Here is a 230,686-nt window from a genome sequence, read left to right on the forward strand (position 1 = left end):
GCCTTGGTGAGCCGTTACCTCACCAACTAGCTAATGCGCCGCGGGCCCATCTGTAAGTGATAGCAAGAAGCCATCTTTCAACTTTCCTTCATGCGAAGAAAAGTATTACCCGGCATTAGCCCCGGTTTCCCGGGGTTATTCCGGTCTTACAGGCAGGTTGCCCACGTGTTACTCACCCGTCCGCCGCTCGTTCCACGAGCTTCACCTCAGATGAGGATCCACTCGCTTCCCGCGCTCGACTTGCATGTATTAGGCACGCCGCCAGCGTTCGTCCTGAGCCAGGATCAAACTCTCCATAAAAGTTAAGTTTGACTTGCTCATTCGCACACCGAATGTGCTTGTTTAAAATCTCTTCTATAAAAGAAGAAAAGTTTTGACGTACTGGTTGGTTCGTTCAGTTTTCAAAGATCAAATGTTTTGTTCGCCGCTTTAAAAAAGCGACTTAATAAATATATCATTTCCAGTTGTTTTCGTCAACAACTTTATTATGATTTATTTTATTAAGCTGTTTACGGTTCGTCACTTTCTTAATGCGACAGTGATTAAATGATAGCATAGTAAACTATCAATCGTCAATATCTTTTATAGTTATTTATTCCAAAGCTTTCTTTTGCGCTTTCAAATGAGCAACGTTTACTATAATACATGTCTTAATTAAGTTCGTCAATAGTTTTATAGATTTTCCAATATATAATTCACTCACCTCAATTACCTCCTATTAAAGGAGGGGTTATAATATAAAAAAAGAGACCCTCATAAGGAAGAGGGTCTGCGACCAGAGTGAATATAATAAACTGATTTGTGTCTTTTTTTTCTAATCATTTTAGCTGCCAACTTCGCTCCGCGCTTATCATCTGTTACGAGAAGAACTTGTTTCGGGCAATCGAAACTTTCCTTTAAAAACCTTGGCAAGTAACTTAGAGGGATATTTTCAGCTCCCGGGTAAGGTGAACGATAGGCGCTTATATAATCTCTAATATCGATTATACAAAAATCAGACCCGGGAATGAATTGTTGATGGTAAGGTTTCAATATCATTTTTTCATAGTAATGATGAATAATCAGTAATACTAAAATAACAACAGATCCGTATATTAACCCCATGTTTTGTTATCCTTTCACAACTAAAAAACTAGCTCTCCATCCCATTTCAACATTCCGCCTTCCATATTTTGCACCTTGGAAAAACCTTTCCCTTGCATGAATTCTGCTGCATTCATACTACGGCGTCCAGAACGGCAAACCATTACATACTCCTGTTCTTTCGGAAGTTCCTCCACTTTTTGCGGAATGTCAGCCAATCGGATGTGTTTAGCATTTGGAACCATGCCTTGAGCAACCTCTTCGTCTTCTCTTACATCTATAACTGTAATATCTTCATTTTGTTTAATTTTCTCTTCCACTTGTTGTGGTGTTATTTCTTTGATCTGACTCATTCTTATCCCTCCAATGTATTTGTTTGCACCTACATTTTAATTCAGTATATCTCAAAGTCAAGGTATCTGTTCATTTAATCTGCCGAGAAAAAGGAAGCACCTCGTATTTTAAATACAAGGTGCCCCATTATTAATTTGCTACAATGTTTACCAACTTCCCTGGAACAGCGATCACTTTACGTACCGTCTTTCCTTCTAGCCATTGTTGCACATTACTATCTTCAAGTGCTTGTTTTTCTAAGTCCTCTTTGGAAGCATCTTTGTTTACCATCATTTTCGCTCTCACTTTACCCATCACCTGAACGACAATTTCAACTTCGTCTTCCACAAGCTTAGACTCATCAAACCTAGGCCAGTTTTGGTAACTAACCGTTTCTTCATGCCCTAATTTTTCCCATATCTCCTCCGATAAGTGTGGAGCAACAGGGGACAGAAGTTTAACGAAACCTTCTACATACTCTTTCGGTAGTACATCTGCTTTATACCCTTCATTGATGAAGACCATCATTTGGGAAATGCCAGTATTAAATCGTAGCTCTTCGAAGTTTTCAGTCACTTTCTTCACTGTCTCATGATAAACTTTTTCAAGTGTTGTGTCACTTGTGTCTTCTTTGACCGCTTCAGACAGTTCTCCCTCGGTTACGAATAATCTCCATACCCGGTCAAGGAAACGACGAGCCCCATCTAAACCATTTGTAGACCAGGCTACAGAAGCATCCAATGGACCCATGAACATCTCGTACAGTCGAAGGGTGTCTGCACCATGGGAATACACGATGTCATCTGGGTTTACGACATTTCCTTTTGACTTGCTCATCTTTTCATTGTTCTCCCCAAGGATCATTCCCTGATTGAATAGTTTTTGGAATGGCTCTTTGGTAGGTACTACACCTGCATCGTAAAGGACTTTATGCCAGAAGCGAGCGTAAAGTAAGTGTAGAACAGCGTGTTCAGCCCCACCGATGTATACATCGACCGGAAGCCATTTTTTCAATGCTTCATAATCAGCAAATATTTCGTCATTATTAGCATCAATATACCGCAAATAATACCAGCAACTACCTGCCCATTGTGGCATCGTGTTTGTTTCTCTTCTACCTTTCATGCCCGTTTCAGGATCGACGACATTTACCCACTCATCAATATTAGCAAGTGGAGACTCTCCTGTACCCGAAGGTTTAATCTCTGTCGTTTTTGGAAGTTGAATAGGAAGTTCTTCCTCTTTAACAGGAGTTATTGAACCATCTTCCCAATGAATAACCGGGATCGGTTCACCCCAATATCTTTGGCGACTGAACAACCAATCCCGAAGACGGTAAGTTGTCTGCTTTTTCCCTTTACCGTTTTCTTCCAACCATTCAATTGCTTTATTAATGGCTTCTTCTTTATCCAGACCATTTAAAAAGCCGGAATTGATATGCGGACCATCTTCCGTGTAGGCAGCTTCTTCGACATTCCCCCCCTCAACCACAGGGATTATTGGAAGCTCAAATTTCTGAGCAAACTCGTAATCTCGTTCATCATGAGCAGGAACTGCCATAATAGCTCCACTACCATAGCTCATCAATACATAATCGGCTACCCAAATCGGGAGCTTTTCACCATTAATCGGGTTGATTGCATAAGCCCCTGTAAAGACACCGGACTTGTCTTTTGCCAAGTCTGTACGTTCAAGGTCACTCTTGTTTTGTGCTTTTTCAATATATGTCCCTACTGCTTCTTTCTGTTCTGATGTGACAATCTCATCCACCAATGGATGTTCCGGTGCTAGTACGGCATAAGTTGCACCGAACAATGTATCTGGACGAGTCGTAAAGACATCAAAGGAACGTTCCGTATCATCGATTTCAAAAGATACTTCTGCCCCCTCTGATTTTCCAATCCAGTTGCGTTGCATATCTTTGATGCTCTCTGGCCAATCCAACTCTTCCAAATCTTCCAGGAGGCGATCAGCATATGCTGTAATTTTCAGCATCCATTGTTTCATCGGACGGCGCTCTACAGGATGGTCTCCCCGTTCACTTCTACCATCAATCACTTCTTCGTTTGCAAGTACTGTTCCTAGCGCTGGGCACCAGTTGACCGCAACTTCGTCAATATAAGCCAATCCTTTTTCATATAGTTTCAAGAAAATCCATTGAGTCCATTTATAATAATCCGGATCTGTTGTATTTACTTCACGATCCCAGTCATAAGAAAACCCAAGTTCCTGTATCTGACGACGGAACGTATCGATATTTTTTCTTGTAAATTCTTCAGGGTCATTCCCAGTGTCAAGAGCATACTGTTCTGCAGGTAAACCAAACGCATCCCAGCCAATTGGATGCAGGACTTCATAACCTTGCATACGCTTCATACGGGAAAGTATATCCGTAGCTGTGTATCCTTCCGGGTGTCCCACATGCAATCCTGCCCCTGATGGGTATGGAAACATGTCTAATGCATAGAATTTCTTTTTGTTCGAATAGGTGTCTGTCTTAAATGTCTTTTCTTCAAGCCAGAACTTTTGCCATTTCTTCTCAATCTTTTTATGATCAAAAGCCATTTCTTTTCCTCCTCATGTTCTCTATAAAAATATAAAAAGCCCCTCATCCCTATATGGGACGAGAGGCTTGATTCCCGCGGTACCACCCAAATTAACACATATTAGTGTTCAACTTGACGTCGATAACGGCGACCAAACCGGCAGAAACTACTGGTGTTCATTCCTGCGACATCCAAGGCGAGTTCATGATATCCAAGGACAGCTTTCACCAGCCGCTGCCTCTCTATTTCTTGAATAAAAGCATTACTACTCCTTTTCTACGTCATACTATTTATATTCGTATCTTAATGAATTGAACCCCCTTTGTCAAGCAGTGGACGCCCACACAAGGTATTTGTTGAAATAATCCATTTTGGAAATTTCATGCTACAATACACAGGAAAATAAATAATGGAGGAGTCCTGATGATATTAGATCGAATATTAGATTTTGCTCATTCACTAATGGAGAGAGCTGTTCAGAAAGGTGACATTGTTGTTGATGGCACCTGCGGAAATGGATACGATACAGCGTTTCTTGCAAAAATTGTCGGTGAGACAGGCCATGTGTATGCTTTTGATGTTCAAGAAGAGGCGATTAACAATACTAAGGAAAGGCTAAGAAAAGAAGGAGTTAGTGAACAATCCACTGTCATTTATGATTCACATGTACATGTCCAAGAGTACTTACAGACCGAACATAAAGGAAATGTTCAGGCAGCCATTTACAACTTAGGCTATTTACCTGGTAGTGATAAAACAATTATCACGAAGCCTGAAGGGACGATTGAGTCTGTGAAAAGTGTGCTTGCCACATTGAAAAAAGGTGGACTTATCGTCCTTGTCGTCTATCACGGACACCCAGGAGGAAGAAAAGAGAAGGATGCACTCTTAGAGTATGTCACATCCTTAGATTCAAAAAATCACCAAGTTTTAAATTATGAGTTTATTAATAAAAAAAATACACCACCATTTATCTTGGCTATTGAGAAAATCTAAAAGCGGGTGAATAGAGAAACGAACGAATAGCAAAAGCATCTCTTTCCGAAGGGGTGCTTTTGTACTTTTCTACATTTACTTTATAAGATAACTAATTAAATTTCCAAAATGATTCTATTGTAGCAGGAGAAAAGTACAAGAAAACCATGGGAATATCAGGAATAAAGGTCTTAAGTGGTATAGACGACTATAGCACTTCTCCGTTACGCTTTTATTACAATATGTAAACGCTTCCAACAAGTAGTCTCATGATTCTTCTTTTCTACCTCTCTTCAATTACTTTTATATGACAAGAAACAACTTCTTTTGGCTTTGCGAAGGTTGGACCGTTAGGATAACGGCTCGACTTTTACAAATAGATATATCAAGGAGGAATGTTGAATGAGAAAGCTTAGTAAAGGGTTGTTCATTGCGACACTGTCCCTTTGCATGTTGCTGCCGCAGGTTCTGACGGGTCAACAGGCGAAAGCATCTGAAATAGGAAAAATTCCGGATTTGATCATCCTGCAAAATGTTCCCCAGAGCGATGTAACTTTGGAAAGTGATTCGTTTACTCTTGACGCCTTGAACGTCTATGAAGATGGCCACTTTAAATTAGTAGAAGATGGAATCGAGTGGTCGTCGAAGAACCGCAACGTCGCCACAGTTGATGGGAACGGAAAAGTGACATTCACTGGTAAGCCAGGAAGGGCATGGATCACTGTAAGCGACGGCACCCATGAAGACCGCATAGCTTTTGATTTCAAACCGGACCGTTCTACCAAAGGGAAACCTGATTTTAAACCAACCATTATTAAAGAACAAGGAGATCGCTATGACCTCATTTCTCATGCTCTTGAGAACATGACGATGGAGGAAAAAGTCGGCCAGATGATCATGCCGGATTTCCGCACTTGGGATGGAGAGAATGTCACGGAAATGCTTCCTGAAATTGAAAACCTTGTTGAGCAGTATCATCTCGGAGGTGTGATTCTATTCCGTGAAAATGTGGTCACAACAGAACAGACAGCTAAGCTTGTCTCTGAGTATCAACAAGCTTCTGAAAAATACGGACTGTTGATGACGATCGATCAGGAAGGCGGAATCGTGACGCGTCTGCAGTCGGGAACGGATATGCCGGGCAACATGGCTCTTGGTGCCACACGTTCAGAAGAAATAACTCAAAATGTCGGACGAGCGATCGGTGAAGAGCTTACTTCTCTAGGCATTAATATGAACCTTGCGCCTGTGATGGATGTGAACAATAATCCTGACAACCCGGTTATCGGAGTTCGTTCATTTGGTGAAGATCCTGAACTCGTCGGTCAATTGGGCGTGGCTTATACAAAAGGTCTGCAAGAGACAGGCGTAGCGGCAACTGCTAAACACTTCCCAGGACACGGAGATACAGCTGTTGATTCCCACCTCGGCTTGCCGGAGGTACCTCATGATCTTGAACGTTTGAAAAAGGTAGAGTTGTACCCTTTCCAACAAGCGATGGATGCAGATATTGACGCGATTATGACAGCTCACGTTACCTTCCCGAAAATCGATGACACAAAAGTCATCTCGCAAAAGGATGGGACTGAAATTGCATTGCCTGCTACCTTATCTGAAAAAGTTTTAACAGGTCTTATGCGTGATGAAATGGGATATGAAGGTCTCGTCATTACAGATGCATTGAATATGAAAGCCATCGCTGACCATTTCGGTCCTGTCGATGCCGTGATTCGTGCGGTGAATGCTGGGACAGACATCATCCTCATGCCAGTAGGATTAGAAGAAGTCGCAGAAGGACTTTATGATGCGGTCGATAATGGAGAAATACCTATGGTAACAATCGAAGAATCCGTTGAACGCATTTTAACTTTGAAGTTGAAGCGCGGGATCATCAAATCAGAAAGCCCACAATCTGTAGAAGATAAAATAGCCGAAGCGAAAGAGATTGTCGGTTCTGAGGAACATAAAGAAATAGAAAAAAAAGCAGCCGAACGTTCCATTACATTAGTGAAAAATGATAATGTCTTGCCACTTAATGATGCAGATAATGAAAAAGTGGTAGTCATCGGGAATTCGTATATCGGATCTCTTGGGGACGCGTTGAAAGCTCATCAACCGAACACCACGGTAATCTCTTCAAGCGATACCGTGCTGACAGAGGAGCAAAAACAAATCGTAGCAGAAGCTGATCAAATTATATTTGGCACGTACACCTATAATGTGTCAAGCCGCTCTGCAGGTAATCCCCAAATGAGATTGATGGACGAAGTAATGGCCAGTACAGAGGCACCTGTTATAGGAGTAGGAATTCGTAACCCTTATGACGTAATGACCTATCCAGAGGTGGATGCGTTCATCGCTCAATACGGCTTTAGAAAGGCAAGCTTTGAAGCGACAGCTGCAACCATCTTTGGTAAAAATAACCCGGCAGGTCAATTACCTGTCACCATCCCAGGTCAAGACAGTGAAGTATTGTACGGGTACGGTACAGGGTTGAGTTATTAATTCAATAAAGGGAGAGGTTATTTTGAAAAAATGGTTCATGTTAGCGATTGTTTTACTGATGACATGGTCGGCAGTCTCCGTAGTATTAGCGGATCACAATGGAAATCCGGGGAAGCACAAAGGACACGATAAGAAAAAAGGAGAAAAGTTCAAACTTGGAGTGGAAGTCCTTTTAGATGAAGAGAAGGATCTCATTGAGGGGGAAAATGTCGGTCTGATTACTAATCCGACGGGAGTCGATCAAGACTTGAACAGCATTGTTGACCTCCTTCACAATGACGAAGATATCCAGTTAACAGCTCTATATGGACCTGAACATGGCGTCCGGGGAAGCGCTCAAGCTGGAGAGTATGTCGAATATTATGAAGATGAAAAGACAGGTCTTCCTGTATACAGTCTTTATGGTGAGACACGTAAACCGACACCTGAAATGTTGAAAGACATCGATGTGTTGATGTTTGATATCCAGGATGTCGGAACAAGATTCTATACGTACATTTACACAATGGCGTATGCAATGGAAGCTGCTCAAGAGAACGACATTCCATTCATCGTCCTAGATCGACCGAACCCGATTGGCGGCGATAAAGTCCAAGGACCGGTCCTTGATGAGGATTACAAATCTTTCGTTGGAAACTACCCGATTCCACTTCGCCACGGCATGACCGTTGGGGAGCTTGCGAAATTCTTTAACAAGGAATTTAATATTGGTGCTGATTTGACAGTGGTTGAAATGGATGGCTATAAACGGAGTATGGATTATGATGATACAGGTATGTCTTTCATCGCTCCATCACCGAATATGCCGACGGTTGAGACTGCCTATGTCTACCCGGGTGCTGCTTTAATTGAAGGTACGAACGTATCAGAAGGACGCGGCACGACACAACCGTTTGAACTAGTTGGTGCGCCTTTCATCGATAGTACCGATCTGGCAGCTGAAATGAATGATTTCAACTTGCCTGGTGTCAAATTCCGAGCTGCATCGTTTACTCCATCCTTTTCGAAACATGCGGGCACGCTTTCACATGGCGTACAACTTCACATCCTTGATCGCGATGAATTTAATCCGGTTCTAACCGGACTGCACCTTGTGAAGACGATTCACGACATGTATCCAGAAGACTTTGAATTCCGTGCAGAGAATGCCTCCGGTATCTCTTTCTTTGATAATTTGATCGGTAACGGCTGGATCCGCGAAGCAATTGAAAATGGAGACTCTGTCGATGCACTGCAAGATCGCTGGGAAAATGACTTAAAAGACTTTGAAAAAGTAAGAAAACACTATTTGTTATATAAGTAATAGGAAAAACCCCTGCCCTCCTCCATTTTCTGGATGGGGGTAGGGGTTTTTATTTCCAATGGAAGCCATTTCACATAATCCCTCTTTACTTATATGAAAGTGACCATCTTACATACATATGCAAAATGTGATAAAATTCATAAATATTCTAACATATTTGATAATTTATATAAAAGTGAGGGGAAAACGTATGAGTTACCAATCGATATTAAAGAATTATTGGGAGCGTTTATGGGAAATGCACCACCAAGCGAAGGACTTGATGAAGTTCATGGGGAAAGGCGACACTGGGGCAACCAATTCGTCCACCTCTACCGATAAATCCTCGGAGGATAAGAACAAAGGACCATCATTCGATACGAGGCAAAAGGTCGGTCTTATTTTAGGACCTTTATTGTTCGCGCTTACATTGATATTCCTTGAAGCTGATGGTTTATCAAACAGTGCGGTCGCAATTCTGGGTAGCACCCTTTGGATTGCCACCTGGTGGATCACTGAAGCGATGCCGATTCCAGCTACATCATTACTGCCTTTGGTCTTATTTCCAATCACAGGAGGATTGGATAGTGGAGCGACGTCCTCTTCCTATGGAGATGATACCATCTTCCTTTTTATGGGCGGATTCCTGATCGCTTTAGCGATGCAAAAATGGAATTTACATAAGCGAATGGCTCTTTTCATCATCTCTTCTGTCGGCACAAGCACCGAGCAGATCGTCCTTGGTTTCATGGTTGCGACGGGAGCACTTTCGATGTGGATTTCCAACACAGCTACAGCGATGATGATGGTGCCCATCGGAATGGCGGTCATTTTCCAAGCATCAGAACAACTGAAGAAAAAAGGAGAAACCGTCGACCATTCTGATTTCCACTTCGGAAAGGCGGTCATGCTGGGAATCGCCTATAGTGCTTCTATTGGAGGGTTAGCGACATTGATTGGTACACCTCCGAACACGATTTTTAAAGGAGTCGTCGAGCAAACTTATGGAATCGAAATCAGTTTTGCTGGCTGGATGGCTTTCGGAGTACCTTTGTCCTTTATATTCTTAGCCATTGCATGGTTTTATTTAGTAAAAATTGCGTACCCAATGCGAGTCAAAGAGCTTCCAGGTGGTCGGGAGGTCATCAGAGAGGAACGACGCGCACTCGGTGCTATGATTTCAGAAGAAAAAATCGTAATGACCATTTTCTCGATTACGGCTCTTGCATGGATTTCGAGATCCTTTATCTTGGTCGAAATAAATGAAAACATAAATGACACGATGATTGCTATGACAGCAGCCGTCCTTCTTTTTCTAATCCCATCGAAGACTAAACGTGGCGATTATCTTCTTGACTGGGAGACAGCCAAAGGTCTGCCGTGGGGTATTTTGCTGCTTTTCGGAGCCGGGTTAGCCATTGCGGAAGGGTTCCAGGAAACCGGTCTTGCCGAATGGATTGGTATGCAATTAACCATTTTCCAAGGAGTTCACTTGATTGTGATAATCGTCATCGTTGCAGTTCTTGTCATTTTCTTAACGGAAATTACATCGAATACTGCGACAGCGACGATGATGTTTCCGATCATGGCATCCCTTGCAGGTGCCATTTCCGTTCATCCTTACAGCTTAATGATTGCAGCAGGAGTGGCCGCCAGCTGTGCATTCATGCTCCCTGTAGCAACGCCGCCAAACGCCGTGGTCTTCGGCTCAGGCTACTTAAAAATCCCTGACATGGCTAAAGCTGGATTTTTGCTGAATATAGTGGCCGTTATTCTTGTTACTATAGCGATTTACTTTTATTTACCTCTCGTATGGGATATCGATTTAACAACATTCCCCGAAAGGTTCCATTAAAATCTAAAGGAGGATAATGATGGAAGCGATAAATGAAAAGGCTACACCATACACGCCTGGAGAATCGAGCTTTTGGCGTATCACAATTGCTTTGATGCTCGCTTCCTTTTCCATTTTCTCTACGCTTTATGTGTTTCAACCACTTTTGCCTGTGTTTGCAAGCCAGCTGAACATTTCCGCAACAGAATCGAGCTATCTTATGTCGTCCTGTGTGTTAGCAATGGTGATGGGACTCTTCGTGCTAGGGTTTTTGGCCGATCGTTATGGACGTTCACTTGTCATGAAAGGATCGCTGTTGATTACCGCCTTGTCCTTGCTCGCCCTCCCTCTTACCGCATCATTTGAATGGATGGTAGTATTGAGATTTGTCCAAGGGTTCTTCCTTGCCGGAATCCCTGCAGCTGCCATGGGATATTTAGGCGAAGAAATGTCACACAAACATCTGGGACTTGCAATGACTCTATATATATCCAGCAATGCGCTCGGCGGAATGGGAGGACGGGTGGTCGGAGGTTACTTAACTGATATTTTTGATTGGCGTATCACTATCTGGTCCTTCGGGGTATTCGGTTTTCTGACAATGATTTCGTTTATGTTCATGTTTCCAAAAGAACGTTTTTTTAAAAAAACGGACCAAAGAATGACGGAGGATTTACGTGGTATGCTCGTTCATTTAAAAAATGTACACATGCTCGTCCTTTTCCTTCTGGGTGTTTTACTACAAGTTGTGTTCACAGCCATTTGGACGTACATTCCTTTTCATCTTAACGAAGAGCCTTTCTCGTGGTCCTTGAAATCGATTTCCTTTACTTACTTTGCATATGTTTTCGGGGTGCTGGCACCTCCCATAGCAGGGAGATTTTCTGATGCAATTGGGTTGAAAAAAGTGATGTTCACTGGTGTACTCATTTTGATAGCAGGGGTTTTCTTCACAGCTATACCTTCAGAAATTTTTATCATGATAGGGTTATCCCTGATTTGTATGGGATTCTTCGTCGCACATTCTATGGCAGCCGCCTTAGTAAGTAAGTCAGCAACTCATCATCGGAGTGGGGCCTCCGGGTTCTATTTGATCAGTTATTACCTCGGGGTCGCTATCGGGAGTACAGCGGTGGGGACGCTTTGGGAAAAGTTCGAATGGTATGGAGTACTCAGTGTGACAACCTTTCTGATCTTCCTATTTATCTTTTTGCCATTCTATAAAAATGAATGATGATCGCCTCCCCTCCAGCAGTGAATTTTAATATTTCTTAGATAACTATATAAGCCTGGTCGATTACAATTCCCGTCCAGGCTTCAATCTATTGTACATTTTAGTATTATAGTAAAAGAAGGTCGCTTTTCTGCCACTCACCTTCAACATATCCTTCACAAAGCTTTTGGCATTTTTAAGCCTTCCTACCTTGCGATCAGCTAAATACATACCGACTAATCCCTTATGAATCATTTGATGGAAGAAAGGATCAGGGAGTTTTCGTACCTCTTCATTCGTCTTCTCAACAAAGTATTGGAAACGTGCTCTCATTTGTTCTTCGTGATCATAGTACGAACAAAAATTGAGGTCACCCTCTTCCTCATCTTCTTCCTGGTCAATATAATAATCCAACAAAATATGCAGCCCCTGCATATAAGGAAAATAACTCCGTTCAATCTGAGTTGCCAATGAGGTATCCATTTTCCCACTAAGAGCATAAGAAACTAAACAAAAAATCCCCAATGTGGATCCTGTACACGCTGAAAATTCAAACCAACTCAATTCAGGCCATTCCTCCTGGTGATGACTGAACCAATTTTGCAACCTCGGGATTCGTTCTTCTTCTACAACATGCTTATGTACCTGCAAATCACTATAAAGCCCCCCAAGCTTGAGAGCATGTTCATGCACATGGTTAAATCCCTCCGCTGTTTGAAGTACTTCTTGACAGGTTTTCACCAAATCAGAAAGATAATGACCATCCTCTTTTTCTTCCCGATAGAAATAGTAATCCTGCGGTTGGTTCCCAGGAGTCAATGCATCTGTCATAGCTTGATGAAGCATTCGGAAATCGTCAGGATCCAAAGATGTACTTCTATCGCAGAGGTTATCAAGGTAATCACTTATTGTCTGATATGCAACAACGAAACGAATCGCCTTATCAGATTCTGCTCCTGCTAAAACAGAGTAAATCGATCCTCCTTCACAATGGAATGTCTTCTCTTCTATACTTGCTAATGCCTGAGTTCTAAGTTCCTCATCAGGAATCGATTTAGCTCGTTCAATCCAATAGGATAGCTCTGCATGGACGGCAGGAAATACATTTCTATAAACCTTATACATCAAGTGGAAAGCATTGTTCGGAACAGAATGAATCAAATTGGACACTCCTTCCATTCATTTCAATTGATCATCCAAAAAGGAAAGCGTATATTCATAAACGTCTCGCCATTCCGGCTCATTATAAATCTCGTGGTAAAGACCAGGCCACTGCTTATACCTCTTCTCTTTCACGTTTACTTTGTCAAACCAATCAGACGTTTTATTTACTTCAACCATATAATCTTCCTCCGCCTGCATAACGAGTAGCGGCACATCGGGAAAGAGATTGATATCATTGAAAGCCTCTATTATCGCTTTTTGAAATTCACGATACCAGCGGACGGATACTCTATCAACAATCAGAGGATCTTGTGAATACTCTGTGATTTTGTCCTTATTACGTGTTATGTATGCCGGGTTTTGCGGGGCTTTAATTCTCAGTGCAGGAATTAACATATTCAAAATGTAAGAAGCAGCATTCAAAGGAGCACTCGCTTTATTTAATATGCCTAGAGCAGGGGAAGATAGCACCACACCATCAACATCCGGTTGTACAACCTGCATGAAACGGACTACCGCTAATCCCCCCATGCTGTGTCCGAGTAAAAAGACCTTTTTATTCGGGTCCGCCTGCTGGAGCCACAGTTGAATGGTATTTACATAATCATGAAAAGAACGGATGTGGCCTTTCTTACCGCTTGACTCCCCCTGACCAGGAAGATCCCCGTAAATAACGGAATAGCCATCTTTTTGTAACTGCTCGACTAAATCATGATACCGGCCTGAATGTTCGAATGCGCCATGCACGAGAATTACCGTCGCTCGATCATGAGCAGATTCTATTTTCCTCACAGCTTCTCCTCGCTTTCCTTCTGTTATACTATTATTAGTCATATTATAAGGGGGTTTATCATGATTTGCGAATATAAAGGAAAGATTCCTGAAATTCATTCAAGTGCTTTCATTGCTGAAGATGCTGTGATTACTGGGGATGTAAAGATTGAAGAGGATGCTAGTATCTGGTTTAAAACGGTCATACGTGGAGACGTCGCCCCCGTACATATCGGTAAGGGCACCAACATTCAAGATTTGAGCCTTCTCCATCAGAGTCCTGGCCAACCGCTGATCATTGAGGATGGGGTTACAGTTGGACACCAGGTAACACTTCATTCCGCTCACATTAAAAAAAATGCCTTGGTAGGCATGGGATCCCTCATTCTTGATGGAGCTGAAATCGGTGAGCAAGCCTTCATAGGAGCAGGCAGTCTTGTTCCACCAGGAAAGGTCATCCCACCTAATACCCTCGCCTTTGGTCGACCTGCTAAAGTGATAAGGGAACTGAATGAAGAGGATATTAAGGAACTGAACCGCATTAGAGAAAGTTATGTTGAAAAGGGCCAGTACTATAAACAACATCAAGATTGATTCTTTCAATAAAAGACTCGATTGCATTCTGTCAACGAAGATGTGAGAAACGACTAGATTCCCACAGGCGTTTTCTCCAACCACCTATGCCATACCAAGTTCCTCGGAATCACTCACCATGTTATCCTTTGTTGACAAGATTAGAATCGTGAAAACCACCGATGTCATGCTATGTCTCAGGGAACACGCGGACAGGAAAACTCTCCTAAGAGCGGATAACCATAAGCAAACGATACAGTGCCACAGAACATAATACAAAAGTCCCCGTCGAATGGCGAGGACTTTTGTGTTATTTCAAATGATCTTTCAATTCTTGGGCTTTGTCGGTGCGTTCCCATGGAAACTCTACATCTGTACGTCCAAAATGGCCATAAGCTGCTGTCTGACGGTAAATCGGACGTCTTAAATCCAACATTTTAATGATTCCTGCTGGACGAAGATCAAACAACTCCCGCACAGCGGCAACAAGTCTTTCTTCAGAAACTTTTCCAGTGCCATTGGTATTAATGGAGATCGAGACAGGTTGAGCAACACCGATGGCATAAGCAAGTTGAACTTCTACCGAATCAGCTAAGCCTGCAGCTACAATGTTTTTTGCAACATAACGGGCAGCGTATGCAGCAGAGCGATCCACTTTCGTTGCATCCTTACCACTGAAGGCGCCACCGCCATGTCGTGCATAACCACCATAAGTATCTACAATGATCTTTCTTCCAGTTAAACCTGCATCTCCTTGGGGTCCACCGATAACAAAGCGGCCTGTAGGATTAATGAAATATTTTGTCTGTTCATCAATGTAACCTTCAGGAACCACAGGACCAATCACATGTTTTTTCAAGTCTGTTTGAATTTGCTGTAATGTCACTTCTTCCGCATGCTGGGTGGAAATGACAATAGTATCAACCCTTACCGGTTGGTCATTTTCATCGTATTCAATAGTCACTTGGGTTTTCCCATCCGGGCGTAAGTACTCTAGAGTACCATCATTTCTTACATCAGATAGACGCTTGGAAAGTTTGTGGGCCAAGGAAATAGGAAGTGGCATCAACTCTTCCGTTTCGTTATTTGCAAAACCGAACATGAGGCCCTGGTCTCCTGCTCCGATCGCTTCAATCTGGTCGTCACTCATTTGACCTTCTCTGGATTCAAGGGCTACGTCTACTCCCCCTGCAATATCAGGTGATTGTTCGTCTATAGCCGTTAAAACGGCACAAGTATCTGCATCAAAACCATATTTAGCGCGCGTGTACCCGATATCTTTAATCGTCTGACGTACGATAGCAGGAATATCGACATAAGTATTGGTACTGATTTCGCCCGAAACCAGCACTAGTCCCGTTGTCACTGTTGTCTCACATGCAACCCTAGCATTTGGGTCGTTTTTTAAAATTTCGTCTAAAATGGCATCAGAAATCTGATCACAAATTTTATCAGGATGTCCTTCTGTTACAGACTCTGATGTGAATAACCGGCGATTGGCTGGCATTCTCAAAAACTCCTCCTTCTGTAAGTACAAAGTATTAGACGGAACTCTTTACCAGTATGTGCAGAAACTCTCAACAAGTTTCATATATATTCAGCAGTATTTTTCACAACCAATGGAGCTTTTACATAGGAATATCTACAGGCTATTCTGCTTGGATATTTCTTTATAAAAAAGAAAAAACCCTTCCTATACCGAGGAAAGGGGCTGCTTCCTTTCGCTCTTATCGTCCAAGGAGCTTTAACTCCTTGCTTCAGGTTAGCACCGTGTCATTACGCATGACGGTTGCTGGGTTTCAAAGGGCCTGTCCCTCCACCAACTCTGGATAAGAGAGTTTCCGTTCTCCGTTATCGTACCTAAAACCTCTTTTATTGTCAATCGAATTCCTCCGTTCAGAACCGTAAACGTTTCTTTAATTAAAGTCATACAATAAAGGAAGTCTACGTTAGCTTTCTTAATCCTTTAAATAAGTGGAAAGGGAGTATATAAACTGCCATCATAAACTTAATCGAAAACATATTCCTTCATAAAAACAGTGTAATGTTAATTACTATTTTACAGAAGTCAGAAACCCCTCTCTCCACAAAAAATACAAATAAAAAACTTGTAAGCATTTTCACATATAGTGTGGACTAATTGTTTTAATGTGTTATACTAATCTCACATTAGGTGGATCATAATTAAATGTAAAGGCGGGTCGACAATATGAGTACCATTAATCAAATGTCTGAATTGAATATTTTACTAGCTCAAGATAATGTGCATCATCAATTATCTGTTCCACACCTCGTGGAAAAGATTCTATATCGGAACGAAGGAACCCTGACTGAAAAAGGGGCCATACAAGCAACAACTGGTACTTATACAGGAAGATCTCCGAGAGATAAATTCATAGTCAAAGATGATACCACAACTGACAAAGTCCAATGGGGAGCTGTCAATCAACCGATTGATGACGGAACCTTCGTGAAGTTATATCATAAAGTATTGGAATATTTAAAGGATCGGAACGAGCTATTCGTGTTTAAAGGATTTGCTGGTGCGGATGAACGTTATCGTCTCCCCCTCCAAGTCCTTACAGAGTTTGCCTGGCACAATCTGTTCGCTCAACAGATGTTTATCCGTCCCGAATCTACAGAAGTAAAGGAACATGACGCTGAGTTCACAGTTGTGTCTGCCCCAACATTCAAAGCGGATCCAGAAGTGGATGGAACGAACTCAGAAGCATTCATCATGATTTCATTTAAACATAGAATCGTGCTAATCGGTGGCACGGAATATGCAGGAGAAATCAAAAAATCGATTTTTTCAGTGATGAATTATTTGTTGCCTGAAAAAAATGTGCTTCCCATGCATTGTTCGGCAAATGTCGGTAAGGAAGGCGATGTCGCTCTTTTCTTCGGCCTTTCAGGAACTGGCAAAACTACGCTATCAGCAGACCCTCAACGGAGGTTGATCGGGGACGATGAACACGCATGGTCCAATTATGGGATTTTCAATATAGAAGGTGGGTGTTATGCGAAATGCATAAACCTATCCAAAGAAAAAGAGCCTCAAATTTATGATGCCATTCACTTCGGGTCTGTGCTGGAAAATGTTGTTCTTCATCCGAGTAGCAACCAACCTGACTTTGATGATACAAGGCTAACAGAAAACACGCGGGCCGCTTATCCTATAGAACATATTGACAACATCGTTCAACCCAGCATTGCCGGTCATCCGAATGCGATAATCTTTTTGACAGCAGACGCTACTGGAGTTCTTCCACCAATCAGCAAGCTGACCAAGGAACAAGCCATGTACCACTTCTTAAGTGGATATACAAGTAAACTTGCTGGAACAGAACGAGGTATCACAGAACCACAGGCAACTTTCTCTGCCTGCTTCGGATCCCCCTTCCTTCCTCTTGCTCCATCAACGTATGCAGAAATGCTAGGGGAGAAAATCGACCAATTCAATACAGATGTGTATCTTGTAAATACCGGTTGGTCTGGAGGAGCATATGGAGAGGGACAACGAATCAAGCTTAGCTACACCAGAGCGATGATTCATGCAGCTCTTGAAGGGGAACTAAGCTCTGCAGAAACTTACCGCGACCCATATTTCGGTCTAAAAATACCTGCCCATTGTCCAGGAGTGCCTGATGAAGTATTGTTCCCAAGAAAAACATGGGCTAATACAAATGATTATGATAAAAATGCTAAAGCTCTAGCTGAGCAATTTCATAAGAATTTCCAAAAATTCACCTATGCCAGTGAAGAAATCAAACAGGCTGGACCGACCTATAACGGCTCTTGAAGAGTGTTTGTTCCAACTTCTTAAATAATAAAAAGAAGCCACCGCTATTAGAATAAGCGGTGGCTTCTTCTTGGTTTTAATAAAAACTCTCGACCCTTTTTAAGCACTCCGGCAGTACTTCATCCTTCATCATAAAACTGAATCGCTCATTCCCCTTCAAATTTCGAGGAAGGTGACGGAATAGGACAGGACCATATGTTTCAAAATAATGTTCCTGATCATCCAGAACATCAATGATGGCAAAGTAAACGTTCTTAACCACTGTGCCACCTTTCCCGTCTACATGATATTGGCCGATATAAGATAACTGAGATATTTCTGCACCTGTTTCCTCTCGTACTTCTCGGACTGCTGCTTCTTCGGCCGTTTCTCCTTCTTCCACTTTCCCTCCTGGGAACTCTAAGCCCCGATCTTTATGTTTGGTGAGCAGCCATTGTTCTTTGTAACGGCAAATCACCCACACATGCTTCGGCTCTTCAGAAAAAGGATGATCTTCAAATGATAATCGGACAGGGTTGTGGTAAAAATCATAAAAAGTTTTCATGTCTGCGCTCAACTGCCTTTATTCCTTTTGTATGCGTTCTGTCTACTACCTGTTTAAATCGTACCACAAGCCGGTCCAAATACAAACCAGTGCGCAGATAAACTTAAATAAATCCCGTAAACCTTCTCCATGAAGCAAAAAAAGTAAAAGATATGCCAGGTTTATTTTATGTATCAGATGAAGAATCGACTCCGAAAGAATATGGAACGTTAGGAGCTACGGAAACTGCTCGCTTCTCGTGGAGGGTACTGAAGCTTTTCGCTACAGAAATTATTCAAATGCAGAATTGCACCGATTCACCCGACAGACATAAGCAGAAGATCAGCGGAATGTCCGGAGACCTTCTGCTTATAACTCGTTTGGTTTTGGTGACGGAGCTGGCCTGGATCCTATTTTTATCTAAAATATCTCAAAATTGAGTGTCCAAGATAATGTAAAAACCGCTTCTCGTCAGGAAGCGGTTTATTTAATCCTCCAGTATTCCCATTTTAGTTATATGATCCTTAGTCATCTCATCACCAAGGTCATAAATCTTTTGGAATGCTGTTTTCATATCGACGTCTGAATTATCATTATCTTGATCGAGATGATAAGGCATAAACGGAATATGGGAGCGGTAAAATGACCGGACATCTGAATTATAGATCTCATCGAATACTTCCCTCAATGCTTTCACTTCGTCTTCTGTAGCATAAATAATAAAGTCATCATTGTTCGCATCGTGATTCAAAGAAATTTCTCTTGTGCCCATATTGATGAAATATTTTTCCTTGTTCATGATTCAACCTCCTTAATGGTAGTGTGAACCATGATCAGGAAGTCTATTACACAAATAAATTAACAAGAAAACACGCTCATTTGATGGGTAACAGCTTCTAAGTACTCCCTATCTACATCTACGCCGATCCCTGGTGCATCAGGGACATTGATTTCCCCACGATTCATGGATATTCCCGGAGATATGAGATCCTTTTCGAAATACCTCGTGGAACTGGACAAATCCCCAGCTATCGTAAAATTCGGAAGGGATGCAAGAGCTAAGTTATGTGCTTTCGAGATCCCTGATTCGACCATCCCCCCACACCACACTGGAATATTATACTCCAAACAATAATCGTGGATCTTCTTCGCAGCGGTCATACCACCGACTCGGCTTATTTTGACGTTAATGATTCGGCAACTTTGCAATTGTACTGCTTGAATTGCATCATGGACAGACATAACCGATTCATCTAAACACAAGGGGGTCTTCATTTCCAGTTGCAATTGTTTATGCAAATAAAAATCTCCAGCTTTAAACGGTTGTTCAATCATCATCAATCCATAAGTATCCAAAGCAATCAGGTGATCCATATCTTTTTCGTCGTATTGTCCATTCGCATCAATCATAACAGGTAAGCTAGGATCGAAGTGTTGAACTGCCGAAATGGCCTCGGCTTCTCTTCCTTTTCTCACTTTCAGCTTATAACGCTGATAACCATCCTTTTTCAAATTTTTGATATCTGACTCCCAGTGATTAGTTAAACTGATGACAGCTCCTGCAGGAACGACCTGTCGCTTTCCTCCTAAAACACTGCTCAGACTCAGACCTTTTTCTTTGGCGTAGAGATCCCATAAAGCTCCCTCTAGTCCTGCTTTCGCCATTTGGTGTCCCTGTATATCGTTTGTTAGGTTGACAAAACCCGTTGGGTATACCAGCTCATTTTCCAAAACTCGTGGAACGATAAGTTCCCCAAGGACATACCAGGCTGTCTCAATTGTTTCATAAGTGTAGAACGGTGTCGGGAATGCAGTAACTTCTCCGTACCCGACAAGCCCTACTTCATCCATCGCCTCTACAATAATCAATGGTCTGTTTTCCAGATTGATCTGATGGGTAATAAAAGGAGACTTGAGAGGCAATTGTACTTTTCGCAAAGTGATTTTCTTCACTCTCATTCTGATGTTTCCCCATCTAACAAATGGAACAATTTTCGTCTCAACAGTTTGTTCGAAGCATTTCTCGGAAGAGCGTCTACAAAATGAATTTCGGCTGGATTCTTAAACTTTGCTAACCTTTTATTACAAAATGTTCGAACGTCTTCAACAGTTACGCCTGCCTCTGTTACTAAAAAGGCGACGGGTACTTCTCCCCATACTTCATCATGGCGACCAGCTATACCGGTTTCTCTTACTCCAGGCATCTCACTCAACACACTCTCTACTTCAGCTGGATATACATTTTCCCCTCCAGAAATAATAATATCTTTCACACGGTCGACCACGTATAAGAACCCATCCTCATCTTCATATCCAAGATCGCCAGTACGCAGGTAAATGCCGTCTTCTTCCTTTCGGTTAAAATACCCTTTAGAGACCATAGGACCTCGTACGAGTATTTCCCCTACTTCTCCTCTCTTGTGGCTATCAATCCTCAATTCAGCAAGACTCAGCGCTTTTCCAGCTGACCCTATTTTCGAAAAGGCATAATCCGGACCAAGCGTTGCTATCTGAGAGGATGTTTCTGTCATCCCATACGTTTGAAAAACAGGGATATTCCGCTTTGATGTTTCTTGTAACAAACGTTCGGGGACGGGGCCTCCGCCCAGAAGCATACAACGGAAACCTTTTGGATACGTTTCTCCATCTAACAATCTAAGTAATCGTTGCAGCATAACGGTTACGACAGAAACATGGGTTACACCTTTTGCTATGATTGCGTCGTGAACCAGCGGAGCATCGAATTTTTCCAAAAGGTGGGTAGACATTCCATAAATAACATTTTTCATAAGCACTGAAAAACCGCCGACATGGAATAACGGTAGACAAATAAGCCATTTATCATTTGAATTGATTCCTAAGTTAAGCGCAGAGGCAATGGCACTATACCAGTGATTCCCGTATGTATGCATAACCGCTTTCGGGTGGCCAGTAGTCCCCGATGTATACATCATGGTATAAACCTCTTCAAAGGGAAGCTCTCTCCTTAATGGATAATCGAGCTCGTTTAGGATAGGTAACTCTTCAATCGCCTTTACCTTCATCTCCAGTCCAACAGCTGATTTGTCGGCAATTCCCTCATAACCTTTCCCTATATAAAAGTGAGATATATGAGCATCCTTCAATTGAAAAGCAATTTCAGGTGCTGTCAACCTTGTGTTGAGTAGCACAGCAACAGCTCCAATATAACTAATAGCATGAATGAATATTGGGAAGTACGGGGTGTTATCAGAAAGAAAGGCCACATGGTCTCCAGGTTTCACACCTTCATCAATCAATGCCCGGGCCATGCCTCGACTTCTTTTTCTTAAATCTCTAAAGCTGATTTGTTCCCCCATATATGTTTCGACCGCCAAACGATCAGGATTTAATTCTGCTTGCTTATCTAGCCAATGAGGAATTTGTTCGCTCATTCTTATCCTTCCTTTTCTTGTAGTATTCAAAGGCTCACCAACTTGATTGGACATATGAAAAAGGGGCGCCCCTTTTCAGGATGCCCCTTTCTTGCAATCATGATTTATATGGCTTTCATCAAGGGAAACGAGGGAACTGATCGAAATCAGGTTTTCTCTTCTCCTTGAAGGCGTCACGACCTTCCTTTGCTTCTTCCGTCGTATAGTAGAGCAATGTAGCGTCTCCACCCATTTGCTGCAGACCAGCAAGGCCATCTGTATCCGCATTGAAAGAAGCTTTCAAGAAACGTAAGGCAGTAGGGGATTTCTCAAGCATCTCTCTGCACCATTGTACTGTTTCCGCTTCTAAGTCTTCCAATGGTACGACAGTATTGACTAACCCCATATCTTCCGCTTCTCTTGCACTATATTGACGGCATAGATACCAAATTTCGCGAGCTTTTTTATGACCGACGATACGAGCAAGGAGCCCTGCACCATACCCGGCATCAAAGCTTCCAACTTTAGGACCAGTTTGGCCGAAGATAGCGTTGTCGGCAGCAATCGTCAAATCACATACGATATGTAAGACGTGTCCTCCTCCAATAGCATAGCCGGAAACCATTGCAACAACCGGTTTAGGGATGACTCGGATCAGGCGTTGTAAATCCAATACATTTAAACGAGGGATATGATCGTCACCAACATAACCACCATGGCCTCTTACTTTTTGGTCCCCACCTGCACAGAATGCGTCATCTCCAGCTCCTGCTAGAACAATGACACCGATTCTCGAGTCATCACGAGCGTAAGCAAAAGCATCTATCAATTCATGGACGGTTTGCGGACGGAAAGCATTTCGTACTTCCGGGCGGTTGATTGTAATTTTCGCAATCCCTTCAAATCTCTCATACATAATATCTTCGTATTCACGTTCACGAACCCATTCAAAAGACATTACATTTCCTCCTTTTTCTTTCAAATATACATGTTCTTCATGAAAAACGTATTCATACACATTTTATTCTATCATGAAGTCATCTACAATTTTAGCAAAAATTATCGGTTTCTCAAGGTGGACGGTGTGTCCAGCTCCTTCTACCTCTCTCCAAACGACTTCAGGAAGCAGTTCGGACATCCTTTGATTAATCTTTCGGAACTTCTCATCCCACCCCCCGGTGATGAGCAGAACTGGAAGCTTTAATACGGAAAGCTGTCCCCACCAGGAAGGCTGATGCCCCGTTCCCATTCCAAGCAATGAATCACTGAGACCTTCAGGAGAATGGCTCATCCGTTCTTCCCTTAAAGTTCTTTTAACATCTTGTGAAAGAGCCTGATGAGATTCGAACAAAGGGATTTTTTCCCAATAAGAAACAAAAGCTTCCAGACCGTCACGCTGGATCATTTCTGAAAGTCCCTTATCTTTTGCTTGTCTTGTCAGCTGTTCTTCTGTGGTCTCAAGTCCAGGAGAAGAACTCTCTAAGATAAGTTGCTTCACATACTCAGGATAGAGCATAGTGAATGAGAGAGCCGCACGTCCTCCAAGAGAGTACCCTAGAAGGGTTATTTCCTCGATATCTAACTGGTCCAGTAATCTCTTAAAATCATGACAGAACTTTTCCATTGTCACTACTCCAAGAGGTCCGGTTTTTCCATGGCCGGGTAAGTCAATCTTAATCAACCGGTAATCAGCAGATAGATGGTCCAGCATTACATCGAAAGTGGACGCACTACCTGTGAATCCATGCAATAAGACTAGAACCGGCCCATCGCCATGGTCTTCTACCCAATAGTCACGGCCTCTACTATTAATTTTCATTCACTCTCACTCCAGTCGACCACTGCTCTTTCCACCTGATTCCAACGTTTCTTATGGAAATCCACATGATCCTCTCTGTTTGTAATGACCTCAATGACATGGAGCTGACTGGTATGGAAACTTTCTCCAAGCGCCTGTTGATAGTCTTCCCAATTCGTGACTTTTTTGTGAATCCCCCCGTACATCTTTATAGCGTGAGAAAGATCGATACCGAGTGGCGTTCCGAAAAGCTCCTCAAAATGGTCGGGATGATTCGATTGAGGCAAATAAGAGAAAATGCCTCCGCCGTCATTGTTTATTACAATAATCGTAAGCGGGATCCTCTTACTTTGCGCCATCCAAAGTCCGTTCATATCATGAAAGAATGAAATGTCCCCTAAAAGGAGCGTCGTTTCCGTTCCTGTTGCTGCACTACCCACGGCAGCGCTGACAACTCCATCAATGCCATTCGCTCCTCTATTTGCCATCATCCTTATATGCTTAGGTGTTGACATAAAAAAGCTATCCACATCACGTATCGGCATACTGTTCCCGATAAAGAAGTTCGACTCATCCGGCAAAGACTCTGACAGATAAACGACTGCATGTCCCTCATTCATTAGATCGTCAGGTTCGCTTAACATATGTTGTTTAGCTATCGAATTCATATGTCGCCATTTGGCTACCCAGGACGTTTCCACATTATCTTCAGGCATGTATGCGGAAAGACCCTGGCAGAGTCTGACGGCATCACTCCAGAGAAAATGAGTGGTTATCCCCGCAGGTTCACGGTATCCCGGAGCATCATCGACTACATAATGATCCAGGAAATTTTCATACTTCTGGATCCATTTCAAATAAGCTTTCGATACCGGCATGGCCCCGAACCGTAAGATGTAATCCGGCACTACTGTCTCTTGTATCTTTTCAGACCTCAATAGTGCATCATAGTTTTCAATGATGTTCCTTTTATCATGGTCCCCTGCCCGCAATTGTGACAGTGGATCCGCAAATACAGGGACACCAAGACGTGATGCTAATTGAGTCACTTCACCAGCCAATGCGGGATCAGTTTGAGGACCTACGACAATCAACCCTTTTTCTCCTTGAGCCAACCGTTCAAAGAGATCTTTCAATTCATTGTCTGGAAGGACCGCTTTCCCTTCTTTAGCTCTTGGGGTCGGGCGGACCTCCCCACGCCAAATTCCTTCCATAGTAAAATCAGGAATTAGAGGCTCACGAAGCGGAAAATTCAAGTGCACAGGTCCTGGATGACCGCTGACCGATTCTTCAAAAGCCCTTGCTGCTTGCTTTCTTGCATAAACATAATTATCTTTTTCCGGTAAAGCAAGATCTTGATACCATTTAGCATAACGACCAAACATGCTAATTTGATCAATTGCTTGCGGAGCACCGACTTCTCTTAATTCATGAGGGCGATCGGCAGTCAAAACTAAAAGGGGTACCCGACTATAATAAGCTTCCACAATCGCGGGATAATAATTAGCTGCGGCGGTTCCTGAAGTACAGACGATAGCGACCGGACAATTCTCTTTTTTTGCTATTCCTAAAGCAAAAAAAGCAGCTGAACGTTCATCGAGATGAACCCAATGATTCACCTCGGCATGTTCAGCGAATGTCATCGCAAGTGGAGTCGATCTTGATCCAGGGGAAATGACCACGTGTTCTACCCCCGAGTAAGCAAGTTGATCGACAAAATGTGTTACATATTTTGTTAATGCTTCTACATGTCCCATCATGAACCTCCCAACACAGACAGCATCGGCTTCAATTTGACAGAGGTCTCTTCATATTCCGCTTCTGGGTCAGAATCTTCCACAACTCCGCAACCTGCGAATAAAGAAGCCTCGTCCTTCTGAATCAAGGCTGAGCGAATCGCTACGGCGAATTCTCCATTGTTACCAGCGTCAAACCACCCGATTGGTCCCGCATACCAACCTCTATTCAGCGTCTCATGGATGCGAATATATTCGACCGATTCCTTTTGCGGCATACCACCTAAAGCAGGGGTAGGGTGCAGTTTTTCAATCACATCAAGTAGAGTATAGCCTTCATCCAATTTCGCTCTTACAGGCGTATATAAATGCTGCAAGTTTTTCAGTGGATAGAGGACTGGAGCTTCTGGAATACTCACATGACTACTACATGCCTCTACAGCTTCTCTGATCATTTCTACAACAAATTGATGCTCTTGCCTATTTTTCGGATCATTCATCAATTCCTGACCGAACAGCTGGTCTTCCTCCTCTGTTCTTCCACGAGGTATAGTGCCTGCGAGACAAGTGGAAACAAGTTCCCGTTCTTCCAATTTTGCAAGTCTTTCAGGTGTAGCACCAACAAAATAATCCCCATCACTTTCATAAGCGAAAATGTAGCTGTTTTGCTGGGTGTCTGCCAACGTCTTCAGGATGGATGCTATATGCGCATCTTCTTCAAAAGATACACGGAGTTCTCTTGCCAGTACGACCTTCTCTATCAAACCTGCCTTAATATCCTCCGTTGCCTGTTTGACAGAGTTCTTCCAATCGTTGGGCGCAATTTCATATGCCTCTTTAATAGAAGGTAAATGAGTAGTTGAATCTTGTTGTCTCAACAACATTTCCCTGTGACTAAGCACTTGATTTGATATTTGTTGGAGGTGGTCTTCTGGGAAAATCAAGGCATTGATCGTCAAATAACTTTCGCCGTTAACTTGCGTCATTAAGTACGCGGGTACTGTCATCTGAGTATCAAGGAAAGAACCCCAGGGAGATTGGTCTTGTTGCTCAGGATCGAAACTGAATCCCCCGATAGCGACCATTCCTGTTCCTTTTATATTGTATTCATCATGGACCATAGCGTTTTCCTGAAGTTGGTTCCACAGAGATTGAACTTCTTGAAAACGGTGTGTACTTTTTGCATACAATTGGCTTGCTTTCCCGACACCGACAATTGTAAAGTCGCTATCAGCACTTTGCCAAAACGTACGGTGCTGATCTATATCCTTTCCAGCATCAAAAAACTGGAATGGGTCTTGATTATCTATTTGTTCAACTATACTAATAAAAAGAGGTTCCCCAAGATGATGTGCTTTCTGAAGAGCTTCCCCGATCCATTCTTCTATTATAGGGGTCTTCGTATGAAGCATAACAATTCCTCCCATTCTTTAAGGGACGTGATCTAATCCATCTATCATCATACAGCAAATCAGTAAGCACTGCTTGCATGCATCACTCTCTATTTTATTCTCTTTTTTCTCTTGACTCAAGGAATCTTACCTTTCAATCCTCAATTTTTTACATCAATTGACACTCTGCCCCTCTTTCCCTAAACTTAAACTGTTATCATAGATATAGTATATTAACAAGGGAGAGAACACCAATGAGCTCTGTGCAAAATCAAAATGTAAAAACTTCCTTGAATGAACGTGAAGGATTTCAAGTGTGGTGGAGGCTCCTCCGCCCTCATACGTTGACCGCAGCCTTCGTTCCGGTTTTTGTAGGTACGATGTTAGCTGCTATGGAACAATCGATTAATTTTTGGTTGTTTGCTGCAATGTTGCTCGCATCCATCCTCATTCAAGCCGCCACGAATATGTTCAATGAATATTATGATTACAAGCGAGGCTTAGATAATGAAAACTCCGTCGGAATTGGCGGTACAATTGTAAGGGATGGTATCCGCCCGAACACAGTAATGGCATTAGCTATTTCTTTCTTTATTATCGCGGGTATTTTAGGAATTTATATATGCGCCGCATCCAGTTGGTGGATCGCAGTCATCGGATTAGTGTCCATGCTTTTCGGTTACCTTTACACTGGAGGACCACTACCAATCGCCTACACTCCATTTGGCGAAATTACAGCCGGGTTCTTCATGGGGACCATTATCATCGGGATCAGTTACTATATTCAAACCGAGGCGATCTCTAGTGAAGTCATCATCGTATCTGTTCCTGTCGCTATTTTTGTTGGTTCTATTCTATTGGCCAACAACATCCGCGACCGTGTAGGAGATGCGGAAAATGGAAGAAATACATTAGCGATTCTCTTCGGTCACAAGGGGGCCATCCTTTTCCTAACGTCTCTTTTTGCTATCGCTTTTATTTGGACAGGGGTTTTAGTTTTCCTGGGCATTCTGCCTTTGTGGTCCTTGATTACTTTCTTTAGTGTAATAAAAGCAAGAAAAGCCATTCAGGGATTTATAGGAAAACAACAGCCGCTTGAAATGATGCCGGCTATGGTAGCTACAGCTCAGACAAACACCATTTATGGATTATTACTCGGCCTTTCCTTGCTCTTCCATCTGTATTTACCTCTTGGGTAGGGAATGGAAACAAAGAAGGACAACGTTAAATCACTCAACTAGAAGGATGGCTCCCACCATCCTTCTTTTTCTTAAGGTTTGACCTTTTATACAATGGGAATATAAAAAAAGGATGGGATGATTATGAAAGATTCTATGTTGCAAAATACACTGATGGAAGCTCTAGGCATGGAAGTCATAGAGGCCAACCCAAAAGAAGTCACTATTCGTATGCCTGTAGATAAACGAACTCATCAGCCCATGGGCTTTTTACATGGAGGCGCAAACGTCGCATTAGCTGAAAGCGCGGCGAGCATCGGAGCATACTTGAATGTTGATCCTGAAAAATACCAGGTTTTTGGCATAGAAATCAATGCGAACCATATCAAAAGTGTCCGTGATGGTTATGTGAAAGGTACAGCAACCCCTGTGCATATCGGAAGAAACACGATGGTATGGGAAATCAAAATTTTCAATGAATCAGAAGATTTAATTTGCCTATCCAGATGCACCATCGGCGTTGTGCCCATTAAGAAGTGAAATCATTGGAAAGAAAGGAGTTTTCAAGTATGTTATCAGAAAAACAGAAGAAAGAATTCAAGGAACGTCTCTTACAGATGAAAACAGAAGCTGAAAATCAAATGGAAGAATATCAGCAAGATCAAGCCAAAGAGGATTTCGAAAATGATAGGACAGGTGAAATTTCAAGCATAGCCGACCATCCGGGAGACCAAGGGACTGATCAGTTCGAAAGGGCTAAAGAGCAAACATTTTATGAACAAGCTCGCGAAAAACTGATGGAAGTGGAAGATGCACTGAAACGGATGGAAGAAGGCCGTTACGGACTTAGTGAGAAATCAGGGGAGCCTATTCCTATCGAACGTCTAGAAGCGATGCCGACTGCTCGATATAAAGTAGAAGAAGCAGAAAAAATAAATCAGCAATAACTCATTATAAAGGCGCTCTCTGACATGCTTATGGTAAAATCCCCTTTTGTCATATATGGACTTAGGAGTGAGTGCGCTAAATTATTTCCTAATCCTCCCTGCCTTTAGCTGGTTTATGGGAGAAACAATGAGGGCGCAAGTAAAATGGCTTATCTTTTAGTCCCTTTGTCATATATTTATAAAAATGGGAATAGGGAAGAGGAAAAAGTTGAGCATTTCAGCCGCAGTACAATTTCGTAAAAAGAGCGCTTTGTGGCGCTCTTTTTTGTTTGGCAATTTTCAGGCTCTACAATATTTGTTGGGGGATTAGAAAATTTGGCATAAAAAAATGCACACAAGCTCCTTGTCTACTACACTTGAATTGTCCAGAAACAAGAAAGTAAGGAGTTGTGTGCAGATGCATTTTAACATGATATTACCTGGATTAGAAGACGTGAAAGTAACGAAAATGGAAGAAAAAGATGGTGTGTTCCGAATTTATGTAGAGCTTCCCAAGCAAATGCACACTTGTCCGCAATGTGAAGAACGAACTTCCAACGTTCATGATTACCGTATTCAAAAGGTTCAACACCTGAAACTATTTGAGAGAACCACTTACCTTTACTATAGGAAGCGTCGCTACAGCTGTGTTTGTGGGAAGCGATTTGCCGAGTCAAATCCCATTGTCGAGCGTTATCAGCGACACACGAAAGAATGGAATCAAGCCCTTGGGATCCGTGTTATTCAGGGCATGAATTTCAAAGATACAACCGCCCAGTTTCGCACATCCCAAACCACCGCCATACGTCGCTTTGATGAGATCTCGGCACCAATGTTGAAGAGGGTGGATAAGCTGCCTGAAGTGATTGCGATTGATGAATACAAAGGGGATACGAAAGCTGGTAAATATCAAGTCATTATAGGGGACGGTTACACAGGAGAACCGTTGGATATCTTGCCGGATCGCTCCGTGAAAACCGTCAAACAGTATCTTCAAGCTAAAGGGCAAAACGTCCAAATGGTGATTATGGACATGAGTCATTCCTTCAAATCAGCTGTTCAAAAAGCGCTAGGAGATCCGATTATTGTCGCGGATCGCTTTCACTTCTGTCGTTATATTTACTGGGCTTTAGAGAAAGTGCGTCGCAGAGTACAGAGGGAGTTTCATGAGTACGATCGTAAGAAGTGTAAGCGTATGAAACATATCTTCTATAAATCCTATGATCGATTAAGTGATAAGCAACATTGGCATTTGAAGAGGTATCTAGGAATGTCCGAGGATTTACGCACAGCATATGGATTGAAAGAGGCTTTCCGAAGCTGGTTCGACGATGCGAAAAAGAACGGTACAGAAGCGATTCATGAAGTGAAGACCTCGCTTTATGCGTATTATGAAAAGGTGGAAAGGAGTGGTTTGAGAGAGTTCATTCATGCCATTCAAACCTTGAAGAATTGGCAAGTAGAAGTGTTAAATAGCTTCGCCTTCAATTACAGCAATGGATTTTAGAAGGATTGAACAATCAGACCAAAGTCATTAAAAGGAATGCTTTCGGATTTAAAAGGTATGATCGCCTTCGCCTGAAAGTGTTATTACATCACCAATTTAAAGCATTTAAGAACTTTCAAGTAGGATAGGGAGTGGGAGTAGATCTCCCACCCCAACAATTGACGCAGAACCAATTTTCATAAGGGGTCCCCTACATTCTTTGCAATTCATTCACTATAACCCATAGTTCATCCACTTATGGAACCTATTTCTTAACCATCCCTATAGATACTTTAAGGGACTCTTCTATATATAACAATAAAAAGAAAAGTAAACTTATATTATTTCAAAAAAATTCAGTTCTGTTATATCGAATAGCGAAAAGATAATTATGAAAAGGTGTGTCTATTACTTGAATAATTCAATTTCCTGAGTACCACACTAAAAAAATTGTTCCTTGAGAGGATGGGAAAAATTATGTTTGACTCTCCTATTATCATTGATGCCATTATAAACGGGGAAAAGCATAAGACAGAGAAACAATCCGCACGTGAAAACCCTACACACCCAGATCAAATTGTTGGATATGCGCCAGTAAACACATTAGAGGAAACGGTCATGGCCATTGATGCGGCCCATGATACATTTACGACATGGCGGGAAACTTCTATGGATGAACGGATAGAGCGAATGAGAAGGGCGATTCAAAGAATCAAAAAGACGACGCCGGAAATTGCAGAATTGTTATCCAGAGAGCATGGAAAGCCACTTTATGATTCCGAAGGAGAAATCGGTGTTTCCTTAATGTGGATGGAATATGCTTGTAATAACGTAAAAGAGGTCTTGAAGGATGATGTGCAGGATCACGAGAATGGGAAAACCATCATTTCCAACGATGCGATCGGTGTTGTTTCTGCTATTACACCATGGAATTATCCAATCTCCCTTTCCACCATTAAAATCGCTCCAGCCCTCTTAGCGGGGAATACGATGGTTTTGAAACCGAGCCCATTAGCACCGCTTGCGGTGAGTAAGGTTGTGGAGATAATTGCAGATGAATTCCCGCCAGGAGTATTGAACCTTGTTCATGGAGAGTCGGATGTAGGCGTAGAATTAACCTCGAATCCCAAGATAGCTAAAATTGCTTTTACTGGTGGAACAGAAACGGCAAAACATATTATGAAAGCAGCAGCAGAAACGATTAAACATATGACCTTAGAGTTAGGAGGAAATGATGCTGCACTTGTCCTAAATGATTTTGATGTGAATGACGAAAAGGCAATGAGACGTTTAGTCATCTCTAACTTTCTTACGGCTGGTCAAATTTGTATGATTGCAAAGAGGATCTATGTGGATAGATCTATTTATGAGCCCTTTGTTGAAAAGTATATAGAGGCAGCGAACAAATGGATTAGAGTTGGGGATCCTTTTGACAAGGACGTCACGATCGGCGCTGTCAATAACAAGAAGCAAATCGAGTTTGTTCAAGGTTTGATTGATGATGCCGAAAGTAAGGGCGCTAAAGTCGTCAGATTGGGTGAAATCCTTGATCAGGCTCAATATGAGAAAGGCTACTTTATGCAGCCGACAGTTGTCTTAGGTGCAAATCAGGATGACCCTATTGTCGTTGAAGAACAATTTGGTCCTACCGTTCCCATTTTACCTTTTGATGATGATGAACATGCCATCAGGCTTGCAAACGATAGTATATTTGGTCTAACTAGCTCGGTATGGGGAAATAACGAACATGCGATAAAAATCGCAAAACATATTCAGGCTGGTACGACGATGATTAATACCGCTGCCATTCAAGGACTCGATGTACGATTCCCGTTCGGCGGCGTGAAACAGTCTGGAATAGGCCGCGAATATGGCAAGGAAGGGCTTCTTGCGTATACCGATACGCATGTAATTAATATCCCTAAAGAGCTGGATTTGCCTTATATACCTGAGTAACTATGGGGGAGCAAGGTCATTAAAGCTCTATTTGGAATTCTGAATAAGAGGCTTAAGAACCACTGGTCTAGAGTTTTGAAAATGCGTGATTTGAATGGCTGAAAAAGGAAAAAAAGGTCTAATAAGTCTGTAAAGCTGTTTCTATCAATACCTTTGAATATCTGCCCATCTTTCATAAGAAGAGGTTCCTTGACAGTCTGCCCAACCTTTCTGTTTCGACTTAAACATCAACTTCCCGAGCTTATCCTGGGTATGCGGGCTGCTATATTTGCACATTTTCCAACGTTTCTATTATAGATGAGACAACCACCCACTCCCCTTTATACCTTTTACATATTCTATTAACAAAAGGTATAAAGGGGGGAAAAATATGAGTTGTAAATGTAAAAAAAGTAACTGTGTTTGTGAGAAGGTAAGAAGAATTGCTGCTGCACAGGATGAGGTTGCTAACAACGACTGTTGTAGTGCTGGATCATGTGAAAGGTCATTGAGAGACCTGGTTTCTCCTGCAGGTGCGAACGGAAACGATACGATTCCTTTCATGCTTCTTTGTGGATGTGAGGGAGCACTTTCTGGGTTGCTACCTTACTTTGCATGGGGAGTTAGAAGAGTCGACACTTCGTGCTTCGGTCCTATTCCATCTCCATTCTTCCGAGTGAAGAAAATTAAAGAGGATGATGAATGTTGTGCAGTCCTTGAACTATTGTATCCTAGCCTTTGCGATGAGACTCCGGATTCGTTGCTAGATTTGATCGAATTTGATGGATGGTTCGCTACAGGGGCTTGCGTAGAAGTAGACCTTCGCAAATTCACAGGAATTACTTGCTTCCCGCCAACAACAACTATGAACCCAACTACAAGTGATATGGCAGCAGGAGTTAAAGCTGTTAAAGCATTACGCGCTAATGCAGGTCAATAATATAGGATGATCTATGAAAAGAAGCGATCTTGTCATGAACGACAAGATCGCTTCTTCTTTTGTATAAATTTTATTATGATGGATAGTGATGTTTTTCTGTTGCATCAATGAACAAGCGGAGTGTGGAAGAAACCGTCGATACATCTACAAGACCATCATCACTGTCTTTCACTTTATCCAATTGCATGAGGATATAATCGTCATATCCTTGCACATGCAACTGACCCGCGCAAATTTTCCCTTTCAGCTTCAATATCTGTTGATGTAACATTTCCCGATCCATGCAGATCACTCCTTACAGTTATGAAGATTATATCTGCTATTCTTTCCAAATATGATACAAATAAACAAAAACGCCAGGGAATTTCCCTGACGTTGGATGATTCAATCTTCTAAAGGATTTAAACTTTCCTTTCCACTCATATTCGCTATCATATCAACAATCAAATCGATTTCTTCATCTATATCTTTAATACTCACCGTTTCCACTGGAGAGTGCATATACCTAAGTGGCAGAGACACCAGACTAACAGGAACTCCCCTGCCAGTAAGACGCATTTTATCTGCGTCAGTTCCTGTTAAACGCGGGGTCAATTCGTACTGTACTTTCATATGGAGAGATTTTGCGGTCTCTTCCAGCAACTGGTTGATTTTTCTATTGATCGGCGCCCCTTTAGCAAGGACTGGGCCACCATCGAGACAAATATCCCCGTGTTTATTTTTATTTACACCTGGGTAGTCTGTTGCAAACGTTACATCACAAGCAATCGCCATTGTAGGCTCTAGACCTGCTGCCGCAAAATAAGCACCTCCCATATTCGTCTCTTCGTTCACAGTGCTCGCTGCATACACACCAACATTTATATTTTTGTCCGATAGCCTTCTCAATACTTCACCGACAATGAACTGCCCTGTACGATTATCTAACCCACGACCGGCTATGTATCGATCCATCAAAATTTCCGGTTCTCTTTTGTAAACAGCCAGGTCTCCGATTTGGACGAATGTTTCCATCTCTTCTTTGGATTTAGCTCCGCAATCGATAAATAGATCATCTAAATCGAAATCGCCTTTTAACCCACCATGATGTTGGGCATTCACACCAATAACCCCTGTCACTTCTTTTTTAAAGCCAAGCACCCTCACCTTCATACCGACAGCTGCTTTCGGATTAATTCCCCCTATTTTATCAAAATGAAGATACCCTTGTTCATCAATCCGATTGATTACGAGTCCGATCTCATCACAATGACCCGCTAGCAAAATTTTAAAATCAGCCTCCGGGTTTAAAACTGCAATAGCATTCCCAGCGTGATCCGTTATTATTTCATCAGCCACAGGGCGCATTTCTTTGATCCAGCGCTTTTGTATATCCATTTCCATACTTGATGGTGAAGAGATTTCTAATAACTCCAATAAAAAGTTCAATCGTTCCGTTTGCATCTATTCTCCCCCTTTTTCCTTTTATCATATCAAAAAATAAGATATTAATAACGAACAGATGCTTATTCTTCCCTGAATTAGGGAAGATTATTATGTATGTAGTTTTTAGAGGAGGCGTATGGAATGAACTTAGAAGAGTGGTATAACAAAGGTATGACTGCCCAGCGCTATGTGGACCAAATGCAATCACATCAGACGGACTTCATTTATATATATGAAAATTTTTCCGTATCCATTGAAGACCAGCCAATATTTGAGCAACTTCAGGAAAAAAAACTGCGTGCCATCGTTTTAACAGAAGACTGGTGTGGCGATGCCATGCTGAATCTCCCTATTTTCCTTCGAATTGCTGAAGCCAGTCACATTCCTACACACTTCTTGTTAAGGGATGAGAACGAAGAGTTGATGGGTCAATATTTGACGAATGGTTCCAAATCGATTCCTAAACTCATCTTCATTGATTCAGAAGGAAAGGAAGTCGGAACATGGGGTCCTCGAGCTCCTAGAGTGCAAGAATTCATCGAAGAATCTTTTGCAAAGCTTCCTGATAAGAGTGCAGAAGACTTCGAAGAGAAACGTAAGGAAGTACTAACATTCGTTACAAAAGCCTATAGGGATAATCAGGATATATGGCAATCTGTCTATCATGACTTCAAAAAAACATTGCAATAGTAAAAAACTTGCCTGAGCATTTGTTCAGGCAAGTTTTTTACGTTTGAGGGAAGTTATATTCAGCCATACTAAAGGTAAAAAGGGAGCGTATGCCATGCAGCATATCATTCGTCTTTACTTTCAACTTCCATTGTTCATACGCTTGATTGGAACAGTTTTTCTAACCATGGGCTTTTTCGGATTCATAATACATCTCCTGGAACCCGCTACTTTTCCCACATTTTTCGATGGATTGTGGTGGGCATTTGTAACAGGTGCAACAGTGGGGTATGGCGATTATGTTCCTTTAAGTACAACAGGAAAAATCGTTGCTCTTTTTCTCATTCTATCAGGTGGTGGTCTTGTCACATTTTATATGGCAACCATCTCCGCCTCAACCGTCAAACATGAGGCTGACTTAACAGAAGGAAAAGTGACGTTTAAAGGGAGCGACCATCTCGTTCTAATTGGTTGGAATGAACGGACGAGACATTTGATCATCATGCTTCAAGAACAACACCTGCAGGAGCGAATCGTCCTTATCGACCGCACAATGGATCGGCTCTATCAAGATATTTCCAACGTTCATTTCGTACGCGGATCTGCAACAGATGAAGAGACCTTAGAACAAGCAAACCTCAGCCGTGCAAGAATAGCTATTATCACAGCCGATCCTTCTCTTGAAGAAGAGCAATCCGATCAGGCAGTGATCCACCAAATTGTTTCTTTAAAAGGTCATCACCCTGGTCTATTCATCATTGCAGAAGTGTTGACCGAAAAGCAAAAAATCAACGCAGAAAGGGCAGGAGCTAATACAGTCATCCGTTCGAATGATTTTATGAGCAGCTTATTTTATCAAGAACTTTATCGAAACGATCCAGTAAAACCATTCCAACTTCTTTTGAGTTTATTGACAGAAAGGCAATTTCATGAAGAAATCATTAAAGGGGAATTAGTCGGCAAATCTATTTTGACAGCTTATGAACACTTTTTGAAGCAACATTACCAAATCATAGGAATAAAAAAGGGGGAAGACCTTTCGTTTGATCTTCACCCAGATATTTTATTGGAGGAAGGAGATGTTTTAGTCGTCTTTTCACCCCTTCGAGATTAAAACTTGTTCTACTTCTGCTAACAATTCTCTCCCTTTATTAATCATTTCTTCAGGAAAAGAGGCATCTTTATCAACAGGTTCCTGAAATTGATCGAACATAGCCCGCACATTCCCTTCTTTCACGTTATCGTCGAGACCGGGATTGTATTTATGAGAAAGAAGGAATGGCTCTTTCATCTCAATCATGGCATAATCACCTGGGGCGTCAAGAGATCCTGATGTAACGACGAAGGGTAACCGAATGAACTGGTAACCGACATGGTCATCCAATTTATAGTCAAAATAACCGTGTTCATAATCCCAGTTATCAGAAAGTTTAAATCCTAGAGCATTCAATTCATTTTCAACGTCATTGAAAGTGTACACATTCCCTGTAAGTGGGGTTTCTAAAGGGATCACCATCATCACTCCTTTATGTCTTACTATGCCCAAAGAGCAAAAGCCCATGCGTCAAAGGAAAAAGAGGCATGGCTGGGCTCTGGAGTAAGGTGTCACTGTGCATGATAATATAAAACTATTGAATTTTTTAAGCGAACAAGAAAAGCTCCGACCATTTATTTCATAGATGATCGGAGCTTTCATTTTTACTTGAGACGTTTTTCTAATTCTTCTTTTTCCTTTTCAAACCCTGGTTTGCCAAGTAGAGCAAACATGTTCACTTTATAAGCTTCTACCCCAGGTTGGTCGAACGGGTTCACACCTAGCAGATAACCACTGATTGCACATGCCTTTTCAAAGAAGTACACAAGATAACCGAAAGTATAAGCATCTCGCTTAGGCAGATGTAAAATCAAGTTCGGAACATCACCATCTGTGTGGGCAAGCATTGTTCCGAGATAGGCCTTTTCGTTGACCTCATCCACCGTACTACCCGCAAGGAAATTCAGACCATCTAAATTTTGGGCGTCTTCCTCTATTGAAATATCAGAAGAAGGAGTTTCTACATGAAGAACGGTTTCAAATAAATCTCTTCTCCCTTCTTGCACATATTGACCAAGAGAGTGCAAGTCTGTAGAAAAGTTTGCTGATGCAGGGAAAATCCCTTTTTGATCTTTGCCTTCACTCTCGCCAAATAGCTGCTTCCACCATTCAGCAAAATATTGAAGAGACGGCTCGTAGTTTACCAGCATCTCAATCGTTTTCCCTTTATTATACAAGACGTTTCGGACAGCAGCATACTGATAAGCAGGGTTTTCCGACAGTTTTTCTGTACTCAGTTCCTGGCGAGCCTTTGCAGCACCTTCCATCATTTCATCAATGTCAATACCACTTGCAGCGATTGGAAGCAGTCCTACAGCAGTAAGTACAGAATAACGCCCACCTACATCATCCGGAACGACGAATGTTTCGTAGCCTTGTTCACTGGCAAGAGTTTTTAATGCACCTTTTTCTTTATCTGTTGTAGCATAGATACGCTTACGTGCTTCTTCCACTCCATATTTATCCTCAAGGAATTTACGGAAAATGCGGAAGGCGATCGCCGGTTCTGTCGTCGTTCCACTTTTAGAAATAACATTAATAGAAACATCTTTCCCTTTAAGCACATCAAAAAGCTCATTCATATATGGAGCGCTGATACTGTTACCAATGAAGAAAACTTGTGGTGTCTGGCGGTCTTCTCCAGAAAGTTCATTGTAGAAACTATGGTTCAGCATCTCTAACGCTGCACGGGCACCTAAGTAGGAGCCACCAATCCCGATGACTAACAATACATCAGAATCTGATTTAATCTTTTCAGCAGATTTCTTAACGCGCGCGAATTCTTCTTTATCGTAATCTTCTGGTAGATCCAACCAGCCTAAGAAGTCGTTACCTGCGCCAGTTTTTTCATGTAAAGAATTATGAGCCAGTGATACAGCTCCTTCCATATATTCAAGTTCGTGCTCACTAAAGAATGGCAATGCTTTTTCGTAATCAAAACGAACATGTGTCATGTATGACCCTCCAAATCGTCATTTTTTTACTTGGACCAATTTCACTTTATCGAAACCTCACCATCAAATCAAGCAATGCTACAATTGTAAACGGATACATAACGAAATTTTATTACATCTTAAACTCCCCCTCCACGAAAGCTCCCTTATCTTGAAAACTCAGCTTCGATACTGTTGTGTCCATTTTGGGGCTGCGGAAAAAGGTTCGCTTTCCGTGGGGCGGGCGCTGAGCCTCCTCGGGCTAAAGCTCTGCGGCGGGGTCTCACCTGTCCCGCAGACCCCACAGGAGTCTCACCGTTTCCCTCCACCCCTTTCCATATAATTATCTCGAAACCATCTTCATTGACAGGGTGCTGGATGAAGAGGAAGTTGCTTTGATCACATGCCTGAAGTGCTATACTTCGGCTTCTAGAGTAAGGTTGTTGGTGGTCGATTTCGAGCAACTCATATGGCAAGGTTCGTGGGGGAAGGGGGAGACTCCCGCGGGAGAGGGAGCGAGGCGAGACCCCGGAAGGCAGAGCCAGAGGGGGCTTGCCAGTTCCCCCCCAGGAAAGCGAGTCCCTTCCCCCACAAACCTTAACTCCCCCCAACATCCCGAGATTATGTCTTCAACTAACCTGCCATATTGTTTAATGAGCATATAAAGGAAAGCTCAGAGCAGGATACTCTGAGCTTTCCTTTTTTGCTACCTATAATCTTACTTGGACAATTGTAGAATTTTCTCCACATCGTCTTCATGCAATTTATTAAAGTTACCAAATGGTCCGCGTTTCATTGCACGATCAATGATGACATCAAATTGGTCATCACCAATATCATAGTCTCGCAACGTTTCGGGAGCACCGATAGATGTCCAGAACTTCCGTAACTCCTGAATACCTTCTTCTGCTACTTCACGGTTACTCTTACCCTCTGGATTCACACCGAAGACTTTCGTTGCCAACTGAACAAAGCGCTGTTCATTCACATCGATATTATGTTGCATCCAGTTCGGGAATAATATAGCAAGACCCCCTGCATGCGGAATATCGTATACAGCTGATACCGCATGCTCGATATTATGACTAGCCCAGTCTCCACGGTACCCCATTTGCAGCATCCCATTCAAAGCAATCGTTCCTGCATAAAGGATTGTTTCCCGGTGTTCTATAGACTCTAAATTTTCAAGCAGTTTCGGTGCTGTATCGATAACAGCTCTTAACACACCTTCCACCATTTCATCTTGTACAGGGGATGGAGTTGGATTATGGAAATATTGTTCGAATAAGTGTGTCATCATATCAACAATACCGTATATCGTCTGGTCCTTTGGCACACTCACCGTGTTTGCTGGATCTAAAATAGAAAAAGCAGGGTTCGTAAGTGGAGCTGCTCCCCAACCATATTTCTCATTCGTTTCCCAATTGGTGATGACTGCTCCAGCATTCATTTCAGAGCCGGTAGCAGCTAAGGTCAATACAGTTCCAAAAGGTAATGCAGTCTCTGGCGTCGCTTTTCTTGTCACAAGATCCCAAGGAGCACCGTCGTACTTAGCCCCTGCCGCAATTGTCTTCGTGCAATCAATAACGCTTCCGCCCCCTACTGCAAGCAAGAAGTCAACCTCTTCCCTTTTGCAAAGGTCTACACCTTTCTCAACGGTAGTCAGCTTAGGGTTGGGTTCTACACCAGATAGTTCCAGAACTTCCACGTCCACTTTATTCAATTGTTCCATGACTTGGTCATAGACACCATTTTTCTTTATGCTACCCCCACCATACACGACGAGAACTTTCTTAGTTCCAGAAGGAAGTTGCGTTGGTAGTTGTGTAATTTGATCCTTACCGAATATTAATTTTGTTGGATTATGAAACGTAAATGCATCCATAGAAATACTCCTTTCTTATCTGAGCGTACTCTCATATTATCTCCGAATTTTTATGTATTCTCAAAAGATATGCAATTTGTATAATTATTTTTCCCATGTTCAAGCTATAAAAGAAAACAACGGAAGAAGGAGGTTTTTTTATGAATTGGATCAACCGTGTCGCCCTGTTGTTAATCATAGTCGGAGCGATCAACTGGGGGTTGATTGGATTATTCCAGTACGATCTCGTCGCAGGTTTATTCGGTGGTGGTGAACAAAGCGCAGCTCTAGCACGTGTTATCTATACGCTCGTCGGCATTAGTGGACTGATTGCTATTTCCCTCTATTTCTTACCTGTTGCCGAACAAGAAAAAACAACTGCGGCAGAGTCCTCCAAATAAATTCCCGGAAAGAAATAATTTAACACATAATGAGGGAGAAAACGCAGTAACTTACTCGACTTGAACAACACTCTATGACTCGCTGGGGCTCCTTGTGTAACAAGAGGACCTTGATTAAAGAACAAAAAAGGACCGGTCAAAAAAATGACCTGGTCCTTTTCAAACTATTATTCCCACTTGTTATTTACGGAACTTCTCACGGTCGTCGGACTGTTTGATCCAGTCCTCCAACTTGTCTTTCAACGTGTTAAATCCAGCTGTTGACTCTTCTTGCTGTTGCTTTGGAGCAGCTTGTTTACGTGGACGACTTGCAGCTTTCGGTGCTTCTTGTGTCGCACGGATGGAAAGAGAGTATTTGTTGCTCTTTTCATCAATGTTCAAAATTTTAACTTGAACTTCGTCACCCTCTGAAAGGTGCTCATTGATGTCTTTCACATAACCATGAGTCACTTCAGAAATGTGCACCAAACCTTGAACTTTCTCATCTAGAGCAACGAACGCTCCGTATGGCTGAATCCCTGTTACTTTACCTTCTAATACTTGACCTTCTTGAAACTTATCTGACATGCTATACAACTCCTGATTTATTTAATATTCGCTTCTTTTCACGCAATAAATGATTTTATCACAAAACGATGTATTTAGCAAAGGTGGATACAAACTTCAGAAAACGTTCATAATCCATGGGAGGTAATAATGATATAATAAAAGAAAGAAGGGAGGAGGATGTTATGTCTATAGGTAACAATATCCGGAAATACCGGGAACTGAAGAATTTCTCGAAAGAAGAGCTTGCCCTCAAAGCCCGAATAGGTGTGCAAACACTCGAGAGTTATGAATCAGATGAACGACTACCGGAGCTTGATACAGTTCTGAAAGTTTCAACCGTTTTGGATATCCCCGCCTCTGAATTAATGGAAACCGAGGAGGAAGACACAACATTAATTGACCAAGAATTGAGAGAGCTAATTCAAGAAGTCGGTGTGAAACGTACAAAGCTTATTTTAAGAAAAACCCGGGATTTCTCAGAACAAGATGTCCTTAAAGCTATGAATCTTCTATATGATCTTAACCAAAATACAAAGGAACAAGAACATACCCTCGATTGATATTCATCTCCCACCTCACAGAGTTCACCATCCATGATATAGTAATGTATTTACTAACACGTCAAACAAAACAACCTGCATATTTCTGACTTTTCTCAAAAAAATAAAAAAATAGGTTTATAATCTATGAAATCTGGTTATATTAAGTAACGTAAGACTTTCTCGTATTCCCCCTGTGTAAGCAGAGCGAACGTTCGCTTTGCTTTTTTTTTGCCTTTTTTAACTTCGACCACCTGCCCAACATCCTGCAATCCCCCAAATATTAATCAATAAAAGACGAGCCATGAGGAATCACCCGCCTTCGAAGTTATTAGATTTAATAAAAAACAGTATATTTTCATTAGGCTATTTTTTTCGGTTATGATATAAAAAAAGATAATGGAGGTATTGCACATGGAACGATTTGATGAGGTTATATCAAGAAGAGGCACAAGATCCGTCAAATGGGATATGGCTGAAGATTTATATCAGGACAAAGATGTCCTCCCAATGTGGGTAGCCGATATGGACTTCAAAACCCCTGAAGCTGTTACAAACGCATTAAAAGAAAGAGTCGAACATGGCATTTTCGGATATACATTACCTGATCAATTGGTGAAAAATGAAATTACGAATTGGTTGGAAAAACGTCATCAATGGAAAGTTGATCCGGAATGGATTACTTACAGTCCCGGCGTCATTCCTTCTTTACATATGATCGTCCAGTCCTTGACCGACATCGGTGATCATATCCTTATTCAAACACCTGTGTACCCACCCTTTTACAGTGTAGTGAAAGATCATGGCAGACACATCGTCAAGAATCCGCTAATAATGAAAGGGGAATATTATGAGATAGATTTTGAGGATTTCGAAAGAAAGATCAAAGAGAACCATGTCACTATGTTTATCCTTTGTAATCCTCACAATCCTGTTGGTCGCGTATGGACGAAAGATGAATTGGAAGAATTGGCAACCATCTGTTTAAAACACGGGGTGAAAATTGTTGCAGATGAAATTCATGCTGACCTTATTTATAGCAACCAAAAACATGTACCGATTGCAAATTTATCTGAACAAGTGAATCAGCATACGATCACTTGCCTTTCTCCTACTAAAACTTTTAATTTAGCCGGACTCCAAGCTTCTTACCTTGTAATAGCGAACAAAGAAGACAAAACGAAGGTAGATAAGCAATTCAAGAACCAGGGGATGATGATGCTTAATACTTTGGGTTTGACAGCTTTGGAAACATCATATAAGTATGGCGAAAGCTGGTTGGAAGAACTGAATAAAGTTTTAGAGAATCATCGTGATTATGTAATGGAAAGGTTCCATAATGAAACTTCTTCCATCCGTGTTATCCCGGCAGAAGGTACATATCTTCTCTGGTTAGATTGTCGAAAACTCCACATGGAACAAAAAGAATTAAAATCATTTATGCAAAAACAAGCGAAAGTAGGGTTAAATGATGGAGCCAGTTTCGGGGAAGAAGGTAAAGGGTTCATGCGCTTGAATATCGCTGCCCCAAAGTCCATTCTGGAAGACGGAGTTTCTAGAATTATTAACGCTGTTCAATCACTTTAATACAGTTTTTTCAAATAAAACATACACTCATCGATGAGGGTAATCTTCATATTCAAAGCCTATATTACCGAACTCGTCAGCGGATGGAGACAACAAGTGTCATGACATCTAGTAAACCCTATTATTCCATAATAACTTTCTTTATATAAACAGGAAAAAGTCTCCGGATTCGGAGACTTTTTAATTTCCTTCTTGTTTTTTGTCAGGCTCAGTCGGATCACTCGTTTCATCTTCATCGGCATTCAAAGTGATTTTCCCGCATGCAATACGCTCCCCTGAGTTTCCTGCAGGCTGAGACATCCCATCATCTGGTCCACTGTGTATGACAATGGAGGTCCCTTCTTTTCTTAGTAAAGACATCTGATCTTCTTTAAGTTTCGCTTCTGGTAACATCAACTCCGCATCAATCATTCCGCTGGCGTCGGCCTCTACGTTCGGCATATCTCCTGCATGCGCACCCGTAGCGTTCATCAACCCATGATCTTTAGAGAGTGGATTGAAATGATTTCCTGCAGTTTTGAAATCAGGCGGATCGCACTTAGGAAATTCATGAATATGCACAGCATGCATCCCTGGTTCAATACCTTCCACCTTCAACTTAACCTGAACTCCTCCCGGTTGTTCTGTTAATGTGGCCGTACCGATTTTGTCATCCTCCGCATTGTAAACGGATGTCTCTAAAGGTGACCTTTCTTCTCCTGAGCATCCCACCATCAATAATAGCCCTATGCTAATAACACCAATCCAAATCTTCATTATGATCCTCCGTTCCAAGGGATATTCCATGGCTAGTATCCCCATGTCTCTGCAAAAATATAACAAAGCCACGTAAGGCTATCTGCCCTGACGTGGCTTTTCGTTTTGATCATCCCATTGTTTAGTAGCTCCGTATGACTGATCCACTTTATGTTCTTCCTTTTGCGATACTTTTATAATCCAAATCATCGTTACAGCAGCACCGACAATAAATAGCATCAACATAATAACTGCGGGAATGTATTCCGTTTTATCTTCTGGAAAATAAAGGAATTCCATCATCGTACATCACACCCTTCTTTGTAAGTATATCAAAATAAAACTCCGCGATTAAGTGTGTCACGATTTCTTCACATTTTAAAAATTGATACAATGAAAGAGGTATGCTGAAATGAAAGGAATGAGCTCATGTCAGATATGGAACAAGGCACCATCGTAAAAGCCCATTATAAAACAGGAATTTATATTGGAGAAATTGTGGAGGACCGCAACCGCTTTTATCTTGTAAAAGTTCTAGCTGTTGAGAAACACCCGATGCAAGGTGACCTTCACAATCCAGGCAAGACTGAAAATGTTTTCTTCCACCAACGGAAAGCATTAAGTTATAACGAAAAGGCAAATGTACAAAAAGAGGCCGTCAAACCTCATGATGGAGTTATTCCAAACTACAAAGATTCTCTGAAAGAAGCCGTAAATGCTTTGAAAATGAAGTTGACACGAAGGGAAACGGAATTCAACCAAAGTGCCAAAAGTCAACTTGATGATTTAGAAAGGCAGTACTTCAGGGAATAAACGAATGATAGCGCTTTTTTGTATTTGTTTTCTATTAGAGGGTATGGTAATTTTATAAAGTCAAAGGCACTCTGATAGAAGGAAACATAGCCTGTCAATAAATGGAGGAGGTCATTACGATGACAACACATATCGGTGCAAAACCCGGAGATATCGCAGAAAAAATTCTTCTTCCCGGGGATCCGCTACGAGCAAAATACATTGCAGAAAATTTCTTAGAAGATGCAACATGCTACAACGAAGTCCGTGGCATGTACGGCTATACAGGTACTTATAAAGGAGAGAGAATCTCCGTTCAAGGAACAGGAATGGGTGTTCCTTCCATTTCTATTTATATCAATGAGCTGATGGAAAGTTACGACGTACAGAAACTGATTCGCGTAGGATCTTGTGGTGCCTTACAAAGTGACGTGAAAGTGCGTGACGTCATTCTTGCTTCCACTGCAACGACAGATTCACAAATGAACCGTATGGTCTTCGGAGGGATTGATTTCGCTCCAACTGCTGATTTCGTCCTTCTCAAAAATGCCTATGATGCAGGAACAGAAAAAGGGTTAAAACTAAAAGTCGGTAACGTATTTACGAGTGATAGTTTCTACCGTGATCAAGCGATGGATCTTTTCAATCTGCTAGCTAAATACAACGTATTGGCAGTTGAAATGGAAACAACAGCCCTATATACATTAGCAGCTAAATACAATCGTCAGGCCTTGTCCGTTCTTACAGTAAGTGATCATATCCTTACAGGAGAAGAGACCACATCGGAAGAACGTCAAACGACATTCAACGAAATGATCGAAGTAGCTCTTGAGGCTGCTATACAGGATTGATCACAATGCACTCCCTACCTCTGTAGGGGGTGCTTTATTTACCCTCGATGTTAGTAATATCTTTTACTTTTAAGACTGCGATACGATCCCCTATACCTATAAGGACTTCTTTGTTCCAAACCCGTTCTATTTTGCCATAATAAGCTTCATCTGCTGTCTGAATTAATAGAACTGTCCCGACATTCTTTTCCATAACACTTAATAAGGAAGCGGATTTCCATGGAGACAAACGAAGGAATCTTTTCCACACCGTTAAGAAAAAAGCCATGCTTCATCCCCCCAACAAGCCTTCCTACATCCTATACTCCTCGCACGATGAAAGCTTGGGGTAATGCCTAGTAAAAAGAACAAAAGCTTCATGTGGTTTGCTGATAAAACTTGGCCGTAACTTTATATCCGCCGCTTGGATCAATATATCCGCCACTTTCGTTAAGATATCCGCCAACCGCCCTCCGAAAGTATGTCATAAAAAGCCGGCCTTCAAAAAAAAGGACGTCTTCTCCTACTCTGGAGCTTGGAGATATCCTCAGTAAAAAGAGCCTCCCCCAAAAGGAAGGCTCACAAGGAACTATTTTATAATATATCCAGCTAAAGTTTTTGCCATGACACCTGTAGGCCCTTTTGGACCAAGCTCATGAGCATTCTCTGACATCGAAGTTCCAGCAATATCCAGGTGGACCCATGGGACTTTTTCTACAAAAGCTCCTACAAAGGCTCCTCCCATGATAGCATGTGCCTTCCTAGTCGGTGAGTTATTTAGATCAGCAATATCACTTTTCTTTACTTGTGCCTTGTAATCTTCATTATATGGCAGTAACCACATTGGTTCTCCGGCTTCCTTACCTGCTTGTTCAATATCTTTATAAAAGTTCTCTTCATTTGTCATCGCACCAGTCATCCAGGAGCCTAAAGCCGTAACCACTCCCCCTGTCAATGTAGCTACATTGATGACACGGGAAGCACCCCTTTCTTGCGCGTAAGTTACTCCATCAGCCAAAGCAAGACGGCCTTCCGCATCTGTATTGAGCACTTCAATCGTTTTTCCACTCATGGATGTGATGACATCATCTGGTTTGAATGCATCTCCGGAGATCATGTTATCAGAGGATGGGATCACAGCTAAAACATTCTTCTTCGGCTTCATTCGGCCAATCGTTTCCATCGCACCAAGAACCGCTGCTGCTCCTCCCATATCCCCTTTCATACCTGGCATCCCTGTTTTCGACTTGATTGAATAGCCACCAGTATCATATGTTATTCCTTTACCTACTAATGCTGTTATATCATCCCACTTTTCAAGCCCCTGATATTTGAGGACAATCATTTTCGGTGGTTCCGTGGAGCCTTGATTGACAGCAAGTAAAGCCCCCATCCCTAGCTCTTCCATGTCCTCTTTATCTAAAATATTTATCTCGAAATCATAATCCTCCGCCATTGTTGTAGCGAATTCTGCCATTTCAGATGCAGTCAATATGTTTGCCGGCAAGTGGACCAAATATCTAGCTGTATTCACTCCATCAGCGAATGCACGCCCTTTTTCAAAAGCTGCTTGAATGATATGCTGCTCCTGATTCGTCCAGACCACAAGCGAATCTGTGTCCCTTTCATCCTTTTGATGCGTTTTAAAAGAAGGTAGACGAAACGTGGAGGTCAGCATTACCTCAGAAATCAATGCCGAGCACCGTTCAGCACTCCAGCCAACCGGAATAAAACTATCAAGAAAAATAGCTGGAGATTCTACCTCATCCTTCTTCAACCTCTGAAAAGCAAGCCCCATGGTTTTTCTATAATGTTCCTCTGACATATCATGAGAGGATCCCATCCCAACAACATAGATTCGTTGAAGCTTATCATTTTCAGGCAATAGCACTTTCTCCAGTTGCCTTCTAGTGGAGCTCAAGTGTCCAGTTTGTATGTAGGGATTCAAATCAACACCAATTTCATCCTTCACTTTCATTAAGTGATTTTCGTTTACATTTTGGTCCTCGAAGAGTCCAAAAAGCAATGCATCAGATTCTGTCCATTTATTATTTATTGTGAACATGGAAAACACCTCCATCCCAAGTATACATAAAATTCGTTTCTTTTCCTCCCGAAAAATATCACCAATACCACTCTTCACTTCTCATATAAATTACCTTGAAAATCAAATTATGATATAATAGCGATGCTCCATTTCTAAAGAAAATCACGCATGAAAACTACATAAACTTCATTTTTTTATCCCCCGGAGATTAGAAAGGGTGTCAAAATGCTATTAGATCTGCTACATAATTTCCCTCTTTGGGCATCAATTGCTGCCATTTTATTTGCCCAAGTCGTCAAAATTCCAATTCAATTTATAGCTTCGAGACAATTCAATGCAAGTCTTGCCTTTAGTACAGGTGGCATGCCGAGCAGCCATTCCGCTGCCGTAACTGCCCTTGCCACGGGTGTAGGCATCGAGCAAGGATTCGGTTCATCCGTATTCGCCATTGCTTGTGTCTTCAGTATTATCGTCATGTTTGATAGCACTGGAGTCAGACGACAAACAGGTGAGCAGGCCATCATGCTCAATATACTGTTGAATGATTTTAATCGCTTTATGAGCGAAGCGAAAAACTGGCAACAAAAAGAGGGGTATCAGAAAAAAGAAGAATTGAAGGAACTTCTTGGACACCAACCGATTGAAGTATTTTTCGGTGGCCTGACAGGTATTCTATTAACATTCCTCCTCCATTCCCTCCTCTATTAATGGTGAATGGATAGCACACAACAAGCTGGATAAAAAAACAAAAATCTCTTCCGCTTAAACGTACGGAAGAGATTTTTTATTGCTTCATTTGAGATCGAAATACTTGCAAGGACTCATTCTGATTCAACTTTTCTAAATCTCCTTCACTCAATTGGCCGGAACCTTCTTCGATCACATAAACCTCCAGCGTTTGTTTTCCCCATTGTTCATAAACATCACTCACAGTAGGAAAATATAGATCGACTTTATTCCCTTCAATGGCACCGCCGATGTCGGCTACTACTCCATATCCATAACCAGGAATAAACAAAACAGTACCTAAAGGAAACAAATCCAAGTCAGCAGCAATTGTAGAATATAAGTCTCTCTTAACATTCACACCAGAAAAGGTAACCCCGCAACCCGGGTGTTCAGGTGTTTTCCCCGTAGATTCAACACCAGCTGTGTAGCCCGTTGCAACTACTTCATGCGTAGGGTACTGACTTAGATCTAAAGACTCTTCTAAAGTTTTTACTGCTTCTACAACAGCACTGGAAACATAGGTCTGTTGCGCCTTTTTCACATTTAAACTTTTCTCATCAAGATCCTGGCCTTTATCCCTGAGTGATTCTCCATCAAGAGTTTCTCCCTGGAACTTGGTTGCAATCCATTCATCAAAGTCTTCTATCGATAAATTCGTCACATTGGTAACCGTACTGTATAATGCCAAAAGGAATAACAAAGAGAAAAAGGTGTACTTGGTACGCTTTTTCATGAAATCACCTCTAGGTGTAATCATGTCCAAGCTGTCCAATTTTATTCAATTCTTTATGGATTACACAAAAAACTGCTGGAAACAAAAGTGTCTCCAGCAGAAAAATCCTAAAACATTTGGTATCCATTTTTTCGAAGTTTCCTTATAACAATTCCTGCTACAATCGTACCAACAAAACCACTTGCCAAAATAATAATATCAACAGGCTTTAAGTTGACCAAATCCTCAAAAGCTGCAGGTATAGCTGTACCTGGCTGTGAGAAATACTCTGTCCAGGGAAAATCATCAATGATAAGTAAAACGATAACCGGATATACGAAAGACATAACCCAGGATGATCTTAAAAGCATATTCAATAAAAAGGAAATTCCGAAAAATAAAACAAAAAACAATAGCATAGATACGACGAATTGCACAATATTCAAAATCGCTTCCCCCTAAAATCTGTAGAACCGTACACATTAACCCAAACCTCATTCTATAACGGTTGCATAAAAAGCGCAAGAGCCTTAGAAGATCCGAAACGGATACGCAAAACGACCGGACGAAGGCGTTCTTCACCTCCATTGGCAGGGTGCTTTTGTTGCAAGGTTGGGTGCTGGAGTTGATTTACAATAAAAGGGGCGTTTCGCCTTTAACAACTTACAATGGTACCTTCTATGGTTTTGTCATTCCCTGGTGGGTAAAATATCGCACCTAAAAAAGCGAAAACAGCACACTGTTTTCGCTTCTTATATAAGATTTATTGGAAGAAATTCAGTTTACCTTTTTTAAGCACTAGTGGAATACCACCAAGTTTCAAGAGGTAGCGGTTGTCGATGATTTTCTTCATCGCTGTCGCAGACCAACCGAACAATTTCTTATCATCAAAGATTACACCAATAGCATCGTTGTGACCAAGAGATGCTACCGTACCCTTCAAGTCCGGCTCGAATGGTTCTAAGTGGCTGTCCCCTTTAATTAGACGAGTCAAGTTCGCTGCAGTATGTTCCGCTTCTTGAATTGCAATCTGTGCAGTTGGCGGGTAAGGGCGTTCTGTCTCCTCGTTCATGATCAAGGCACAGTCTCCTACAATGAAGACATCTTCAAAGCCTTTAGGGCGAAGGTCATCTCCTACTGGTATCCGTCCCCGATTCGCTTCGAATCCTGCTTCTTCAACCAGAGAGTTTCCACGTACTCCTGCAGCCCATACGACTGTATTTGTTTCAATTTCTTCCCGCTGCTCATCTTTTTCAAATACAAGCTTGTTTTCTGTAACTTCCTTAATCATCGCACCGATTTTGAATTCAACGCCACGAGCTTCTAATGAGTTCATCGCATATTCAACAAGTTCAGGGTCAAATCCAGGAAGGGCCGTAGGAGCAGCCTCCACGTTAATAATGCGGACTTGTTCACGCGGGACATCATACTCTTTACATAGTTCAGGAATACGATTCGCAAGCTCACCTACGAATTCAATTCCAGTGAACCCTGCGCCACCAACAACGATGTTCAAGCGCTCTTGTTTTTTATCCGCTTCATTATTGTACTTCGCAAAATTATATTCGATATGTTGACGAATCAAACGGGCACTGTTGATACTCCCAATTGTGAACGCATTTTCCTTCAAACCAGAGATCCCGAATGTAGCTGCCTCAAAACCAAGCCCGATGACAAGATAGTCGTAGGACAACTCACCATTTTCAAGCAAAACTCTCTTTTCTTGTGGTTTTATTTCTGTCACTGTATCCTGGACGAAATTAATCTTGCTTGTATTGACGACATCATTAATTTGAATGCGTGTACGATCATGATGAAGGGTGCCTGCTGCATTTTCGTGTAACCATGTCGTCTGATAGTGGTAACTATGTTTGTTGACCAACGTCACATTCGCATCATTGGCCCCTAAGCTTTTTTGCAATTTGACAGCTGTCATGATGCCGCCATAACCGGCACCTAGAATGACAATATTAGGATTTTTCATGAATAATCACTTCCATCTTGTAGTTTTAAAATCCTTCATCTTTCTATTTGTGACTCATTTCACACAAAAAACCAATAAAAAAACCTGTGGAAATCAGGGGATAATTGTCACAAATTATTAACATATAGTCTAACCTCATCTTAGACCTTTTTAAATTCATTTTCAACAAAAATATAGTTGTCGAAATAATAGGATAATTCACTTTTGTGAAAGGGTTTACAATCGTTCATTGTTCCCATTGCAAATTTTTTTATGATAGAATGTATTTTAGTGAAATTTTCATCAGGAGGGTAATTATGAGTGATAAAATATATGATATTACGGTCATCGGTGGGGGCCCTGTAGGTCTGTTCACTGCTTTCTATGGCGGTATGCGGGAAGCCAGCGTCAAAATTATCGAAAGCCTGCCCCACCTTGGGGGGCAACTGACAGCATTATACCCTGAGAAATATATTTTCGATGTGGCTGGATTTCCAAAAGTACGCGCACAAGATTTGATCGATAATCTTGAAGAACAAGCAATGGCTTTCGATCCCACCATTGCCCTGAACCAAGAAGTTGTATCAGTCGAGCGTATGGAAGATGAAACCATTAAATTAACGACAGATAAAGAAGTTCATTATACAAAAACGATCATCATTACAGCAGGAAACGGAGCTTTCCAACCTAGAAAACTGAAGATTGAAGACACAGAAAGGTTCGAAGGTACAAACTTGCATTACCACGTAAGTAACATGGACCAATTCCGTGATAAAAAAGTGATGATTGCAGGAGGCGGCGATTCCGCTGTCGACTGGTCCTTGATGCTTGAACCCATTGCCAAACAGGTGACCCTCGTCCATAGACGAGACAATTTCCGGGCTCATGAACATAGTGTGTCCCAATTAAATGAATCGCAGGTAAGAATCATGACACCATTCACTCCTGAGAAGATGATTGGTGAAGAACGCATCGAACAGGTAGAACTGAAAGAAGTCAAAGGAGAGCGCGTGGAAACAATTGATGTGGATGATGTCATTGTAAACTACGGTTTTATCTCATCTCTTGGACCGATTAAAGAATGGGAGCTCGAAATCGAAAAAAACAGTATTGTTGTCAACTCCAAAATGGAGACAAATATAAAAGGGATATACGCAGCGGGAGACATTTGTACCTATCCAGGCAAAGTCAAATTAATTGCTTCCGGATTCGGTGAAGGGCCCACTGCCGTAAACAATGCAAAAGCGTACATCGACCCTGGTGCACGCGTCCAACCTAAACACTCCACTAGTCTGTTTTCATAATTACCAAAAGGAAGAAGCAACCTCTCAGGGGTCTTCTTCCTTTTTTGCCTTTATTTAACTATATAGCAGGATTGTTGAAGAATTGAATTCGAGATGCTTGTGGGGGGATTATGCGACTCGGGGAACGGCGATACTCCTGCAGGAATGGATGGGCAGGCGAGACCCGCAGAGCTTTAGCTGGCTTGCCCCATTCACCCAGGAAAGCGATTCGTTTACCCACCGACCATATTCACAAACTAACGTCTCAAAACTGAGTTTTCAAGAATAAGGAGCATTAATGCTGCAGGATATAAAAAACCTTTCTGTTTGAACAGAAAGGTTTGATTAATGTTAGCAGTTCGGATCTGGAGTGCCTGCATTTGTCGCTGTTTTGAAAGAAGATCCACAGCCGCAGGAAACAATGGCATTCGGGTTATCAATCGTGAAGCCACCGCCCATCATATTTTGTTTAAAATCTATCGTCGTACCTTCAACGATTGCAGCGTCCTGCCTGTTAATAACAACCGGAATTCCAGCTGATTCCTCTGTCAGATCAAGCTCTTCGTTTATTTCATCCTCGAAGCCCATGGCATAAGACAACCCACTGCAGCCTCCACCTTTTACACCGAAACGAAGACGCACGTCTCCTTCTTCCTCTTTCATCATCTCTTTTATCTGGTGACTAGCGGCATCTGTGATATTTAGAATCATACCAAGCCTCTCCTTTCTAATCTTATTATTAGTATACTAAATCGAGAATCTTTTTATCAAACTTCCTGTATCAGGAATGAACAGCAAAAGGCATCCCCATCCAGGATACCTTTTGTTTTCATCATGGTTTCACCTTCTATAGGGTTTCGTCCATATGTTGATATATTTTATCTACGAGTTCTTCAGGTGTATCGGCCATGATGCGTTCTCCCTCTACAAGAGCATATAAAGTCTGTGAACAAAGTCCGCAATTACGCAAACAACCATATTCGACAACATCAAGGTCAGGATCTTTCTCCAGTATAGCTTTTGCTTCCTGTGATCCGCTTACCAGGTTGTTGATACAAAATTCAATCAATGGATTCATCCGCTTCACCTCATAACGTGGATGAAACCCTATTCTTTTCCCATTTTACCATATTCACAGTGAAAACTGTTAGGAATGATCCAATTGTTGCAAACCATGATTTTCTAAAGCCTTGTAGATGTTTTTCAACCTAGGATTCCCTTCACCGACAATTTCGTTCTCCACCAGAACAAGTGGATAGAATAATTCATCATCTAAGATCTGTTGAATAATCATCCCATCTGCGCCCTCTTGATGGACAGAATTAATATCATAATATTCATAGCTTATTCCTGTCTCTCCGTACTTTCTGGCAATAGCTGCTTGAAGCCACTCATACGTTTCTCTTGAGCCTGGAGCATTCACACAACTTGCACATTTCACTTCTGCTCCATAAACTGTTAGACGGACATTTTGTTCATTCATCGACATAACCCCTCAAGACCTATTATTTTCTTTCATTTTACAAAAGAAGTGAAAAAAGATAAAATGATAATAGTTCTCAATAATCATAAGAAGAAACAGAGACAACCATAGATTTTTTTTGAAATTCGTTTTATAATAATACTTAAGAAAGGGGAAGATTGAACATGCATGAACAGGTTCAAGAAGTACTGAATAAACTTCGCCCATTTTTACTTCGTGACGGGGGAGACGTTGAGCTCGTCGATGTGGAAGACGGAATTGTACGTCTGCGACTTATGGGTGCTTGCGGAAACTGCCCTAGTTCCACAATCACGTTGAAAGCAGGAATCGAACGCGCGCTCGCTCAAGAAGTACCAGGCATTTATGAAGTGGAGCAAGTATTCTAATACAACCATGACAAAAGGACCGTACATTTGCGTGTACGGTCCTTTTTTTATGTTACCGGACTAATTAACGGCTTTCCTTCAAAATGATGGACAAGATTATCTAAGCTCATGCACATCATCTTATACCTTGTTTCCTTAGTTGCCGACCCAATATGTGGTGAACAAATTACTTCAGGAAGACCAAGTAAGGGATGAGCAGCATCGATTGGCTCATTTTCGAAGACATCCAGTCCCGCCCCCGCAATTTCTTTATCTACAATAGCTTCCTGCAGAGCTGTTTCATCCATTGTCGCTCCTCGAGAAACATTTATAAAAAAAGCGGTATCCTTCATCTTCCGGAATGCTTCTTTGTTGAACAGATACTTCGTTTCGTCTGTGAGTGGGGTTAAACATACAACATAATCCGCCTGCTCCAGCAATGTATCAAAGGAAACAAACTCTGCACCGATCTCTTCTTCCGCTTCCGGTTTACGGCTACGATTATGATACAGTACATTCATATTAAATCCTTTCGCTCTTCTTGCAACAGCTTCCCCAATCCTCCCCATACCCACTATTCCAATTGTCTTATGGTGGATATCACTTCCTACAAGCATCAACGGAGCCCAATGGTTCCAATTATTTTCTTTAATGAACTGATTAGCTTCCAAAAGGCGTCTCGCTGTTGCCATCAAGAGGCTAAACGCAAGGTCTGCAGTGGTTTCAGTGAGGACATCTGGAGTATTTGTGACAGCAATCTTATGTTTTTCAGCAAGTGGAACATCAACATTATCGTATCCTACAGCCATGTTAGCAACGATGGAGAGATTTTTTGATTGTTGGATAAGTTCCTCATCCACCTTATCTCCCAACATCGTTAAAAGACCTTCACATGTACTTGATTTCTGCAGCAAAACATCTCGAGTTACTGGCTCTTGCTCTTCCGGCCACATTTCAATATCAAATTTGCTTTTATAAGGATCTATCACCTCTTCCGGGAGACGGCGTGTAATAAATATTTTTGGTTTATCCATTGAGAACACCTCCAGTATCTTTTCCTAAGTTTACCATACAATCGAGTCCAAAATGGGCGCAAACATTCAATCTGCTTTGCACCCTGTGTCAGAAAATTTGATATAATAAACATAACACCTTCTGTTTGTGCAATAATAAACGCGGGTATGGAACAGGGCAAGTCATGACGAGTTGGGAGGTTTTCAATATGGCAGAAGAAAGAAAAATATCGCACCTTGAAAAGACCGCAAGAGAGTGGTTAATCGAACGAGGAGTGTCGATCGACGATATCGCTGACCTCGTCTATTATTTACAATCGAAGTACCATGATGAACTGTCCATGGATGATTGCCGCTATAATGTCAATAAAGTTTTGACAAAACGTGAAGTACAAAACGCGGTTATTACTGGAATCCAGATGGATCGTTTAGCTGAAAAAAACATGTTAGAAGAGCCCCTTCAATCCACCATTGAAGTGGATGAGAGCTTATATGGAATTGACGAAATTATCGCATTCTCCATCGTAAACGTATATGGCTCCATCGGCTTTACCAATTATGGATACATCGATAAACAGAAACCTGGAATTTTACAGAAGTTAAATGATAAGTCATCCGGAGAATGCCACACATTCCTTGATGATATCGTGGGGGCAATCGCAGCTGCAGCATCAAGCAGACTTGCTCACAGCATTGCAGGGGATACAGAAGACTAATAATGAATATACCTTAAAAAACACTATGACACTGCATAGTGTTTTTTAATTTTCTGAAACCTTTGCATGACTAAGAACGTATGATATAAAAGACAAAAAAAGGAAGGGGAAAACGGAACATGAAAAAAGTGAAGCAGAAACTTGTCTGGCTTCTCCCAACGATGATTGTATTAATTGGTATCAGCCTGCTTTTTTCTCAAAATTACGATAAGGTAACACAACCGCCAGATGAAGAATGGAGTCGGGAATTAGATATAGGAAAGACTCCTGTTCTTCGCCGACCAAATGTAAGCTCACAGGATGGTCAACCGACTATATCATTTCTTACCGAACAAGGAATTCAGCAAAATTTTTATGATAAAGATTTTAACATGACGGACCAAGTAACCTACGATGTCCCAGTAGATAAATTCACTCAGTTTTACATAAATGGAAACAGAATGATTTATGCAGATTATTATAGTCTGTACGATGAAAAAACTGGCGATAAAATAACAGATATTCAATCTTTTTATCCTTTAGAGAGTCAAGCGCTTTATATGAACGATCAAAAACTTTTCGCTATTGAAATGGATAATTTAGAAAGTACAGAACTCCTGACAATAGAAAACACTCATACTAAATTGCTAGCGGAAGAAACACAGTCAGGAACCTATTTATTAACAAGTGAAGTAACTAAAGCAGGAAATCAGCTGAACTATTACATGTTGGAAAATAACGAAGTGGAAAAATTAGGAGAATCTCAATTTTCTCTTAATGACTCCGAAGAAATCAGAGATATCCAATTCACTATTCATGATGATACTCTTAAGTTGCTTGTGTCGACGGTGCTTAAACAAAGCGCTTCAGGAAAAATGCAAAATTTCTACTATTATAGTGAAGGCCCTGTAAACGAAAATCCGAATTTAAGCAAAGTGACCTTTAATGATCCCTTTACTGATGGTGAATTAAGGGAAGTTTCTGATATAAAGATACAATCACTCAATAAGGGATCTCTGCTCTTTTTTAAAGCGATTGGTGCCACCGAAACAACCTTTCGTGAGTCAGATCAATTCAACATCTATCAAGCACAAATTCAGTCAGAAGGTCAAAGTGTTGTGACCAGATTAAGTAATACCCCTGAGTTATCTAATTTTCCGGTCAGTATTGATGATCGGACCGTTGTCTGGGTCGATCAAGACGGCGAGGGACACCGCCTTTTGTTAGCTTCCCAAAACTCAGATGTAATTGAAAAAGCTGATCAAATCACCAAACGATCACTATTACACGCTCTCGGTAAAACCATGGGGATGTTATCATACAGCTTATTTACCTTTCTGATTTCAATTTTCTGGTTCCTCTGGCCGCTACTATTCATCATAATACTTATGTTCATCAAGAAAGATGCCCTCGATCAGGATCGTCCATGGGTACTATATTCCGGAATCCTTATTTATTTGGTAGCAGCAGTTCTTGTCAGAGACCCTATGTTCCCAGATGCACTAAATCGGTTTGCCCCCTCTTACTTAAGTTTCCCTGGAAGTCCACTCTTTTTCTTATTGGGATTTGCGCTGTTATCCTATGGGATATTAAGGACTGGTGCAAAAGTCAGAGACTGGTCCATCCCGATACAGCTCACGTATTTTATCAGTATGCACGTGTTATTTATAGCCGTGTTCTTCGGTCCCTATCTAAGTCCATGGCAATAAACTTGAACTAAGTCAAACAAAAAAGAGCCCTCCCCGGCTCTTTTTTAATGGATCAACCATTGTAACAAATTATCACATTTATAGGTGGGTTGATGCTCCATGTCCTTAATTTCATCAAACGAACTCAAACCTGTCTCTACCATCAATGTGTCTATACCAGCTTTCATACCTGCCTTGATATCCGTATTATAGTTATCACCGACCATTAGAACCTCTGCTTCGGAAAAACCTAACCTTTTCAAAGCGCGTTTCATAATCAATGGCTCCGGTTTACCTACAAAGATAGGCTCAGCCCCAGTACTAACTGATATCACAGAAGTTAATGCACCATTCCCAGGCATCATTCCCCGCTCCGTAGGGATAGCAATATCTCCATTTGTACTAATAAAAGTCGCACCCGAGCGAACTTGCAAACAAGCTTTGGCGAATTTTTCATAATTTATATTTCGATCAATCCCGATCACCACATAATCTGCATGATCCTCCACAAGTTCCAGGCCTTCTTGCTTGATCGCATGGGAAAGCCCCTCTTCACCAATCACAAAAACACGAGCACCTTCTTTTTCATTTCTAATATAGTCAGCTGTGGCAAGGCTACTAGTATAAACCTGGTCTGGTTTAGCTTTAACTCCGAGGTTGTTCAATTTTTCAGAAATTTGCCCTACTGTTTTGGAGGAGTTATTAGTCAGAAATAGGAAAGGTGTATTTTTACTTTCCAAGTATTCAACAAATTCAGATGCTCCGTGAATTTGCTTTGATCCTTTATACATTGTTCCGTCAAGATCCACCAAATAACCTTTATATTCTTTCATTGCCATCACACCTTCCTCGTCTTTCTCACCTCTTGGTAAAAGCGGAGACCGGTCCTAATTCATTTTCTAAATAATAACGTACCCGGTCCGGAAAGGCAGTGATGGAAGACCAGTGCTTTTTCCATCCTTCTAACAATTGTTGATGATCCACTGCTGTATAATGCTGAACAACCATCTTTCGCATTTGTATAAAATGCTTATAAGCATCTTGCTCCTCGGCAGGTAAAACTTTTTCATCTGTTAAAATATCTATAATATCTTCATAACTGCCTGGATCACGCATAATGAACCCATCAATCATCATATTGCCAACATCAATAATTGCTTCGATATTTAAATGTGTCATTCTTTCAAGAAGAAGATATTCAGAAAAGCTTTCAAAGTGTCTTTCCACCAATTCCTTTTGTATTTTCTCCATATAAGATAAGATCTCTTCAATTTTTTCTCTATTTACGAAATACATATCCTGCCCTCCATTACTTATGCATGCTTTTACGCTTATGATAACACAATCATACATTCAATCGCTCACTCTCTCCTCTAGAATTAATCTCCCTTTATTCGGACATAATATTGGCAAAGCTTTTTACAGCTGCGGAAATATGGAGAAAAAACAACGATGATTCAAGAAACAGGAGATGATGAAGATATGGCAGAACGCCCTCTTCTAGAGGATATTACACAAAGCACAAGCACCCGTTTCGTATCTTTTACGGCCGGAAGCCACAGATTTGAACTTGCGTTAATGAAGGCGGACTATTTCAACAACCAAACAATGGTTATCAACTTACCTAAGAACCGGCAGGCCTTGCTCGATCACGAAGCGATTAACAGAGATGGACACCTTGAGCATATGTTTCAACTAAGTGCAATGGAAGCGGAAGAACTACGCAATTACCTTCCTTACCTGCTTTAACATGGAATAGGTAGGAAGAAATATAAAATAAAAAACGGCGTGCTATATTAAGCGCGCCGTTTTTATTGACGAATTCTTTTTAATACAAAATAAGAGCAACCGAAATTACAGTATTCATACAAATAATCTTCTAACGTACTGATCTTCGTATCGAAAGTGGCTTTGGAATTTTGATCATCATAAAAACCTTTCAACCTTAATTGACCATATCCCCAGTCACCAACAATGAAATCATATTTATTTAAAATATCGCTAAATCGGCTTTCTACTTCTTCCTGTTGGAAGCCTTCTTGAAAGTCCTCTAAGATGTCATAGGTTTTCCCTGAAAGTTCAATCATTTGCATCACCTCTATCCTGCTCTCAGTGTATCACATTTCACCATAATGGAGAAAACACAACTTTCTTATAAAGGTATGTTTCCAATGAAACTGCTCACTCTAAATACTATAAAACCAAACAATTATAAGGAGGAAGTATGTTGAATAATTTTTGGAAACTCATGGCACCCCTTATGGTGATTGTACTCCTTGCCGCAGGATGTCAAGAAACAAAAGAAGAAGAAGCACATAACAAGATGGATGATGACACACTAAATGGAAATGCAATGGATGGCTATAATGACGAACCAGAGGATGGACAAGTGGGTTACGTAAGGTTTAATAAAAATCAATTAAACCAGGATAATGAAAAAAATCGGGAAATCAAAGTGAATCGAGAGCAAATGGCAGACATGATCTCAAGGATGATTCTCCGATATGATAACTTTGACGATGTAGCTACGGTCGTTACAGATAACGAAGTCCTTGTAGCTTATAAAAAGGCAGGAGATATGGAGCGTGAACAAGCAGCCGAAATGGTCCAGAAAACAGCTTATTCTTTAGTACCAAGTTTTTACCACGTGTATGTTTCAGATAACCCCGCTTCCTTCGGTGATGTCCAAAGTTTAGGCAACTCGACTGTATATGACCAGGGGTACAATGACACCATCGACAGCATAATCAAAAAGATGAAAGAATCACCGCAAGGCAGAAACAGGAATACTAAAGAAGACACGGGTATGGAAAACTGATACCCAACCCATTTTTTCCATTCATAACACAAGAGCTGTTGCCTCATGCTAAAGGTATCAAAATGTTGAAGGTGAAATTATGAAATACATTGGTACAATGATTGTATCTCTTTGCCTCTATAGCTTTTTGTTTGCTGGTGTAATCCATGCAGATGAGGAAAGTGATGCACGCATGGCTCTTTATAAAAAAACATCTGCTGTCACTGATGTACCGTGGGAGTATCTAGCTGCAATCGATCAATATGAAAGACAGGTCCATGACGACCCCAAAAAAGGAAGGGTCACAGCTATTGAAGCCGATCCTATGTTTTGGACTGGTTCTGCCGGTGAAATGCCATCTGCTCTCTTCCCTGATGGATGGGGAGCAGATGGGAACGGTGATTCGAAAGCTGAGTTAAATAATGATGAGGATGTATTGTGGTCGATTGGCAATTACATTAAATCTTATGGCACAACGAAAGAGGATATTAAAATTGCATTATGGAATTATTACAAACGAGACCTTACTGTCCAAACCATCATGAATACAGCTAAAGTGTTCCATAAGTTCCAAACCGTCAATTTAACGAATCGCGATTTCCCACTTCCAACTCAATCGAATTATAGCTATAGGAGTACATGGGGCGATGCAAGAGGATTTGGCGGACGTAGAATACATGAGGGGACAGACATTTTCGCCAATTATGGAGTGCCAGTCAAATCCACGACTTATGGAGTAGTGGAAATGAAAGGCTGGAACAAGTTTGGTGGATGGCGAATCGGTATTAGGGATATCTACAACATTTACCACTATTATGCACACTTACAGAACTTTTCGGAAGATATAAAAGTAGGGGACATCGTCCAGCCAGGCGATGTAATCGGTGCTGTGGGTGCCTCCGGATATGGTCCTCCTGGCACTTCAGGGAAGTTCCCACCTCATTTACACTATGGAATGTATCAAGATAACGGGAAGAACGAGTGGTCTTTCGATCCTTATCATTTTTTAAGAAAATGGGAGCGAATGGCAAAAAACAATAGCTAGAAACGAGCGAATAAAATCAATGACAAGAGCGGCTTAGCGTTAGAGACAGAAGTCGCTCTCAAGGAAAATTTCAACCACATAATATCCTCACCAAAATGAAAGCGTCGCACTGTTTAAGTGCGACGCTTTTTTATCATTTGGATTTTTTCACAGCGTTCGTAATACTAGCAGCGAGGCCACCCCATATTACGATCATCCCGATAACCATCATTGTAATTGCACTAGCTGTCATCTCAGCTTACCTCCTTCTTCACCTCATCAACTGCCTTAGCATCCCAGCGTTTTAATGTCATAAAGAAACCGACAACGAGGGCGAACGCTGCGACGAACCAACCACCGAATAAAATGAAACCATCGGTATATCCTTCATAGTTACCTGTTTCTGTTTCGAATTGTTTAAGAAGGTTGGTTTTGAAAAGATCGAACATCATAAATCCAAGGACAATCGGTGTGATGCCACCAAGACATATTTTCCACCAGCCTCCTAGGCGGATGTCAGAAATTCCATTGGCATGGTTTTGGAAATCACCAAGCTTACGCAGGAACCATGCAATGACTACAACTTCAACAAGTCCTACAAAAGCAACTCCGAATTGGTTGATAAAGTAATCGGCCGCATCCAGGAAGAATAACCCTCCCTGTGTTGCAAATAATAGAGAAATCAGAGCTGCAAGCCCTCCGCCAAGTCCTACCGCGGCTTTCCTTGAAAGACCGAATTTCTCACTCAAACCAGCTACATACGTCTCAGATATGGAAATCAATGAAGACAACCCAGCCAACACAAGAGATGCAAAGAATAAGAAACCAAATAAACCATTCAGTGCCGGGAACTCATTAATGATTTGTGGGAAGACCACAAACGCAAGTCCTACACCCCCACTTACAACTTCCCCGACAGGAACATTACTTTGGGAGGCCATAAAGCCCAGGGCTCCGAATACACCTATCCCCGCCAAAAGCTCGAAGCTGGAGTTACCAAAACCAGCAATAAAGGCATTGTTCGTTAAATCTGATTTCTTTGGAAGATAACTTGAATAGGTGATCATAATGGCAAAGGCGATGGAAAGACTGAAGAAAATCTGTCCATAAGCTGCAACCCATACAGAACTATCCATAATAGCGCTAAAGTCAGGTGCGAAGAATGTCTGCAATCCTTCTGCAGCACCAGGCAGTGTAATTGCCCGGATGACAATAATTAAGAAAAGGACAACTAATGTTGGGATGAAAATTTTATTAGCAACTTCAATCCCTTTTTTAACACCCTTGAAGAGAACACCTAAGGTAACCAGCCATACAATAAGAAGTGGGATCAAGACACCAGGTACAAGGCTTCCTGTTTGACCAGGATCAACGGATAATTGCAAATACTCACTAAATAAAAAGCCTTCTGTATCGTCTCCCCAAGAAAGGTTGAAAGCAAATATACTGTATGATATTGCCCAGGCAATGATGACAGCGTAATAAGTGGATATTACGAATGAAACTAGTACAGCCCACCAGCCAAGCCATTCTGTTTTCCTGTTCATTTTAAAGAATGAAAGTGGTGCTGAACCACGGTATTTATGACCGATGGTGAATTCCATCACTAGTAACGGAATACCGGCAGTCAAAAGGGCGAAAAGGTACGGAATAAAAAATGCTCCTCCACCATTTTCATAGGCTACTGCTGGGAAACGCCAAATGTTACCTAAACCGATTGCTGAACCGACGGCTGCCAGTATAAAACCGGCCCGTGTTCCCCACTGTGCACGATTTTCCATGCGAAAGACCTCCTGTTGTTAAACATCTCAAACCAAAGACTCAAAAGAGATGTTTATCAATTTTTATTTTTCTGATTATTCTGCTTAAATTATAACCATGAGCAAGCGGCTTGTCAAAGTTATTTTTAAATTTTCAGAATTTGGAAGCAGGATAAATGAATTACGAAAGAAGGACTAAAAAGTATAAATATTTAATAAAACTTTTAATTATGAAAAAAGTCCCTATATATGGTTATTGGTTGATTTATTTTTCGACAAAGGAAGAATATATGGTCAGCTACCTTATCCATTTATACACTATGAGCAGAGGAGCTTCATTTATACTACATGTAAGATCCTCTCCCTTCTGCTTATTAGTTAAGTAATTATTAACAGAGCTTAATTGTATTTTTATGCTTATCCAGTAACCTGTTAGACCAAAAAAATAACGAGCATAAAACATAAAGTTTCATGCTCGTCATTACTATTAACGTCAATTATTTAGAAGTCTGCGGATTGAACTTATGAATGATCAATGCAATCCCTGCCACAATAATAAGGGTAAGAACCAATGGTAGCCATATTTGACCGGACAGTCCTAGTATCACATAACCGATAGATGAGGCAACTGCTGCGATAATTGCATAAGGAAGCTGAGTCAATACGTGATCGATATGATTGGACCCCGCTCCAGTAGAAGAAAGGATTGTTGTATCAGAAATCGGTGAACAATGATCCCCAAAGACGGAACCTGCCAATACGGCAGATAGTGCCGGAAGAATCAATGTTGGATCCGATACAGCTGCAATCTCCCCTGCAATAGGTAGCATAATACCAAATGTACCCCAAGATGTCCCTGTAGATAGTGCCATAAACCCTGACAATAGGAATATAATCAATGGCAAATACGCAAGATTAATATCTGCTTCACTGAACTGTTGGGCAAGGTATTCACCCGTTTGCAATTGTCCAATGATATCTCCGATCATCCATGCAAATACCAAAATATATATGGCAGGCAGCATGGCTTTCATACCTTGACCAAAGACAAGCGGCAAACCGGATTTAGGCTTCGGCTGGCTCAAGTAGAGAAAGAGGGCAATCAATACAGATACAACACCACCCGTGAACAAGGAAATGTTTACATTGGTGTTCGCAAATATAGACAAAAGATCAGCTGGACCTTCCGTGTTCTGAATTCCCGTGATTACCATCATGGCTACTGTGCCTACAATCAGAGAAATAATCGGCCAAACCAGATGGGAAATCTTTCCGTTTCCATGTTCTTTGAATTCATCACTCAAATCACCTGGAACATCTCCTTTTTCCGGGTCATTCAATTCCCCTGTTTCCAAGGCACGTTTTTCATGGACTTTCATTGGTCCAATATCCAACCTTAGATATATTGTTAAAAATACGAGCAGCAATGCTGCAAAAACATATAAATTAGCCGGAATCATTAGGACGAAAGCTTCTAAGGCTTGATACTCTGTTATTTCATTAGTTGCAAGAATGCTACCAATGGTCCCGATGATATAAGCTCCCCAACTTGAAATTGGAGATATCACCGTGATTGGAGCGGATGTTGAGTCAATAAAGTACGCAAGTTTCGCTCTGGACACCTTATAACGATCCGTCACAGGCCGGGCTACTTGTCCAACTGCCAGAGCATTGAAATAATCATCAATAAAAATAACAATCCCAAGCATAGACGGGACAAGCTTAGCCCCCTTCCTTGTACGAATGCGTTCTACAGCCCAACGCCCAAACGCACGACTGCCTCCTGATGCTGTCATAAAAGCTGTAGTGATACCCAGTAAAAATAGGAAAGATAATAAATAAATGCTCCCCATATTAAGCGATCCATCACTCACAAAAATACCTGCAAAGAGCGACCAGATCAAGGCAAGCCCTGCTCCTATATCCATTTGTGTGAGCATGAATGCTCCTACGATAATCCCAATCCCTAAGGATAGGATAACTTTCCTTGTAAGCAATACAAGGACTAACATTAATACTGCTGGAATTAAAGAAAAGATGGTTCCTTCCATGTGTTTCCCCTCCGTAAATCTTGATGTAACGGGATTTGGAAGGCTACTGCGGATTAAAATTGAGGAATAAAAAAAGACAATGATAGAAAATAACCTACCATTGCCTTTTGCGGCAATTTGATTATCCTCCATTTCGATCAGTAGCGCCCCATGCACCCAAAAGCATGCATGACAGTGTAGCTCTTGTTCAGATATACACCAGCATCACATAGCTTGACTCGCTATGCTATACTTCGGCAAACTACCCCTTTCATCAATCATCCTCGCTTGTCTTGGCTCCAATTGATTACTGATGGTGTATGCACCTCTACCTCACCGATCTGATAAGGTCACGCATATTCAATTCTTAGCCATTTTATCAGGGGTTGATCATTATTGCAAGGGATCCATTGGATAGGAAAAAGATGGATTCCCCTCTTCTCCCGCCATACCTCCGTAAAATTGAGGGACTTCTCCTATTATAGTTGCTTGATCAATAGGGATATTATTTGTCACTGTCGTCGTTTCAGTGGAAAAAGGGATAACAATTCGGACATTGACTTCAAAATGAATCGTTAATTCAAATAAAGCTGCATTAATCCCATACTCAGTAATTTCACTTTCAACTTCCGACTGTACGTCGCCGATTACACGCAATTGCACAGGAACTTTTGGTCCTAAGTTGGCAAGCAAGCTATTATTCGTAGCCATTCCTATGGGGAGTTCAATAAGAGTGGCGGGTTGTTCTCCCAACTCTTCTTGTGACATATCAGGATCTATATCCGGTTGAAGTGATGTATCTTCCATGGGAAGTTCCCCTAACTCCATACGGCGCAAATAATTCTGCACGCGTATCGTAGTATTTCTTAACGCTCTATTCACGACTACAGAATTCCACCCCATATAAACTATATTACCTTGCTCATCCTGCTCCATTTTCACAAGATCATTAAACTGTAAATCCTCAGCAATCTGTTTACTGACCGCTTCGTTAATGGCATCTCTCGCAAGTTGTTGAGCCCTTGTTTCAGCAATTTCAACAAGTGCAGGAGTTACTCCTCTATTGATGAACCACAGACTTAACGCTGTGAATATAGCAAAAAACAATAAACTAAGTACTAGTCGCTTTCCTATTGAGGATTCACTTGTCGCACTTCTTTTTGTCATAGAACAACCCTCCTCTCCTATCTATATGATGGAAAAGAGGGTTTAAGCATTAACTTACCGATGTTGTGTGGCAATTGGTTACCATTATATTCAATTCTTTTGATAAATCAAGATCCTGACCTATAGTGCGATCGTCATTTATTATTCTGACTGTGGGACGATCACAAAGGTGAGGATGCTGTTTAACAACAATACCTTTCCTCCCGTCGCCGAGTCTGACCGATAACCCATTTGGATATACAGCAATACAACGTCGGAAAGCTTCGACCATATCTTTATCAAAAAGAGTACCGGCACCTGAATATAAGATCTCTAAGCCTTCATGTGGAAGCATAGCTTCACGATAAACACGGTTACTAGTCACTGCGTCAAATACATCTGCGATCGCTAATATCTTTCCAAACAAATGTATATCTTGACCATAAATGCCGCGTGGATACCCAGAACCATCCAGCCTTTCATGATGTTGATATGCACAATGAGCGGCTAGAAGAGGGATATTCGGAGATTGTCTCAACATTTCAAATCCAGCTTCTGAATGTATTTTAATCCATTCGAACTCTTCCTCTGTCAGCTTGCCACGCTTCTGAAGTATTTCTCTTGGGACACTGATTTTTCCTACGTCATGAAGGATGGACCCAAGTCCCAGCTCTTCTAATTGTACAGTTGAAAGCCGTAATTCCTTACCAAGGGCAAGAGCATACATTGTCACATTAAGGGAGTGGGTAAATATATAATCATCAAAGGTAAAGACATCTGAAAGTAAAGAAACAACTTCTTTATGGTTCCGAAGTTCCTCCATTAGAGATCTTACGACGCCCCGCATTTCAGTCCCTGAACGCTCCAACATATAACTCTTTGTAGTAAATGAATGATTTGCGGCGGAAAACGTTTGTTTTATAGATTTAATAGCTTTCATTCGCATTTGTTCTGATATAGGCGAATGGGCGATTACATCTTCTGTTCGTCCATCTTCAATGTAAACATATGTAATATCATAAGCTTTCAACCGATTAATGACTTTTTCTGTGAAAGAAACACCTTGATGAAGAAGGGCTTGTCCATTTTCATTATATATTGTCTTTGCCAATACCGAACCTGGTTCCAGTGATCTTGTAGCGACAACTCTCATGGTATACTCCTAACAGACTTATTATGTAACAAAGCTACCTTCTTAGGTAGCTCTTATATTATGGTTGTAGTGCTTCGGTTAAAAGATCCCGAAGCAATTCCGGCATATAGTATGTTTTGGATTTTGCATAAGCAATTTCAGGAAAAAACCTTCCGAATGTAAACGTGTCTGCAGTCGCAAAACGATAAACACGATCGTGAGCAATTGGTTCCCCGTCAAAACTCACGTTTACTACATGTTCTCCTCCATCATCATCCAATTCCAAGGCAATGTCAACACCTGCAAATACCATTTTTCCTATAACTTCCCCTCTAAAACCAAATCCCTTTAACCTTGTTTCTGTAAGTTCCTTCGTGTGAGCAGCGCGAATAACTTCAAGAAGTTCAACCCCTCTTAAGTCTACACGGCAAGGATTCATCGGATGGGGGCAGATTCGATGGATATCCTCATAGGTGATGGTACCTGCTGGAAGATGATCAAGCAGAACTCCTGCATTCAGCATAGCGATATCGGAAGACGTCCACACTCTTAATTGCTCTGTCAGTCTAGCCATTAAGGGCGTATCTTGAAACCACGCTATATGAAGAGGTTCTTCAAGAGTCGCAACTGGAGTACCCAATTCATGGACAGCTTTAGAACGGATTTTATTCACCTCGTGGGATACAACCTCATCTTTCTTCAATTGTTCGGTGGGGATTGCATAAGCCTCTTTTCTTTCTAAATGTCTTGTATCAACATTCCATTCCAGAGCAATTTCACCTAAGTGAGTACCATGCTTACCCGCCGCTGTCAATAAGGTCCCGTCGATATACTCCCCATTTTTAAAAAGATGGTGGGTATGCCCCCCGATAATGATATCAACGTTCGGATATCTTCTCGCGATCTCCTCATCTTCATTAATGCCGAGATGAGAAAGTAAAATGATAATATCTGTTTTACTCGAAAGCTCCTCTACGACCGTATCCAAGACTTCAAAGGGAGAAGTTACATCCCACCCTAACTTGTCATAAAAAGCTTGAAATGGCGCTGTCAGTCCAAAAACGCCTATTCTCGTTCCAAACTTTGATTCCAGGATTTCATAACGTTTTAGCCAATCAGGTGAATCCATACTCCTACATTCCAGGTTGGCACATACCACGTGAAATGTTGCTTGATCATACAGTGCATGAAGATCTTCACTAGCAAGAGTAATCCCTTCATTGTTACCAATGGTGGCAACATCATAACCAGCCTGGTTCAATAGCTCTACGTTCCCTTTGCCCATCAACCCTTCAGCGATAGGATGAAAACGATCGACATGATCACCATTGTCAAACAACCAATATTGTTCACCCTTACGCTCATGCATCTTTTTTTTCTCATTGAAATAGCCTACTATTTGGGGCCAATTCTCAAAATGGCTGTGTAAGTCACTTGTATAGTAAAAGTATAATTTTTCCTTCATTATCCATCAGTCTCCTCACCCTAAACCTTGCCAAATTAAGCGAATTCCAATTAATACTAGTAAAACTCTCAAGAACCACTCAACTGCTTGTCCATTAAGATGTCGATTGATCCTGGCACCGAGCGTCCCTCCAAGGTACGCCCCCGGGATGAACCAAATGGTGTGGGCCCATTCAACATGACCAAGGATAACATGTGTCGCTGAGCTACTAATGCTTGCAAAAAAAATCATAAACATCGAGGTAGCAGTAGCAATATGTGGAGGGATATTTAAAAGCAAGATCATAGCAGGGACCATAAGCGATCCGCCCCCGATGCCTAATAACCCTGACAACATCCCAACACTAAAAGATAATATTAAGCCTATGATAAAGGGCATACGATAAGTATAAGTTTTCCCATCCACCGTTTTCTTTCGTTCTATCCCTGTCTTGAACAGCAGACTTCCTGAAGTCCTTCTCGGGATGAAAAACAATAGAGAAACAATAATCATCATAACACCGAAAAACAAGGAAAACCCATCTGTCTTAAAAAATTGATTCAACCAGGAACCTAAGATCCCACCAGGAATACTACCATATAAAAAAACGAAACCGATTTTTTTATCTACCCTTTGATGTTTCATATAAGATATTGCTGAAGACATCCCGGTAAAAATCATGACGACTAAAGAAATTCCTACAATCGATTGCGGATTGACCCAATCAAAAGAAGAATAAAAGTCCCCCAAGAACAAGAGGACTGGAACAAGTATTACTCCACCACCAAGCCCTGCAATGCTTCCGACCAGGGCGGTAATCAATCCTATAATAAACATAACAAAAAACATATGGTACCTTCCTTAACTCTTAATAGATAATATTATAGTATCACGTTTTGTATTCATAAAACATCTTCCAAACTGAATGGCGATCAAAAGTTAACTCCGACAAAACATACGCATGCGTCTTGCTTATCCCTCACCACCATAACACTTATAATTTTCCACACAAAAAAGCCGTACAGACAATTATCTGTACGGCCCAGTATCACTTAACCGATAGAACCTTCCATTTCGAATTTAATGAGACGGTTCATTTCAACAGCATACTCCATCGGTAGTTCTTTTGTAAACGGCTCGATGAAGCCCATAACAATCATTTCTGTCGCTTCTTCTTCCGAGATTCCGCGACTCATCAAGTAGAACAACTGCTCTTCAGATACTTTAGAAACTTTAGCTTCATGCTCAAGAGAGATGTTCTCATTCATGATTTCATTGTATGGGATCGTGTCGGAAGTGGACTCATTGTCCATGATGAGCGTATCACACTCAACATTTGAACGAGCACCCTCAGCTTTACGACCGAATTGAACAATTCCACGATAGGTTACTTTACCACCATGCTTAGAGATCGATTTAGATACGATTGTTGAGGAAGTATTCGGTGCCAAGTGGTGCATCTTCGCCCCTGCATCCTGGTGCTGCCCTTTACCTGCAAGAGCAATCGATAAAGTCATTCCTCGTGCGCCTTCCCCTTTAAGCAATACTGCTGGATACTTCATTGTGAGCTTGGAACCTAAGTTACCATCAACCCATTCCATTGTCGCATTAGACTCTGCAACTGCACGCTTCGTTACAAGGTTATACACGTTATTCGCCCAGTTTTGAATAGTAGTATAACGGCAGTATGCGTTGTCCTTAACGAAGATTTCTACAACAGCACTGTGCAAGGAACTGGAAGAATAAGTCGGTGCTGTACAACCCTCTACATAATGAACCGAAGAACCTTCATCTGCAATAATCAGCGTACGTTCGAACTGACCCATGTTTTCCGAGTTGATTCGGAAATATGCTTGTAGAGGTGTTTCCACTTTGGTGTCTTTCGGTACATAAATAAAGGAACCTCCAGACCAAACCGCTGAGTTTAGTGCAGCGAACTTATTATCAGATGGAGGGATGACCTTACCGAAGTACTCTCTGAAAATATCTTCATTTTCTTTAAGAGCAGAATCTGTATCCTTGAATATAACACCCAACTCTTCGAGATCCTTCTCCATGTTATGATAAACAACTTCAGATTCATATTGAGCTGAAACACCAGCAAGATACTTCTGTTCTGCTTCAGGAATTCCAAGACGATCGAAAGTGTTCTTGATTTCTTCCGGCACTTCATCCCAAGAACGTTCAGAACGCTCGGAAGGCTTCACATAATACGTGATATCATCAAAGTTTAGTTCTGAAAGATCGCCACCCCACTGTGGCATTGGCATTTTATAAAATTGCTCTAGAGACTTCAGACGGAAGTCGAGCATCCATTTTGGTTCTTCTTTATAGTTGGAGATCTGTTCAACGACTTCTTTCGTCAAACCCTTTTGCGTACGGAAAATCGAAACATCTTTCTCGTGGAATCCGTATTGGTATTCTCCTACTTCTGGCGCTTTTTTGGCCATGTTATATACCTCCTTTTGGTATTGACAAAAGCTTAGTCTTGCTTCTCTTCATCGACACCCTTTTCCATCGCTTTCCAGGCTAGTGTCGCACATTTGATACGAGCCGGGAACTTTGAAACCCCCTGGAGGGCTTCAATATCTCCCAAGTCGATATCTCCTTCATCAACGTCCTTGCCTTGCATGATTTCAGAAAAGAGCTCAGACATTTTCAATGCTTCGTCAACGGGCTTCCCTTTGATAGCCTGCGTCATCATGGAAGCGGATGAGAGGCTGATGGAACAACCTTCGCCATCGAACTTAGCTTCTTTGACATGACCATCTTCAATTAACAACTGAAGTTGAATGCGGTCCCCACACGTTGGATTATTCATATCCACCGTCATAGGGTTCCCTTCAATGGATCCGCGATTACGCGGATTTTTATAATGGTCCATGATGACTTGACGATATAGCGTATCTAAATTATTAAAAGACATCGCCAAAATACTCCTTTGTTGTTTGTAATCCTGCAACAAGTCGATCAATATCTTCCTCGGTATTATAAAGATAAAAGCTTGCTCTAGCTGTAGCGGATACGTCCAACCAGCGCATTAGAGGCTGGGCACAATGATGACCAGCACGGACAGCGATTCCTTCTGCATCCAATACAGTAGCTAAATCATGCGGATGAACATCAGCTAAATTAAAGGTTACCAACCCAGCACGCTGGTCTGGACCGTATATTTTCATACCATCCAGTTTGCTCATTTCCTGAATTGCGTAAGCAGCTAATTTTTCTTCATGATCCCTTATTTCATCCAGCCCGATATTAGTAAGAAAGTCGATTGCTGCACCTAGTCCTACAGCACCGGCAATGATCGGTGTCCCACCTTCGAATTTCCACGGCAGTTCTTTCCATGTTGAATCATAAAGGTTAACAAAGTCAATCATTTCACCGCCAAACTCGACTGGCTCCATTTTATCAAGAAGAGACTTCTTCCCATAAAGAACGCCGACGCCTGTGGGACCACACATCTTATGACCGGAAAATGCATAGAAATCGGCATCCAAATCTTGAACATCAATGCTCATATGAGGAACACTTTGTGCTCCATCGACAAGCATGACCGCTCCCTGTTCATGTGCTACGCGTGCTATTTCTTTTACAGGGTTGATGGTTCCAAGTACGTTAGAAACATGCATCACAGCAACAATTTTCGTTTTTGGCGTGATGGTTTCTTTTACGTCCTCTATACGGATGGTCCCATCTGGTTGGAGCGGAATATATTTAAGATTAGCTCCAGTTTCTTTTACAATCTGTTGCCAAGGAATGATATTACTATGGTGTTCCATCGGAGTAATGATTACTTCATCTCCTTCACTCAAGTTAGCACGTCCGTAGCTTACCGCTACAGTATTTATGGCTGTGGTTGTACCTCGAGTGAAAATTACTTCCTCCGTGCTTGAAGCATTGATGAAACGTCTCACCTTTTCCCTGGCACCTTCGTATTCGTCAGTGGCTCTTGTTCCGAGAGTGTGAACACCTCTATGAACATTCGAATTATAGCCACGGTAATATTCATCAAGCTTTTCGATTACTTTGATGGGTTTCTGTGAAGTAGCCGATGAATCTAAATACACGAGCGGGTGTCCATTTACTTCCTGATGCAGAACGGGAAATGCTTCGCGTATTGCTTTTACATCCATTAATATACTTTCCTTTCAATCACTTGCCTTAACTGACGTTTAACAGCTTCAACAGGTAACTGGTTGACCACTGGCGCTAAGAAACCATGGATAATTAAACGCTCTGCTTCAAACCTGGAAATCCCACGGCTCATCAAATAGTATAGTTGAATTGGATCTACACGACCAACAGAAGCAGCATGGCCAGCTGTAACGTCATCCTCATCGATGAGTAGAATCGGGTTCGCATCTCCACGCGCATCACTGCTTAACATGAGAACACGTGACTCTTGCTCTGCATTTGACTTACTCGCTCCATGTTCAATCTTTCCAATACCATTAAAGATGGCTGATGCTTTATCCTTCATCACCCCATGTTGGAGGATATAACCGTCAGAACCTTTACCGAAATGAGTAATGTTTGCTGTGAAGTTCTGCTTTTGTTTTCCACGGCCGATGGCAACCGTCTTAGCGTTGGAGTGAGAGTTATCACCAATTAAGTGTGTAATGTTTTCAGAGACTGTATCTCCTTCATTCATCTGGCCAAGTGCCCATTCAATGACAGCATCCCGGTAGGCAACTCCACGGCGGTTGGTATACACGGTTGTACCTGCATCAAAGTTATCCACGGCACCAAAGGACACTTTCGCACCATCTTTTGCAATAACTTCTGTAACGATATTCGCAGAAGTTTTTTCCTCTTTGTTGTGAGAAATATAATTCTCTACATAAGTGACAGAACTGTTTTCTTCAGCTACTACAAGGATATGATTAATTAAAGAAGCTTTTGAATCCTCCTGCCAGAAAATCGCTTGCATAGGATCTTCAATTTGAACATCTTTAGGAATGTATAGGAAAATCCCACCGTTCATAAGTGCTGCATGAAGTGCTGTCAAGCGGTGCTCGTCCACATGAACTGCATCATTCATATAATATTTCTCTACTAAATCACTATGGTCACGAAGAGCAGTAGCGATATCAGTAAAAATGACACCCAGATCTTTCAACTGCTGATCGATAGTCGCATACGCAACTGTATGATTACGTTGAATGACTAGGTTTGGTTGGTCTTTTTCTTCATCTAAAAAATCTTTGATTTCTAAAGGGAGCTCATCTAAAGAATCGATACGATCACTTTTTACATGATGATCGAATTCCGTAAAGTTCCATTTGGAAATATTCGTTTTATCTGGTTTCGGAAGTGAAAGAGATTCCGATTTCTCCAAGGCATTAAGACGAAGGTTTTTCATCCATTCAGGCTCTTGAAGGCCTTGAGAGAATTGTGTGACATATTCTTTGTCATATGGTAGTGAGACTTCTACTGTCATGATTACCCTCCTATCTGAATTACGCGTTAACGGTTTCGTCTTCGATGCCTAGCTCTTGCTTGATCCAGTCGTACCCTTCTGCTTCAAGACGCTGAGAAAGTTCAGGACCACCGGATTTAACAACACGACCTTGCATCATAACGTGTACTTTATCAGGAGTGATGTAGTTCAATAGACGTTGGTAGTGAGTGATGATCAGGCAACCGAAAGAATCATTACGCATTTCGTTGATTCCTTGTGCCACTACTTTCAGTGCGTCGATATCAAGACCAGAATCAATTTCATCAAGAATTGCAATCGCTGGTTCAATCATCATAAGTTGAAGAATTTCATTACGTTTCTTTTCACCGCCGGAGAAACCTTCATTTAAATAACGCTGTGCCATGTTCTTATCCATATCAAGGGTATCCATTTTAGCATCCATGTCTTTGATGAATTTCATCAATGAAATTTCATCGCCCTCTTCACGGTGTGCATTAATAGAAGAACGCAAGAAATCGGAGTTCGTTACCCCACTGATTTCACTAGGGTATTGCATAGCAAGGAACAGTCCTGCTTGTGCACGCTCGTCCACTTCCATTTCCAGTACGTTTTCACCGTCAAGCAAAACTTCCCCTTTGGTAACTTCATATTTAGGGTGACCCATAATTGCGGAAGCCAAAGTAGATTTACCTGTTCCGTTCGGTCCCATAACAGCGTGGAATTCACCACCGTTAATAGTTAAATTTACACCTTTAAGGATTTCTTGACCTTCTATTTCTACGTGAAGATCTTTAATTTCTAGAGTTGATCCTGCCATAATGTATACCTCCAGTATCTATTATTATCGAATGTCCTAGTTGAACTGAATCAAAGAACTATTCTCAATTTATTCTCATTACAATCTTATATCATTTAGTATTTGTTATCAACTTTTTCCCACCAAGCAGTAAGGAAGGTTTTTTGCATAGATGATTTACAGCTTCCAACATTTTTCAACACTATTATAACATGAAAAAATCAGGTGGCTAAAGGCACCTGATTTTATAATAAGTAAAAATGTTATCTATGCAATTGACGGTCAACCTGGGCAATCATCTTCTGACTCTGTTCGAATTCACGTTGGCGTTTTTCCTCTACTTTTAATCGTGTATCCAACTTTCTGCTGTATTCCGCATAACTCATATTATGCGCTTGGTGCATGGCTTTCTCCATATCAGCAGTATAATTCAAATCCAGATGGTCACTAATAACAAATCAACCCTTTCAGATTATTTTCACAATTTAGGATACCACAGGTTTCCCTCCAGAAAAAATCCCTTAATGCATCAAATGTAGTTATCATGGTCCATCCATTCTAATGTAAGCGTTTGTATCAATTACACATGTAGAATACATCTCTTTTTCTTTAATTTTCAAACAATTCAATCAGTTGATGTTTGTTGTTAGATCGGTATATGCATCTTGGACAAGGGTGACTGCCTGACTTAGAGCGGCTCCTCCCCCAAAAGCTGTCGCTACTCCACAAGCTTCCAGGATTTCTTTTTCTGTTGCTCCTTGGTCTACACAACCCTTTGTATGATAAATCATGCAATATTCATCTTGTGCAACAATACTGATTCCAAGAGCCATCAATTGCTTATCTTTCTCTGAAATTTCCCCCGCTTTAAAACATTCCTCCGTAAACTCATTGAATTTGTGAGCCACTTCTGGCATGTGTTCAGTAAAAGCTCCCATTCCTTCTTTAAAATCATGCAAATAATTCTGCGTCCATGTCATATTTTGCTCATGCATCTCTCGAACCTCCCAATAAAAATAAGTGACTGCAGTTAGTATAAACCACAGTCACTCTTTTTATCCTTTATTCAGATTCCCCGGATACTGGTACTACAGCACCATCGTATTCTTCTTTAATAAAGTTTTGAATTTCTTCAGAACGCAGGACCTCCACCAGCTTGTTGAGTGCCTCATTATCTTCATCTTTACTTTGAGCTGCTACTACATTCACATAAGGGGAATTAGTACCCTCAAGAATAATTGCATCCTCTTTTGGTACAAGGCCTGCTTCAATAGCATAATTCGTATTAATAGCTACAAGTACATTTTCTTCACGCTTATAAACTTCTGGAAGACCTGCAGCATCAACACCTGTATCAAATTCGATGTTTTTAGGGTTTTCAACGATATCATCTACTGTGGCTTCTACTTTTTCAACACTCTCATCCAAGGTAATCAATCCTTCTTTTTCTAATAAGGAAAGAACACGGCCATGAGTAGAAACAGAACGGCTCATAACAAGTGTCGTACCTTCTTCAATATCCTCAAGATTATCATATTTTTGAGAGTAAACACCGATCGGTTCAATATGAATACCACCAAGGTTTACAAAATCATATCCATTCTCTTCTTCTTGTACTTCTAAATAAGGAATGGTTTGGAAATAGTTTGCATCTATTCGACCTTCAGACAAATCTTTGTTAGGTAAAATGTAGTCTTGATACTCCTCAATCGTTAGTGTAATACCTTCTTCCTCAAGAAGTGGCTTTGCTTCCTCCAAAACTTCGGCGTGAGGTACGCTAGTTGCACCCACTTTAATTTCAGAGCTTTCTTCACCGCCCTCTTCTTCAGAACCTGAAGTATCATTTTCAGATGAACCACATGCAGCAAGTACAAGGACAAATAATAAGGCAAGTGCGCCTGTCCATATTTTTTTCATTTGATAACCTCTCCCTTAAAACTATATTTTTATCTTTTATCCAATTTACGGGTTACTAAATCTCCGATGAATTGGAAAATAAACACAATGATAATTATGAGTATGGTGCACATAAACACTACATCCCAATTACTACGCTGGAATCCATAAAAATAAGCAAAGTCACCTAAACCACCAGCTCCAATCGCACCTGCAACAGCAGTATACCCAATCAAAGCGATGGCCGTTACTGTAATGCCTGAGATAAGAGCAGGCATGGATTCTGGAAGTAATACTTTGAAAACAATCGTGGAATATTTGGACCCCATCGATTTCGCCGCTTCCACAACCCCTTTATCTACTTCCTTCAAAGCAATCTCAACTAAACGAGCGTAAAAAGGTGCTCCGCCAATGATTAGCGCAGGTAACGCAGCATTAGGCCCACGAATTGTTCCCATTAAGAAATCAGTAAACGGGAATAATAACAAAATTAATATAATGAATGGAATGGCACGGAACACATTGACTAAAGATGCAGTAATCATGTTCAAAATTTTACTTTGCCAAAGTCCTCCCGGGCCGGATAAAAACAGAAGCAAACCCAAGAGAAGACCAATAATGAATGTGCCCGCTACGGAAATCAACGTCATGTACAACGTTTCATTTGTAGCTGTAACCATATCCTCCATGCTCACATTAGGAAACCATTGATTAAGCATTAGGGTTCACCTCCACTTCTACTGATGTGGATCGAATATACTGGATTGCCCGCTCTATTTCATCCTGTTCTCCTTCAAATTGGACATACATTGTACCGTATGCCCCTTTTTGAGTTTGGGTTATTTTCCCATGAAGGATATTGACATCAAGGGTGAATTTTCGTGAAATCTCACTAATCAACGCTTGATTTGTACTCTCCCCCACAAAGTGTAAACGGATGATTTCACCTGCTTGATAATTGTCCTTAATGAGTTTCATTGATGTCTCTTTCTCAGGATCTCCCATCACTTGGTCGACGAATTTCTTGGTTACTTGCCTTTGGGGATGGAGAAAGACGTCCAGTACATCTCCTTGCTCTACAATCTTCCCTTGCTCCATGACTGCAACTTGATGGCAAATTTTGCGGATCACATGCATTTCATGGGTGATTAATACGATAGTCAACCCTAGTTTTTCATTAATATCTACAAGCAGGTCTAAAATAGAATCCGTGGTTTCAGGGTCTAAAGCTGAGGTAGCTTCATCACACAGTAATACTTTTGGATTATTAGCAAGCGCTCTTGCGATTCCTACTCTCTGCTTTTGTCCACCACTCAACTGAGAAGGATAGGAACCTCCCCGCCCCTTTAGACCAACAAGTTCAATTAAATCGTCGACCCGTTTTCGTCGTTCTGCTTTTGGTACCCCCGCAATTTCCAGAGGAAAAGCGATATTGTCATGGACCGTTCGAGACCAAAGTAAATTAAAATGCTGAAAAATCATGCCGATTTCCTGCCTCGCGAGTCTTAGCTTTCCCTTGCTTAAAGAAGTGAAGTCCTGATCATCGATCCTGATACTACCTTCTGTAGGGTCTTCCAAACGGTTAAGAAGACGAATGAATGTACTTTTACCCGCCCCACTATAACCAATTACTCCATAAATCTCACCTTTATTGATATCCAGACTTAGATCGTCTACTGCTCGGACTTCCTGATCTTTGGTCTGGAAAATCTTCGATAATCCTTTGATTGTAATCATGCTGCATTTCCCTCCAATTCAAAAAACGCCACTCTGTTAAGAGAACAGAATGGCGTTTCACGTTACCTTTGACCTGTTCTCTCATCTGCCAAAGTTCGAACTTTGCAGGAATTGGCACCTTATCAAGCATTTCACTTGCCGGTTGCCGGGCATCACAGGGCCAGTCCCTCCGCCTCTCTGGATAAGAGATTTTATTATGTTAAATTATTATTACTTTAATTCACTTCAGTAGCACAAAGAGAATTTTAGCACCGCCCTAATTTTATGTCAACTAATAAATGCGAGTGTTCTGAAAAAGGAATATCTTCTGTTTTCTAGATCCCTCTACTAGTTTGGAAAAAATTCAAAATTAAAAAATCCCTTCAATAAAATAGAAGAGATTGCCGTTTCAACGCTTCTCATCTATCAAAGTCTTAGACTCCGCAGGAATTAGCACCGTACAAATAATCTGCCGGTTGCTGGGCATCACAGGGCCAGTCCCTCCGCCTCTCTGGATAAGTGAAGATGTCGATATGAATTTAATGGATATGTTAGCATGAGGGTGTCAAAAGCGTCAATTGATAAATTCCACCAAAATTAAAAGGAGAATTACGTTGCATAAACAAGCCCCACTTTTCGAATTGCCTTATATCAACAACTCTAACACCTATCAATTACAACAAGATCTAGGGAAAGTAATCGTTCTCACTTTTTGGGCTTCATGGTGCCCGGATTGTGGAAAAGACTTACCAAAAAAAGAGCAATTATATCAGACGATGGATCATGAGAAGGTTGTTATGATGACTGTGAATGTTACCGGACGAGAACGATCCAAAGAAGAAGCGATTCGCTATACAAAAGAATTTTTAACCCAACCCACACTTGCTGACTATAATCGCACCATCTATGATTTGTATGAATGTGATGGTGTTCCTTCCACAATCATTATCGACAAAGAAGGAAATATCCACGCCCAATTCGGTGATCAGGCTCCCTTTCTAGAAATAGTGAAAAAACTCGGAGAACTCATTTAGCAAAAATTAAAAAAACATGGGGGAGATAATCCCTCATGTTTATAAATATAATACACGTAAATCTAACTATTACTTACAGTTTTTTCGTCATTACCCAGGAAATTTTTTGTTTATTTTACAAAGTTCCCTAACTCTTCATACATGTGAGAAACAGAATGAAAAGCATAGATCTTTTTCTCCACTATTCCTTGTTTTGTCACAAGAAGACACGGAACACTTTTAATCTGGTACCTTTCCATAAGGGAAGGATGAAGAGAAGCATTCCACTCCAGGAAAACTTCCTGTTCAACAACAGCTTCCAATGTCTGAAGCATTCGCCTAGCTAAATGACATGTACCACAAAAAGGACTATGAATAAAAGAGAGAACAGTATCTTGTGACCGTAAAGTTCTTTCTACCTCAGACACTTCTATCTCTTGCACGAGAATCCTCCTAAATTAAATAGATCGACTTTACAATAAAATGCCTGCTGAGTAATGCTCTTGCCAGTTCAGGCTCAGGTGTTGCAGCCACTTCTCTGAAAGCTTTATCAATGTATATATGCTCTGCATGAGGTAACTCTTCGGTCAGTTGTTTTCGAATTTTGTAGCCTGAATCATCTTCATCTACGAGGATATACACCGTTCTATCATCCAGATTATGGTCAAAAATCATTTCTTCCATCCGCTCAAGACCCAGTGTCCCATAAGTACATATGATTTCTATCTCCTCGTCTAATACCTTGACTAACTTTTTCTTATCTGTGATACCTTCAACTATGACAATGCGTTCTCCATCCACCTTCATCACCTACTATATAGAAACAGACCATACCCCTTGAGGCATGGCCTGAACATGATTAAGATCAAACGTGATCATGTCAGACAAGGAACCCTGTGTAGCCCTGCCTGTACAATAGTTCTAAAACATTATCACTCAGTCTTCGTTTATCATTGCTTCATATTCTTCAGGACTCATCAAGTTATCCACCTGAGCATTATCACTAGGTTCTACAACGACCATCCACGCTTTATCATAAGGAGACTCGTTCACGAATTCTGGGCTATCTTCCAGTTCTTCGTTTACTTCTACTACTTTTCCGCTCAGCGGAGCATAAAGCTCAGATACCGTTTTAACAGATTCTACGCTACCAAATGGCTCATCTGCTTCTATTTCATCCCCAACTTCTGGTAACTCTACGAATACAATGTCACCTAATTCAGATTGAGCAAAGTCAGTAATTCCAACTCTTACTTTCTCTCCCTCATTTTTAACCCATTCATGTTCTTCCGAGTAACGCAAGTCTTTTGGTAAGCTCATCTAAAAAACCTCCACAATAGTAGTTATAGTTTAACAGCAATCTAAACATAAAAGCTCATAGCTTTTATTTCCAATGTTCTGCTCAGGAAACCCAGACCTTCTCATATTCCTCTTCTTTGAAACCGACCGTTGTTGTCGTGCCGTCTGTCAACAAAGGCCGCTTAATGAGCATTCCGTCTGAGGCTAGCCATTGAATCATTTCCGTTTCATTTGCTTCTTTTAGCTTTTCCTTCATATTCAACTCTCTATACTTCTTCCCACTCGTATTGAAGAATTTTTTTGCTGGTTTATCACTGGAAGCAATTAAATCCTTCAACTGATCTTCAGAAGGGGGATCGTTCACGATATGTATTGATTTGTACTCCAGCCCTTTTTCATCCAACCATTTTTTCGCCTTTTTACATGTCCCACAGTTCGGGTACCAATAGAAGGTTAAAGACATATATTCCTCCTCCTTCCACCTTATTGTTTTATATTTTATCATAATGAAGCCAAATATTTCATTCATTTCTATGATTGTCTATAAAATGTAATTACCCACACCTCACTCTAACACACTATAGCTCCCTATTCTTGAAGACTCAGTTTCGAGACTTTAGTGGGAGTTTAGGTGCTGCGGGAGAAGGTTCCTCCAGTTCCATCGCCCAGACACTCGCGTCATAAGCAGAACATCAAAGGAATGAAAAAGCCCATTCCGTTGATGTTCTGCTTATGCCAGTCGTGTCTCCCAGGGCGATTCCACATTTGAACACTTTCCGTGGGGCGGGCGCTGAGCCTCCTCGAGCTAAAGCTCTGCGGGGGTCTCATCTGTCCCGCAGATCCCAGTTCCTAAACCATTGGAGTCTTTATTTTCAGTTGGAGACCATAAACCGTCCGAGTGCTATCCAGCTTTAGTGCCTAGCGGCTAGTGAGATTTCCCTAGCTTCTGTACGATAAGTCAACATCGAATCGCTTCGCTCTTCGTATTTCCTTTACCTCCTCCAGCTCTAGGCTAGTTCCGTTGTCTAGCCTCTCGAGGTCTTAGGCCTCACAGGAAGCGGGGGCGTTCGGTGTTGCAACAGGAGGTTGCGAACTTAACCGAACTTCTTTACTAGTCATTTCAGGAAGAAGAACACTCCCTGTAATGATTGTTCTTAAGCTTATCGAGTCTGAACAAGACACCTCCACATTTGAATGTCCAGTCCATACGCCGCTGGTCAAGGCACTTCCGCTTTCAAAATAGGAGTCTCACCGTTTCCCTCCGCCCCTTTCCATATAAGTGACTCGAAACCAACTTCAAGGAAAAGGAGCATGATTTCAATGAAAGTGCGGTCACAGGCTTGAGATGCTATTCTCCCTCTACTTATGGCAGGGTTGTTGTTGGGCGATTTTGAGTAACTCTTACGGCAAGGGGAGGTGGGGGATAAGGAGACTTCTGCGGGAAAGGATAGACTGGCGAGACCCGGAGGCCACATAGACCGAGGAGGCTTGCCGTTTTCCCCTGGGAAAGCGACTTATCCCCCTCCGACCCTTATTCACAACTAAAGTCTCGGAATTAAGTCTACAAAAATACTGCCATTTAGTTGAATAGGAAGGATTAGGGATAACGAAGGCCTGCACCTTCGCTATTTGGAAGATGCAGGCCCTGTGTCACATTTATTCTTAAGGAATTATACAGTATATTTCTCTGCGTCAATTAAAGCTTTTGCAATTTCCCGCTTCTTAGGAATAACATTTGTAGGGGTATGACGCGTCAATTTACGTAAGGCTCCGAGCATCATACGAAGTGAATCACCTGATTCTGCTGCAATCAAGGTTTCTTTTGCGTGCCCTTCTATACGGTTGAATGCTTCTTGAACATACACCTGAGTATAAAGAAGTTTTTGTTTATTCTTCTCTTCTCCAGTCTTGTTGATTGCCTTTTCAGTACGTAGTACAGCTGATTCCATATTGTATATTTCACCAACCATATCAGCGATGTTAACGAGTAACTCTTGTTCATTTTCAAGCTTTTCACCATACTTCTGTGCAGCAAGACCTGCCGCAAGCAAGCCAATTTTCTTGGCATTTTTGAGGAGATACTTCTCTTGTTCAAGTACCTCGATACCAGGTTCTTCCGGCATCATCATCATGATTTCCTCTTGAAGTGCTTCCGCCTTTTGTAATAACGGCAGTTCACCTTTCATCGCTTTTTTCAGCAAGGTGCCTGGAACGATCATACGGTTAATTTCATTCGTGCCTTCAAAAATCCGGTTGATCCGGGAATCCCGGTACATTCTTTCTACTTCATACTCAGCCATAAATCCGTAACCACCATGAATTTGGACAGCTTCATCGACAGCAAAGTCCAGCAACTCTGTTCCGAATACTTTGTTCAAGGAACATTCGATCGCATATTCAGCGATAACTTTTGCTACGGCAGTACCATCTTTCAATTCTTCATCTGACAGTTTCCCCATACTTTGTTCAAAGAGACCTACAGTGCGGTAGACGGAACTTTCATTAGCGTACGTATTTGCAGCTACAGACCCGATTTTTTCTTGAATCAATGGGAAACTAGCGATTGGTGTTTTAAATTGTTTTCTTTCCTTGGCATATTTGACAGATAGTTCGATTGCACGTTTGGATCCACCCACGCCCCCAATCGCAAGCTTATAACGACCTACATTCAAAATATTAAAAGCGATCACATGTCCCCGACCGATTTCTCCGAGCACATTCTCTACAGGAACTTCCGCATCTTCTAGAATCAGAGTACGAGTAGAAGAACTCTTTATCCCCATCTTTTTCTCTTCTGGTCCCGTAGAAACACCTGGGTAATCACGTTCAATGATGAAAGCTGTGAATTTATCACCGTCGATCTTAGCGTATACGACGAATACATTAGCAAACGCAGAGTTCGTTATCCACTGTTTTTCACCATTCAATATATAATGGGTTCCTTCATCATTAAGCTTTGCTGTTGTTTTTGCACCAAGTGCATCTGAACCGGATCCAGGCTCTGTCAGTGCGTATGCCGCAATTTTTTCACCCGTAGATAAAAGTGGAAGGTACTTGCTCTTCTGTTCATCATTTCCGAAAAATACGATTGGTAGTGAACCGATTCCTACATGTGCTCCATGAGTAACGGAAAAACCACCCGCCCGAGAGAACTTCTCGGTAATTAGGGATGAGCTAATTTTATCTAATTGAAGCCCACCATACTCTTCCGGAACATCAGCACCTAAAAGTCCTAATTCACCAGCTTGTTTCAGTAAAGCTACAGAGTGTTCAAATTCATGATTTTCTAGGTTTTCTATCTTGGGAACTACTTCACCTAATACAAAATCTTCAGCTGTTTTCGCAATCATTAAGTGTTCATCCGTAAAATCCTCCGGAGTGATGACATCTTCTGCTCCTAAATCTTCTACAATGAATCCTCCACCCTTAATCATCTCTCTCAAATCGCTCATCTTATGTTCCTCCCCGTTTCATTCGATTAAATTAACTCAAAAACTCCTGCAGCTCCCATTCCGCCGCCAATACACATAGTGACAACACCAAACTGTTCATTTCTCCGTTTCATTTCATGTATCAAACTCAGGGTCAGCTTCGTTCCTGTACATCCAAGTGGGTGTCCAAGTGCGATGGCTCCCCCGTTTACATTGACTTTTTCTGGATCTAAGCCTAGTTCACGAATAACTCGCAAAGACTGAGAGGCAAATGCTTCATTCAACTCAAAAAGTCCGATATCAGATAAAGACAAACCAGCCATACGTAGAGCTTTCGGTACAGCTTCAATCGGTCCTACACCCATCACCTCAGGTTCTACTCCTGCGACAGCAAACGAACGGAATTTGACGAGAGGCGTAAGTCCTTCTTCTTCTGCTTTTTCACGTTCCATCACTAAGACAGAAGCTGCTCCATCACTCATCTGGGAGGAGTTACCCGCTGTAACCGATCCAGTTGTAGAAAACGCTGGTCTTAGACTACTTAGAACCCCCGTTGTTGTCCCAGGACGGACACCTTCATCCATGGAAAATGTCAGCTGTTTTTCCATGACTTTATTGTCTTCTCCTAGTTCACGATGTGTTACTTCGACTGGGACAATTTCATCATTGAATTTCCCTTCCTTGATTGCCTTTTCTGCACGTTCGTGACTTTGGGCTGCGAAAGCATCTTGATCTTCTCGTGATATTTCAAAGCGATTAGCAACTTCTTCTGCTGTATGTCCCATCGACATATAATATTCTGGCGCATTTTCCACCAACTGGATGTTCGGTTTAATAACATGACCACCCATTGGAATGAGACTCATAGATTCTGCTCCTCCAGCAATGGCAGCATCACTGTGACCTAACATGATTTTTTCGGCTGCATAAGCAATACTTTGAAGTCCGGAAGAACAATAACGATTGATTGTGATTGCTGGTACTTTATGGTGAAGGCCTGCAAGACCAGCAATATTTCTAGCCATGTTCATGCCTTGTTCCGCTTCCGGCATTGCACATCCGATGATGACGTCATCGATATCCCCTTCATAATGATTTGCCCTTTTTAACGTTTCTTTTATTGTCAGAGCCGCTAGATCATCGGGACGGGTATGTGCGAGCGACCCTTTTTTTGCACGTCCGACCGGTGTTCTAGCGCCTGATACGATAACTGCTTCTTTCACGATTCTTCCCCCTTCAATTATTAGTTACGTAGTGGTTTACCTTTCATAAGCATGTGCTGCATACGTGCTTGTGACTTCGGTTCACCAACAAGACTAAGGAATGCTTCCCTCTCTAAATCTAACAAGTACTGTTCATCTACGAGGGTTCCTTGCTTCAAACGTCCGCCAGCCAACACGAAAGCAAGCTTTTCTGCAATCTTCAAATCATGCTCACTTGCATACCCGCTAAGTGCCAGTGACTTAGCACCAAGGACCATCGTAGCGTAACCTTGTTCTCCTACCACAGGAAGTTTCGTCCGCTGTGGTGCTTGATACCCCGCTCTTGCTAATCCAAGCACTTTTTGTTTCGCATCATGAAGTAAGTGGTCGCCATTAACACTGATGGCATCCTTTTCATCCAGGAAACCATTCTCTTTTGCTTCCGCTCCTGATGTTGAAACCTTAGCCATAGCGATTTTCTCAAAGACACTGTTGGCCACTTTCTGGAGGTCGATATCTATACCTTGAGGAATATTCCTCAAATGCTTCATATAAAGTTCTTTGTTGCCTCCACCTCCAGGAATCAGCCCTACACCTGCTTCGACTAAGCCCATATATGTTTCTTGAGAAGCTTGGATTACATCTGCCGGCAAGCATACTTCCGCTCCACCACCAAGCGTCATGCCGAAAGGAGCTGCAACTACTGGCTTATCGGAGTATTTCATCTTCATCATGCTATCTTGAAAATTTTTAACGACCATTTCAATTTCGAAAAAGTTATAATCTTGAGCTTCCATCAAAATCATGCCGAGGTTTGCACCAACACAGAAGTTCTTGGCCTGATTTCCAATGACTAAGCCTTTGAAATTTTCATCTACATGGTCGATAGCAAAATTGATCATCTGGATAATATCTAAACCGATCGCATTACTTTGAGAGTGGAATTCCAGTCCCGCTACCCCATCACCTAAGTCAATCAGACTGGCTCCTGCATTCTTCTTAATCACATCTTTCTGCTCTTTCAACAGCTTCAGATTGATATTTTTTGAATTAAAGGATTTTTGCTTGTATTCACCTTCATGATAGAAGTAAACGTTTCCATTTTCTTTCTTATAAAAGGAATCATTCCCGTTTTCAAGCATTGTATCAATCCACGCAGGAACGGTTTCTCCTTCTTTCTTCATCCGTTCGACGGAAGCAGATAACCCGATACTATCCCACATTTCAAATGGTCCTAGTTCCCACCCGAATCCCCACTTCATCGCTTCATCAATAGAAGGAACATCATCTGCAATTTCCCCATGAAGTTCAGCAGAATAGATAATAACAGGCTTTACAACAGACCAAACCAGATCACCAGCACGGTCTCCCTCTGCTTCGACAAGAGCTTTCAGCTTGCGCTTCGGACCTTTTTCTTGCTTAGCGATTTCGGTCGCTTTTGTCTTTAGTTTGCTTCGCTTTTCATATTCCAGTGTTTCCGGGTTAAGCTGCAGAATCTCGCTTCCTTTCTCTCCTTTCTTTTTCAGAAAGAATCCTTGGCCGCTCTTCGATCCTAACCAACCTTTTTCAAGCATAGATTTCATAAAAGGTGGCGTTTCAAAAGCTTTTTTCTCTTCTCCTTCCACTTGATCATAAACATTGTTTGCTACATGGATGAACGTATCTAATCCAACAACATCTAGTGTACGGAAAGTCGCGCTCTTCGGTCGGCCAATCATAGGCCCTGTAACAGAATCAACTTCGCCTACAGAGTAGCCTTTTTCGAGCATTTGCTGTACAGTCACCAGCAGTCCATAAGTTCCGATTCTATTAGCAATGAAATTAGGTGTATCTTTTGCTTCTACGACTCCTTTACCAAGTACATCTTCTCCAAACTTTTTCACAAATTGAAGAACTTCAGGGCTTGTTTGTTTTGTCGGAATAACCTCTAGAAGCTTTAAGTAACGTGGTGGATTAAAAAAGTGAGTACCTAGAAAATGCTTTTTAAAGTCTTCACTACAATCTTCCGACATTGCTTCAATGGAAATCCCGGATGTGTTCGAGCTTACAATTGCCCCTTTCTTTCTATTGCGATCGACATCCGCTAACACTTTCTTTTTAATATCCAAATTTTCTACAACGACTTCAATCACCCAGTCGACCTCTGATAAGCGTTCCATATCATCAGAAAAGTTCCCGATCTCGATCAGATCAAGATTTTTCTTACTTGTTAATGGGGAAGGCTTTTGTTTTAATAGTGACTTTTTACTTTCTGCTGCAATCCGATTTCTTACCGTAGAGTCTTGCAGTGTCAGCCCCCTTTTGGACTCAGCATCTGTCAATTCTCTTGGAACAATATCCAACATTATTGTAGGGATACCTACATTAGCTAAGTGGGCTGCAATTCCTGCGCCCATTACCCCGGATCCGAGAACGGCTGCCCGCTTGATTTTATGATTCATTATATTTCCCCCTATCTCGTTTGAATGAATACTCATTCATTTTACAGCCAAAAAAATAAGTACGGCTAATTCGTATCTATGTTTAATATAAAATATTTTCAGACATTTCGCAATCCTTTTCTCCATAATTCTGTAAAAATTCTCCTAAACATCTGTCGCCGATTAACGTAATCCCCTTTTCCTAACTTTATGTTTTCAAATTTAAAATGTGAGACTTTATTTCCGTATGATACCCGCACTAATGGCGGGCATCCTTATCATTTGCCGAATATCCCCTTCAGAACAAAGGCTACATTCGCAGGTCTCTCAGCCAGACGACGCATAAAGTAACCGTACCAGTCATTTCCATAAGGAACATATACACGCATTTTGTAACCTTCTTCGACTAATTCTTCTTGCCGTTCCACCCTAATGCCATAAAGCATCTGAAATTCAAAAAGATCTTTAGAAATACCATGGTGCTCGACGAGTTGTTTGGTGTATTCAATCATTTTGTCATCATGACTGGCAACTGCGGTATAATTCCCATTTTGCAAATGGATTTTAATGATTTTTTTCAAGTTATTATCTACATCTTTTTTATCAGGGAAAGCCACTTTCGGAGATTCTTTATAGGCCCCTTTTACAAGGCGTAAGTTAGGATTATATCGGTTGAGCTCTTCAATGTCATCCACTGTTCTATACAGATAGGACTGTAACACTGTTCCAATATGCTCATACTCTTCTCTCAACTTTTTAAAGATCTCTAGTGTTTTTTCGCACCTTTCGAAATCTTCCATATCAATTGTCACGAATACATCTTTATCTTCTGCAACATCAAGTATTCGCCGCATATTTTCCAATACGAGTGCTTCAGAAATGTCGAGCCCCATAGAAGTCAATTTTAACGATAGTTGGGAATCCAACTGGTGCTCTGCTATTGCTTCTATTGCTTTTATACATCCCTCGGCAGCTTCCCGGGCTTCAGACTCACTATCAATAAATTCACCAAGATGATCTATAGTAACCGCCATTCCTTTTTCATTCAACTCTTTGATGGTTTTTACGGCATCCGGTATGGTTTCACCTGCTACGAATTTACCAGCTCCAAAACGGAGACCGTATTTTTTGGCTAACTTCGTAAAGAAACGATTTTTGGATAAGAAAAGGAAAAAGTTCCTAAGTACGCGTTCCATGATACAAGCCCTCCCCCTAAATTCAATCCTATTCCCTTCAATATTCTGATTTTTGCAACCGTTAACACACTACTATTTTATCATTTTCTTGCAAAAATGGGGCGGAATTTATGCGCTCTTCGACAGGATTTTTATCTTTTCTCTTATCTTTTGATTATTTTTATAGAAATGCTACGTACGGTCATAATAAAAAGGAATAATGAAAAGGAGGGAACGAGATGCAACAACAAAATCAATCACAAATGCAGGAAGCACCTATGTCTCAGGTACCTAACATTGTAAGTACAAAAGACCAGCTTTATCTTTCTGATATGCTGTCCTGGAATTTGAATGCTTGTAAAAAAGCCCATTTTTTTGCTCAAAATTGCCAAACCCCTGAGATTCAGGCTGCTTTAGAGGAAGCAGGTCAAATGCATCAACGTCATTACAATAAACTACTTAAACACCTGGATACACAATCCAAAACAACCAATTAAGGAGGTAGAGCATGAATCAGCCACAAAAGATTCAAAACCCTGAAACCACCGTTCCTAAAACCCCTCAAATGAACGAGAGGGACTTTATTAATGATCAATTGACCACCGAGAAATATATGACATCTTCTTATAATATTGCTTTGAATGAAGCAAGTAACCAGAACATTTATCAAGATTTGGCTACCATTTTTAAAGAAACACAAGATTGCCAGCGTAACTTATACAATTTAATGTTCAAGAATGGGTGGTACTCTCTTGAATCAGAAGACAAGCAAAAGATCGATCAAGCATATCAACAATTTACAGGATATAAATCACAACTTCCATACACCGTGCAATAATCACTAAAGCACAAGACCCCCGATTTGTTTAATACAACACTCGTTTGTGACATTCTTGCTACGAAGAAGATTGGCTTAAGGCTACGAGAGCAAAAGAAGCTGGAGTAATTTAAAAGGAGCCCAACATCAGTTGGGCTCTTTCCTATTATCCCACAGGCTCATACCCCTGGGCTTCGATTGTCTCTTTCATCATAGACTTGCTTACGTAAGCTTCATCATAAGCGATGTTTACTTTACCACTATCCAGTTGAACTTCCACTCCGTGAACACCTTCCAATTTATTAAGTGCATCTTTTACGGATTTTTCACAATGATCGCAAGTCATTCCATTTACTTCTAAGGTCATTTCCATATATTTCTCCACCTTTCTCTCTTTGATATTGAAAAAGTGTTATATATCTCTATTCCACAAAAAGCGATTAAACTAACACAATCATGGAATTTAATATTTTCCTGGGCATAAAAAAATACCCCAGAATAGGAGCACTTTTTTAAAATCAAGTGGTGCAATATTTTTGTATCGCTTGTTGCAAAGAATTTAAGAAGCTGATTTGTGATGGGAATTGCAATACGTGGAAATTTTTCACTTGTTTCGGTTGAAGCCCAACGACAACTACACTTACTCCCATATAAAAGAGGGAACTCATAATATCCTTTAATACTCTGGTGCCTTCTGGGTCCATTTCGCCTACTGCCGTAAAATCGAAAAGAATACGGTCAATTTCATCATCCTGTGAAGATTGTAATAACTCCTCTTCTACCGCGTACATTTTTTCTACTGTAATTTGCCCGAACAAGGGAACAAGCGCTGTATCGCAGGTGAGGTTAATGAATGGAGCAGAAAGACGATTTCCATGTTGAATTGCTTCTTCCAACTTTTCTTTCTCTTCAAGCAATGCAAAGTTTGTATCATCCAGCCTCGACCGTAATTGATCCATCGTCTTCGTAACCTTCAGCAATTGAGCATCCTTCATGATAATCAGAACTTCTGCATACAAATCATTTTGCCAATTCACATGCAAATCACACGTGAGAGGATTTCCCTCTGATTCAAATGGCTTTAAATGGATTTCAAGTGTCAATTTCCGGACATCAGGGACTACCCATTTTCTAATTTTCGGTAAACTCTCTTCATCGACAATATCCAAAAGATTCTCCGTGCTACCAAAGGTTTTCTCAGCTTCTTCAGAATAAGCCTGGATAATGAAATTCTTGTTGATTGTAAAATAAGGCAAAGGGAAGGTACGGTTAACTCGTTTCATTGATTGTTTCGTCCCTTCCTTCATTGAACCATTGATTTAAATGACTTAAATCTTTCACGACCATCACTTGATTTGATTCAAATTCTTTTAAATCGAATTTCGTTGCCATACGACCACCTACCATAATCAGTGGTTTCCATTCCAAATGAGAAAAACGTTCCAGAAGGATTTTCATTGTGGGTAAACGGTAAGATAATGCAGCTGATATACCAATAACATCAGGACGATATTTTTCAATCTGCCTCAGAGAATGCTCCATAGGAAGGTTTGGGCCTAAATAACGAACCCTCCATCCATGTTCCTTAAAAGTGTCCGCAACCATTTTCAATCCTATATAATGCTGTTCTTCTTCCACACCAAATAACATTGCCTTGAAATTTTTCTGATGCTTTCTACTAACATTACTTATTTCAGCTTCCAACTTTGACAAGACGAAATCGCAAATTGCTGTTGCAAGATGTTCATCCGCTACCGAAATCTCATTCCGCTCCCACAATTCTCCTATATAATACATAGCCGGTGTAAGGATATCTTCATAAAGATAAGCTCTTGGATGTTTTTCCAATAAATGTTTTGTATAATATAAGGCTCCCTCTTCATCACCTGCTAGGAAGAATTGGGACAAATGTTCGTGTTGCATTACCAAACTGTTCACCTCTTTAAAAGAGAATGCAAATGCTTCAACGCATTTTCCAAATAATGGACGAATACTCTTTTTTCATTTTCATCAACCAAATCCATTTGGTTGATTAACCTTATAAGCCGCTCGTAGTTATCAATGATCAAAGAGGTAGAAACATTTCTTGAAGTCAAAACCGTATTCAACCAATCGGTATAGTCAATGAAAAAATCAACACTATCCATTTCATAAGCAGCCTGAAGGTGGTCTAAATGATGATAGTTATCTTCCTCTGTACGGTCTCTTCCATTCTGCCCGAACTTTTCCCACAAAAATGGATAAGCTTCGTAAATTTCATCAGCCACTTCTTGAACTAATCGACTTTTTTCAGGCTGAATCACGTGGCCACCACCTCATACTTTGATACTTTTGGTACAATCCCTTGTAACTCTTCATCTGGATAATGCTTTTCCAGTTCATGAATTTTTTTGAATTGTTCGCTCCGTGCCCAGTTCAAGTATGCTTCTTTCGATTCCCACTCTAAGTGTACAGTCAATTCTCCTGGTTTTCGATGATTTTGGAGTAACTGGAACGATAGAAAACCTTCTGCTTCATCTACCAGGCGGGAACGTTTTCTGTATATATTGATTAAATCGTCTGCTTTATGATCGGGGACGACCACAGTCGAATCTACTACGAACATTCAAATTACTCCTATCTCGATTAATTTTCATTGTATAATATTTTATCATACCTATTTCCATTATGTATAATGTTAAAGTTGCCCTTTACAGTCGCTCTCCCTCTATAAAACCATTCATCTATCCTTCTTCCCTTTCCAAAAAAACTTCTATACGTATGCCTGGATTTCGTATCTTGTTTTGAGTAGTTTTCTGAAAAAACCTCGCTTCTTAAGCTCTTCTCCCCATGTTTCCCCTCCCATCCCCTGAATATATTGAAGTATTTCTACGTACATATAAAAAACGCTGGTTTAAGTAAACCAGCGTTTTTAGTGTATTAATATTGGACAACCTCTTCAATAACATGCATTTCCTCATGATCCAGGAGGTTTTTGTTAATCATATCACTTGCTTCTTTGTTCATATTATCCTGCAAATCTTTTAACTCTTCCTTATCACCTACTAGGTAGAGACGTTCCCATTCATAATCTTTGGCTAGTTTATCGATTTTAGGTGCTACACTCTTATACCAACGATAACGATTAGCTTCAAAACGTTCTTCAAATTGGTCGCGTTTAGATGTTTTAGCACCTCCGGACCCCATGGATGGCTGGGCACGGTGTGGTCCCTGGTGCTGTCTCCAATCCTCGGTATCGAGATCCAATTCAAATAACTGAGTATCTTTTAACATGCCAAGTTGTGCATCTATTAGCTTAATTTCATTTTTTTGGGTCAAAACAATACCTGTTTTCGGAAATTTATTTTGCATTTCTTTCAACTGATCCAGAACAGGTGTTTCTTCCCAATAGAATTCCGTTTTGACTGGCATTTGAAAGCGTTCTGCAAACCAGATCGTTTCGTCTCCTGTCGCAAATAGGACGACACTCTTAGCAAAGTTTTGCTCATTTTCTTCTATAAACTTTTCAACCTTTTCTTTTACTGCCCAATAATTTCTTTTCTCATCAGAATCTCCATCTTCCTGCAGGTAGGATTCAAAGTTATTCAGTCCATTCTTTAAATGAATTTTCCATTCTCCACCCTGCTGGTCTGGATCGGAAGGGTCGGTGTTTAAATACATCGTAAATACTTTCTGAGGTTTTTCTAAATGCACATTTTCTAGTTTCTTTATTTCTTTATTTAAATCCATAACACAGCGACTCCTTTCAAGTAATAAATCTAATCTACAAAATATGTTTCCTAAAAAAGGAGCCGTTAAACCTTTTTTAATTTCTGTATTATTTTCGCATGATGATTTGCTGCTTCAGCTTTTTTTCACTATAAAATACTTCCAATGGGCAGAAGGGGACGTAAAATATTGATGTTGCACCTCTATGCAAAGAAAAATATAGCATCCGGGAGAGAGGATTCGTGTATTTCTCCAAAAAATTTCAGAACCAAACATTCAAGAAACACAAAAAGGTCCACTTTTTTTAAAAAAGGTGGACCTTTTTGTGTATTTCGTTATTCCTTTGTCCATTCCTCAATTAAATCCTGATGTTCATCAATCCATTTTTGAGCACCTTCTTGTTCATCGTCTGCTTCATTAATAGATGCCATAAGGCTGGAAAGCTCTTCATCACTTAACTTGAAATTATCGAACCATTTTACAACTTCTGGTTGGTCCTCTTCCAGCCCTTTGCGTGCAGCATAGGAAATATCTTCAGAGTCACCATAGACATTTTTAGAGTCTTCCAAGAATTTGAGATCCATCTCAGCAAATACCCAGTGCGGCTTCCATAGGGTTGCTACAATCGGCTCTTCACTTTCCAATGCACTCTTCAGTTCAGTAATCATTGTAGGCTCGGAAGAAGAAGCAAGGGAATAATCCAAACCGTATTCATTAATGACTTCATCCGTCAATGACATTATACTCGCACCTGCATCAATCCCTACTATTTGTTTATCAGGGAAGGCCTCCGACCCCTTAAGATCCTCGATGGAGTTGATGTCTTCCATATAAGATGGAACAGCTAGTCCTAACTCCGTTCCTTCATACCAAGTCTCACGCCAGTCGATCTCTTCTTCATATTTTTCATAAAAAGCTTTATCGGTATTCGGTAACCATATTTCCATCCCAATATCCAAATCACCACTGGATAGGGCTTCATATAGGAATCCTTTCTCCACCTGATTCAATTCTACTGTATAGCCTTTATCTTCAAGGATAAGTTTCCACATGTTGGATACAGCCACATTTTCAGCCCAGTTATTCATACCAATACTGATTGTACCTTTTTCATCTGAAGATTCAGCTTGATCACCGTCCCCATTATTCTCATTTCCATTTGTCGCATCTTCCTCTGATTCGCCACAAGCAGCAAGGATCAATAGGATTCCTAAGAATACTGCCGGCAGCCATTTGCGCAATTGTTTCATTACAAGCGCCCTCCTCTAAGTAATATAAGTTTGTCTACGGTAATTTTTTTGAACACAATAAAGAATTATAGCATAAAACCAAATAAGTTGAAACAGAATGAACTGTACAGCTTTTTTATACTATTCTATATATAAACATTTACAATATATTACACACCAGGTCATCCAAAATTTGGATGACCTGGTGTGACATTAATTTACATTACTGCCTTTTATGAGCGCGACGATCTGCCGCCTCAGCTCTTTCTTGGGCAATTTTATCTTCGCGGTCTGCCAATTCTTCAGAGAACTCTACATCGATGTTCTTCTGGTTTTTTGGTGTTTGAGGTAATTTCCGTTTTTGTCTTCCTTTATTCTTATGGTGTTCATCTCTACCCATGTTTTTCTCCTCCTTTTCAATCATTCAATGATAGTATGAAGTGGAAATTTTCTTTTTATTCTTTGGAAATCATCAAATATATTCGAACTCATTCACGTATAAAACCAGAGAGAATATAGACCAAACTCCTCCAATAGAAAGAGGTGGTGAGGTCTAATGGCTCACTTGTGGGCACCATAATCATTAAATGAGCCCTAGACATAAATAAAAACACCCCCACCGCTTTATAAGCGATCGGGGCTGTTTCACTGTTTTATTATTGTTGCAATGCTTCTTGATTAACAGTTGCTTGGCCACGAGTAATAGAAAAATAAGCCGTAGCCAAAGCAAACAATACAAAAAAACCTCCAACTGTTGCATTATGGACCACTGACGTTTGTTCGATGACAATACCTCCAATGGATGATCCAAAGGCAATACCGAAGTGTAGAGCAGAATTGTTCAAGCTTTGCTGTATATCTGATGTCTCTGGAGCTGAAGATATCAAATAATTTTGCTGTGCCGGTGTGACAGCCCAGCTTAATGCACTCCAAATAATCATAATAATCAGGAATAAAGGAAGGGAAAACGTCACGTAAGGAATACTGAAAATGGCGGTGGCAAAAACAATGATGATTCCTAGAATACTTTTTTCCGAACCGAACTTGTCTGACAAGATACCACCAACTCCGCCACCCATCACCGCAGCGACTCCAAAGATAAAGTAAACTATGCTGACCCAAGTACCATCCAACCCCATCTCTGATTTAAGAAAGGGAGTCAAGTAAGCGTACAACGCTAAATGTCCTGTTAAGAACAGGAAAGAAGTTAATTGAGCAGAAAAGATTTTTTTGTCTTTGAGGGTCCGCAACTGCTCCCTGACAGAAATGACTGGCTTTGGTGCAATTTTTTCTAAAGATATAGCAACAGCCACGAAAGAAACAAGACTTAATACACTAATCAATAGAAAAGGCGCTCTCCATCCGAAACTGTTTCCAATCGTCAAACCGATCGGTACTCCGAGCACAAGCGAACCACTGATTCCCATGAAAATTGTCCCAATCGCTCGACCTCTGTATTCTTTCGTAACAATAGCAGAAGCGATTGTTACTGCAAGAACGACTAGCAACGATCCACTAGCTGCAGTCAGAATACGAGCTAACATGATAGTGGAATAGTTGGGACTCCAGTATGCAAGCATATTTCCAAAAAAGAAAATAACTAAAGTGACAAGCATCAATTTTTTCCGATCGAATCGGGCTGTAGCCGTCAACAAAACGGGAGATGCAATAGCAAATACCAGGGAAAATATGGTGATCAAAAGTCCCGCTTTTCCAAGCGAGACATCCAGATCGTTGGCCACTAGATCAAGAATCCCGCCAATTATCAATTCAACTGTTCCTACAACAAAAGCAACAAGCGCTAGCAAATATACTTTTTTATTCATAAATATTATCCTCTCCGTTTTGGTTACCACTATAATGGTAACCATTAATTGAATGGAAAACAAGAGAAAATATTTTATGTTTTTTATAAAATCCATCGCAGGGCCTATCAATCATTTGATTTTCAAGAAAAATCCTAGCAGATCCCCAATTTTTCCTATACAATATCACCAACAAGCTTTTAATAAATATATCTGTAAAAACGAGACGAAAAGTGAGGTCGCCCTATGTTACAAAAGTTCGGTTTCACCCAATATGAAAGCCAAGTCTTTGAGGCGCTCACCGCAAGTAAAGAACCGATGAGTGCAACAACGATCGTCAAATATTCTCAAGTACCTAAATCTAAAGTCTACGAAGTACTTCAACGACTAGGCGAAAAAGGTTTGATTTTAACATCATTCAGTGAGCGAAAAAAACTCTATACCGCTCTTCCACTTGAAACGACTATCGAAAAATTAACAGCGGAGTTTGAGGCGAATGTGGAAGAAATGAGAAACAAGCAAATTTCAGTGCCAAACTCAGATGAGCGAGTCTGGACATTACAGAATGATGAATCCATCCAGGCACTTATCAAAGAACGGCTCCAAAAAGCGGAAAAGGAAATACTTATCACAGGGTGGAACGATGAGCTTTTTCATTTGATTCCACTACTCGAAGATAAAAAGCGTCAAGGAGTAAAAGTCGAGCTTTTATCTGTAGGAGAACTGAAAACAGGCAATTTACACGCCCATGTTCTTCTTCCAGATGAAAAACATGAGGCGCTTGAACGCCACAAGCTCATCATTGTGGATCATGAGGAAATATTATTTGCTGGAGTTGAACAAGAGAACTTTCAAGGTATTCACACTTCTTCAAAACCTATGGTGAAATTCTTTTCTGAATTCTTTTACCATGATGTGGCACTTACAGAGATCACTAAAAAATACCATGATATCTTAATGGCTGATGAGGACATCAAAGAGATACTCATGAAGTTAAGATATTGATCATTTCCACTAAAGCTCCCTTATCTTGAAGACCCAGTTTCAAGACTTTAGGGGGAGTTTAGGGTCTAAGGGAAAAGGTTCGCTTTCCATGGTAAGTATCTCGAAACTTCTTCAAGTAAAGGAAGCAGCATGATGTAAGTGACTATCTCCCTCTACTTATGGCAGGGTTATTGTTAGGCGATTTCGAGTAACTCTTACGGCAAGGGGAAGTGGGGGATGAGGAGACTCCTAATGTTAAAGCGGAAGTGCCTTGGTCAGCGGCGTATGGACTGGACTGAGCTAAAGGAGATAAAGGAAACACGAAGAGCATAGCGATTCGATGTTGACTTATCGTACAGAAGCGAGGGAAGTCTCACTAGCCGCTAGGCACTGGAGCTGGATAGCACACATATGGCTTATGTAATCCTTTTGAATGTAGGTCCATTCAGGTGTAAGAACAGGAAAGGATAGACTGGCGAGACCTCGCAGGTCATGAAGGGAACGAGGAGGCTTGCCGTCTTCCCCGCGGAAAGCGACTTATCCCCCACCGACCCTTATTCGCAATAAAAGTCTCGAAAATCGTGTCTTCCAGAATACTGCCGGTTTGTTGAGTAAGAGCAATTTCACATAAAAAAGGGAAGCGCTGATGAAACTGCGCTTCCCTTTTTATTTGTTTCTTAATGTTAATGTCTACGCTTTTTCCACAATGTACGCCTTCTTTTCCCGGTAATACTTTTCGCCATCCTCTGATGAATGCTCAAAAAAACCATCAAAAGTATCGACTACTTTGTATTCCCTTTCCGGATCGGTAAATAATTGTTCATTATTATTGGAAAGAACGACCACGTCTGTAGTTGATACAAAACTATCTAATTCTTTCGCTTTATAATTTTGACCGACTTCTACATCACTTAAACGATATTGTGTCATCTGTTCATTCCACCTTTCTATTCAACATTTTCCCAGCAGAATGAGAAACAAAACACAAATTTAAATTGGTAGCAAACGTCTTCGATAAAGCCTGATAATAAACTCGATAAAAAAACGCGGTATCTTTTTCGGCACAAAACGTCGTTGGTAAAACGTTTGATAGGCTTTTTTAAGATCACGCCAGTGGGGGCAATCAAAGTTTTGGGTGAAACGAACAACATCTATTACCTTCACTTGGCCATCTGGCGTCAATAAGATGTTTTTCAAATGAGTATCCGATGGATTGAACCCAAGGTTATAAGCAAATTCCAATGCCCGATCGACATACTCAACCATCTCTTCTGTTATAGGAACACCGTTGACTAAACAATCATAAAAAGTGATACCTTCCACATATTCCATCGTCAAGTATCCCTCTCCCTTTTCATAAAACGCAGGGAAGAAGTCATGATTATTAAGTTTCTTATACACTTCCCCCTCTATATCGGCAAGGTCTTTGAAGTCCGGATAGAAAACCTTTACCGCTACTCCAGTTCCTTTCACTCTAAAAACAGCAGCACTACGCCCTTGTCCAATGAGCTCTAGCTCTTCAGGTTCATGTATTGGTTGATTATCTTTAAACACTACTTTTCCAACTAAATCTTTGGTTTCCATAAAGATTCTCCTCTTTGAAAAAGCCATTATTATTATGATTATACCAAAATTTCAGAATTAAGAAGTAAGTTTTGTTTGACATTGATAATCATTATCAATTACTATGGTGGTAACAGATGGAAAGGAGAATGGCTGTGGAAAAGATACTAACTGTTTTAGAACCGTTTGAATATGAAAAAGGTAATACGGAATGTTCTTGTCATGAGATCGTCCAACTTCAATACGGTGATTATCTGCAAATTCTGGAGGATCCTTTTTATGTAGAAAATACCGGTTGGTATATCGCTGTTCGTATAAATGAAGGAAATCCTTTTTACATGTCTATCCCATTTATTGATGAAAAATATGATGAACGTATGTTATATACAAAGTTAGACCTTGACCTGGCCATTAATTATCACGAATATCGTGTGGAGCAATCATTGATCGCTAAAAATAAAGAAGATTTTTTCCTTCACAAAGAAAAATTAGACAGCTTAACAAACATACATCCTAAAATGTGTTCTTTTAAATAAATAGTAAAAGAGGCGCTCTTTGCGCGCCTCTTTTACTATTGGTTACTATCCATTTGCTGTTGTGCTCTCCGAATCAACTCTTTAACCATTCGACCACCAATCTGGCCACCGATTTTTCCGGCATCCCTTGTCGATAAATTTCCATTATCCCCTTTGTTCAAAGTAATGCCTTGTTCTTCTGCAACTTCATATTTAGTTTGATCCGGGGAAGAGGAATTTAGTAACTCAGCCTTCAATTGGTCCAACCCTGCTCTCGCTTCTGGGACAAGCAATTTATTTCTTCTTGCCATCCTTAGCCACGCTTCTTCCTTTTATTGATAGCCTTGCCTTTATGACTGATCAGCTGACCATTTTCATCTACTTCGTCTATCTGGGCATCATAAGTCCCTTCTGTTAAGGTGTCAGACACTTGTTCATGTGTGTTCGCCAACCCCTGGGAAGTAAAATCATTTTTTTCATAATCAGAGGGCTGGTAATTCCTTATTTCTTCTTGTTGTTTTTTCTTCATATTATGAACCTCCTCCTACTTTTGTTTTAGCTTTAGCCTTTTCGGAAAAGACATTCGTTGTAACCATTTCCTCCGAAGAAATAGGATAAAAAAAGGAAGATTGTTTCAGACTAACAGTAGGAGGTGGGCGAATGAGTAAAAAAAGTAATGCCTATAAGCGCAATACAGGCAACACCGTAAATCCACAGGGCTTGTCCGAAGATGTAGCTGATCAACAACCACGCTCCCAATTAGAAGACAAAGCAAAAAAAGCGAATGCTAAACGCTAAAAAGCTGACTATTTTCAGTCAGCTTTTTTTGATAAAAAACGATCCACTAAGGAAGCAGAAGAGGTGTCATCATATATTTGGAATATTGTTTGTGATAGCCTGATTGGATCACCGAAGAAAAAACGTTCATAAAGGGTTTGCCTTGACCCAAAGTTGCTCATTGTCAAATCCCAGGCTAACCGGAAAAGCTCCACCCGCTCTTCTCCATTAACTTCCCATCCTTGCAAGAAATGTTGGAGTTGTTCTCCAATTTCACTGTAAAACGCCTCTTGCTTAGGAATTGTCATCATTCCACTTGCCCCTAATTGCTGAAGGATTTCAGTAAATCGCGGATAAAGTTCTTGGAATTGATTAACGGCCACATAAAGCGGCTGTCTGTTAGGAACCATAATCCCCGTATGATCGACATTCGCCTCATACTCCGCTTTTATAACCAAAGCCTCCATCGTTTCCAGCCCTTTGATTAATTCAACAACTTTGCTTTGGACATGTTGGTATTCCCCAATATTAATTGTTTCCACCATTCGTTTGGATATCCCAAGTAGAAATTTTGTTTTAATAATTTGTCGTGAAACTATTTGATGTAAGGTAAAAGCCACAAATTTTCCTTTTACATATAAATTTGTGGCAGCCCTGATATTGTCATGTAAAAAGACTCTATCCCACGGAACAGTGACTTCATCAAATAGAACGATTGTATCCATTTCTTCAAAACGGGAAGAAAGTGGGTAATCAAAAGAAGAACCTTGATTTGCAAATGATTCTCTACAAATAAACTTTAACCCTTTGGTATTACTAGGGATGGAAAATCCGTATGCTTGTGAGTTATCCTGGACGCCGGGCGCTGAAAATACAATAATTTCATCTGTAATTCCACCTTGGGTAGCTAGTAATTTTGCCCCCTTAATAATAATTCCTTCATCGTTTCTCTCAATAATTTTTGCATTCGTCACATCCTCTTGCAAAAAAGCAAGCTTAGAACGGTTATTTTGTGGGTTGACGAATGTGTGAGTAAACGACAAATCATTTTCCCTTGCGAATTCATATAGGTTAAGCAATCGCTCAGGATAACAATGCTCCTCTCCATCCAGCACATCGACAGAAGCTGCAAAAGCGGCGAGAACCGTATTCATGTAATCAGGGCTTCTTCCCATCACTCCTCCAGAATGACGAGCCCAAAGTTGAATCATCCTCCTTCTTCTCTCTAAATCCCCTTTCGTTCGTGGGATTAAATAAGAAAGGCCAACCTTATTGCCTGTCGTTTCGGAGGCGAATGTCATTTGTTTTTGAAAAGTATTCTGCAAATCATAAAGTTCCGCCTGACTTTTGATTATTCCAGCAAATGCTGGGTGTTCGGAGATATTACCATTTAATTTATTTCCACCAATCCACACTTCTGCCTTCAACGCATCAATCCGATTTTTATATTCATCTCCTGTTATCACCGGCATAAAATATCACTCCTGATTTACTAACACACTGAAACCAGCTGATAACATACCATATTAATTCACGCCAAAAACTGTGCCTCCACACCACCTGCCACTATTAAATGGTAATAAATGTATGACCTGGTCACCCAAAATATGGGTGACCAGGTCATACATTTATTGGTAATCGTTACACCAAAAAAGCCCACCTATTATGATGGGCTTTATGGAACTATGAATTTGTTATTGTATCAGATGTAAATTGCTCTGCTTCTGTCGATCCTTTCAGTGCTGTAGTAGAAGATGTTCCACCTGAAATCACTTGAGCAACTTCATCGAAGTAACCCGTACCGACTTCCCGTTGGTGCCTCGTTGCAGAATAACCATGAACTTCACTCGCGAACTCCGCTTGTTGCAATTCCGAATATGCTTCCATTCCCCGTTCCTTATAATGGCGAGAAAGTTCAAACATTCCATGATTTAAAGCATGGAATCCAGCTAAAGTCACAAACTGGAATTTATAACCCATTTTACCGAGTTCCCGCTGAAAATTAGCAATGGTCTCGTCATCTAATTTCTTTTTCCAATTAAAAGAAGGAGAACAGTTGTAAGCAAGTAATTTTCCTGGGAAATGTTCATGAATGGCTTCTGCAAAACGACGGGCTTCTTCCAGATTCGGTTCAGAAGTTTCACACCAAACAAGATCTGCATATGGGGCATAAGCTAAACCACGAGCAATGGCCTGATCAAGTCCGGATTTTGTTTTGAAAAATCCTTCAGCAGTTCGTTCACCTGTTAGGAACGGTGCATCATAAGAATCTATGTCGCTTGTGATAAGATCCGCAGCATTGGCATCGGTTCGGGCTATGATGATCGTAGATGTCCCCATCACATCAGCAGCGAAGCGGGCTGAAATCAAGTTTCGAACAGCTGTCTGTGTAGGCAAGAGCACCTTTCCACCGAGATGACCGCATTTTTTCTCAGAAGAAAGCTGATCTTCAAAATGGACAGCAGCGGCCCCCGCTTCAATCATCCCCTTCATCAATTCGAAGACATTCAGCTGTCCTCCGAAACCTGCCTCCGCGTCAGCAACAATTGGAGCAAACCAATCAACCTCTTCGTCTCCTTCCATATGATGAATTTGATCAGCCCTTTGAAGCGCCTGATTGATTCTCTTCACTACTTGTGGAACACTGTTGGCAGGATAGAGACTTTGATCAGGATACATATGTCCGGAAAGATTGGCATCAGCAGCTACTTGCCAACCACTCAAATAGATAGCTTTCAGTCCTGCTTTCACTTGTTGCATGGCTTGATTCCCTGTCAGCGCTCCGAGAGCATGAACATAATCTTCCTCTTTCATCAATCGCCACAATTTTTCTGCCCCTTTTTCAGCCAACGTGTGTTGGATGTCCATCGAACCTCTCAATCGGATAACTTCTTCCGGCTCATATGGTCTTGTTACTCCACCCCAGCGACCTTCATCCTGCCAATCCTGGCGCAACTTTTCTACTCTTTCATTCATATTTTCATCCCCCTTATGGTAGTTCGTTATATGCCTCTAATGTTAAAAATTCAGCAAAATCATCATTACGGATCAATTTATCAAACAGACGAGCAGCTTCTTGATAGGGACCATTTTCAAAAACTTCCTGACCGACTTCCCCACGAATAGCTTCCAATTCTTCCTCTTTCAACCCAGCATAAAGTTCCATGGTAATGTCTCTGTCATCCTCCAATTTCCCTTCCGGGTGTCTGATCCATTGCCAAACCTGGGCTCTTGAAATTTCTGCGGTAGCAGCGTCTTCCATCAAATGATGAATCGGAGCTGCCCCTTTTCCATCTAACCAGGAAGCAATATATTGAATGCCTACGTTTATATTCGTTCGCAACCCTTGTTCGGTAATTACCCCCTTAGGTACTTCCAGAAGTTGGTCAGCATTAAAATTTTGTGAAGAATGCTTCCTATTCAATTGATTTTCTCCCGGCATATGTTTGTCAAATATATCCATCGCTGTCCTCACCATGGCCGGGTGGGCGACCCATGTCCCGTCGTGGCCATCTTTCACTTCCCGCTCTTTATCAGCCCGCACTTTTTCATAGGCCGCTTCATTCTTAGTAGAGTCATTTTTCACTGGAATTTGTGCTGCCATCCCTCCCATAGCATGGGCATTGCGCCGGTGACAAGTTTGAATCGTTAAGAGGGAGTATGCACGCATGAACGGAACCGTCATAGTCACATCGGCACGATCTGGCAGTAGCATATGTTTATCGTTACGGAACTTTTTCAAATAGCTGAAAATGTAATCCCATCGTCCACAATTCAAGCCTGCTGAATGTTCTTTCAACTCATAAAGAATCTCATCCATTTCAAACGCAGCTAGAATCGTTTCAATTAAAACCGTCGCTTTGATTGTTCCTTGGGGGATATTCATGTATTCCTGAGCAAAAACAAATACTTCATTCCACAACCTTGCTTCCTGATGATTCTCGAGCTTGGGTAAATAAAAGTAGGGGCCTGATCCATTTCCAATCAGTCGCTTAGCATTATGATAGAAATAAAGACCAAAATCGACGAGACTTCCTGACAGGTGTTCCTGCTTGTAAGAGATATGTTTCTCTTCCAAATGCCACCCACGTGGGCGGACCTTCAGTACTGCGACATCTTCATTTAGTTCATAGACCTTCCCTCGATTGTTTTCATAGAGAATCGTCCGGTTAATAGCATCTTTTAAGTTCAACTGTCCATGAATGATATTTGACCATGTCGGCGAATTGGCATCCTCAAAATCAGCCATAAAAACTTTCGCACCTGAATTCAGCCCATTAATGACCATTTTCCGATCGACAGGGCCCGTAATTTCTACTCTCCGATCTTTGAGGTCGTTCGGAATGGGGGCAATCGTCCATTCCGAACTTCTAATATCAGCTGTCTCCTTCAAAAAATCTGGGCGCTCCCCTTGATTTATTTTCTCTTGGATAGTTTTACGATTTTCTAGTAGCTGTTTTCGTTTTTCATTGAAGTTCTCATGTAAATGTCTTAAAAACTCCAATGCTTCATCTGTTAAGATTTCATTGAATCTTTCATTCATTGAGGCGTGAATATGCATTTCCGACAATTTTGTTTCCATCGACTCGCCACCTTCTGTTATAGGTTATACCGAATAAAAACTACTGATATATAACAGTCAAAACAAAATTATTCATCTTTCTTTGATAGGCAATGATCACATTCCATCATATAGTTATAGGTGTGACCTTCAATCTTTGAACCACATTGCGGGCATGGGACATTCTGTTGTTTTTTCATTTAAAATCTCCTCCTTCTTTGTTATAACAGAATTATTTTTTGTTATCTGTTATGGTACAGTGTACTGTGCCTAGATTAAAATTGCAACCGTTTTCTGAAAACTTTTTTATTTTGGGCTGTTCTTATATGTATAAATGCTTTGATATCAATGGATGAAGCCTTGAAGTTTTCTTGGACAATACAGTTTTTATTTATTGATCTTCGAACATTCATAAACTCTTTTCCGCATATTTTTGTACGATATCAAAATCGAATTAGGTGCTCCCTCCTTTAATACCTTGACTATAAGAACTGTTTTAGTACAGGTTTAGTAGGTTAGATAGATTAAAATATTACTCGAATAAAAAACGAACGGATGTTCTTGTTTCATAACCTTTAAAGATGTATAATGAATTTGGATAAAAATTCTAAAAGGAGTGTTCACTTATGAAACATCAAGCTACCCCTTATTTCACGTTCAACGGTGAGGCCAAAGATGCTCTTAACTACTACAAAGAAATTTTCGATGGGGAAATTTTGAGCATACAGACATTCGGCGAAGCAGATTTCGAAACACCCCCTGAGATGGATGATCGTATTATGCATGCCCAATTTAAAAAAGAAGCTCTATTTTTTATGATATCGGACTCTTTTCTAGATCAAACCATTGAAAAAGGGAGTAACATTTCATTAGCTTTAGAATTGGATAGTGCTGATGAAATTCACACTTATTACAACCGACTTAAAGAGAATGGAACAGTTCACATGGAATTGCAGGACACCTTCTGGGGAGCTATGTTTGCTAAAGTGGAAGACTCTTTTGGAGTTACGTGGGATTTGAACTTCACAAAAGATCAATAACACGGGGCTGGACAATATCAATTAGTCATCTAAAATACCAGACAGAACTTTTATTTTTGATTAGAAAAGCGGCTCCTTTGTGAGCCGCTTCTCTAATCAATATGAATTGTACAATTAAACCGATCGCAATTCCATTTTCCTTCCCGGAATACGATTTCAGATAAAGATGTATTTTTCATATGTTCGTCTCCTATGTTCTCCTTGTCTAACTCTCTTAACAAATGACTGATCCAGGCCCCGTGGCTGACGACGATAATATTCTGTCCATCATGTTTTTTCAACACTTCATCCATGAATTCTTTTCCACGTGATACAACACTCATAGGCTTTTCCATACCTAAATCCAACATTCGCCAATTTATTCCCCATTTTTCAATTCGTTCCGCTTCGGTAGTCCCTTCAATTTGTCCTCCGCCAGCTTCTTTCAAACGAGAATCAAATTGAACCTCCAGACCAACTTTTTCATGGATAAACCCAGCGGTTTGCTTCGCTCGCAGCAAAGGACTAGAATACAATAGATCCCAATTTTCTTTTTCTAAGCGTTTCGCCAATTTCCTGGCATCCCTTTCCCCCTCTTCGTCTAACGGGATATCCGAACTGCCTTGAGCCCTCTTCTCCTTATTCCATTTGGTACTACCATGTCTGATTAATGCTACCTTCGTCATATGTTCACCAACCTCCTGTCCCCGTTTTCTACAAGTTCCATGAAAAACCCTTCTTCTGTCTATTATTTGCATGATCCCAGGGGAACTAACTAGGTGTTATTTGAGGAAAGGGACCTTCCATTTCGCCCATATTAACCTAGCCTCTTCTCCCCTTAGGCAGCAGCTATTCTAAACTTTTAGATTTAATAAACATAAAAAAAAGACCGCGTTTGAGTGGCGGTCTTCTTTATCATCAATCCAAGTCTAAGTCTGTTACGGCACCTTTAGCAGAGGATGAAACGAGTCTTGCATATTTCGCAAGAACTCCAGACTTATGTTTATGCTCCGGACGCTTCCATTCCTGCTTACGACGCTCATATTCTTCCTCATCAACTTCAAAGTTAATTTGCTGGACATCACTATCAATGGTAACTTTATCACCATCTTGTAACAAGCCAATCGGACCACCTACAAAGGCTTCAGGGGACACGTGACCAATTACAAATCCGTGAGATCCTCCTGAAAAACGCCCGTCCGTCAGCAAGGCTACTTTTCCTCCTAGACCTTTACCAACAATCATTGCCGTGATCGATAACATCTCTGGCATCCCAGGTCCGCCCTTTGGCCCGACGTTACGTATGACAAGCACATCGCCTTCCTTAATTTCGTCATTAACGATGGCTTCTGTCGCTTCGTCTTCACTGTCATAAACACGAGCAGGTCCTTCGAAGCGGCTGATTTTCTGACCTGACATTTTAGCAACAGCGCCTTCAGGTGCCAGGTTCCCCTTCAGAACCACTAACGGTCCCTTTGGTTTGATCGGCTTGTCAAAAGGAACGATCACTTTCTGCCCTTCTTTTAATGAAGGGACTTCTGCCAAGTTTTCAGCCACTGTTTTCCCTGTAACAGTCAAACAATCCCCATGCAGTAACCCTTCTTCTAAGAGCAGCTTCATCACAGCAGGTACGCCACCACTCTCGTATAAATCTTGCATGACATATTTACCACTCGGTTTCATATCTGCAATATGTGGAACCTCTTGTCTAATTCGTTCAAAATCATCCAAATCTAGATCGACACCCGCAGAATGAGCAATGGCTAGCAGGTGAAGGAACGCATTTGTCGACCCGCCTAAAGCCATCACAACTGTAATTGCATTTTCAAAAGCTTCCTTTGTCATGATGTCGCGAGGATAGATTTCCTTCTCAAGCAGTTCAATCACCATTTCACCTGCTTGTTCACACTCCGACTCTTTATAATCATTTACTGCAGGCGTGGAGGAAGACCCCGGTATACTCATTCCTAGAGCTTCCACCGCTGAGGCCATCGTATTAGCCGTATACATCCCGCCACAGGCACCTGCACCAGGACAAGCATTACATTCCACTTTATGGAGTTGCTCTTCATCTATATTACCCTCATGATACTGGCCTACAGCTTCAAAGGAAGAAACAAGATCTATATCTTTACCGTCTAACTTTCCAGGTTGAATCGTCCCCCCATACACATACACAGAAGGGATATTCAACCGTCCGATGGAAATTAAACAGCCTGGTGTCGTTTTGTCACAGCCTCCAATCGCTACAATTCCATCCAAGCGTTCAGCATTTGTGACGGTTTCGATTGAATCGGCTATTACCTCTCGACTAGGTAGGGAATAGAACATCCCTTCATGCCCCATCGCTATCCCGTCTGCAACAGTTATAGTATTGAAAATCATCGGGGCTCCACCATTATTACTAGCACCGCTCTTTGCTTCACGAGCTAATTTGTCGATATGTACGTTACACGGGGTCACCTCACTCCATGTACTCGCAATACCGATCATCGGCTTTTTGAAATCTTCATCGGTAAACCCTACGGCTCTTAACATAGATCGGTTCGGGGCTCGATTGACGCCTTCACTGATGACTTTACTTTTTATTCTCAAATCTTTTTTTGTTTTATCCATCCCTTACACCCCTTATAGAATAATTAAGACATATAATTTTTTGTTAATGAAAACAACTTACCATGATGATACTAACAAGTGAGAGGCATGGCAATGACTTTTCAGAAAATAGTAAACATTCCGCACTATTTAAGCGCTTTCATATACCGAAAAAAATGAAAAAAAGGCCTGCTCCATGAGCAGACCTCTATCTATAGGGGTGAACCTACACATTCGCAGGTTTAAATGTTTTACAATCCGTCTCTTCGCTGTGACTTGCTCGTTTCCCTTTATGGCTGACGACGAAAATTTCTTCAGCACCACAAATTTCTCCATCACGGTTATATACACAGTTTCGAACTTCACATTTAACATCCTGAGCCATCTTCCCACACCTCCCTATAGCTATTATTGTCTATCCGATCGCAAACGAATATTCTTGGCAGTAATCCCCATTCCACATTGTAAAATCTCCTACTCAATGACCAGAAGGATTTATGGTAAAATAGAGAGCGTGATTAAAATACGCAAAGTGAACCTTTCGCCCGTAACTTCATAAATTGTGATAAGAGACGTGCGTAAGTTAGCCCCATCAGAATTTAACAACTAATATAGGACTGGTGTTCATGGATAAGAAACAAAAAATTTATAACAAGCTGATGAAACTCGTCAAAGAGGAAAATGTGAAAGTGGATGAAATGCTGAAAGACCATTTGTACACGAGGCTAGGAGGAAAAGCAGACTTTTTCATCACGCCAACCTCTTATGAGGAAGTGCAAAATGTTGTGAAGTTATCAAACGAAGACGATATTCCTTTCACTCTGCTTGGAAACGGCTCAAATTTGATTATTAAAGACGGAGGAATTCGTGGAATCGTGATTAATTTAAAACATCTCGATTCCATATTCTCTGATGGTGACACGGTGGTGGCCCAAAGTGGAGCCCGTATAATCGACGCTTCCCGTTATGCTCTTGAAAAACATTTATCTGGACTAGAATTTGCCTGTGGGATTCCAGGAACTGTTGGCGGCGCCTTATATATGAATGCAGGAGCTTATGGAGGAGAAATTAAAGACGTGCTGGAATACGCTTATGTGGTTGATAAACACGGAAACTTAGTAAAGCGAATGGCGTCTGAACTCGATCTTGATTACCGCACGAGCAACATTCCGGATAGCGGAGATATTGTCGTGGAAGCTACTTTTAATTTAAAGCCGGCTCAATACAGTGAGATTAAAGCTGTCATGGATGATTTAACTAATAAACGTGAATCCAAACAGCCTCTGGAATACCCGTCATGCGGAAGTGTCTTCAAACGACCTCCTGGATATTTTGCAGGTAAATTGATTCAAGATAGTGAACTTCAGGGAACGAATATCGGTGGGGCTGAAGTCTCCACAAAGCATGCAGGGTTCATTGTCAATAAGGACAATGCATCCACCTCTGACTATATTTCGTTGATTGAACATGTGCAAAAAACAGTCAAAGAAAGATTCGGGGTGGACCTCGAAAGAGAAGTACGGATCATCGGGGAAGATAAAAAATAATCTTAAAGAGCCTGCGTTATTGGAAGCGCAGGCTCTTTTTCGTTTCTTTTTAGATAGATCTTTTGATTTTGATCCCAACCGCATTTCTGGAATATCCTGAAGCAGGTGTCATGCAAGACAAAAATAAACAAAAGCGATCCCGTTCGGGGTCACCTTTGTTGTTAAGACATCCATTTCGGAGGAGTATTCTTTTCCCAATATACCTCTCCGATTTCATGGTGTTTTGTGAAGTTATCCTCTTGCAAGTGATAATGGAAGTTGAACCAATATCCTTCGCTGGGACGTTTATCTCTGCGTACATGGAATCTGGCAACTTCCTCTTGAGTCTGTTTATTATAGATATTGAATATTTTTTCACCATAACCTGGTGCAGGTTCTTCTGTTATTTCATAATAAGGGACTGCATCTGTATCCGCTGAGAGAAGGATGTCTTCCATAACCTCTTCCATCTTAGGTAAAATTGTCGCAGTCATATCTTCATCGACCTTACTAATAATGCGAGGTCCCATTTTTGCCATTGTTTGTTTTTTCGCTTCATTAGTAATCGCATCAATCCACTCACCCGTAGTAACTGATTGTTCCGGTAATTGTGGATTAAAATCCAGCTCTTCTTCGGTAAGCTGATCTTCCTTAGAAGCAATCGTTGCATTGTCAGATACTGCTTTCTTCTCTGCAGCGTCCGTATCTATTTGCGTTGATGGCACATACATGCCTAACGTCAACAATGATATGAGAACGACGAATACTCTTCGCATTAAAGGTTTCATTGAGGATATCTCCCTTTTATGTATTCTATCTTTTATTGTATCACTTTTATAGGTGTTGTCCATAAGTCAAAAAAACCGTTTCCAAAAACCCATTTACTTTAAGCCTTCCGTTCTGTTTAAGATGCATGGAGTGACTCAGTATTTTTCTCCTTTATGACGAAATAACATCTTTCCAAATATACAAAAACGTAACAGATTTGATCACTTCTTTTCCTGGAGCATTGCTATTTTTTCAAGGCTGAACTTTCTCCTCTCCTGCCTTCATTTCTTAAATCCCTATTGAGGAACGATCTTGTTTCATCCTAGGATTTTTCCTAATGCCCATACATGTTTGCCAAAGATAAGGAAACCTTAAGGAAGAAAAAGTCACAAGGAGGATGGATTATGAATCCAAACCAAAATCAGAATCAAAATCAACAACAGGGAATGCAAATACCTTCACATATGATGAACCCGAATCATGGCGGTCATGAGTTATATGACGCCCACGAGGTCATTGCAGGCATAATCAGCATGCTAGATCAGTACCAGATGTATGCCCAGCATATACAGGACCAGGAATTACAATCTATCCAGCAGCGTCAACATGCATTTGTCACGCAGATGTACAATACAATCGTGCAAAGTTTTAGTAGTGGGCAAGATCCCTCACAGAAAACTCAGCAATACCAAATGCAGCAAAGCAATGATGTCGTATATGGCCTGAAACCTGGTCAACCGGAAAAACCGAACCAATCTGTTAATGAATTATCTGATAAAGGTCTTTCTGCCTATATGCTTGGTCATACCAAAACGCTCGCGACATTACTGTCCATGACAGCCCTGGAAATGACAAACCCTGTGTTGCGAAGAGTGATTGCGGACAGCGTTCCTAACTTTATCGAAATGAGCTATGAAATCTTCCTTTATCAAAACAAAAATGGGTATTACCAAGTCCCTCAATTACAACAGCAGGACATGAAACAAATGTTACAAGGCTATACAACTGTTTCTCAAGGAAACGCAACCCATTAAATGAACAAATATATCATGGCGTCCTGGAAAACGGGCATTTTATCTATGATCGTTTCCCTCTATACGTCAACGAAGCCGCTCCCCGGTCAGAGAGCGGCTTTTTTGATTTGTGAATGAAATCTCCTATTTTCAGCTGAATGGGGAGCTGTACACCTAAACTCACCTACAGAATCCCGCATCCTGTTCGTCTTTCCCTTCATATTTTTCGTTCGTTTAAGTTCGATATAAGTAGTGAAGAATGATTTTCCACTCAACGGAGAAAGTATCAAAGAGAGAAAAAGGAGTGTAGTTGCATTATGCTAAAACCAAACTGCTGGAATGAACATGATGAACTTAAATCTGTGATCGTGTGTTCGCCCACTACCCTTAGTATTCCTGACAGCCAAACAGCTACGGATGTACGTTGGGGAAAAAAGGCGGACAATAAAGTAATGAGGGAAAATTTTCATGAAATGGTCCAAACTTTAGAAAGAGAAGGAGCTCAGGTAACGGACTATTCTACTTTTCTTTCTGAAGATGATCATTCCTTTCACGAACAACTGATTGACAGAATGTACGTTCGGGATCTTGCTTGTGTATTCGGATCGCAAGTCATACCGGGGGAGGCAGGTACCTCTATAAGAAGACCAGAATATGTGCACGCCCATAAAATTTTCGCCAAATGGTTTTCTGAAGACCAATTCTTATTGGAATGGAAAACTTCCGCCAATGCCCTCGAACATGGGGATGTATTTGTTCTTAGCAAGGATGCTGTCTTCATTAACGTTGGGTTGCGATCGAGCTACGAAAGTGCCCTTGTACTATATAAAATATTAATACAACTCGGATTCTCTGAGATAGGCATCATCGACCTTCCCCGCCGCGCGGATAGCGTTCATTTGGATATGACCTTAAATGTGGCAGGTCCTGGAATAATTTTAGCGAAAAGTTATTTGCGCTATTTCCCTGTAGAAATCTTAACAGAAACAGGTAACACTTATGTAATGATGCATGAATTCCTCCAACGTCATGGTTTTGATGTCATTTGGAATGATGAAATTAAAAATACCGCAGCCGATATTAATTTTATTAATCTCGATCCAGAAACACTGCTCCTAAGCACAAAAGCGAATAAGAAAATTTTCCGTCATGAAAAATTAAAGAAAAAACGGCTCATTGAGATTAATGTAGATGAACTAGAAAGCGGTGGTGGTGGAATTCGCTGTATGACCTTGCCGGTCGAACGCCGACCATAGAAAATGGACATCCTAATATGGGATGTCCATTTCCTTATTGGTTAAGGTTTTAGTACGACTTTAATACATCCATCTTTTTTACTATTAAACATCTTGTATCCTTTAGGGGCCTCATCTAATGGCATTTTATGAGTAATGATTCGAGTCGGATCCAGTTTTTCTGCAACAATTTGTTCATAAATGGTATCCATGTAGGTTCTAGCATGAGCCTGCCCCATTTTTATTTGTATATTTCTAGAAAAGAATGCTCCTAATGGAAACAGATTATAATTCCCTCCATATACCCCGGTCAATTGGAGAGTTCCACACTTCTTCACCGCTTTTGATGCAATTTGGATCGCCCCTAGTGTCCCACCTTGCAGTTTTAACTTTTGCTCTGCCAACTCTAAAGCCGATTTTTTTCCATCCATACCAACACAGTCAATGACGATGTCAGCCCCACCCTTTGTTTCCTCTTTCAGCACTTCCCCCATGTCTTTATGGACAGTGAAATTAAATACTTCGCTATGATTCACTTTCCTGGAATGTTCTAACCGTTCTTCCACATAGTCAACTGCGATTACCCTTTCGGCCCCTTTTTTCCATGCAAAATGTTGAGCCATCAAACCTATTGGACCGGAGCCTAAGACAATCACCGTGTCACCTTGTTTCACACCAGCATTTTCCACACTCCAATAAGCAGTCGGTAATACATCAGACAAAAATAACAAAGATTCATCTTCTAGTTCACATTCTTGTGGAATTTTAAAGGGCGTGTAGTTTCCAAATGGAACGCGTAAATATTCTGCTTGTCCTCCAGGATGATTCCCAAATTTCTCACTATAACCAAAATAGCCTCCTGAATCATAATGAGGGTTGGCATGATCACATTGACTTTCCTGGTGGGAGTTACAATAAATACAGTTTCCACACGCGACCGTAAATGGGATAACGACTCGATCTCCAACTTTCACCTTTGTTACTTTCGGCCCCGCCTCTTCCACGATCCCCATTGGCTCGTGCCCGATAATATATCCTATAGGCAACGGATAATTTCCCTGGTATAAATGGAGGTCTGACCCACAAATCGCCGTCGACGTGACCCGTATGATTATATCGTCTTCTTTTTCAATTTTCGGGTAGGGTACTTTTTTAACAGCTACCGAATACTTCCCTTGATAAGTCACAGCTTTCATTATTCCTTCTCCTTGCTTTTCACTTTTATAACTTTCCTTATAGTTGCCAATATCTTTATATTTCATGCGCACATTTTCTTTATTTAAACAGTAACCAGAGATGTTTTATTCAGGCATTCAGAACAGCCTTCCCTTTGCTTTCTTTAGTGACTTGGATAGTGGGGAAAGCACAATCGTAAGGGAGTACTTATATCATTTGCTTTTCAAATCCTGCATATTTGTAGGGCGGCATCTAAAATTGTTATTTATTTTTATGAATCAGGGAAAGGTTATGAGCAAATGATACAGTAAAGGAGGTGTATTTATGGAACACGTAAAGTTACTAGCCATGAAGTTTTTGTTTACTTTTGCCATCCTCTTCATCATTCTAGGGGCCGGCTTTGATGTATCCTTCGGGAATGTATTTTTGATCACTTTAGTGTTAAGTGCTGTCGGGTATTTTATTGGTGATCGGATGATCCTCTCCAGAACTAAAAATACGACTGCTACCATCGCAGACTTTGTATTAGTCTTTGGTGTAGTGTATTTTATGACAGATGCACTTACCGTGGGGGATGATGTCTTTGAAGCCACAGCTATATCCGCCATTTCTCTAGCTATTTTTGAATATTTCTTCCACCAATCTGTAGCAAGGACACTAGATGGAGAAGAAAGAGAAGAGAAAAATGAAGGTGTTGCTCCTACAGGTGAATTAAGTACAGAAGCGTCGGAAGAAATTTATCCTTACGATGAAGATAAAAAGTAAAAACACGAAGCGGGAGAATGATTCATTTTCCCGCTTTTTATTTTTTCCGATAGTTAAAGCGAGTGAGCCATTTCCATATATGATCTATTACACCCCGGATAGAGCATGTTCCGCGTGGTTCTTATCACCAAAATATAGAAGAATAATTCTTCTCAACACACTCATAATAGCTTTGTAAGTTACTTTAAGGAGTGAATCCAGATGGGAATCATGAGTGGAAATCAACAAAATGAACCATTACACTACGGAGAGGTTTTTAGCCTTTGGAGTTACCTTTATGTTGCAAAGGGAAATTCAGCGAGCTACCAAACATTGTATAACCACGCTGGGGATAAAGAATTAAAGAGACTTTTAGAAGAATTGATACAAGGAATCAAACAAGAGACGAAAGAGATTGAAGAGATCTTAAAAATCAACGGTGTTGCACTGCCACTAGCCCCTCCAGAAAGACCAGTAGCTGATGCAGAAGACATTCCTGTAGGAGCAAGAGTGAATGATCCCGAAATAAGTGCGGCAATTTCTTTAAATATCGCTCAAGGTCTGGTTGCTTGCAGTCAAGCGATCGGACAATCGAGCAGAGAAGATATCGCCATGTTATTCGGCCAGTTTCATATGAATAAAGCACAAGCAGGAGCGAAAGCTTTGCGTTTGAATAAAGAAAAAGGCTGGTTAGTAATACCTCCTACACATAAGACAACAAAATAACACTTAGTAAAGGCACAAGCTAATGCTCGTGCCTTTTCTGTATTTTCAGGTGAGTTTATCCTTACTTGCAGTAAAATTCATTATAAGATTTTAATGTAAAGACAAATGAATTATTTGATCGTAACTTTATTTTCCACTAAACTCCTTTTACCTTTCCAGGCTTGATAGTGGTATTTTATATAGTTTATCGTCATTATCTTCCGGATTGCCACGACCATCTGTATTATTACTTATAAAGTAAAGAGAACCATCTACAATTAAGACATCCCGAAGCCTCCCCAGTCCGGTTATCACTTCCCGATGTTCCTTTTCATCAAGGTCAAATTCTAATAATGCAGATCCTCTGAGTGCTGCAACATACAATCTTCCATCATAATAATCCATGCCAGAGGGTGCCCAAGTCTCATTCTCTCCGGAAGTAAATAAAGGTGGAACCATACCTTCTTGTTCCTCATGACCTTCTATAATAGGCCAACCATAATTTTGACCGGGTTCTATTAGATTGATTTCATCATTTGCGTTATCTCCGTGCTCACTGGCGTAAATAAACCCCTCAGACGACCAGGTGATTCCTTGAGGATTACGATGTCCATAACTATATACATAAGAATTTGGAAACGGATTATCACTTGGGATAGATCCATCAAGATTCATCCTTAGAACTTTGCCTCCAAGAGAATGAAGGTCCTGGGCAATATCTTCTTCATAACCATCCCCTGTTGTGGCATAAAGGTTTCCATCAGGGCCTATTTTGATTCTCCCTCCATGATGCCATGAACCACTTGGGATGTTATCCAGAAGTAAGCTCTCTTCTCTCCATACATCATCTTCCAAACGCAGTTCAATTATACGATTAAATTGCCCCTTACTGTTTTCATAAGTATAGTAAGCATATGCTGATTTCGACTCAGAAAAGTCAGGGGATAGTACAAACCCTAATAATCCCGCTTCTGAAGCTGTCGCGATTTCTTTCTCAAGCTCTACATTTTGGCGTATGACTTCCCCCTCTTCTATTTTCACAATATTTCCTGGTCTTTCTATGATATAGAAGGTATCGTTATGTTTTTCGATAGACCATGGGACGTCAAGGTTTTCAGTAACCACTTCGACTTCTGGATTTTCCTGTCCATTAGTAGTTTGTTCACTCCCAGAGTTTTGTTGCTCATTCTCTGAACATCCACCGATAAAAAGTAATGTTAAAACTATTATGGATAGAATTTTTTTCAACTAGAATCCCCTCACCTTTGCCAAATACTTTTAGCTATTATCAAAGTTAAAACCTTCATAATGAAATAAATGGATTTTCCCAGGAGGAAGGAATGTTAAAATTCTTCCCCAGTTTTCTTTTTGTTAATCTTTTTCTACAAATTACACTGTCTTTCTCTAATCTTCTTAAGAAAAATCAACCTTCTTGTTTGTAATACCTGTTTTTTAAAAGGTTCTTACTGTTTAACTTTTAGTAAAATATCTGAGGTCCGACCGAATGTTATAGAGCCAATATACAAGTAAAAAAGCCTGCAAACACATAATGTTTACAGACTTAGATGGTCATATATATTTTCTTAGTTCAAGTCACCTATATAAAAAAACCACCAATTTATGTATTGGTGGAGACGGTGGGAGTCGAACCCACGTCCGGAGATATCGGCACTCGGGCTTCTACGAGCGTAGTCGATATATTATATTTCGCTACCTCTTCGACCTATCGACAGGCTTCCAAGGAGCTAGCCTGTTTAGTCTCTTCGTTTTTCCTCAGGCGGTGGAAAAACGCGTAGCCCACTTTAGTTTGAGACCCTTCATCTAGCACATGGGCGATGCCAGGAAGGATCAGCTATAGACTACTTACGCAGCTACAGCTAGGTTTTCGTTAGATTCGCCAGTTATATTTAGGCAAATGACGGTTTTACGAGGCGTCGCTCGACTCGCGACCCGAGCTCGACCTATCCCCGTCGAATCCGTAACGTCCCCGTTAGGATTAAAGGGATAACAGTCAAGCTGTTCATCCATGTCGTGTTGACGACAATTACTATTATAGCAGAAAAATATTATTTTTCAAGGGGTGCAGTTATTTTAACGCAAACTATCCTTGATAGCGCGATCAATTTCACGCTTCTGCTGTTTACGCTTCAAGTCTTCCCGCTTATCATATTTTTTCTTACCTCGGCCGACACCAAGCAACACTTTTGCTACACCGTTCTTAATGTAGACCTTTAATGGAACTAAGGAATACCCTTTTTGTTGTGTTTGTCCAATCAGCTGGTTAATTTCCTTCCGATGCATCAATAATTTGCGGGCACGCGTGGGATCATGATTGAAAATATTGCCTTGTTCATATGGAGAGATATGCATATTATGCACATATACTTCTCCTTTATTTATACGTGCAAAGCTGTCTTTTAAGTTAAGACGACCGTTGCGAATTGATTTGATTTCCGTCCCTTGCAATACAATACCTGCTTCGAACGTCTCTTCAATCGCAAAATCGTGACGGGCTTTTTTATTTTGCGCTAACGTTTTTCCATGTCCTCGTGGCATACGGTTTTCCTCCTCTATTGCGTTCCTTTATTGTATCAAATGTAAATGCTATTTCCAATTCTAAAGGACGAGTGAAATATAATTTATCTGAATAGACTTTTGCTGTCAGCATGTGAGAATATATGGATGCAGAACGTTATCTTAAAGGAGATCGATCTTATGGAACAAGTGATGAACGTTAAACCATTGACAATAGACGATTACACTGCTCTACAAGCGATGGAAACAGGAATAGAAGATGATTATGTCGTTCGAATTTTCGATCGCTTAATTGAATCAGAAACACACGAACTTTTCGGACTTTTTCATGAAGGACAAATGCTTGCCGTGGGAGGCTATAGTTTATTCGGGCAAGGGAAGTTTGCGATGTTAGGCCGATTACGGAGTGACCGCCGTTTTCAAATGAAAGGGAATGCAACCGAACTTTTAAAACCTATTGTTGATCAGTTGAAAAGGGATCCACGGGTAGGTTGGATTGGGGCCAATACCCATTTAGGGAACCTGCCGGCAAGAAGAGTCCTGGATAAATTAGGAATTAATCAGGGGCCTGCCATTCATTATCTAACTTTGAAGCGTCCTGACCTATTATCAGGTCATACCAAAGGTCCTGTCTGGAACCCTGTCAATGATTTACAAAAAAACGCACACTCCTAAACCGACTGAATGAAAATGCCCTAGGGATGTTCCCATATGAATGTTATTATCCTTTGCCATTCGATGATAAATTGTTTACAGATGAATATTTAAATGAGGCTGCTTTTTACGAAAGCCTTGATCGAACTCGTTTCGTGATTATTAAAAATGATACCAAAAAATATGATTACTCCCACGTTAAATATTTCTGGAATGATCATTATCAACAACCAGGCTTTTTTGAAACACTCCTCGAACATTGGAACAACAATCCTGACAATGTTGGGTGCTGGATTGATTTTTCTGACGAGGGATTTAAGCATATACCTGAACTGACCGCCTACGATGTACAAGAGCCCTGGGTTCTTTATGGATTGTGGAAAGAGGATGAATAGTCATTTAGAAGAAACAAAAGTGAAAATTCTTTTGCATATATTGACAAGCTGCTTCATAGTATTTAAAATCCTCTAAGGTAAAATCAACGTAAGAAAGGATTAAAGACTATGAACTTTATGAAAGCCGCTCAGCTGTTAGATGAAGGTCATGCTTTGACACGCCAATCATGGAACAACTCAGGATATATAGTAAAAGACGAGCAGGGAAATATTAACTATTTCGACCATAACGAACCATCTATTTATCAACTCAAAACAGAAGATGCCCTGTCCGAAGACTGGACCAAAGCCGAAAAAGATCATTGGACGATTGTTTCTGTTTCTCATGATCGTGAATTGATGCAAGGCAAGCTCTTTATCTCTTACCAAATTTGTTCAGAAAATGAAGGGAATATCAGGAACAATCACATTGTAGAAAAAGATGAATTATCCCAATGGTCCCGATACGTCCATTTGGATCTGGCTACTTCTGCCCGCTATTTAAACGAACAGGATGTAGCCGTTGTCCAAAATACGCTCAGTGCATAAGGTTAGAGAATCAGAAAACGCGCGAGGAAGCTCGCGCGTTTTTTTATAGTTAATAACGGATTACAGCTATTTTATATTAGTTGTACCCTGGATATCCTAAACCCTTCCTCTTAATAACAGAACGTTCAAGTAGGTTTAGCTTCCCGAAATGAATATGATCTCATTATTTTTTCTTTTTACTTCCTTTTTTCGGGACACCTTTATTTCTATAAAAAGGCTTGTTGCCTTTTTGTTTATTTTTCTTTTTATCTTTTTTCCGTTCGGGGCCTTTAGACTTGATTTGTTTCGGTCTTTCCGGACGCGTTCGTTCCTTTCGTGGCTTCATCCCATCAATTTCGAAGTCGACGACCCGTTCTTCTATATTGACATTCGTTACACGGATGGTCACTTCATCGCCTATACGGAAAACATTACCTGTGCGCTCCCCAATCATTGCATACTGTTTTTCATGGTAGTGATAGTAATCATCGGTCAGTGTACTGACATGGACGAGGCCTTCGACTGTGTTCGGAAGCTCGACGAACATTCCGAAACTGGTAATAGAACTAATGACACCCTCAAACTCTTCCCCTATTTTATCTTGCATGAATTCTGCTTTTTTCAAATCATCCGTTTCACGTTCTGCATCGACTGCCGCACGCTCCATTTCCGACGAATGACGAGCAATTTCAGGCATCTGATCCTTCCAGTGCTTTCGTGTCTTATAATCCAATTTTTCTTCCACAAGATAAGTGCGGATCAAACGGTGTACGATTAAATCTGGATATCGACGAATAGGGGATGTGAAATGGGTATAAAAATCTGTCGCAAGCCCGAAATGTCCAAGACCTTGAGGATCATACTTGGCTTGTTGCATCGATCGCAACATCAGCTTGGAAATGATCATGTCCTCTTGTGTACCCTTCACTTCTTCCAGGACTTTTTGCAAGGCTTGCGGGTGTACATTGTCCGCAGAGCCTTTGACGACGTATCCCATATTCGCTACAAACTCGAAGAAATTTTGCAATTTATCTTCATCTGGATCCTGGTGAATACGGTGAATGAAAGGAACGTCCATCCAATGGAAGTGTTCTGCTACAGTTTCGTTTGCTGCAAGCATGAACTCTTCAATCAAACGCTCAGCAACAGAACGTTCACGTAAACGGACATCAACGGCTTTTCCTTCTTCATCGACTACAACACCTGCTTCCTTAAAGTCAAAGTCAATCGCGCCGCGCCCCATACGTTTTCCTCTTAAAATACTTGCAAGCTTCTCCATTTCACGGAACATCGGGACAAGGTCTTCATACTTCTTCATCAACTCAGAATCTTCATCTTCCAGAATGCTATTAACATCTTTATAAGTCATACGCTCATTCGTTTTAATCACACTTTGGAAAATTTCGTGATTGACAACCTCCCCTTGGGCATCGATTTCCATCTCACAAGTCAGAGTTAAGCGATCGACTTGTGGATTCAATGAACAAATCCCATTGGATAAACGGTGGGGAATCATCGGAATGACGCGATCAACTAAGTATACACTTGTCGCACGTTCACGAGCTTCCTTATCGATGGGGGACCCTTCTTCAACATAATAGGTAACATCGGCAATGGATACCCCGAGTTTGTAATTACCATTATCAAGCTTCTTGACCATGACAGCGTCGTCCAAATCCTTTGCGTCCGCACCATCAATTGTCACAATCGTTTCATCTCTTAAATCACGGCGATTTTTAATCTCATCCGGATTGATTTCATCAGGCGTATCTGCTGCTTGTTGTAAAGCTTCCTCTGGAAAATCCATTTTGATGCCATGTTTGTAGATGATTGAAATGATATCTATCCCTGGATCATTTTTATGACCAAGGATTTCAACGATTTCCCCTTCCGCACTCATTCGATCCTCAGGGAACTTCGTAATATTTACGATGACTTTATGTCCATCTATCGCACCGTTGGTTTGACCTTTAGGTATAAAAATATCGTTTGGAATCCGTTTATCATCTGCAATAACGAATCCGAAGTTACGACTAGACTCATATGTCCCTACAACTCTTGTAGTAGCTCTTTCTAAAATACGGATGACAGTACCTTCAGGGCGTGTTCCGTCTTCTTTTCGTTTCTCGATTCGAACGAGAACTTTATCGTTATTCATTGCTGAATGCAGGTCGGAGTGATGGATGTACACATCATCTTTGTCTTCTTCATCAGGAATGAGGAAAGCGAATCCCTTTGCATGCATTTGGATACGCCCACGGATCAAATTCATTTTCTCCGGAAGTCCAAACCTATTCTTACGGGTACGGACTAACTCCCCTTCTTCTTCCAACTCGTTCAGTGCCTTCATGAGAACTTTGAATTCATTGGAACCGTTAAGCTCCAACGTTTCTTCGAGCTCTTGTACAGATAGTGGTTTTGAAACAGTTTCTTTAAAATAATCCAATACTTGTTGCTTTATTTCTGTGCTCATTGCCTTACCTCCTTATAAATGAAGGACAAGACTCTAAAATCAGGACCAATCCAGGGATTCAAGGAATTCGAGAATATCCTCATGCAATTGTTCTTTTTCCTTGTCCATCGTGATCACATGACCAGAGTTTTTGTACCATTTAATATCTTTTTGATCTGCTTCTACTTCTTCGTATATATAGTTTGCACTTTCTGTGTTAATCATTTCATCATTTTCTGCTTGAACAACAAAAGTAGGCGTATATATCTGGTCGATTTCATCATGAACTTCCGTGATGAAGCCACCTAATTGCTTGAACATCTCCTCTGATTCATTAAGAAGCTCCTGGACTTCCTGATCAATCGTATCTTTATCTTTTCCTTCTAATTGTTTATACTGCCTTGCTTTGAATTCAAACCCTTGGGTCAACTGTTTTTCATTATCAAAAAACATCGGGGAACACATCGTTACAATACCTTTGATTGGTTCCGAATACGCTAGTTTCAATCCAAGGACTCCTCCAAGTGAGAGTCCAGCGACAGCGATTTTTTTGTAACCAAGCTCATGCAAGTGGTTCATAGCTTCTTGAACATCTTTCCACCAGTCTTCTGGTCTTGCTTCGATCAAAGCTTCGAGTTCTTTTCCATGCCCTGCATATATTGGAGCATGGGTTGTGTAGCCGTGTTTTTGTAAAAAGCGACCGAGCATCCGCACATCAGCAGAATGACCAGTGAATCCATGTAGTAACAATACCGCACGTTCTCCTTCTTCAAACGTAAACGGCTGGGGTTGTTTAATTTTCATGACATTCTCTCCTTACTTCATCTATGTCCTTAATTTGAAATAGTATTCTTATCCACAATGTATTCTATTTTACCAAATTTAAGTTTTCCTGCCACTTTTTACGTTCAAACCTCTATTTATGACTCAGCAATGATTATTAAACAATATGGCAGTATGCCGGAAGACTCGATTTCGAGACTTTTATTGCGAATAAGGGTCGGTGGGGGATAAGTCGCTTTCCGCGGGGAAGACGGCAAGCCTCCACGGTAACTTCATAGCTCGAAGAGGCTCACCGCCCGCCCCACGGAAAGTGTTCTAATGTGGAACCGCCCCGGGAGACACGACTGGCATAAGCAGAACATCAACGGAATGGCATTTTTATTCCTTTATGTTCTGCTTATGACGCGAGTGTCTGGGCGATGGAACTGGACGAACCTTTTCCCGTAGACGCTAAACTCCCCCTAAAGTCTTTGAAACGGAGTCTTCATGAATAGAGAGCTTATCTTGAAGAGATAAAAAAAACCGCGCTTCTGTTTTTCTCAGAAGCGCGGTTTTTTTATTAACCAAGAATATATGCAGACAAAAAGGCTAATACAAAGAAAAGAACACCAGTAACAATTGTGGCCTTATGCATTACAGCGTCAATTCCACGGGCTTTTTGTTTTCCGAATAATTGTTCCGCTCCACCAGAAATAGCTCCTGAAAGACCGGCACTTTTCCCGGATTGTAATAAAACAAGTACAATCATTGCAATAGTATCAATCGCCAACAAAGTAATTGCGAGTGTTTCCATGATGTGCCAACACCTCCTAAAGACGTACAAATAACTAGTTTAAATGTAGCATAAAAGCGTTTCATCAGCAACCTAATATCACCTATGTGAAAGATATTCTAATCACCAACTATTTGATTGATTGTTTATGAATGTTTTTGATAGATTATGCTTGAATGTGAAAGGGTTTTCTTTTATCATAGAATTAGTTAATAAATGAGGGGAGCATGAATTTCTTTTATCATAGAATTAGTTAATAAATGAGGGGAGCATGAATCATGCTTACACCAGAGAGACAACAACTCATTATAAAAACTGTCAAAAACGATCATACAGCAAAAATAAAACAGTTGGTGGAGGTTACTGGCGCTTCGGAATCTACTATTCGCCGTGACCTGGACCAATTAGAAGAGCAAGGGTTGTTACGGAGAGTACATGGTGGTGCATCTATAAGGAACCCAGCGAGCGAAGAGTTATCGATGGGAGAAAAAATAACTAAATATCACAAAGAAAAGCAGGCCATCGCTAAATTTGCAGCTTCTCTTGTCAAAGATGGAGACTGTATTTTCATTGATGCAGGTTCCACGACATATGAAATGATCCCCTTTTTAAAAGGGAAGAATATCATGGTCGTTACAAACGGTTTAAGTCATCTCGATGCCTTGAATGAAAACAAAGTTATGACTTATGTACTTGGAGGGCTAGTAAAACATCAAACGGGAGCCGTTGTTGGCCCTGGAGCCATAAAGAACTTGCAGCAATATCGCTTTGACCAATGTTTCATAGGGGCAAACGGCGTGACGGTAGAAGATGGATTCACTACACCAGACCCTGAGGAAGCTGCCATCAAACAAACAACTTTAAACCTATCAAGAAAACGATATATATTGGTTGATCACTCTAAGTTTAATGAGGTTGCTTTCTTGAGATTTTCCGATTTGTCTGAAGCGGAAATCATTACAAATTATCAAGGAAAGTCAATGGATGACTACTTGAAAAAGACGAATATAAAGGTTGTGACAACATGATATACACATGCACGATGAATCCTTCCATTGATTACATCATGAATGTGGAGGCATTCGAAGCAGGAGATTTGAATAGAGCCACCCAAACATATTTTTACCCGGGCGGAAAAGGGATCAACGTTTCCCGTGTCGTTTCACGGTTTGATGTCCCAACAAAAGCGCTTGGCTACAACGGTGGTTTTACAGGTGCTTTCATCAAAGAATTTCTTGATAAGGAAAAAATCCAGCACCAATTTATCGATACATCCCAGACCACCAGAATTAACGTCAAGTTGAAGAGCACAGAGGAAACGGAAATCAATGGCCCAGGGGCAGAGATATCCGAAGAACTTCAGAAAGAGTTACTGGACCAAATCAAGCTTTTATCCAATAAAGATACTCTTGTACTGGCAGGGAGCCTCCCTTCTTCCCTTCCTACTGATTTTTATGTGCAAATGACCTCTCTCTGTAACAAACAGGGAGTAAAAGTGGTCGCAGATACATCAGGGGGAGCTTTAGAACAACTGCTTGGTCATCCTCTCTTCTTATTAAAACCGAACCATCATGAACTCGGTGAGTTGTTCAATGTAACCATCGATTCTAAAGAAAAAGCAGCTGAGTATGCACAGAAACTAGTAGACAAAGGCGTGGAACATGTCATTGTTTCCATGGGAGGTCAGGGAGCAGTTTATGTCGGCCAAAACAAGAAGCTCTACGCAAACGTCCCTGAAGGAAAAGTGAAAAATTCCGTAGGGGCAGGAGATTCAGTTGTCGCAGGATTCTTATCTGCATTAGAAAAGGAAGAAACACTGGAAACCGCTTTTCAATATGGAGTCGCTACTGGAAGTGCTACCGCTTTCCAAGACGATTTATGCAAGAAGGAAGATGTCGAAATCCTTCTCAGTCAAATTCACATATACAACATGAGTAAAGGGGAGTGAACAAAATGAAAATTACAGATTTATTGACAAAAGACACCATCCTTTTAAATATGTCAGCCGCATCTAAGCCTGAAGCGATTGATGAACTTGTAGGAAAATTAGATGGTGCCGGAAAACTTAAAGATCGTGACGCATTTAAGCAAGCCATCAATGATCGTGAAGCCCAAAGTACCACTGGAATCGGAGAAGGAATCGCCATTCCACATGCGAAGACATCAGCGGTCGATACCCCTGCTATTGCATTTGGTCGATCACAGGAAGGGCTTGATTATGAATCCCTGGATGGACAACCTACCAACCTATTCTTCATGATCGCAGCTTCTGAAGGTGCAAACAACACGCATTTAGAAACATTATCTCGCCTTTCTTCCTTCTTAATGGATAATAAATTCCGGGAGAAATTGGAAGCTGCCAAAACGGAAGCAGATGTTATCGAAGCGATTAACGCAAAAGAAGCAGAAGAAGATGATGATGAAGAGACGGCAGATCAGCCGGCAGGAAAGATTTTGGCCGTCACTGCATGTCCAACCGGTATTGCACACACCTTTATGGCCGCTGATAAATTGAAAGCTACGGCTAAGGAAATGGGTGTGAACATTAAAGTACAAACCAATGGCTCTGGCGGAATTAAGAACCGACTGACAAATGAAGATATTGCAGAAGCAGACGCTATCATCGTTGCAGCTGATACGAAAGTCGATATGGAACCGTTCAATGGCAAGCCTGTTATTGAAGTTCCTGTCGCAAAAGCGATTCACGAACCAAAAGAACTGATTAATAAAGCCGTAAATAAAGATGCCCCTCTATATCAAGGCGGAGGGAGCAATAAAGAATCATCTGATGAAAAAGGTCAGCGTAAAGGTGTTTATAAACACTTGATGAACGGTGTTTCTAATATGCTTCCTTTCGTTGTCGGCGGAGGAATACTTATTGCCATTTCCTTCTTCTTCGGTATTGAGTCAGACAACCAGTTTGCACAAATGTTAAGTACAATCGGTGGGGATGCAGCCTTCTTCCTACTCGTCCCTGTATTGGCCGGTTTCATTGCGATGAGTATTGCTGACCGTCCTGGTTTTGCTCCTGGTATGATCGGTGGTTTTATTGCTATTACGCAAACGGTTGAAGGTGCGGGTAACGGTTCTGGTTTCTTAGGCGGTCTGATTGCCGGCTTCTTAGCTGGTTATTTGACACTGCTTATTAAAAAATGGTTAGAAGGTCTACCTGCAATTCTTGATGGTATGAAAACCGTCCTTTTCTATCCGGTCCTTGCGATTTTCGGAACAGGTATGATCATGTTACTGATCAACCCTGCGTTGACTAGTGTTTACACAGCTCTATTCGGGTTCTTAGAAAGTATGAGTGGTTCAAATTTAGCTTTGCTTGGATTGATTGTCGGTGGAATGATGGCTGTTGATATGGGAGGTCCTGTTAACAAAGCCGCATACACATTCGGAATTGCCGCTCTGGATGCTGGGAACTATACGTTTATAGCAGCAGCTATGGCAGGGGGAATGGTCCCACCATTAGCGATGGCCTTAGCTACAACATTTTTCAAAAATAAATTCACAGATCAAGAAAGAGAAACGGGTAAAGCAGCCTATCCACTTGGAGCATTTTTCATCACAGAAGGTGCGATTCCCTTTGCTGCTGCCGACCCAGGACGTGTCATTCCATCTATGGTAGCTGGTAGTGCCTTAACAGGGATGCTGACAATGCTATTTGGAATCGGCTTACGAGCTCCTCATGGTGGTATTATCGTTGCTCCACTCGTCGAAGGCGGCTTCATGCAAATCGTCCTTTATCTTGTGGCAATTATTGCCGGATCTATTCTTGGTGCAATTATTGTAGGATTCTTGAAAAAAGACCTGCGAAAGGCTTAAAATAATAAAGTTAGGGTAACTCAATGATAAGATATTTTTTAAGGAGGAATTATAATGGTAGAAGTAACTTTTAAAATCACATCGTCAGACGGTGTTCACGCTCGTCCTGCAACAGTACTGGTACAAAATGCAGGTAAATATGAGTCAGATATCAATCTTCACTACAAAGAGAAATCAGTCAACCTGAAATCGATCATGGGAATCATGAGTCTTGGGATTCCAGCTGATGCTGAGGTTAAAATCACAGCAGAAGGCAGTGACGAACAAGAAGCAATCGATCATTTAGAAACAACGATGAAGAACGAAGGCTTGGGGGAATAACAGCATGACACAGCTTCAAGGAATAGCAGCTTCCAGCGGTATAGCCATTGCAAAGGTCTACCGCTTGGAAGCACCTGACCTTTCTTTCAGTAAGAAAGATATAGAATTACCCGAACAAGAGGTCAAACGACTACATGATGCTCTGGATACGTCTAAATCAGAGCTTGAGAAGATCAAAGAACATACAAGAAAATCATTAGGAGATGAGCATGCAGAAATTTTCTCTGCTCACCTATTGGTGTTGAGTGACCCAGAGTTGATTCAACCAATCGAAGATAAAATCAAGAGTGAAAACGTCAATGCAGAAGCAGCGCTTTCTGAAACAGCAAATATGTTCATCGACATGTTCAAAGGCATGGACAATGAATATATGCGTGAGCGTGCCGCTGATATCCAGGATGTGACGAAGCGTGTGATGGCACACTTGCTTGGTGTAACATTCCCGGATCCTGCACTGATCAATGAAGAAGTTGTCATCGTAGCTGACGATTTGACTCCTTCTGATACGGCTCAGCTGAATAAACAGTTCGTCAAAGGATTTACGACAGATATCGGTGGACGCACTTCCCACTCCGCTATCATGGCTCGTTCTCTAGAGATCCCTGCAGTTGTCGGAACCAAAAACATCACTTCCCAGGCAGGGAAGGATACGATGATTATTGTAGATGGAATCAACGGGGACGTTATCGTCGATCCTAGTGATGATCAGATCAATCAATACAAACAAAAACAAGAAGATTTCGAAAAACAGAAGGAAGAATGGGCGAAGCTGAAAGATGAAGCAACCGTCACTTCTGAAGGAGAACATGTAGAGCTTGTTGCTAATATCGGGACTCCTGACGACGTGGAAGGCGTCCTTAACAACGGTGGTGAAGGTGTCGGCCTATACCGCACGGAATTCCTTTACATGGGTAAAAGCCAACTTCCAACAGAAGAAGAACAGTTCGACGCCTACTCTTCTGTCCTGAAACAAATGGGTGACAAGCCTGTCGTTGTTCGTACACTCGATATCGGTGGAGACAAAGAGTTGGATTATCTGGATCTTCCAGAGGAAATGAACCCGTTCCTGGGTTACCGTGCCATCCGCCTTTGCCTGGAACGTGACGACATCTTCCGCGTCCAACTTCGCGCATTGCTTCGTGCTAGCGTACACGGTAACTTGAAAATCATGTTCCCAATGATTGCTACACTAGAAGAGTTTCGCCAAGCGAAAGCAATTCTAGAAGAAGAACGTACAAATTTGAAGAATGAAGGACAAGACGTCTCTAACGATATCGAAGTCGGTATGATGGTCGAAATTCCTGCTACTGCTGTCATCGCTCGTCAATTTGCCAAAGAAGTAGACTTCTTCAGCATCGGTACCAATGACCTTATTCAATACACCATGGCTGCCGACCGTATGAATGAGCGCGTATCCTACTTATATCAGCCATATAACCCAGCAATATTGAACTTGGTCAACAATGTTATTGAAGCGGCTCACGCGGAAGGCAAATGGGCTGGAATGTGTGGAGAGATGGCAGGAGATGAGATTGCAATCCCTATCCTTCTTGGACTTGGACTGGATGAATTCAGTATGAGCGCCACATCCATACTCCCAGCACGTACACAGATCAGAGACCTTTCTAAGAAAGAATTAGCTTCTTACAAAGATGAAATTCTTTCCATGGGCACTGCAGAAGAAGTTGTCGCTTTCGTAAAAGAAAAGACACAAATGAAGTAGTATTCTCGGCAATTCTATGGGAAAATAGGTGTGATCCAAAGACACCCTCTTTGGAGTATGTTCAATGAGAAAGAGATGTGTTTCCATGACTTTTACGGTTATCATGCTTGTATGTATCGCTATAGTCATTGGGATTGCTGCTATGTTTGGCATGGCTGTCTCTAAAGGTTATGACTATAAACACACTGTTGATCCGTTGCCAGATGAAGATCATCCTAAAGATGTTCATAAAAAAGCTGAAAGCTGACACTTAAATAGTGTCAGCTTTTTTCATTTCCATCAAAGATATGGAGTTTTTTATGAATGGGGGTTCTTCTTTTAGGAACTGGGATTCTTTTTGGGTAACCGATTTGCAGGACAGAAACCAGCTTATAGACCTTTGGATCTAAACCTATGTCTTCCGCGAATTGCGGATCGTGTAAGTAAGGACTAGTTGTCCATAATACACCTACATGCTCCTGCCAAGCCAATAACTGGAAGTTTTGAATATAAGCACAAACCGCTGCATAATCCTCTTCATACTTTCGTTGATCTTCATCCTTTTCCATGTAGATCAATGCATGATGCGGAATATTCCAAAGAAAGTCTTCAATCCCTTGCTCTAAGCGTGTTTGCTTATCCTGGTCATACCCTTCAAAAAATCCTTGCCTTCTATAACTCCTCAAAACGGATTCCACATAACTCTTTTTGCCATTCTCCTGGTAAAGCCGGATATTCCAAGGTTCTTTCATACGATGATTTGGTGCCCAGGCAGCCTCTGAAAAGAGGTATTCCATTGTTTTTGCTTCTACCAGGTTCCTTTTATATTCATGTATAGAACGACGACTTTGTATCGCCTCTAACAGCTCCATAAAAATCTTCCCCTCATAAAATCATCAACTTCGTTATTGGGTGACCAAGCCAGTATCCCCACTCTTTTAGAAAAAAAGGAACCTTCGTTTCCAGACTCTTATAAGCGGAATATTGAGTAGGTACACCTTTAACATTCATTCCTAGATTTTCAGCCATAGCGACTGCTCTTTTTAAATGAAATTGATCACTGACTAATAGGTAAGAATGAATGCTATTTTTCTTTGTCACTTCTTTAGCATTGGAAAGGTTTTCTTCTGTCACCACTGAAAGATCCTCATACAAAATATCTTCCTTTGGTATTCCCTTTTCAATGGCGTATTCTCTCCCTACTTCTGCTTCCGAAGAAACTGCATCTTCACTCTTTCCGCCTGTCAGGACCAAGTATTCGACGACCCCTTCTTCATAAAGCTCAATTCCTTGCTTTAATCGCCCTTCAAACACTGGGCTGGGTTTCCCGTTCCATTGCGCGGCCCCAAGAATAATAGCCGCATCCGCCTTATTTGATAATGGTGTCTCATCTCCATAGGTCCATATAGAATATCCCGTATACAGGCCATAAATAACCATTACAAATAAAGCAAACTTGATCAACCTTTTCATCATTGTTCGTTCTCCTACTCCTGATTGTATGCCTTTATCATATCATAGAAAAAAGCCCCTCTGAATCATCAGAGAGGCTCATTTTAAAACTTATTTATTCAAGTTGTAGAATGCTTTCTCGCCAGCGTAAGTAGCTGTTCCAAGCAACTGGTCTTCGATACGAAGAAGTTGGTTGTACTTCGCTACACGGTCGGTACTACTAAATAAAAAATAGCATAAAGCCTTCTATATCAACGTTTTCAAAGCATAATTACCCTGTTTATATGTGTTTGTATGACTAAGTACACAAGCACCTAAATTACCATTATTCAATATGTGTACGTCACAATTCAATTATATCAATACATCATACAAAAATAAAGAAATTGGAAGACGGACTTTTGATAATAATCGATCTCGATAAATCCATTAAAGAGCTTTCGTTTTTTGTTGCGGGCATACCGTAAAGCTTCTCAAACACTTAATGGTAAGTGAGAGGCCAAAATCAAACAATAAAAAACTCACCTATGGCGGTAGGTGAGTATCCCATTATAAGAACATTGTTCGTGGATTTTTAATTTTTCAATGGGACATTTACAACTATAACACAGTCGAACGTACGTTTCTATATTAAAGAGTTTCTTCTCTAAATAATGTTTATTCCTCGATTGTAGGCATCATAACTTCAATTTTATCTACACTGCTTACAATGTTAGTAGATAATTCATCAAACTTTTTATTAAACTCTAATAATGAACCAGTAGGGCTTTCTGCTAATGAAATAAATTCATTATAGTTAGCGTACAATTCAAGCGTTTCATCATAAACCTTCTGGAATTTTTCAGGTGGATCATTTAATTCCTTTAAATTACTTTCAATTTTAGAAGAAGCACTTTGCAATTCCTCTACCTTACCATTACCGTTATAGAAATTCTGAATGCCAATGATAACTGAATCAAAATCACCTCTAGTAGCAACTGGAAGGGGGTCATAAAAATCATATTTAAAATACTCTTCCATATCACTAATAGATATATCTAATACTGTTTGTAGGTCATCTTTTGTAATGTCACGTTCGATCGCCGTACTCCAAAATTGAGAATATATATTTAGCATTTCCTCAGCAGTAGCTCCACTATTTACGATGTCAGTTGAAATTTGTTCTAACTTTGCACCATACTCCGCTTCAGTCAAACCTTCCTCTTCTTTTGCACCTTGAGTTTCTTCCGCTCCACAACCAAATAGTAATAAGAGACAGAACAATATTAAAAACTTTTTCATTAGACTCCTCCCTTTTTATATCTATTTCTCCATAATAATTCCATATACCTCCTTCTATATGACTAAAAAACAAAAATGAGGCTACAATTTAATCTTGTAAGACATTACTATGCTTCATACTCTCCACGCCAATATTTATAACCTGAGCTGCTGCTATCGGTGGTTAGATACAACCAAAAACCATCTCTACTGTTTATAGCTATCATATCTTTTGTGGCATAGAGAGTTAGTCATAGGCTGCCCGATAAAACTACTTCCTGATTGGGTTAGTTTGGGATTTATCCAAACCAATAAAAAACACCCCTATTGGGGTGTTTAAATATAGATATTAATAATTAGATACAGTAATAGGATAAATAGACCTTCCGCTTTCTAGAGCTATTACATCTATATGTTTTGTTTCTTCGTTCAAAGTCAATATCCGATTTTTGTTCTCTGCAAATACAATATCAGAGGAATATAGATGATTGCCTCCTTTATCCTTCTGCACTATTCTCAAAGGAATTTCAGCGTAAACGGAAAGTGATCTGGCTTCAACTGGGGTATTACTTTTAATATACTCGCCTTGTTGATATTCAATTTGATGATTTTCCACGTTTATACACCCTCCCTTCTATTATACAATATTTCGATAAAAGGGAAATTATAACCTGCCTTAAGACAATAAAAAATATAAAATTAACTATGTAATACTAAGCTAAGTTCATCCCATTAGTTTAATTGTTTTTTAGTATTATTCTCTTCTTCATGAATCCAATCAATTAGCTGATACCTATCAACCAAGGTCGCATTATTGACTTTTGCTAATTTTTGAGCAGGTTTTGTAAAGTAGTTATTTGTTATAACCCAGCACTCATCAGCTTGATAGTAGCTTTTCGCAGAAACAACCTCTTGAACTGCTCCTACCCCAACCTTTTTAGCATATCTCTTTGATTGGACTACAATAGTATTTAAATTATCATCTAATATTAAATCAGCACCAAAATCACCGGATGAAAGAGTCATACGAACCTTGTATCCCCTAGACTTCAACAAAGCTTTAAGGTATTCTTCGAACATGATGCCGGACATATTGTCAACTTCAGCAATGGCTGCACTTCTAAGCTTCCGCAATCGTTCTTTCTCCCGTTTTTTCGCCTTAATCAAGACGTAGACGCTTGCTATTAATATAAACAGAACAAATACTTCCATATAAAAAGTCCACCTCCCACCCAACCCTCTAAAATGATTGTTCGACAAAGGAATACTTTTCCTTCTCCATATACCAATCTTAGATATCCGTGCCTGTTAAAACTGCATTTAGTTAACTACATTATGTCTATATCATTTGTGTCAAAATCAATTAATTCCGCATCTACTTGTAATAAATTGGCTAATCTCTTGGATAGTCCTCTATCCACATCTACCAGCCAACCTACAAGGTTGTGTTTTTCAACTAATTCCTTAACTCGTTCTTTTTCTTGAGAGTCTTTTATGTTTACAGTTACATCCGAAATCATAAAATAATCATCTTCGTAAGAATGATCAAGAAGGACTTCTATCAATTGATATACCACCTTTTTGTTTTAATTCTTAAACTTCTTTTCACTTAATTCTTTAAGTTTTTCCTTTTTAATTTTTGGATCTGTTACAAAATGAAAAGTGGCTCCTCCAATTGAATAAGGCTCATCGTACCAAAGACTTTTATTGATGGGTGTCCACCTGAAAAATTTATCATTAGTTCTTTCCTTAATAAATCGTGCAGCCTCTTGGAGACTTGAGCATTTTATTAAAAGTCTCTCCCCTTCATAAATAGTTACGGGGTATTCTCCCTGCTTAACTTGCGTGGGGGACTCCTTTTCCATATCCATCACCTCTAAACATACCTTTCGACAAGAGGTGATTTTTTCCTGCAACTATCTATCTAACTAAAGATATCCTGTAGTCTCTACTTTTCTGCTTAGTAGTCATTTCATTTTATTTGTAATATATGCACCAACTAAGCCTATTGTAAAGAAAACAATATAGAGTCCGTATTGATCAAGAACCCCTTCACCTTTAGCAAATTCGCTAGGGAAAAGGATATCATTAATGAAGAGAAATAAACTTGGACAGATCCCTCCATGAATTATATTGTTATTTTTAGAAATAAAGAATAGTAATCCCCCGCTGGTAAATGGGCCAATCAGAATTATCAAAAGTAATAATAAAACTGGTGTTTCATCATTCATAATCAACACACCCGCATATGAGACAATATAAAGCCAAACAAACCCAACCAAGTAAGACACTGGGGTATTTAATTTACTTTTTAAAATTCCACCCACCACCCTTTCTGACTGATTTATCTTATTCGATAGCAGAAAGGATATACCTTTAACAAATAAAGTGAATTAAGAAAATACTTCATATTATCTTTAACCTGTCGCCGATGATCAACTAATTGCATTGGTGAATTCCATTTATATAGCACACCTGTAAACCATCCCCCCTTCAGGAATTTCATATAATTACAGTTATGTGTGTATTTAAAATTGACCCAAACGCCCTTAAGTAACATCCCCTACTCCACTTTCAGATGAGGATAAACTACTAATTTATTACATAGCTAGGATAATATTCATTTTTATCTTTAACTGTGATTCTAACTATCTGGCTTTCACTTATATGCATTTGATGTCCAGTAAAATTGGATATGTTATTTGATTTGTTATCCCATTCATAATATTGGATTAAAAATATATCATCATGTACCTTTCGACATTCATTGAATTTGATTACATGTGTACCTTCTCTTTCTGGGAGTGTGAAATGTAGATAATAATTATAGTCGAATTCTGCTTTAACACGGAAATGATTGAGGAAATTGATAGAGGTTATTCTATTATACAACTTACGCACCTTCTTTTTTAAATATAGATAGGTAAATTATACCACATTTAATATGTATGAGTGCTTTAATTTACTGAAATTCAGACTCTCTTTAACCGCTAACCATTATGGATATACAATCAAATGAAAATATATAACCACACTCACATCCCTTACAAATGGTAGAATTATGTAATATACTTAATAACGAACACAATAATAAAGGAGGAATAATAGTGAAACAGCTTTTTTCTATTTTGCTTTCACTCGCATTTGTTTTCTCACTCAATAATACGAGTGTAAAAGCTAGTAGTTTTCCAGATTTAGAGCACGTCCCTTGGGCTAAAGAAGAAATCATTTACTTGACTGATGAAGGGATTATTAATGGTTTTCCGGATGGTACTTTCGGTCCCCAAATGGATGTGACAAGAGGACAGGTTGCAGTAATGCTTGTGAGAGACTTATTCCCTAATGCTAGTCCTACATCTACTCCCCCATTCACTGATCTATCTAAAGGGAAGTATTACTATAATGAAGTTGCAGTGGCGTATGAAAAGGGGATAATTAAAGGGTACGACAACAAAGTCCGTCCAACAGACCCTATTAGTCGTGCTGAAGCTGCTGTAATGGTTGATCGTGCCTATGACATTAAGAGAAATGGCTCTGTTAATGGCTTGCCAGACGCTCAAAATATCTCATGGGCTACAGGCAGTATTATGGACTTGTACTCTCAAAATATAATTAACGGAACACCAGATGGCAGCTTCAAGCCATATAAAGATATCACACGTGCTGAATTCGCTAAAGTCCTAGCAGCAACAATTGAGCCTTCATTCCGTTCTATGGATGATTTAGAAGTTCACTTCATTGATGTTGGACAAGGGGATAGTACATTAATAGAATCTCCATCTGGAAAGACAATCCTAATCGATGGTGGCCGTAAATCTGCAGGGGAAGAAATTGTAGATTACCTAGCTTCCTCAGGAATTGACAGTATCGATATAATGGTAGCAACTCACCCGGATGCCGATCATATTGGCGGACTAATTGATGTTCTTGAGCAAGTGGAAGTCAAGAAAGTAGTAGATAGCGGTAAGCCTCATACTACTGATACTTATATGGAATACTTAACTCTCATTGACCAGAAGAACATTCCATTTGAAACACCATCAGCAGGAGATTCCTTGAACTTGGATGATACTTTAGACATCAATGTACTTAACAGCTTGCATAGCTCAAGTGATAACAACGAGTCGTCTATTGTTTTGAAGGTATCTCATAATCAAATAGATTTCATGTTAACAGGCGATGCCTCTGTAGACATTGAACAGGAAATCATCGAGCAGTACGATGTTGAAGCTGAGATTCTTAAGCTGGGACACCATGGAGCATCAAATTCTACATCTTCTGCATTTGTAAATGCTGTTGATCCTGAGGTTGGTATTTTGTCTTATGGTCCTAACAGTTATGGGCACCCAGATTCTACCGTTGTAAACCGTATGTGGGATGCTGGAGCAACGTTATACTCAACTTGTGATGCAGGAACTATCACTGTAACTACGAACGGAAATAGTTACCATGTGGATGCTAGTCCATTTGACGGTTCTGATAATTGCGGAACAAATATTAATCCTGAACCAGAGCCTGAGCCTGAACCGACTCCAGATCCTGATCCACAGTATCCAATTAACGTAAACACAGCGGATTACGAAACACTTCAACTCATTAAAGGTGTTGGACCAGCAATCGCACAAAACATCATTGATTATAGAAATACCTATGGTCCTTTTACTTCCTATAATCAACTCTTAAATGTAAAATATATTGGTCCAGCAACTCTTGAAGAGATGAGACCATATATAACTCTGGGGTGATATTATTAAATACACAATTGATCGCTTTGAAGGAGATATTGCAGTCCTTTTAAAAAAGGGTGAAGAGAGTGTGCAAAAAAACGTTCCTAGAGAACACTTTACCGAAAATGTCTCAGAAGGAGATATAGTTCAAGAAATAACCATAGATTCTACAGTAGCTTATCGACCTCTTAAGCAGGAAACACAAAAAAGAAAGCAAAAAGCGGAGGATTTACTAAATAAAATCAAAAATAAAAAGAATTAGCTTTTAGGAATAGCAAAACCTCCTCCCTTTTTATTAAGTGCCGTGGAATAAAGATACAAATCTAATGGTTTTGACTTATCAATGACCTTCAATTAAAATTATAATTGTACCTATTCGTAAACTTGTCAGGGTCTAGGATGGGTATATTATAGCTTCACTCAAAGAAAAGGAGCGGTTAGTAAAATCTATACCGCTCCTTTTTAATATTAAGCCTCTACCGATTACTGTTCAGCAATACTCAAAGTCTCTTCTACCAAAAAAGCTTAAATTTAGGAAGGGTTTAGACTGATAAGTTTAATTAGCCATGTTGAATTATTTGTTTATTATCAACAAAATCTTTAAAAGTCTAAGCTCCAAGATCAACTTCACCTGTATCATCGTAAAATGGCATAAGATACTATTTGATAAGGTTTGCCAATTTTAATACTGAGAGAAAAAGGTGTCATGGCAGATGGTATATTAGAGAGAGGCGTAACAGGAATATATCTTCTTGAATTTGATTTAAGAATGATACTGAAGACTACTTAAAAAGCGAGAGATTTAGACAAATTATGGGAAAAATGGAATCATAAGTTAATCAAGTCTCTCAAAGCAAAGGTAAGCCGCCACAGTTATACAACAAATGAAAGACAATAGCTTAATGTATCCATTTCGATATTCATTTCCAAGGTATGATACTGACCAATACCCCATTTGTTTAGATACACAAAATCTTTTTAGTACATCACAACCTTAGTGAAGATATAAAATTAAAACAGCCACAATCCTTTTAATAAAAGGATTGTGGCTGTTAAAAGAATCTTTTTAGTAATGCTACTCACAATTTCATACAAAGGTATTTTTCTTTTAGTAGTTAAATAAACTGTAGACATTTTTAATAACTTATCGACCAATATCACTTGGGTAATTTTCTTCAACAATACTTATCCAGTCTGCTACTTGTTTCAACATTTCTTGAACTTGTTCTTTTGTCAGCCCTTCATCTTTAGCTCTAATCCAAATATCTTCCATAACCCTCGGGAGATTTTGAGGATAAGAGACACTATCGTGCCGCAATATATAGCTTAAAATTGGTTCTGCATTTTTTCCGCCCTGACCTTCATGAGATAAATGGCTAATATACCACCCGTCTTTATTACGGGTAATATTATACAAATCTTCGTGTCCCCATCTTCTAGTGTAGACTTTAAATTCAAATTTTTCATCTAAAGTAACATCTTCTGGGTCATCATTTGCATGTGGATCATCCAAATATTTCAACAAGTCTTCTATTGGATGGATGTGGTAATAAAAATCAGGATCTTCTGGTTGCATACCGCTATTTTCAATCATATATCTATGATGTTTAGGTTTAGGATTTAATTGCATATGTAGCTTATGACCTAAAAATCCCAATTCATTTATAATATCCTCCATACGGCTTGAAGGAATATTTGTTGGTTTATTTTTAAAATAATTCATTGCCTCATTATATAATTCTTGTATGCGCAATCGCATTTTTTCTTGCTCTGAATTTAATTTTACTTTCAAGTTAATTACCTCCTACCATGCATCAATATATGAGCGTAGTTCGACTTCTTCAAGTATTGATCGGTAATGATTATAGTTACTCTCACCGTAGTCTAATTCAAAATGTAAGATACGATTTTCATTTTTATGGAGTAATAAATCTAAATTATCCTGTTCTACTATTAAAGTTTGCTGTTGATTGTCCTTAAAATTAAAAATTATAGAATCTATCTTAATTCTATCCTGAGTAGGATTGATAACTCTTAAAGCAACGTCTAACTTCCCTTCCCTATTCCTACAACTTTCAATATTAGAAGTTGCATTCTCCATATTAACTTTTTCATCATAACCAATTTGATTTACATTTTGAACAGTAGATGTAACTAAATCTGCAAATTGCATCGTTGGTAATCCAGTTGTATTAAATTCGCTTTTTATGCCCTCAATAAATTCACTAAGCCTGTCTGTATCAGTTAATTTAAATGACATTTGATTTGGGTTGACAGCACCTGCTATCTCTTCAAACTCAAAGTTAGGAGTTAATATTGTGGTATAATTCTTATTCAAAATCCAACATGCTCCCATTTCATTTAAGCATGCGACACTATCGTAATAGTTTTTTGATAATACAAAGACAACACGTGCGTTCCTATTAATATTTTGAGCTAAATATTCATAGATATCTGAATCATTTGGAATATGGTACCCATAAAGTGAGCTACATACTATATTGGGGACATTTAAAGGGGTTAATAAATTTACTAGTTCTTTCACATATTCTTTATCTTTACTAGCATGGCTAATAAAAATTGTATCTGGAACACTATTTTGATTTTCTATTTCAGACATATCTACTTCTCCTTTAACCCTTTTCCTTGATATATATTATCCATGAATTTCTAATTTTCCACAATACTATTTTATAAGAAACATCTTTTGGGGCTATAAAACAGCAGCCTCTCATTCTCATAAACTACCCTTTACCAAGACTATTCTTAGGATAAATTTCACAAGTATTAACTATCAACTATAACAGAGTTATAATTAAAATAAAATTCATGTTTTATTTATAACCAACTCCTTTAGAAGACACTCATTGCGCCACTTAAGTAACTGTATATTTACTTTGAAGTAAGCGACCGCACACAATTCCATTATCGCTCGAATGAACTAACAAACCTCAATCTTCAACTCACAACATGACGCCACATTTATCTTAATACAAAAATATACTCTATAAATGCAGGAGTTAAATCAAATAAGAGTACAGGGCTACTCCTGTACTCTTACTAGATACGTTGTGCGTTGTGTTAAAGGTTATATTAACTTACAACCTTCCTTCTTCCAGAACAATAAGGACAGCCTCTGTTTAAACAATTACGATTATTAACCGTGGCTTCCCATTCATGACCTTTAGAGCAAACCCACCAAAAATACTTATTAGAATTTACTGCCACCTCTTTTGGGACCTTGTCATTTAGTTGGTAATTCCATTCTCTTGCAAGGTGGGGGTTGTTCTTTTCCAAGGAATTAAGGTCGCTAACCCTCCTCCCGCTACAGTCAGGACAATTGGTTCCCCTGCTCCTATGACCAAGAGTTGTTTTCCATTCATGTCCATACTTACAGATCCACCAAACTTTCTTATTAGAATAAGGTGAGAACTGCCCTAATGATAGCCCTTCGTTTTTTTCGCCATTCCATTCTTTCTCTAGGTGAGTTAGTTCATCTGTATTCTTTGTTTTCTTGAATTTTAAATACTGGCTGTATATCTTTACAGCGGCCTCTTGAGTATTGATCGAAAGTTCTTTGATCTTTTTTCTGTGTTTTTCACCCAAAGAAAACATTTCTTCAAAGCACTCAAACAACGCAGTGATGCATTGATCAAGACCTAATTCTTTCGAGTGATTAATAGTGCAAGCACTATAATACTCCATAAACGGAAGATTCTCTGTTCGTATTCTAAACAAAGGAACACACAGTTTTTTTAATATTCGATTTTTATTCTTGTCTCGTATTTGCTGCTCCATCCTTTTGTGCGTATATCCATCATACTCAATAGCGACATTCAACTCAGGTATATAGACATCTACTTCACATTTATTAGAACCTTCATTCATTTTATGTCTATTCTTGGCACTGCCAAAAATTTGTACTACATAAAAATAAATCGCTTGCTCCGCGAATGAAGTTTGGGTATAGATTTTACATTTAGGACACCCTTGTCCGGCAACCCTTTTGTTAACAGCTGTTTTCCACTCATGACCATGGTTACATACCCACCAAACTTTCTTCCCTGATCCAATTGATACCTCATATGGAGAAAGTAACCCATTTTTATTATGATGCCATTCTTTTAATAACTCCTTTCTTAGAGATCCTATTGAACTTTCTATAGTAACTTTTTTGTTTGAACAATAAGGACATCCTCTCCCTTTTGATCTATTGTTACAAGATGCTTTCCATTCATGACCAGATTTACAAATCCACCATACTTTTTTAGTGCTTCCGTAAGAAACATCAGAAGGTGACAGTACATTTTTCGTTGAATGCCATTCTTTAGCTATATCTGGATGAGTAATCTCAAGGGAATTTTCAGATAAGTTGTTTTCATTTTTACAAGTAGGACAGGGAGCACCATTAGTCCTACTTGCTATTTTCATCTTCCATTCATGACCATTAGAACAAATCCACCATACTTCTTTATTAGATCTTGGAGTGAACATGTTAGGAGAATCATTTCCATTTTTTTCATAATTCCATTCTAACGCAACATCTGGAAATAGCCCCATTAGTGACTCTTTTGGTACTACTTTTTTGCCATTGCAAAAAGGACAACCTGTTCCTCTTGTTCTATTACATACCCTTGCTTCCCAATGATGACCTTTCTCACAAATCCACCATAGCCGCTTACCTGAATTAGGTGCTAATTCTTCTGGATTAATACCTTCGTTTTTCATATAATCCCAAGTTTTCATTATACTTGGGTATAAAACACCGAAAGATTCCTCAGGCAAGACCCTTTTACCACTACAGTATGAACACCCTCTTCCTTTTAAGAAATCCTTACTGCTCATTGAAAACACATGGTTCTTAGGACATTGCAGCATAACCTTTTCAGTTCTGTTTTTCACCTCTGGGGAGAGAAGAGAGTACCCTCTCATTTTTAATTGTGCTAAAAACTCTTGATATTCCTTCTTATTCAAATTGGACACCATCCTTTTTTTATTTTGTTAGGATTGTGACCAATCTGCTCATGAAATATACACAAAGTATTTATTATTTCCAAAAAGTAAAGAACAAATACTCAATTAAACACTTTTTTTGTAAAATTCTCGATTAACATTATGTTTATATTTACGTTTCTTTATGTTTTAACCTAAGGTTAATCGAAAATTTCACTTTGCAATCTTTTATTACTTAGGCTTATGTTTTTCTACTATAAACTTTTAATTTATGTAATATCGTTTAATACTTCTTCATTTATAATTATAGTCGGATACCCCTTACATGGAATATCTAACTCTTCTTTAATAACCTTATTTAGTCTCTGTTTTACCATTCCATATTTGATACATACCTCACTCATAGTTCTTTTGATTTTAGTTTCAACTAATGATTTAGTTTCTTTCACAACTGGGTTCACATTTTTTATCACTTCAGTCTCAGTTGTCCAGCCCTTTTTCTCCACCAATTCCATAGTTACTCGTTCAATTGTCTTAACAAGTTGAGTATCTACTACCTTTTTATTTTTCATTTGGGGAAATACTCGATCAGCTTCCTCTTGACCTAGTGTACGCAGTATCATTTCTCGACTAAATGCTTTCATGGTAAAACCGCAATCTACGAACTCTATAGCTTTCTCTTCGCATTTACTTAGTGTTTCATGATTATATTCGGGAATTGAATAGTAAGTTGTTAAATATGTTTGATTTTTTTTAGCCGCTTCAAACTTCGCTTTCTTCAATAAATGTTCAGGTATTTCCTCTTCAGGCACCTTTTTTATAAGTCCTAGGTATGTAAGTAAGGCAATTCTGTCAGTCAACCTTCTAGCATTGATTCCAAGTGCCTTAGCAATATAACTTATACTAGAATAAAACAAGGGTGTACCAGTGATGTCTGTAAAATATTCCGTTTGCAGGTGTTTTCTGGAGAGAACCTGAAAGAATGTAAGTAGCTTTATGTACCTTTTTATTCTTTTATTTAATTCTGGATACAAACTTTCGATTTTCTTACCGTTTACTATGCGTTCATTATTTTCTAAGATTTTTCTTCTATCCTTTTTCCAATCACTTTCTATGTATTCTATTTTGTAAACTCTTTTAAGAAACTTCATCGATTGTTCTTCATTAAGACCTGTTAACTTTTGAGTTATAGTGATCATGGTGTAGCTAACACCACAATTACTACTCAAGCAGTTGTACACGTTTTTCTTATGTGATGTTTTGTTCTTCACTATACCTGCACTTGGGTTTTCATCATCATGGAAGATGCAATTAAAGCTATTACCACGAATCCCTAAATATTGATTCATATCACGTTCTTTAATGTATTGCCAGAGATCAGCATGGTTACTAACTCTCATCTCTTGAGGATTTAATATAGCCTGCAACGCTTCTACGTTTTGTTCTTTAATATACTTGAGGTTGTTTGTACCTTTTATTTCTTGTGTATTTACTTTATGTTCACTATTTGTATCCTTTAGGTTATCCTTTTTGTTTGATTGGTTCTTATTTTTTAATTCACAATTGGGTAGTTCACTTAATATTTGCTTAATGGAGTATCTATTTCCATTAAGCTCCAATAATTCTACCAAGAATCTTTCGTTTGGATTTTTGCACCAATAGGTGTTGGGAACTCTCATTAATCTGTTAGGGGTGGTAACAGCAGGATCAGCATCAAAGTAATTTATAAGTCCTTTTTGACACTCTTCAAACTCATCCCTCGTTGCTCCATCATTTAAAAACCAGTACACATGGTAACCTCTTCTCGTTTCAATAATGCAAGAGGGGTTGTAGACAAACTCTTGAACCTCCATAAGTTTTGAATATTTGTACTCAGTGATTTGGTTGTGTACGCTTGTTTCGAGCTTTTCATCAACTTCACAGTCTAGATCCATGAACACAGCATTAAATTTGTGGATACGTGCACTTTTGTAGCCTCCCGAGTTAACCACAAAGTATATTTCTCGGTTTTGAGCGTTATTATGTTCTATCTCTTCGACCACTCGTTTATAATCTCTTTCTACGGAACCTTTGCAATCAACGACATCGTTTTTCTTTTTTATGAATCGAAAGTTCGTACCCTTATCTCCATGTAATGCCTTGAAAAATTCTTTATGCATATGCATCCTCTCCTTATCCTCTTCTTTCGCAACACTCCTTTCATGTTTTGACCAATACAAAAAAGCTAACAGCTATTAAACGATTAGTTAAACTAACACCATCCCACTTCCCATTGGACATACTTCACCCAAGAGTAATGTTGATAGTGATTCAGTTTGTTCATTTACGTTTTGAGCTGTTAGCTCTTTTTATGTTTTAAATTGGTTTATGTTTGTGTTGCATGTATCACTTTACAACACCTCTAGTAGTCTGTCTAAATTACTTGCACCTGCGAAAAATATTTTTTAGTACGTAGAACAGCTTTAAGTCAAGTCGTGGTTTTAGTGTCATAGATAGGTTCTTTATGAATTTATAGAGCCTATTAGTGACACTAAAACTATAGCCATCAGTAGCTGGATATTATATAGGTGATACTACTTAGATTGTAAAACACACGCCTACCTTAATTAGTTATCAGTAATTAATAATCATAGACTTTATATCTTCTATTTACTAAAGGGTTTATCTGATTACCACAACACATTTTCCAGTTTTTTCCCCTCCATATGCCACTGCAGCAGCTGAAGTCAAGTCGTGGTTTTAGTGTCATAGATAGGTTCTTTATGAATTTATAGAGCCTATTAGTGACACTAAAACTATTAAGCTAGAGCATAGACGTATATTCTATGTATCTCCATTAAAGAAATTGAAGTACACAAAGAACATTTCAATTAGGCATAGATGGCATTTAAAAAATGTAGGCTTCGGCAGTCGGGGCTATACATCAATTCCTGTATAAATACAAATTTACATGGAGCAGTGGGTTCGTTAGGCTGAGTAGCCTGCATCCCCCTACTGGCTCCACTGCAAAAACTCATAACCAAAAAGGCCCATATCAAGATATTCTGGGATAGAATGAACTGCCCCCCATATATTGAATACCATCCCTACATTCCTTGATTTCCAAATACCAATTCTGTCAACAAACTCAACCCTCTCTCATAGCAAAAAATTAAACTGTTATAGGGCTTATCTTTCTACATATCCTCATCCACATATTGTATTCACATCTATTTTCTTGGAAATGGCTGATTTGTATTTAGAGGTGCTGAGTGTTTGAGGAAAATCATGCGTAACGTATTGCCGAATATACCACCTTTCTATTTTGACACATGTTTTTGAGACACTATACACCTTATCAAACCAGATAGCACAGAGTGTCTAAATTGGGTGTACATAAATGAGACGATATCGCTTACTCTTTTGTATACTTTTATCTTAAGTCTACTTCAACTAATCTTAAGTATTTTAAGGAAAATTTTGAAAATAAGGAATATTGTTGTAAAATGTCATTGAGACTTTTGAAAGGGGTGTTTTCGTGCCTGATAGTGCATTATTCTCAAATGGAGCAACATCTGTAAGGGAAATAACCGCTGATGACATTGATCCTTCTTCTTATAAGGACACTTATAAAGGTCAGTTATATTGTACCTCTGAAAATTGTAACGCAAAATTAGTAGTAGTCTTTAGATACTCGAGAAGAAACTATTTCAGAACACTACAAAATGAGGACCATGACGAAGATTGCATCCACTATTTTGAACGATCTGCAACCAGAGGAGGGATAGATACCCAAGAAACGATAAATGTAAGAATGTCTGAAAAGCAAAAAAGAAATGCTTTAAAAAGAGCATTCTCTCTTTCACAAATGACCGATGAACAGATTGAAGAAATGAGAAAAAAACAGAAAAATCGTAAGAAGAACACTACTACTAACAATAGAAAGGATACTCAAACAAGGATAGAACCAACTCTAAACGGAGAAGTAGATGAAGAAAAAGAAAGGGAGGCGTTAAAAAAGAAGAAAGCACCTAGTCTATTCAATAGAGGAGCAGATGCACTTAGTGAATCTGACTTAGGGAAACCACGAGTAGTAAGTGGTGAAGTAATTAGTGTTTACTCGAAAAAAAATTTTGCTCAAATAAAAATTCGTAGGGGAAATACGACTTTAAGTGTTAAATTTGAAGAGGCATTCTTTGCTGATAGTCCAAACTCAGATGGACTTTTCGGCAATATAACTAAATACTCAGAAAAACACGGACCTCTTATTTTCAATGGAATAGGTGAAGTGCGGGTTTCATCTACTACAGGAGAATATGAAGTAGCAATATTTAATGGCAACGATTTTACAGTCGAGGGACGTACATTGCAATCATTATCAGCTATTGTTGCAACTTGGGGGTGAATAATAAGACACCTTTTTAACTTGGTGTCTTATATTATTACTCACTCTTATAATAACTAATGTCCTAGATGACTCACTTTATGGTATATTTTACATGTAATGTTATTATGAGGAGGTCTCGAATTGTCAGTCTATGAAGAATACCTCGATAGTTCCCTAGCAAGGCTAAGAACTGTTCTTGATGATAGTGGAAGTAGACCAATATTGTTTATGGGGTCTGGAATGTCTATCAGGTACTTAGGTGCACCAGATTGGTTAGGTTTACTTGAAGAACTCATTAACCTGAACCCTAACAAACGCTTTCCAATAGGCTATTATACTCAGAACACGAATAATGATTATCCAGAGGTAGCTTCTGCAATTATTGATGAGTATCAAAACTATGCATGGGAGAAATATGGCGAGGGCGTTTTTCCAGAAAGACTATATGACCACCATTATGATAAGAGTATTTTCCTCAAGCACCAAATTTCTGAAGTGTTAAATAATTATATGCAAAATTTTAATATAAATGATAATACGTACAGCGAGGAATTAGATGCATTCAGTAATTTGAATCCGCATGCAGTTATCACAACTAATTATGACACCCTGATTGAGCAGTTACTACCAAGTTATAAAGTAGTAGTCGGACAACAGGTGATAAAACGCAAGGAAGCCACAGAAATAGGTCATCTATTAAAAATTCACGGTTGTATGTCTACACCTTCAGAGATTGTCGTGTCGACTCACGACTATATTGGGTTTAAAGATAAGCAGAAATATCTTATTGCAAAATTATTGACTTATTTTCTAGAACATCCAGTCATCTTCTTAGGCTATTCGTTAAACGATTCTAACATCAAAGGAATATTGTCCGATGTTGCTGAAATAATTAATGAAGATGTAGATGAAGTTGTCAATAATATTTGGTTCATTGATTACAAAGATGAAATACAAAGTAGCGACAATCCACCTACAGACAAAACAATCGACTTAGGTGGAGGTAAAAGTATTAGGGTTAACTATATTCAGCTTAATGACTTTACTCCCTTATACGAAAGTTTATATCAGCGTAACTCTATGACAATGGACACTTTAAGAGAGCTCCAGAATAATATTTATAACATCGTTAAAAGTAGGAGTATTACCAATCTCGAAGTAGACATGCTCAGCATTGAGAGTATAAAAGATGAGGAAGAATTAAGTAAGTTACTAGGTTTAACTACTAGTAGCCCAGATGAGTTACCAGATACAGGTCACGATGGTGTGAAAGTTATAGGCATAGGTAACGTATCAAGTACAGAGCAACTAATGGGGCTGTATCCTATGAGGATTTCACAAGTAGCCTCTAAATTGGGACTGTCACATTGGCACCCAGTGGATAAGATGATTAAACAGATTGAAGGTGAAACTGGGTTTGGTATAAAAGACACCAATAACCTATACCATATTGACATTGGTATTAACCAGTCTGAACATCGTTATTCAAAAAAAGCCCTTCAACTTTTTGAGAAGGTTTTGAATGATGAAGAGTATCAAATCATCAATGAGGAAGAAGAGATTGTTACTCCTTCTCAACAACAAATTTCAATGTGATAGATTGAAATCGAGAACTATTACACAGGCAATAACCCCCGAGAAAGTCCTGTAATAATAGAATGGTTACAAAACAGTGAGCACTCTATTTATATCCCTATATTGATCGGGTACTTTTAAGCTGCTTCTATAGGCAGAACCTTGGTAAATCTTTTTCAAAAAGTAAAGTGTATTTTGAATTATAGGATACTGAAAGGCTTGTGGTGATATTAGCCAATTGGGTGCGATTGATGAATAAGCTAATAAATACAACCAATGGACTTCCAATAAGGGAAGTCCATTTTACTAATAAAAACCAATACTAAACTCCAACAGAACCATTAATAAAAAAGGAGTAGAATCAACTACTCCTTTTACTACATTACACTTTCTTTATAGGATTTATATATCTAAGTTATTTAGTGGGTTATACCTATCATTTTGTTCTTTCAAGGCTGTTCCCCACAAGTTCATATACCTTTGAGTCATTCCCAATTTCTCATATCGCAAGATTTTCTCTAAGGTTAACACATCCATACCATTTATTAGAGAACGGTGAGCAAAAGTATATCTAAATGTGTTACAGGATAGTCGAACGCTTTTCTCGATAAGCGTGTTCTCTAGGTCGCCAAACTGAGACGAACATGGTTATTTTTTTATGTTCATCAATGGACTGGACTTCTTTGCCATTTCTAAAATGTTCTCTGTTTCTAATCCTTGTAAGTAACGCTTAGTAATTTGGATATTTTCATGCCCCGCAATCTTTGAACAACTATATAAATCCAAGCCATTCCTTAAATTTGATTGGATGGAATAATGTCTCAAGGTGTGCGGGGAACAACGAATATCCGCCCTTACTCCTGCTCTCTTTCCTGCATTACGAACGACCTCTTCTATGGCTACTGTCGTTAATTGGCTTCCACTCCTAGACAAGATATAATTGCCGTACTCCAGATTCTTCTTGCAGAAGTAATTCTCCTTAATACGTTCATAGCGAATCATGTACTTCTTCAACATTAAGCTGATTGGCACGTGTCGCCATTTCTTTCCTTTACCAAAAACGCTTAAATTCGTATCGTACACCCATTCGGTCTGCAAATTAATTAACTCAGATAATCGAATACCCGTATCCACAAACATGGCAATGATAACTTTGTTCCTAGCGTTTAAGTACGTTCTAAAATCGTAAACATCGAGCAATTTTGCTACTTCTTGGTCGGTGAATGTTTTTATCACTGGTATTTCTTCTTTAAGAAACTTTACCTTCTTCATCACGTTCAATGTCACATATTCCTCCTCGACCAGATACACGTAAAATGCCCTGAGCGATTTAATTAAAGAATTGATGTAAGTTGGTCTGTTTCCTATGCTCGTTTGGTGCTGAATAAATTTTTTTACATGAAGCGTGGATACTTCCTCAATATCTTCAATCTCAAAATTATCTCGAAGGTAATAAACCAATTGCGAGCAGTTATATTTGTAAGTATCAATCGTCCTTTCAGAATAGTTTTTAATCTGCAAATCAAATAAAAACTCCTTCAATAGTGATGAAATCATAAAAAACCCCCATTTACATGTGATTTAACACATATAAACAGGGGTTTCTGCTTCATTATTTGTACGTCTAAATTCAAGTCGTGGTATGACTAAATCCAGCATTCAAATAAATGGTTTGTACGACTTAGTTCAGCCGCATTTTACGCTTTTAAAACTTATTTATTCAAGTTGTAGAATGCTTTCTCGCCAGCGTAAGTAGCTGTTCCAAGCAACTGGTCTTCGATACGCAGAAGTTGGTTGTACTTCGCTACACGGTCTGTGCGGGAAGGAGCACCTGTTTTGATTTGACCAGCATTTGTCGCAACAGCGATATCAGCGATTGTTGCATCTTCTGTTTCCCCAGAACGGTGGGAAATGACAGCAGTGTAACCTGCACGCTTCGCCATTTCAATCGCTTCGAAGGTTTCAGTAAGTGTACCGATTTGGTTCACTTTAATAAGGATAGAGTTTCCTACACCTTCTTCAATTGCGCGACCTAACTTTTCCGTGTTCGTAACAAACAAGTCGTCACCGACAAGCTGGACACGGTCACCGATACGATCTGTAAGAAGTTTAGTACCTTCCCAATCGTTCTCATCAAGGCCGTCTTCAATAGAAACGATCGGATACTTATTGACAAGTTCTTCATACCAGTCGACCATTTCTTCAGACGTGCGCACGACACCTTCGCCCTTAAGGTTGTACTTGCCATCTTCATAGATTTCAGAGGAAGCAACGTCCATCGCAAGCTTCACTTCAGCGTCAGGCTTGTAGCCAGCAGCTTCGATTGCTTCAATGATTGTAGATAATGCTTCTTCGTTAGATCCTAAATCAGGAGCGAAACCACCTTCATCACCTACACCAGTGTTATACCCTTTGTTACTAAGCACTTTTTTAAGAGAGTGGAAAATCTCCGCACCCATACGTAGTGCTTCTTTGAATGTTGGAGCACCAACCGGCATAATCATGAATTCTTGAATGTCTACATTGTTGTCTGCGTGCTCTCCACCGTTAAGGATGTTCATCATTGGTGTTGGAAGCGTAGCTGCAGTGAATCCACCAAGGTATTTGTAAAGTGGAAGACCTACAACGTCTGCAGCTGCGTGAGCAACAGCCATGGAAACACCAAGAATTGCGTTCGCACCAAGGTTTCCTTTATTTTCTGTACCATCCAGCTCTCTCATCATTTGATCAATGATCACTTGCTGAGTTACATCCATACCTAGAAGGTTTGGAGCAATTTTTTCATTAACGTTATCTACGGCGTTTTGTACACCTTTTCCAAGGTAGCGTTCTTTGTCGCCATCACGAAGTTCTACAGCTTCATATTCACCTGTAGAAGCTCCACTTGGAACTAATGCTGTTCCGAAAGCTCCGGATTCCGTATAAACTTCTACTTCAACAGTCGGGTTACCACGAGAGTCTAAAACTTCGCGTGCATATACGTCAGTAATATATGGCATTTAATATCTCTCCCTTATTTTTTGATTAGTGTTTTTCCTGTCATTTCTTTAGGCTGTTCAACATTCAATAATTCTAAAAGGGTCGGGGATAGATCACCCAGAATTCCTCCATCACGGAGTTCTGCCCCTTCTTTCGTCACAATGACCGGTACTGGGTTAGTCGTATGAGCCGTCATAGCATCTCCATCCAAGGTCGTCACCTCGTCAGAGTTCCCATGGTCAGCTGTAATAATAGCATGTCCACCTTTTTCATGGATTTTATCAACGATTTTACCCAAACATTCATCTACTGCTTCAATCGCTTTGACAGTCGGCTCAAGCATTCCTGAGTGGCCGACCATATCTGGATTGGCAAAGTTTAAGATGATGGCGTTATGCTTATCCGCTTCAAGCTCACTAAGCAAGGCATCCGTCACTTCATAAGCACTCATTTCAGGCTTAAGATCATAAGTAGCGACTTTCGGAGAATCAATGAGGATGCGCTCTTCCCCTTCGAATTCCTGTTCTCGGCCACCACTCATAAAGAACGTAACGTGCGGATATTTTTCTGTTTCTGCAATACGTAATTGTTTCATATCATTGTCAGCTAGTACTTCTCCAACTGTATTTTTTAAATCGTTTGGAGGAAAAGCGATTTTGCTTTGAACCTGGTCACTATATTGCGTCATACCGATGAAATGAAGATTCTTCGGTGCTTTGTCACCACGCTCATAATCATCGAAGTCGTCGTTCGCAAAGGCACGGGACAACTGTATCGCACGGTCGGGACGGAAGTTAAAGAAAATCACACTATCCTCATCCTCTACCGTTCCGACTGGCTCTCCATTGTCATCCGTCAATACGACTGGTTCGACGAACTCGTCATACACTTCTTCACTATAAGAATCGTCGATGGCTTCGATTGGGTCTTTATACGTCGGCCCTTCTCCATATGCAATCGCATCGTAAGCTTTCTTAACCCGTTCCCAGCGATTGTCACGATCCATTGAATAGTAACGTCCGGAAAGAGTAGCGATTTGACCGATTCCTACTTCTTCAATCGCTTCCTGCGTTCGTTCTACATACGTTTTAGCGGATTTCTGACCGACATCACGGCCATCCAGAAAGGCATGGATGAAAACTTTTTCCAGACCTTCCTTTTTCGCAAGTTTCAGTGTGGCAATCATATGATCGATATGGCTGTGAATGCCACCATCTGATAACAAACCGAATATATGAAGGGCTTTGCCTTTTGCTTTCGCTTCACGCACACCGTTCAAAATGATTTCATTACTGAAGAAATCACCTTCACGGATAGACAAATTGATTCGTGTCAGACTTTGATAAACGACACGACCTGCACCAATATTCAGGTGACCCACTTCTGAGTTACCCATTTGACCTTCTGGTAGTCCGACTGCTTCCCCGCTCGCTGTTAATTGAGAGTGAGGGAACTGGTTCCAGTACCGATCAAAGTTCGGTGTGTTCGCTTGTTTGACGGCATTGCCTTTTTCTTCGTCGCGAAGGGCATAGCCATCAAGGATGATCAAGGCTGCAAGGTTTTGATTACTCATGCTTACCTGCCTCCACAAGTTTTAGGAAAGAGTCTGCTTCAAGACTAGCTCCTCCTACAAGAGCACCATCGATGTCAGACTGAGAAAGTAGCTCATCTACGTTGGCCGGTTTCACACTTCCACCATATTGGATACGAACAGCTTCCGCAGCGTCTGCATTGACAAATTCGCTTACTACTTTACGAATATGTGTACAAACTTCATTCGCTTGTTCAGAAGTCGCTGTGCGGCCTGTACCAATCGCCCAGATAGGCTCATATGCGATGATTGTCTTGGCGCACTGTTCATTCGTAAGACCTTCCAATGCTTTCTTCACTTGTGTTTCTACAACATTCATTGTCTCATTCGCTTCACGCTGATCAAGAGATTCTCCAACACAAACAATTGGTGTTAACCCATGATTAAATGCCGCGTGGACTTTTTTATTTACTTCTTCATCTGTTTCATTGAAAATTTCACGACGCTCGGAGTGGCCAAGTACTACATAAGAGACACCTAGCTCTTTTAACATAACTGGACTTACTTCCCCAGTGAAAGCACCGCTTTCTTCAAAATGCATATTTTGAGCACCGATTTTCAAGCTCGTCCCCTCTGTTTCTTCTACAAGTTTTTGTAGAAAAGGGAATGGTGCACAAACAATAGATTCCACTTTGTCTGAAGATGGAACCTCATTTTTTGCTGTTTGAATGAAATCTTCCGCTTCACGGTGGTTTTTATTCATTTTCCAGTTACCTGCAATCACTTGTTTACGCATGTCTGCTTCACCTCTCCTTTATTATTTATCCTTTAGCAGAGCGACCCCTGGAAGTTCTTTCCCTTCCATGAATTCAAGAGATGCTCCACCACCTGTGGATACATGATCCATATCATTTGCATAACCGAATTTCTCCACAGCCGCTGCAGAGTCTCCTCCACCGATAACTGTGTAGCCATCTGTTTCAGAAAGAGCATTCGCTACTGCTTTCGTTCCGTTAGCAAAAGATTCGAGTTCAAATACGCCCATCGGTCCGTTCCAAATGATCAATTTGGAATCTTTGATAACTTCTGCATACTTTTCTCTCGTCTTCGGTCCGATATCCAGCGCTTCCCAGTCAGCTGGAATACTGTCGATTGCGACTTCTTTCTTATTAGCAGAATCAGAAAAATCATCAGCAACAACGACATCCTCTGGCATGTGGAATTTCACGCCTTTTTCTTCTGCTTTCTTCATATATTCTTTAGCAAGCTCGATTTTGTCTTCTTCAAGCAAGGATTTACCGATTTCATGCCCTAGTGCTTTAACAAAGGTATAAGCAAGTCCGCCACCAATAATCAGGTGATCGACTTTATCAATCAAATTATCGATGACTCCAATTTTATCTTTCACTTTAGCTCCGCCAATGATTGCTGTAAAAGGACGCTCTGGATTAGATAGTGCTTTACCAAGAACGTTGATTTCTTTCTCCATCAAGAAACCGGCTACTGCTGGAATGTGCTCAGCAACTCCTGCTGTAGAAGCATGGGCACGGTGAGCAGCTCCAAAAGCATCATTGACATAAAGATCAGCCATGTTTGCAAATGCTTTTGCAAGCTCTGCATCATTCTTTTCTTCACCTGGGTTGAAACGGACGTTTTCGATAAGAAGAACATCGCCGTTCTCCATTTCAGAAATCGCCTTATTCACTTCGTCACCGTGTACTTCATCCGTTTTTGTTACCGTTTGACCGAGAAGATCGCTCAGACGGTCAGCCACAGGATCAAGACGAAGTTCGTCTACGACTTCTCCTTTTGGACGTCCAAGGTGACTGGCAAGGATGACTTTGGCCCCGTTCCCTGTAAGGTGTTTGATTGTCGGAAGAGCAGCTTTGATACGAGTATCATCCGTTACCTTTCCGTCGCTCATCGGTACATTGAAGTCAACACGGCAAAAAACCGTCTGTCCGTTCACTTCAACGTCACGGATTGTTTTCTTATTCATAGAATGACAACCTCCTTGGTTTGTGGTCAGGTTCATCACCCGCCCTTATGTACGTTTCCACAGATTAAACCAGCAGAAACGCCGATAAGCAGGATGGAAAAAAACATGGATAAAGGAGGAGGACCTGAGACCTCCTCCTTTCCAGCTTTTTCATAGTATTTTCAAAAATGGCTCAGATATTACAAGCCCTGGTTTTTAAGATATACAGCTAGGTCTACGCAACGGTTAGAGTAACCGAACTCGTTATCGTACCAAGAAACAACTTTAACCATGTTGTTTTCAAGAGTAAGTGTAGATAGTCCGTCGATGACAGAAGAGTGAGTGTTGCCATTGTAGTCAGTAGAAACAAGTGGCTCGTCACTGTAACCCAGGATACCTTTAAGTTTACCTTCAGCTTCTGCTTTAAGCGCTTCGTTCACTTCTTCAGAAGTAACGTCTTTTTCAAGCTCAGCAACGAAGTCTACGATAGAAACGTTCGCTGTTGGAACACGCATAGCCATTCCGCTAAGTTTACCATCAAGTTGTGGAAGAACTTTTGCAACAGCTTGAGCAGCACCTGTAGTTGTTGGAATGATGTTTTGAGCAGCTGCACGGGCACGACGATAATCTTTGTGTGGCAGGTCAAGGATCTGCTGGTCGTTCGTGTAAGAGTGTACAGTTGTCATCATACCGCGCTTAAGACCGAACTTCTCGTCAAGAATCTTAGCGTATGGAGCCAAGCAGTTCGTCGTACAAGAAGCATTGGAGATTACGTGGTGGGAATCTTTGTCGTACTGATCTTCGTTAACTCCCATAACGATTGTAAGGTCTTCTTGCTTAGCTGGAGCAGAGATGATGACTTTCTTAGCACCTGCATCCAAGTGTTTCTTCGCATCGTCACGCTGAGTGAAACGACCTGTAGATTCAATAACGATATCTACACCAAGATCTCCCCAACCAAGTTGAGCTGGATCTTTCTCAGAAAGTACTTTGATTTCTTTGCCGCCAACGATAAGGTTGTCACCGTTAGTCGTTACTTCTTCAGAAAGAGTACCGTGAACAGTATCATATTGCAGCAAGTGTGCAAGCATGTTTGCATCAGTCAAGTCGTTAACCGCTACTACCTCAACATCGTTATTTTTCAATGAAGCACGGAAAACGTTACGTCCGATACGTCCAAAACCATTAATACCAATTCTTACTGTCATGCAAAATTCCTCCTTAGGATGATTGAATCATTTTATTTAAAGGGAAAATCCCCTTATTAACTGTTGCGCAGCACCTTCATCGGTGATCAGGACATTGCTTTGCCCCGGTTGAAAATAAGATGAGATAGCTTGTGCTTTCGAGCGGCCTCCAGCGACGGCGATCACATGTTTCGCACGCTTCAGATCCTCTAATTGGAGACCCAAAGTACGGACTTTGTGAACGATCTCACCATCTGAATTAAAATAATAACCAAAAGCTTCGCCAACGGCTTTCTGCTGTTTGATCACTTCCAATTGTTCAGGGGATGTTTTTCTCCGTTCTGCCATCGTCAATGCATCTCCGACACCATGAATGACGATTTCGGCATGGCGAATGATGTCTAACACTTCCTTGATGGAAGGTTCCTCTTTAATCGTCTGATACGATTCCTCACTCAATGGATCGGGTACATATAAAAGACGATAATCACCCTTCGCTTTCTTTGCCATTTCTGCGCATATCGTATTGGCCTGGTTTTCGACCCGTTCTCCAAGACCACCACGTGCAGGAACAAACAAACACTGATCCGCTCCTTTAAGTGGGCTCATTACTTGCGCAACAGATGCCATTGTAGTTCCACCTGTAATGGCAATCGCCTGGTTAGGTACCATATGTTCTCTCAAATACTGGACACATGCTTTTCCCATCTCTTGTTTTACCCAATTAAGCTCATCACTATCACCAGGAACAACAACGACATAGTCTAGGTTTAATTTATCCTTTAATTGTTGTTCTAAAACCTTTATCCCTGAGACATCCTTGATAAACTCGGCTAGCTGTTCAAGAATGTTCTGTCCTTCGTAGCTCAAATGCATACCTCTGGAAGTAATCTCAACCGCACCTTGTTTATTCAAAAAGTCCACTTCACTTCGGACAGTGCGTTCCGCTAGCTCTACACTTTCGGCTAACGCTCTTCGCCCCACCGGTTGCAGGATTTGAATGTAATACAACAACTGATAGCGGCGTTGTATAACGTCCAGGACATCGGGGAATAATTTTTTTTGTAAGTCGATGAACGCTCTCATGGAAAAAGCCCCTTCTTTGAAATGGTGCCAACTGGGATGTTTTACGTCCCAGCCAGTCGTATTATGTCCCGCTCGGAGCAAAAAAATATCTCATTTCAATTTTATATTAACAGTGGGGTTGTCCGTACGCAAGCGGAAAGCCAAACGTTTTTTATTGTAAGCGCTTTTCTAGTTCAAAGTAATCAATGGATCGATAATCCAACTCTTCCCCGCCGATTTTCACAACTGGAATTTCAAGCATATACTTCTCCTGTAAGACAGGGTCCTTTTCGATATCCAACTCTTTGATTGAGACCTCAAACAGGGATAACAGCTCCCTCACCTCATCGCAAAGCCCGCAATTCTTTTTTGAAAACAAGACAACATCAGCCATATTCAACCTCCTCAAGACTAAGACGTTTTAATCTTAGCAAATGAAAGTCAGAGAATCTATCCAAAGTCTAGCGGTGACGACTTGCTCACTTCGAGTAACTAAAGCCTCCAGGTGACGGTTAAGGTTAAGGTTAAGGTTTCACTTAAACCCTGAAGGAGTAGGCCATGGGCTATACAATAAAGGTGCAGTCACATGCGCAGTTATGATAAGCGGAAAGGAACCTAACTATAAAATAGATTTTTGATCATTGAATGGATCACTTCTCCAACGACAAAAAAGACACGCTTATGAAGCATGTCCTTTTTTATCGTAAAAACCATTATCAATTTTCAACTTGCGTTTATTCACGAAACCCGCTAATTCTTCGTCTACATAACTTTTTGGCGTTCGCTTGAGTGACTCGTAATTGAAGGACAACTTCTGTTGTTCCTGCATGTCGAACACGTGAATCCGTCTGTCCTCAGAAATTTCCTCGGTCGACAACATTTTGTAACGGATTAGCTTTGTCATAAATACCCCTTTTCTAAATAAAGCGAAAAGTCTGACTCGTTTATTCATTTAATAATAACATAGATTTTAGAATTAGGAAACTACATTACGATAACATAACCAAATGAATGTTCGTATAAATAATGTAATAGTTTTGTTAAATGATTATTTAAATAACATTCTTGTCACTGTAAAACTTCCTCATTTACTATACTTATATAATGAAAGTATGATAAAAAAACAGGCCTTCCTCAATGAAGGAAGGCCTGTTTTTTTATAGCGCGCCCGAGAGGATTCGAACCTCCGACAGACGTAGAACCGGAATCTACCGCTCTATCCAACTGAGCTACGGGCGCAAAATCCGTCTGTCTCAGGGCGTGCTACCTCTCGTTCTCTCATCGAACAACCATCCGAAATGAAATAACGGGGACTCGAAAGTCTCGTTATATAGTAGACGGTTGCGTTCTGTACTTCAGATTATAGCATTATAACGTGAAAAAACGCAAAGCTATCGAGAACATGACAACGTGGTCCATCCTTAGTGGGAAGTTCCTGGTAAACCGAATGATTTTCTTAGGCCCGCATCTTGTTTACTTGTATAATTAATCTAATACAGGTAATTGGAGGTAAATGAATATGGACGATGTCCTCAAATTTTTAAACCAAGTTACTCCGGATGCTTGGATCCAATCAATAGGGGCATTATTAGGAGCTAGTATAGGAGCCTTCTTAGGTGGTGTGTATGCTAGTAAAATTTCGTTCTGTGTGCGAATGAATCAATCGTAAGCCTAACCTTATCTAATTACGCTGTGGGGCCCGTGTGCACCGGCTAATATAAAAAGAGTCGGCAACCCCGAAGGGCACCGCCTTAATGTTAACCGTTACCGTCTGCCTGCCAATGGATCGTTGGCTTCGGGCTTTCGACCGTTCTTGGAAACGCGTTACATGGGCCGTGCTTGCCCGTGGGATCTCGTAGCCGTCCAAGTAAACCGGGGCTTCTACGGCCATACGGTCACGGCATTTTGAGACACGGACCGACATCCTTTTTGCTTTATGGAAACCGTCAATACTCTTGATTTCTCTACATGCGCTGCATTCTTTTGCTATGATCTCACCTGATTCGTGCTATATATATCGCACCTTTTTGTTCTTTTTATCGATGTACTGCCTGTTACTGACCTCCTGCAATATTAAAAAAAGAGCGCTAATTTACGCCCTGTTACTTCGAGTGATATGCTCAATCTGTTCAAACCGACGTCTTGTCGTGTTTGTTGTTGTCCGAAAGTAGGGCCGGAGGGAGTGCATTCCTTCCGGTCCTTTTTGTTTGTCAAGGTGCAATTCCTACTCTTGCTGATTGCTTTTGAGCTCCTCACTATCCTCATTTTCTTTAACTATCGGGTCCATTCCACGGAACTTATATATACGTTTTGTAACGTTTTGTTTTGAACCACTTACGCCTACAGTTACCGAATCTTGTTTCGCAGATACTCCGACTGTTCCGTCACCACTCTTGCCATAATACTCTTCGATTTCGACTTCTGTCGCAGATTCAATTCTATTGGCGATCGCTACTTCTTGCGCAACTTTTGCTTGATACTCTAATAATGCCAATTCCTTTTTCTTCTCGGCAAACTCTTCATCACTAGAGCTTTTTTGCGCAGAGGCGCTAATTATTCGACTAGCTAATTCAGTAATTAATGGGTCTACTCCTATGATGTTAAAGCACCTTCTTTCATATTTTTATCCCTTTTTTACTTTTTCTTTCGCTGATTGCTTGTTTTATTATTCCCTCCTATTTTAGTATGTATAGCATTTGCACACACTTCGGTAAGAGGGATACCAATAGCCTCTTTATAATTGAATCCTAATAATTGCATAGTTTTTAAAGTGTCTTTGTTTATTAGATTAATAAGAACATTGAAACTTTCTTGCTGAGCACTCACTTTGGGAGATGTAGAGCTTAGCAACTCTACAACTTGTTGGACGGTGCTTTGAAGGTATTCTATATCTTTATCACTGATAGTCACACTCTCATATAATGACTTATATTCCCGAGCGATAGCCTCTAAATCCATTTTATCCTGCAATAGACTGTTAATGATTTCATCGTAAATTACTTGTTGTTCTTCTATTTTTTCTTTTCCTTTGCTTGTTGGGTTTTTGTTGAAACCCACTCATATGTGTTCCTTCCTAAAGTCTCCGCAAAAGATGTAGCTAGTTTCATAGAAGTTTCATCCATATTTTATTCTCCCCTTTTTAAGAGTTTTGGCTCGTCCCTTTTGACATAACCCAAATCCAATTATTTCAAATTAAAAACTTTTCTACAACGTATTGATCTTTCAGTCCTTCAATCAATACCCCTTTACGGTGTTAGAATGTTCTAATGCCGTTTAGCGTTTACTTGATAGGAGAAAAAGGGAGGACGGTGCATGACTATGAGGAACGTTTACCATCAAAACGGGAACAATATAAGAATAAAGCTCACTGATATCCTGAAAGAACGAGGATATACGCAAATGAGACTTGCTCAAGAGACCGGTATCCGTCCGAATGCCATCTCTCAACTTACGGCCGGCTTCCGGAAACAAATACACTTGGAGCACATCGAGAAAATTATGAAGCATTTCGATATTACCGATTTTAATGAGATTCTGGAGATACTGCCAGAAGAAAATGAGTAAGTATTCGACCTTGCTCTGTACATAGAAAAAAAAGAGCGACCGCATCGGGACGCCCTCGTATATTCTTCATATCATCATAGCTTACTCGCTTAATTGAATTTCAGTCGATACTGTTCCCCAGAAGCCAGGAGACGCTTTTAGAATTGCCTCGGAGACTTCTACGTCTTTACCTACCTCGAAAGCGATCGTGCCGGACTTCTCGAGCCCCGGATTTACTTGCGTGAGGAAAAAGTCATCCTCGGAACTTAGAGCCATCGTAACCTCACCGGAGGTCGTCGGGTCATACTCGGAACCGCCTGCGTTAAGTTTGAAATAACTTGAGTCGATCGTTAGAGCATCCTTCTTTTCGTTCTTCACGGTTACATTAACGAGAACGAATTTCCCAGATGTTGTCGCATTCTCAATAAATTCATTTCCGGAGTCGATTTCGCTAGTCTCTCTTACGTCAGTAACCGTAAAAGTAACGTCGTCAACTGTGGACGGCTCCCCGATCTTTGCGGTTTTAGTTTCCGTATTCTCCTCGGAGGATTCTTCTTCTCCGCCTTCGTCGGTGGAAGATGCCTCGGCATTTGCTTCAGTGGCCTCTGCGTCATTTCCTCCGTTATCGCTTGCGGTATCTTCTTCGTCTCCGCCTGTTGCGACTGCGCCGATAATAATTACGGCTAGAACCCAAACCCAAATCCTTTTGTAGAATGGTTTCTTACTCTTTTTTTCCTTTGCCATAGTGTATGACTCCCCTTTTTCTTAATTTATCCGGTTGATTTTCCTGTCTATATACCAACCAAAAACCTTGCTGGCTTGATTTTTGGAGCTTGTCTGCCCTTCGACACCCTAATGTTACACCCATGCGTAACGGGGCGTCAATACTTTTTTTACCAAAATTATTTCTAAATTATTTCTAAATTATTAAGGCATGTAACATTACGCAATCACGTATCGTTTTTTTTGAAAGTCTGTGGTAATGTTATCTTGTCAGGAGGTTTTGATTTTGGCAATTAGAATTAGATTGAAGGATATCTTGGAGGAGAGAAATGTCACCCAAAGAGGGCTAGCAAGGGAAATCGGGCTTCGTCCTGCTTCTATCAATAACCTCGTCAATAACAATCGCAATTTTGTTTATTTGTATCACTTGGACTTAATAGCAAGATACTTCGATATAGACGTTTGTGATCTTATCGAATACGACCCGACGGAACCACATGAAAAACCGGATGCATCGAACAATAATAACGACGCTGATTCGATCTAATCGAGAGGGCGTCTTTTTATTTACGCTATTTTTGGCCATAAAAAAAATAGGCAGCCGCATAAAAAGCGACTACCCTACTAATTCGAGACCCTGCTGCGCTCTCCATAACGCAATAGAGTCGAGCTCCTCCGTTGCCTTCACTTCTTCGAGGTTTCTTGGATGATCGTAGCACCAATTCACGAATGACCGGAACTCCTCGACTGTGAGGCCGTTGATATCTGCGAGCTCCTCGACGATCTCCTCGAGCTTCTCCGCATCCAGACTATAGACACCCTTGTAACGATCGAACCAACGAAAGGGATTCCGACCCCCTTTTGATACGTTGAGCCCTCTTTTTAACGGGAGCATGTTCCCTCGAGTAGTCCCTCCGTGACCTGTTACAGTCGGAGAGATGAAGTGCTCGGCCTCTACGTTCTCTCGCTCCCCTGTGAGGCTGCAAGGCTGCGAGCTCCTTCTCGTTTAGCTCATTGGGTAAAGCTGCAAGCATCGAACGCCTGCGATAGTGCCTCTCATTTTCTCGTTTTCTGTTATCTGCTCGCCACTTGCGATAATAGTCTTTATTCTTTTCGTATGATCGTCGGGACCATTCTCGGACCTTCTTAGGATTCTTCGACCTGTATTCCGCATCATACTCAGATTGACACGGCTTGCATCGAGGTTGCCGTCCCTGCCTCCCGAGTTTGTTTTTATGGAACTCCTCGAGCCCCTTTACTTCGCTACATTTGCGGCATTTCTTCTCGTTTACTCCCTGCGTTTTCATCGTTGCTCTCCCCTTTTTTAGATATAAAAAAAGAGGCCCGAAGGCCCCTCGTTTGTGTTCGTTTATTTGATTGCTGCTTTTACTTTTCATGTAGTGCGATGTGCTCTCGACTCATTCGGAGCCTCCCTCACTGCCCTGGCTTTCCTTCTGTTCGTCTAATGCATGCTTGTGGTTGACGTATAGGACTTTATCACCCATACTCCCACGACTTCGAGCGACTTCTGCCGCCTGCTGCAAGTCCTCCCTAGTTCGGCAACCATTTTCGAGAATATCGCTTTAACACTAACTAGTCGGATGTTAACCGTGGTCGGCGATAACTCGTGCTGATTTAATAGTGTCGTAATGTAACGCCGGAAGTCTTCCTTTGTAACGTCGAAAACGTCGGTCTTTTTGATGACCTCGAAGAACTGCCGCCAATACTTCATATAGTCTCTTATAGTCCGGTGAAAGGTAGCCCTCCGACTCATAGATGCGTATAAGGCGTTCAGCGGCTTTCTCATACGATAAATTTGTCTTATGGAGCTCGAGTCGATACCGGTCTCTCTGCGTCTCACAATGCCTCTGCGTCTATTTTTTCGCACAACAAAAAACCTCCCGATTTCTTATTTCTAAGAAAACGAGAGGCTTCGTAGTAGGTTGGTATGCGGTCGCTCGAACTCGACCAAAAACGGCTAGGACGGATTTGTTAGACCGTGTCTCTTCGCACAACCAACGGTGCGAAAAACGTTCAATAGTCCGTGTCTCTTTGCCGTCATACCAACGTTTATGAACTTATAGCGCGCCCGAGAGGATTCGAACCTCCGACAGACGTAGAACCGGAATCTACCGCTCTATCCAACTGAGCTACGGGCGCAAGTCGACATGCATTTAATATTATAAGGATAAAAACTCAAAAATGCAACCCATTTTTAAAAAGTTATCCTCCCACACTATTATCTCAGATTTCATGATTCAAAGATATGCTCTTGTACAATGTTTTATACACGCCTTCTTCCTAATACAAAGGATGATGGCAGCCCAGGTGTAATTCAAGGATTTTAATCTGTACGTTTATATAGGTAAAATAAGGGTATGATGGTAGAAGGAATTGCAATACATCAAAGAGAATACAATTAATAACCATTCATTATCCTACGGCATTAGAAGATCTAACAGGGTCAATTTTGTTGCTTGTCCAAGTGCAAAATATGCTCGACCTTTTTTGTTTGACCTTCACTGACCTTAAAGGTATGATGAATATATTCCATCATAATTAACTTGATGATAAGGAGGATTTTCAAATGAATTTAGTCCCAACAGTTATTGAACAAACAAACCGCGGAGAACGTGCATACGACATTTATTCCCGTTTACTTAAAGATCGGATTATTATGCTTGGAAGCCCGATCGATGATAACATCTCGAACTCTGTTGTAGCCCAGCTACTTTTCCTTGCTGCTGATGATCCAGATAAAGATATTTCTTTATACATCAACTCTCCAGGAGGGTCCATCACAGCTGGTATGGCTATTTACGATACAATGCAGTTCATTAAACCGAATGTATCTACAATCTGTACAGGAATGGCTGCTTCCATGGGTGCTTTCCTATTGAATGCAGGTGAGCCTGGTAAACGTTACGCACTACCAAACAGTGAAGTTATGATTCACCAACCACTGGGTGGAACACAAGGACAAGCTTCTGACATTGAAATTCATGCGAAGCGAATCATCAAAATGCGTGAGAAATTGAACAAAATACTCGCTGAACGTACAGGTCAGCCTCTAGAAGTAATCGAACGCGATACAGATCGCGATAACTTCATGTCTGCCCATGAAGCTGTGGATTACGGCTTAATTGATAAAGTCATGGAGAAAACATCCGATAAATAAGAACGAAAAAAGGCCGTTGTGGAGACCACAGCGGCCTTTTATTCGCGCTCATGAAATCGTTCCCTTATGAAGAACGTTCATTCATTCACATAAACACCTATTAAGATTCCTGGACAAATTCAGTCAACAACTTGATAGCTTCTTCTTCATCTGAACCATCTGCAATCAATTTGATTTCTTCATCCGTTCCGACAGCTAGACTCATCAATCCCATAATACTTTTTGCATTGACACGCTTTTCATCTTTCTCAATGAAGACATCAGCTGAAAACTTATTCGCTTCCTGCACAAACTGGGCAGCTGGTCTTGCTTGCAAGCCTGTCTCAAGCTCTATTTTTATATTCCTTTCAATCACCAGTCATTCTCCTCTCTACATATATCCTGCATCTTTTGAAAGCGGATTCAATCTTTAAGAAAAAGAACGCTCTCATTTAGAAAGCGTTTATAATTGTATTTCATTATAGCATGAAATGGTTAAGGAAACATTAATTTCTTGTATTTTCTGTAACTTCGCCTTTCCTTACTTTTTCAGCAAACTCATCAATCTTGCGCAACCTATGATTGATACCTGATTTACTAATCGCTGCCCCGGAAACATATTCACCGAGTTCTTTTAGGGAAACCTCTTGATGTTGCAACCTCAAGCTGGCAATTTCTTGTAATTTATCAGGTAATGCCTCCAATCCTACCGTGCGTTTAATGAACTTGATGTTTTCCACCTGACGGAAAGCAGCACCAATTGTTTTATTTAAATTAGCAGTCTCACAATTGACTAATCGATTAACTGAATTACGCATATCTCTGACTATACGTACATCCTCAAATTTAAAAAGAGCCTGGTGAGCACCGATATTACTAATTAACTCTGTAATTTTATCTGCTTCCTTCAGGTAGGTGATATACCCTTTCTTTCTGCTTAATGTCCGGGCATGCAATCCAAAGCTATTCATCAGCTCACACAACGCCTCGTTGTGTTCCTCATCAGAGGAATAAATCTCAAGGTGATAAGAGGATGTTTCCGGATTGTTGACAGATCCTCCAGCTAAAAAAGCTCCTCGCAAATACGCACGTTTGCAACAAGTGTCTTCCAGGTACTTCTTAGGAATTTCATGATTGATCGAGAATGGCCCTTTCAAAATTTCAAGATCCTCAAGGAGCACATTCGCTTTCTCTGTCATCCGTACAATGTAGACATTATTCTTCTTAAGACGCATCTTTTTCCGTACGAGCAGTTCTACCGGATAGGGATACAATTTTTTGATCAATGTGTATATTTCTCTTGCGATGGCCGCATTTTCTGTCTGAACGTCTAAAATATACTCTCTATTGGAAAGAGAAAAAGTACCATTCATCCGTACGAGTGCTGCCAATTCAGCTTCCATACAGCAAGTGTCAGCTTCCACATTGGTCAATTCTTTTTTTATCTCTGATGCAAATGACATGGATGTTCACCCCCCTTTATTCCACAAAACAAACGGCCCCTAGAGCATAGAATGCAATAGTTTCGCCAATTTATCTGTGTCATGTCGTAGCATAGACTTGCTATGGTCTATAATATCTTCTTCTATTACTTTTAAGCCCATGGATTTTATCCGTTCGATATCATATATAACAGGCTCTGCATTTTCTTCCGCATAAGCCTTCCTTACCCCTTGATCAATCGGCTTATTGTGTACAATCACAGACTGTAACACATCCTCACCAATATGGTCGAACAATGCCTGGATATGGTCCCCGGCTGTGTAACCAGATGTTTCGCCAGCTTGTGTCATTACATTACAAATATAAGTGACTTTCGCATTTGTATCCCTTAATGCCTGGCCAATTTCCGGTATGATAATGTTCGGTAAAATGCTTGTATACAGGCTGCCTGGAGAAATGACAATCAAGTCAGCCGTTTTAATAGCTTCGACAGCCTCTGGAAGTGGCTGAACTGGTGTCGGACTCACATACACCCTCTTGATCCTCTTATTTTGTTCAGGGATGCTTGACTCGCCTGTAACAATTGTACCGTCCTCCATTTCCGCATGAAGGTTCATGGAGTGGTTTGCAATGGGATAGATATTACCGCGCACATTCAACACCCGGGAAATTTCTTTAATTCCTTTATAGAAATCACCGGTCATAGATGCCATCGCAGCTAGTAGTAAGTTTCCCATAGAATGACCGGAAAGACCATTTCCACTAGCGAACCGGTGTTGGAAAAGTTCTAAAAGCATTGGTTCAGCATCCGATAAAGCGGCGACAACATTACGGATATCCCCCGGAGCGGGAATTGCCATCTCCGTTCGCAACCGGCCAGAGCTTCCCCCATCATCAGCAACTGTCACAATAGCTGACAGGTCGATCGGTAAGTTTTTTAGCCCGCGTAAAAGCACAGGCATCCCGGTCCCGCCACCAACGACGACGACACGCGGCTTGGTTTTATGATCCATCCATTACAAACCCTTTCTTTTATCGATATCTCTGTGGGTGACATGTGTAACAAAATCTGCAGAGAAATATTCGGATAAGTGCTCGGCTAGAGCTACAGAACGATGCTGTCCTCCTGTACAACCGATAGCAACGACAAGCTGACTTTTCCCTTCCCTTTTGTATTGAGGAAGCATGAATTGAAGCAAGTCCTTGAGTTTTTCAAGAAATTTTTGTGTATCCGTCCATTTGAACACGTAAGAAGACACTTCCGTATTCAAGCCTGTCAATGGACGCATATGTTCCACATAGTGTGGATTTGGTAAAAAACGCACATCAAACATTAGATCGGCATCAATCGGGACGCCATATTTAAAGCCGAAGGAAACCATCTGGACGGAAAAGACTTGCTGCTCTTTTTGACGATATGTTTCTATTATACGTTCTCTGAGATCTTTTGGTTTAAGGGAGGTCGTATCAATAATCGTCTGGGACCGTCCACGGAGCTCATCGAGCATTTTTCGTTCTCTGCGGATCCCCTCTAATGGTAGTCCTTCTTTCGCAAGCGGATGCGAACGTCTGGTCTCTTTATATCGAGAAACAAGCGACTGGTCTTCCGCATCCAGAAACAGAATATGTTCTTGCAGCCAGTCTTCTTTCCCCAGTCTGTCGAGAGAATCAAAAAGTGCTTCAAAAAATTCTCTGCCCCGCAGATCCATTACCAATGCGACGTTTTGAATGTTGTTGCTCGAATCTTTCATTAGTTCAAGGAACTTCGGTAACAAAGCCGGTGGCAAGTTATCGACACAAAAAAAACCGAGATCTTCAAAGCTTTGAACTGCCACGGTTTTTCCTGCTCCTGACATTCCTGTGATGATCACTAACTGAGTATCATTAGTATCTACCTGCATCTTTCATCGCTCCCCATTAGTCAGGTCGTGACGGATCCAAATCCTGATCGATCAATCGGAAATCCGTCGTATATACAAATGTTCCATACACTTGATCTTCATTATTCAAGATATGCTTGAAAATCTCCCGATCTCCCTCTGCCATCGGTTTCTGAAGAACTTCATCAACAGGGACCCATTCAAGCTCCCCCTCTTCACTTACATCAAGCAAGTCCCCGGAATAGCTACTGCTATAAAAAGTAAACATCATCCATTCTTGGGCGGTCATTTCTTCCTCGCGCATAATGAATGTAAAAGAACCCTTCAATTCAGGATTCTCAATGTGAAGACCTGTCTCCTCTCTGAATTCACGGACGACAGAATCCTTTATATTCTCTCCTGCTTCCATTTTACCACCAGGGGCTACATACCAGCCTCTTCGCGGTTTTTTCAACATTAATACAGAATTATTCACTTTCAGAATACAATTCGCTACACGTTGCATCGTTACGTCACCTCATTTTCTTTCTAGAGGGCATCTCTCCCCATTATACAATGAATACACAGCACGCTACAATATTATGTTCACACCCTCCTATAAAATGGCAATTGCTTAGAAGGGTAAGGTGCGAAGACTACAAGAGGAGAATGATACCCGATGTTCGATTAAGTCCTCAGAAAAGACAGTGTTTCTTTTTCTACCATGTAAAATCAACGAAGCAGTTCTTGTGTGCCAAAATCGGATGAGGCCTTTGCGGAAAGCGACTTTTTCCCGCCCCGCCACTCAAATAAAAGGTACGAAACTTGACCCTATACAACAAAAAAAGACACAGATGACGAGCACCTGTGCCTCATAGAGATTAATCTATTAAATGGGGGTCAATTAATTATAATCATCATAACAAAAAATTATTTCATATGTGTTACAGCTGAGTTAAGATGGTGTTTCTTTTTAATTGACGACCTTCAATTCCTCTAAGAGATTCTCAATATAGTGCTGAACGGATTGAGCGGCAATACTTCCATCTCCAGTAGCCGTTACAATCTGACGCAATTCTTTTTCACGTATGTCTCCGGCAGCAAATACACCGGGTACTTTTGTTTCCATATTTTCATCCGTTTCAATATACCCTTGTTCATTAGTGATTCCAAGGCTCTCGAAAGGGGTGCTTAATGGAATCATGCCAATATATATGAAGGTACCATTAGTATCAAAATTGTATTCTTCATCTTTTTTCTTATTGTAAAGAGTTACACTTCCGACTTTTCCATCTTTTTCATTAATGGATTTCACTTCTGTGTCCCAAATAAAGTCGATTTTTTCGTTATCGAACGCACGGTCCTGAAGAATTTTTTGAGCACGTAACTCATCACGACGGTGGACAATAGTTACTTTGCTCGCAAAGCGCGTCAAGTACACACCTTCTTCAACCGCCGAGTCTCCGCCACCGACGACGACAAGCTCTTTATCACGGAAGAAAGCGCCATCACATACCGCACAATAAGATACACCACGACCTCCCAGTTCTTTTTCCCCAGGCACACCAAGTTCTTTATACTGTGCTCCCGTTGTCACGATGACAGCACGAGCTTTATATTCCTTGTTTCCAGCCTTGACAGTTTTATACTCTTTTCCGTCCACAACTTCCTTGATATCACCATAAGCATATTCAGCACCAAATTTCTTTGCATGGTCGAACATCTTATTAGATAAATCCGGACCCAGAATACTCTCAAAACCAGGGTAGTTTTCTACGTCCTCTGTATTTGCCATCTGGCCACCTGGAATTCCTCGCTCAATCATCAAGGTATCCAAGTTTGCCCGAGACGTATAAACGGCAGCTGTCATCCCTGCAGGACCAGCTCCCGCAATAATTACATCATAAATCCGATCTTCACTCATCCATCTCAACTCCTTACGATTCCAATTGATCTCAGTTGCATTTTCATGTACATATCATAGTAAATCATACGAAAACCGTCCATTAATGTGCTTATAGAAAAGCGGAAGTGGCTCGTTCAGCCTCGACTAGCATAAGACAAGCGTTGCAGGGAAGTGGACTTCCTTCACGGAAACGATTGTCTTATGACCTCGAAAGGCTAGAACCTTAGAGGACAGAGACATTTCCTTACTCCGTCACTATTCTTGTTTCCAAGGTCCGCCTTCTTCTCCCATCTTCGGAAACTGTTTACATCCTTTTTCCCATAAATGCAATGCTTTCGAAGGGTTTCCTGTATGATAAACCGCTATACTATACCATTTATAATAAACTCTACGACGCACGACCTGTTTATCACGTAGCATACGGAAACGATCGACCGCTTCTTTATAATAACCTGCTCTCGAAAGTATCTCCGCTACAGCTAGTTTTTGCTGTTCATGCATTGGAAATACATTACGAAGGCGTTCAATATGGAAAGATGCTTTTTCAGACATTCCTTCTTGCAAATAAAAAGTAGCCAGATTAACGTGGCTATGGATATTAGATGGATCCTTTTCAAGATGAGCGTGTTCGCACTGAATGGCTTCATCCCTATCTCCGTTCATGAATAAGGCATAAGCGTATTTGTGCTTTGCTATTGTAAACTCTGGGAATAGTTGCATCATTTCTTCAAGAACACTTAACGCCTGATCCCACTCTTCTTGCTCTATATGGTAAAAGGCTGTTTCCTGATAAATAAGCAATTCATCCTCATCTTCAAATGCCCAATCATCATCTTCATCCTCTTCCTCAAGAGAATCCAACATATCTTTCAACTGTTTGGCCGCATCCTCAAACTCACCATCGCCCGGCTGTTCAAGATAGGTGTCCACATACTTTTTCGCATCACTAAGAAGACCAAGATGAGCGTAATTGTTCGCCATTAGATAATAACAATCCACGTATTCTTTGCCAAAGTCCGCCAATACCTCGGTGAGTACCTGGTTTGCGGCATGATAAGAGCCAACTTCTGTATAAACAACAGAAAGTTGGCATCGGTATAAGGCTTCATCGGGAGAGGCTTCGATCGCTTTCTTCAGCCACTTGACAGCAGCACTGAAACGACGCTTTTGGAAAGCCTGTATCCCATGAGAAAAATAAAATGAGCCTGTCGGTACAAATGGGATGATGTTCGTATCCTGTTGTGCTGTTGTCCCTTTAAGTGTAGTCGTCATGACTGTCCCCCTATTTCCGTATCAAATCTCACTAATTATGCAGTATAACACAAATAATGGACTAGAAATAGGAGAAAAATGTAATCCTTTTACGAATGACGTTCCTCCAGCACAGCTAAAACGTTATCCAGAGGCACTCCACGGTCCGTTAAAATCAGTAACAGATGGAACAGAAGGTCAGCAGATTCAAGAGCTATTTCTTCGGCATCATCATTTTTAGCTGCAATAATCACTTCTCCTGCCTCTTCACCGATTTTCTTCGCGATACGATCCACGCCTTCTTGGAAAAGCTGGGAGGTATAAGACCCTTCTGGCAATGTCGCTTTTCTCTCTGCTAAAACAGATTGCAGTTGATCTAGAATCTGATAGCGATTTTCCTTCGGAGTAGCGTCCGTTCCAGTCAGTGATTCCGAAAAACAGCTGTAATCCCCTTTATGACAGGCAGGCCCTGCTGGCACCACCTGAACAAGCAATGCATCCTGGTCACAATCATAACGAATGCTTTTCACTTCCTGTGTATTCCCTGATGTTTCCCCTTTATGCCAAAGTTCTTGACGGGAGCGACTGTAAAAAACAGTTTCACCGATATCCAGCGTCTTCTTCAGTGATTGTTTATTCATATACGCCAAAGTCAAAACAGCTTTGGATCGGGCGTCTTGAACGATGGCAGGAACGAGCCCTTGCTCATCAAATTTTATTTCTTCTATCTTCATCGGACAGGCACTCCTTTTTCCTTCAAGTAAGCTTTCACGTTTTGTACGGATGTTTCTTTATAGTGGAAGATGGAAGCAGCAAGCGCAGCATCCGCATCCACCTCTGTAAAGACTTCATGAAAATGTTCACTCGAACCTGCCCCGCCAGAAGCGATGACCGGGACACTTACGACTTCCTGCACGACTTTCAATAACGGAAGATCGAAACCAGTTTTTTCTCCATCCTGATTCATCGACGTAAGTAAAATTTCTCCCGCTCCAAGCTTAACGGCTTCTTTCGCCCAGTCGGTCACCAACCATTCAGTCGGAGTACGGCCACCATGAGTGAAAACGCGCCAATTACCAGCGTCCTCGTCGTACTTAGCATCAATGGCTACGACGATACATTGACTGCCAAAATAATCAGCCCCCTGTGTAATCAATTCCGGTCGCTGTACGGCTGAAGAATTTAAAGAAACTTTGTCCGCTCCGTTTCTCAGTGTCTCCTTAATATCTTCTAATGTACGGATGCCTCCCCCTACGGTAAATGGGATAGCAAGTTCCGAAGCGACGGACCTTACAACATCAATCATCGTTTTTTTCCCTTCATGACTGGCGGAAATGTCCAGGAAAACCAGCTCATCCGCCCCCTGCTCATCATATACTTTTGCAAGTTCGACAGGATCCCCTGCATCCCGGATATCAACAAATTGGATGCCTTTGACGACTCGTCCTTCTTTTACGTCGAGACATGGGATGATTCGCTTCGATAACATTAGCCCACCTCCACTTCGAGGGCTTCTTTTAACGTGAACTGTTTGGTATATAAAGCTTTTCCAACAATCGACCCAATCACGTGTTGATCTTTGTACTCCTTCAATTCCACAAGATCTTGCAAACCTTTGATTCCACCAGAGGCAATAACATCCACACCCGTTTCTTCTGCTAGACGGACGATTTCTTTTGTATTCGGACCAGAAAGCATTCCATCTTTAGCGATATCTGTATAAATGAATGTTGCTGCACCAGCTTCAGCCAGCTCTTTACCAAGGTCGACGGCTTTTACTTCGGATTGTTCCAGCCAGCCAGCTGTGGAAACATATCCATCACGAGCATCTAGACCAATGGCGATTTTGTCTCCATATTTCCGCAACAGTTCTTTAGTCGTTTCCAGATCGCGAACAGCAAGAGAGCCGATGATGACCCTGTCTACCCCCTGATCCAAATAAAAGCGCACATCTTCCTCTGAACGGATTCCCCCGCCAATTTGCACGCGGCAATCCAACTCATCTGCTACCTTCAATACATGTTCTGCATTTTGTTTCGATCCTTCTTTTGCTCCATCAAGATCCACCATATGAATCCAGGAGGCACCAGTATCCGCAAATCCCTTCGCCACCTCAAAAGGATTTTCCCCATAGATGGTTTCCTTGTCGAAATCTCCTTGCTCTAAGCGTACACATTTCCCATCACGCATATCGATCGCTGGATATATCGTAAAGCTCATTGATAAAAACTCCTCACTGTTTGCACATTACTTTACAGAAATTCTCTAATAATTGCATCCCGGCTCTTCCGCTCTTCTCCGGGTGGAACTGGCTAGCAACCAAATTCCCTTTGCCTATGACCGCTGGAACTTCCATATGATAATCAGACGTCGCATATAAAATGGAAGCATCCTCTGTTCTTACTACAAAGGAATGAACAAAATAAACATGATCATCCTTTACGTCTTTCATTAATGGCTGCTCAGGCTGATGGATTTTCAGTTGATTCCAGCCCATATGAGGAACTTTGTAGGAATTTCCATCTTCATCGATTCCAGGGAAACGAGAGATGGACCCTGGAAGAAGCCCTAGTCCGTCTGTCTCTCCACCTTCCTGGCTACTTTCAAACAAAAGCTGCATGCCCAGACAAATTCCATATACCGGAGCTCCTTCTGCGACTTTTTCTTTGATAAAACGAATGAATCCATGTTCACCAAGAGCTCTCATCGCATCCGGAAACGCACCTACTCCAGGAAGGATAAACCCATCACAACCTTCGAGATCTTTCGGACGATCTGCTATTTTATAATGTACGTCGATTCGTTCGAGCGCTTTAGAAACACTGAAAAGGTTTCCCATGCCGTAATCTATGATTCCTATCATTATAAACTTCCTTTCGTACTAGGGACTCCTTTGACGCGTGGATCGATTTGAGTCGCCTCATCCAGGGCTCGGGCCAACGCTTTGAACATTGCTTCAATAATATGATGGGTGTTATGCCCATGATGGAGGACGATATGTAAGTTCATCCGTGCCTCAACAGCAAGTTTCCAAAAAAACTCATGGACATTTTCTGTATCAAATGTACCGACACGGTCTTTCGGAAGCTCCGCTCGCCATTCCAAATGAGGACGGTCACTCAAATCAACGGCAACTGTCACGAGTGTTTCATCCATCGGCAAGGTCATCGATCCATATCGCTTCATTCCGAATTTATCTCCGATTGCCTGTCTAAGTGCCTGGCCAAGACAAATACCGATATCCTCGGTCAAGTGGTGATCATCCACCTCCACATCACCGTGTCCCTTTACAGATAAATCGAAAAGGCCATGTTTGGTAAAGAGCTCAAGCATATGGGAGAGAAAAGGAACTTGAACATCCAGGTCTGCTTTTCCTTCTCCATCAACTGAAAAATCAAGCTTAATCTCTGTTTCTCTTGTATTTCGTTCAATAGATGATGATCTAATTTCCGTCATTTCCATCGCTCCTTACGTGTCTCTACTGCGCGTGCATGTGCTTCGAGCCCTTCTAACCGGGCAAATCGGGCAATTTTGTCGACATTGTTCTCAAGCGCTTGTCTGCTGTAAGAGATGACGCTCGATTTTTTTGTGAAATCATCAACATTCAGAGGGCTTGAAAATCTTGCCGTACCATTTGTCGGAAGAACATGATTCGGTCCAGCAAAGTAATCACCTACTGGTTCACTACTATACGGTCCTAGGAAAATAGCTCCTGCATGCTTGATTTTCCCTAGTTCTTGAAAAGGATCTTCGGTTACAACTTCTAAATGCTCTGGCGCAATCTCATTAATCGTATCCACAGCCTCGTCCCATGTTTCGCAAAGAACGATCATTCCATAGTCTTCTACACTCTGCCTTGCAATATCAGCTCTCGGTAAACGGTCCAGTTGACTTTGAACTTCCTTTTGGACGGATTGTGCAAGGGGTTCACTGTTCGTCACAAGCACGCTGGAGGAGCGGGCATCATGCTCCGCTTGTGAGAGAAGATCGGCTGCTATTTCCGACGCACGAGCCGTTTCGTCAGCAAGGACCGCAATTTCACTTGGTCCGGCTATCATATCAATATCGACATCACCGAAAACCTCACGTTTAGCTAATGCTACAAAAACGTTACCTGGTCCAGTGATTTTATCGACGGCAGGGATCGTTTCCGTACCATAAGCCAAAGCGGCGATCGCTTGTGCGCCTCCTACTTTGTATACATCCTCTACACCTAAAATGTGTGCAGCAAGTAAAACACCATCGGGTACATTTCCATCCTCATCTGGCGGGGTGACCATGACGATTTTTTTCACTCCTGCAACTTGAGCAGGTATGACGTTCATAAACACAGAAGATGGATATGCTGCGGTTCCGCCTGGCACATAAACACCTGCTGCATCAATCGGTGTAATCTTCTGTCCGAGGATCGTTCCATCTTCAGAACTGTCGAACCAGGAGGTAGAGCGTTGTTTTTCATGAAAAGCGGTGATGTTTTTGGCAGCTTCCTTCAGAATTTCCACAAACTCTCCGTCAAGAGAATCATAAGCTTGCTCAAATTCCCCTTTTGTCACTTTCAAGGCATCAAGCTTGGCTTTATCGAAACGTTCCGTATACTCTTTCACAGCTTTGTCGCCCTGTTGTTTCACCTGGGCTATGATTTCCTGTACCGTTTTCCGCTGTTCTTCCGTGCCCTGGTCGACCGAACGTTTCAAAGATTTCAAGTCCGATTTATTGATGATCTTCATTGACGCTCTCCTTCCATGACTTCACTCAATTTCGCAACCATTTCTTCAATGTCGTTACTTTTCAGACGATAGCTGACCGGATTGACGATCAAGCGGGAAGTAATATCCGTAATTTTTTCATATTCAACGAGTCCATTTTCTTTCAACGTCCTACCGGTTGATACGATATCCACAATCCGGTCGGCCAACCCTATGAGCGGTGCAAGCTCAATGGAACCATTCAGAGGGATGATTTCGATTTGTTCTCCCTGCTCACGGAAATAATCGGAGGCAACTTTCGGATATTTGGTCGCGATTTTTGGTGCGATACGACTTAATGGTTGATCCGGAAGCCCTGCAACAGCTACATAACAAGGGCTGATTTTCAAATCGAGCACTTCATATACATCACGATCCTGTTCAAGCAAGACATCTTTCCCGGCGATGCCGATGTCTGCTGCTCCATATTCGACATAGGTGACAACATCCATCGGTTTAGCCATCATCACTCGAATGTTCTGTTCAGGAAATTCTAAAATCAATTTTCTTGATTCATCCAAGTCTGCACCTAGTTCATAACCTGCTTTTTGCATCAATACAGCCGCCTCTTCATAAATACGGCCCTTCGGCATAGCAATCGTCAATGGTTTACTCATTTCGCTCACCTCCGCCTTTGGTAAGATCAACTGTTTTCGTCAATTCCAGTTGAAAAGCTTTTACGTCTGGTATTTGATCTACATGTTGCAGCAGTACAGCGTAACCTTCGTCTCTGTACCGCTTCGCCTCTGCAATCCCTTTACTATAACTATCATCATCGACAATGATTCCCATCCGCTCGTCGCCATTTTCTTGTTCATTTAATGCTTCAACAAGACGTTCCAGGTGTATTGCAAATCCAGTTGCTGATGCCCCTAATTGAAACGTTGGCAATAAGGTGTCATAGCGGCCGCCATTACAAAGCATGGATCCTAAGTGAGGCGCATATCCCTCAAATAAAATCCCTGTGTAATAATCCATGTGACTGATCAAGTTCAGGTCGAAATGAATATATTTCTCCACCTCATACTGCTCTAACAGACGGTATAGTTGCTTAAGTTCATTGACCGCCTGCATACATGATTGATTCCGTGCAAGGGATCGACTGCTTTCAAAGATCTCTTTGCCACCTTTGATGCTTAGAAGTTTAAGAAGTGCAGCCTGTTTATCGCTAGAAATAGTAAGTTCTTTGACAGCTTCTCGATAGCCGACATAGTTTTTGCGATACAAGTAATTCAGTAAATTCTCAATGGTTTCTTCGTCGTCACCCAATAAATCATGGAAAAACGCTTTGACATACCCGATATGTCCGACAGTGATGACAAAGTCCTCCAAACCGGACTGCTTCAATGACTCCACGAGTAATGCGATAACTTCCGCATCCCCATAAGAAGAATGGTCACCAATCAGCTCTGTACCGACCTGTTCGAACTGAGCAGGCTTTCCACCTTCCGCTTGTTGGGCCCGAAAGACAGGCCCCTCATAGGCAAGACGAAGCGGAAATTCCGAATCCTTCAATTGAGAAGCGGCAACCCTTGCGATCGGTGCCGTTAAATCCGGACGTAAAACAAGTGTGTGTCCTTGCTGGTCCAACAATTTGAATAATTGCTGATCAAGTGTCGCACTCACTTTCCCTACCGTTTCGTGATATTCCATGATCGGCGTATCCATGAATGAATAACCGAAAGATAAAATACTGTCCGATAAATTTTTCCGTGCTTTCGATTTCTGGTTATAAAAAAAGGGAAGCGTATCTCGCATTCCCAGTGGTTTTTCGAACATTAGGCGTTTAACCAATGGAACCCATCCTTTCTCCAAATCCTTTAGCATGCTAATATGCTAACATGATAAAGATAGAGCGTCAATTAAGAATTATCTTACACCTGTTCCCTTCTTATCACAGCAGAAACCTGCCAACAAATACGTTGCAAAGCAGTTCTTTATAATATAGAGGAAGGTCCGTATACATGGATAAGCTCCATAGAATAAAGGTAGGGAGTGTTAAACCAGGGGAAAATCAAAAAAAGCCGAGCACACTCCTAAAAGTGTACTCGACTAACCCATCAAGCGAATGCTTTATCCAGATTCAAAATATCATTTGCATAACGAAGTGTGAGAGGATCGGCACTCGCTTTTTCCTTCTCGAAATTTTTATGGATGAACAGTTCTGCTACCTTTTGATACCTGCCGCCCTCTTCAGCCATTTCTAATGCTACAACTCCCTCATAAAGGAGAGCCATTTTTTCAGCCAAAGATTTACTATAGTAGGTTTGCACGTCAGGTGCTTGTTTCAATACATCTTCCACGTATATTAAGAAACTTAAGACGGCCTCTTTTACAAGTGCATGCTGATTGCCCTTTCTATCTATACCTTCTAAGCGATCATTCATATGAGTAATGAATAATTCGTGAGCTTGATATTTATTGAAAAGCTTCAACACTTCTAATCCGAGAATGTTGGCCGTCCCTTCCCAAACTGTCAGGACTTGAGCATCACGTAAGAGTCTTGGGGTAACAAAATCTTCAATATATCCATTGCCACCATGCATTTCAATTGCTTCATGAGTGAACGATACCGCTTGTTCTGCTGTCTCTTTTTTCATGATAGCGATACGAAGACGGTTAAGCACTTGTTCCTCATCCGTTGAATTCTCTGGTTCACGAGCAACTTTCTCAAACCCTTGAATCAAATCGAATACGGCTCTTGTTTCTACTTCTTGTTTTACACTCAGAGAAACAAGCGTATCTTTCACCATCGGGTATTGGATCAATGTATTGCCAAACGCATTCCTTTCCGCCGCATAATCCACTGCTTCATTTAGAGAACGACGCATTATTCCAATCGATGCAATCGCATTACAGACCCGGGAGAGATTCAACGCCTCCATCATATAATAGAACCCACGGTCCGCTTTTCCGACCATGTAGGCTTTTGCTCCGATAAACTCGACCTCAGCTGATGGGACCGCACGGACACCAAGCTTGTCTTTTAATCTGCGGATTTGAATCCCATTCAGTGTTCCGTCCTCCTTCCGCCACGGAACAAGAAAGAGGCTTAATCCCCTGGTCCCAGGCGGTGCTTCTTCCGTTCTGGCAAGGACCATTGCTACCCCGCAAGCACCGGCATTGCTGGCAAAATATTTTTCTCCATGAATCCGATAATGATCCCCCTCTTTAATCGCTTTCACTTCATTGGCCCCGACGTCCGATCCCCCTTGACGCTCTGTCAGAAAAGTCGCTCCTTCATACAGTTCTACCTCACCTGTAGATGATACATGGGGAAGGAACTTTTCTTTCAATTCACTACTCGCATAATGGTCTATCAGATAAGCAGTGGCCATCGTTAACGTCACCGGGCAGTAAAAACCAGGTTCTGCCTGTGAAAGCAAATATCCTTGGGCAAATGAATAGGTATAATCCCCTTTATGACCAAGGGAAGGGATATTCTTATGAAGATACCCGACGATTCCTTCTCCATACGTTTCTTCGATTGTCTTTTTATAGCCTTCATTGAGCCATACTTCTGAGATGTCATTGCCCATCTTGTCATATTTAATTAACTGTGGCTGTCCTTCACGATCGGTATGCCTCGCTCTCCGATCGATATCCCCCGCACACAGAGCCCCGAACTGACTAAGCTTTTCGTCTGCCCATTGGAAAAAACTCTCGTCCCACCTTGACTTCAATAGATGTTGCAGATTCTTATCTCTTTCATAAAAATTCATAAGGCCCCCCTTATACATGGCGCGCTTGTTCACGCAGACGGTGTTTCAACAACTTTCCAGTGGCATTTCTCGGAAGCTCTTTCACCTCTTCATATAATTTCGGAATTTTATAGCCAGCCATCTGCTTTTCTAAGTAAGTATGACACTCGGTTTCTAAATGGTTGATTTGGCCGGTTTGAACGATATAAGCTTTGACCGTTTCTCCCCAATCCGGATGGGGAACGCCGACTACGGCTACGTCTTCAATATGAGGGTGTTGTAATAATACCGTTTCGATTTCACGCGGGTAAACATTCACACCACCTGAGATGACCATGTCCTTTTTGCGGTCAATAACCCATAAAAAACCATCCTTATCCTTTACTCCCATATCTCCCGTAAGGAGCCATCCCTCTCTGAACGTATCCTTTGTTTTTTGCTCATCTTTATAATAGCCTTTCATGATTCCCTCACCCTTCAGAGCAATTTCCCCTACTTCTCCTTTTTCCACTTCTTTTCCCTGTTCATCAAGAATACAGAACTCACAATGAAGGGCGGCCCGTTTTCCAACACTTCCAGCTTTTTTATCATGTTCATTCGGAAGCAACAGTGTTCCACTTGGTCCTGCTTCTGTCAGCCCATATAAACAGCAAAGACTATCTGTCTTAAGTTGTTCTCTAACAAACTCCACTTCTGTTTTGGAGAGAGGGGCTCCCCCATAGGTCCAATATTTCACCCAACTCAAATCGGTCTCTGTCACTTTCGGATGCTTCGCTGCCATCAAATACGCAACAGGAGCACCGAAAAAGTGGGACACTTTCTCTTTAGCAACAAGTTCAAGCATCAAATCAGGAGTGAACATAGATGCAAGGACGTGGGTAGCTCCGACAAATGTTCCACCCGCTAAAAATAAATGCAGAGGCGCAGAATGACTGAGAGGCATAATGTGAAGCATCCGGCTTGATGGTTTCATTTCCAGTTCTACCGCCATCATCGAAGAGACGGTCAGAATGTTTTTATGGGTGAATATAACTCCCTTAGGTGCTCCTGTAGTTCCAGACGTATATAAAATCGAAGCTTCCTCATCTTCATGGGCATCATTGACCAGTTCTGTCGGTTCTTCTTTTTCCATTATTTCTGCAAAAGCATGCCAGCGTTGTTCAGGAGCACCGGTCTTAATGAACGTTCCACTTTTTTCATCGGCAAGCTGGCTCACTTGTTCAAAAACAAGCTCATGGGTCAGCAATACGGATGCATCACTGTGCTCATAAATATAGGAAACTTCGTTAGCTACAAGTCTGGCATTGATCGGAACGGCAATCGCCCCTAAACGGTGAATGGCAAAATAACTGATGACAAATTCTTTTGTATTCGGCATATGGATGACGACTTTTTCGCCCGCCTGGACCCCTAAACGCATCATAGCTCTCGCAAACTGGTTGACCTTGTCATTCCACTCTGCATAAGTCAGACGTTCATCAAGGGTGACAACTCCCTCTTTTTCCGGATATTTACGAGATTGATAAGCTAACAGTTCAGAAAGATTCATCGCATATCTCCTCTCCGTTCTTTTAATTCTTTTTCGAACTTGTCCAACCACTGCTCCATCTCCGCTTTCAACTTCACCAGCTCCTCAATCCGGATCTCCACCTCCCTCATTTTCCCCTTCCCATAGTCCAGTGTGCGCTCCAGTTGCCTGACTCCTGAAGGGTCCTGATCGAAAAGGTGGATCATCTCTTTAATCTCCTCCAGTTGGAAGCCGTACTTCTTTCCGCGAAAAACAAGACCTAACCGAGTCAGGTCTTTCGACGAGAATAAGCGCCGGCCACCAGTGTTTCGTTGTGGGTGAATCAGACCGAGCTCTTCATAATACCGGATGGTTCTCTGCGTCACCTGAAATTGGTCTGCCACTTGCTGTATCGTTAAATGTTCTGTCATCCGATCCCCTCACATTGAACGAATATTCTAACAATTTAACTATACCATTTACGTTAACGTAAAGTTCAACTGTATTTTATTGGAAATAAATACGACAATGTTATTGCACTATATGGCAGTATTCCGGAAGACTCGATTTCGAGACTTTTATTGCGAATAAGGGTCGGCGGGGGATAAGTCGCTTTCCGCGGGGAAGACGGCAAGCCTCCTCGGTCACTTCATGACCTGCGGGGTCTCGCCAGTCTATCCTTTCCCGCAGGAGTCTCCTCATCCCCCACCTCCCCTTTGCCATATCAGTGTCTCAAAACCACTTCTAGTGAACACTGCTTGTATGCTCAAGGGAAGGGGATAATATAAAGCGCCTCAATGGCCATTCCAAGAGTGGAAGCTTGATATAGAGCGCTTTATATCTGCTTAAGAATGAGGAGGGGACGTCCCATCTTGGTAGAGGGGTTCGTTTCTCACTTCCATCGGATGGGGTGGTTGGGAAGCTGGGTGACTCCCGTGGGAGAAGGAGATAGGCGAGATCACGTAGGACGCAGTCCGAGGAAGCTCGGCGCTCCCCCACAGGAAAGCGAGTAGCTTCCCAAACACCCCTGACTCCTAATATGGCAAACGAATCCCCGGATTATCTGGAAACTGAGTCTTCAAGAATAGGGAGCTTTAGTTGAGTAGGTGGTAAGGAAGGAGAAAACGCCATTTCCGTTTGATGGGAAATGGCGTTTAACGTTCACGAGAATGGAGTAAGAATAAGAAAGCGAGCAACGAAGATGGAATATCATCACGAATCTTCCACTCAATCAAATAACCAGGCATCCGTTCGAAACGATCGGCAGCCTCTGTCGGGATCGCCCCACGTTTAATAACCGCCCATACCTCGCCTTTTGAATCCTTAACAGTAAAATGACCGATAAACTCGTCACCTTCTGCACTCCACCGACATTGATCTGATTCTATATAACGGGTGATCCGCTTACCTGTTGTTTTGTTTTTAGTATCTTTTGTATAGGCGACATACGCTCCATCTTTATGCTGGATGTATCCTCTCCATTTGAATCCGCCCTTTTTTTCGATGCGATAGAGGCTTTCACCATCCTGATTTGTAAAAGTAAATCCAGCAGGTCTCAATTGATCATAGGAAAATAATGCGGTAAACATCGTAAACAATTTATGTTTCCACTGCATTTGTTCATGAATCTCTCCATAACTTTCCCCGTCCATATCAAAAAGCCCGGCTTGAAAAGACTTGATCGGTTTCTGTCCCATATACATTCTTGCCGGCACTCTGTCTAACACCTCTTGCGTTCGATCCTGCTCCAAGTCCAGTGTTGTTTTTGATTTTTGTAAATCATCATATCCTGTCTTCAATAGGCCAATGCCCGTAATGGCAAAAACCGCAAAATAAACAATGGAAATGATAAAGCTGCCAGGAATGAACGTGACTATTCCCATAAAGAATACTAAAGAGATGAGAGACAATAACCCTCCGGCCAGCAATTGTCTTTTAGTATCTTGATATATCATTTGTTGAACAAGCGACATCGATCTTCCTCCTTCTAACAGAAGCTTTTATATAGATACGGATATACCAACTAAAAGTTTCAGCAAGTCAAGGACTATTTTTGAAGATTACACGACAGGAAACGGATCAACTTCCTCTTAGAAGACGGGGAGCACTCTTGCAGGAAGACGATTTTGGGGAAAAAGTAGTTCTAAACTAAAGAATCACCCTTCTACATAAAGAAGAGTGATTCTCCTAATCGATTTATCGTTCCACATCACGAGCTATACCATCAGTGGATACATAGGCATCAACCTGAGCTTTTGTAGGTAAACCCTCAATATCTCCGTTCACCTGTACAATCATGGCACCAATAGCATTCGCACGTTTCACTGCACTTTCCATGTCCTCATCGTTCAGCACTCCGCTTATTATCCCAGCTGCAAATCCATCACCAGCACCTACTGGATCCATGATTTCATCAACCTGATAACCAGATACATAGGCTGATTTATATTTATTTTGGTAATAAGCCCCCTTACTTCCGAGCTTAATTACAATTGTTTTATCTGTGTTGCCAATCAGGGATTCTGCTATTTCTTCAGGTTCGGTCTTTCCTGTCAGGAACTCTGCCTCATCCAGTCCTGGTAAAATAACGTCCGACTGCTCAGCCATTTGAAGCATAACCTCTCTTGCTTCCTCATAACTATCCCATAACTTATATCTGATATTGGGATCGAAGACAATTTTCAGGCCATGCTTTTTAGCGATTTTGATTGCATGAAAAACTGCCTGTTTACATGTTTCACTTAAGGCTGGTGTAATCCCGGTCAAATGCAGTACCCTTGCGTTTGAGATATAATCCTCATCAATATCGTCAGGGCCTAGTAAACTGGCAGCCGAATGTTTACGGTAATAATAGATGTTTAAGTTTTTTGCAGATAACTTTTCTTTAAAAAACACAGCGGTTGGTGCTTGATCCGTATATAAACACGCATGTGTATCGACACCTTCTCCACGAACAAAATTATGGATATAACGTCCAAAAGGGTCCTCTCCTAACATACTGAACCATCCGACATCATGACCTAACCGTTTTAACCCAATGGATAAATTGGATTCTGCTCCCCCTATTTGTTTATTAAACTGGTGAACATATTCTAATGGAAGAGATTGATTCCCTGTGAATAGCACCATCGTCTCTCCGAAAGTAACAACATCCAATCGTTTATTCATATATATCTTCCTTTCGTTGTGCATTTCTTTATTAACGGTTTCTCGCTGTTTTTACGGCATCAACGAATAGTGAAGCATTGTTGATCAAGTTCTTAAAATAAGCCTCATCCATTTCTACTTTTGTATTCACAAGTGAACTCCCTATCCCTGCAGCTATACCACCGTGTTTGATATATTCTTCAATATTATCAAGATCAATACCACCTGTTGGCATAAGCGGAATTTGTGGAAGGGGGCCATGCACATCTTTAAGATATTTTGGACCAAATACATTAGCAGGGAAAACTTTGACCACATCAGCCCCACTTTCATAAGCCTTTAATATTTCAGTCGGAGTTAACGCTCCTGGGATACTAATGACCCCGTAACGTTTTGTTAGTTTAATTGTTTCTTCATCTACTGTCGGTGAAAAAATGAATTTTGCCCCCGCCATAATAGCTGCTCTTGCTGTTTCAGAGTCTAACACTGTTCCAGCTCCGACAATCAAGTCATCACCATATTCCTCGGAAACTTTTTCGATGAGGGATAATACTTTTGGTGTTTCCACCGTGATCTCCAGTGTTTTTACCCCGCCTTCATATAAAGCTTGAGCAATAGGTAATATATTTTCGGGCTTCGCACCGCGAATAATGGCAACAATGCCGTTTTCTTTAATCTGACTTAATAAATCCATCTATTACACCTCAGTTAATAAATTTATTGTTGTTCCAAATGACGAAATCTTGTTCCATTAATCAGAGATAAAAGAGTCAGACACTCTATTTACCAGGATTAAAATTGTATATTACCCATATCTCTAGAACATAATTGGGCAGCATTTAAAAGTTGTGGTATTAACTCCTTCTCCACTCGTTCCTTTGTTATACGAGAGGTTGGACCAGCAATACTGATCGATGCTATCACTTTTCCAGTATGATCTCTTACAGGAGCTGCCACACACCGCATCCCCTCTTCATGTTCCAGTTCATCCAGGGCAAACCCTTGTTTTCGAATTTGTTTTAAATTTTCCAAAAGGGTATCTCTATCTGTAATCGTGCTCTCTGTATAAGAAGGTAATCCTTGACGTTCAATAATTGAATCGATTTCTTTTTTATCCATTTCGGACATTAAGACTTTACCTACCCCTGTACAGTGCATGAGTGCCTGCTTCCCAATCCGAGAATACATGCGAATCGTGTGGTTACTTTCAACTTTATCAATATAAATCACATGATCTCGTTCTTGTATACACAGGTGGACCACTTCATCTGTCTTATTTCCTAAAGCTTCAATGTGTTTCCGAACCACATTTCGAATATCCAGATTTTCAAGTACGAAATTAGACAGTGCTACGACTTTCATCCCTAATGAATATTTGTCCGTTTCACTATTTTGAACGATATACCCTCTCTGTACCAGGGTGGATATCAAACGATGGACTGTACTTTTGGCCAGACTAAGACGATAAGACAGCTCTGTAATACTCAACCCTCTTTGTTCGTTGGCCAGTATTTCTAAAATAGATAAGGAGCGATCTACTGATTGAACATTAGACATTCACACCCCTCCTTTTTTGTTCGCGTTATTTAACGGATGGAGCCTGTTAGCGGTTAAGAAACTTACAACAAGGAAGCTCTTTGTAAAATGGACTTTAATTGCTCTTTCTTCTCCGCACTTAATGGACGAGCAGGTGCTTTAACATGGGTAGGTATATCCATACCTCTCATCTTGGTCGCTTCCTTGATCACATTTACAAACGGAGAGTCTAATTTATACATCAGTGGTAAGTATGCTAATTGCTGATGTAATTCAACAGCTTTACCATAATTCTGCTTCAGAAATGCTTGGTAGATTCCTACAGTTAATTCTGGTGCAAAGTTTCCACTGGCTGAAATCGCACCATCACCCCCAAGCGATAATGTATTAAGCAAGTGATCATCAAATCCTGCCAGAACAGCAAAATCGTTTCGTTTGGATTTTACATTTAAAATGATTTCGCGAATATGCCCAGCTGTATCCACAGTATCTTTAACCCCTACAATATTCGGATATTTAGTAGCTAACTGTAAAATCAATTCAGGTGTTAATTCTTGGCCGGTAAGGTTAGGAAAATTATATAAGATAATGGGAATGTCAACGCTTTCAGCAATATCACTGTAATGTTGAAAGAGATTCTCTTCCGTTAAAGGCCAATAATATGGGTTGACGATGACAACACCATCAGCCCCCACCTCTTTACTGTGTTGAGTGAGGTCAATAACCTCGCTCGTACTGGTACTCCCAGTCCCAATTAACACAGGCACACGTCCATCTACATAACTTGTGACAAATTCAGCTGTTTCTTTCCTTTCCTCCACTGACATTTGGCTGAACTCTCCACCACTTCCAAGGAAAAACAGCCCATCTACATCAGCATCAACTAAAAAGTCGATCAACCTCCCCATACCTTCACGATTCAGCTGTCCGTTTTCATGGAAGATCGTTGAGACAGGGGGGATGATCCCTTTAAACATAGGTTCTGGATTCATATTTTGCACACTCCTACTCTGCTTTCTCTTTTAAACTCACTTTTCCTTTTACATCTTGATTTACGAGGTATGCAGGATAATATCCAGATAAAACATCTGCTACATTTTCAGCTGTTTTCCGTTGAAGTTCCTCTCCAGCTTCCTCTGAGTACCAGGCGATATGAGGGGTGAGAACAACATTATCCATCGTCAGAAGAGGATTGTCCTGAGAAATAGGTTCTTCTTCCACAACATCAAGAGCTGCTCCGGCAATTTTCCCTTCTTTCAGAGCGCGAATGAGAGCTTGTTCATCAATGACTGGCCCACGTGCTGTATTAATAATGAATGCCTTCTCTTTCATATGATTGAATTGCTCATCACTTATCAAGCCTGTGGTACTTTCAATAAGGGGGGCATGGACAGAAACATAATCAGCTATTTCGCAAAGCTGGTTTAATTCCATCAACTCAACATTTAATTCTTTTGCTACTTCTTGCGGAACAAATGGATCATAGGCTACAACTTGAAAGCCAAAAGCCTGGGCTTTTTCAGCTAACATTTGTGGTATTTTACCAAATCCGACTAACCCTAAGACACTTCCCCTTAAGCGGTAAATGGGCATCCCAACTTTAAAATCCCAATTACCATTCTTAACTTCCTGATTTAGGCGACCAACTTTTCTAGCACAAGCCATCAATAAAGCAAAGGCATGATCTGACACTTCATCCATGCAGTAATCTGTTACATTGCCCACTATGATTCCTTTTTCAGATGCAGCTTCAAGGTCCACTGTATTAACCCCTACCCCATAGCGTGAAATCACTTTACAATTTTCAAGGTTTTCAATTACTTTGCGTGATATGGGTGCATATTGGTTTAATAAAGCATCAGCATCTTTACAAGCTTCTATAACCTCTTCTTCTGTTCGACATTGAGCAGGAACAAACTCAACATCCATGTTTTCAAATACTCTACGTTCTTGATCAAGGTTCGGATATTCGTAATCAGTAACAACAACTTTAAACTTTTTCAAAACACTACACTCCTATCTGTTCATTCGTTGGCTTTCTTTACCTTTTTTAAATATTCATACATATATCAAGAAAACTCATTGACAGGTTTTCCATAGAAAAAATCCATGAAATCTGATAAGTTTCGCAGCCGTTTGTAATCATGTTCATTCGACTTGTTTCTTTAAACTAAAATAAAGTTTTGGATCGGCGGGGTCCGTCATCATGTAGTTCCAAAACGGACCCCAACGTATAAAACGCTTTCAATTCCTGTCGTTTCTATCCCTATTTCATCTAGTGTTGATACGCTATATAGAACTTCTTTTATGTATCCCCTTTCATATTTTGCTTTTAAAATATGCATTTACTAAGCTCTATCTCACCTCGTTCCGCATTGCGGAATGTTGTTCCGGTAACGCTTTCATAATGAGAGATTATCTTATTTTTGCTTAAGAGTCAATTATTTTTATAAAATTCGAAAACATAACCTCCAATGTCGGATAGTCTCAGCAACTGTCGTGACCATGCAGGATTACCTCTTTCTTTGGGCATATAAGAGGCAATATCGACCTTAAAAAAATACTAAAGGCCGGGCAGGGGATTTGGAAGGATATAGTGGGGTTACAATCCAGTCAACATTATTGTCTCTCACAAAAAAGGACCCCAGTACAATATCGGGGTCCTCTATGCTCCCTAGCACAGTCCATTTATATGGAAGCAGCTCACCAGGGAAGTGTTTTGTTGTCGAGACACATTAAGCATATTCAATTGGAGTTACTGCCTCTTCCAGCAACTGATTGAGTTGATCTGTGTACTCTTGTTTCTGTTCAGCTGTGTAGTTCAATTGTGCGGCCATATAATTAATGACGGATGTTTTGTGCTCTCTGACCCAATGGATATTGAAGAAAAGAGCTGCCGTACGGCGAATGAAGAAATCGACGGGCTTAAAAGTCATCTCTTCTTCTAAGGCATACGTAATCTGGGCAAAAACGATTGGATCGACACCCGCTTCATTTGCTTCTTGTTTACGTGTTTTATAATTTTGGAACACGATATCGACATTAGAACCATAAAGTTGAATCAGTTTATCTGCATCTTCTTCACTGAGACCAAGTGACTCGCCGATTTGAAGACGCTCTTGCTTGAACTGCTTGTATCCTTTAGATCCACCGACATCACCACCGGAAATCGGCATATTCTTCGTTTCTGAATCAGAATAACGGATACCGTACTCTTCCATCAGTTGATCGCGAACAAGGTCCACTGCTGTCAGAGCCATTTTACGATAGCCAGTCAACTTACCACCCGCCATGGAAATCAAACCAGAATCAGAAACAAAAATTTCATCTTTTCGTGAAATTTCGGATGGATCTTTACCTTCTTCATAAATCAGGGGACGCAATCCTGCCCAACTTGATTCCACATCATCCTTAGTAACCTCAACGGAAGGGAACATTGTTTTCATTGCATTTAAAATATAGTCGCGATCTTCTTCCGTCATTGTCGGATGAGCGATTTCTTGATCGTATGTCGTATCTGTTGTACCTATATACGCTTTCCCATCTCTCGGAATAGCAAAAATCATCCGTCCATCAGGGCTATCAAAGTATATCGCTTGTCTGAGCGGGAATACAGACTGATCGAAAACAAGGTGAACACCTTTTGTCAATTGCAGTGTCTTACCTTTTTTAGAGCCATCGATTTCACGGAGTTCGTCTACCCACGGTCCGCCTGCATTAATAATTTTCTTCGCTTTCACATGGTATTGCTCACTAGTAACCGTGTCTTCGACTTTAGCCCCGACAATGGAACCATTGTCATCATAAATGAAGTCAACGACTTTTGCGTAGTTCGTGGAGCAGGCACCATAGTCGACTGCTTTTTTCATAACTTCAAGGGTGAGGCGGGCATCATCGGTTTTGTACTCGACATAGTAGCCAGCCCCTTTCAATCCTTCTTTCTTCAACAATGGCTCCCTGTCTAATGCTTCTTCCGCACTCATCATCGTACGGCGCTCAGATTTTTTCACCCCAGCAAGGTAGTCATAAACGCGAAGACCTATATTCGTTGAAAACGGACCAAAATTGCCACCTTCATGAAAAGGGAGCAGCATCCATTCCGGTGTCGTCACATGAGGACCATTCTCATAAACGATTTCCCGTTCTTTCCCCACTTCAGCGACCATTTTCACTTCAAATTGTTTCAAGTATCTTAAACCACCATGCACAAGCTTCGTCGAACGACTGGATGTCCCTGCTGCATAGTCCTGCATTTCCACCACAGCTGTTTTCATCCCACGACTGGCTGCATCGAGAGCAATTCCAGAACCGGTAATCCCTCCTCCGATTACAAGCACGTCCCACTCTTCCTGAGCTAAACGGTTGAACTGATTTTCTCTTTCGTAACTAGAAAATGATTGCATCGTATCTCTCCTTCTTCCGTTGTCTTCAATTTTGCGGTCTTGTACGGGTATTCCCTTTTGTAGAAGAGAATATGTGTAAGAATCCTCCAAAACACTGATAGAAGGACAAAAAAAGAGACCACGAAAACCCTTATGCAGATTGCATAAAGCTTCGTGGTCTCTCCGTATCTCCGACCGTTTCCATTAACTTATACTTTGATTATATCAGAGAGGGAGTTAATTTGAAAGGATTATTCTTCTTGCTTGAAAACCCTTGTCGCTTCCACGGCTTTTTGCCAACCTTTATATAGTTTCTTACTTTTCTCTTCCTTCATACTTGGTTCAAATTCGCGCTCTACTTTCCACTGGTCAGCAATTTCCTCACGATCCTTCCAGAAACCTACAGCGAGCCCCGCTAGATAAGCAGCCCCTAGTGCCGTTGTTTCGTTAACTTCCGGTCGCTCCACTGTCACATCAAGCAAATCACTTTGGAACTGCATCAACAGATTATTTTTTACAGCCCCGCCATCCACACGAAGTTTTTTCACTTCAAGACCGGAATCCTCCACCATAGCATCCACGACATCTTTCGTTTGATAAGCAAGGGACTCAAGCGTCGCTCTTACAAAGTGAGCTTTCGTGGTACCACGGGTGATGCCGAAAACAGCCCCGCGAGCTTCACTATCCCAATAAGGAGTACCCAGACCGACAAACGCCGGAACCACATACACCCCATCCGTGGAATTCACTTGTCCAGCAATTTCTTCACTATCCGGAGATGATTCAATCATTTTCAATCCGTCACGCAACCACTGAATGGCAGAACCCGAAACAAAAATGCTGCCTTCTAACGCATACTCGACTTTGCCATCGACACCCCAGGCCAGTGTGGTGAGCAGTCCATTGTTAGATTTAACAGCTTCTTCCCCTGTATTCAGTAACATGAAGCCACCTGTTCCATACGTATTTTTTCCCATGCCTTTTTCAAAGCACGCTTGTCCGAATAAAGCTGCTTGCTGATCACCAGCAATTCCCGCAATAGGTACCTGCTTGCCAAAGAAGTGATAATCCACGGTCTCCGCATACACCTCAGAGGAAGGCTTCACTTCTGGAAGCATGCTTTTCGGCACATCCAAAATCTCAAGAAGTTCATCGTCCCATTTCAAATCATATATGTTGTACATTAAAGTACGGGAGGCATTGGAATAATCCGTTACATGGGCCTGTTTCCCTGAAAGCTTATAAACAAGCCATGTGTCGATCGTCCCGAACAACAAATCCCCATTGTTCGCTTTCTCCCTCGCCCCGTCAACGTTATCAAGAATCCACTTCACCTTGGTACCGGCGAAATAAGGATCAAGGAGTAGACCTGTTTTATCCCGGAATGTATCTTCTAACCCTTGCTCTTTCAATTCATTACAAATACTTTGCGTCTGACGTGATTGCCAAACAATCGCTTTATAGATCGGTTTGCCTGTATTTTTATCCCAAACGACGGTCGTTTCTCTCTGGTTAGTAATACCGATTCCATCGACCTCGTCTGCTTCAACATCTGATTTCCTAAGTACATCGGCAATACACGCCAGGACAGACGTCCAAATCTCATTGGCATCGTGTTCCACCCATCCTGGCTTTTGAAAGTATTGTTCAAATTCCTTTTGAGCAGTTTCCACGATCTGTCCTTCATGATTGAATAAAATCGCCCTTGAACTCGTCGTTCCCTGATCAATCGATAAAATATATTTTCCCATTATTCCACTCCTTTTTCAGGTTGGTAAACTTTTTTCAATTCTACTCTCATCGATGAAAGTAAGATTCCTACGACAATTACAGTTCCCATCCAGAACCACCCGGTTTCATTCCCTTCAAAAATAGCTTGATAAAACAAGCCACCATAAATCCCGCCGATCACTGGTCCGAGAACAGGCACCCATGAGTATCCCCAGTCAGATCCTCCCTTACCGGGAATCGGTAAAATAGCGTGGGCGATTCTAGGCCCTAAATCCCTTGCCGGATTAATCGCATAACCAGTCGTAGCACCGAGTGACATACCGATTGCGACGATGAGAAGACCGACAATCAGTGGATTCAACCCATCAGTAAAATCATTGGCACCAATAAATAGAATCCCCATCACAAGTACGAATGTTCCAATAATTTCACTCACCAGGTTGGAAATAGGACTTCGAATGGCCGGGTCTGTACAGAAAATTGATTTAATCGCCAACTGATCTTCTGTATCTTTCCAATGAGGCAAGTAATGAAAATAAACGACGGTCGCACCGATAAAAGCTCCGATCATTTGAGCGGTAATGTACATCGGTACTTTAGCCCACGAAAAATCACCGACAGTTGCTAATCCTAAAGTTACTGCAGGATTAATATGCGCTCCCGTCACCTGTCCAACGGCATAAACTCCCATTGCAACCGCCAGGCCCCAGGCAATAGTGATCAGCACCCAATTTCCTTCCGCTTTTGTTGCTTTCAAATTGGATCCAGCGATAACCCCGCCTCCGAATATAATCAGAATCATCGTCCCGATCAATTCACCCATAAACTCAGTCATGATGTTATCTCCTTCCTGAATCCCACAATTGAGGTATAAAAAACCACACATTCATTAGTGTTACCTAATAAGTGTGTGGATCCGTCAGTCTCATTCACGAAAGTTGATTATGTATTCTAGTTGTGAAAGCTCCATAATTCAGAACGTGAGGTAGAGACTGCAGAAGCACCTGATGCGAGGGCTTGTTCGACATCGTCATCCGACCGAATCAACCCTCCGGCAATCACTGGAACGCCGATACGTCCCTTGATCTCTTTTATCATTCCCGGTAATACGCCTGGCAAAACTTCGACAAAATCAGGCGCAGTTTTTTGAATGATTTTCACGTTATGTTCTATTGCCTGGCTATCGATGAGGAATAGCCGTTGGACAGAAAGGAGGTGATACTTTTTCGCTTGTTGAATGACATGGGCTCTTGTAGAAATTACACCGTCCGGCTTCACTTCCTGACCTAAATATTCCATTCCGTAGTCATCCGCTTTTAACCCTTGGATCAAATCAACGTGGACAAAAATCTTCTTTCCTGCTTTTTGTCCGACCTTAACAAGTTTTCTCAAAAGCCCTAGACGGCTTTCAAGTAAAATAATATAATCCGTATCCGTCTGCAGAAGGTGTTCGAAGTCTTTAATTCTTTTTACGGCAGGCAGGACCGGCTGGGTAAGGCTCATATTCTCTCCTCGTTTCTTTTACGTTCTTCCATCTGTTCCTTGGTATATATGATTCTCATCGGATTCCCGCCGACAAAAGCCCCGGCAGGAACATCTTTATGAACCAAAGTCCCTGCCGACACCATTGCACCTTCCCCGATCGTCACACCGGGAAGAATGGTAGTGTTGGCTCCGATTAATACTTCGTCACCGATAATCACATCTCCGAGACGATATTCTTCGATCAAATATTCGTGAGCCAGGATAGTAGTATTGTATCCGATCACCGAATTTCTCCCCACTTTTATTCTTTCAGGGAACATGATGTCGACCATAACCATCAATGCAAACGCAGTTTGATCACCGACATTCATACGAAGGAAAGTCCGGTACAACCAATTCTTCACCGATAAAAAAGGGGTATACCGTGCCAGTTGAATGACAACGAAGTTTTTGACCACTTTGAAAAACGGCACCGTCTGATAGATATGCCAAAGTGAGTTGGCCCCCTTGACTGGAAAGCGCTCCGTTTTCCTCATACAGTCATCCTCCTGTAATTTCTAAAAGCTCACGCATATTCCCCAGCATATAATCCGGATTCAAATCGTCCAGCACTTTTCTTCCTTTGACCGTCCATGCTACCCCTGCTGTCTTCGTACCAGCGTTTTGTCCAGCCTCGATATCATGGGTATTATCTCCGACCATCAATGCTTCAGAAGCTTGAGCGTCGAGATTGGTCAGCGCTTTTACAATCGGTTCGGGATGAGGTTTAGCATTGTTGACATCATCCAGGGTGATCACTGTTTCAAAAAGCCCCTCTAAATTTGTTAGCTCTAATCCCATTTGTACTGTATTACGCATTTTTGTTGTAACGATACCGAGTTTATAGCCCCGTTCTTTCAATGTCTGGATCGTTTCCACGACACCTTCATAAGCTTTCACAAAACTATTGTGATTTTCGATGTTATGTTTACGATACGTCTCCACCATTTCCTCTACTTTTTCTGGATTAATCTTCGCCAAACTCTCCTTAAGTGGAGGGCCGATGAAATCGAGGATTTCTTGTCGTGTATAAGGGCGATCTGTATATTGTTCAATCGTATGGGTGAAGGAAGCAATGATCAATTCATTGGTGTCAATCAATGTCCCGTCTAAATCAAATAGAATGGTACGTATGCTCATTGGAAGAATCCTTTCTGTTCTGTTGTAATCTGTTCCAGATGAAACCGACCGCTGCAGTCAAAGCTATCGCAGTCAATAATCGAATTAATAACAATGGCCACACCGGTATGCCGAGCGGAATGAAGATCAATGTATCCTCCACTACAGCGTGGCAGGAAACAAGGAAAATGATGGCTAAATACATATCCTTTTTCGAAACCCCGTCTTCTTCGACAGCTTGAATCATCAATCCAGCGCCATAAGCTAGGCCGATGGTAAGCCCGGCTACCAATGTCATAGAAGTATTTCTTTCCATCCCTAAAAATTTCGTAGCCGGTGCTACCCATGAGGAGAAACGATCGAGCCATCCCTTCTCCCGTAAATATTGCATGAAAATCATGAGCGGAATGACAATTAAAGCAAGCTGGACAATCCCCATAAACGCCGTTTGCAGTCCCTGGAGAATAATTTCTGTCCAACCTTCCGGATCTGCTGTTTTTTCAGGAGCTAGGCCATATTGAGCAACCTCTCCGCCACCTTTCCAAAATACATTGATCAAAACGGCAGAAAGGAAGGCCAGGCTTAAGCGGACGCCTGCTACAAACCACCAGCTTACCCCGACTCTTTTAGCTACTGTCGATTCAATCAGCAAGTTATGAGAAAAAGACATCATCACAGCCAAAATAAAAACTTCTTTCACTGTAAACTCAAAAGATATTATGGCGGCGATGCCTGCATAAAGGTTCAGGAAGTTCCCCAGCACGAGCGGGACAGCAGCTTCTCCTGACAAGCCAAGCCATCCCATCAAAGGTTCCAACTTCCCCATGACCCAGGGCAAAATCGGTGTGAATTGCAGGATTGTCACGATTAATGTAACAGGAAAAATCACTTTTCCGAGTGTCCACGTCAGCTCCAATCCTTTTTTACTACCTCGTTGTAAAATGCCCTTCATGTCTACCTGCTCCCTTATTTTACTTTCTTTCCGTTATAATATTTATTTGCCATACCACTCTTTCTGCGATAAATAATTAATAAGATCGCTCCAATCACGAGTAGGATGGATAGGAATTGTGCCGTTCTGATTTCTCCGAAGAGATATAAGCTATCTGTACGCAAGCCTTCCACATAGAAACGGCCGATAGAATACCATATAACATAACTTAAGAAAACCTCACCCCGGCGAGGATTGAATTTATGTCTCAGGACAAGCAGTAGAACAAACCCTATGATATTCCAAATCGATTCATATAAAAATGTCGGATGATAGACGGTACCATCAATACACATTTGCTGGTTGATGAAACCAGGCAGATATTGCATGAAATTATTATAGAACGATTCCGAAACTGGACCACCATGAGCTTCCTGGTTCATAAAATTTCCCCAGCGCCCGATTGCCTGCCCGAGGATAATACTAGGAGCAGCGATATCCGCCATCATCCAGAACGATATCCCTTTCAGTTTCGTATAAAAATAAGCCGTCAACACAGAACCGATCAATGCCCCATGAATCGCGATGCCACCTTCCCATACAGCGAATACTTTCCACCATGGTCCGCCGGCATATCTATCCCATTCGAAAATGACATAGTAGATTCTTGCACACACAATTGCGGCCGGAATTGCAAATACGACAATATCGACCATATAATCTTTTTTCAAACCGAGACGCTCGGTCTCCCGTGTCGCTATCCATAAACCCAAAAAAGCTCCGGTTGCGATAATCAAACCATACCAATAGATGGAAAGCGGGCCTAACTGAAGGAATACCGGATTCAACGGTTCAGGTGTACACATCATAACGGTTTCCTCCTTTATTCATGATTCTGATCTTGATCGATCACTTTAGTCAGCCGCTCAGAAAATTCCTCCGCAGCATTTACCCCCATCCTCTTCAAACGGAAGTTCATTGCCGCAACCTCAATGATGACGGCAAGGTTACGCCCAGGACGGACAGGAATAGTCGCTTTCGGAACTTCGACATCCATGACTTTCATTGTTTCCTCTTCTAAACCGAGACGATCATATTGTTTATTCTTATCCCATAGTTCCAAATTGATAACGAGCGTGATCCGTTTATAACTTCTAACCGCTCCCGCTCCGAACAATGTCATAACATTGATGATTCCTAATCCGCGAATTTCTAACAAGTGTTCGATTAATGGTGGACTATTTCCGATTAGGGTATCGTAATCTTCTTGGCGGATTTCCACACTATCGTCCGCAACGAGACGATGCCCGCGCTTCACTAACTCAAGAGCTGTTTCACTTTTACCCACACCGCTTTGACCAGTAATCAATACGCCGATCCCGTAAATATCTACGAGAACACCGTGAATAGCCGTAAAAGGGGCAAATTTCGACTCTAAATAGTTGGTTAACCGACTGATCACCCGTGTTGTTTTGTAAGGTGACAGCATCAGTGGTACACCTGCTTCATTCGCGGCATCACTCAGCTCATCCGGGATGTCCATCCCTCTAGTAATAACGATTCCAGGTGTGACATCTGTACATAGTTTTTCTGCTCGCTCTTTCCTCTGCTCTTTCGTCAGTTCATTAAAGTAAGAGAGTTCTGTCTTTCCTAATAGCTGCAAACGATCTTGTGGATAAAATTTGAAATACCCTGTCATCTCTACACCAGGGCGAGAGATATCACTCATATGTATTTCACGATGGACGCCATCAGCTCCAGCGACCAGTTCAAGGGCAAATTGTTCTAACAAATCTTGTGTACGGACCTTGCTCATGTTTCAACAACCTCCTATATCATCAATCACTGTCCCCTATTGTAGCACGTTTTCATTAAATCTTGGATAGGAAGGTTTTTATACACCTCACAACCCTCTAATTCTTGAATAAATAGAAAAAACCGTATGAGGAGATTCCCCATACGGTACGCCAAATTATTTTTTCATATCTTTGATTAAACTATTCAAAACTAAATTAATTAAAGAAATGATAATGGCGGCGATGATCGTCATCCCGAATCCATCGATATGGAAAGTATTTCCGAGCAGAACATCTGTCAGCCATAGAGTGATGGCATTGATGATGAACAGAAATAAACCAAGTGATAGAATCGTAATCGGTAAAGTTAAAATGACGAGAACTGGACGCACGATCGCATTCAAAATAGATAAGATGAGTGCGGCCAACAAAGCACCACCCACACCGTCGATTTCAATGGATTGGAATAATGCTCCGACAGCGATAATGGCTACAGCATTGACGATAATGTGCAACAACCAATTTTTCAAAACTTCCACCTACCTTAACAATCAATCATTTTAGCTGGACAGGAGGCTGGATCGTGACAGAACCAGTCTTCGTCTCTGCCTCTATATGATATGCATCTTCAAACTGTTCGTACGCTTCGAACTCCAACATTTTACTTACAACTTCTTTTTTATCTTTCAAAATCTTATAGTTGTCTAATTCACACTGGAGATTGCCGAATTTCGTGCGGAGGACACCACCCACCATTTTTTCTGTTGGTAGGGATATATTAATTCCTCCTGTCGTTGTTTTGTAGAAACCAGTATGAGCACGGCTTCCGTCATGGTTAACAGTAATACTTCCACTGACGGTCGATACATCTGTTTTTCCATATTCCCCTGACAAAGTGACAGTCCCATTGATCGTATCTGCTTCACATTGCTCGAATTTACCATTTTGGATTTTGATCGAGCCATTGCCTGTTTGAACTTTACATGTCTGTCCAGACCCTTCACTCACTTCAATGAGACCATTGGACGTCTTCAATTGATAATGATCACTTTCTAATCGGTTCATTTTCAAGGACCCATTCGTCAATTGTGATTTGATGAATTCATATTTTTTCTTTGGTAGAAAAAGCTCGGCATTCAATTTTACCTTTTTCGATGGGCTCACAAGTCGGAAAACACTGTTAGTTATAGAGAGTTGAATATCATCATGGAACCTCTCTCTCGCTGCTTCTTCTGTATTCACTTGATAGACTTTCACATGGTAAGCAGCTTTAACATAGTCTTCTTCCCACGTATTCAAACTCAATGAACCATTGGAAATGGAAATGTCTGCATCATGAAAATCCTCTTGAGAAAGTACTGTCTCATCATTGAACTCCACATATTCACCGAAGGACAAATCAAAATCATTATTTTTGATTTTGTCTACAGCATCACCTAAAAAGTTTTTGATGCCATACTTCTTCTTTTCCTCCTGAGTCTGTGTGCTTTCTCCTTTTTCCTCTACGGCTGTTAATAATTTTGCTCCTTCTTCTGCTGTTATGTTTCCATTTTCAATCATTTGTAATATCTTCATCCGTTCTTCATTCACCAATATCAGCTCCTTTTCATCCATATACGTTATTCCCTTATTAAAGGATTCAAAAACCACCCTCCGTTCCACAAAAGCTCCCTATACTTGAAGACTCAGCTTCGAGACATCTAGTTGAGTGCGAATGGGGGCTTGGAAGCTACTCGCTTTCCGCGGGGAAGACGGCAAGCCTCCTCGGGCTAAAGCCCTGCGGGGTCTTGCCAGTCTATCCTTTCCCGCAGGAGTATCCCAGCTTCCCATCCCCCATTACTTTAATGAGTAACTCGAAACTGTCATAAGAACAGGACAGGGAGCTATCTTAAAAAGGCTCTGCAGTAAGTGTTATCATCCCTTTTTCCTATTCAACGATCAATAGTGTGCGGTTCGATTCCGAAGTGCTTTATACGGCTAAGGGGCGGAGGGAAACGGTGAGACTTCTGTGGGATTAGCGGTACAGGTAAGACCCCGGAAGGCGAAGCCTAAGGAGGCTCAGCGCACGCCCCACGGAAAGTGTTCAAATGTGGAATCGACCTGGAAGACACTGGCATAAGCAGAACAACAAAGGAATGGGCTTTTTCATTCCTTTGTTGTTCTCGGAATCGAGTCTTATAGAATATGCCACATTCTTAAATAAAACACCCAGGATGGTAAGGTGGTGTCCATCCTGGGTGTGTTGGTCATTTGTATGAATATTGATAAAAACGCTCTGTTTTAAGACGTTCTAATTGTTCTGATGCTTGGGTGTTATTTTCAATCAAACTCATCATACCATCCGCCTGAGAAAGGTGTGCTTTAATAGCTGCTAATTTCCGTTCCCAATAGGGGCGGACATCATAAACAATATCAGGATCACCTAAATCTAGTTCATGATTATTAGAGATTGCATGCATCCATACTTGAGGTCGGTCAGCTTCTTTCATTTTTCCTACAGCCTCCACGACCGCGGCCCCAAGAGCATCGTGATCTGGATGGACAGCATACCCTGGATAATGAGTAATGACAATCGTAGCACCTAAAGCTTCAATCCGCTCTTTCAAATGAGCAGCTACTTCATCGCGCGGTTCGAATTCCAGCGTTTTATCTCGATATCCAAGCATTTCGACCTGGATATCCAACTGTCTGGCTGCTTCCGTAAGTTCTTTTTTGCGGAACGAGGAAAGAGTTTCCCGATTGGCAAAAACGGGGTTGCCCATATTTCTTCCCATTTCTCCAAGGGTACCGCAAAGATAAGTTACCGGTATTCCTTCATCCCGAAATTTTGAAATCGTCCCAGATGCCCCGAACGATTCATCATCAGGATGAGGGAAAATGACAACAACACTTTCTTTACTCATCAGGATCAGCCTCATGGGAAAAAGGTGTTTCACTTATTTCAAGAGCTACCATCAAGCGACCTTCCCGATCATGCCCGGCCATAAGCAGACGATCTTTATCATCTACTTCATAATCCGTCAGCCCTTCTGCATAGACCCAGCCTAAGTCCAGTTTCAAACCGACTCGATAAGAGCCTCCGGTACTGACGATTTTTCCGTGTTGATAAGAAACATGAGCATTGCGGATAAATGCCCCGACATTATAGGCATTCTCATCAAAATGGCTCGCATAAGCTCCATTGGTTGTTTCTAAATGGACATACACATCTTTCCCTGCTAATTGATCGATTTTATTTTGTACAATTTGTTGCTGTATAGCATCCACTAGTATTCCTCCCGTCAAACACTTCTTGCCTAACCATACTCAATTTAGCGACAAGCGTCAAAACATCTACTCGTTCGCCACTTTTTCACGAGCATTCATTTTTTCTTCCATCCGCTTACGGTCTCGTTCCAAAATCGGCTTCAAATAACGTCCCGTATAGGAAATCTCCTGGTCTGCAACGTGTTCTGGAGTACCACTCGCAATGATTTTTCCGCCGTTTTCTCCACCTTCTGGTCCCAGGTCGAGAATGTAATCCGCCTCTTTGATTACATCAAGGTTATGTTCAATGATCAAGACAGAATCCCCATTTTCGACAAGCCGTTGCAGCACTTTCAATAAACGTGATATATCATCCACATGAAGTCCTGTCGTAGGTTCATCCAAAATGTAGAAGGACTTTCCATTCGAACGACGGTGGAGTTCGCTCGCTAGTTTCACTCGTTGTGCTTCTCCCCCTGATAACGTCGTCGCCGGTTGACCGAGTTTAATATATTCGAGACCAACATCTGCTACCGTTTGGAGTTTACGTTTGATTTTCGGTATGTTGGCGAAAAAGTCGAGCGCTTCCTCAATCGTCATTCCTAAAACATCGGCAATGCTTTTTCCTTTATATTTCACTTCCAATGTCTCGCGGTTATAGCGTTTGCCGTCACATACTTCACAAGGAACGTACACATCTGGCAGGAAGTGCATTTCGATTTTTATAATTCCATCTCCACGGCAAGCTTCACAGCGTCCACCTTTAACATTGAAACTAAACCGGCCCTTTTTATAACCTCTTATTTTCGCCTCGTTTGTTTGAGCAAAAACATCACGGATATCATCAAATACACCTGTATAGGTCGCGGGATTGGATCTTGGAGTTCGACCAATGGGAGACTGGTCGATATCGATGACTTTATCCAAATGCTCCAGCCCTTCAATCGAATGATGCTTTCCGGGTTTTTGCTTTCCATTATGAAGCTTCATGGACAACGATTTGTATAAAATTTCATTGATCAGCGTACTCTTTCCTGACCCGGAAACACCTGTGACAGCTGTAAATAAGCCGAGTGGGATATCCGCATCGACTTTCTTCAAGTTATTCTCTTCCGCACCACGAATGGATAGGTAGCGATCATCTGGTTTTCTTCGCTCAGATGGAAGCGGAATGAACTTCTTCCCTGAGAGGTATTGGCCGGTCAAGGATTTACGGCTTTTCATCACTTGTTTGGGCGTCCCCTGTGTGACAATATCCCCTCCGTGAGCCCCCGCACCTGGACCAATATCAATCAGGTAGTCTGCAGCTAACATCGTATCTTCATCGTGCTCGACAACAATCAAGGTGTTATCCAAATCACGCATGCGCTTAAGCGTTTTGATTAAACGATCATTGTCACGCTGGTGGAGACCGATCGACGGTTCATCCAGCACATATAGAACGCCAGTAAGTGCAGATCCGATTTGTGTAGCCAGGCGGATTCGTTGCGCCTCTCCACCTGAAAGGGTCCCTGCAGAGCGGGAAAGCGTCAAATAGTCGAGCCCGACGTTCGCTAAGAAACTAAGACGTTCACAAATTTCCTTAAGAATCATTCTTGCAATTGTCTCTTCTTTGTCTGTCAGTTCAAGCGACTCAAAAAACTTTTTAGCTTCTGTAACAGAATAATCGGTTGTAATACCAATATGTTTCCCACCGATCAATACAGCTAGAGCTTCTTCATTCAGTCGGTTGCCTTTACATTTCGGGCAAGGTTTTTGAGCCATATATTTTTCCATTTGTTCACGAATATAATCGGAACTTGTTTCACGGTATCGACGTGCAATATTTGGAATGACCCCTTCAAAGAAAATCTCATTTTCACGTACTTTACCAAAATCATTTTCGTAACGGAAATAAACTTTTTCATCACCACTACCGTAAAGCACTCTTTCTTTATGCTCTTCTGGCAAGTCTTTAAACGGTTGGTCCATATCAATTCCATAATGATCAGCAACACTCTTCAACAATTGTGGATAGTACTGGGAACTCTGCGGCACCCATGCCGCTATCGCATGTTCATTGAGAGAAAGGCTCCAATCGGGAATGACAAGATCAATATCGACTTCCAGTTGGGTCCCTAACCCGTCACAACGGTTACATGCCCCATAAGGGCTATTAAAGGAGAACATACGCGGTTCAAGTTCACTGACCGAAAAGCCGCAAATTGGACAAGCATGGTGCTCGCTGAACGTGAGCTCTTCTTCTCCTATTACATCGACAATCGTATGACCACCACCAAGGCGAAGGGCTGTCTCAATAGAGTCCGAAAGCCGGCCTTCCACCCCATCTTTAACAACGATTCGATCGATGACGACTTCAATCGAGTGTTTCTTATTCTTATCCAGATTTATTTCCTCGGAAATTTCGCGCATTTCCCCATCAACCCGAAGGCGAATATAGCCTTCCTTTTGCAATTGTTCAAATACCTTAACATGCTCCCCTTTTCTTCCTGAAACAACCGGGGCAAGAATTTGTAATTTCGTCCGTTCGGGATATTCCATCACCCGATCGACCATTTGTTGAACCGTTTGAGAACTTATTTCTACTCCGTGTTTCGGACAAGTAGGTCGACCGATTCGTGCGAACAATAGACGCAAATAGTCATAAATCTCCGTCACCGTACCAACCGTCGAGCGCGGGTTACGACTTGTCGTTTTCTGATCGATGGAAATTGCCGGCGAAAGACCTTCAATGGAATCGACGTCCGGCTTATCCATCTGACCTAAAAATTGACGTGCATAGGCGCTGAGCGATTCTACATACCTACGCTGCCCTTCAGCATAAATCGTATCGAAAGCCAGGGAAGATTTCCCCGATCCTGATAAGCCGGTCATTACGACCAGCTTATTTTTTGGGATATCGATATCAATATTTTTCAGGTTGTGAGCTCGAGCTCCTTTTATACTAATATGTTTACTGGCCATACTCTTCTCATCCCTCCGCTTTTAATTCCAACAGCACATCACGCAGTTCGGCGGCACGTTCGAAATCTAGCTCGCGTGCGGCCTGCTTCATTTCTGTTTCCATATTGTCGATCAGTTCCTGACGTTCTTTCTTCGTCATTTCCGAAGGTTTCTTACCTGTATCATAGCTGACTTCTTCTTCTGCTACATTCGTTGCCTTGATTACATCGCGGACTTCTTTCTTGATTGTCTGCGGTGTAATCCCATGTTCTTCGTTATATGCAATTTGCTTTTCCCGGCGGCGATACGTTTCATCAATTGCATACTGCATGGACTTTGTAACTTTATCTGCATACATAATCACTCGTCCATTTTCGTTACGGGCTGCGCGTCCTATCGTTTGTATCAAAGAACGATCCGAGCGTAGGAAGCCTTCTTTATCTGCATCTAAAATGGAAACAAGGGAGACTTCAGGAATGTCGAGCCCCTCCCGCAGAAGGTTGATTCCTATTAACACATCGTATTTCCCGACTCGTAAGTCACGGATGATTTCAATCCTTTCGAGCGTTTTTATTTCCGAATGCAAGTAGGCAACTTTAATTCCAAGTTCTTTCAAATAGTCCGTTAGATCTTCCGACATTTTTTTTCGTTAGGGTCGTGACAAGAACACGCTCATTCCGTTCTTTCCGTTTATTGATTTCACCAATCAGGTCATCGATTTGACCATGGATCGGTCGGACATCAATTTCGGGATCAAGCAAACCTGTCGGACGAATGATTTGTTCAATCATTTTTGGTGTATGTTCTATTTCATACGGCCCTGGAGTCGCAGAAACATAGGAAATCTGATTGATTTTCTCTTCGAATTCCGGAAACATAAGCGGACGGTTATCAAGAGCAGAAGGTAAACGGAAACCATGATCTACCAACACTTGTTTACGCGCCCTGTCTCCATTGTACATCCCTCTTACTTGCGGAAGTGTTACGTGGGATTCATCTACCATTATGAGGAAATCATCAGGAAAATAATCGATTAATGTATATGGAGTTGCTCCTTCTTCCCGGAATGTCAAATGTCTGGAATAGTTCTCGATTCCAGAGCAAAAGCCCATTTCATTCATCATTTCCAAATCATAATTCGTCCGTTGCTCCAAGCGTTGCGCTTCTAACAATTTATCTTGATCACGAAGCTCTTTTAAACGAACCTCTAATTCTTTTTCTATATTTTTAATCGCTTTTTTCAGTTTCTCTTCACGGGTGACGAAGTGGGAGGCCGGGAAAATCGCAACATGCTCACGGTCCCCGATTACTTCACCTGTAAGAACATCCACTTCTCGGATCCGGTCTATCTCATCTCCAAAAAATTCGACCCTCATAGCATGCTCTTCCCTTGAGGCAGGAATGATCTCTACTGAATCTCCTCGCACCCGGAAAGTACCACGCTGGAAATCAATATCATTTCTTGCATACTGGATATCAACGAGATTTCTCAACAATTCATCCCGATCTTTTTCCATCCCTGTTCGAATGGATAGAACTTGACTTCGGTATTCGTCGGGAGAACCGAGACCATAGATACAAGATACACTGGCAACGATAATTACATCATTCCGCTCGAATAAGGCAGATGTAGCCGAGTGCCTTAGTTTATCAATCTCGTCATTGATACTGGCATCTTTCTCAATGAATGTATCCGAAGACGGCACATAAGCTTCCGGTTGATAATAGTCATAATAACTAACAAAGTATTCCACAGCATTGTTCGGAAAGAATTCCTTGAATTCACTATACAACTGTCCTGCTAACGTTTTATTGTGAGCAATGATTAATGTCGGTTTGTTTACTTGTTCGATGACGTTGGACATAGTGAACGTTTTACCCGTACCTGTCGCACCGAGCAACGTTTGGTGTTTTTCCCCACGCTCAATCCCTTTTACAAGCTCTTCGATTGCTCGTGGTTGGTCCCCCTGGGGGGAATACTGTGAAACTAATTCGAATTTCTCCTCCACGACGAAAACCTCCGTTCCATTGTGTTTACTCGTACTTTTTAGTTTACCACAACAGTTTACCATTCTAACATTAAACGAACAAACATTCGTGTCCGAGTTGTAAATGTAAATAACTGGGTGACCTGGTACGGAAGAAAATTCCGTACCAGGTCACCCAGTTTATTCCATTTGATGATAAAAAGAAAGCACCTTGCATCTGGGCAAAGTGCTTTCTCTTAATCTCTTCAGGAGTTCAGCGTTTGATTATATTCATTCACTTCAAATAGGTCGATCAAATCAATATCCGGGTTCTTGTCTTTGAACCAGCGAAGCGAGAAATCGTTCTTAAACAGAACAAGAGGGTTGCCTTCTCTGTCTTCAGCAAGCATGTTCCGTTCATCGAACATCGATTCATCTACCTGATCTTCTTTCAACCAGCGCGGAATCCGTTCGCCTAGAGGCGTCAATTCGATATCCACATTGTACTCGTTTTTCATCCGATATTCGAACACTTCATATTGAAGTTCACCAACAGCGCCGATGATATAGTCTTCAAAGCGATAACGTTTGAACAACTGAATCGCCCCTTCCTGGACAAGCTGCTCTAAACCTTTTCGGAATTGTTTCGCTTTCATGACGTTTTTCGCTGTTACTTTTTTGAAAAGCTCCGGCGGGAATTGTGGAAGTTCATCATACTCAAACTTCGATTTACCCGTCACGATCGTATCCCCAATTCGGTAGACGTTTGGATCATAGATTCCGATAATGTCCCCGGCATAGCCTTCTTCAACTGTTCCTCTGGAAGAAGCGACGAATTGCTGGGACTGTGCAAGTTTGAATGTTTTGCCGGTCCTAGATAAGGTAACATCCATTCCACGCTCGAATTTTCCGGAGCAAATCCTCACAAAGGCGATACGGTCCCGGTGTTGAGGATTCATGTTTGCCTGAATCTTGAAGATGAATCCAGAGAACTCTTCACGATCAGGAGAAACAATTCCTTCCGTTGATTTTCTTGGTGCCGGTTCTGGTGCCATATCAATGAAAGAATTAAAGAAAGTTTCCACACCGAATGGAGCTAAGGCACTTCCGAAGAATACAGGCGTTTGATCGCCACGCATGACTTTTTCCATATCGAATGTGTCGCCAGCTTCGACTACAAGTTCCATCTCTTCTTCCGCTTCCTGATATGTCGCATCCTCCGTCAGTTCCGGATGCTGATCCAGCTCACTGTATGGAATGTACTTTTCCTCTTCGTTCCCAGTGTAATGCACAAACTGATCATTTTGGCGATCAAAGACACCAAGGAAACGTTTGCCCATACCTGCTGGCCATGTCATTGGATATGTTTCAATATTAAGCGTTTCTTCAATTTCTTCCATCAATTCGAACGGCTCGCGTCCTTCACGGTCCATTTTATTAATAAAAGTAAAGATCGGGATACCGCGCATTTTACAAACTTTGAAGAGCTTCAATGTTTGTGCCTCGATTCCCTTTGTTCCATCGATGACCATGACAACACTATCGACTGCCGTCAGTGTACGGTACGTATCTTCACTAAAATCTTCGTGGCCAGGTGTATCAAGGATGTTCACCTGGTAATCTTTATAAGGAAAATTCATTACACTTGACGTAACAGAAATTCCACGTTGCTTTTCGATTTCCATCCAGTCAGAAGTTGCGAATTTTCCAGACTTTTTCCCTTTGACCGTCCCTGCAGAACGGATTAAGTTTCCGAATAAAAGCATTTTCTCCGTCATCGTTGTTTTTCCGGCATCCGGGTGGGAGATAATAGCAAACGTACGGCGTTTTTTCATTTCTTCTTGTATTTGACTCATCGTGATATCCTCCGTTTAATCAGATTTCTATTTTATAAGGATGGGTAGGATATACGTTTTACATCGGCTAATTCACTCCATAAAAAAAGCGCTCACACTCTCAAGCGCCTTCGTCGATTTTTTTTGATTATACTTTGAAAGTTAGCATAACCGACCCGTAAAATCAATCACAAACCGTGAATCACATACCAAAGAATGTAAGACCTGGTCATCCAAAAATTACCAAACATCATTCATTAAGCCTAAAAGCCTCCTGTATTATCCTGGGGTTTTCAAACCTGTTATAATAGGGATAAAACTGACAGTAAGGATGCCAACTATGCAGAGTTACTTATTACAACCAAACGATATAAAGAAACTCACCGGCCAGACATTCTATAGTCGCGGCAAACAATATTTCGATAAGGGAAAAGTATACGGCCTTTCCCACAATAGCGCGATTCGTTCTTGGCGAGCGGTCGTTGCTGGTACTCATGATTACGAAGTTCGTGTCTTCTTTTTTGAAGATGAAGATGTGGAAGCGACGTGTGAATGCGCGGCTTATGCCAAATATTATACGTGTAAACATATCGCAGCCGTATTAATTGCTATAAGGGAAAAATCACTCGAAGAGCTGGCTCCGAAATTAGCTGAAAAGGGAAAACGAACTCAGACAGGTCTCACCAACCAGGATCGTATGTTTGCTGTCAGCTTATTCGAAGCTTTCCGTCAACGGCAGGAAAATCGTGGAGCTAACGACATTAAGAAAACTCTTCAAGTCCAATACCATCTCCACCTGCAATCGATCCTCGGCGCTAGAAGCCTTGGAATTGAATTGAAGCTCGGAGAAAATTATCCATATGTGATCAAAAACATTCGCGACCTGCTTGAGCATATTCGTAAAGAACAATCATACCGGATCACCAAAAAATTCACCTATGATCCTGCTGAACATAGCTTTTCACAAACAGATCAGCAAATCTTCCGACTCTTACAAAGAGCCTATGAGCAGGAGCAATTTTATGAGCAACAGTGGAAGACTTCAGAACCGAAAATATTGAAAGTTTCCCCAACCCTTGTCAAACAATTGCTTCCTTTATTGGAAGAGCAGCAAGCAGAAATCATCGAACGCGGGGGTAACAGCGGACTTGTCACCTATAAGGACGAATTCCCTGAACTCTCTTTCTACGTGTCAGAAGAACGAGGGCACTTTCATATGCATATGAACCATTTGAAAGACTACGATTATCTAGCTGACTATCACCTTTTGTATAAGCAAGGAACTTTCTATCCTGTAGATCAAGAAAAGGAAGACGTCATTCGCACGTTATATACCATTCTTCCTTACAATTCTAATGGCAACCATACGGTCAGCCATAATGATATGGAAGGCATCGTATCATATGTGCTGCCAGAACTTGAAACGATTGCAGATGTGAATCTGGACCCGTCCGCTAAAGAAAAAATCATTCAACAGCCCCTTGTGGCCGAAACTTATTTAGATTTTCAGCAATGGACATTGACCGTCGAGATTAAGTTCCATTACGGAGATTTAACCATCGATCCTTTCAACGAACAACCCCTCAGCAACCAAACGATTGTGAGAAGAGATCGTCAAACAGAACAAGCAATCATACAGGTTATTGAGGCAGCAGAATTTAAATTCGATGGAGAGATGGTTTACATTGAAGACGAGGATCAGCTCGACCAATTTTTATATCACTTTTTACCGAAGTTGAAAGATTACAGCAATGTTTACTTATCTTCGTCCGTACGTTCTCTATTGGAAGATCAGCACCATGAATTGCAAACGTCTGTAGAGTTAGAAAGTGATGGAAGCTGGCTCGATATTAATTTCACCATCGATGGCATCAGTGATCATGATGTGACAGAAGCACTGAAGGCTGTAATTGAACGGAAAAAATATTACCGCTTATCTGACGGGGCCCTGATGTCCCTCACTTCTGATTCTTTCGAGCGTTTTCAAAAGCTTGTCGATGACCTTGACTTGAGTACAAAGGACTTGGAAGACAATCACTTTCAATTATCCACGGCGAGAAGCTTGCAGGTGGAAGATGCATTGCAACCGACAGATGCTGAACGAAATCAATTGTTCACCGAACTAGTCGATCGTCTGAAGTCTCCACACTCATTTGAAATCGACCCGCCAGCAGAATTACAGGCAGATTTGCGTCCTTATCAGCTGACAGGTTTCCGATGGATGAAAATGCTCAGTCACTATGGGCTGGGTGGCGTTCTAGCAGATGATATGGGGTTAGGAAAAACCATACAAACCATCACCTTTCTACTTGATGAAAAAGCAAAAGGGAAAATGACAGAGCCAGCCATCATCATCACGCCAGCGTCACTTGTATATAATTGGAAAAAGGAAATTGAAAAGTTTGCGCCACAGTTATCGGTGCAAATCTTAACAGGCGATCCAATGATGAGACAGGAAGCTCTTAAGCAAGCATCAGAAAAAGATATCTGGATCACGTCCTATCCTTTGCTCAGGCAGGATATCTCTTCCTATGAAGAGCAAAAGTTTCACGCAATGATTCTCGACGAATCTCAAGCAATCAAAAATGAAACAACGAAAACGGCTGTTTCTGTGAGATCCGTCAAAGCAAAACACCGGTTCGCCTTGAGTGGCACGCCAATCGAAAATTCTTTGCAAGAGTTATGGTCCCTTTTCCGCACGATCATGCCTGGCTTTTTCACAAATAAAAAAAAGTTCTTGCAGCTGAAGCCAGAAAAGATTTCGCTAATGACCCGTCCGTTCATTTTGCGCCGTATGAAGACAGAGGTCTTAGATGAGCTTCCTGATAAGATCGATACCGTTCAATACTCAGAATTGACGAGAGACCAAAAAGAAGTTTATCTTGCCTACTTAGAGCGCATTCAAAATGATATTCAAGAGACCATTGCAACAAAGGGAATACAACGTGGAAAAATTGAGATACTCGCTGGACTGACTCGCTTGCGGCAAATCTGCTGTCACCCTTCCCTTTTCCTGGAAAATTATGAAGGACAATCAGGCAAGTTGGAACAATTGAAAGAATTGACCCGTGAGCTGAAAGAAGGCGGTCATCGCCTGCTCATCTTCTCTCAGTTCTCAAGCATGCTGACACTTATGCACGACGAGCTTGCGAAAGAAGGGCTAGATGCTTTTTATTTAGATGGCAGCACCAAATCAGACAAGCGTATGGAAATGGTCGAAGCTTTCAACAGTGGAGAAAAAGATGCGTTCTTTATTTCATTAAAAGCTGGTGGAACAGGATTGAACTTGACCGGCGCCGACACCGTCATACTTTATGATCTTTGGTGGAACCCAGCAATCGAAGAGCAAGCCGCAGGAAGAGCCCATCGTATTGGCCAGGAAAAAGTGGTCCAGGTCATCCGGATGATTTCAGAAGGAACGATTGAGGAGCGCATTTACCAGCTTCAACAGAAGAAACGCGACCTCGTCGACCAAATCATCCAGCCGGGAGAATCTATGCTGACTTCACTCAGCGAAGAAGAAATCAAACAACTATTCAACTAAAAAGAGCCGTCCAAAACGGCTCTTTTTCTTCCACTCATTTGGAAATAAATGTATGACCTGGTACGGAAAAAGTTTCCGTACCAGGTCATACATTTATTTCCATTGCGTTTCCTCCTATAACAAAAAACAAGCTGCCGAGTTTGGCAGCTTGTTTTTATGTGGTGACCGTTTTCTTTTGTAATTTAAACCAGTACCCACCTAGAATACTTGCTCCTATCACCATAGTGATTGTCGAGATGATCATGTGAAGCGAAGATGCTAATACAACATTTCCTGTCACTACAATGATGAAACCAACGACAGCATTCAGCAAGATAGAAATCAAATAAAGCCAGGAAAGTGTAATATGATACTGAAATCTCGATGCATAAATCACAAACCAGATAGCTGCCACAATAACGACAAATGTCGCTACCCAGTGCAACGAATAAACAGCATTAGCGACAGATTCACTCGTAATCAGATATTCCATCGCCGGTATATCCATCATAACGTTACTTGCGCGACTGTGCTTAAAGAAAGCCCCGAGAATAACTTGTGCTACATAAGCGATAAAGCCGATTAAGAAAGCCCGGTAACTCATAGAAACAGATTCCCAACTTGCTCGGTTCAACTCGATCTTCTTCTCATGGATACTATAACTCAAAAGCACGAGAACAATCAGAAGCAGCTGACTGAATGTCACATCAAAAGTGGTAAACCCTGGTGGTGTACCAAGCAGTACATTCAATCCTCCGACAATGGATTGAAAAATAAGCAAAACTATGCTTAAGATCGCTAAAACAAATACAGGCTTCCTTTTTCTGAATTTATAAATGGCGCCTATCGCATTAATTGCTGTTAAAAATACTAATAACGGTACCATCAATCGGTGCGAATATTCAATAAGGACATGATAATCCGTAAAATCCGGGATTATCTGACCATTACAAACCGGCCATGTCTCACCGCAAGCATCTCCGGAATTTGTCGCTACAACAAGGTTTCCGAGGATAAGCGCAAGAAACGTGACGAACGTTGTAAGAATAGAAAATTTCTTCATCGTCTTACCCTTTCTCTATTTATATCATGTAGTATTTCATAAGTTTCCTAAGTAAATCATATCATGAATTTTGAATGATAGAGAATGGAAAGCGCCATCATGAGTCATGAACTTTTTGTGAACGCGGATTTCCCTCTTCTTTTTATTAAAAAATCGGATCAGAGTAACGGGTCTCAACCGATGAAAATGCCCTGCATAATGGCTCCAACTGAGTAATTGACAGGGGATCTATTCGTTGGAAAATCCACCGTAAGTTGATCTCTCCAGGCCACCCATAAAGCACAGGTCCGTTCCCCCCCTATCCAAATAACACTTACCACAAAGACAAGCTCCCACATAAACATAGAATGCCCTGTCTGTCTCAAAATAAAAAAAGACGGTGCTCAAGCCGGTACCTCGGCCTCATAAGGAGTACTCATCTACTAACTGCCCAGAATTCCTCCCATACTAAATATAGCATGTCTGAAGTCCCCTATTAGGACACCCCCTTTTATTTTCACGGAATGTCCAATAGATATGGGGAATATTTCACCACAACGACTCCCTTAAAGCCTTGTTTATCCCTTTCATGAAAAGGGAAACCTCTCCCAGAAAGGAGCTTAAAAAGTATGAACTATAAAGCCTATGTATTTGATGCTTATGGAACATTATTTGATGTACACAGTGTCATGAAAAAAATTCATCAACTCTTTCCTGACAAAGGGCCAACTGTAAGCCAGCAATGGAGAAAGAGACAGGTCCATTATTTCCTCGTACGCCAATTAATTAACGGCTATAAGCCTTTCACTGATATCACTCGCTGGGCTCTCGTCGATGCCCTTGCATACAGTGATGTTGAGGTGAAGCCTGATGTGGTGGAAGAGTTGATGAGTGAATATGAACGATTGGTTCCCTATGATGAAGTCTCCTCTTTATCAGAAAACCACCCAGACAAGGAGTTTACTATTTTCTCCAATGGTACACGCTCGATGTTGGAACCGCTTCTTGAAAACAATCAATTAAATGATGACTTTGATCTTTTGAGTGCGGATGATGTACAGGTGTACAAACCCCACCCTGAGGCTTATCAATACGCCCACGAACAGTTAGGTTTTGAAAAAGAGGAAGTTCTCTTCTTTTCTAGTAATCCGTGGGACATTACAGGCGCGGCGTCTTATGGCTTTCACACCGCCTGGGTCAACCGTAAGCAACAAAAATGGCCCGAGCTGGGAGTCAACCCGACTCACATAATTCAAAATTTAACCGAACTTCCTTCATAACTCCCAAATCAAACTACTCTCGCCAAATGGCAGTATTCTTGAAAACTCGGTTTCGAGATAACCGGGATCCGTTGCCGTATGAATAGTCAGGGGTGGTTGGGAAACTACTCGTTTAGCTCCATCGTCCAGACACTCACAAAAAGTGTCGAAAATGAGTCTTCAAGAATAGGGAGCTATAGGGGAAGAAGAGAAAAAACTTATAGAAGCAAAAAAGAAGACGGAGTCCTGGATTTGGCTCCGCCTTTTACTAATCAGCTTCATATAAACACACTTGATTTTTCCCTTTCCGTTTTCCACGGTAAAGAGCTTCATCTGCCGCACGAAACAGGTCGTCCAGCGTATTTCCATCTTCAGGAAAGCAGGCTACACCAATGGAGAAAGAAGAGAGGATTTCTTCCTCCTTCACCAAATAAGGATCTCTAAGTTTTTTCAGCGTCCTGATTGATACGTCTTAAATCTGTTGCCGATCCTCTATGTTCTCGAGCAGGATCGCAAATTCATCTCCACCGATTCGACCGACAGAATCACCTGCACGGGTACATTCTTTCATACGTTTCCCTACACCGCGCAAAAACTCATCTCCTATTTCATGCCCGTAACGATCATTGATACTTTTGAAACCGTCGCCGTCCAAGTAAAGGAGAGCAAACGATTGACCCGACCGCTCAAACTGAACTATGGCCTGTTCCACACGATCCTCGAATAACCTCCTGTTAGGTAAATCAGTTAAATAGTCATAGAAAGCAAATTTCTCTAGCTTCTCTTCATAGTTTTTTTGCTCAGATATATCGCGGGCCACAATAACAAAATGACTTACTTCTCCATGTTCACTTATAACTGGGGTTCCCCGGCATTCAAACCAGACAGGCTCACCATTCCGACTCGTCAACCTCAAGCTTACGGTAAATGCCTCTTTGTTTTGAGAGCTCCTCAGGAATGCATTTTCAATATTCGATACACCTTCAGGGTCGATTTGTTGTCTCAATTCCTGTAATGGCATGTTCATAGGATTACGTCCCAGGAATTTTTGCTGAGATGGAGAAGAGTAGATCAGTTCCCCTCGGGGAGAAAAGACAGAAATAAGATCATTCGAATGATCAGCAATCAGACGGAACTTTTCTTCACTTTGCCTTAGAGCCTCATGTGCTCTGACTTGTTCTGTCCGATCCTCCAGGATTGCATAGATCCCTTCTTTTTTCCCTTCACTGATGATCGGAACTAAAGATACATGCACGATTCTTTCTTCCTCTTTCACAAAAAAGTGAGTGTCAAATCCTATCCCCTTTTGGAAAAAAGATTCCAACAATTGTTCGCGGATTCCATGGACCTGGTCGTGAGGTACCCATTCCAAAACAGAAGTATCCAAAAGCTCCTCTTCCTCTTTATCCAACAAGCGTAAAGAGGCTGTATTCGCATTCGTAATCGCCCCTTGGAAAGTAAGTGTCAAAATGGGTTGCGGGTTGTATTCGAACAGCGATCGATAACGAGAGCGACTTGCTTCCAGTTTTCGCTGGGCTTCTTTTTCCTCTGAGATATCACGAACAATGGAACTAATTCCAATCGTCTCTCCTTCTTCATTTTGAATCGGAGAAGCACTGATCGACACATCAATCTTCCTTCCATTTTTTCGAATACGAACCGTTTCGTACCCGGCCACTGCGCCATCCTGTGCTTGAAAGAGTAAATCTTCCGCTTCCCTTTTATGGTTCTCGGGCACAAATGGAAAGCCAATGGAGGACTGAAGTTCTTCTTTCGTGAAACCATACAATTTTTCAAATGCACGATTCGCTTCCAAAATGCTTCCGTCCATCCCCACGATCAAAATGGCGTCTGTCGTGTCCTTCATTAACGAGCGATACATGGCATTAATCCTGCGGAGGTCGCGTTCCTTTTCAATGACTTCCGTTATATTCCTTGTTATCGTCACAATATGGGTCACTTGGACATTTTCATCGAGCATCGGCGTCAGGATGGAATGTCCTCTGAAAACCTTGCCATTGATGATGATTTCATCCTCATATGTCATCGGTTCCTTATTTTGAACTACAGATTCATAGGCTGTGATTAACTCTTCTGCCTGGTCTTCTCCTAACAAATCCTCGATATATTTGTCTTGCCATTCCGCTCCTTTGATAAGTGAATGGTTCCTGGCAGAATAGTTCATGTCTACATATTTAAAGCGTCTTGGTCCTACGACTTCCATAAAGAAAATGTAGTCAGATATTCCATCCATTAACATATGTAACAAGTTTTCATGAGGAATGCGTTTATCAAGCCCCGACATGATTCCCTGGTCCATCCATTCTTTTAGTCGATCCATGGAGTATCCCCTCAATCGTTAAAATCGTTTTCCACACATGTATACCATCTTAACACCAATCGTTCCTGGTCCTCTATGTATCTTTCTACCAAAAAGTTTGGAAATCCTTTCAAACCTAGTAAAAAAACGCAAGTAGCTGATAGACAGGAAATTCAAAATAAGCAAAAGGGCCGGAGTTAGGTACCCTTCCGGTTTCGTTAGTGACTGGAAAATAGAGCTAGAGTAATAATCACAAACACCTTCAATCTAAGCTGGGCCTTTTTAAACCACAATGAGAGAGGCGCTGCACCGGGAACTGGACATAAAAAAAAGCAATACGATGAACGCATTGCTTTTTATAAGCTCTAAACCTATCATTGCTGGTATGTGTGGCGGGACCACCCCTACTATCACCGATGTCCCGTATGTTTCCTAGTGCCTTTTATTTAAACTGTTTGTTTTTGCTGAGCCTGCGCTTCGGCCTGTGCCTGTTTAATTAAACAACGGCCTTTGCCGTGCGGGATGCACATCGGTGTACCGAAAAGTGGATCTTCTCTCACATCACAAATCATCTCGAACACATGCTGCATCATGTCGCATGTGACGACATCCTCCGGCTTTCCTTGTGCAAAAACTGTCTTATCCTTGACCGCAATAATGTGATCTGCATATCGGCAGGCCAGATTAATATCGTGAAGCACCATTACGACAGTGCGTCCATTATCCTGGTTCAAATCAAACAATAGATCAAGAATTTCAATTTGGTGGGTCATATCAAGATAGGTCGTCGGCTCATCCAATAATAAGATATCCGTATCCTGAGCAAGTGTCATCGCAATCCATGCTCGCTGACGTTGCCCTCCTGATAGAGAGTCGACGGTACGATCTTTCAACTCCATCAAATTGGTATCTTCTAAAGCACGATTGACAGCTGATTCATCTTCATCCGACCAGCGCTTCGCAAACCCCTGATAAGGATAACGTCCTTGTTTAACGAGCTGATAGACGCTCAGCCCCTCAGGCGTTGTCGGACTTTGAGGGAGAATCGCCATTTTCTTCGCCACATCTTTTGTACGCATTTTAGAAATATCGGAACTATCCAACACGACTTCCCCGGACTTCGGACGTAAAAGACGAGCCATAGAACGAAGCAACGTGGACTTCCCGCAACCGTTTCCACCAATGAGTACGGTCACTTTACCTTTTGGAATTGTAATGTCCAGTGAATCTATGATGATGGAATCTCCATAGCCTAGAGTTAAATTGTTCGCCAACAGGGTATCCATAATCTGACCTCTCCTTTATGTCTATATCACGAAATCTATCGATGTTGGAGTTACACGAAAAATCACGAATTCAATATTTTATCTACCTTCTAGTTTATGGGCTAGTTTTCACTCTGTCAATGAATTTGAGAATCATTTTCATTAATTAACTGTGAAAAGTGTATGCGTGACGCTGAAAGAAGAGAACACAACAATCGCTGGCATATAAAAATGAAGCGAATAAATAACGTCCTTTCCCAAGTATAAACGACATGCTTTAGGGAGAAATTCCCTTCATTCATTAGCTGCCCTTATATTTTTAATCAAATCGGCATATTGCAAATCGCCAAGCCCATACTCTCGAAATTTCACGAGCATGGACTGTATCAGTCTGTTTTCAGGTGTGTCGGGATGATCTTTGATAAATCTTACAAGTTCATTGTCATCCTTACAATAATTCAAATATAGCTCTATCCCTTTTCGCAAAGGAGGCAGCGAAATGCGAGAAGGTAAAGCTTTGTCCATGAGCACTTGTTTATATAACGAATGATGATCAAGTATTTCAAGCGGATAGGAATCCATTGGTTCAAACAGTTCGTTGACTATACAAAGTTCGACGTTCCCTTCAAATCCGATTTGGTCAAGCCACCCTAATAATGTCAGTAAATTGATCTGACAAAACATATCTCCATCAAACCATAGTTTGAGATTTTGCTTTTCCTGATGAAAGACAGCCTCAAGGTTTTCGACAGTAATTCGTCTGTAATCACTTTCGGAAACACCATGCGTCAAAGCCCTTGTTTTAATAAACTCTTCCGAAAAAATCTTTTCACACGTTTTCCCGACACACATCGCTTCATTAAAAGGAACCATAGATTCCCCTCTCAGATATCCAGTTCTCTGAAAAACACTCTTCATTTCTTCCCCGTTTAATATGTGAAGCGTATTCAAAGCCTCTCCTCCTCTGTTCTAAAAAGCGGTTATCTTCCATCACAGAAGATAACCGCTTCCTGCTGCCTCCCGAAAAAATCATCTAGAAAAAGCCGACAGAAGTTTCATGTGTTGCAGGTTCGACGAAGACAAGTCCTAATTCATAATGCTCTCCTTCATACATCGCCCGTTGGACATAACGGTTTTCTCCCAATTCATCCCGCACCTCCAGTTTTGTAAAAGCGCCCGAATTTTGTAACGCCTCATAAAACTGATTTTCTGTCCTTACTGGTACGGCATTCACGCGCTCGATCAACTCTCCGGGGACGAGCCCCATTTGCGCCGCTGGACTTTCAGGAATGACACCGAGGATGCGAATTCCTGTAGAATTTGCTGAAAAAAATGCCTGCTTTTCTTCCCGGATACGGTGGAAAACTAAAATCAATTCCCGACCAATCAAACTGACAATGACTGCCCCAAGAGACAAAACATCGATAAATAAACTTCCGATGGTCAGGGCAAGCACAACGATCGCTAATAAAAATGTATGTCGACCGAGTGTTTTAGCTGCTCCGACCGGGGATTGTCCTCTGGCTCTCCACTCCCATCCGATTACAAATGGGATGAGAACCAAACCGTAGGATTCCCCTCCGATAGATAGCAATGGCCACCAGGAAGCAAATGATTCTAGATTACCGGCAGGCAATAGTGCGAAAAAGGGTACGATCGAGAGTTTTTTCCCGATGTGCTGCCCAATCCACATTCCCCGGCTCCCTTTTATCCGCTCCGGGAATGTTTCTGACGGAGAAGTTCTCAATAGTAAAATGGCTTCCGCAAATAACAGGACACTCAATAAAACTGCAAAAACCGTTAAGGGAGTCTCTTGCAATGGCGCCACCCAACGATATTCCAAAAACGTTTCAGGCAAATACGGTAAAATCAGTAAAAGCAAATAAGTAAATCCTAACGTATAAGCAGGGGAGTACCAGCTCAATTTGCCGGTCAAACTTACGAGGAGTAATATTGCAGCGATCAGGAACAATAGCGGGTAGGTGACAACCATCCCCCCTGCAATGGCTATCACAGATAAAACAAAACCTGTGATCAAACCTGTCGCCCACGTCCCTTTCCATTCAGAAAACCGATCGAAAACGCGAGCACCAAACATAGATCGCTCTTTTTTTATTCTTTTTGCCGACAGTAGTAAACCTGCCACTAAAGCTATGTATAAAAAGGGCAAGGATAACATTCTGCCCAATCCTTCCAGTAGTTCCCATAACCAAACGTCCAACATGATTCTCCTTTCAAATCCGCTCTCTTGATGTGAAAAAGCTCAGGGCGTCTAGCTCATTCTAGCAAGTGTTATACAAAGCGTCTGCCGTTCTTGGGACCACAGAAGTGACTTGCTCCCGAGTAAAGTAGACACTAGAGCTTTAGGATATACGATAAAAAATTTCCCCTTCAACTTCCTTGCCTAACGAAAATATCCGCAGTCACAGACTACGGATATAATTCGTCATCCATCGGCAAATTCCTGCTTATTGAAACAAGACCTCTACCGCTTTTTGCATTTGTTTGTCATTCTCTTCATTTCTCACTTCAGCAATAATCGCTTCCTCAATCTTGCCGCCTGTCTCCTGATTTACGACACCTGTCGCTTCAAGACCTGCTTCCTCCTGGAAAGCCTCTACAGCTGCTTCCGTCTCTTTACTGTAATAACCATCGGTACGACCAGGGTCATGACCAAGACCTTTCAGCATCACTTGAATGTTTTTCACTTTTTCATGATTGTCGTTATATTCGAATGGTTCTTCGATTTCGACAGGGTTCGTATAGAAGTATTCCGGTTGCTTCACTTCTACGGTAGGCTCGATACCTTTTTCATGCACCCAGTTTCCATCAGGCGTCAACCATTTGAACAGGGTCAGTTTAATGGTACTGCCATCGCCCATTGGAAGAGCTTGCTGGACGGTTCCTTTTCCGAAACTTTTCGTCCCGACAAGTTCATATCCTCCCGCTTCCTGCATCGTTGCGGCCAAGATTTCCGAAGCAGAAGCACTTCCTTCATCCATCAGCACAGTGATTGGGTAATCTTTCTTTTCCCCACTATCTGACAGGTAACGTTCTTTCTCTCCATTACGGTCTTCCACCTGGACAATGACCTCTTCCTTAGGGATGAACTCCTTCAAAATTTCCTGCACGTCTGTGAACAATCCACCAGGATTGCCACGCACATCAATGATAAGACCTTCCATACCATCGTTCTCCAGTTTTTCTAGAGCTTCATGGAACTCATCCGATGTCTTCTCCGAAAAAGAGGTGATTTCGATGACGCCGGCTTTTTTACCGTCCACCATCTTCGTATCTGTATAAACGGTTTCTAAAGGAATATCATCACGGGTGATATCGATGTTCAGTGGCTCGCTGACTCCTGGACGATCGATTTCGAGTGTCACTTCTGTCCCTTTTTCTCCACGGATTTTCAGTACTGCATCATAAAGGTCCAGACCTTCCACACTCTCGCCGTCCACTTTCAAAATTTGATCGTTCGGCTTCAATCCAGCTTCTTCCGCAGGGGAACCCTTGATCGGAGCGACAATCGTCACTTTATCGTTAACCATACTCACTTCTGCGCCAATTCCCTGGAAGGAAGACTCGATCGACTGATTGAACTGCTCCATCGTCTCTGGATCCATGTAGACACTGTAAGGATCCTCCAACGTATCGAGCATCCCCTGGATCGCCCCTTCGACAAGACTCTCCTTTTCTACTTCTTCTACATAGTTCTCCTGGATGACGTTAAACGCCTGCTCTACCTTTTTCAAGTCAGCATTGCCAGACATACTTTGTAAAAAAGCTTTCTGTTCTTCTTCGGAAAGGCTTGCAAAATTATCCGCATCTTTATCTGCATATTGTTCAGTCTTTGCTTGTCCTTCTGTACCATTCGCGAAATACTCTATGCCTATATAAGAGCCTGCTGCCCCTAGTAGGACCGCTAGCGCCATCAATAGCGCAATGTAGCGCGGTTTCACATTCATCGCATTCACCCTTCTATATTGGATTTCATCGTTGCCTTAATACTAGCAAATAAGCGCCTTCATCGTAAATGTACAATGGTTCTAATGTTAAGATATGCTAGAAAGTTCTATAGCATGTCCATTTCATTATAGGACATCCCACCTTATCTATCTACCTGTTTTTAGCATATCAGATACTGAGGAACTGTATGAGGACGTCTGTTTTGCCTTTCCATTACCTGCCATTTCAGAAAAAGTTTTTACAATCGAAACCGTTTTCCTTCTCCCAGCCACCGTTAAAGAAACAATTGTAAAAACAAAGGACTGTCTCCTCGACAAAGAGACAGTCCATATGGAATTACATTTGATAGCCATATTCTCCCTGGCTTTGATCACGGACGACCATTCCATCTTCTATCGCAATGACACGTTTACGGATGGTGTTCACGATTTCCTGACTATGGGTAGCCATCAAGACAGTTGTTCCTGCTTCATTAATTTCCTCAAGGATATGCATGATTTCCCAGGAAGTATCTGGATCCAGGTTTCCTGTTGGTTCATCAGCAATCAATACTTTCGGTTGGTTCACGATCGCCCGAGCAATCGACACACGCTGCTGTTCTCCACCTGACAACTCGTCCGGTAGAAAACGCGCTTTGTTTTTCAAACGAACTTGATCAAGGACATCCATCACACGCCGACGGATGTTGTCTGGTTTCTCCTCAATAACTTCAAGCGCGAACGCGACGTTCTCATAAACCGTCAACGTCGGCAGCAAACGGAAATCCTGATAAACGACACCAATTTGGCGACGCAGCATCGGAATACGGCGTTGCTTCAGCGTAGAAGTATTCATATCATTGATTATTACCGTTCCTGTCGTTGGTTTTTCTTCTCTATAGATCAATTTTGTAAAAGTCGATTTACCCGCACCACTCGGCCCAACGATATAGACGAATTCGCCCTGGTCGATTCTGATATCCAAACCGTTCAAAGCCGTAACACCATTTCTGTAAGTTTTATAAACGCCTTGCATCTGTATCATTAAAATCACCTATATTTCTCATTTTATTAATCTGATTTGTCAGCTATCTGTCTACAAACATCTATATTATAACATTTATTTCAGGTCTACTTAGACATGAAATTATTACAATTACTTTTCACGCAGGTGAGTACAATAGCAAAAGCAAATGTGGAGAAGGGGCTATGGGAACGGATTGCTTCCCCTAACCCCTTTGCGATATAGCCCTTTTAACCATCACCACTTCCCCATCCAACTGTGAGCGAAAATATGCTTGTTCTCTCACCAAATGAAAACGAGTGAGTAGCTCCTATTCCACGATTAGCACCCTAAAAGTATCCCGAGTCTGACTTGAACAAAGTAATAATTCAAGTGTTGCCTGAAATTGAAAACAGTCTTCATTGAATTGTACTTCTAGCCAAAAAAAGCCTGGTCATTGACCAGACTTTTTAAGTACTTTATTTCATTGTTGCTAACCAGCTTGCCACAAGTTCGGCATCTTCATCAGATACTTGCTTTTGGGCTGGCATGTCACCTTTACCATTCTTAATGATCTCTACAATGTCATCGGCAGAGTGATCAGCTCCGACATTCGTCAAAGAAGGTCCCATACCGCCGCCAAGTTCACCACCATGGCAGCTTGCACAGTTGGCCTGGTAGACCTCTTCAGCTGCAGCGGTATCCACAGTACCCTCTTCACCGCTGTCTCCTGAACCATCTTCTGCATTGTCATCCGTTTGTTCTTCCGTTGTTTCATCATTGTTGTTCGTGTTGTTTTCATCGGTAGTTCCTTCGTCGCCGCCCCCACAGGCACTTAAGACGAGGATAAGCCCTAAAAATAGAGCAAATAATAGTTGTTTCATCCCTATTAACCCCCTCATGTTATTGATGAGATATAGAGATATTATAACCCAATTATGTCATTTTAAAACCCTCTCCAAGTACCTCTGTCGCATTCATTGCGACGACAAATGCCCCGGGATCCACCCTTTTAACCGTTTGTGTCAATTTGATGAATTCGTTTTGTTGCACGACACACATGACGACACGCCGTTCCCGGTCTGTGTAACCGCCGGAGCCGCTCAATACGGTAACTCCACGATCGATTTGTTCAAAAATAGCTGTCCTCACTTCATCCACATCTTCTGTAATGATCATCACATTTTTCGAGGTATTCAACCCAACCTGAACGAAATCGATTGTCCGGCTCGTCGCAAATAATCCGATCAACGCATACAAACCTTCCTCCAGTGAAAAAACGATGGCCGATGTAAGGACAATCATGCCATCAAGTAATGCGACACTGATTCCCAGCGGCAAGTGCGTAAATTTGTGTAACACTTGAGCTGCAAGGTCGATGCCTCCCGTAGAAGCCCGGCCACGAAAAACAATTCCGAGGCCTAAACCGACACCCATGCCCCCGAAAATTGCCCCAAGGAGCGGGTTTGGCGTCGCTGGTGCCATTTCACTCGTCAACAAAACGAATAACGGCAGCGTAACCGTTCCTACAAACGACTTAAAACCAAAATTCTTCCCGAGTATCACGACACCCATAATAAATAACGGAATGTTCAAAACCCATTGGACTACGCCCGGCTCCCAGCCGAACACCCCTTTAGTGATCGTACTTATCCCGGCGACTCCACCGGATGCGATATTATTCGGTAATAAAAATAGGTTAAATGCGAGTGCCACAAAAAATGAACCAAGGATTACTAATCCATAATCCAGCGTATGTCGCAGTTCCGGTGGCATCGGCTCGCGACGGTATTTTTTAGCCATCATCATCATGCTGTTCGACTCTCCCTATGTAATCGTTCTCCGTTAAACCGTATGGAGTATAACACTAGGGGGCTCAGCTGTAAATAAGAGCGAAATAACGCATTAACACGGTAAAGGAGAGTTGTCTTTTACTTTTTAGTTTCCGCCACAACAAAACTTCTATACAAATCTTCCCTCCGCTCACTTTTAGACAAATACAGACACGAATGAGGAGCGCTCGAAATTATTTCCCCGGATATGGATACAAGTTCAGGGAATCCACGTTCGATTTCATCGATAGCCCAAGCATTGTTATATATAAATAAAACGACGAACCCCAACCGAGGTCCGTCGTCTTTACCAGCCTTATATATTCATCGATTTATGCTTCTCCATAATTTCTCTCATATGATGAAGGACATCTTCTCGCATTTCTTCCCGTTCCATAGCGATTGCAAGTGTCGTCTTAATAAAGCCGATTTGATCGCCGACATCGTAACGCTCCCCTTCAAACTCATAACCGTAAACAGGCTGATCGACGTTCAATCGCTCAATCGCATCCGTCAATTGAACCTCACCACCCCGTCCTGTTTCCTGAGTCGCTAATAGATCCATAATTTCCGGGGTAAATACATACCGACCAATAATAGCCAGGTTAGAGGGTGCTTTGTCCACTGCCGGTTTTTCAACAAAATGCTCTACTTCATAAAGACGGCCATCTTGTTTTTTCGGTGCAATAATTCCGTAGCGATCTGTTTCTTCTTCTGGTACTTGTTTGACACCGATGACAGACGAGTCAGTTTCATTATACTGATTGATCAATTGCTTTAAGCATGGTTCATCAGACCGTACAATATCATCGCCAAGCAATACAGCGAATGGTTCATCACCGATGAATTTACGTGCACACCAAATAGCGTGACCGAGTCCTTTCGGTTCTTTTTGACGGATATAATGGATATCCACCTTAGCAGATTGTTTAACCTTATCTAAAAGGTCGAATTTTTCTTTTTTATATAAATTATCTTCCAGTTCAAATGCATGATCAAAGTGGTCTTCAATCGCACGCTTTCCTTTACCTGTAACGATAATAATATCTTCAATTCCGGATTCGATCGCCTCTTCTACGATATACTGAATTGTTGGCTTATCGACGACTGGAAGCATTTCTTTCGGCATAGCTTTTGTCGCTGGTAAAAATCTTGTCCCAAGTCCGGCAGCTGGAATAATCGCTTTTTTCACCTTCATACTTTGTTTCGCCTCCTATTATGTAAGTATCTTCATAGTAGCAAAAATTTATGAAATTGGACAGCTAGGAAAAATTTTCTTCAACATTTTGGAAATTCCATTTTGTAATAAAGGCCCTCACCGAAGTGAGAACCTTTGACTTTATCAGCCGTCCATTTGGGATCGAAGATATGCGTCGATAAATTTATCGAGGTCGCCATCCATGACTCCTTGAGTGTTCCCAACCTCTTCATTCGTGCGGTGGTCTTTGACCATGGAATAAGGATGGAAAACGTATGAACGGATCTGGCTTCCCCAGCCGATTTCTTTTTGTTCGCCGCGAATGTCGTCAAGCTGTTGTTGTTGACGTTCAATCTCCAATTGATAAAGCTTTGATTTCAACATCTTCATCGCTTGTTCACGGTTTTTGATCTGCGAACGTTCGGACTGACAAGTTACAACAGTATTCGTCGGCAGGTGGGTAATACGAACGGCAGAATCTGTCGTGTTGACGTGCTGTCCACCGGCACCACTGGAACGATACGTATCAATTTTCAAGTCTTCTGAACGAACATCAATTTCAATTTCATCGTTGAATTCTGGCATCACTTCACAAGAAACGAAAGACGTGTGACGGCGGCCGGACGAATCAAACGGTGAAATTCTCACAAGACGGTGGACGCCCTTTTCTGCTTTCAAATAACCATAAGCATTGTGACCTTTAATCAACAATGTGACACTCTTCACGCCAGCTTCATCGCCAGGGAGATAATCCATTGTTTCTACAGAAAAACCTTTCTTCTCTGCCCAGCGCGTATACATACGTAAAAGCATGCTCGCCCAGTCCTGAGACTCGGTACCACCAGCACCCGGGTGCAGTTCAAGAATCGCATTGTTTTTATCATAAGGCTCACTCAGCAAGATATATAACTCGAACTGGTTCAAGTCTGCACTTAATTTTTGAACATCTTGCTCCAGATCTTCCCGTAATTCTTCATCGTCTTCTTCTTTGACGAGTTCATAAGAAACTTCCAGGTTTTCATGCGTTTCTTCATGCTCTTCTAACGTGTGCACGAGACCTTTCAGTCCATTCACTTCATCAATGACTTTTTGTGCCGTGTTCTGGTCATCCCAGAAACCGGGCTCTGTCATTTGTTCTTCTAATTCTGCAATGCGGGTTTTCTTTTGATCGAAGTCAAAGAGACCCCCTGGAGTCCGCTAATCGCTCAGCTGTATTGTTCAATTCATGGCGAATTTCTGCCATATCCATAATAATCACTCCTATAATGATTCTCTAACACAAGGGAAGACACCCTCCGAAAAAGAGAGTGTCTCACATCCTTATTTTCCGTGACAATTTTTATACTTCTTACCGCTTCCACATGGACAAGGATCATTACGGCGAACCGTATCCTTCTTCACGAACGGCTTTTTCGATTTGCTTTCCTTGCTCTCTTCGCCACCAGAGACGGCTTTTGCCCCTTGGGCGACTTCTTGACGCTGCAAGTTGTTGCGGATTTGCGCCTTCATGACATAACGGGACGCTTCTTCATCGATATTGGTAACCATCTGTTCAAACATACGGAAGCCTTCAAAGTTATATTCACGAAGCGGATCGTTCTGTCCATACGCACGCAAGTGTATACCTTGACGAAGCTGGTCCATCTGGTCGATATGGTCCATCCATTTCTGGTCGACCGTACGAAGGAGAATGACTTTTTCGAACTCGCGCATCTGTTCTGGAGTCAACTCTTCTTCTTTTTCGTCATAACGCTCTTTCACTTTGGCAAGGATCAACTCCTGCATTTCTTCAGGGTCTTTTCCTTTCAAGTCATCGACCGTCACATCGCCTTCGTGCAACAAGTTCGCCCGCAAGTATTCGCTAAGACTTTCAAGCTCCCAATTCTCTTCCTCTTCTTCACTTGTATGAACAGCGACCGTTTTCGATACCGTCCGTTCAATCATACCTTCAATGATTTCTCGCAAGTTTTCTGAGGTGAGAACTTCATAGCGCTGTTTGTAGATGACCTCACGCTGTTGACGGAGTACATCGTCGTAAGAAAGAATCGTCTTACGTGCATCAAAGTTGTTACCTTCGACACGTTTTTGGGCAGACTCAACGGCACGAGTAATCATTTTACTTTCAATCGGCTGAGAGTCATCCATACCGAGGCGATCCATCATGCTGCGGATGTTATCGGAAGCGAAACGACGCATCAATTCATCATCTGTCGCAAGATAAAATTGCGACATTCCTGGATCCCCTTGACGACCGGAACGACCACGAAGCTGGTTGTCAATACGACGGGATTCGTGACGCTCAGTACCAAGCACCGCAAGGCCGCCAACTTCTTTGACGCCTTCGCCAAGCTTGATGTCCGTACCACGACCGGCCATGTTGGTTGCAATCGTAACGGCACCTTTTTGCCCAGCATTTTCAATGATTTCCGCTTCACGGAAGTGGTTTTTCGCGTTCAACACATTGTGCGGAACACCAGCTTTTTTCAAATAACGGGAAATGATCTCGGAAGTATCGACGGCAACGGTACCGACGAGCACTGGCTGGCCTTTTTCATGGCGCTCCTTAATGTCTTCCACCACCGCTTTGAATTTGCCGTCCATCGTTTTGTAAACGAGGTCCGGTTTATCATCACGAATGATATCACGGTTCGTCGGAATGACGATGACACGCATGTTGTAGATATTTAAGAATTCCTCTTCCTCCGTCTTCGCTGTACCAGTCATACCGGACAGCTTGTCATACATACGGAAAAGGTTCTGGAACGTGATGGATGCAAGCGTCTGGCTCTCATTCTGGATCTCGAGGCCTTCCTTCGCTTCAATCGCCTGGTGCAGACCATCACTATAACGGCGCCCTTTCATCAGACGACCGGTAAATTGGTCGACGATGACCACTTCCCCTTCATCGACTACATAGTCTGTATCCTTCTGCATCGACGTATGCGCCTTAAGTGCCTGGTTAATGTGGTGAATCAAGGATACATTAGAAAGGTCGAACAAGTTCTCGATTTTGAAATAGCGTTCCGCCTTGTTGATTCCTTCTTCCGTCAGCTGCACGTTTTTCGTTTTTTCGTCATAGGTGTAGTCCTCTTCATTTGCAAGCAGGCGGACAAAAGAGTTCGCCCCATGATAAAGATCCGCAGACTTAGAAGCCGATCCACTAATAATCAAAGGTGTACGCGCTTCATCAATGAGAATCGAGTCGACCTCATCAATGATCGCAAAGTGAAGCGGGCGCTGAACCATTTGCTCTTTGTACAACACCATATTGTCACGCAGGTAATCAAAACCGAACTCATTGTTCGTGCCATACGTAATATCTGCATTGTAAGCTTCCCGCTTTTCATCCTTGGACATACCGTTCGAGTTCAAACCGACGGTCAGCCCTAAGAATTGGAATAGTTCACCCATCTCTGTCGCATCACGGCTTGCCAAATAGTCGTTGACTGTGATGATGTGGACGCCTTTTCCTGTGATGGCATTCAAGTATGCCGGCATCGTGGAGGCAAGGGTTTTACCTTCACCGGTTTTCATCTCGGCGATATTCCCTTCATGCAGGGCTACCGCACCTAATAGTTGAACTTTGAACGGGCGCATTTCCAGCACACGTTTAGAAGCTTCACGAACAACCGCAAAAGCTTCGACTAACATATCATCTAGCTCTTCGCCATTTTGATAGCGTTCTTTAAATTCTTCTGTCTTATTTCGTAACTCTTCATCAGATAACTTATCGATTTGCGATTCCATCGCTTCGATATCACTTGCGACTTTATCCAATCGCTTTAATTGACGGGTATTTTCATCGCCAAAAATTTTCTTTAAAGTTCCAAGCATTGCAACCGCTCCTCTATTGATTTCCGATCTTCGGTTGAATAGTTTAATCCATCTATTATCATAACACTAAGAGAAGCGGCCTGACAATAAACTGCATAGGGCAGATGACACCGGGGAAAGTTCTTATGTAGAAGGAGTAAAAAGAGAGGGGCTTTCTCTAATGATATGATGCTCAAAACCATGCTGGCGCTGATCCAATTCTGTCAGCCGCCGGTTCGTTGCAGCGATGATTTCGACTAGTTGGGCAATCGTTTCTTCCTGCTGCTTCAGCCGTTCATAAATGTAATCACAATCCTTGCAATTCATAGATTCACCTCCTGCTAATTCTTTTATACTATAAGGTATCTATTGTAGCGAATAAGCAAAAAATGATTTTCCTGTTATCCGTTGCACAAAAATCGCGTTTTCACTAGGGGAAGTTTAAATATTGAAGAATAATAAGGTACAAAAAACCTTTTTATATCACTAAGTATTAAAAAGATTTCGAGGTTCATCGCACATAAAAGCACCCCTGCCGGAGCAGAGGTGCTACTCTATCTAACTATTAAATCAAGTTTCGATCAAACCATAGCGACCGTCACGACGTTTGTAGACAATGTTCGTTTCATCTGTATTCGCGTTAGTAAAGACAAAGAAGTTGTGGCCGAGCATATCCATTTGCAATGCCGCTTCTTCACTATCCATCGGTTTCAAGTCAAAACGCTTCGTTTTCACAATTTCAACGTCAAATTCATCATCAATCGTTTGAGTTTGGTATTGTTGCGCCTCGCGTTCCAGCTCGGCAAAGACATGTTTCGGAGCACCCTCCTGGCGGAACTTACGATTCACCTTCGTTTTATGCTTGCGAATTTGTCGTTCCAATTTATCTACCACAAGGTCGATGGCAGCATATAAATCTGTATTGTGTTCTTCAGCACGAAGAAGTAGATTCTTCATCGGGATTGTGACCTCGATTGTCTGCTCATCATTATAGACACTTAAATTAACGTGTACCTCAGAAGTCGGGGGAGTATCAAAGTAGCGCTCGAGCTTGCTCACCTTTTTCTCCACATATTCTTTAATAGAATCCGTCACTTCCAAGTTTTCACCACGAATATTGTATTGTAGCATTAGAAGTGTCCTCCTTTCATCCTTATGTGATATATATTCTATCATACCCGCCCCCATTCCTGCATAAACTTTCGAAATATTTTGTCTAATTTATGTCGGTAATTGTTGGAAGGTGGTGGATTATTGGGATGGCGAGGAAGATGGAGGACAAATAATGATAGTTTTTGCCATTAATAGCGGTGATTCCAGTTCAAAACTATTAAGTTAGCAATTCCTATTAAAGAACCGTCAAAAGGCAAAACCTATAGATCAACCGACTACTACGAATCACATCTTTTACGCTCCTCAGAAAACAGGTGAAAGCAAGCCAACACTTTCTGGCTAAACTACAAAAAGCGCCTACTAAATATAGACGCTTTTCCTTTAATGAGCAATATACGGTTTTACAAACGACTGCATGCTTGTCCGCCACGTTTCATATGCAGGAACGACTTGTTCGACCAACAACCTGCGCTTCTCTTCGTTCGTCTCAAGCTCAAACCAGCCTTGCAAGAGCTGAACTACCCCATGAAAGTCGACGATCAACGGTTGGACCTCTTCCTGCGCCTCAAATAAAACAGCCATCTGATCATGGGAGCGGCTCACTTGTTCCAACCCCAGCAACACGTCCTGGAAAACTTGCTGCGTTTGCGGGGCTGCTTCTTCTGTAATGTTGTTCTCCAAATATTCCAGACCTTCACTGATCGTGTTCAACAGTTGATCATACTGCTCCAGCATATGATGCTGTTCTGTTGTTAACTTTGACAAAAAATCACCTATTCTACTTTTTATGGTCTAAATACATGCCATCATAGCCGGAGACACTCTGATATGGATTGACATATCGCTGTTTACTAGACTTTTGTTTCTTCGCATTGCGCATATCACGCTTCAATCCATCAAAAAGAAACTCGAGCTTTTGATTGATCTTCAAGTCACGTTTGTGAACTTCCTGAACAATCGCTTTCTCTCTTTCGTTTGGTTGCTCTAAAAGTTCTAACATCGACTCTCTTGTAGCCAAATGTTCTTCCACTTCCGCTACAACGGCTGCACGATTACGTTCATCTACCTGTTGATGGACAGCATCATCCAATTTTATCGTGACCTTTAAAAATTCACTCCAAACGCCCAT

At 41.3% G+C, this 230,686-nt stretch carries 224 protein-coding genes, 2 tRNA genes, 1 rRNA gene, 1 other RNA gene, 4 pseudogenes, 4 riboswitches and 1 other annotated feature (1 of these 237 cut by a window edge); of the genes and pseudogenes, 59 read left to right on the top strand and 173 right to left on the bottom strand.

The annotated features are described in order from the left end of the window. The 4 genes from BMZ58_RS03165 to leuS all read right to left on the bottom strand — a co-directional run. A 16S ribosomal RNA gene (locus BMZ58_RS03165) occupies positions 1 to 300 on the bottom strand; the annotation flags it as partial. A 453-nt stretch (positions 301 to 753) separates the two neighbouring features. Continuing rightward, entirely contained in the window at positions 754 to 1,104 is a 351-nt protein-coding gene (locus tag BMZ58_RS03170) for a rhodanese-like domain-containing protein (RefSeq protein ID WP_075035123.1), read from the bottom strand. A 20-nt stretch (positions 1,105 to 1,124) separates the two neighbouring features. Next, positions 1,125 to 1,436 (bottom strand): rhodanese-like domain-containing protein, encoded by a 312-nt coding sequence (locus tag BMZ58_RS03175; protein ID WP_075035124.1) that lies wholly within the window; start codon positions 1,434 to 1,436, stop codon positions 1,125 to 1,127. A gap of 130 nt (positions 1,437 to 1,566) precedes the next feature. Next, entirely contained in the window at positions 1,567 to 3,981 is a 2,415-nt protein-coding gene (gene leuS / locus BMZ58_RS03180; RefSeq protein ID WP_075035125.1) for a leucine--tRNA ligase, read from the bottom strand. A 51-nt stretch (positions 3,982 to 4,032) separates the two neighbouring features. Beyond that, positions 4,033 to 4,250: a binding site (T-box leader), on the bottom strand. Between the two features lie 135 nt (positions 4,251 to 4,385). Between leuS and mnmM the strand changes: the two genes are divergently transcribed. The 5 genes from mnmM (at position 4,386) to BMZ58_RS03205 (ending at position 11,792) form a co-directional block, all read left to right on the top strand. Beyond that, positions 4,386 to 4,958 carry a tRNA 5-(aminomethyl)-2-thiouridylate-methyltransferase MnmM gene (gene mnmM / locus BMZ58_RS03185; protein WP_075035126.1) on the top strand — a complete coding sequence of 191 codons (573 nt, stop codon included), beginning with the start codon at positions 4,386 to 4,388 and terminating at the stop codon, positions 4,956 to 4,958. A 381-nt stretch (positions 4,959 to 5,339) separates the two neighbouring features. Next, positions 5,340 to 7,442, top strand: a complete 2,103-nt coding sequence (locus BMZ58_RS03190) for a glycoside hydrolase family 3 protein (RefSeq protein WP_075035127.1) — start codon at positions 5,340 to 5,342, stop codon at positions 7,440 to 7,442. A gap of 22 nt (positions 7,443 to 7,464) precedes the next feature. After that, a complete protein-coding gene (locus tag BMZ58_RS03195; RefSeq protein ID WP_075035128.1) occupies positions 7,465 to 8,745 on the top strand; it encodes an exo-beta-N-acetylmuramidase NamZ family protein in 1,281 nt (426 codons plus the stop codon). Between the two features lie 190 nt (positions 8,746 to 8,935). Beyond that, complete coding sequence (locus tag BMZ58_RS03200; RefSeq protein WP_075035129.1) at positions 8,936 to 10,579, top strand: SLC13 family permease; 1,644 nt, start codon at positions 8,936 to 8,938, stop codon at positions 10,577 to 10,579. A gap of 19 nt (positions 10,580 to 10,598) precedes the next feature. Beyond that, the gene (locus BMZ58_RS03205; RefSeq protein WP_075035130.1) at positions 10,599 to 11,792 is read left to right on the top strand and encodes an MFS transporter; all 1,194 of its coding nucleotides are present in this window, start codon (positions 10,599 to 10,601) and stop codon (positions 11,790 to 11,792) included. Between the two features lie 63 nt (positions 11,793 to 11,855). Here the strand turns inward: BMZ58_RS03205 and BMZ58_RS03210 are convergent, their stop codons facing one another. Together BMZ58_RS03210 and BMZ58_RS03215 are read right to left on the bottom strand one after the other, a co-directional pair. Further along, positions 11,856 to 12,896 (bottom strand): tetraprenyl-beta-curcumene synthase family protein, encoded by a 1,041-nt coding sequence (locus tag BMZ58_RS03210; RefSeq protein ID WP_244151499.1) that lies wholly within the window; start codon positions 12,894 to 12,896, stop codon positions 11,856 to 11,858. A gap of 54 nt (positions 12,897 to 12,950) precedes the next feature. Next, positions 12,951 to 13,769, bottom strand: a complete 819-nt coding sequence (locus BMZ58_RS03215) for an alpha/beta hydrolase (RefSeq protein ID WP_083412550.1) — start codon at positions 13,767 to 13,769, stop codon at positions 12,951 to 12,953. Between the two features lie 18 nt (positions 13,770 to 13,787). On the opposite strand from BMZ58_RS03215, the gene BMZ58_RS03220 reads away from it, so the two are divergent. Further along, entirely contained in the window at positions 13,788 to 14,300 is a 513-nt protein-coding gene (locus tag BMZ58_RS03220) for a gamma carbonic anhydrase (protein ID WP_075035133.1), read from the top strand. A gap of 289 nt (positions 14,301 to 14,589) precedes the next feature. Here BMZ58_RS03220 and metK read toward each other — a convergent pair whose 3' ends face one another. Beyond that, on the bottom strand, positions 14,590 to 15,786 hold the full coding sequence (gene metK / locus BMZ58_RS03225) for a methionine adenosyltransferase (protein ID WP_075035134.1): 1,197 nt from the start codon (positions 15,784 to 15,786) through the stop codon (positions 14,590 to 14,592). A gap of 217 nt (positions 15,787 to 16,003) precedes the next feature. Next, positions 16,004 to 16,115: riboswitch (SAM riboswitch) on the bottom strand. Between the two features lie 373 nt (positions 16,116 to 16,488). On the opposite strand from metK, the gene pckA reads away from it, so the two are divergent. Then, positions 16,489 to 18,081, top strand: coding sequence for a phosphoenolpyruvate carboxykinase (ATP) (pckA, locus tag BMZ58_RS03230; RefSeq protein ID WP_075035135.1), 1,593 nt, complete (start codon positions 16,489 to 16,491; stop codon positions 18,079 to 18,081). A gap of 76 nt (positions 18,082 to 18,157) precedes the next feature. Here the strand turns inward: pckA and ytkD are convergent, their stop codons facing one another. Next, the gene (gene ytkD / locus BMZ58_RS03235) at positions 18,158 to 18,625 is read right to left on the bottom strand and encodes an RNA deprotection pyrophosphohydrolase (protein WP_075035611.1); all 468 of its coding nucleotides are present in this window, start codon (positions 18,623 to 18,625) and stop codon (positions 18,158 to 18,160) included. 152 nt (positions 18,626 to 18,777) lie between these two features. Here ytkD and BMZ58_RS03240 point away from each other — a divergent pair, with 152 nt between their 5' ends. Then, positions 18,778 to 19,044, top strand: coding sequence for a hypothetical protein (locus tag BMZ58_RS03240; RefSeq protein WP_075035136.1), 267 nt, complete (start codon positions 18,778 to 18,780; stop codon positions 19,042 to 19,044). 47 nt (positions 19,045 to 19,091) lie between these two features. Here the strand turns inward: BMZ58_RS03240 and BMZ58_RS03245 are convergent, their stop codons facing one another. The 7 genes from BMZ58_RS03245 to BMZ58_RS03275 all read right to left on the bottom strand — a co-directional run bounded on the left by BMZ58_RS03245 (position 19,092) and on the right by BMZ58_RS03275 (position 26,942). Further along, complete coding sequence (locus BMZ58_RS03245; RefSeq protein WP_075035137.1) at positions 19,092 to 19,403, bottom strand: hydrolase; 312 nt, start codon at positions 19,401 to 19,403, stop codon at positions 19,092 to 19,094. 59 nt (positions 19,404 to 19,462) lie between these two features. Beyond that, a complete protein-coding gene (gene menC / locus BMZ58_RS03250) occupies positions 19,463 to 20,563 on the bottom strand; it encodes an o-succinylbenzoate synthase (RefSeq protein WP_075035138.1) in 1,101 nt (366 codons plus the stop codon). Further along, entirely contained in the window at positions 20,560 to 22,017 is a 1,458-nt protein-coding gene (locus BMZ58_RS03255; protein ID WP_075035139.1) for an o-succinylbenzoate--CoA ligase, read from the bottom strand. The genes menC and BMZ58_RS03255 overlap by 4 nt, the downstream gene beginning before the upstream one ends. A gap of 118 nt (positions 22,018 to 22,135) precedes the next feature. Then, entirely contained in the window at positions 22,136 to 22,954 is an 819-nt protein-coding gene (menB, locus tag BMZ58_RS03260; protein WP_075035140.1) for a 1,4-dihydroxy-2-naphthoyl-CoA synthase, read from the bottom strand. A gap of 63 nt (positions 22,955 to 23,017) precedes the next feature. Then, a complete protein-coding gene (gene menH, locus BMZ58_RS03265) occupies positions 23,018 to 23,815 on the bottom strand; it encodes a 2-succinyl-6-hydroxy-2,4-cyclohexadiene-1-carboxylate synthase (RefSeq protein WP_075035141.1) in 798 nt (265 codons plus the stop codon). Then, positions 23,812 to 25,551, bottom strand: coding sequence for a 2-succinyl-5-enolpyruvyl-6-hydroxy-3-cyclohexene-1-carboxylic-acid synthase (gene menD / locus BMZ58_RS03270; protein WP_075035142.1), 1,740 nt, complete (start codon positions 25,549 to 25,551; stop codon positions 23,812 to 23,814). The genes menH and menD overlap by 4 nt, the downstream gene beginning before the upstream one ends. After that, positions 25,551 to 26,942 carry an isochorismate synthase gene (locus BMZ58_RS03275; protein ID WP_075035143.1) on the bottom strand — a complete coding sequence of 464 codons (1,392 nt, stop codon included), beginning with the start codon at positions 26,940 to 26,942 and terminating at the stop codon, positions 25,551 to 25,553. Before BMZ58_RS03275 ends, menD begins: the two co-directional genes overlap by 1 nt. A 233-nt stretch (positions 26,943 to 27,175) precedes the next feature. On the opposite strand from BMZ58_RS03275, the gene BMZ58_RS03280 reads away from it, so the two are divergent. The 6 genes and pseudogenes from BMZ58_RS03280 to BMZ58_RS03305 all read left to right on the top strand — a co-directional run bounded on the left by BMZ58_RS03280 (position 27,176) and on the right by BMZ58_RS03305 (position 33,386). Continuing rightward, on the top strand, positions 27,176 to 28,120 hold the full coding sequence (locus BMZ58_RS03280; protein WP_075035144.1) for a 1,4-dihydroxy-2-naphthoate polyprenyltransferase: 945 nt from the start codon (positions 27,176 to 27,178) through the stop codon (positions 28,118 to 28,120). A 123-nt stretch (positions 28,121 to 28,243) separates the two neighbouring features. Then, entirely contained in the window at positions 28,244 to 28,639 is a 396-nt protein-coding gene (locus tag BMZ58_RS03285; protein ID WP_075035145.1) for a hotdog fold thioesterase, read from the top strand. A gap of 29 nt (positions 28,640 to 28,668) precedes the next feature. Further along, positions 28,669 to 29,046, top strand: a complete 378-nt coding sequence (locus BMZ58_RS03290; RefSeq protein WP_075035146.1) for a TraR/DksA C4-type zinc finger protein — start codon at positions 28,669 to 28,671, stop codon at positions 29,044 to 29,046. A gap of 391 nt (positions 29,047 to 29,437) precedes the next feature. Then, positions 29,438 to 30,660, top strand: a pseudogene (locus BMZ58_RS03295) (ISL3 family transposase). A gap of 328 nt (positions 30,661 to 30,988) precedes the next feature. Next, positions 30,989 to 32,467: an aldehyde dehydrogenase family protein gene (locus BMZ58_RS03300; protein ID WP_075035147.1), complete on the top strand. Its 1,479-nt coding sequence runs from the start codon at positions 30,989 to 30,991 to the stop codon at positions 32,465 to 32,467. Positions 32,468 to 32,837: 370 nt separating this feature from the next. Beyond that, positions 32,838 to 33,386 carry a CotY/CotZ family spore coat protein gene (locus BMZ58_RS03305; protein WP_075035148.1) on the top strand — a complete coding sequence of 183 codons (549 nt, stop codon included), beginning with the start codon at positions 32,838 to 32,840 and terminating at the stop codon, positions 33,384 to 33,386. Positions 33,387 to 33,459: 73 nt separating this feature from the next. On the opposite strand, the gene BMZ58_RS03310 is transcribed toward BMZ58_RS03305, so the two are convergent. After that, complete coding sequence (locus BMZ58_RS03310) at positions 33,460 to 33,669, bottom strand: hypothetical protein (RefSeq protein ID WP_075035149.1); 210 nt, start codon at positions 33,667 to 33,669, stop codon at positions 33,460 to 33,462. 101 nt (positions 33,670 to 33,770) lie between these two features. Further along, positions 33,771 to 34,829 carry a M20/M25/M40 family metallo-hydrolase gene (locus BMZ58_RS03315; protein WP_075035150.1) on the bottom strand — a complete coding sequence of 353 codons (1,059 nt, stop codon included), beginning with the start codon at positions 34,827 to 34,829 and terminating at the stop codon, positions 33,771 to 33,773. A 123-nt stretch (positions 34,830 to 34,952) separates the two neighbouring features. On the opposite strand from BMZ58_RS03315, the gene BMZ58_RS03320 reads away from it, so the two are divergent. Continuing rightward, positions 34,953 to 35,501 carry a thioredoxin family protein gene (locus BMZ58_RS03320; protein WP_075035151.1) on the top strand — a complete coding sequence of 183 codons (549 nt, stop codon included), beginning with the start codon at positions 34,953 to 34,955 and terminating at the stop codon, positions 35,499 to 35,501. A gap of 94 nt (positions 35,502 to 35,595) precedes the next feature. Further along, on the top strand, positions 35,596 to 36,594 hold the full coding sequence (locus tag BMZ58_RS03325; protein ID WP_075035152.1) for a potassium channel family protein: 999 nt from the start codon (positions 35,596 to 35,598) through the stop codon (positions 36,592 to 36,594). On the opposite strand, the gene BMZ58_RS03330 is transcribed toward BMZ58_RS03325, so the two are convergent. The 3 genes from BMZ58_RS03330 to BMZ58_RS03345 all read right to left on the bottom strand — a co-directional run bounded on the left by BMZ58_RS03330 (position 36,577) and on the right by BMZ58_RS03345 (position 40,392). Beyond that, complete coding sequence (locus BMZ58_RS03330; protein WP_139207279.1) at positions 36,577 to 36,993, bottom strand: YugN-like family protein; 417 nt, start codon at positions 36,991 to 36,993, stop codon at positions 36,577 to 36,579. The two genes, BMZ58_RS03325 and BMZ58_RS03330, sit on opposite strands and share 18 nt — an antisense overlap. Before the next feature lie 185 nt (positions 36,994 to 37,178). Further along, positions 37,179 to 38,528 (bottom strand): glucose-6-phosphate isomerase, encoded by a 1,350-nt coding sequence (locus BMZ58_RS03335; protein ID WP_075035154.1) that lies wholly within the window; start codon positions 38,526 to 38,528, stop codon positions 37,179 to 37,181. A 697-nt stretch (positions 38,529 to 39,225) separates the two neighbouring features. Then, positions 39,226 to 40,392 carry an iron-containing alcohol dehydrogenase gene (locus BMZ58_RS03345; protein ID WP_075035156.1) on the bottom strand — a complete coding sequence of 389 codons (1,167 nt, stop codon included), beginning with the start codon at positions 40,390 to 40,392 and terminating at the stop codon, positions 39,226 to 39,228. Positions 40,393 to 40,532: 140 nt separating this feature from the next. Here BMZ58_RS03345 and BMZ58_RS03350 point away from each other — a divergent pair, with 140 nt between their 5' ends. Beyond that, on the top strand, positions 40,533 to 40,772 hold the full coding sequence (locus tag BMZ58_RS03350) for a DUF378 domain-containing protein (protein WP_075035157.1): 240 nt from the start codon (positions 40,533 to 40,535) through the stop codon (positions 40,770 to 40,772). A 180-nt stretch (positions 40,773 to 40,952) separates the two neighbouring features. Here BMZ58_RS03350 and yugI read toward each other — a convergent pair whose 3' ends face one another. After that, entirely contained in the window at positions 40,953 to 41,339 is a 387-nt protein-coding gene (yugI, locus tag BMZ58_RS03355; RefSeq protein WP_075035158.1) for a S1 domain-containing post-transcriptional regulator GSP13, read from the bottom strand. A gap of 164 nt (positions 41,340 to 41,503) precedes the next feature. Here yugI and BMZ58_RS03360 point away from each other — a divergent pair, with 164 nt between their 5' ends. After that, on the top strand, positions 41,504 to 41,881 hold the full coding sequence (locus tag BMZ58_RS03360; RefSeq protein WP_075035159.1) for a helix-turn-helix domain-containing protein: 378 nt from the start codon (positions 41,504 to 41,506) through the stop codon (positions 41,879 to 41,881). A gap of 393 nt (positions 41,882 to 42,274) precedes the next feature. Next, the gene (locus BMZ58_RS03365; RefSeq protein WP_075035160.1) at positions 42,275 to 43,447 is read left to right on the top strand and encodes a MalY/PatB family protein; all 1,173 of its coding nucleotides are present in this window, start codon (positions 42,275 to 42,277) and stop codon (positions 43,445 to 43,447) included. A 180-nt stretch (positions 43,448 to 43,627) separates the two neighbouring features. Here BMZ58_RS03365 and BMZ58_RS03370 read toward each other — a convergent pair whose 3' ends face one another. Both BMZ58_RS03370 and BMZ58_RS03375 read right to left on the bottom strand, forming a co-directional pair. Continuing rightward, positions 43,628 to 44,203 carry a superoxide dismutase family protein gene (locus tag BMZ58_RS03370; protein ID WP_075035161.1) on the bottom strand — a complete coding sequence of 192 codons (576 nt, stop codon included), beginning with the start codon at positions 44,201 to 44,203 and terminating at the stop codon, positions 43,628 to 43,630. A gap of 78 nt (positions 44,204 to 44,281) precedes the next feature. After that, on the bottom strand, positions 44,282 to 44,485 hold the full coding sequence (locus tag BMZ58_RS03375; RefSeq protein ID WP_075035162.1) for a hypothetical protein: 204 nt from the start codon (positions 44,483 to 44,485) through the stop codon (positions 44,282 to 44,284). A gap of 126 nt (positions 44,486 to 44,611) precedes the next feature. Between BMZ58_RS03375 and kapB the strand changes: the two genes are divergently transcribed. Beyond that, on the top strand, positions 44,612 to 44,995 hold the full coding sequence (kapB, locus tag BMZ58_RS03380) for a kinase-associated lipoprotein KapB (protein ID WP_075035163.1): 384 nt from the start codon (positions 44,612 to 44,614) through the stop codon (positions 44,993 to 44,995). A 119-nt stretch (positions 44,996 to 45,114) separates the two neighbouring features. After that, positions 45,115 to 45,825 carry a purine-nucleoside phosphorylase gene (gene deoD, locus BMZ58_RS03385; protein ID WP_075035164.1) on the top strand — a complete coding sequence of 237 codons (711 nt, stop codon included), beginning with the start codon at positions 45,115 to 45,117 and terminating at the stop codon, positions 45,823 to 45,825. 34 nt (positions 45,826 to 45,859) lie between these two features. Here the strand turns inward: deoD and BMZ58_RS03390 are convergent, their stop codons facing one another. Then, positions 45,860 to 46,093 (bottom strand): hypothetical protein, encoded by a 234-nt coding sequence (locus tag BMZ58_RS03390; RefSeq protein WP_075035165.1) that lies wholly within the window; start codon positions 46,091 to 46,093, stop codon positions 45,860 to 45,862. A 300-nt stretch (positions 46,094 to 46,393) separates the two neighbouring features. Then, positions 46,394 to 47,869, bottom strand: a complete 1,476-nt coding sequence (locus BMZ58_RS03395) for a leucyl aminopeptidase (protein ID WP_075035166.1) — start codon at positions 47,867 to 47,869, stop codon at positions 46,394 to 46,396. 207 nt (positions 47,870 to 48,076) lie between these two features. Here BMZ58_RS03395 and BMZ58_RS03400 point away from each other — a divergent pair, with 207 nt between their 5' ends. After that, complete coding sequence (locus BMZ58_RS03400; RefSeq protein ID WP_075035167.1) at positions 48,077 to 48,559, top strand: divergent PAP2 family protein; 483 nt, start codon at positions 48,077 to 48,079, stop codon at positions 48,557 to 48,559. A gap of 76 nt (positions 48,560 to 48,635) precedes the next feature. Here BMZ58_RS03400 and BMZ58_RS03405 read toward each other — a convergent pair whose 3' ends face one another. From BMZ58_RS03405 to BMZ58_RS03415, 3 genes are all read right to left on the bottom strand, one after another. After that, positions 48,636 to 49,313: a 3D domain-containing protein gene (locus tag BMZ58_RS03405; RefSeq protein ID WP_075035168.1), complete on the bottom strand. Its 678-nt coding sequence runs from the start codon at positions 49,311 to 49,313 to the stop codon at positions 48,636 to 48,638. A gap of 107 nt (positions 49,314 to 49,420) precedes the next feature. Further along, positions 49,421 to 49,738 (bottom strand): YuiB family protein, encoded by a 318-nt coding sequence (locus tag BMZ58_RS03410; RefSeq protein ID WP_075035169.1) that lies wholly within the window; start codon positions 49,736 to 49,738, stop codon positions 49,421 to 49,423. A gap of 317 nt (positions 49,739 to 50,055) precedes the next feature. Then, positions 50,056 to 51,276: an NAD(P)/FAD-dependent oxidoreductase gene (locus BMZ58_RS03415; RefSeq protein WP_075035170.1), complete on the bottom strand. Its 1,221-nt coding sequence runs from the start codon at positions 51,274 to 51,276 to the stop codon at positions 50,056 to 50,058. A gap of 296 nt (positions 51,277 to 51,572) precedes the next feature. Between BMZ58_RS03415 and BMZ58_RS03420 the strand changes: the two genes are divergently transcribed. Beyond that, positions 51,573 to 52,559: an NAD(P)/FAD-dependent oxidoreductase gene (locus tag BMZ58_RS03420; protein ID WP_075035171.1), complete on the top strand. Its 987-nt coding sequence runs from the start codon at positions 51,573 to 51,575 to the stop codon at positions 52,557 to 52,559. 330 nt (positions 52,560 to 52,889) lie between these two features. On the opposite strand, the gene BMZ58_RS03425 is transcribed toward BMZ58_RS03420, so the two are convergent. The 3 genes from BMZ58_RS03425 to BMZ58_RS03435 all read right to left on the bottom strand — a co-directional run bounded on the left by BMZ58_RS03425 (position 52,890) and on the right by BMZ58_RS03435 (position 54,021). Further along, a complete protein-coding gene (locus BMZ58_RS03425; RefSeq protein ID WP_075035172.1) occupies positions 52,890 to 53,249 on the bottom strand; it encodes a HesB/IscA family protein in 360 nt (119 codons plus the stop codon). 136 nt (positions 53,250 to 53,385) lie between these two features. Continuing rightward, positions 53,386 to 53,616, bottom strand: a complete 231-nt coding sequence (locus BMZ58_RS03430) for a YuzB family protein (RefSeq protein WP_075035173.1) — start codon at positions 53,614 to 53,616, stop codon at positions 53,386 to 53,388. Positions 53,617 to 53,685: 69 nt separating this feature from the next. Continuing rightward, on the bottom strand, positions 53,686 to 54,021 hold the full coding sequence (locus BMZ58_RS03435; RefSeq protein ID WP_075035174.1) for a YuzD family protein: 336 nt from the start codon (positions 54,019 to 54,021) through the stop codon (positions 53,686 to 53,688). A gap of 164 nt (positions 54,022 to 54,185) precedes the next feature. Between BMZ58_RS03435 and BMZ58_RS03440 the strand changes: the two genes are divergently transcribed. After that, entirely contained in the window at positions 54,186 to 54,407 is a 222-nt protein-coding gene (locus BMZ58_RS03440; RefSeq protein ID WP_035511544.1) for a NifU family protein, read from the top strand. A gap of 47 nt (positions 54,408 to 54,454) precedes the next feature. On the opposite strand, the gene BMZ58_RS03445 is transcribed toward BMZ58_RS03440, so the two are convergent. Next, on the bottom strand, positions 54,455 to 55,420 hold the full coding sequence (locus BMZ58_RS03445; protein ID WP_075035175.1) for a 2-hydroxyacid dehydrogenase: 966 nt from the start codon (positions 55,418 to 55,420) through the stop codon (positions 54,455 to 54,457). Between the two features lie 188 nt (positions 55,421 to 55,608). Here BMZ58_RS03445 and BMZ58_RS03450 point away from each other — a divergent pair, with 188 nt between their 5' ends. Together BMZ58_RS03450 and BMZ58_RS03455 are read left to right on the top strand one after the other, a co-directional pair. After that, entirely contained in the window at positions 55,609 to 56,115 is a 507-nt protein-coding gene (locus BMZ58_RS03450) for a phosphatidylglycerophosphatase A family protein (protein WP_075035176.1), read from the top strand. A gap of 119 nt (positions 56,116 to 56,234) precedes the next feature. Beyond that, on the top strand, positions 56,235 to 57,803 hold the full coding sequence (locus BMZ58_RS03455) for a hypothetical protein (RefSeq protein WP_075035177.1): 1,569 nt from the start codon (positions 56,235 to 56,237) through the stop codon (positions 57,801 to 57,803). A 44-nt stretch (positions 57,804 to 57,847) separates the two neighbouring features. Here the strand turns inward: BMZ58_RS03455 and BMZ58_RS03460 are convergent, their stop codons facing one another. Together BMZ58_RS03460 and BMZ58_RS03465 are read right to left on the bottom strand one after the other, a co-directional pair. Further along, positions 57,848 to 58,615, bottom strand: a complete 768-nt coding sequence (locus BMZ58_RS03460; protein ID WP_075035612.1) for a TIGR01457 family HAD-type hydrolase — start codon at positions 58,613 to 58,615, stop codon at positions 57,848 to 57,850. Between the two features lie 25 nt (positions 58,616 to 58,640). Further along, complete coding sequence (locus BMZ58_RS03465; RefSeq protein ID WP_075035178.1) at positions 58,641 to 59,078, bottom strand: DUF86 domain-containing protein; 438 nt, start codon at positions 59,076 to 59,078, stop codon at positions 58,641 to 58,643. A 156-nt stretch (positions 59,079 to 59,234) separates the two neighbouring features. On the opposite strand from BMZ58_RS03465, the gene BMZ58_RS03470 reads away from it, so the two are divergent. Continuing rightward, entirely contained in the window at positions 59,235 to 59,531 is a 297-nt protein-coding gene (locus BMZ58_RS03470) for a DUF3055 domain-containing protein (RefSeq protein WP_244151484.1), read from the top strand. A gap of 62 nt (positions 59,532 to 59,593) precedes the next feature. On the opposite strand, the gene BMZ58_RS03475 is transcribed toward BMZ58_RS03470, so the two are convergent. Continuing rightward, positions 59,594 to 59,869, bottom strand: a complete 276-nt coding sequence (locus BMZ58_RS03475; RefSeq protein WP_075035614.1) for a YutD family protein — start codon at positions 59,867 to 59,869, stop codon at positions 59,594 to 59,596. A 137-nt stretch (positions 59,870 to 60,006) separates the two neighbouring features. Here BMZ58_RS03475 and BMZ58_RS03480 point away from each other — a divergent pair, with 137 nt between their 5' ends. Further along, positions 60,007 to 60,600, top strand: coding sequence for a YhcN/YlaJ family sporulation lipoprotein (locus tag BMZ58_RS03480; RefSeq protein WP_075035179.1), 594 nt, complete (start codon positions 60,007 to 60,009; stop codon positions 60,598 to 60,600). 79 nt (positions 60,601 to 60,679) lie between these two features. Continuing rightward, positions 60,680 to 61,624, top strand: a complete 945-nt coding sequence (locus BMZ58_RS03485) for a M23 family metallopeptidase (protein WP_075035180.1) — start codon at positions 60,680 to 60,682, stop codon at positions 61,622 to 61,624. Positions 61,625 to 61,757: 133 nt separating this feature from the next. Here BMZ58_RS03485 and BMZ58_RS20755 read toward each other — a convergent pair whose 3' ends face one another. The 17 genes from BMZ58_RS20755 to BMZ58_RS03565 all read right to left on the bottom strand — a co-directional run bounded on the left by BMZ58_RS20755 (position 61,758) and on the right by BMZ58_RS03565 (position 78,969). Further along, complete coding sequence (locus tag BMZ58_RS20755; RefSeq protein WP_075035181.1) at positions 61,758 to 61,856, bottom strand: methionine/alanine import family NSS transporter small subunit; 99 nt, start codon at positions 61,854 to 61,856, stop codon at positions 61,758 to 61,760. Position 61,857: 1 nt separating this feature from the next. Further along, positions 61,858 to 63,384 carry a sodium-dependent transporter gene (locus BMZ58_RS03495; protein ID WP_075035182.1) on the bottom strand — a complete coding sequence of 509 codons (1,527 nt, stop codon included), beginning with the start codon at positions 63,382 to 63,384 and terminating at the stop codon, positions 61,858 to 61,860. 476 nt (positions 63,385 to 63,860) lie between these two features. Then, positions 63,861 to 65,414, bottom strand: coding sequence for a Na+/H+ antiporter NhaC family protein (locus BMZ58_RS03500; protein ID WP_075035183.1), 1,554 nt, complete (start codon positions 65,412 to 65,414; stop codon positions 63,861 to 63,863). Between the two features lie 133 nt (positions 65,415 to 65,547). After that, positions 65,548 to 65,732: riboswitch (Lysine riboswitch) on the bottom strand. A gap of 54 nt (positions 65,733 to 65,786) precedes the next feature. Continuing rightward, positions 65,787 to 66,560 carry a sporulation protein YunB gene (gene yunB, locus BMZ58_RS03505; protein ID WP_075035184.1) on the bottom strand — a complete coding sequence of 258 codons (774 nt, stop codon included), beginning with the start codon at positions 66,558 to 66,560 and terminating at the stop codon, positions 65,787 to 65,789. A gap of 49 nt (positions 66,561 to 66,609) precedes the next feature. Beyond that, positions 66,610 to 67,692, bottom strand: a complete 1,083-nt coding sequence (locus BMZ58_RS03510) for a cyclic di-GMP phosphodiesterase (protein ID WP_075035185.1) — start codon at positions 67,690 to 67,692, stop codon at positions 66,610 to 66,612. Positions 67,693 to 67,750: 58 nt separating this feature from the next. Next, positions 67,751 to 69,136, bottom strand: coding sequence for a bifunctional metallophosphatase/5'-nucleotidase (locus BMZ58_RS03515; RefSeq protein ID WP_075035186.1), 1,386 nt, complete (start codon positions 69,134 to 69,136; stop codon positions 67,751 to 67,753). Positions 69,137 to 69,151: 15 nt separating this feature from the next. Beyond that, positions 69,152 to 69,964, bottom strand: coding sequence for a sulfite exporter TauE/SafE family protein (locus BMZ58_RS03520; protein ID WP_075035187.1), 813 nt, complete (start codon positions 69,962 to 69,964; stop codon positions 69,152 to 69,154). A gap of 203 nt (positions 69,965 to 70,167) precedes the next feature. Beyond that, positions 70,168 to 71,565, bottom strand: coding sequence for a Fe-S cluster assembly protein SufB (gene sufB / locus BMZ58_RS03525; protein WP_075035188.1), 1,398 nt, complete (start codon positions 71,563 to 71,565; stop codon positions 70,168 to 70,170). A gap of 32 nt (positions 71,566 to 71,597) precedes the next feature. Continuing rightward, a complete protein-coding gene (gene sufU / locus BMZ58_RS03530) occupies positions 71,598 to 72,041 on the bottom strand; it encodes a Fe-S cluster assembly sulfur transfer protein SufU (RefSeq protein ID WP_075035189.1) in 444 nt (147 codons plus the stop codon). Continuing rightward, entirely contained in the window at positions 72,031 to 73,251 is a 1,221-nt protein-coding gene (locus BMZ58_RS03535; RefSeq protein ID WP_075035190.1) for a cysteine desulfurase, read from the bottom strand. The genes sufU and BMZ58_RS03535 overlap by 11 nt, the downstream gene beginning before the upstream one ends. Then, positions 73,251 to 74,558, bottom strand: coding sequence for a Fe-S cluster assembly protein SufD (gene sufD, locus BMZ58_RS03540; RefSeq protein WP_075035191.1), 1,308 nt, complete (start codon positions 74,556 to 74,558; stop codon positions 73,251 to 73,253). The genes BMZ58_RS03535 and sufD overlap by 1 nt, the downstream gene beginning before the upstream one ends. A 19-nt stretch (positions 74,559 to 74,577) precedes the next feature. After that, entirely contained in the window at positions 74,578 to 75,357 is a 780-nt protein-coding gene (gene sufC, locus BMZ58_RS03545) for a Fe-S cluster assembly ATPase SufC (protein WP_075035192.1), read from the bottom strand. Positions 75,358 to 75,599: 242 nt separating this feature from the next. Continuing rightward, a complete protein-coding gene (locus BMZ58_RS20975; RefSeq protein ID WP_167360017.1) occupies positions 75,600 to 75,770 on the bottom strand; it encodes a YuzK family famiily protein in 171 nt (56 codons plus the stop codon). A gap of 195 nt (positions 75,771 to 75,965) precedes the next feature. Then, positions 75,966 to 76,331 (bottom strand): carboxymuconolactone decarboxylase family protein, encoded by a 366-nt coding sequence (locus BMZ58_RS03550; protein WP_075035193.1) that lies wholly within the window; start codon positions 76,329 to 76,331, stop codon positions 75,966 to 75,968. A 67-nt stretch (positions 76,332 to 76,398) separates the two neighbouring features. Beyond that, on the bottom strand, positions 76,399 to 77,253 hold the full coding sequence (locus BMZ58_RS03555) for a MetQ/NlpA family ABC transporter substrate-binding protein (RefSeq protein WP_075035194.1): 855 nt from the start codon (positions 77,251 to 77,253) through the stop codon (positions 76,399 to 76,401). 29 nt (positions 77,254 to 77,282) lie between these two features. After that, the gene (locus BMZ58_RS03560) at positions 77,283 to 77,951 is read right to left on the bottom strand and encodes a methionine ABC transporter permease (RefSeq protein WP_075035195.1); all 669 of its coding nucleotides are present in this window, start codon (positions 77,949 to 77,951) and stop codon (positions 77,283 to 77,285) included. Next, positions 77,944 to 78,969, bottom strand: a complete 1,026-nt coding sequence (locus BMZ58_RS03565) for a methionine ABC transporter ATP-binding protein (RefSeq protein WP_075035196.1) — start codon at positions 78,967 to 78,969, stop codon at positions 77,944 to 77,946. The genes BMZ58_RS03560 and BMZ58_RS03565 overlap by 8 nt, the downstream gene beginning before the upstream one ends. Before the next feature lie 78 nt (positions 78,970 to 79,047). Next, positions 79,048 to 79,157, bottom strand: a riboswitch (SAM riboswitch). 207 nt (positions 79,158 to 79,364) lie between these two features. After that, a riboswitch (SAM riboswitch) is annotated at positions 79,365 to 79,470 on the bottom strand. 92 nt (positions 79,471 to 79,562) lie between these two features. Between BMZ58_RS03565 and BMZ58_RS03570 the strand changes: the two genes are divergently transcribed. Then, positions 79,563 to 79,982, top strand: a complete 420-nt coding sequence (locus BMZ58_RS03570; RefSeq protein ID WP_075035197.1) for a TlpA family protein disulfide reductase — start codon at positions 79,563 to 79,565, stop codon at positions 79,980 to 79,982. Positions 79,983 to 80,092: 110 nt separating this feature from the next. Here BMZ58_RS03570 and BMZ58_RS03575 read toward each other — a convergent pair whose 3' ends face one another. The 8 genes from BMZ58_RS03575 to BMZ58_RS03610 form a co-directional block, all read right to left on the bottom strand. Continuing rightward, positions 80,093 to 80,404: a thioredoxin family protein gene (locus tag BMZ58_RS03575; RefSeq protein ID WP_075035198.1), complete on the bottom strand. Its 312-nt coding sequence runs from the start codon at positions 80,402 to 80,404 to the stop codon at positions 80,093 to 80,095. A 10-nt stretch (positions 80,405 to 80,414) separates the two neighbouring features. Continuing rightward, positions 80,415 to 80,762, bottom strand: a complete 348-nt coding sequence (locus tag BMZ58_RS03580; RefSeq protein WP_075035615.1) for a toprim domain-containing protein — start codon at positions 80,760 to 80,762, stop codon at positions 80,415 to 80,417. A 135-nt stretch (positions 80,763 to 80,897) separates the two neighbouring features. Then, positions 80,898 to 81,281 carry a glycine cleavage system protein GcvH gene (gcvH, locus tag BMZ58_RS03585; RefSeq protein WP_075035199.1) on the bottom strand — a complete coding sequence of 128 codons (384 nt, stop codon included), beginning with the start codon at positions 81,279 to 81,281 and terminating at the stop codon, positions 80,898 to 80,900. A gap of 82 nt (positions 81,282 to 81,363) precedes the next feature. Continuing rightward, positions 81,364 to 81,723: an arsenate reductase family protein gene (locus tag BMZ58_RS03590; RefSeq protein ID WP_075035200.1), complete on the bottom strand. Its 360-nt coding sequence runs from the start codon at positions 81,721 to 81,723 to the stop codon at positions 81,364 to 81,366. 1,207 nt (positions 81,724 to 82,930) lie between these two features. Further along, on the bottom strand, positions 82,931 to 84,712 hold the full coding sequence (locus tag BMZ58_RS03595) for an acyl-CoA dehydrogenase family protein (RefSeq protein ID WP_075035201.1): 1,782 nt from the start codon (positions 84,710 to 84,712) through the stop codon (positions 82,931 to 82,933). Positions 84,713 to 84,738: 26 nt separating this feature from the next. Further along, positions 84,739 to 85,914: an acetyl-CoA C-acetyltransferase gene (locus tag BMZ58_RS03600; protein ID WP_075035202.1), complete on the bottom strand. Its 1,176-nt coding sequence runs from the start codon at positions 85,912 to 85,914 to the stop codon at positions 84,739 to 84,741. A gap of 20 nt (positions 85,915 to 85,934) precedes the next feature. Continuing rightward, on the bottom strand, positions 85,935 to 88,334 hold the full coding sequence (locus BMZ58_RS03605; RefSeq protein ID WP_075035203.1) for a 3-hydroxyacyl-CoA dehydrogenase/enoyl-CoA hydratase family protein: 2,400 nt from the start codon (positions 88,332 to 88,334) through the stop codon (positions 85,935 to 85,937). A gap of 257 nt (positions 88,335 to 88,591) precedes the next feature. Continuing rightward, on the bottom strand, positions 88,592 to 89,509 hold the full coding sequence (locus tag BMZ58_RS03610; RefSeq protein ID WP_075035204.1) for a proline dehydrogenase family protein: 918 nt from the start codon (positions 89,507 to 89,509) through the stop codon (positions 88,592 to 88,594). A 218-nt stretch (positions 89,510 to 89,727) separates the two neighbouring features. On the opposite strand from BMZ58_RS03610, the gene BMZ58_RS03615 reads away from it, so the two are divergent. Together BMZ58_RS03615 and BMZ58_RS03620 are read left to right on the top strand one after the other, a co-directional pair. Then, complete coding sequence (locus BMZ58_RS03615; protein WP_075035205.1) at positions 89,728 to 89,985, top strand: hypothetical protein; 258 nt, start codon at positions 89,728 to 89,730, stop codon at positions 89,983 to 89,985. A gap of 11 nt (positions 89,986 to 89,996) precedes the next feature. Then, complete coding sequence (locus BMZ58_RS03620) at positions 89,997 to 90,326, top strand: spore coat protein (protein ID WP_075035206.1); 330 nt, start codon at positions 89,997 to 89,999, stop codon at positions 90,324 to 90,326. Positions 90,327 to 90,471: 145 nt separating this feature from the next. On the opposite strand, the gene copZ is transcribed toward BMZ58_RS03620, so the two are convergent. From copZ to BMZ58_RS03665, 9 genes are all read right to left on the bottom strand, one after another. Then, complete coding sequence (gene copZ, locus BMZ58_RS03625) at positions 90,472 to 90,678, bottom strand: copper chaperone CopZ (protein WP_075035207.1); 207 nt, start codon at positions 90,676 to 90,678, stop codon at positions 90,472 to 90,474. A 145-nt stretch (positions 90,679 to 90,823) separates the two neighbouring features. Then, positions 90,824 to 91,588, bottom strand: coding sequence for an STAS domain-containing protein (locus BMZ58_RS03630; protein ID WP_075035208.1), 765 nt, complete (start codon positions 91,586 to 91,588; stop codon positions 90,824 to 90,826). Then, positions 91,575 to 92,228, bottom strand: coding sequence for a cobalamin B12-binding domain-containing protein (locus BMZ58_RS03635; protein ID WP_244151486.1), 654 nt, complete (start codon positions 92,226 to 92,228; stop codon positions 91,575 to 91,577). The genes BMZ58_RS03630 and BMZ58_RS03635 overlap by 14 nt, the downstream gene beginning before the upstream one ends. An 11-nt stretch (positions 92,229 to 92,239) precedes the next feature. Further along, the gene (locus BMZ58_RS03640; RefSeq protein WP_244151487.1) at positions 92,240 to 92,608 is read right to left on the bottom strand and encodes a hypothetical protein; all 369 of its coding nucleotides are present in this window, start codon (positions 92,606 to 92,608) and stop codon (positions 92,240 to 92,242) included. Further along, a complete protein-coding gene (locus BMZ58_RS03645) occupies positions 92,605 to 92,910 on the bottom strand; it encodes an antibiotic biosynthesis monooxygenase family protein (protein ID WP_075035210.1) in 306 nt (101 codons plus the stop codon). Before BMZ58_RS03645 ends, BMZ58_RS03640 begins: the two co-directional genes overlap by 4 nt. 314 nt (positions 92,911 to 93,224) lie before the next feature. Continuing rightward, positions 93,225 to 94,034 (bottom strand): VLRF1 family aeRF1-type release factor, encoded by an 810-nt coding sequence (locus BMZ58_RS03650; RefSeq protein ID WP_075035211.1) that lies wholly within the window; start codon positions 94,032 to 94,034, stop codon positions 93,225 to 93,227. A 314-nt stretch (positions 94,035 to 94,348) separates the two neighbouring features. Further along, positions 94,349 to 95,263 (bottom strand): glycine betaine ABC transporter substrate-binding protein, encoded by a 915-nt coding sequence (locus BMZ58_RS03655; RefSeq protein WP_075035212.1) that lies wholly within the window; start codon positions 95,261 to 95,263, stop codon positions 94,349 to 94,351. A gap of 202 nt (positions 95,264 to 95,465) precedes the next feature. Further along, positions 95,466 to 95,642 (bottom strand): YfhD family protein, encoded by a 177-nt coding sequence (locus tag BMZ58_RS03660; protein WP_075035213.1) that lies wholly within the window; start codon positions 95,640 to 95,642, stop codon positions 95,466 to 95,468. 256 nt (positions 95,643 to 95,898) lie between these two features. Then, entirely contained in the window at positions 95,899 to 97,113 is a 1,215-nt protein-coding gene (locus tag BMZ58_RS03665) for an MFS transporter (protein ID WP_425268645.1), read from the bottom strand. A 180-nt stretch (positions 97,114 to 97,293) separates the two neighbouring features. Here BMZ58_RS03665 and BMZ58_RS03670 point away from each other — a divergent pair, with 180 nt between their 5' ends. Beyond that, entirely contained in the window at positions 97,294 to 98,052 is a 759-nt protein-coding gene (locus BMZ58_RS03670; RefSeq protein WP_075035215.1) for a TrmB family transcriptional regulator, read from the top strand. Positions 98,053 to 98,721: 669 nt separating this feature from the next. Here BMZ58_RS03670 and BMZ58_RS03675 read toward each other — a convergent pair. Together BMZ58_RS03675 and BMZ58_RS03680 are read right to left on the bottom strand one after the other, a co-directional pair. Continuing rightward, on the bottom strand, positions 98,722 to 98,961 hold the full coding sequence (locus BMZ58_RS03675; RefSeq protein WP_075035216.1) for a hypothetical protein: 240 nt from the start codon (positions 98,959 to 98,961) through the stop codon (positions 98,722 to 98,724). 60 nt (positions 98,962 to 99,021) lie between these two features. Next, a complete protein-coding gene (locus BMZ58_RS03680; RefSeq protein ID WP_075035217.1) occupies positions 99,022 to 99,615 on the bottom strand; it encodes a protein kinase domain-containing protein in 594 nt (197 codons plus the stop codon). 134 nt (positions 99,616 to 99,749) lie between these two features. Here BMZ58_RS03680 and BMZ58_RS03685 point away from each other — a divergent pair, with 134 nt between their 5' ends. Further along, positions 99,750 to 100,130: an SH3 domain-containing protein gene (locus tag BMZ58_RS03685; protein WP_139207280.1), complete on the top strand. Its 381-nt coding sequence runs from the start codon at positions 99,750 to 99,752 to the stop codon at positions 100,128 to 100,130. 35 nt (positions 100,131 to 100,165) lie between these two features. Here BMZ58_RS03685 and BMZ58_RS03690 read toward each other — a convergent pair whose 3' ends face one another. Both BMZ58_RS03690 and BMZ58_RS03695 read right to left on the bottom strand, forming a co-directional pair. After that, a complete protein-coding gene (locus BMZ58_RS03690; protein WP_075035219.1) occupies positions 100,166 to 100,420 on the bottom strand; it encodes an alpha/beta-type small acid-soluble spore protein in 255 nt (84 codons plus the stop codon). Between the two features lie 2 nt (positions 100,421 to 100,422). Continuing rightward, on the bottom strand, positions 100,423 to 100,638 hold the full coding sequence (locus BMZ58_RS03695; protein ID WP_075035220.1) for a YozQ family protein: 216 nt from the start codon (positions 100,636 to 100,638) through the stop codon (positions 100,423 to 100,425). 131 nt (positions 100,639 to 100,769) lie between these two features. Between BMZ58_RS03695 and BMZ58_RS20980 the strand changes: the two genes are divergently transcribed. Beyond that, entirely contained in the window at positions 100,770 to 100,907 is a 138-nt protein-coding gene (locus tag BMZ58_RS20980) for a hypothetical protein (RefSeq protein WP_167360018.1), read from the top strand. Between the two features lie 14 nt (positions 100,908 to 100,921). On the opposite strand, the gene hpaB is transcribed toward BMZ58_RS20980, so the two are convergent. The 4 genes from hpaB to BMZ58_RS20760 all read right to left on the bottom strand — a co-directional run bounded on the left by hpaB (position 100,922) and on the right by BMZ58_RS20760 (position 105,647). After that, a complete protein-coding gene (hpaB, locus tag BMZ58_RS03700; protein ID WP_075035221.1) occupies positions 100,922 to 102,358 on the bottom strand; it encodes a 4-hydroxyphenylacetate 3-monooxygenase, oxygenase component in 1,437 nt (478 codons plus the stop codon). A 211-nt stretch (positions 102,359 to 102,569) separates the two neighbouring features. After that, positions 102,570 to 103,862 (bottom strand): isocitrate lyase, encoded by a 1,293-nt coding sequence (aceA, locus tag BMZ58_RS03705; protein WP_075035222.1) that lies wholly within the window; start codon positions 103,860 to 103,862, stop codon positions 102,570 to 102,572. A gap of 13 nt (positions 103,863 to 103,875) precedes the next feature. After that, the gene (aceB, locus tag BMZ58_RS03710) at positions 103,876 to 105,468 is read right to left on the bottom strand and encodes a malate synthase A (protein ID WP_075035223.1); all 1,593 of its coding nucleotides are present in this window, start codon (positions 105,466 to 105,468) and stop codon (positions 103,876 to 103,878) included. Positions 105,469 to 105,536: 68 nt separating this feature from the next. Then, positions 105,537 to 105,647: a YhfH family protein gene (locus BMZ58_RS20760; protein ID WP_139207281.1), complete on the bottom strand. Its 111-nt coding sequence runs from the start codon at positions 105,645 to 105,647 to the stop codon at positions 105,537 to 105,539. A gap of 426 nt (positions 105,648 to 106,073) precedes the next feature. Between BMZ58_RS20760 and BMZ58_RS03715 the strand changes: the two genes are divergently transcribed. Continuing rightward, positions 106,074 to 106,487 (top strand): VOC family protein, encoded by a 414-nt coding sequence (locus tag BMZ58_RS03715; RefSeq protein ID WP_075035224.1) that lies wholly within the window; start codon positions 106,074 to 106,076, stop codon positions 106,485 to 106,487. Between the two features lie 92 nt (positions 106,488 to 106,579). Here BMZ58_RS03715 and BMZ58_RS03720 read toward each other — a convergent pair whose 3' ends face one another. The 3 genes from BMZ58_RS03720 to BMZ58_RS03730 form a co-directional block, all read right to left on the bottom strand. Beyond that, complete coding sequence (locus tag BMZ58_RS03720) at positions 106,580 to 107,152, bottom strand: histidine phosphatase family protein (RefSeq protein WP_075035225.1); 573 nt, start codon at positions 107,150 to 107,152, stop codon at positions 106,580 to 106,582. Between the two features lie 232 nt (positions 107,153 to 107,384). Beyond that, positions 107,385 to 109,082: a dihydroxy-acid dehydratase gene (ilvD, locus tag BMZ58_RS03725; RefSeq protein WP_075035226.1), complete on the bottom strand. Its 1,698-nt coding sequence runs from the start codon at positions 109,080 to 109,082 to the stop codon at positions 107,385 to 107,387. 205 nt (positions 109,083 to 109,287) lie between these two features. Next, positions 109,288 to 109,446 carry a DUF1540 domain-containing protein gene (locus BMZ58_RS03730; RefSeq protein WP_075035227.1) on the bottom strand — a complete coding sequence of 53 codons (159 nt, stop codon included), beginning with the start codon at positions 109,444 to 109,446 and terminating at the stop codon, positions 109,288 to 109,290. Positions 109,447 to 109,687: 241 nt separating this feature from the next. Between BMZ58_RS03730 and murB the strand changes: the two genes are divergently transcribed. Beyond that, on the top strand, positions 109,688 to 110,608 hold the full coding sequence (murB, locus tag BMZ58_RS03735) for a UDP-N-acetylmuramate dehydrogenase (RefSeq protein WP_075035228.1): 921 nt from the start codon (positions 109,688 to 109,690) through the stop codon (positions 110,606 to 110,608). 161 nt (positions 110,609 to 110,769) lie between these two features. Here murB and BMZ58_RS03740 read toward each other — a convergent pair whose 3' ends face one another. Continuing rightward, complete coding sequence (locus tag BMZ58_RS03740) at positions 110,770 to 111,375, bottom strand: YpjP family protein (RefSeq protein ID WP_075035229.1); 606 nt, start codon at positions 111,373 to 111,375, stop codon at positions 110,770 to 110,772. Between the two features lie 384 nt (positions 111,376 to 111,759). On the opposite strand from BMZ58_RS03740, the gene BMZ58_RS03745 reads away from it, so the two are divergent. Then, the gene (locus tag BMZ58_RS03745; protein WP_075035230.1) at positions 111,760 to 112,389 is read left to right on the top strand and encodes a spore coat protein; all 630 of its coding nucleotides are present in this window, start codon (positions 111,760 to 111,762) and stop codon (positions 112,387 to 112,389) included. A gap of 296 nt (positions 112,390 to 112,685) precedes the next feature. After that, complete coding sequence (locus BMZ58_RS03750) at positions 112,686 to 113,624, top strand: arginine deiminase family protein (protein ID WP_075035231.1); 939 nt, start codon at positions 112,686 to 112,688, stop codon at positions 113,622 to 113,624. 41 nt (positions 113,625 to 113,665) lie between these two features. Here the strand turns inward: BMZ58_RS03750 and BMZ58_RS03755 are convergent, their stop codons facing one another. Then, entirely contained in the window at positions 113,666 to 114,799 is a 1,134-nt protein-coding gene (locus BMZ58_RS03755) for a zinc-dependent alcohol dehydrogenase (protein WP_075035617.1), read from the bottom strand. A 304-nt stretch (positions 114,800 to 115,103) separates the two neighbouring features. Between BMZ58_RS03755 and BMZ58_RS03760 the strand changes: the two genes are divergently transcribed. Continuing rightward, complete coding sequence (locus BMZ58_RS03760) at positions 115,104 to 115,544, top strand: YndM family protein (RefSeq protein ID WP_075035232.1); 441 nt, start codon at positions 115,104 to 115,106, stop codon at positions 115,542 to 115,544. A gap of 201 nt (positions 115,545 to 115,745) precedes the next feature. After that, a complete protein-coding gene (locus BMZ58_RS03765) occupies positions 115,746 to 116,249 on the top strand; it encodes a DUF3231 family protein (protein WP_075035233.1) in 504 nt (167 codons plus the stop codon). Positions 116,250 to 116,396: 147 nt separating this feature from the next. Here BMZ58_RS03765 and BMZ58_RS03770 read toward each other — a convergent pair whose 3' ends face one another. The 3 genes from BMZ58_RS03770 to smpB all read right to left on the bottom strand — a co-directional run bounded on the left by BMZ58_RS03770 (position 116,397) and on the right by smpB (position 118,784). After that, positions 116,397 to 117,476 (bottom strand): PQQ-dependent sugar dehydrogenase, encoded by a 1,080-nt coding sequence (locus tag BMZ58_RS03770; protein ID WP_075035234.1) that lies wholly within the window; start codon positions 117,474 to 117,476, stop codon positions 116,397 to 116,399. 378 nt (positions 117,477 to 117,854) lie between these two features. Next, positions 117,855 to 118,217, bottom strand: a transfer-messenger RNA (tmRNA) gene (gene ssrA / locus BMZ58_RS03775). 102 nt (positions 118,218 to 118,319) lie between these two features. Beyond that, on the bottom strand, positions 118,320 to 118,784 hold the full coding sequence (gene smpB, locus BMZ58_RS03780) for an SsrA-binding protein SmpB (RefSeq protein WP_075035235.1): 465 nt from the start codon (positions 118,782 to 118,784) through the stop codon (positions 118,320 to 118,322). A 159-nt stretch (positions 118,785 to 118,943) separates the two neighbouring features. Here smpB and BMZ58_RS03785 point away from each other — a divergent pair, with 159 nt between their 5' ends. From BMZ58_RS03785 to BMZ58_RS03795, 3 genes are all read left to right on the top strand, one after another. Next, positions 118,944 to 119,438, top strand: coding sequence for a GNAT family N-acetyltransferase (locus BMZ58_RS03785; protein ID WP_075035236.1), 495 nt, complete (start codon positions 118,944 to 118,946; stop codon positions 119,436 to 119,438). 53 nt (positions 119,439 to 119,491) lie between these two features. Continuing rightward, on the top strand, positions 119,492 to 119,812 hold the full coding sequence (locus tag BMZ58_RS03790; RefSeq protein WP_167360019.1) for a hypothetical protein: 321 nt from the start codon (positions 119,492 to 119,494) through the stop codon (positions 119,810 to 119,812). Positions 119,813 to 119,920: 108 nt separating this feature from the next. Beyond that, positions 119,921 to 120,340 carry a Thoeris anti-defense Tad2 family protein gene (locus tag BMZ58_RS03795; RefSeq protein WP_075035238.1) on the top strand — a complete coding sequence of 140 codons (420 nt, stop codon included), beginning with the start codon at positions 119,921 to 119,923 and terminating at the stop codon, positions 120,338 to 120,340. Positions 120,341 to 120,503: 163 nt separating this feature from the next. Here the strand turns inward: BMZ58_RS03795 and rnr are convergent, their stop codons facing one another. From rnr to secG, 3 genes are all read right to left on the bottom strand, one after another. Beyond that, positions 120,504 to 122,792 carry a ribonuclease R gene (gene rnr / locus BMZ58_RS03800; protein ID WP_075035239.1) on the bottom strand — a complete coding sequence of 763 codons (2,289 nt, stop codon included), beginning with the start codon at positions 122,790 to 122,792 and terminating at the stop codon, positions 120,504 to 120,506. A gap of 39 nt (positions 122,793 to 122,831) precedes the next feature. Next, the gene (locus BMZ58_RS03805) at positions 122,832 to 123,575 is read right to left on the bottom strand and encodes an alpha/beta hydrolase (RefSeq protein WP_075035240.1); all 744 of its coding nucleotides are present in this window, start codon (positions 123,573 to 123,575) and stop codon (positions 122,832 to 122,834) included. A 538-nt stretch (positions 123,576 to 124,113) separates the two neighbouring features. Further along, positions 124,114 to 124,347 (bottom strand): preprotein translocase subunit SecG, encoded by a 234-nt coding sequence (gene secG, locus BMZ58_RS03810; protein WP_075035241.1) that lies wholly within the window; start codon positions 124,345 to 124,347, stop codon positions 124,114 to 124,116. Between the two features lie 257 nt (positions 124,348 to 124,604). On the opposite strand from secG, the gene BMZ58_RS03815 reads away from it, so the two are divergent. The 6 genes from BMZ58_RS03815 (at position 124,605) to ytzI (ending at position 130,445) form a co-directional block, all read left to right on the top strand. Further along, entirely contained in the window at positions 124,605 to 125,354 is a 750-nt protein-coding gene (locus tag BMZ58_RS03815) for a DeoR/GlpR family DNA-binding transcription regulator (protein WP_075035242.1), read from the top strand. Beyond that, a complete protein-coding gene (pfkB, locus tag BMZ58_RS03820; RefSeq protein ID WP_075035243.1) occupies positions 125,351 to 126,274 on the top strand; it encodes a 1-phosphofructokinase in 924 nt (307 codons plus the stop codon). The genes BMZ58_RS03815 and pfkB overlap by 4 nt, the downstream gene beginning before the upstream one ends. A gap of 5 nt (positions 126,275 to 126,279) precedes the next feature. Beyond that, positions 126,280 to 128,154 (top strand): PTS fructose transporter subunit IIABC, encoded by a 1,875-nt coding sequence (locus BMZ58_RS03825; RefSeq protein WP_075035244.1) that lies wholly within the window; start codon positions 126,280 to 126,282, stop codon positions 128,152 to 128,154. Positions 128,155 to 128,208: 54 nt separating this feature from the next. Continuing rightward, positions 128,209 to 128,475 (top strand): phosphocarrier protein HPr, encoded by a 267-nt coding sequence (locus BMZ58_RS03830; protein WP_075035245.1) that lies wholly within the window; start codon positions 128,209 to 128,211, stop codon positions 128,473 to 128,475. Between the two features lie 4 nt (positions 128,476 to 128,479). Further along, positions 128,480 to 130,198 carry a phosphoenolpyruvate--protein phosphotransferase gene (ptsP, locus tag BMZ58_RS03835; RefSeq protein WP_075035246.1) on the top strand — a complete coding sequence of 573 codons (1,719 nt, stop codon included), beginning with the start codon at positions 128,480 to 128,482 and terminating at the stop codon, positions 130,196 to 130,198. A 64-nt stretch (positions 130,199 to 130,262) separates the two neighbouring features. After that, a complete protein-coding gene (gene ytzI, locus BMZ58_RS03840; RefSeq protein ID WP_244151488.1) occupies positions 130,263 to 130,445 on the top strand; it encodes a YtzI protein in 183 nt (60 codons plus the stop codon). Positions 130,446 to 130,458: 13 nt separating this feature from the next. Here ytzI and BMZ58_RS03845 read toward each other — a convergent pair whose 3' ends face one another. The 9 genes and pseudogenes from BMZ58_RS03845 to BMZ58_RS03885 all read right to left on the bottom strand — a co-directional run bounded on the left by BMZ58_RS03845 (position 130,459) and on the right by BMZ58_RS03885 (position 135,120). Next, complete coding sequence (locus BMZ58_RS03845) at positions 130,459 to 131,049, bottom strand: nitroreductase family protein (protein ID WP_075035247.1); 591 nt, start codon at positions 131,047 to 131,049, stop codon at positions 130,459 to 130,461. A 13-nt stretch (positions 131,050 to 131,062) separates the two neighbouring features. Beyond that, positions 131,063 to 131,653 carry a YdcF family protein gene (locus tag BMZ58_RS03850; RefSeq protein WP_244151489.1) on the bottom strand — a complete coding sequence of 197 codons (591 nt, stop codon included), beginning with the start codon at positions 131,651 to 131,653 and terminating at the stop codon, positions 131,063 to 131,065. An 87-nt stretch (positions 131,654 to 131,740) separates the two neighbouring features. Next, positions 131,741 to 131,851: pseudogene (locus BMZ58_RS21415) on the bottom strand (hypothetical protein); the annotation flags it as partial. Positions 131,852 to 132,286: 435 nt separating this feature from the next. Continuing rightward, positions 132,287 to 132,910 carry a hypothetical protein gene (locus tag BMZ58_RS03860; RefSeq protein WP_075035248.1) on the bottom strand — a complete coding sequence of 208 codons (624 nt, stop codon included), beginning with the start codon at positions 132,908 to 132,910 and terminating at the stop codon, positions 132,287 to 132,289. A 328-nt stretch (positions 132,911 to 133,238) separates the two neighbouring features. Continuing rightward, positions 133,239 to 133,505, bottom strand: coding sequence for a hypothetical protein (locus BMZ58_RS03865; protein WP_075035249.1), 267 nt, complete (start codon positions 133,503 to 133,505; stop codon positions 133,239 to 133,241). Between the two features lie 116 nt (positions 133,506 to 133,621). Continuing rightward, entirely contained in the window at positions 133,622 to 134,101 is a 480-nt protein-coding gene (locus BMZ58_RS03870) for a restriction endonuclease (RefSeq protein WP_075035250.1), read from the bottom strand. 116 nt (positions 134,102 to 134,217) lie between these two features. Continuing rightward, the gene (locus BMZ58_RS03875; protein ID WP_075035251.1) at positions 134,218 to 134,454 is read right to left on the bottom strand and encodes a hypothetical protein; all 237 of its coding nucleotides are present in this window, start codon (positions 134,452 to 134,454) and stop codon (positions 134,218 to 134,220) included. A gap of 21 nt (positions 134,455 to 134,475) precedes the next feature. Continuing rightward, the gene (locus BMZ58_RS03880; protein ID WP_167360020.1) at positions 134,476 to 134,760 is read right to left on the bottom strand and encodes a hypothetical protein; all 285 of its coding nucleotides are present in this window, start codon (positions 134,758 to 134,760) and stop codon (positions 134,476 to 134,478) included. A 96-nt stretch (positions 134,761 to 134,856) separates the two neighbouring features. Next, a complete protein-coding gene (locus BMZ58_RS03885) occupies positions 134,857 to 135,120 on the bottom strand; it encodes a hypothetical protein (protein WP_075035253.1) in 264 nt (87 codons plus the stop codon). 876 nt (positions 135,121 to 135,996) lie between these two features. On the opposite strand from BMZ58_RS03885, the gene BMZ58_RS03895 reads away from it, so the two are divergent. Together BMZ58_RS03895 and BMZ58_RS03900 are read left to right on the top strand one after the other, a co-directional pair. After that, the gene (locus BMZ58_RS03895) at positions 135,997 to 137,634 is read left to right on the top strand and encodes an S-layer homology domain-containing protein (protein ID WP_075035255.1); all 1,638 of its coding nucleotides are present in this window, start codon (positions 135,997 to 135,999) and stop codon (positions 137,632 to 137,634) included. 16 nt (positions 137,635 to 137,650) lie between these two features. Further along, on the top strand, positions 137,651 to 137,878 hold the full coding sequence (locus tag BMZ58_RS03900) for a DUF3006 domain-containing protein (RefSeq protein WP_279626120.1): 228 nt from the start codon (positions 137,651 to 137,653) through the stop codon (positions 137,876 to 137,878). Positions 137,879 to 138,760: 882 nt separating this feature from the next. Here BMZ58_RS03900 and BMZ58_RS03905 read toward each other — a convergent pair. The 4 genes from BMZ58_RS03905 to BMZ58_RS03920 all read right to left on the bottom strand — a co-directional run bounded on the left by BMZ58_RS03905 (position 138,761) and on the right by BMZ58_RS03920 (position 144,728). Continuing rightward, on the bottom strand, positions 138,761 to 139,408 hold the full coding sequence (locus tag BMZ58_RS03905; RefSeq protein ID WP_083412502.1) for a hypothetical protein: 648 nt from the start codon (positions 139,406 to 139,408) through the stop codon (positions 138,761 to 138,763). A 12-nt stretch (positions 139,409 to 139,420) separates the two neighbouring features. Beyond that, positions 139,421 to 140,236, bottom strand: a complete 816-nt coding sequence (locus BMZ58_RS03910; protein ID WP_075035257.1) for a toll/interleukin-1 receptor domain-containing protein — start codon at positions 140,234 to 140,236, stop codon at positions 139,421 to 139,423. Positions 140,237 to 140,709: 473 nt separating this feature from the next. Next, positions 140,710 to 142,590 (bottom strand): zinc-ribbon domain-containing protein, encoded by a 1,881-nt coding sequence (locus BMZ58_RS03915; RefSeq protein WP_075035258.1) that lies wholly within the window; start codon positions 142,588 to 142,590, stop codon positions 140,710 to 140,712. Positions 142,591 to 142,838: 248 nt separating this feature from the next. Beyond that, positions 142,839 to 144,728 (bottom strand): hypothetical protein, encoded by a 1,890-nt coding sequence (locus tag BMZ58_RS03920; RefSeq protein ID WP_075035259.1) that lies wholly within the window; start codon positions 144,726 to 144,728, stop codon positions 142,839 to 142,841. Positions 144,729 to 146,086: 1,358 nt separating this feature from the next. On the opposite strand from BMZ58_RS03920, the gene BMZ58_RS03925 reads away from it, so the two are divergent. Together BMZ58_RS03925 and BMZ58_RS03930 are read left to right on the top strand one after the other, a co-directional pair. Then, entirely contained in the window at positions 146,087 to 146,953 is an 867-nt protein-coding gene (locus tag BMZ58_RS03925) for a hypothetical protein (RefSeq protein WP_075035260.1), read from the top strand. A 123-nt stretch (positions 146,954 to 147,076) separates the two neighbouring features. Then, positions 147,077 to 148,531, top strand: a complete 1,455-nt coding sequence (locus BMZ58_RS03930) for an SIR2 family protein (protein WP_075035261.1) — start codon at positions 147,077 to 147,079, stop codon at positions 148,529 to 148,531. A 627-nt stretch (positions 148,532 to 149,158) separates the two neighbouring features. Here BMZ58_RS03930 and BMZ58_RS03935 read toward each other — a convergent pair. From BMZ58_RS03935 to BMZ58_RS03990, 12 genes are all read right to left on the bottom strand, one after another. Then, positions 149,159 to 150,067 (bottom strand): tyrosine-type recombinase/integrase, encoded by a 909-nt coding sequence (locus BMZ58_RS03935; RefSeq protein WP_075035262.1) that lies wholly within the window; start codon positions 150,065 to 150,067, stop codon positions 149,159 to 149,161. Positions 150,068 to 150,222: 155 nt separating this feature from the next. Further along, positions 150,223 to 151,509, bottom strand: a complete 1,287-nt coding sequence (gene eno / locus BMZ58_RS03940) for a phosphopyruvate hydratase (protein WP_075035263.1) — start codon at positions 151,507 to 151,509, stop codon at positions 150,223 to 150,225. 14 nt (positions 151,510 to 151,523) lie between these two features. After that, on the bottom strand, positions 151,524 to 153,062 hold the full coding sequence (gene gpmI, locus BMZ58_RS03945; RefSeq protein ID WP_075035264.1) for a 2,3-bisphosphoglycerate-independent phosphoglycerate mutase: 1,539 nt from the start codon (positions 153,060 to 153,062) through the stop codon (positions 151,524 to 151,526). Beyond that, positions 153,055 to 153,816: a triose-phosphate isomerase gene (gene tpiA / locus BMZ58_RS03950; protein ID WP_075035265.1), complete on the bottom strand. Its 762-nt coding sequence runs from the start codon at positions 153,814 to 153,816 to the stop codon at positions 153,055 to 153,057. The genes gpmI and tpiA overlap by 8 nt, the downstream gene beginning before the upstream one ends. 21 nt (positions 153,817 to 153,837) lie before the next feature. Further along, entirely contained in the window at positions 153,838 to 155,019 is a 1,182-nt protein-coding gene (locus BMZ58_RS03955) for a phosphoglycerate kinase (RefSeq protein WP_075035266.1), read from the bottom strand. Between the two features lie 179 nt (positions 155,020 to 155,198). Beyond that, a complete protein-coding gene (gene gap / locus BMZ58_RS03960; protein ID WP_075035267.1) occupies positions 155,199 to 156,206 on the bottom strand; it encodes a type I glyceraldehyde-3-phosphate dehydrogenase in 1,008 nt (335 codons plus the stop codon). 36 nt (positions 156,207 to 156,242) lie between these two features. Further along, on the bottom strand, positions 156,243 to 157,271 hold the full coding sequence (locus BMZ58_RS03965) for a sugar-binding transcriptional regulator (RefSeq protein WP_075035268.1): 1,029 nt from the start codon (positions 157,269 to 157,271) through the stop codon (positions 156,243 to 156,245). A gap of 151 nt (positions 157,272 to 157,422) precedes the next feature. Further along, on the bottom strand, positions 157,423 to 157,644 hold the full coding sequence (locus BMZ58_RS03970; RefSeq protein ID WP_075035269.1) for a glutaredoxin family protein: 222 nt from the start codon (positions 157,642 to 157,644) through the stop codon (positions 157,423 to 157,425). Positions 157,645 to 157,929: 285 nt separating this feature from the next. Beyond that, positions 157,930 to 158,154, bottom strand: coding sequence for a hypothetical protein (locus BMZ58_RS03975; RefSeq protein ID WP_075035270.1), 225 nt, complete (start codon positions 158,152 to 158,154; stop codon positions 157,930 to 157,932). A gap of 259 nt (positions 158,155 to 158,413) precedes the next feature. Continuing rightward, a tRNA-Arg gene (locus tag BMZ58_RS03980) sits at positions 158,414 to 158,489 on the bottom strand. A gap of 985 nt (positions 158,490 to 159,474) precedes the next feature. Then, the gene (locus BMZ58_RS03985; RefSeq protein ID WP_075035271.1) at positions 159,475 to 159,744 is read right to left on the bottom strand and encodes a hypothetical protein; all 270 of its coding nucleotides are present in this window, start codon (positions 159,742 to 159,744) and stop codon (positions 159,475 to 159,477) included. A 140-nt stretch (positions 159,745 to 159,884) separates the two neighbouring features. Continuing rightward, complete coding sequence (locus tag BMZ58_RS03990; protein ID WP_075035272.1) at positions 159,885 to 160,307, bottom strand: hypothetical protein; 423 nt, start codon at positions 160,305 to 160,307, stop codon at positions 159,885 to 159,887. Positions 160,308 to 160,562: 255 nt separating this feature from the next. Here BMZ58_RS03990 and BMZ58_RS03995 point away from each other — a divergent pair, with 255 nt between their 5' ends. Next, positions 160,563 to 160,814, top strand: coding sequence for a helix-turn-helix domain-containing protein (locus tag BMZ58_RS03995; protein ID WP_083412506.1), 252 nt, complete (start codon positions 160,563 to 160,565; stop codon positions 160,812 to 160,814). A gap of 81 nt (positions 160,815 to 160,895) precedes the next feature. Here BMZ58_RS03995 and BMZ58_RS04000 read toward each other — a convergent pair whose 3' ends face one another. Continuing rightward, the gene (locus BMZ58_RS04000; protein ID WP_075035273.1) at positions 160,896 to 161,537 is read right to left on the bottom strand and encodes a DUF4352 domain-containing protein; all 642 of its coding nucleotides are present in this window, start codon (positions 161,535 to 161,537) and stop codon (positions 160,896 to 160,898) included. Positions 161,538 to 161,802: 265 nt separating this feature from the next. Between BMZ58_RS04000 and BMZ58_RS04005 the strand changes: the two genes are divergently transcribed. Then, positions 161,803 to 162,063 (top strand): helix-turn-helix domain-containing protein, encoded by a 261-nt coding sequence (locus BMZ58_RS04005; protein ID WP_167360022.1) that lies wholly within the window; start codon positions 161,803 to 161,805, stop codon positions 162,061 to 162,063. A 915-nt stretch (positions 162,064 to 162,978) separates the two neighbouring features. Here the strand turns inward: BMZ58_RS04005 and BMZ58_RS21735 are convergent. Further along, positions 162,979 to 163,323: a phage integrase N-terminal SAM-like domain-containing protein gene (locus tag BMZ58_RS21735; protein WP_425268646.1), complete on the bottom strand. Its 345-nt coding sequence runs from the start codon at positions 163,321 to 163,323 to the stop codon at positions 162,979 to 162,981. 277 nt (positions 163,324 to 163,600) lie between these two features. After that, positions 163,601 to 163,676: transfer RNA gene (locus BMZ58_RS04020), tRNA-Arg, on the bottom strand. Positions 163,677 to 164,103: 427 nt separating this feature from the next. On the opposite strand from BMZ58_RS04020, the gene clpP reads away from it, so the two are divergent. After that, positions 164,104 to 164,694: an ATP-dependent Clp endopeptidase proteolytic subunit ClpP gene (gene clpP / locus BMZ58_RS04025; RefSeq protein ID WP_075035277.1), complete on the top strand. Its 591-nt coding sequence runs from the start codon at positions 164,104 to 164,106 to the stop codon at positions 164,692 to 164,694. 100 nt (positions 164,695 to 164,794) lie between these two features. Here clpP and BMZ58_RS04030 read toward each other — a convergent pair whose 3' ends face one another. From BMZ58_RS04030 to BMZ58_RS04225, 40 genes and pseudogenes are all read right to left on the bottom strand, one after another. Further along, positions 164,795 to 165,049 (bottom strand): HPr family phosphocarrier protein, encoded by a 255-nt coding sequence (locus BMZ58_RS04030; RefSeq protein ID WP_075035278.1) that lies wholly within the window; start codon positions 165,047 to 165,049, stop codon positions 164,795 to 164,797. A 130-nt stretch (positions 165,050 to 165,179) separates the two neighbouring features. Next, on the bottom strand, positions 165,180 to 166,136 hold the full coding sequence (gene whiA / locus BMZ58_RS04035) for a DNA-binding protein WhiA (protein WP_075035279.1): 957 nt from the start codon (positions 166,134 to 166,136) through the stop codon (positions 165,180 to 165,182). Between the two features lie 39 nt (positions 166,137 to 166,175). Then, a complete protein-coding gene (locus tag BMZ58_RS04040) occupies positions 166,176 to 167,129 on the bottom strand; it encodes a gluconeogenesis factor YvcK family protein (protein ID WP_075035280.1) in 954 nt (317 codons plus the stop codon). Positions 167,130 to 167,132: 3 nt separating this feature from the next. Continuing rightward, positions 167,133 to 168,017, bottom strand: coding sequence for an RNase adapter RapZ (gene rapZ, locus BMZ58_RS04045; protein WP_075035281.1), 885 nt, complete (start codon positions 168,015 to 168,017; stop codon positions 167,133 to 167,135). Between the two features lie 16 nt (positions 168,018 to 168,033). Beyond that, entirely contained in the window at positions 168,034 to 168,501 is a 468-nt protein-coding gene (locus BMZ58_RS04050; RefSeq protein WP_075035282.1) for an 8-oxo-dGTP diphosphatase, read from the bottom strand. Between the two features lie 447 nt (positions 168,502 to 168,948). Continuing rightward, positions 168,949 to 169,899 carry a thioredoxin-disulfide reductase gene (gene trxB, locus BMZ58_RS04055; protein ID WP_075035283.1) on the bottom strand — a complete coding sequence of 317 codons (951 nt, stop codon included), beginning with the start codon at positions 169,897 to 169,899 and terminating at the stop codon, positions 168,949 to 168,951. A gap of 237 nt (positions 169,900 to 170,136) precedes the next feature. Beyond that, positions 170,137 to 171,153: a tetratricopeptide repeat protein gene (locus BMZ58_RS04060; protein ID WP_075035284.1), complete on the bottom strand. Its 1,017-nt coding sequence runs from the start codon at positions 171,151 to 171,153 to the stop codon at positions 170,137 to 170,139. A gap of 89 nt (positions 171,154 to 171,242) precedes the next feature. Then, the gene (gene hisIE, locus BMZ58_RS04065; RefSeq protein ID WP_075035285.1) at positions 171,243 to 171,866 is read right to left on the bottom strand and encodes a bifunctional phosphoribosyl-AMP cyclohydrolase/phosphoribosyl-ATP diphosphatase HisIE; all 624 of its coding nucleotides are present in this window, start codon (positions 171,864 to 171,866) and stop codon (positions 171,243 to 171,245) included. Next, complete coding sequence (hisF, locus tag BMZ58_RS04070; RefSeq protein WP_075035286.1) at positions 171,863 to 172,621, bottom strand: imidazole glycerol phosphate synthase subunit HisF; 759 nt, start codon at positions 172,619 to 172,621, stop codon at positions 171,863 to 171,865. Before hisF ends, hisIE begins: the two co-directional genes overlap by 4 nt. Then, on the bottom strand, positions 172,621 to 173,352 hold the full coding sequence (gene hisA / locus BMZ58_RS04075) for a 1-(5-phosphoribosyl)-5-[(5-phosphoribosylamino)methylideneamino]imidazole-4-carboxamide isomerase (protein WP_075035287.1): 732 nt from the start codon (positions 173,350 to 173,352) through the stop codon (positions 172,621 to 172,623). Before hisA ends, hisF begins: the two co-directional genes overlap by 1 nt. 13 nt (positions 173,353 to 173,365) lie before the next feature. Beyond that, a complete protein-coding gene (gene hisH / locus BMZ58_RS04080) occupies positions 173,366 to 173,995 on the bottom strand; it encodes an imidazole glycerol phosphate synthase subunit HisH (RefSeq protein ID WP_075035288.1) in 630 nt (209 codons plus the stop codon). After that, a complete protein-coding gene (hisB, locus tag BMZ58_RS04085; RefSeq protein WP_075035289.1) occupies positions 173,995 to 174,588 on the bottom strand; it encodes an imidazoleglycerol-phosphate dehydratase HisB in 594 nt (197 codons plus the stop codon). The genes hisH and hisB overlap by 1 nt, the downstream gene beginning before the upstream one ends. Next, a complete protein-coding gene (gene hisD / locus BMZ58_RS04090) occupies positions 174,585 to 175,859 on the bottom strand; it encodes a histidinol dehydrogenase (protein ID WP_075035290.1) in 1,275 nt (424 codons plus the stop codon). The genes hisB and hisD overlap by 4 nt, the downstream gene beginning before the upstream one ends. Next, on the bottom strand, positions 175,856 to 176,494 hold the full coding sequence (gene hisG, locus BMZ58_RS04095) for an ATP phosphoribosyltransferase (RefSeq protein WP_075035291.1): 639 nt from the start codon (positions 176,492 to 176,494) through the stop codon (positions 175,856 to 175,858). Before hisG ends, hisD begins: the two co-directional genes overlap by 4 nt. Continuing rightward, positions 176,487 to 177,671, bottom strand: coding sequence for an ATP phosphoribosyltransferase regulatory subunit (locus BMZ58_RS04100; RefSeq protein ID WP_075035292.1), 1,185 nt, complete (start codon positions 177,669 to 177,671; stop codon positions 176,487 to 176,489). The genes hisG and BMZ58_RS04100 overlap by 8 nt, the downstream gene beginning before the upstream one ends. Before the next feature lie 266 nt (positions 177,672 to 177,937). After that, positions 177,938 to 179,599, bottom strand: coding sequence for an acyl-CoA dehydrogenase family protein (locus BMZ58_RS04105; protein ID WP_075035293.1), 1,662 nt, complete (start codon positions 179,597 to 179,599; stop codon positions 177,938 to 177,940). Between the two features lie 10 nt (positions 179,600 to 179,609). Then, positions 179,610 to 181,127 carry a class I adenylate-forming enzyme family protein gene (locus tag BMZ58_RS04110; RefSeq protein ID WP_075035294.1) on the bottom strand — a complete coding sequence of 506 codons (1,518 nt, stop codon included), beginning with the start codon at positions 181,125 to 181,127 and terminating at the stop codon, positions 179,610 to 179,612. Then, on the bottom strand, positions 181,124 to 181,516 hold the full coding sequence (locus BMZ58_RS04115) for a MerR family transcriptional regulator (RefSeq protein ID WP_075035295.1): 393 nt from the start codon (positions 181,514 to 181,516) through the stop codon (positions 181,124 to 181,126). Before BMZ58_RS04115 ends, BMZ58_RS04110 begins: the two co-directional genes overlap by 4 nt. Positions 181,517 to 182,239: 723 nt before the next feature. Next, positions 182,240 to 183,058 (bottom strand): hypothetical protein, encoded by an 819-nt coding sequence (locus BMZ58_RS04120; RefSeq protein WP_075035296.1) that lies wholly within the window; start codon positions 183,056 to 183,058, stop codon positions 182,240 to 182,242. A gap of 223 nt (positions 183,059 to 183,281) precedes the next feature. Beyond that, on the bottom strand, positions 183,282 to 184,253 hold the full coding sequence (locus BMZ58_RS04125) for a sugar kinase (RefSeq protein WP_075035297.1): 972 nt from the start codon (positions 184,251 to 184,253) through the stop codon (positions 183,282 to 183,284). A 31-nt stretch (positions 184,254 to 184,284) separates the two neighbouring features. Further along, the gene (locus tag BMZ58_RS04130; protein ID WP_075035298.1) at positions 184,285 to 184,926 is read right to left on the bottom strand and encodes a bifunctional 4-hydroxy-2-oxoglutarate aldolase/2-dehydro-3-deoxy-phosphogluconate aldolase; all 642 of its coding nucleotides are present in this window, start codon (positions 184,924 to 184,926) and stop codon (positions 184,285 to 184,287) included. Positions 184,927 to 185,024: 98 nt separating this feature from the next. Beyond that, positions 185,025 to 185,789 carry an IclR family transcriptional regulator gene (locus BMZ58_RS04135; RefSeq protein WP_075035299.1) on the bottom strand — a complete coding sequence of 255 codons (765 nt, stop codon included), beginning with the start codon at positions 185,787 to 185,789 and terminating at the stop codon, positions 185,025 to 185,027. Positions 185,790 to 185,851: 62 nt separating this feature from the next. Further along, the gene (locus BMZ58_RS04140) at positions 185,852 to 186,760 is read right to left on the bottom strand and encodes a dihydrodipicolinate synthase family protein (RefSeq protein ID WP_075035300.1); all 909 of its coding nucleotides are present in this window, start codon (positions 186,758 to 186,760) and stop codon (positions 185,852 to 185,854) included. A gap of 13 nt (positions 186,761 to 186,773) precedes the next feature. Continuing rightward, positions 186,774 to 187,772 (bottom strand): C-terminal binding protein, encoded by a 999-nt coding sequence (locus BMZ58_RS04145; protein ID WP_075035301.1) that lies wholly within the window; start codon positions 187,770 to 187,772, stop codon positions 186,774 to 186,776. Between the two features lie 731 nt (positions 187,773 to 188,503). Next, positions 188,504 to 190,171, bottom strand: coding sequence for a glycerol-3-phosphate dehydrogenase/oxidase (locus BMZ58_RS04150; protein WP_075035302.1), 1,668 nt, complete (start codon positions 190,169 to 190,171; stop codon positions 188,504 to 188,506). Positions 190,172 to 190,401: 230 nt separating this feature from the next. After that, positions 190,402 to 191,901: a glycerol kinase GlpK gene (gene glpK / locus BMZ58_RS04155; RefSeq protein ID WP_075035303.1), complete on the bottom strand. Its 1,500-nt coding sequence runs from the start codon at positions 191,899 to 191,901 to the stop codon at positions 190,402 to 190,404. Then, positions 191,901 to 192,716 (bottom strand): MIP/aquaporin family protein, encoded by an 816-nt coding sequence (locus BMZ58_RS04160; protein ID WP_075035304.1) that lies wholly within the window; start codon positions 192,714 to 192,716, stop codon positions 191,901 to 191,903. Before BMZ58_RS04160 ends, glpK begins: the two co-directional genes overlap by 1 nt. A 116-nt stretch (positions 192,717 to 192,832) precedes the next feature. Next, positions 192,833 to 193,384, bottom strand: coding sequence for a glycerol-3-phosphate responsive antiterminator (locus BMZ58_RS04165; protein WP_075035305.1), 552 nt, complete (start codon positions 193,382 to 193,384; stop codon positions 192,833 to 192,835). Beyond that, positions 193,381 to 193,902 carry an acyltransferase gene (locus tag BMZ58_RS04170; protein ID WP_075035306.1) on the bottom strand — a complete coding sequence of 174 codons (522 nt, stop codon included), beginning with the start codon at positions 193,900 to 193,902 and terminating at the stop codon, positions 193,381 to 193,383. The genes BMZ58_RS04165 and BMZ58_RS04170 overlap by 4 nt, the downstream gene beginning before the upstream one ends. A 4-nt stretch (positions 193,903 to 193,906) precedes the next feature. Continuing rightward, complete coding sequence (ppaX, locus tag BMZ58_RS04175; protein WP_075035307.1) at positions 193,907 to 194,545, bottom strand: pyrophosphatase PpaX; 639 nt, start codon at positions 194,543 to 194,545, stop codon at positions 193,907 to 193,909. After that, a complete protein-coding gene (locus tag BMZ58_RS04180; RefSeq protein ID WP_075035308.1) occupies positions 194,520 to 195,476 on the bottom strand; it encodes a nucleoside recognition domain-containing protein in 957 nt (318 codons plus the stop codon). The genes ppaX and BMZ58_RS04180 overlap by 26 nt, the downstream gene beginning before the upstream one ends. Before the next feature lie 14 nt (positions 195,477 to 195,490). Beyond that, positions 195,491 to 196,324: a prolipoprotein diacylglyceryl transferase gene (gene lgt / locus BMZ58_RS04185; protein ID WP_075035309.1), complete on the bottom strand. Its 834-nt coding sequence runs from the start codon at positions 196,322 to 196,324 to the stop codon at positions 195,491 to 195,493. Between the two features lie 14 nt (positions 196,325 to 196,338). Next, complete coding sequence (gene hprK / locus BMZ58_RS04190) at positions 196,339 to 197,271, bottom strand: HPr(Ser) kinase/phosphatase (protein ID WP_075035310.1); 933 nt, start codon at positions 197,269 to 197,271, stop codon at positions 196,339 to 196,341. A gap of 156 nt (positions 197,272 to 197,427) precedes the next feature. Then, entirely contained in the window at positions 197,428 to 197,781 is a 354-nt protein-coding gene (locus BMZ58_RS04195) for a phage holin family protein (RefSeq protein WP_083412508.1), read from the bottom strand. A gap of 25 nt (positions 197,782 to 197,806) precedes the next feature. Then, a complete protein-coding gene (locus BMZ58_RS04200; RefSeq protein WP_244151491.1) occupies positions 197,807 to 198,865 on the bottom strand; it encodes a DUF4097 family beta strand repeat-containing protein in 1,059 nt (352 codons plus the stop codon). Positions 198,866 to 199,497: 632 nt separating this feature from the next. Further along, complete coding sequence (gene bshB2 / locus BMZ58_RS04205; RefSeq protein ID WP_075035312.1) at positions 199,498 to 200,154, bottom strand: bacillithiol biosynthesis deacetylase BshB2; 657 nt, start codon at positions 200,152 to 200,154, stop codon at positions 199,498 to 199,500. Next, complete coding sequence (locus BMZ58_RS04210; RefSeq protein WP_075035313.1) at positions 200,147 to 200,518, bottom strand: YojF family protein; 372 nt, start codon at positions 200,516 to 200,518, stop codon at positions 200,147 to 200,149. Before BMZ58_RS04210 ends, bshB2 begins: the two co-directional genes overlap by 8 nt. A 66-nt stretch (positions 200,519 to 200,584) precedes the next feature. After that, positions 200,585 to 203,461, bottom strand: coding sequence for an excinuclease ABC subunit UvrA (gene uvrA, locus BMZ58_RS04215; RefSeq protein ID WP_075035314.1), 2,877 nt, complete (start codon positions 203,459 to 203,461; stop codon positions 200,585 to 200,587). Between the two features lie 7 nt (positions 203,462 to 203,468). After that, positions 203,469 to 205,449, bottom strand: a pseudogene (uvrB, locus tag BMZ58_RS04220) (excinuclease ABC subunit UvrB). Positions 205,450 to 205,673: 224 nt separating this feature from the next. Then, positions 205,674 to 207,263 carry a peptide chain release factor 3 gene (locus BMZ58_RS04225; protein ID WP_075035315.1) on the bottom strand — a complete coding sequence of 530 codons (1,590 nt, stop codon included), beginning with the start codon at positions 207,261 to 207,263 and terminating at the stop codon, positions 205,674 to 205,676. 319 nt (positions 207,264 to 207,582) lie between these two features. On the opposite strand from BMZ58_RS04225, the gene BMZ58_RS04230 reads away from it, so the two are divergent. Then, complete coding sequence (locus BMZ58_RS04230) at positions 207,583 to 210,786, top strand: DEAD/DEAH box helicase (protein ID WP_075035316.1); 3,204 nt, start codon at positions 207,583 to 207,585, stop codon at positions 210,784 to 210,786. Positions 210,787 to 210,940: 154 nt separating this feature from the next. Here BMZ58_RS04230 and BMZ58_RS04235 read toward each other — a convergent pair whose 3' ends face one another. After that, positions 210,941 to 211,828 carry a COX15/CtaA family protein gene (locus tag BMZ58_RS04235; protein WP_075035317.1) on the bottom strand — a complete coding sequence of 296 codons (888 nt, stop codon included), beginning with the start codon at positions 211,826 to 211,828 and terminating at the stop codon, positions 210,941 to 210,943. Positions 211,829 to 212,436: 608 nt separating this feature from the next. Between BMZ58_RS04235 and BMZ58_RS04240 the strand changes: the two genes are divergently transcribed. Further along, entirely contained in the window at positions 212,437 to 213,087 is a 651-nt protein-coding gene (locus BMZ58_RS04240; RefSeq protein ID WP_075035318.1) for a haloacid dehalogenase type II, read from the top strand. Between the two features lie 247 nt (positions 213,088 to 213,334). Here the strand turns inward: BMZ58_RS04240 and BMZ58_RS04250 are convergent. Beyond that, positions 213,335 to 215,407, bottom strand: a pseudogene (locus BMZ58_RS04250) (PAS domain S-box protein). A 425-nt stretch (positions 215,408 to 215,832) separates the two neighbouring features. After that, entirely contained in the window at positions 215,833 to 216,672 is an 840-nt protein-coding gene (locus BMZ58_RS04255) for an ABC transporter ATP-binding protein (RefSeq protein WP_075035320.1), read from the bottom strand. Positions 216,673 to 216,945: 273 nt separating this feature from the next. Continuing rightward, entirely contained in the window at positions 216,946 to 217,602 is a 657-nt protein-coding gene (locus BMZ58_RS04260) for a hypothetical protein (protein WP_075035321.1), read from the bottom strand. Between the two features lie 82 nt (positions 217,603 to 217,684). Continuing rightward, positions 217,685 to 218,872, bottom strand: a complete 1,188-nt coding sequence (locus BMZ58_RS04265) for a PDZ domain-containing protein (RefSeq protein WP_083412513.1) — start codon at positions 218,870 to 218,872, stop codon at positions 217,685 to 217,687. 247 nt (positions 218,873 to 219,119) lie between these two features. Continuing rightward, positions 219,120 to 220,619 carry a S41 family peptidase gene (locus BMZ58_RS04270; protein ID WP_075035323.1) on the bottom strand — a complete coding sequence of 500 codons (1,500 nt, stop codon included), beginning with the start codon at positions 220,617 to 220,619 and terminating at the stop codon, positions 219,120 to 219,122. Between the two features lie 337 nt (positions 220,620 to 220,956). Beyond that, entirely contained in the window at positions 220,957 to 221,643 is a 687-nt protein-coding gene (ftsE, locus tag BMZ58_RS04275; RefSeq protein WP_075035324.1) for a cell division ATP-binding protein FtsE, read from the bottom strand. A gap of 437 nt (positions 221,644 to 222,080) precedes the next feature. After that, positions 222,081 to 222,485: a cytochrome c551 gene (gene cccB / locus BMZ58_RS04280; RefSeq protein ID WP_075035325.1), complete on the bottom strand. Its 405-nt coding sequence runs from the start codon at positions 222,483 to 222,485 to the stop codon at positions 222,081 to 222,083. Between the two features lie 52 nt (positions 222,486 to 222,537). Then, positions 222,538 to 223,377, bottom strand: a complete 840-nt coding sequence (locus BMZ58_RS04285; protein WP_425268647.1) for a YitT family protein — start codon at positions 223,375 to 223,377, stop codon at positions 222,538 to 222,540. A gap of 372 nt (positions 223,378 to 223,749) precedes the next feature. After that, on the bottom strand, positions 223,750 to 224,631 hold the full coding sequence (gene galU, locus BMZ58_RS04290) for a UTP--glucose-1-phosphate uridylyltransferase GalU (RefSeq protein ID WP_075035326.1): 882 nt from the start codon (positions 224,629 to 224,631) through the stop codon (positions 223,750 to 223,752). 144 nt (positions 224,632 to 224,775) lie between these two features. Further along, a protein-coding gene (gene prfB, locus BMZ58_RS04295; protein WP_139207284.1) for a peptide chain release factor 2 occupies positions 224,776 to 225,880 on the bottom strand; the annotation gives its coding sequence in 2 pieces (ribosomal slippage) (positions 224,776 to 225,807 and positions 225,809 to 225,880; 1,104 coding nt in all). Between the two features lie 71 nt (positions 225,881 to 225,951). Beyond that, positions 225,952 to 228,465 (bottom strand): preprotein translocase subunit SecA, encoded by a 2,514-nt coding sequence (secA, locus tag BMZ58_RS04300; protein ID WP_075035327.1) that lies wholly within the window; start codon positions 228,463 to 228,465, stop codon positions 225,952 to 225,954. Between the two features lie 123 nt (positions 228,466 to 228,588). After that, positions 228,589 to 228,771 carry a hypothetical protein gene (locus BMZ58_RS04305; protein ID WP_075035328.1) on the bottom strand — a complete coding sequence of 61 codons (183 nt, stop codon included), beginning with the start codon at positions 228,769 to 228,771 and terminating at the stop codon, positions 228,589 to 228,591. Between the two features lie 243 nt (positions 228,772 to 229,014). Further along, positions 229,015 to 229,575, bottom strand: a complete 561-nt coding sequence (gene hpf, locus BMZ58_RS04310; RefSeq protein ID WP_075035329.1) for a ribosome hibernation-promoting factor, HPF/YfiA family — start codon at positions 229,573 to 229,575, stop codon at positions 229,015 to 229,017. A gap of 363 nt (positions 229,576 to 229,938) precedes the next feature. Next, the gene (locus tag BMZ58_RS04315) at positions 229,939 to 230,322 is read right to left on the bottom strand and encodes a DUF8042 domain-containing protein (RefSeq protein WP_075035330.1); all 384 of its coding nucleotides are present in this window, start codon (positions 230,320 to 230,322) and stop codon (positions 229,939 to 229,941) included. Positions 230,323 to 230,335: 13 nt separating this feature from the next. Beyond that, positions 230,336 to 230,686, bottom strand: coding sequence for a flagellar protein FliT (gene fliT, locus BMZ58_RS04320; protein ID WP_075035331.1), 351 nt, complete (start codon positions 230,684 to 230,686; stop codon positions 230,336 to 230,338). After that, position 230,686, bottom strand: a 1-nt sliver of a protein-coding gene (gene fliS, locus BMZ58_RS04325) for a flagellar export chaperone FliS (RefSeq protein ID WP_075035332.1). 389 nt of this gene lie beyond the right edge of the window; just 1 of its 390 coding nucleotides falls inside the window; its start codon lies off the right edge, out of view — the gene reads right to left on this strand; its stop codon straddles the right edge of the window (only 1 of its three bases is visible, at position 230,686). Before fliS ends, fliT begins: the two co-directional genes overlap by 1 nt.

The organism is Halobacillus dabanensis (assembly GCF_900114165.1).
GTDB lineage: Bacteria > Bacillota > Bacilli > Bacillales > Halobacillaceae > Halobacillus > Halobacillus dabanensis.

Coding starts and splice junctions, on each gene's coding strand:
- BMZ58_RS03170 (WP_075035123.1), bottom strand. CDS start 1,104: ATGGGGTTAATATACGGATCTGTTGTTATTTTAGTATTACTGATTATT.
- BMZ58_RS03175 (WP_075035124.1), bottom strand. CDS start 1,436: ATGAGTCAGATCAAAGAAATAACACCACAACAAGTGGAAGAGAAAATT.
- leuS (WP_075035125.1), bottom strand. CDS start 3,981: ATGGCTTTTGATCATAAAAAGATTGAGAAGAAATGGCAAAAGTTCTGG.
- mnmM (WP_075035126.1), top strand. CDS start 4,386: ATGATATTAGATCGAATATTAGATTTTGCTCATTCACTAATGGAGAGA.
- BMZ58_RS03190 (WP_075035127.1), top strand. CDS start 5,340: ATGAGAAAGCTTAGTAAAGGGTTGTTCATTGCGACACTGTCCCTTTGC.
- BMZ58_RS03200 (WP_075035129.1), top strand. CDS start 8,936: ATGAGTTACCAATCGATATTAAAGAATTATTGGGAGCGTTTATGGGAA.
- BMZ58_RS03205 (WP_075035130.1), top strand. CDS start 10,599: ATGGAAGCGATAAATGAAAAGGCTACACCATACACGCCTGGAGAATCG.
- BMZ58_RS03210 (WP_244151499.1), bottom strand. CDS start 12,896: ATGTATAAGGTTTATAGAAATGTATTTCCTGCCGTCCATGCAGAGCTA.
- BMZ58_RS03215 (WP_083412550.1), bottom strand. CDS start 13,769: ATGACTAATAATAGTATAACAGAAGGAAAGCGAGGAGAAGCTGTGAGG.
- BMZ58_RS03220 (WP_075035133.1), top strand. CDS start 13,788: ATGATTTGCGAATATAAAGGAAAGATTCCTGAAATTCATTCAAGTGCT.
- metK (WP_075035134.1), bottom strand. CDS start 15,786: ATGCCAGCCAATCGCCGGTTATTCACATCAGAGTCTGTAACAGAAGGA.
- pckA (WP_075035135.1), top strand. CDS start 16,489: ATGAGTACCATTAATCAAATGTCTGAATTGAATATTTTACTAGCTCAA.
- ytkD (WP_075035611.1), bottom strand. CDS start 18,625: ATGAAAACTTTTTATGATTTTTACCACAACCCTGTCCGATTATCATTT.
- BMZ58_RS03240 (WP_075035136.1), top strand. CDS start 18,778: ATGCCAGGTTTATTTTATGTATCAGATGAAGAATCGACTCCGAAAGAA.
- BMZ58_RS03245 (WP_075035137.1), bottom strand. CDS start 19,403: ATGAACAAGGAAAAATATTTCATCAATATGGGCACAAGAGAAATTTCT.
- menC (WP_075035138.1), bottom strand. CDS start 20,563: ATGAGAGTGAAGAAAATCACTTTGCGAAAAGTACAATTGCCTCTCAAG.
- BMZ58_RS03255 (WP_075035139.1), bottom strand. CDS start 22,017: ATGAGCGAACAAATTCCTCATTGGCTAGATAAGCAAGCAGAATTAAAT.
- menB (WP_075035140.1), bottom strand. CDS start 22,954: ATGTCTTTTGAATGGGTTCGTGAACGTGAATACGAAGATATTATGTAT.
- menH (WP_075035141.1), bottom strand. CDS start 23,815: ATGAAAATTAATAGTAGAGGCCGTGACTATTGGGTAGAAGACCATGGC.
- menD (WP_075035142.1), bottom strand. CDS start 25,551: ATGGGACATGTAGAAGCATTAACAAAATATGTAACACATTTTGTCGAT.
- BMZ58_RS03275 (WP_075035143.1), bottom strand. CDS start 26,942: ATGCTTCATACGAAGACCCCTATAATAGAAGAATGGATCGGGGAAGCT.
- BMZ58_RS03280 (WP_075035144.1), top strand. CDS start 27,176: ATGAGCTCTGTGCAAAATCAAAATGTAAAAACTTCCTTGAATGAACGT.
- BMZ58_RS03285 (WP_075035145.1), top strand. CDS start 28,244: ATGAAAGATTCTATGTTGCAAAATACACTGATGGAAGCTCTAGGCATG.
- BMZ58_RS03290 (WP_075035146.1), top strand. CDS start 28,669: ATGTTATCAGAAAAACAGAAGAAAGAATTCAAGGAACGTCTCTTACAG.
- BMZ58_RS03300 (WP_075035147.1), top strand. CDS start 30,989: ATGTTTGACTCTCCTATTATCATTGATGCCATTATAAACGGGGAAAAG.
- BMZ58_RS03305 (WP_075035148.1), top strand. CDS start 32,838: ATGAGTTGTAAATGTAAAAAAAGTAACTGTGTTTGTGAGAAGGTAAGA.
- BMZ58_RS03310 (WP_075035149.1), bottom strand. CDS start 33,669: ATGGATCGGGAAATGTTACATCAACAGATATTGAAGCTGAAAGGGAAA.
- BMZ58_RS03315 (WP_075035150.1), bottom strand. CDS start 34,829: ATGCAAACGGAACGATTGAACTTTTTATTGGAGTTATTAGAAATCTCT.
- BMZ58_RS03320 (WP_075035151.1), top strand. CDS start 34,953: ATGAACTTAGAAGAGTGGTATAACAAAGGTATGACTGCCCAGCGCTAT.
- BMZ58_RS03325 (WP_075035152.1), top strand. CDS start 35,596: ATGCAGCATATCATTCGTCTTTACTTTCAACTTCCATTGTTCATACGC.
- BMZ58_RS03335 (WP_075035154.1), bottom strand. CDS start 38,528: ATGACACATGTTCGTTTTGATTACGAAAAAGCATTGCCATTCTTTAGT.
- BMZ58_RS03345 (WP_075035156.1), bottom strand. CDS start 40,392: ATGGATGCATTTACGTTTCATAATCCAACAAAATTAATATTCGGTAAG.
- BMZ58_RS03350 (WP_075035157.1), top strand. CDS start 40,533: ATGAATTGGATCAACCGTGTCGCCCTGTTGTTAATCATAGTCGGAGCG.
- yugI (WP_075035158.1), bottom strand. CDS start 41,339: ATGTCAGATAAGTTTCAAGAAGGTCAAGTATTAGAAGGTAAAGTAACA.
- BMZ58_RS03360 (WP_075035159.1), top strand. CDS start 41,504: ATGTCTATAGGTAACAATATCCGGAAATACCGGGAACTGAAGAATTTC.
- BMZ58_RS03365 (WP_075035160.1), top strand. CDS start 42,275: ATGGAACGATTTGATGAGGTTATATCAAGAAGAGGCACAAGATCCGTC.
- BMZ58_RS03370 (WP_075035161.1), bottom strand. CDS start 44,203: ATGAAGATTTGGATTGGTGTTATTAGCATAGGGCTATTATTGATGGTG.
- BMZ58_RS03375 (WP_075035162.1), bottom strand. CDS start 44,485: ATGATGGAATTCCTTTATTTTCCAGAAGATAAAACGGAATACATTCCC.
- kapB (WP_075035163.1), top strand. CDS start 44,612: ATGTCAGATATGGAACAAGGCACCATCGTAAAAGCCCATTATAAAACA.
- deoD (WP_075035164.1), top strand. CDS start 45,115: ATGACAACACATATCGGTGCAAAACCCGGAGATATCGCAGAAAAAATT.
- BMZ58_RS03390 (WP_075035165.1), bottom strand. CDS start 46,093: ATGGCTTTTTTCTTAACGGTGTGGAAAAGATTCCTTCGTTTGTCTCCA.
- BMZ58_RS03395 (WP_075035166.1), bottom strand. CDS start 47,869: ATGTTCACAATAAATAATAAATGGACAGAATCTGATGCATTGCTTTTT.
- BMZ58_RS03400 (WP_075035167.1), top strand. CDS start 48,077: ATGCTATTAGATCTGCTACATAATTTCCCTCTTTGGGCATCAATTGCT.
- BMZ58_RS03405 (WP_075035168.1), bottom strand. CDS start 49,313: ATGAAAAAGCGTACCAAGTACACCTTTTTCTCTTTGTTATTCCTTTTG.
- BMZ58_RS03415 (WP_075035170.1), bottom strand. CDS start 51,276: ATGAAAAATCCTAATATTGTCATTCTAGGTGCCGGTTATGGCGGCATC.
- BMZ58_RS03420 (WP_075035171.1), top strand. CDS start 51,573: ATGAGTGATAAAATATATGATATTACGGTCATCGGTGGGGGCCCTGTA.
- BMZ58_RS03425 (WP_075035172.1), bottom strand. CDS start 53,249: ATGATTCTAAATATCACAGATGCCGCTAGTCACCAGATAAAAGAGATG.
- BMZ58_RS03430 (WP_075035173.1), bottom strand. CDS start 53,616: ATGAATCCATTGATTGAATTTTGTATCAACAACCTGGTAAGCGGATCA.
- BMZ58_RS03435 (WP_075035174.1), bottom strand. CDS start 54,021: ATGAATGAACAAAATGTCCGTCTAACAGTTTATGGAGCAGAAGTGAAA.
- BMZ58_RS03440 (WP_035511544.1), top strand. CDS start 54,186: ATGCATGAACAGGTTCAAGAAGTACTGAATAAACTTCGCCCATTTTTA.
- BMZ58_RS03445 (WP_075035175.1), bottom strand. CDS start 55,420: ATGGATAAACCAAAAATATTTATTACACGCCGTCTCCCGGAAGAGGTG.
- BMZ58_RS03450 (WP_075035176.1), top strand. CDS start 55,609: ATGGCAGAAGAAAGAAAAATATCGCACCTTGAAAAGACCGCAAGAGAG.
- BMZ58_RS03455 (WP_075035177.1), top strand. CDS start 56,235: ATGAAAAAAGTGAAGCAGAAACTTGTCTGGCTTCTCCCAACGATGATT.
- BMZ58_RS03460 (WP_075035612.1), bottom strand. CDS start 58,615: ATGAAAGAATATAAAGGTTATTTGGTGGATCTTGACGGAACAATGTAT.
- BMZ58_RS03465 (WP_075035178.1), bottom strand. CDS start 59,078: ATGTATTTCGTAAATAGAGAAAAAATTGAAGAGATCTTATCTTATATG.
- BMZ58_RS03470 (WP_244151484.1), top strand. CDS start 59,235: ATGATTCAAGAAACAGGAGATGATGAAGATATGGCAGAACGCCCTCTT.
- BMZ58_RS03475 (WP_075035614.1), bottom strand. CDS start 59,869: ATGATTGAACTTTCAGGGAAAACCTATGACATCTTAGAGGACTTTCAA.
- BMZ58_RS03480 (WP_075035179.1), top strand. CDS start 60,007: ATGTTGAATAATTTTTGGAAACTCATGGCACCCCTTATGGTGATTGTA.
- BMZ58_RS03485 (WP_075035180.1), top strand. CDS start 60,680: ATGAAATACATTGGTACAATGATTGTATCTCTTTGCCTCTATAGCTTT.
- BMZ58_RS20755 (WP_075035181.1), bottom strand. CDS start 61,856: ATGACAGCTAGTGCAATTACAATGATGGTTATCGGGATGATCGTAATA.
- BMZ58_RS03495 (WP_075035182.1), bottom strand. CDS start 63,384: ATGGAAAATCGTGCACAGTGGGGAACACGGGCCGGTTTTATACTGGCA.
- BMZ58_RS03500 (WP_075035183.1), bottom strand. CDS start 65,414: ATGGAAGGAACCATCTTTTCTTTAATTCCAGCAGTATTAATGTTAGTC.
- yunB (WP_075035184.1), bottom strand. CDS start 66,560: ATGACAAAAAGAAGTGCGACAAGTGAATCCTCAATAGGAAAGCGACTA.
- BMZ58_RS03510 (WP_075035185.1), bottom strand. CDS start 67,692: ATGAGAGTTGTCGCTACAAGATCACTGGAACCAGGTTCGGTATTGGCA.
- BMZ58_RS03515 (WP_075035186.1), bottom strand. CDS start 69,136: ATGAAGGAAAAATTATACTTTTACTATACAAGTGACTTACACAGCCAT.
- BMZ58_RS03520 (WP_075035187.1), bottom strand. CDS start 69,964: ATGTTTTTTGTTATGTTTATTATAGGATTGATTACCGCCCTGGTCGGA.
- sufB (WP_075035188.1), bottom strand. CDS start 71,565: ATGGCCAAAAAAGCGCCAGAAGTAGGAGAATACCAATACGGATTCCAC.
- sufU (WP_075035189.1), bottom strand. CDS start 72,041: ATGTCTTTTAATAATTTAGATACGCTATATCGTCAAGTCATCATGGAC.
- BMZ58_RS03535 (WP_075035190.1), bottom strand. CDS start 73,251: ATGGATGTAAAAGCAATACGCGAAGCATTTCCCGTTCTGCATCAGGAA.
- sufD (WP_075035191.1), bottom strand. CDS start 74,558: ATGACAGTAGAAGTCTCACTACCATATGACAAAGAATATGTCACACAA.
- sufC (WP_075035192.1), bottom strand. CDS start 75,357: ATGGCAGGATCAACTCTAGAAATTAAAGATCTTCACGTAGAAATAGAA.
- BMZ58_RS03550 (WP_075035193.1), bottom strand. CDS start 76,331: ATGCATGAGCAAAATATGACATGGACGCAGAATTATTTGCATGATTTT.
- BMZ58_RS03555 (WP_075035194.1), bottom strand. CDS start 77,253: ATGAAAAAAATATGGACAGGCGCACTTGCCTTATTATTTGTCCTTGTA.
- BMZ58_RS03560 (WP_075035195.1), bottom strand. CDS start 77,951: ATGCTTAATCAATGGTTTCCTAATGTGAGCATGGAGGATATGGTTACA.
- BMZ58_RS03565 (WP_075035196.1), bottom strand. CDS start 78,969: ATGATTACAATCAAAGGATTATCGAAGATTTTCCAGACCAAAGATCAG.
- gcvH (WP_075035199.1), bottom strand. CDS start 81,281: ATGAGCTTACCAAAAGACTTGCGTTACTCGGAAGAACATGAATGGGTT.
- BMZ58_RS03590 (WP_075035200.1), bottom strand. CDS start 81,723: ATGTCTTTAACCTTCTATTGGTACCCGAACTGTGGGACATGTAAAAAG.
- BMZ58_RS03595 (WP_075035201.1), bottom strand. CDS start 84,712: ATGAGCGATTTGAGAGAGATGATTAAGGGTGGAGGATTCATTGTAGAA.
- BMZ58_RS03605 (WP_075035203.1), bottom strand. CDS start 88,334: ATGAATCATAAAATCAAGCGGGCAGCCGTTCTCGGATCCGGGGTAATG.
- BMZ58_RS03610 (WP_075035204.1), bottom strand. CDS start 89,509: ATGGAACGCGTACTTAGGAACTTTTTCCTTTTCTTATCCAAAAATCGT.
- BMZ58_RS03615 (WP_075035205.1), top strand. CDS start 89,728: ATGCAACAACAAAATCAATCACAAATGCAGGAAGCACCTATGTCTCAG.
- BMZ58_RS03620 (WP_075035206.1), top strand. CDS start 89,997: ATGAATCAGCCACAAAAGATTCAAAACCCTGAAACCACCGTTCCTAAA.
- copZ (WP_075035207.1), bottom strand. CDS start 90,678: ATGGAAATGACCTTAGAAGTAAATGGAATGACTTGCGATCATTGTGAA.
- BMZ58_RS03630 (WP_075035208.1), bottom strand. CDS start 91,588: ATGAAACGAGTTAACCGTACCTTCCCTTTGCCTTATTTTACAATCAAC.
- BMZ58_RS03635 (WP_244151486.1), bottom strand. CDS start 92,228: ATGCAACACGAACATTTGTCCCAATTCTTCCTAGCAGGTGATGAAGAG.
- BMZ58_RS03645 (WP_075035210.1), bottom strand. CDS start 92,910: ATGTTCGTAGTAGATTCGACTGTGGTCGTCCCCGATCATAAAGCAGAC.
- BMZ58_RS03650 (WP_075035211.1), bottom strand. CDS start 94,034: ATGGATTTAAATAAAGAAATAAAGAAACTAGAAAATGTGCATTTAGAA.
- BMZ58_RS03655 (WP_075035212.1), bottom strand. CDS start 95,263: ATGAAACAATTGCGCAAATGGCTGCCGGCAGTATTCTTAGGAATCCTA.
- BMZ58_RS03660 (WP_075035213.1), bottom strand. CDS start 95,642: ATGGGTAGAGATGAACACCATAAGAATAAAGGAAGACAAAAACGGAAA.
- BMZ58_RS03665 (WP_425268645.1), bottom strand. CDS start 97,113: ATGGTTACCATTATAGTGGTAACCAAAACGGAGAGGATAATATTTATG.
- BMZ58_RS03670 (WP_075035215.1), top strand. CDS start 97,294: ATGTTACAAAAGTTCGGTTTCACCCAATATGAAAGCCAAGTCTTTGAG.
- BMZ58_RS03675 (WP_075035216.1), bottom strand. CDS start 98,961: ATGACACAATATCGTTTAAGTGATGTAGAAGTCGGTCAAAATTATAAA.
- BMZ58_RS03680 (WP_075035217.1), bottom strand. CDS start 99,615: ATGGAAACCAAAGATTTAGTTGGAAAAGTAGTGTTTAAAGATAATCAA.
- BMZ58_RS03690 (WP_075035219.1), bottom strand. CDS start 100,420: ATGGCAAGAAGAAATAAATTGCTTGTCCCAGAAGCGAGAGCAGGGTTG.
- BMZ58_RS03695 (WP_075035220.1), bottom strand. CDS start 100,638: ATGAAGAAAAAACAACAAGAAGAAATAAGGAATTACCAGCCCTCTGAT.
- BMZ58_RS20980 (WP_167360018.1), top strand. CDS start 100,770: ATGAGTAAAAAAAGTAATGCCTATAAGCGCAATACAGGCAACACCGTA.
- hpaB (WP_075035221.1), bottom strand. CDS start 102,358: ATGCCGGTGATAACAGGAGATGAATATAAAAATCGGATTGATGCGTTG.
- aceA (WP_075035222.1), bottom strand. CDS start 103,862: ATGAATGAAAGAGTAGAAAAGTTGCGCCAGGATTGGCAGGATGAAGGT.
- aceB (WP_075035223.1), bottom strand. CDS start 105,468: ATGGAAACAAAATTGTCGGAAATGCATATTCACGCCTCAATGAATGAA.
- BMZ58_RS20760 (WP_139207281.1), bottom strand. CDS start 105,647: ATGAAAAAACAACAGAATGTCCCATGCCCGCAATGTGGTTCAAAGATT.
- BMZ58_RS03715 (WP_075035224.1), top strand. CDS start 106,074: ATGAAACATCAAGCTACCCCTTATTTCACGTTCAACGGTGAGGCCAAA.
- BMZ58_RS03720 (WP_075035225.1), bottom strand. CDS start 107,152: ATGACGAAGGTAGCATTAATCAGACATGGTAGTACCAAATGGAATAAG.
- ilvD (WP_075035226.1), bottom strand. CDS start 109,082: ATGGATAAAACAAAAAAAGATTTGAGAATAAAAAGTAAAGTCATCAGT.
- BMZ58_RS03730 (WP_075035227.1), bottom strand. CDS start 109,446: ATGGCTCAGGATGTTAAATGTGAAGTTCGAAACTGTGTATATAACCGT.
- murB (WP_075035228.1), top strand. CDS start 109,688: ATGGATAAGAAACAAAAAATTTATAACAAGCTGATGAAACTCGTCAAA.
- BMZ58_RS03740 (WP_075035229.1), bottom strand. CDS start 111,375: ATGAAACCTTTAATGCGAAGAGTATTCGTCGTTCTCATATCATTGTTG.
- BMZ58_RS03745 (WP_075035230.1), top strand. CDS start 111,760: ATGAATCCAAACCAAAATCAGAATCAAAATCAACAACAGGGAATGCAA.
- BMZ58_RS03750 (WP_075035231.1), top strand. CDS start 112,686: ATGCTAAAACCAAACTGCTGGAATGAACATGATGAACTTAAATCTGTG.
- BMZ58_RS03755 (WP_075035617.1), bottom strand. CDS start 114,799: ATGAAAGCTGTGACTTATCAAGGGAAGTATTCGGTAGCTGTTAAAAAA.
- BMZ58_RS03760 (WP_075035232.1), top strand. CDS start 115,104: ATGGAACACGTAAAGTTACTAGCCATGAAGTTTTTGTTTACTTTTGCC.
- BMZ58_RS03765 (WP_075035233.1), top strand. CDS start 115,746: ATGGGAATCATGAGTGGAAATCAACAAAATGAACCATTACACTACGGA.
- smpB (WP_075035235.1), bottom strand. CDS start 118,784: ATGCCACGAGGACATGGAAAAACGTTAGCGCAAAATAAAAAAGCCCGT.
- BMZ58_RS03785 (WP_075035236.1), top strand. CDS start 118,944: ATGGAACAAGTGATGAACGTTAAACCATTGACAATAGACGATTACACT.
- BMZ58_RS03795 (WP_075035238.1), top strand. CDS start 119,921: ATGAACTTTATGAAAGCCGCTCAGCTGTTAGATGAAGGTCATGCTTTG.
- rnr (WP_075035239.1), bottom strand. CDS start 122,792: ATGAGCACAGAAATAAAGCAACAAGTATTGGATTATTTTAAAGAAACT.
- BMZ58_RS03805 (WP_075035240.1), bottom strand. CDS start 123,575: ATGAAAATTAAACAACCCCAGCCGTTTACGTTTGAAGAAGGAGAACGT.
- secG (WP_075035241.1), bottom strand. CDS start 124,347: ATGGAAACACTCGCAATTACTTTGTTGGCGATTGATACTATTGCAATG.
- BMZ58_RS03815 (WP_075035242.1), top strand. CDS start 124,605: ATGCTTACACCAGAGAGACAACAACTCATTATAAAAACTGTCAAAAAC.
- pfkB (WP_075035243.1), top strand. CDS start 125,351: ATGATATACACATGCACGATGAATCCTTCCATTGATTACATCATGAAT.
- BMZ58_RS03825 (WP_075035244.1), top strand. CDS start 126,280: ATGAAAATTACAGATTTATTGACAAAAGACACCATCCTTTTAAATATG.
- BMZ58_RS03830 (WP_075035245.1), top strand. CDS start 128,209: ATGGTAGAAGTAACTTTTAAAATCACATCGTCAGACGGTGTTCACGCT.
- ptsP (WP_075035246.1), top strand. CDS start 128,480: ATGACACAGCTTCAAGGAATAGCAGCTTCCAGCGGTATAGCCATTGCA.
- ytzI (WP_244151488.1), top strand. CDS start 130,263: ATGAGAAAGAGATGTGTTTCCATGACTTTTACGGTTATCATGCTTGTA.
- BMZ58_RS03845 (WP_075035247.1), bottom strand. CDS start 131,049: ATGGAGCTGTTAGAGGCGATACAAAGTCGTCGTTCTATACATGAATAT.
- BMZ58_RS03850 (WP_244151489.1), bottom strand. CDS start 131,653: ATGATGAAAAGGTTGATCAAGTTTGCTTTATTTGTAATGGTTATTTAT.
- BMZ58_RS03860 (WP_075035248.1), bottom strand. CDS start 132,910: ATGAAAAAGTTTTTAATATTGTTCTGTCTCTTATTACTATTTGGTTGT.
- BMZ58_RS03870 (WP_075035250.1), bottom strand. CDS start 134,101: ATGGAAGTATTTGTTCTGTTTATATTAATAGCAAGCGTCTACGTCTTG.
- BMZ58_RS03880 (WP_167360020.1), bottom strand. CDS start 134,760: ATGGATATGGAAAAGGAGTCCCCCACGCAAGTTAAGCAGGGAGAATAC.
- BMZ58_RS03885 (WP_075035253.1), bottom strand. CDS start 135,120: ATGAATGATGAAACACCAGTTTTATTATTACTTTTGATAATTCTGATT.
- BMZ58_RS03910 (WP_075035257.1), bottom strand. CDS start 140,236: ATGTCTGAAATAGAAAATCAAAATAGTGTTCCAGATACAATTTTTATT.
- BMZ58_RS03920 (WP_075035259.1), bottom strand. CDS start 144,728: ATGCATAAAGAATTTTTCAAGGCATTACATGGAGATAAGGGTACGAAC.
- BMZ58_RS03935 (WP_075035262.1), bottom strand. CDS start 150,067: ATGATTTCATCACTATTGAAGGAGTTTTTATTTGATTTGCAGATTAAA.
- eno (WP_075035263.1), bottom strand. CDS start 151,509: ATGCCATATATTACTGACGTATATGCACGCGAAGTTTTAGACTCTCGT.
- gpmI (WP_075035264.1), bottom strand. CDS start 153,062: ATGAGTAATCAAAACCTTGCAGCCTTGATCATCCTTGATGGCTATGCC.
- tpiA (WP_075035265.1), bottom strand. CDS start 153,816: ATGCGTAAACAAGTGATTGCAGGTAACTGGAAAATGAATAAAAACCAC.
- BMZ58_RS03955 (WP_075035266.1), bottom strand. CDS start 155,019: ATGAATAAGAAAACAATCCGTGACGTTGAAGTGAACGGACAGACGGTT.
- gap (WP_075035267.1), bottom strand. CDS start 156,206: ATGACAGTAAGAATTGGTATTAATGGTTTTGGACGTATCGGACGTAAC.
- BMZ58_RS03965 (WP_075035268.1), bottom strand. CDS start 157,271: ATGAGAGCGTTCATCGACTTACAAAAAAAATTATTCCCCGATGTCCTG.
- BMZ58_RS03970 (WP_075035269.1), bottom strand. CDS start 157,644: ATGGCTGATGTTGTCTTGTTTTCAAAAAAGAATTGCGGGCTTTGCGAT.
- BMZ58_RS03975 (WP_075035270.1), bottom strand. CDS start 158,154: ATGACAAAGCTAATCCGTTACAAAATGTTGTCGACCGAGGAAATTTCT.
- BMZ58_RS03995 (WP_083412506.1), top strand. CDS start 160,563: ATGACTATGAGGAACGTTTACCATCAAAACGGGAACAATATAAGAATA.
- BMZ58_RS04000 (WP_075035273.1), bottom strand. CDS start 161,537: ATGGCAAAGGAAAAAAAGAGTAAGAAACCATTCTACAAAAGGATTTGG.
- BMZ58_RS21735 (WP_425268646.1), bottom strand. CDS start 163,323: ATGAGAAAGCCGCTGAACGCCTTATACGCATCTATGAGTCGGAGGGCT.
- clpP (WP_075035277.1), top strand. CDS start 164,104: ATGAATTTAGTCCCAACAGTTATTGAACAAACAAACCGCGGAGAACGT.
- whiA (WP_075035279.1), bottom strand. CDS start 166,136: ATGTCATTTGCATCAGAGATAAAAAAAGAATTGACCAATGTGGAAGCT.
- BMZ58_RS04040 (WP_075035280.1), bottom strand. CDS start 167,129: ATGGATCATAAAACCAAGCCGCGTGTCGTCGTCGTTGGTGGCGGGACC.
- rapZ (WP_075035281.1), bottom strand. CDS start 168,017: ATGCAGGTAGATACTAATGATACTCAGTTAGTGATCATCACAGGAATG.
- BMZ58_RS04050 (WP_075035282.1), bottom strand. CDS start 168,501: ATGCAACGTGTAGCGAATTGTATTCTGAAAGTGAATAATTCTGTATTA.
- trxB (WP_075035283.1), bottom strand. CDS start 169,899: ATGAGTGAAGATCGGATTTATGATGTAATTATTGCGGGAGCTGGTCCT.
- BMZ58_RS04060 (WP_075035284.1), bottom strand. CDS start 171,153: ATGACGACTACACTTAAAGGGACAACAGCACAACAGGATACGAACATC.
- hisIE (WP_075035285.1), bottom strand. CDS start 171,866: ATGAAGATAGAAGAAATAAAATTTGATGAGCAAGGGCTCGTTCCTGCC.
- hisF (WP_075035286.1), bottom strand. CDS start 172,621: ATGTTATCGAAGCGAATCATCCCATGTCTCGACGTAAAAGAAGGACGA.
- hisA (WP_075035287.1), bottom strand. CDS start 173,352: ATGAGCTTTACGATATATCCAGCGATCGATATGCGTGATGGGAAATGT.
- hisH (WP_075035288.1), bottom strand. CDS start 173,995: ATGATAGGAATCATAGATTACGGCATGGGAAACCTTTTCAGTGTTTCT.
- hisB (WP_075035289.1), bottom strand. CDS start 174,588: ATGACGGAAATTAGATCATCATCTATTGAACGAAATACAAGAGAAACA.
- hisD (WP_075035290.1), bottom strand. CDS start 175,859: ATGAAGATCATCAATAAATCGGACTTGAAATCTTTGAAACGTTCGGTC.
- hisG (WP_075035291.1), bottom strand. CDS start 176,494: ATGAGTAAACCATTGACGATTGCTATGCCGAAGGGCCGTATTTATGAA.
- BMZ58_RS04105 (WP_075035293.1), bottom strand. CDS start 179,599: ATGAATTTTTATGAAAGAGATAAGAATCTGCAACATCTATTGAAGTCA.
- BMZ58_RS04110 (WP_075035294.1), bottom strand. CDS start 181,127: ATGAATCTTTCTGAACTGTTAGCTTATCAATCTCGTAAATATCCGGAA.
- BMZ58_RS04115 (WP_075035295.1), bottom strand. CDS start 181,516: ATGACAGAACATTTAACGATACAGCAAGTGGCAGACCAATTTCAGGTG.
- BMZ58_RS04120 (WP_075035296.1), bottom strand. CDS start 183,058: ATGTCGCTTGTTCAACAAATGATATATCAAGATACTAAAAGACAATTG.
- BMZ58_RS04125 (WP_075035297.1), bottom strand. CDS start 184,253: ATGAATAAACGATTGGATGTTGTTACTTTCGGAGAGACGATGGTGCTA.
- BMZ58_RS04130 (WP_075035298.1), bottom strand. CDS start 184,926: ATGGATTTATTAAGTCAGATTAAAGAAAACGGCATTGTTGCCATTATT.
- BMZ58_RS04135 (WP_075035299.1), bottom strand. CDS start 185,789: ATGTCTAATGTTCAATCAGTAGATCGCTCCTTATCTATTTTAGAAATA.
- BMZ58_RS04140 (WP_075035300.1), bottom strand. CDS start 186,760: ATGAATCCAGAACCTATGTTTAAAGGGATCATCCCCCCTGTCTCAACG.
- BMZ58_RS04150 (WP_075035302.1), bottom strand. CDS start 190,171: ATGCAATCATTTTCTAGTTACGAAAGAGAAAATCAGTTCAACCGTTTA.
- glpK (WP_075035303.1), bottom strand. CDS start 191,901: ATGGGAAAATATATTTTATCGATTGATCAGGGAACGACGAGTTCAAGG.
- BMZ58_RS04160 (WP_075035304.1), bottom strand. CDS start 192,716: ATGACTGAGTTTATGGGTGAATTGATCGGGACGATGATTCTGATTATA.
- BMZ58_RS04165 (WP_075035305.1), bottom strand. CDS start 193,384: ATGAGCCTTACCCAGCCGGTCCTGCCTGCCGTAAAAAGAATTAAAGAC.
- BMZ58_RS04170 (WP_075035306.1), bottom strand. CDS start 193,902: ATGAGGAAAACGGAGCGCTTTCCAGTCAAGGGGGCCAACTCACTTTGG.
- ppaX (WP_075035307.1), bottom strand. CDS start 194,545: ATGAGCATACGTACCATTCTATTTGATTTAGACGGGACATTGATTGAC.
- BMZ58_RS04180 (WP_075035308.1), bottom strand. CDS start 195,476: ATGAAGGGCATTTTACAACGAGGTAGTAAAAAAGGATTGGAGCTGACG.
- lgt (WP_075035309.1), bottom strand. CDS start 196,324: ATGATGTGTACACCTGAACCGTTGAATCCGGTATTCCTTCAGTTAGGC.
- hprK (WP_075035310.1), bottom strand. CDS start 197,271: ATGAGCAAGGTCCGTACACAAGATTTGTTAGAACAATTTGCCCTTGAA.
- BMZ58_RS04200 (WP_244151491.1), bottom strand. CDS start 198,865: ATGGATGAAAAGGAGCTGATATTGGTGAATGAAGAACGGATGAAGATA.
- bshB2 (WP_075035312.1), bottom strand. CDS start 200,154: ATGAGTAAAGAAAGTGTTGTTGTCATTTTCCCTCATCCTGATGATGAA.
- uvrA (WP_075035314.1), bottom strand. CDS start 203,461: ATGGCCAGTAAACATATTAGTATAAAAGGAGCTCGAGCTCACAACCTG.
- BMZ58_RS04225 (WP_075035315.1), bottom strand. CDS start 207,263: ATGAGTCAAATACAAGAAGAAATGAAAAAACGCCGTACGTTTGCTATT.
- BMZ58_RS04230 (WP_075035316.1), top strand. CDS start 207,583: ATGCAGAGTTACTTATTACAACCAAACGATATAAAGAAACTCACCGGC.
- BMZ58_RS04235 (WP_075035317.1), bottom strand. CDS start 211,828: ATGAAGAAATTTTCTATTCTTACAACGTTCGTCACGTTTCTTGCGCTT.
- BMZ58_RS04240 (WP_075035318.1), top strand. CDS start 212,437: ATGAACTATAAAGCCTATGTATTTGATGCTTATGGAACATTATTTGAT.
- BMZ58_RS04255 (WP_075035320.1), bottom strand. CDS start 216,672: ATGGATACCCTGTTGGCGAACAATTTAACTCTAGGCTATGGAGATTCC.
- BMZ58_RS04270 (WP_075035323.1), bottom strand. CDS start 220,619: ATGAATGTGAAACCGCGCTACATTGCGCTATTGATGGCGCTAGCGGTC.
- ftsE (WP_075035324.1), bottom strand. CDS start 221,643: ATGATACAGATGCAAGGCGTTTATAAAACTTACAGAAATGGTGTTACG.
- cccB (WP_075035325.1), bottom strand. CDS start 222,485: ATGAAACAACTATTATTTGCTCTATTTTTAGGGCTTATCCTCGTCTTA.
- BMZ58_RS04285 (WP_425268647.1), bottom strand. CDS start 223,377: ATGCCACCGGAACTGCGACATACGCTGGATTATGGATTAGTAATCCTT.
- galU (WP_075035326.1), bottom strand. CDS start 224,631: ATGAAGGTGAAAAAAGCGATTATTCCAGCTGCCGGACTTGGGACAAGA.
- secA (WP_075035327.1), bottom strand. CDS start 228,465: ATGCTTGGAACTTTAAAGAAAATTTTTGGCGATGAAAATACCCGTCAA.
- BMZ58_RS04305 (WP_075035328.1), bottom strand. CDS start 228,771: ATGAATTGCAAGGATTGTGATTACATTTATGAACGGCTGAAGCAGCAG.
- hpf (WP_075035329.1), bottom strand. CDS start 229,575: ATGCTACAATACAATATTCGTGGTGAAAACTTGGAAGTGACGGATTCT.
- fliT (WP_075035331.1), bottom strand. CDS start 230,686: ATGGGCGTTTGGAGTGAATTTTTAAAGGTCACGATAAAATTGGATGAT.